General features: G+C 71.4%; 198 protein-coding genes, 8 pseudogenes and 1 riboswitch (1 of these 207 cut by a window edge). Of the genes and pseudogenes, 105 read left to right on the top strand and 101 right to left on the bottom strand.

The genetic code is table 11. The features are described from left to right. On the top strand, window positions 1–1,047 hold the 3' portion of the coding sequence (locus tag OG352_RS26520) for a GuaB3 family IMP dehydrogenase-related protein (protein WP_329220292.1). It extends 78 nt beyond the left edge of the window; the window shows 1,047 of its 1,125 coding nt (coding positions 79–1,125); the start codon falls outside the window, past its left edge; it ends in the stop codon at window positions 1,045–1,047. A 103-nt stretch (window positions 1,048–1,150) separates the two neighbouring features. Here the strand turns inward: OG352_RS26520 and OG352_RS26525 are convergent, their stop codons facing one another. Continuing rightward, window positions 1,151–2,359 carry a nucleotide sugar dehydrogenase gene (locus OG352_RS26525; protein ID WP_329220294.1) on the bottom strand — a complete coding sequence of 403 codons (1,209 nt, stop codon included), beginning with the start codon at window positions 2,357–2,359 and terminating at the stop codon, window positions 1,151–1,153. Between the two features lie 348 nt (window positions 2,360–2,707). Here OG352_RS26525 and OG352_RS26530 point away from each other — a divergent pair, with 348 nt between their 5' ends. After that, window positions 2,708–4,414, top strand: a complete 1,707-nt coding sequence (locus OG352_RS26530) for a glycerol-3-phosphate dehydrogenase/oxidase (protein WP_329220295.1) — start codon at window positions 2,708–2,710, stop codon at window positions 4,412–4,414. Between the two features lie 233 nt (window positions 4,415–4,647). On the opposite strand, the pseudogene OG352_RS26535 reads toward OG352_RS26530, so the two are convergent. Beyond that, window positions 4,648–5,737: pseudogene (locus OG352_RS26535) on the bottom strand (serine hydrolase domain-containing protein). A gap of 213 nt (window positions 5,738–5,950) precedes the next feature. On the opposite strand from OG352_RS26535, the gene OG352_RS26540 reads away from it, so the two are divergent. From OG352_RS26540 to OG352_RS26570, 7 genes and pseudogenes are all read left to right on the top strand, one after another. Then, window positions 5,951–8,242: a serine/threonine-protein kinase gene (locus OG352_RS26540; RefSeq protein ID WP_329223970.1), complete on the top strand. Its 2,292-nt coding sequence runs from the start codon at window positions 5,951–5,953 to the stop codon at window positions 8,240–8,242. Between the two features lie 176 nt (window positions 8,243–8,418). Then, entirely contained in the window at window positions 8,419–11,148 is a 2,730-nt protein-coding gene (locus tag OG352_RS26545; RefSeq protein WP_329220296.1) for a protein kinase, read from the top strand. A 146-nt stretch (window positions 11,149–11,294) separates the two neighbouring features. Then, complete coding sequence (locus OG352_RS26550; RefSeq protein ID WP_329220297.1) at window positions 11,295–13,049, top strand: serine/threonine-protein kinase; 1,755 nt, start codon at window positions 11,295–11,297, stop codon at window positions 13,047–13,049. A gap of 97 nt (window positions 13,050–13,146) precedes the next feature. Further along, entirely contained in the window at window positions 13,147–14,826 is a 1,680-nt protein-coding gene (locus OG352_RS26555) for a serine/threonine-protein kinase (RefSeq protein ID WP_329220299.1), read from the top strand. A 51-nt stretch (window positions 14,827–14,877) separates the two neighbouring features. Then, window positions 14,878–15,366 (top strand): annotated as a pseudogene (locus tag OG352_RS26560) (protein kinase domain-containing protein); the annotation flags it as partial. Between the two features lie 293 nt (window positions 15,367–15,659). Continuing rightward, window positions 15,660–17,309 (top strand): succinic semialdehyde dehydrogenase, encoded by a 1,650-nt coding sequence (locus tag OG352_RS26565; protein WP_329220301.1) that lies wholly within the window; start codon window positions 15,660–15,662, stop codon window positions 17,307–17,309. Between the two features lie 39 nt (window positions 17,310–17,348). Beyond that, a complete protein-coding gene (locus OG352_RS26570; RefSeq protein WP_329220302.1) occupies window positions 17,349–19,154 on the top strand; it encodes a GMC family oxidoreductase in 1,806 nt (601 codons plus the stop codon). Between the two features lie 92 nt (window positions 19,155–19,246). Here OG352_RS26570 and OG352_RS26575 read toward each other — a convergent pair whose 3' ends face one another. Together OG352_RS26575 and OG352_RS26580 are read right to left on the bottom strand one after the other, a co-directional pair. Continuing rightward, window positions 19,247–20,314 (bottom strand): LPXTG cell wall anchor domain-containing protein, encoded by a 1,068-nt coding sequence (locus OG352_RS26575; protein ID WP_329220304.1) that lies wholly within the window; start codon window positions 20,312–20,314, stop codon window positions 19,247–19,249. 682 nt (window positions 20,315–20,996) lie between these two features. Continuing rightward, window positions 20,997–21,275 carry a chorismate mutase gene (locus OG352_RS26580; RefSeq protein ID WP_329220306.1) on the bottom strand — a complete coding sequence of 93 codons (279 nt, stop codon included), beginning with the start codon at window positions 21,273–21,275 and terminating at the stop codon, window positions 20,997–20,999. Between the two features lie 298 nt (window positions 21,276–21,573). On the opposite strand from OG352_RS26580, the gene guaA reads away from it, so the two are divergent. Further along, entirely contained in the window at window positions 21,574–23,154 is a 1,581-nt protein-coding gene (gene guaA, locus OG352_RS26585) for a glutamine-hydrolyzing GMP synthase (RefSeq protein WP_329220308.1), read from the top strand. Between the two features lie 29 nt (window positions 23,155–23,183). On the opposite strand, the gene OG352_RS26590 is transcribed toward guaA, so the two are convergent. Next, entirely contained in the window at window positions 23,184–23,657 is a 474-nt protein-coding gene (locus OG352_RS26590) for a pyridoxamine 5'-phosphate oxidase family protein (RefSeq protein WP_329220311.1), read from the bottom strand. A 179-nt stretch (window positions 23,658–23,836) separates the two neighbouring features. On the opposite strand from OG352_RS26590, the gene OG352_RS26595 reads away from it, so the two are divergent. Beyond that, the gene (locus OG352_RS26595) at window positions 23,837–24,631 is read left to right on the top strand and encodes a class II aldolase/adducin family protein (protein ID WP_329220313.1); all 795 of its coding nucleotides are present in this window, start codon (window positions 23,837–23,839) and stop codon (window positions 24,629–24,631) included. Window positions 24,632–24,650: 19 nt separating this feature from the next. Here the strand turns inward: OG352_RS26595 and OG352_RS26600 are convergent, their stop codons facing one another. Next, window positions 24,651–25,565: a DUF4429 domain-containing protein gene (locus OG352_RS26600; protein WP_329220315.1), complete on the bottom strand. Its 915-nt coding sequence runs from the start codon at window positions 25,563–25,565 to the stop codon at window positions 24,651–24,653. Window positions 25,566–25,768: 203 nt separating this feature from the next. On the opposite strand from OG352_RS26600, the gene OG352_RS26605 reads away from it, so the two are divergent. Both OG352_RS26605 and OG352_RS26610 read left to right on the top strand, forming a co-directional pair. Next, the gene (locus OG352_RS26605) at window positions 25,769–27,058 is read left to right on the top strand and encodes a hypothetical protein (protein WP_329220317.1); all 1,290 of its coding nucleotides are present in this window, start codon (window positions 25,769–25,771) and stop codon (window positions 27,056–27,058) included. Window positions 27,059–27,325: 267 nt separating this feature from the next. Then, a complete protein-coding gene (locus OG352_RS26610) occupies window positions 27,326–27,859 on the top strand; it encodes a DoxX family protein (RefSeq protein WP_329220318.1) in 534 nt (177 codons plus the stop codon). A 254-nt stretch (window positions 27,860–28,113) separates the two neighbouring features. Here OG352_RS26610 and OG352_RS26615 read toward each other — a convergent pair whose 3' ends face one another. Continuing rightward, the gene (locus OG352_RS26615) at window positions 28,114–28,359 is read right to left on the bottom strand and encodes a hypothetical protein (RefSeq protein ID WP_329220321.1); all 246 of its coding nucleotides are present in this window, start codon (window positions 28,357–28,359) and stop codon (window positions 28,114–28,116) included. Then, window positions 28,346–29,998 (bottom strand): PspC domain-containing protein, encoded by a 1,653-nt coding sequence (locus OG352_RS26620; RefSeq protein WP_329220323.1) that lies wholly within the window; start codon window positions 29,996–29,998, stop codon window positions 28,346–28,348. The genes OG352_RS26615 and OG352_RS26620 overlap by 14 nt, the downstream gene beginning before the upstream one ends. A 143-nt stretch (window positions 29,999–30,141) precedes the next feature. On the opposite strand from OG352_RS26620, the gene OG352_RS26625 reads away from it, so the two are divergent. Together OG352_RS26625 and OG352_RS26630 are read left to right on the top strand one after the other, a co-directional pair. Beyond that, the gene (locus OG352_RS26625; RefSeq protein WP_443072340.1) at window positions 30,142–31,470 is read left to right on the top strand and encodes an ATP-binding protein; all 1,329 of its coding nucleotides are present in this window, start codon (window positions 30,142–30,144) and stop codon (window positions 31,468–31,470) included. Next, window positions 31,467–32,267, top strand: coding sequence for a LuxR C-terminal-related transcriptional regulator (locus OG352_RS26630; RefSeq protein ID WP_443072341.1), 801 nt, complete (start codon window positions 31,467–31,469; stop codon window positions 32,265–32,267). Before OG352_RS26625 ends, OG352_RS26630 begins: the two co-directional genes overlap by 4 nt. A gap of 9 nt (window positions 32,268–32,276) precedes the next feature. Here OG352_RS26630 and OG352_RS26635 read toward each other — a convergent pair whose 3' ends face one another. Next, window positions 32,277–33,356, bottom strand: a complete 1,080-nt coding sequence (locus OG352_RS26635) for a C40 family peptidase (protein WP_329220327.1) — start codon at window positions 33,354–33,356, stop codon at window positions 32,277–32,279. 506 nt (window positions 33,357–33,862) lie between these two features. Here OG352_RS26635 and OG352_RS26640 point away from each other — a divergent pair. Beyond that, on the top strand, window positions 33,863–34,216 hold the full coding sequence (locus OG352_RS26640; RefSeq protein WP_329220329.1) for a hypothetical protein: 354 nt from the start codon (window positions 33,863–33,865) through the stop codon (window positions 34,214–34,216). On the opposite strand, the gene OG352_RS26645 is transcribed toward OG352_RS26640, so the two are convergent. Together OG352_RS26645 and OG352_RS26650 are read right to left on the bottom strand one after the other, a co-directional pair. Next, entirely contained in the window at window positions 34,194–35,204 is a 1,011-nt protein-coding gene (locus OG352_RS26645; protein ID WP_329220332.1) for a tellurite resistance/C4-dicarboxylate transporter family protein, read from the bottom strand. The genes OG352_RS26640 and OG352_RS26645 overlap by 23 nt on opposite strands. 228 nt (window positions 35,205–35,432) lie before the next feature. Continuing rightward, window positions 35,433–36,803: a C40 family peptidase gene (locus tag OG352_RS26650; protein ID WP_329220333.1), complete on the bottom strand. Its 1,371-nt coding sequence runs from the start codon at window positions 36,801–36,803 to the stop codon at window positions 35,433–35,435. 476 nt (window positions 36,804–37,279) lie between these two features. Here OG352_RS26650 and pcrA point away from each other — a divergent pair, with 476 nt between their 5' ends. Further along, window positions 37,280–39,853, top strand: a complete 2,574-nt coding sequence (gene pcrA, locus OG352_RS26655) for a DNA helicase PcrA (protein WP_329220335.1) — start codon at window positions 37,280–37,282, stop codon at window positions 39,851–39,853. A 130-nt stretch (window positions 39,854–39,983) separates the two neighbouring features. Here the strand turns inward: pcrA and OG352_RS26660 are convergent, their stop codons facing one another. Next, window positions 39,984–41,543, bottom strand: a complete 1,560-nt coding sequence (locus OG352_RS26660; RefSeq protein WP_329220336.1) for a M23 family metallopeptidase — start codon at window positions 41,541–41,543, stop codon at window positions 39,984–39,986. A gap of 252 nt (window positions 41,544–41,795) precedes the next feature. Beyond that, window positions 41,796–42,812 carry a lipase family alpha/beta hydrolase gene (locus tag OG352_RS26665; protein WP_443072342.1) on the bottom strand — a complete coding sequence of 339 codons (1,017 nt, stop codon included), beginning with the start codon at window positions 42,810–42,812 and terminating at the stop codon, window positions 41,796–41,798. 496 nt (window positions 42,813–43,308) lie between these two features. Here OG352_RS26665 and OG352_RS26670 point away from each other — a divergent pair, with 496 nt between their 5' ends. Continuing rightward, window positions 43,309–43,728: a cobalamin B12-binding domain-containing protein gene (locus tag OG352_RS26670; protein ID WP_329223973.1), complete on the top strand. Its 420-nt coding sequence runs from the start codon at window positions 43,309–43,311 to the stop codon at window positions 43,726–43,728. A gap of 139 nt (window positions 43,729–43,867) precedes the next feature. Here the strand turns inward: OG352_RS26670 and OG352_RS26675 are convergent, their stop codons facing one another. Continuing rightward, the gene (locus OG352_RS26675; protein WP_329220338.1) at window positions 43,868–45,475 is read right to left on the bottom strand and encodes a DUF5691 domain-containing protein; all 1,608 of its coding nucleotides are present in this window, start codon (window positions 45,473–45,475) and stop codon (window positions 43,868–43,870) included. A 94-nt stretch (window positions 45,476–45,569) separates the two neighbouring features. Further along, window positions 45,570–46,994 carry an SWIM zinc finger family protein gene (locus tag OG352_RS26680; RefSeq protein ID WP_329220340.1) on the bottom strand — a complete coding sequence of 475 codons (1,425 nt, stop codon included), beginning with the start codon at window positions 46,992–46,994 and terminating at the stop codon, window positions 45,570–45,572. A 165-nt stretch (window positions 46,995–47,159) separates the two neighbouring features. Between OG352_RS26680 and OG352_RS26685 the strand changes: the two genes are divergently transcribed. From OG352_RS26685 to sucD, 5 genes are all read left to right on the top strand, one after another. After that, on the top strand, window positions 47,160–48,290 hold the full coding sequence (locus OG352_RS26685; RefSeq protein ID WP_329220342.1) for an ATP-binding protein: 1,131 nt from the start codon (window positions 47,160–47,162) through the stop codon (window positions 48,288–48,290). Window positions 48,291–48,396: 106 nt separating this feature from the next. Further along, entirely contained in the window at window positions 48,397–50,787 is a 2,391-nt protein-coding gene (locus OG352_RS26690) for a DUF5682 family protein (protein ID WP_329223974.1), read from the top strand. Next, complete coding sequence (locus OG352_RS26695) at window positions 50,784–52,016, top strand: VWA domain-containing protein (RefSeq protein ID WP_329220343.1); 1,233 nt, start codon at window positions 50,784–50,786, stop codon at window positions 52,014–52,016. Before OG352_RS26690 ends, OG352_RS26695 begins: the two co-directional genes overlap by 4 nt. A 258-nt stretch (window positions 52,017–52,274) precedes the next feature. Continuing rightward, the gene (gene sucC / locus OG352_RS26700) at window positions 52,275–53,453 is read left to right on the top strand and encodes an ADP-forming succinate--CoA ligase subunit beta (protein WP_329220345.1); all 1,179 of its coding nucleotides are present in this window, start codon (window positions 52,275–52,277) and stop codon (window positions 53,451–53,453) included. A 21-nt stretch (window positions 53,454–53,474) separates the two neighbouring features. After that, entirely contained in the window at window positions 53,475–54,362 is an 888-nt protein-coding gene (gene sucD / locus OG352_RS26705; RefSeq protein ID WP_329220346.1) for a succinate--CoA ligase subunit alpha, read from the top strand. A gap of 155 nt (window positions 54,363–54,517) precedes the next feature. Here the strand turns inward: sucD and OG352_RS26710 are convergent, their stop codons facing one another. Beyond that, the gene (locus OG352_RS26710; RefSeq protein WP_329223975.1) at window positions 54,518–55,369 is read right to left on the bottom strand and encodes an RNA polymerase sigma factor; all 852 of its coding nucleotides are present in this window, start codon (window positions 55,367–55,369) and stop codon (window positions 54,518–54,520) included. A gap of 195 nt (window positions 55,370–55,564) precedes the next feature. On the opposite strand from OG352_RS26710, the gene OG352_RS26715 reads away from it, so the two are divergent. Further along, entirely contained in the window at window positions 55,565–57,319 is a 1,755-nt protein-coding gene (locus tag OG352_RS26715) for a cell division protein PerM (protein WP_329220348.1), read from the top strand. Between the two features lie 233 nt (window positions 57,320–57,552). On the opposite strand, the gene OG352_RS26720 is transcribed toward OG352_RS26715, so the two are convergent. Next, on the bottom strand, window positions 57,553–58,329 hold the full coding sequence (locus OG352_RS26720) for a hypothetical protein (RefSeq protein WP_329220350.1): 777 nt from the start codon (window positions 58,327–58,329) through the stop codon (window positions 57,553–57,555). Between the two features lie 315 nt (window positions 58,330–58,644). Here OG352_RS26720 and purN point away from each other — a divergent pair, with 315 nt between their 5' ends. Together purN and purH are read left to right on the top strand one after the other, a co-directional pair. Further along, window positions 58,645–59,304 carry a phosphoribosylglycinamide formyltransferase gene (gene purN / locus OG352_RS26725; protein ID WP_443072343.1) on the top strand — a complete coding sequence of 220 codons (660 nt, stop codon included), beginning with the start codon at window positions 58,645–58,647 and terminating at the stop codon, window positions 59,302–59,304. After that, window positions 59,301–60,896, top strand: coding sequence for a bifunctional phosphoribosylaminoimidazolecarboxamide formyltransferase/IMP cyclohydrolase (purH, locus tag OG352_RS26730; protein ID WP_329220351.1), 1,596 nt, complete (start codon window positions 59,301–59,303; stop codon window positions 60,894–60,896). Before purN ends, purH begins: the two co-directional genes overlap by 4 nt. Window positions 60,897–60,968: 72 nt before the next feature. On the opposite strand, the gene OG352_RS26735 is transcribed toward purH, so the two are convergent. After that, window positions 60,969–61,337 carry an ATP-binding protein gene (locus tag OG352_RS26735; protein WP_329220352.1) on the bottom strand — a complete coding sequence of 123 codons (369 nt, stop codon included), beginning with the start codon at window positions 61,335–61,337 and terminating at the stop codon, window positions 60,969–60,971. Then, the gene (locus OG352_RS26740; protein ID WP_329220354.1) at window positions 61,334–61,558 is read right to left on the bottom strand and encodes a hypothetical protein; all 225 of its coding nucleotides are present in this window, start codon (window positions 61,556–61,558) and stop codon (window positions 61,334–61,336) included. Before OG352_RS26740 ends, OG352_RS26735 begins: the two co-directional genes overlap by 4 nt. Window positions 61,559–61,674: 116 nt before the next feature. Here OG352_RS26740 and OG352_RS26745 point away from each other — a divergent pair, with 116 nt between their 5' ends. Both OG352_RS26745 and OG352_RS26750 read left to right on the top strand, forming a co-directional pair. Continuing rightward, window positions 61,675–62,529, top strand: a complete 855-nt coding sequence (locus tag OG352_RS26745) for a helix-turn-helix domain-containing protein (RefSeq protein WP_329220356.1) — start codon at window positions 61,675–61,677, stop codon at window positions 62,527–62,529. Then, on the top strand, window positions 62,507–62,719 hold the full coding sequence (locus tag OG352_RS26750; protein WP_329220357.1) for a DUF397 domain-containing protein: 213 nt from the start codon (window positions 62,507–62,509) through the stop codon (window positions 62,717–62,719). The genes OG352_RS26745 and OG352_RS26750 overlap by 23 nt, the downstream gene beginning before the upstream one ends. 22 nt (window positions 62,720–62,741) lie before the next feature. Here OG352_RS26750 and OG352_RS26755 read toward each other — a convergent pair whose 3' ends face one another. From OG352_RS26755 to OG352_RS26775, 5 genes are all read right to left on the bottom strand, one after another. Next, complete coding sequence (locus tag OG352_RS26755; protein ID WP_329220359.1) at window positions 62,742–63,215, bottom strand: hypothetical protein; 474 nt, start codon at window positions 63,213–63,215, stop codon at window positions 62,742–62,744. Window positions 63,216–63,251: 36 nt separating this feature from the next. Further along, window positions 63,252–64,199: a hypothetical protein gene (locus tag OG352_RS26760; protein WP_329220361.1), complete on the bottom strand. Its 948-nt coding sequence runs from the start codon at window positions 64,197–64,199 to the stop codon at window positions 63,252–63,254. 155 nt (window positions 64,200–64,354) lie between these two features. Then, entirely contained in the window at window positions 64,355–65,956 is a 1,602-nt protein-coding gene (locus tag OG352_RS26765) for a protein kinase domain-containing protein (protein ID WP_329220362.1), read from the bottom strand. Then, window positions 65,953–66,654, bottom strand: coding sequence for an FHA domain-containing protein (locus OG352_RS26770; protein ID WP_329223977.1), 702 nt, complete (start codon window positions 66,652–66,654; stop codon window positions 65,953–65,955). The genes OG352_RS26765 and OG352_RS26770 overlap by 4 nt, the downstream gene beginning before the upstream one ends. Window positions 66,655–66,895: 241 nt before the next feature. Then, the gene (locus OG352_RS26775; protein WP_329220363.1) at window positions 66,896–67,558 is read right to left on the bottom strand and encodes a hypothetical protein; all 663 of its coding nucleotides are present in this window, start codon (window positions 67,556–67,558) and stop codon (window positions 66,896–66,898) included. A 314-nt stretch (window positions 67,559–67,872) separates the two neighbouring features. On the opposite strand from OG352_RS26775, the gene OG352_RS26780 reads away from it, so the two are divergent. The 5 genes from OG352_RS26780 (at window position 67,873) to OG352_RS26800 (ending at window position 73,150) form a co-directional block, all read left to right on the top strand. After that, entirely contained in the window at window positions 67,873–68,727 is an 855-nt protein-coding gene (locus tag OG352_RS26780; protein ID WP_329220365.1) for a bifunctional methylenetetrahydrofolate dehydrogenase/methenyltetrahydrofolate cyclohydrolase, read from the top strand. A 124-nt stretch (window positions 68,728–68,851) separates the two neighbouring features. After that, window positions 68,852–69,316, top strand: a complete 465-nt coding sequence (locus tag OG352_RS26785) for a DUF3017 domain-containing protein (RefSeq protein WP_329223978.1) — start codon at window positions 68,852–68,854, stop codon at window positions 69,314–69,316. A 205-nt stretch (window positions 69,317–69,521) separates the two neighbouring features. Next, window positions 69,522–70,502: a helix-turn-helix domain-containing protein gene (locus tag OG352_RS26790; RefSeq protein ID WP_329220366.1), complete on the top strand. Its 981-nt coding sequence runs from the start codon at window positions 69,522–69,524 to the stop codon at window positions 70,500–70,502. A 310-nt stretch (window positions 70,503–70,812) separates the two neighbouring features. After that, entirely contained in the window at window positions 70,813–71,802 is a 990-nt protein-coding gene (locus OG352_RS26795) for a malate dehydrogenase (protein WP_329220367.1), read from the top strand. Window positions 71,803–71,968: 166 nt separating this feature from the next. Further along, the gene (locus OG352_RS26800) at window positions 71,969–73,150 is read left to right on the top strand and encodes a DUF5954 family protein (protein ID WP_329220369.1); all 1,182 of its coding nucleotides are present in this window, start codon (window positions 71,969–71,971) and stop codon (window positions 73,148–73,150) included. An 83-nt stretch (window positions 73,151–73,233) separates the two neighbouring features. Here the strand turns inward: OG352_RS26800 and OG352_RS26805 are convergent, their stop codons facing one another. Beyond that, on the bottom strand, window positions 73,234–73,827 hold the full coding sequence (locus OG352_RS26805; RefSeq protein ID WP_329220371.1) for a hypothetical protein: 594 nt from the start codon (window positions 73,825–73,827) through the stop codon (window positions 73,234–73,236). A 322-nt stretch (window positions 73,828–74,149) separates the two neighbouring features. On the opposite strand from OG352_RS26805, the gene OG352_RS26810 reads away from it, so the two are divergent. From OG352_RS26810 to OG352_RS26835, 6 genes are all read left to right on the top strand, one after another. Beyond that, entirely contained in the window at window positions 74,150–75,694 is a 1,545-nt protein-coding gene (locus OG352_RS26810) for an aldehyde dehydrogenase family protein (RefSeq protein WP_329220372.1), read from the top strand. Window positions 75,695–75,768: 74 nt separating this feature from the next. Then, the gene (locus OG352_RS26815; protein ID WP_329220373.1) at window positions 75,769–77,322 is read left to right on the top strand and encodes a GMC family oxidoreductase; all 1,554 of its coding nucleotides are present in this window, start codon (window positions 75,769–75,771) and stop codon (window positions 77,320–77,322) included. Continuing rightward, window positions 77,322–78,473, top strand: a complete 1,152-nt coding sequence (locus tag OG352_RS26820) for a quaternary amine ABC transporter ATP-binding protein (RefSeq protein ID WP_329220375.1) — start codon at window positions 77,322–77,324, stop codon at window positions 78,471–78,473. Before OG352_RS26815 ends, OG352_RS26820 begins: the two co-directional genes overlap by 1 nt. Further along, window positions 78,473–80,443: an ABC transporter permease gene (locus OG352_RS26825; protein ID WP_329220376.1), complete on the top strand. Its 1,971-nt coding sequence runs from the start codon at window positions 78,473–78,475 to the stop codon at window positions 80,441–80,443. Before OG352_RS26820 ends, OG352_RS26825 begins: the two co-directional genes overlap by 1 nt. A gap of 1 nt (window position 80,444) precedes the next feature. Continuing rightward, entirely contained in the window at window positions 80,445–81,398 is a 954-nt protein-coding gene (locus tag OG352_RS26830) for an ABC transporter substrate-binding protein (protein ID WP_329220378.1), read from the top strand. A gap of 7 nt (window positions 81,399–81,405) precedes the next feature. Then, window positions 81,406–81,891 (top strand): carboxymuconolactone decarboxylase family protein, encoded by a 486-nt coding sequence (locus tag OG352_RS26835; protein WP_329220379.1) that lies wholly within the window; start codon window positions 81,406–81,408, stop codon window positions 81,889–81,891. Between the two features lie 128 nt (window positions 81,892–82,019). Here OG352_RS26835 and OG352_RS26840 read toward each other — a convergent pair whose 3' ends face one another. From OG352_RS26840 to OG352_RS26865, 6 genes are all read right to left on the bottom strand, one after another. Continuing rightward, window positions 82,020–82,832: an aminotransferase class IV gene (locus OG352_RS26840; protein WP_329220381.1), complete on the bottom strand. Its 813-nt coding sequence runs from the start codon at window positions 82,830–82,832 to the stop codon at window positions 82,020–82,022. A 47-nt stretch (window positions 82,833–82,879) separates the two neighbouring features. Beyond that, the gene (locus OG352_RS26845; protein ID WP_329220383.1) at window positions 82,880–84,058 is read right to left on the bottom strand and encodes an FAD-dependent monooxygenase; all 1,179 of its coding nucleotides are present in this window, start codon (window positions 84,056–84,058) and stop codon (window positions 82,880–82,882) included. Beyond that, entirely contained in the window at window positions 84,055–85,647 is a 1,593-nt protein-coding gene (locus OG352_RS26850) for a class I adenylate-forming enzyme family protein (RefSeq protein WP_329220385.1), read from the bottom strand. The genes OG352_RS26845 and OG352_RS26850 overlap by 4 nt, the downstream gene beginning before the upstream one ends. A 74-nt stretch (window positions 85,648–85,721) precedes the next feature. After that, on the bottom strand, window positions 85,722–87,275 hold the full coding sequence (locus OG352_RS26855) for a benzoate-CoA ligase family protein (RefSeq protein ID WP_329220386.1): 1,554 nt from the start codon (window positions 87,273–87,275) through the stop codon (window positions 85,722–85,724). Next, window positions 87,272–89,569, bottom strand: coding sequence for an aminodeoxychorismate synthase component I (pabB, locus tag OG352_RS26860; RefSeq protein WP_329220387.1), 2,298 nt, complete (start codon window positions 89,567–89,569; stop codon window positions 87,272–87,274). The genes OG352_RS26855 and pabB overlap by 4 nt, the downstream gene beginning before the upstream one ends. 30 nt (window positions 89,570–89,599) lie before the next feature. Continuing rightward, on the bottom strand, window positions 89,600–90,178 hold the full coding sequence (locus OG352_RS26865) for a hypothetical protein (RefSeq protein WP_329220388.1): 579 nt from the start codon (window positions 90,176–90,178) through the stop codon (window positions 89,600–89,602). A 259-nt stretch (window positions 90,179–90,437) separates the two neighbouring features. Here OG352_RS26865 and OG352_RS26870 point away from each other — a divergent pair, with 259 nt between their 5' ends. Further along, the gene (locus tag OG352_RS26870; protein ID WP_329220389.1) at window positions 90,438–91,196 is read left to right on the top strand and encodes a DUF3050 domain-containing protein; all 759 of its coding nucleotides are present in this window, start codon (window positions 90,438–90,440) and stop codon (window positions 91,194–91,196) included. A gap of 223 nt (window positions 91,197–91,419) precedes the next feature. On the opposite strand, the gene OG352_RS26875 is transcribed toward OG352_RS26870, so the two are convergent. Further along, entirely contained in the window at window positions 91,420–92,286 is an 867-nt protein-coding gene (locus OG352_RS26875) for a hypothetical protein (RefSeq protein WP_329223979.1), read from the bottom strand. A gap of 139 nt (window positions 92,287–92,425) precedes the next feature. On the opposite strand from OG352_RS26875, the gene OG352_RS26880 reads away from it, so the two are divergent. Both OG352_RS26880 and OG352_RS26885 read left to right on the top strand, forming a co-directional pair. After that, entirely contained in the window at window positions 92,426–92,824 is a 399-nt protein-coding gene (locus OG352_RS26880) for a hypothetical protein (protein ID WP_329220390.1), read from the top strand. Window positions 92,825–92,857: 33 nt separating this feature from the next. Further along, window positions 92,858–94,048, top strand: a complete 1,191-nt coding sequence (locus tag OG352_RS26885) for a glutathionylspermidine synthase family protein (RefSeq protein ID WP_329220392.1) — start codon at window positions 92,858–92,860, stop codon at window positions 94,046–94,048. A gap of 152 nt (window positions 94,049–94,200) precedes the next feature. Here OG352_RS26885 and OG352_RS26890 read toward each other — a convergent pair whose 3' ends face one another. Beyond that, entirely contained in the window at window positions 94,201–94,644 is a 444-nt protein-coding gene (locus OG352_RS26890) for a hypothetical protein (protein WP_329220393.1), read from the bottom strand. A gap of 184 nt (window positions 94,645–94,828) precedes the next feature. On the opposite strand from OG352_RS26890, the gene OG352_RS26895 reads away from it, so the two are divergent. From OG352_RS26895 to OG352_RS26915, 5 genes are all read left to right on the top strand, one after another. Further along, a complete protein-coding gene (locus OG352_RS26895; RefSeq protein ID WP_329220394.1) occupies window positions 94,829–95,650 on the top strand; it encodes a helix-turn-helix domain-containing protein in 822 nt (273 codons plus the stop codon). Beyond that, on the top strand, window positions 95,647–95,940 hold the full coding sequence (locus tag OG352_RS26900) for a DUF397 domain-containing protein (protein ID WP_329220395.1): 294 nt from the start codon (window positions 95,647–95,649) through the stop codon (window positions 95,938–95,940). Before OG352_RS26895 ends, OG352_RS26900 begins: the two co-directional genes overlap by 4 nt. A 103-nt stretch (window positions 95,941–96,043) precedes the next feature. Beyond that, a riboswitch (ZMP/ZTP riboswitch) is annotated at window positions 96,044–96,134 on the top strand. A gap of 48 nt (window positions 96,135–96,182) precedes the next feature. Beyond that, window positions 96,183–97,634, top strand: a complete 1,452-nt coding sequence (locus tag OG352_RS26905; RefSeq protein ID WP_329220396.1) for a glycine hydroxymethyltransferase — start codon at window positions 96,183–96,185, stop codon at window positions 97,632–97,634. 64 nt (window positions 97,635–97,698) lie between these two features. Continuing rightward, the gene (trpS, locus tag OG352_RS26910; RefSeq protein WP_329220398.1) at window positions 97,699–98,712 is read left to right on the top strand and encodes a tryptophan--tRNA ligase; all 1,014 of its coding nucleotides are present in this window, start codon (window positions 97,699–97,701) and stop codon (window positions 98,710–98,712) included. Window positions 98,713–98,920: 208 nt separating this feature from the next. Beyond that, window positions 98,921–99,499, top strand: coding sequence for a 2'-5' RNA ligase family protein (locus tag OG352_RS26915; protein ID WP_329220399.1), 579 nt, complete (start codon window positions 98,921–98,923; stop codon window positions 99,497–99,499). A 34-nt stretch (window positions 99,500–99,533) separates the two neighbouring features. On the opposite strand, the gene OG352_RS26920 is transcribed toward OG352_RS26915, so the two are convergent. Beyond that, window positions 99,534–100,259, bottom strand: a complete 726-nt coding sequence (locus OG352_RS26920; protein ID WP_329223980.1) for a decaprenylphospho-beta-D-erythro-pentofuranosid-2-ulose 2-reductase — start codon at window positions 100,257–100,259, stop codon at window positions 99,534–99,536. Between the two features lie 216 nt (window positions 100,260–100,475). Here OG352_RS26920 and OG352_RS26925 point away from each other — a divergent pair, with 216 nt between their 5' ends. Then, window positions 100,476–101,408 (top strand): YihY/virulence factor BrkB family protein, encoded by a 933-nt coding sequence (locus OG352_RS26925; protein WP_329220401.1) that lies wholly within the window; start codon window positions 100,476–100,478, stop codon window positions 101,406–101,408. Here OG352_RS26925 and OG352_RS26930 read toward each other — a convergent pair. Further along, complete coding sequence (locus OG352_RS26930; RefSeq protein WP_443072345.1) at window positions 101,362–102,762, bottom strand: D-alanyl-D-alanine carboxypeptidase family protein; 1,401 nt, start codon at window positions 102,760–102,762, stop codon at window positions 101,362–101,364. The two genes, OG352_RS26925 and OG352_RS26930, sit on opposite strands and share 47 nt — an antisense overlap. Before the next feature lie 181 nt (window positions 102,763–102,943). Here OG352_RS26930 and OG352_RS26935 point away from each other — a divergent pair, with 181 nt between their 5' ends. From OG352_RS26935 to OG352_RS26945, 3 genes are all read left to right on the top strand, one after another. Continuing rightward, window positions 102,944–103,183 (top strand): SCO4848 family membrane protein, encoded by a 240-nt coding sequence (locus OG352_RS26935; RefSeq protein ID WP_329220402.1) that lies wholly within the window; start codon window positions 102,944–102,946, stop codon window positions 103,181–103,183. 2 nt (window positions 103,184–103,185) lie between these two features. After that, entirely contained in the window at window positions 103,186–104,451 is a 1,266-nt protein-coding gene (locus OG352_RS26940; protein ID WP_329223982.1) for a metallophosphoesterase, read from the top strand. Window positions 104,452–104,680: 229 nt separating this feature from the next. After that, a complete protein-coding gene (locus OG352_RS26945; protein ID WP_329220404.1) occupies window positions 104,681–106,219 on the top strand; it encodes an ABC transporter substrate-binding protein in 1,539 nt (512 codons plus the stop codon). Window positions 106,220–106,277: 58 nt separating this feature from the next. Here the strand turns inward: OG352_RS26945 and OG352_RS26950 are convergent, their stop codons facing one another. Further along, window positions 106,278–107,732, bottom strand: a complete 1,455-nt coding sequence (locus tag OG352_RS26950; RefSeq protein ID WP_329220405.1) for a sensor histidine kinase — start codon at window positions 107,730–107,732, stop codon at window positions 106,278–106,280. Next, window positions 107,729–108,418 (bottom strand): response regulator transcription factor, encoded by a 690-nt coding sequence (locus OG352_RS26955; protein ID WP_329220406.1) that lies wholly within the window; start codon window positions 108,416–108,418, stop codon window positions 107,729–107,731. Before OG352_RS26955 ends, OG352_RS26950 begins: the two co-directional genes overlap by 4 nt. Window positions 108,419–108,588: 170 nt before the next feature. On the opposite strand from OG352_RS26955, the gene OG352_RS26960 reads away from it, so the two are divergent. Together OG352_RS26960 and OG352_RS26965 are read left to right on the top strand one after the other, a co-directional pair. Then, window positions 108,589–111,009: an MMPL family transporter gene (locus OG352_RS26960; protein ID WP_329223983.1), complete on the top strand. Its 2,421-nt coding sequence runs from the start codon at window positions 108,589–108,591 to the stop codon at window positions 111,007–111,009. Window positions 111,010–111,188: 179 nt separating this feature from the next. Continuing rightward, complete coding sequence (locus OG352_RS26965) at window positions 111,189–114,149, top strand: hypothetical protein (protein WP_329220408.1); 2,961 nt, start codon at window positions 111,189–111,191, stop codon at window positions 114,147–114,149. On the opposite strand, the gene OG352_RS26970 is transcribed toward OG352_RS26965, so the two are convergent. The 8 genes from OG352_RS26970 to OG352_RS27005 form a co-directional block, all read right to left on the bottom strand. Beyond that, on the bottom strand, window positions 114,121–114,984 hold the full coding sequence (locus tag OG352_RS26970; RefSeq protein ID WP_443072346.1) for a TetR family transcriptional regulator: 864 nt from the start codon (window positions 114,982–114,984) through the stop codon (window positions 114,121–114,123). The two genes, OG352_RS26965 and OG352_RS26970, sit on opposite strands and share 29 nt — an antisense overlap. Before the next feature lie 9 nt (window positions 114,985–114,993). Then, window positions 114,994–115,509 (bottom strand): thiol-disulfide oxidoreductase DCC family protein, encoded by a 516-nt coding sequence (locus OG352_RS26975; protein WP_329220409.1) that lies wholly within the window; start codon window positions 115,507–115,509, stop codon window positions 114,994–114,996. A 5-nt stretch (window positions 115,510–115,514) separates the two neighbouring features. Beyond that, entirely contained in the window at window positions 115,515–115,931 is a 417-nt protein-coding gene (locus OG352_RS26980) for a hypothetical protein (RefSeq protein WP_329220410.1), read from the bottom strand. 166 nt (window positions 115,932–116,097) lie between these two features. Continuing rightward, window positions 116,098–116,859 (bottom strand): succinate dehydrogenase iron-sulfur subunit, encoded by a 762-nt coding sequence (locus OG352_RS26985; RefSeq protein ID WP_329220412.1) that lies wholly within the window; start codon window positions 116,857–116,859, stop codon window positions 116,098–116,100. Further along, entirely contained in the window at window positions 116,859–118,613 is a 1,755-nt protein-coding gene (gene sdhA / locus OG352_RS26990) for a succinate dehydrogenase flavoprotein subunit (protein ID WP_329220413.1), read from the bottom strand. The genes OG352_RS26985 and sdhA overlap by 1 nt, the downstream gene beginning before the upstream one ends. 33 nt (window positions 118,614–118,646) lie before the next feature. Beyond that, entirely contained in the window at window positions 118,647–119,129 is a 483-nt protein-coding gene (locus tag OG352_RS26995) for a succinate dehydrogenase hydrophobic membrane anchor subunit (RefSeq protein WP_329220415.1), read from the bottom strand. Between the two features lie 5 nt (window positions 119,130–119,134). Beyond that, window positions 119,135–119,767 (bottom strand): succinate dehydrogenase, cytochrome b556 subunit, encoded by a 633-nt coding sequence (gene sdhC, locus OG352_RS27000; RefSeq protein WP_329220416.1) that lies wholly within the window; start codon window positions 119,765–119,767, stop codon window positions 119,135–119,137. Between the two features lie 14 nt (window positions 119,768–119,781). Next, window positions 119,782–120,342: a 2-oxo-4-hydroxy-4-carboxy-5-ureidoimidazoline decarboxylase gene (locus tag OG352_RS27005; protein ID WP_329220417.1), complete on the bottom strand. Its 561-nt coding sequence runs from the start codon at window positions 120,340–120,342 to the stop codon at window positions 119,782–119,784. A gap of 305 nt (window positions 120,343–120,647) precedes the next feature. Between OG352_RS27005 and OG352_RS27010 the strand changes: the two genes are divergently transcribed. The 5 genes and pseudogenes from OG352_RS27010 to OG352_RS27030 all read left to right on the top strand — a co-directional run. Next, on the top strand, window positions 120,648–122,228 hold the full coding sequence (locus OG352_RS27010; protein WP_329223985.1) for a beta-N-acetylhexosaminidase: 1,581 nt from the start codon (window positions 120,648–120,650) through the stop codon (window positions 122,226–122,228). Between the two features lie 69 nt (window positions 122,229–122,297). Beyond that, a complete protein-coding gene (locus OG352_RS27015; RefSeq protein WP_329220418.1) occupies window positions 122,298–123,053 on the top strand; it encodes a DUF4328 domain-containing protein in 756 nt (251 codons plus the stop codon). A gap of 113 nt (window positions 123,054–123,166) precedes the next feature. Continuing rightward, window positions 123,167–123,754: a hypothetical protein gene (locus tag OG352_RS27020; protein WP_329220419.1), complete on the top strand. Its 588-nt coding sequence runs from the start codon at window positions 123,167–123,169 to the stop codon at window positions 123,752–123,754. Window positions 123,755–123,848: 94 nt separating this feature from the next. After that, window positions 123,849–124,256 carry a hypothetical protein gene (locus tag OG352_RS27025; RefSeq protein WP_329220420.1) on the top strand — a complete coding sequence of 136 codons (408 nt, stop codon included), beginning with the start codon at window positions 123,849–123,851 and terminating at the stop codon, window positions 124,254–124,256. 226 nt (window positions 124,257–124,482) lie between these two features. Beyond that, window positions 124,483–124,764, top strand: a pseudogene (locus tag OG352_RS27030) (ATP-binding protein); the annotation flags it as partial. A 330-nt stretch (window positions 124,765–125,094) separates the two neighbouring features. Here OG352_RS27030 and OG352_RS27035 read toward each other — a convergent pair. After that, window positions 125,095–125,838 (bottom strand): annotated as a pseudogene (locus OG352_RS27035) (alpha/beta fold hydrolase); the annotation flags it as partial. 334 nt (window positions 125,839–126,172) lie between these two features. Here OG352_RS27035 and OG352_RS27040 point away from each other — a divergent pair. Further along, on the top strand, window positions 126,173–127,678 hold the full coding sequence (locus tag OG352_RS27040) for an ATP-binding protein (protein ID WP_329220422.1): 1,506 nt from the start codon (window positions 126,173–126,175) through the stop codon (window positions 127,676–127,678). 269 nt (window positions 127,679–127,947) lie between these two features. On the opposite strand, the gene OG352_RS27045 is transcribed toward OG352_RS27040, so the two are convergent. Then, complete coding sequence (locus tag OG352_RS27045) at window positions 127,948–128,136, bottom strand: hypothetical protein (RefSeq protein WP_329220424.1); 189 nt, start codon at window positions 128,134–128,136, stop codon at window positions 127,948–127,950. A gap of 639 nt (window positions 128,137–128,775) precedes the next feature. On the opposite strand from OG352_RS27045, the gene OG352_RS27050 reads away from it, so the two are divergent. Together OG352_RS27050 and OG352_RS27055 are read left to right on the top strand one after the other, a co-directional pair. Continuing rightward, a complete protein-coding gene (locus OG352_RS27050) occupies window positions 128,776–129,435 on the top strand; it encodes an RNA polymerase sigma factor (RefSeq protein WP_329220425.1) in 660 nt (219 codons plus the stop codon). After that, complete coding sequence (locus OG352_RS27055; RefSeq protein ID WP_329220426.1) at window positions 129,435–130,526, top strand: hypothetical protein; 1,092 nt, start codon at window positions 129,435–129,437, stop codon at window positions 130,524–130,526. Before OG352_RS27050 ends, OG352_RS27055 begins: the two co-directional genes overlap by 1 nt. Here OG352_RS27055 and OG352_RS27060 read toward each other — a convergent pair. Continuing rightward, complete coding sequence (locus tag OG352_RS27060; RefSeq protein WP_329220427.1) at window positions 130,523–130,930, bottom strand: hypothetical protein; 408 nt, start codon at window positions 130,928–130,930, stop codon at window positions 130,523–130,525. The genes OG352_RS27055 and OG352_RS27060 overlap by 4 nt on opposite strands. 183 nt (window positions 130,931–131,113) lie before the next feature. Here OG352_RS27060 and OG352_RS27065 point away from each other — a divergent pair, with 183 nt between their 5' ends. Then, window positions 131,114–131,407, top strand: a complete 294-nt coding sequence (locus OG352_RS27065; RefSeq protein WP_329220428.1) for a hypothetical protein — start codon at window positions 131,114–131,116, stop codon at window positions 131,405–131,407. A 294-nt stretch (window positions 131,408–131,701) separates the two neighbouring features. Here OG352_RS27065 and OG352_RS27070 read toward each other — a convergent pair whose 3' ends face one another. Next, a complete protein-coding gene (locus OG352_RS27070; protein ID WP_329220429.1) occupies window positions 131,702–132,565 on the bottom strand; it encodes a L,D-transpeptidase family protein in 864 nt (287 codons plus the stop codon). A gap of 99 nt (window positions 132,566–132,664) precedes the next feature. Here OG352_RS27070 and OG352_RS27075 point away from each other — a divergent pair, with 99 nt between their 5' ends. The 3 genes from OG352_RS27075 to leuE all read left to right on the top strand — a co-directional run bounded on the left by OG352_RS27075 (window position 132,665) and on the right by leuE (window position 135,627). Then, entirely contained in the window at window positions 132,665–134,263 is a 1,599-nt protein-coding gene (locus tag OG352_RS27075) for an acyl-CoA mutase large subunit family protein (RefSeq protein WP_329220430.1), read from the top strand. Between the two features lie 92 nt (window positions 134,264–134,355). Beyond that, entirely contained in the window at window positions 134,356–134,937 is a 582-nt protein-coding gene (locus tag OG352_RS27080) for a Uma2 family endonuclease (RefSeq protein ID WP_329220431.1), read from the top strand. A gap of 30 nt (window positions 134,938–134,967) precedes the next feature. Beyond that, window positions 134,968–135,627, top strand: coding sequence for a leucine efflux protein LeuE (gene leuE / locus OG352_RS27085; protein ID WP_329220433.1), 660 nt, complete (start codon window positions 134,968–134,970; stop codon window positions 135,625–135,627). A 3-nt stretch (window positions 135,628–135,630) separates the two neighbouring features. Here the strand turns inward: leuE and OG352_RS27090 are convergent. Further along, a pseudogene (locus OG352_RS27090) lies at window positions 135,631–136,197 on the bottom strand (FAD-dependent monooxygenase); the annotation flags it as partial. On the opposite strand from OG352_RS27090, the pseudogene OG352_RS27095 reads away from it, so the two are divergent. Continuing rightward, window positions 136,178–136,330, top strand: a pseudogene (locus OG352_RS27095) (TetR family transcriptional regulator); the annotation flags it as partial. The pseudogenes OG352_RS27090 and OG352_RS27095 overlap by 20 nt on opposite strands. A gap of 84 nt (window positions 136,331–136,414) precedes the next feature. Here the strand turns inward: OG352_RS27095 and OG352_RS27100 are convergent. Beyond that, a pseudogene (locus tag OG352_RS27100) lies at window positions 136,415–136,657 on the bottom strand (acyltransferase family protein); the annotation flags it as partial. A 309-nt stretch (window positions 136,658–136,966) separates the two neighbouring features. Here OG352_RS27100 and OG352_RS27105 point away from each other — a divergent pair. The 9 genes from OG352_RS27105 (at window position 136,967) to OG352_RS27145 (ending at window position 147,746) form a co-directional block, all read left to right on the top strand. Beyond that, window positions 136,967–138,238, top strand: a complete 1,272-nt coding sequence (locus OG352_RS27105; protein WP_329223986.1) for an amidohydrolase — start codon at window positions 136,967–136,969, stop codon at window positions 138,236–138,238. A 303-nt stretch (window positions 138,239–138,541) separates the two neighbouring features. Next, complete coding sequence (locus tag OG352_RS27110; RefSeq protein WP_329220434.1) at window positions 138,542–139,621, top strand: BMP family lipoprotein; 1,080 nt, start codon at window positions 138,542–138,544, stop codon at window positions 139,619–139,621. Window positions 139,622–139,864: 243 nt separating this feature from the next. Further along, on the top strand, window positions 139,865–140,917 hold the full coding sequence (locus OG352_RS27115) for a BMP family lipoprotein (RefSeq protein WP_329220435.1): 1,053 nt from the start codon (window positions 139,865–139,867) through the stop codon (window positions 140,915–140,917). A gap of 267 nt (window positions 140,918–141,184) precedes the next feature. Further along, window positions 141,185–142,858, top strand: a complete 1,674-nt coding sequence (locus OG352_RS27120) for an ABC transporter ATP-binding protein (protein WP_329223987.1) — start codon at window positions 141,185–141,187, stop codon at window positions 142,856–142,858. After that, on the top strand, window positions 142,855–143,973 hold the full coding sequence (locus OG352_RS27125) for an ABC transporter permease (RefSeq protein WP_329220436.1): 1,119 nt from the start codon (window positions 142,855–142,857) through the stop codon (window positions 143,971–143,973). Before OG352_RS27120 ends, OG352_RS27125 begins: the two co-directional genes overlap by 4 nt. Then, on the top strand, window positions 143,973–145,235 hold the full coding sequence (locus OG352_RS27130; protein ID WP_329220437.1) for an ABC transporter permease: 1,263 nt from the start codon (window positions 143,973–143,975) through the stop codon (window positions 145,233–145,235). The genes OG352_RS27125 and OG352_RS27130 overlap by 1 nt, the downstream gene beginning before the upstream one ends. Continuing rightward, complete coding sequence (locus OG352_RS27135; protein WP_329220438.1) at window positions 145,232–145,645, top strand: cytidine deaminase; 414 nt, start codon at window positions 145,232–145,234, stop codon at window positions 145,643–145,645. Before OG352_RS27130 ends, OG352_RS27135 begins: the two co-directional genes overlap by 4 nt. 96 nt (window positions 145,646–145,741) lie before the next feature. Next, the gene (locus OG352_RS27140; protein ID WP_329220439.1) at window positions 145,742–147,025 is read left to right on the top strand and encodes a thymidine phosphorylase; all 1,284 of its coding nucleotides are present in this window, start codon (window positions 145,742–145,744) and stop codon (window positions 147,023–147,025) included. A 97-nt stretch (window positions 147,026–147,122) separates the two neighbouring features. Further along, window positions 147,123–147,746, top strand: coding sequence for a Uma2 family endonuclease (locus tag OG352_RS27145; protein WP_329220440.1), 624 nt, complete (start codon window positions 147,123–147,125; stop codon window positions 147,744–147,746). 154 nt (window positions 147,747–147,900) lie between these two features. Here OG352_RS27145 and OG352_RS27150 read toward each other — a convergent pair whose 3' ends face one another. The 4 genes from OG352_RS27150 to OG352_RS27165 form a co-directional block, all read right to left on the bottom strand. Next, complete coding sequence (locus OG352_RS27150; protein WP_329220441.1) at window positions 147,901–148,479, bottom strand: HAD domain-containing protein; 579 nt, start codon at window positions 148,477–148,479, stop codon at window positions 147,901–147,903. 30 nt (window positions 148,480–148,509) lie between these two features. Further along, the gene (locus tag OG352_RS27155; protein WP_329220443.1) at window positions 148,510–149,205 is read right to left on the bottom strand and encodes a class I SAM-dependent methyltransferase; all 696 of its coding nucleotides are present in this window, start codon (window positions 149,203–149,205) and stop codon (window positions 148,510–148,512) included. A 1-nt stretch (window position 149,206) separates the two neighbouring features. Further along, entirely contained in the window at window positions 149,207–150,118 is a 912-nt protein-coding gene (locus tag OG352_RS27160; protein ID WP_329220444.1) for a phosphotransferase family protein, read from the bottom strand. A 76-nt stretch (window positions 150,119–150,194) separates the two neighbouring features. Then, on the bottom strand, window positions 150,195–150,944 hold the full coding sequence (locus OG352_RS27165; RefSeq protein WP_329220446.1) for a hypothetical protein: 750 nt from the start codon (window positions 150,942–150,944) through the stop codon (window positions 150,195–150,197). A gap of 224 nt (window positions 150,945–151,168) precedes the next feature. On the opposite strand from OG352_RS27165, the gene OG352_RS27170 reads away from it, so the two are divergent. From OG352_RS27170 to OG352_RS27180, 3 genes and pseudogenes are all read left to right on the top strand, one after another. Next, on the top strand, window positions 151,169–152,524 hold the full coding sequence (locus tag OG352_RS27170; RefSeq protein ID WP_329220447.1) for a tetratricopeptide repeat protein: 1,356 nt from the start codon (window positions 151,169–151,171) through the stop codon (window positions 152,522–152,524). A gap of 36 nt (window positions 152,525–152,560) precedes the next feature. Further along, complete coding sequence (locus tag OG352_RS27175) at window positions 152,561–153,061, top strand: NUDIX domain-containing protein (RefSeq protein ID WP_329220448.1); 501 nt, start codon at window positions 152,561–152,563, stop codon at window positions 153,059–153,061. Between the two features lie 297 nt (window positions 153,062–153,358). Then, window positions 153,359–153,616, top strand: a pseudogene (locus OG352_RS27180) (STAS domain-containing protein); the annotation flags it as partial. Window positions 153,617–153,646: 30 nt separating this feature from the next. Here OG352_RS27180 and OG352_RS27185 read toward each other — a convergent pair. Together OG352_RS27185 and OG352_RS27190 are read right to left on the bottom strand one after the other, a co-directional pair. Further along, window positions 153,647–154,675 carry a sigma-70 family RNA polymerase sigma factor gene (locus OG352_RS27185; protein WP_329220449.1) on the bottom strand — a complete coding sequence of 343 codons (1,029 nt, stop codon included), beginning with the start codon at window positions 154,673–154,675 and terminating at the stop codon, window positions 153,647–153,649. A gap of 134 nt (window positions 154,676–154,809) precedes the next feature. After that, complete coding sequence (locus OG352_RS27190) at window positions 154,810–156,087, bottom strand: MFS transporter (protein WP_329220450.1); 1,278 nt, start codon at window positions 156,085–156,087, stop codon at window positions 154,810–154,812. Between the two features lie 63 nt (window positions 156,088–156,150). Between OG352_RS27190 and OG352_RS27195 the strand changes: the two genes are divergently transcribed. Continuing rightward, window positions 156,151–157,104 (top strand): LysR family transcriptional regulator, encoded by a 954-nt coding sequence (locus OG352_RS27195; RefSeq protein WP_329220451.1) that lies wholly within the window; start codon window positions 156,151–156,153, stop codon window positions 157,102–157,104. Between the two features lie 82 nt (window positions 157,105–157,186). Here OG352_RS27195 and OG352_RS27200 read toward each other — a convergent pair whose 3' ends face one another. Beyond that, entirely contained in the window at window positions 157,187–157,951 is a 765-nt protein-coding gene (locus tag OG352_RS27200) for an alpha/beta hydrolase (protein WP_329220452.1), read from the bottom strand. 113 nt (window positions 157,952–158,064) lie between these two features. Between OG352_RS27200 and OG352_RS27205 the strand changes: the two genes are divergently transcribed. Together OG352_RS27205 and OG352_RS27210 are read left to right on the top strand one after the other, a co-directional pair. Continuing rightward, window positions 158,065–159,228: an adenosine deaminase gene (locus OG352_RS27205; protein WP_329220453.1), complete on the top strand. Its 1,164-nt coding sequence runs from the start codon at window positions 158,065–158,067 to the stop codon at window positions 159,226–159,228. Window positions 159,229–159,371: 143 nt separating this feature from the next. Continuing rightward, complete coding sequence (locus OG352_RS27210) at window positions 159,372–159,725, top strand: ATP-binding protein (RefSeq protein WP_329220454.1); 354 nt, start codon at window positions 159,372–159,374, stop codon at window positions 159,723–159,725. A 101-nt stretch (window positions 159,726–159,826) separates the two neighbouring features. Here OG352_RS27210 and OG352_RS27215 read toward each other — a convergent pair whose 3' ends face one another. The 5 genes from OG352_RS27215 to afsQ1 form a co-directional block, all read right to left on the bottom strand. Next, window positions 159,827–160,027 carry a PspC domain-containing protein gene (locus OG352_RS27215; RefSeq protein WP_329220456.1) on the bottom strand — a complete coding sequence of 67 codons (201 nt, stop codon included), beginning with the start codon at window positions 160,025–160,027 and terminating at the stop codon, window positions 159,827–159,829. A 95-nt stretch (window positions 160,028–160,122) separates the two neighbouring features. Continuing rightward, window positions 160,123–160,674: a VanZ family protein gene (locus OG352_RS27220; RefSeq protein WP_329220458.1), complete on the bottom strand. Its 552-nt coding sequence runs from the start codon at window positions 160,672–160,674 to the stop codon at window positions 160,123–160,125. Between the two features lie 78 nt (window positions 160,675–160,752). Continuing rightward, on the bottom strand, window positions 160,753–161,388 hold the full coding sequence (locus tag OG352_RS27225; protein ID WP_329220459.1) for a hypothetical protein: 636 nt from the start codon (window positions 161,386–161,388) through the stop codon (window positions 160,753–160,755). Between the two features lie 5 nt (window positions 161,389–161,393). Then, entirely contained in the window at window positions 161,394–163,013 is a 1,620-nt protein-coding gene (locus OG352_RS27230; protein WP_329220460.1) for a HAMP domain-containing sensor histidine kinase, read from the bottom strand. Further along, window positions 163,010–163,687 (bottom strand): two-component system response regulator AfsQ1, encoded by a 678-nt coding sequence (gene afsQ1 / locus OG352_RS27235; RefSeq protein WP_028807033.1) that lies wholly within the window; start codon window positions 163,685–163,687, stop codon window positions 163,010–163,012. Before afsQ1 ends, OG352_RS27230 begins: the two co-directional genes overlap by 4 nt. Before the next feature lie 562 nt (window positions 163,688–164,249). On the opposite strand from afsQ1, the gene OG352_RS27240 reads away from it, so the two are divergent. After that, the gene (locus tag OG352_RS27240; RefSeq protein ID WP_329220462.1) at window positions 164,250–165,029 is read left to right on the top strand and encodes a SigE family RNA polymerase sigma factor; all 780 of its coding nucleotides are present in this window, start codon (window positions 164,250–164,252) and stop codon (window positions 165,027–165,029) included. A 240-nt stretch (window positions 165,030–165,269) separates the two neighbouring features. On the opposite strand, the gene OG352_RS27245 is transcribed toward OG352_RS27240, so the two are convergent. After that, a complete protein-coding gene (locus OG352_RS27245) occupies window positions 165,270–165,908 on the bottom strand; it encodes a uridine kinase family protein (RefSeq protein ID WP_329220464.1) in 639 nt (212 codons plus the stop codon). A 127-nt stretch (window positions 165,909–166,035) separates the two neighbouring features. Here OG352_RS27245 and OG352_RS27250 point away from each other — a divergent pair, with 127 nt between their 5' ends. Next, a complete protein-coding gene (locus OG352_RS27250) occupies window positions 166,036–166,443 on the top strand; it encodes a hypothetical protein (protein WP_329220465.1) in 408 nt (135 codons plus the stop codon). 84 nt (window positions 166,444–166,527) lie between these two features. Here OG352_RS27250 and OG352_RS27255 read toward each other — a convergent pair whose 3' ends face one another. Genes OG352_RS27255 through deoC form a run of 3 tightly spaced genes read right to left on the bottom strand, consistent with a single transcriptional unit; the run spans window position 166,528 to window position 169,836 of the window. Next, entirely contained in the window at window positions 166,528–167,415 is an 888-nt protein-coding gene (locus OG352_RS27255) for an aldehyde dehydrogenase family protein (protein WP_329220466.1), read from the bottom strand. Beyond that, the gene (locus OG352_RS27260) at window positions 167,408–168,871 is read right to left on the bottom strand and encodes an aldehyde dehydrogenase family protein (RefSeq protein WP_329220468.1); all 1,464 of its coding nucleotides are present in this window, start codon (window positions 168,869–168,871) and stop codon (window positions 167,408–167,410) included. The genes OG352_RS27255 and OG352_RS27260 overlap by 8 nt, the downstream gene beginning before the upstream one ends. 5 nt (window positions 168,872–168,876) lie before the next feature. Next, entirely contained in the window at window positions 168,877–169,836 is a 960-nt protein-coding gene (deoC, locus tag OG352_RS27265) for a deoxyribose-phosphate aldolase (protein ID WP_329220470.1), read from the bottom strand. 164 nt (window positions 169,837–170,000) lie between these two features. Here deoC and OG352_RS27270 point away from each other — a divergent pair, with 164 nt between their 5' ends. Then, a complete protein-coding gene (locus OG352_RS27270; protein ID WP_329220472.1) occupies window positions 170,001–170,747 on the top strand; it encodes a PH domain-containing protein in 747 nt (248 codons plus the stop codon). A 182-nt stretch (window positions 170,748–170,929) separates the two neighbouring features. Here OG352_RS27270 and OG352_RS27275 read toward each other — a convergent pair whose 3' ends face one another. The 3 genes from OG352_RS27275 to OG352_RS27285 all read right to left on the bottom strand — a co-directional run bounded on the left by OG352_RS27275 (window position 170,930) and on the right by OG352_RS27285 (window position 174,066). Beyond that, window positions 170,930–172,561: a phospho-sugar mutase gene (locus tag OG352_RS27275; RefSeq protein ID WP_329220474.1), complete on the bottom strand. Its 1,632-nt coding sequence runs from the start codon at window positions 172,559–172,561 to the stop codon at window positions 170,930–170,932. Window positions 172,562–172,667: 106 nt separating this feature from the next. Continuing rightward, window positions 172,668–173,504 (bottom strand): purine-nucleoside phosphorylase, encoded by an 837-nt coding sequence (locus OG352_RS27280; RefSeq protein ID WP_329220476.1) that lies wholly within the window; start codon window positions 173,502–173,504, stop codon window positions 172,668–172,670. 115 nt (window positions 173,505–173,619) lie between these two features. Then, the gene (locus OG352_RS27285) at window positions 173,620–174,066 is read right to left on the bottom strand and encodes a gamma-glutamylcyclotransferase (protein WP_093776839.1); all 447 of its coding nucleotides are present in this window, start codon (window positions 174,064–174,066) and stop codon (window positions 173,620–173,622) included. Window positions 174,067–174,162: 96 nt separating this feature from the next. Here OG352_RS27285 and OG352_RS27290 point away from each other — a divergent pair, with 96 nt between their 5' ends. Next, window positions 174,163–175,611, top strand: coding sequence for an NAD(P)H-quinone dehydrogenase (locus OG352_RS27290; protein WP_329220478.1), 1,449 nt, complete (start codon window positions 174,163–174,165; stop codon window positions 175,609–175,611). Between the two features lie 142 nt (window positions 175,612–175,753). After that, window positions 175,754–176,722 carry a DeoR/GlpR family DNA-binding transcription regulator gene (locus tag OG352_RS27295; RefSeq protein WP_329220479.1) on the top strand — a complete coding sequence of 323 codons (969 nt, stop codon included), beginning with the start codon at window positions 175,754–175,756 and terminating at the stop codon, window positions 176,720–176,722. Window positions 176,723–176,848: 126 nt separating this feature from the next. Here OG352_RS27295 and OG352_RS27300 read toward each other — a convergent pair whose 3' ends face one another. Continuing rightward, the gene (locus OG352_RS27300; RefSeq protein WP_329220481.1) at window positions 176,849–178,621 is read right to left on the bottom strand and encodes an acetyl/propionyl/methylcrotonyl-CoA carboxylase subunit alpha; all 1,773 of its coding nucleotides are present in this window, start codon (window positions 178,619–178,621) and stop codon (window positions 176,849–176,851) included. A 351-nt stretch (window positions 178,622–178,972) separates the two neighbouring features. Between OG352_RS27300 and OG352_RS27305 the strand changes: the two genes are divergently transcribed. Then, entirely contained in the window at window positions 178,973–179,452 is a 480-nt protein-coding gene (locus OG352_RS27305; protein WP_329220483.1) for a hypothetical protein, read from the top strand. Here the strand turns inward: OG352_RS27305 and OG352_RS27310 are convergent. The 4 genes from OG352_RS27310 to OG352_RS27325 form a co-directional block, all read right to left on the bottom strand. Further along, on the bottom strand, window positions 179,421–180,026 hold the full coding sequence (locus tag OG352_RS27310; protein WP_329220485.1) for a Maf family protein: 606 nt from the start codon (window positions 180,024–180,026) through the stop codon (window positions 179,421–179,423). The genes OG352_RS27305 and OG352_RS27310 overlap by 32 nt on opposite strands. A gap of 25 nt (window positions 180,027–180,051) precedes the next feature. Beyond that, a complete protein-coding gene (gene mmpB, locus OG352_RS27315; protein ID WP_329220487.1) occupies window positions 180,052–180,180 on the bottom strand; it encodes a morphogenic membrane protein MmpB in 129 nt (42 codons plus the stop codon). A 164-nt stretch (window positions 180,181–180,344) separates the two neighbouring features. Beyond that, entirely contained in the window at window positions 180,345–180,554 is a 210-nt protein-coding gene (locus OG352_RS27320; RefSeq protein ID WP_329220488.1) for an acyl-CoA carboxylase epsilon subunit, read from the bottom strand. Window positions 180,555–180,564: 10 nt separating this feature from the next. Continuing rightward, window positions 180,565–182,187 (bottom strand): acyl-CoA carboxylase subunit beta, encoded by a 1,623-nt coding sequence (locus OG352_RS27325; protein ID WP_329220489.1) that lies wholly within the window; start codon window positions 182,185–182,187, stop codon window positions 180,565–180,567. A gap of 110 nt (window positions 182,188–182,297) precedes the next feature. Between OG352_RS27325 and OG352_RS27330 the strand changes: the two genes are divergently transcribed. After that, entirely contained in the window at window positions 182,298–183,164 is an 867-nt protein-coding gene (locus OG352_RS27330; RefSeq protein WP_329220490.1) for a biotin--[acetyl-CoA-carboxylase] ligase, read from the top strand. Between the two features lie 95 nt (window positions 183,165–183,259). After that, window positions 183,260–184,414: an adenylate/guanylate cyclase domain-containing protein gene (locus OG352_RS27335; protein WP_329220492.1), complete on the top strand. Its 1,155-nt coding sequence runs from the start codon at window positions 183,260–183,262 to the stop codon at window positions 184,412–184,414. Window positions 184,415–184,427: 13 nt separating this feature from the next. On the opposite strand, the gene OG352_RS27340 is transcribed toward OG352_RS27335, so the two are convergent. Beyond that, window positions 184,428–185,180 (bottom strand): hypothetical protein, encoded by a 753-nt coding sequence (locus OG352_RS27340; RefSeq protein WP_329220493.1) that lies wholly within the window; start codon window positions 185,178–185,180, stop codon window positions 184,428–184,430. A 237-nt stretch (window positions 185,181–185,417) separates the two neighbouring features. Here OG352_RS27340 and OG352_RS27345 point away from each other — a divergent pair, with 237 nt between their 5' ends. The 3 genes from OG352_RS27345 (at window position 185,418) to hutH (ending at window position 189,133) form a co-directional block, all read left to right on the top strand. Next, window positions 185,418–186,221: an enoyl-CoA hydratase/isomerase family protein gene (locus OG352_RS27345; RefSeq protein WP_329220495.1), complete on the top strand. Its 804-nt coding sequence runs from the start codon at window positions 185,418–185,420 to the stop codon at window positions 186,219–186,221. 122 nt (window positions 186,222–186,343) lie between these two features. Then, window positions 186,344–187,486, top strand: a complete 1,143-nt coding sequence (locus OG352_RS27350) for a GGDEF domain-containing protein (RefSeq protein WP_329220497.1) — start codon at window positions 186,344–186,346, stop codon at window positions 187,484–187,486. Window positions 187,487–187,594: 108 nt separating this feature from the next. Continuing rightward, complete coding sequence (gene hutH, locus OG352_RS27355; protein WP_329223988.1) at window positions 187,595–189,133, top strand: histidine ammonia-lyase; 1,539 nt, start codon at window positions 187,595–187,597, stop codon at window positions 189,131–189,133. Between the two features lie 66 nt (window positions 189,134–189,199). Here the strand turns inward: hutH and OG352_RS27360 are convergent, their stop codons facing one another. Next, entirely contained in the window at window positions 189,200–189,982 is a 783-nt protein-coding gene (locus tag OG352_RS27360) for a hypothetical protein (protein ID WP_329220499.1), read from the bottom strand. Between the two features lie 42 nt (window positions 189,983–190,024). Further along, window positions 190,025–190,381 carry an LAETG motif-containing sortase-dependent surface protein gene (locus OG352_RS27365; RefSeq protein WP_329220501.1) on the bottom strand — a complete coding sequence of 119 codons (357 nt, stop codon included), beginning with the start codon at window positions 190,379–190,381 and terminating at the stop codon, window positions 190,025–190,027. A 184-nt stretch (window positions 190,382–190,565) separates the two neighbouring features. On the opposite strand from OG352_RS27365, the gene OG352_RS27370 reads away from it, so the two are divergent. The 4 genes from OG352_RS27370 to OG352_RS27385 all read left to right on the top strand — a co-directional run bounded on the left by OG352_RS27370 (window position 190,566) and on the right by OG352_RS27385 (window position 194,731). Continuing rightward, window positions 190,566–190,898 carry a hypothetical protein gene (locus OG352_RS27370; RefSeq protein WP_329220502.1) on the top strand — a complete coding sequence of 111 codons (333 nt, stop codon included), beginning with the start codon at window positions 190,566–190,568 and terminating at the stop codon, window positions 190,896–190,898. Between the two features lie 209 nt (window positions 190,899–191,107). Continuing rightward, on the top strand, window positions 191,108–192,370 hold the full coding sequence (locus tag OG352_RS27375; RefSeq protein WP_329220503.1) for a L,D-transpeptidase: 1,263 nt from the start codon (window positions 191,108–191,110) through the stop codon (window positions 192,368–192,370). Between the two features lie 144 nt (window positions 192,371–192,514). Further along, the gene (locus OG352_RS27380; protein ID WP_329220504.1) at window positions 192,515–193,999 is read left to right on the top strand and encodes an ABC transporter permease; all 1,485 of its coding nucleotides are present in this window, start codon (window positions 192,515–192,517) and stop codon (window positions 193,997–193,999) included. 45 nt (window positions 194,000–194,044) lie between these two features. Continuing rightward, window positions 194,045–194,731 (top strand): ABC transporter ATP-binding protein, encoded by a 687-nt coding sequence (locus OG352_RS27385; protein WP_329220506.1) that lies wholly within the window; start codon window positions 194,045–194,047, stop codon window positions 194,729–194,731. A 149-nt stretch (window positions 194,732–194,880) separates the two neighbouring features. Here OG352_RS27385 and OG352_RS27390 read toward each other — a convergent pair whose 3' ends face one another. Beyond that, window positions 194,881–195,786 (bottom strand): helix-turn-helix domain-containing protein, encoded by a 906-nt coding sequence (locus OG352_RS27390; protein ID WP_329220508.1) that lies wholly within the window; start codon window positions 195,784–195,786, stop codon window positions 194,881–194,883. Window positions 195,787–195,962: 176 nt separating this feature from the next. Between OG352_RS27390 and OG352_RS27395 the strand changes: the two genes are divergently transcribed. Next, window positions 195,963–197,003 (top strand): NAD(P)-dependent alcohol dehydrogenase, encoded by a 1,041-nt coding sequence (locus tag OG352_RS27395; RefSeq protein ID WP_329220509.1) that lies wholly within the window; start codon window positions 195,963–195,965, stop codon window positions 197,001–197,003. 145 nt (window positions 197,004–197,148) lie between these two features. Here the strand turns inward: OG352_RS27395 and OG352_RS27400 are convergent, their stop codons facing one another. The 3 genes from OG352_RS27400 to OG352_RS27410 form a co-directional block, all read right to left on the bottom strand. Continuing rightward, window positions 197,149–197,493 carry a hypothetical protein gene (locus OG352_RS27400; RefSeq protein ID WP_329220510.1) on the bottom strand — a complete coding sequence of 115 codons (345 nt, stop codon included), beginning with the start codon at window positions 197,491–197,493 and terminating at the stop codon, window positions 197,149–197,151. Between the two features lie 82 nt (window positions 197,494–197,575). Beyond that, a complete protein-coding gene (locus OG352_RS27405) occupies window positions 197,576–198,310 on the bottom strand; it encodes an iron chelate uptake ABC transporter family permease subunit (RefSeq protein ID WP_329220511.1) in 735 nt (244 codons plus the stop codon). A 7-nt stretch (window positions 198,311–198,317) separates the two neighbouring features. After that, complete coding sequence (locus OG352_RS27410; RefSeq protein ID WP_329220512.1) at window positions 198,318–198,674, bottom strand: ABC transporter substrate-binding protein; 357 nt, start codon at window positions 198,672–198,674, stop codon at window positions 198,318–198,320. Window positions 198,675–198,842: 168 nt separating this feature from the next. On the opposite strand from OG352_RS27410, the gene OG352_RS27415 reads away from it, so the two are divergent. Beyond that, complete coding sequence (locus OG352_RS27415) at window positions 198,843–199,223, top strand: VOC family protein (protein WP_329220514.1); 381 nt, start codon at window positions 198,843–198,845, stop codon at window positions 199,221–199,223. Window positions 199,224–199,274: 51 nt separating this feature from the next. Here OG352_RS27415 and OG352_RS27420 read toward each other — a convergent pair whose 3' ends face one another. The 8 genes from OG352_RS27420 to OG352_RS27455 form a co-directional block, all read right to left on the bottom strand. Beyond that, window positions 199,275–200,087, bottom strand: coding sequence for a hypothetical protein (locus OG352_RS27420; RefSeq protein ID WP_329220516.1), 813 nt, complete (start codon window positions 200,085–200,087; stop codon window positions 199,275–199,277). Next, window positions 200,084–200,905: a hypothetical protein gene (locus tag OG352_RS27425; protein WP_329220518.1), complete on the bottom strand. Its 822-nt coding sequence runs from the start codon at window positions 200,903–200,905 to the stop codon at window positions 200,084–200,086. Before OG352_RS27425 ends, OG352_RS27420 begins: the two co-directional genes overlap by 4 nt. A 53-nt stretch (window positions 200,906–200,958) precedes the next feature. After that, the gene (locus tag OG352_RS27430) at window positions 200,959–202,248 is read right to left on the bottom strand and encodes a CHAT domain-containing protein (RefSeq protein ID WP_329220520.1); all 1,290 of its coding nucleotides are present in this window, start codon (window positions 202,246–202,248) and stop codon (window positions 200,959–200,961) included. Between the two features lie 13 nt (window positions 202,249–202,261). Next, window positions 202,262–204,190 (bottom strand): hypothetical protein, encoded by a 1,929-nt coding sequence (locus OG352_RS27435; RefSeq protein ID WP_329220522.1) that lies wholly within the window; start codon window positions 204,188–204,190, stop codon window positions 202,262–202,264. Between the two features lie 112 nt (window positions 204,191–204,302). Beyond that, window positions 204,303–205,409: a serine hydrolase domain-containing protein gene (locus tag OG352_RS27440; RefSeq protein WP_329220523.1), complete on the bottom strand. Its 1,107-nt coding sequence runs from the start codon at window positions 205,407–205,409 to the stop codon at window positions 204,303–204,305. 60 nt (window positions 205,410–205,469) lie between these two features. Continuing rightward, entirely contained in the window at window positions 205,470–206,159 is a 690-nt protein-coding gene (locus tag OG352_RS27445; RefSeq protein ID WP_329220525.1) for a DUF4389 domain-containing protein, read from the bottom strand. Between the two features lie 159 nt (window positions 206,160–206,318). Beyond that, the gene (msrA, locus tag OG352_RS27450) at window positions 206,319–206,987 is read right to left on the bottom strand and encodes a peptide-methionine (S)-S-oxide reductase MsrA (RefSeq protein ID WP_329220526.1); all 669 of its coding nucleotides are present in this window, start codon (window positions 206,985–206,987) and stop codon (window positions 206,319–206,321) included. Between the two features lie 276 nt (window positions 206,988–207,263). Beyond that, the gene (locus OG352_RS27455; protein WP_329220528.1) at window positions 207,264–208,382 is read right to left on the bottom strand and encodes a hypothetical protein; all 1,119 of its coding nucleotides are present in this window, start codon (window positions 208,380–208,382) and stop codon (window positions 207,264–207,266) included. Window positions 208,383–208,668: 286 nt separating this feature from the next. On the opposite strand from OG352_RS27455, the gene OG352_RS27460 reads away from it, so the two are divergent. Next, complete coding sequence (locus tag OG352_RS27460; RefSeq protein WP_329220530.1) at window positions 208,669–209,823, top strand: cystathionine gamma-synthase; 1,155 nt, start codon at window positions 208,669–208,671, stop codon at window positions 209,821–209,823. A gap of 64 nt (window positions 209,824–209,887) precedes the next feature. Here the strand turns inward: OG352_RS27460 and OG352_RS27465 are convergent, their stop codons facing one another. The 3 genes from OG352_RS27465 to OG352_RS27475 form a co-directional block, all read right to left on the bottom strand. Next, window positions 209,888–210,136 (bottom strand): hypothetical protein, encoded by a 249-nt coding sequence (locus OG352_RS27465; RefSeq protein WP_329220531.1) that lies wholly within the window; start codon window positions 210,134–210,136, stop codon window positions 209,888–209,890. After that, complete coding sequence (locus tag OG352_RS27470; RefSeq protein WP_329220533.1) at window positions 210,133–210,663, bottom strand: sigma factor-like helix-turn-helix DNA-binding protein; 531 nt, start codon at window positions 210,661–210,663, stop codon at window positions 210,133–210,135. Before OG352_RS27470 ends, OG352_RS27465 begins: the two co-directional genes overlap by 4 nt. A gap of 206 nt (window positions 210,664–210,869) precedes the next feature. Further along, window positions 210,870–211,379 carry a MarR family winged helix-turn-helix transcriptional regulator gene (locus OG352_RS27475; RefSeq protein WP_329220536.1) on the bottom strand — a complete coding sequence of 170 codons (510 nt, stop codon included), beginning with the start codon at window positions 211,377–211,379 and terminating at the stop codon, window positions 210,870–210,872. Between the two features lie 163 nt (window positions 211,380–211,542). Here OG352_RS27475 and ilvA point away from each other — a divergent pair, with 163 nt between their 5' ends. From ilvA to OG352_RS27490, 3 genes are all read left to right on the top strand, one after another. Beyond that, on the top strand, window positions 211,543–212,772 hold the full coding sequence (gene ilvA / locus OG352_RS27480) for a threonine ammonia-lyase (protein WP_329220538.1): 1,230 nt from the start codon (window positions 211,543–211,545) through the stop codon (window positions 212,770–212,772). 172 nt (window positions 212,773–212,944) lie between these two features. Beyond that, on the top strand, window positions 212,945–213,967 hold the full coding sequence (locus OG352_RS27485) for an ATP-binding cassette domain-containing protein (RefSeq protein WP_329220539.1): 1,023 nt from the start codon (window positions 212,945–212,947) through the stop codon (window positions 213,965–213,967). Further along, window positions 213,964–214,827: an ABC transporter permease gene (locus OG352_RS27490; RefSeq protein ID WP_329220541.1), complete on the top strand. Its 864-nt coding sequence runs from the start codon at window positions 213,964–213,966 to the stop codon at window positions 214,825–214,827. The genes OG352_RS27485 and OG352_RS27490 overlap by 4 nt, the downstream gene beginning before the upstream one ends. A gap of 138 nt (window positions 214,828–214,965) precedes the next feature. Here OG352_RS27490 and greA read toward each other — a convergent pair whose 3' ends face one another. Both greA and OG352_RS27500 read right to left on the bottom strand, forming a co-directional pair. Then, window positions 214,966–215,466 carry a transcription elongation factor GreA gene (gene greA / locus OG352_RS27495; RefSeq protein WP_329220543.1) on the bottom strand — a complete coding sequence of 167 codons (501 nt, stop codon included), beginning with the start codon at window positions 215,464–215,466 and terminating at the stop codon, window positions 214,966–214,968. A gap of 161 nt (window positions 215,467–215,627) precedes the next feature. Beyond that, complete coding sequence (locus OG352_RS27500; RefSeq protein WP_329220545.1) at window positions 215,628–216,029, bottom strand: DUF4307 domain-containing protein; 402 nt, start codon at window positions 216,027–216,029, stop codon at window positions 215,628–215,630. Window positions 216,030–216,154: 125 nt separating this feature from the next. Here OG352_RS27500 and mca point away from each other — a divergent pair, with 125 nt between their 5' ends. Both mca and OG352_RS27510 read left to right on the top strand, forming a co-directional pair. Beyond that, window positions 216,155–217,015: a mycothiol conjugate amidase Mca gene (gene mca / locus OG352_RS27505; protein WP_329223989.1), complete on the top strand. Its 861-nt coding sequence runs from the start codon at window positions 216,155–216,157 to the stop codon at window positions 217,013–217,015. Then, the gene (locus OG352_RS27510; protein WP_329220546.1) at window positions 217,008–217,286 is read left to right on the top strand and encodes a hypothetical protein; all 279 of its coding nucleotides are present in this window, start codon (window positions 217,008–217,010) and stop codon (window positions 217,284–217,286) included. Before mca ends, OG352_RS27510 begins: the two co-directional genes overlap by 8 nt. Window positions 217,287–217,607: 321 nt before the next feature. Here OG352_RS27510 and OG352_RS27515 read toward each other — a convergent pair whose 3' ends face one another. Further along, window positions 217,608–220,808: a tetratricopeptide repeat protein gene (locus tag OG352_RS27515; RefSeq protein WP_329220548.1), complete on the bottom strand. Its 3,201-nt coding sequence runs from the start codon at window positions 220,806–220,808 to the stop codon at window positions 217,608–217,610. 347 nt (window positions 220,809–221,155) lie between these two features. Next, window positions 221,156–221,722, bottom strand: coding sequence for a Uma2 family endonuclease (locus tag OG352_RS27520; protein ID WP_329220550.1), 567 nt, complete (start codon window positions 221,720–221,722; stop codon window positions 221,156–221,158). Window positions 221,723–222,032: 310 nt separating this feature from the next. Between OG352_RS27520 and OG352_RS27525 the strand changes: the two genes are divergently transcribed. After that, complete coding sequence (locus tag OG352_RS27525) at window positions 222,033–224,084, top strand: thioredoxin domain-containing protein (protein ID WP_329220551.1); 2,052 nt, start codon at window positions 222,033–222,035, stop codon at window positions 224,082–224,084. On the opposite strand, the gene OG352_RS27530 is transcribed toward OG352_RS27525, so the two are convergent. The 4 genes from OG352_RS27530 to trhA form a co-directional block, all read right to left on the bottom strand. Further along, window positions 224,081–224,806, bottom strand: a complete 726-nt coding sequence (locus tag OG352_RS27530; protein WP_329220553.1) for a Mut7-C RNAse domain-containing protein — start codon at window positions 224,804–224,806, stop codon at window positions 224,081–224,083. The genes OG352_RS27525 and OG352_RS27530 overlap by 4 nt on opposite strands. 33 nt (window positions 224,807–224,839) lie before the next feature. After that, a complete protein-coding gene (locus tag OG352_RS27535; protein WP_329220555.1) occupies window positions 224,840–225,469 on the bottom strand; it encodes a TetR/AcrR family transcriptional regulator in 630 nt (209 codons plus the stop codon). A gap of 10 nt (window positions 225,470–225,479) precedes the next feature. After that, window positions 225,480–227,042 (bottom strand): MFS transporter, encoded by a 1,563-nt coding sequence (locus OG352_RS27540; RefSeq protein ID WP_329220557.1) that lies wholly within the window; start codon window positions 227,040–227,042, stop codon window positions 225,480–225,482. Between the two features lie 154 nt (window positions 227,043–227,196). Beyond that, window positions 227,197–227,910 (bottom strand): PAQR family membrane homeostasis protein TrhA, encoded by a 714-nt coding sequence (gene trhA / locus OG352_RS27545; protein WP_329220559.1) that lies wholly within the window; start codon window positions 227,908–227,910, stop codon window positions 227,197–227,199. Window positions 227,911–228,052: the final 142 nt, after the last annotated feature.

Genomic DNA, 228,052 nt, shown 5'->3' on the forward strand with positions numbered 1-228,052 from the left:
CGCCGTACGCGGGACCCGAAGGAGGTCTCGATCGCCTGGCAGATCGACGCCTACCGGTTCGAGCTGCCCTTCCTGGCCGCCCCCATGGACTCGGTCGTCTCCCCGGCCACCGCGATCCGTATCGGCGAGCTCGGCGGCCTCGGCGTCCTCAACCTCGAGGGCCTGTGGACGCGGCACGAGGACCCGCAGCCGCTGCTCGACGAGATCGTCGAGCTGGACGCGGACACCGCGACCCGCCGCCTCCAGGAGATCTACGCGGCCCCCATCAAGGAGGAGCTGATCGGGCAGCGCATCAAGGAGGTGCGCGACTCGGGCGTGGTCACCGCCGCCGCGCTCTCCCCGCAGCGCACGGCCCAGTTCTCCAAGGCCGTCGTCGACGCGGGCGTGGACATCTTCGTCATCCGCGGTACGACGGTGTCGGCGGAGCACGTCTCGGGGTCGCACGAGCCGCTGAACCTGAAGCAGTTCATCTACGAGCTCGACGTCCCGGTGATCGTCGGCGGCTGCGCCACCTACACGGCGGCCCTGCACCTGATGCGCACGGGCGCCGCGGGCGTCCTGGTCGGCTTCGGCGGCGGCGCGGCGCACACCACGCGCAACGTGCTGGGCATCCAGGTCCCGATGGCGACGGCGGTCGCGGACGTGGCGGCGGCCCGCCGCGACTACATGGACGAGTCAGGCGGCCGGTACGTGCACGTGATCGCGGACGGCGGCGTCGGCTGGTCCGGCGACCTGGCCAAGGCGATCGCCTGCGGCGCCGACTCGGTGATGATGGGCTCCCCGCTCGCGCGCGCGACCGACGCGCCGGGCCGTGGCCACCACTGGGGCATGGAGGCCGTCAACGAGGAGCTGCCGCGCGGCAAGAAGGTCGACCTCGGCACGGTCGGCACCATCGAGGAGGTCCTGACCGGCCCCTCGCACACCCCCGACGGCTCGATGAACCTCTTCGGCGCCCTGCGCCGCGCCATGGCCACCACCGGCTACAGCGAGCTGAAGGAGTTCCAGCGCGTCGAGGTCACGGTGGCGGACTCGGTGCACCGACGGTAGTCCCGCAGACGGTCGAGAGGGGCCGGTCATCTCACTCGGGTGAGGCGACCGGCCCCTTTCGCTTGCCCGGCGGGCGGGCCGGGGCGGTCGTGTGCGCCCCGGTTCACAACCGGTGCGCCGCTCCCGTAGGAGTGGCCCCGCGCGTGTCGAGCAGCAGTTGAGCCTTCACCGACAGGCCCTGGAGGTCGTACGTCCGGTGCTGCTGGAGGAGGATCGTCAGGTCGGCGTCGGCGGCGGCCTCGTAGAAGGAGTCGGCGCGGGGGACCGGGCGGTCGAGGACGCTCCAGGACGGGATGTGGGGGTCGTGGTAGCTGACGGCCGCGCCGAGTTCCATCAGGCGGATCGCGATCTCGCGCGCGGGGGTGCCCTGCTGGTCGGCGAGGTCGGGCTTGTAGGTGACGCCGAGCAGCAGCACGCGCGCGCCCCGCGCCGACTTGCCGTGCTCGTTCAGGAGCGCGGCGGCGCGCTGGACGACGTAGCGGGGCATGCGGCTGTTGACCTGCTGGGCGAGTTCGACCATGCGCAGGGGGCTGCCGGGGTGACCTGTGCGGTCCAGGGGGACGGAGTGGCCCCCGACGCCCGGGCCGGGCCGGAAGGCCTCGAAGCCGAACGGCTTGGTCTCCGCGCAGCGGACGACGTCCCACAGGTCGACGCCCAAGTCGTGGCAGAGGACGGCCATTTCGTTGACGAGGGCGATGTTGACGTGCCGGAAGTTGGTCTCCAGGAGTTGCACGGTCTCGGCTTCCCGCAGGCCACGCGCGCGTACCACCTTGTCGGTGAGCCGGCTGTAGAACGCCGCCGCGGACTCGGTGCAGGCGGGGGTGAGTCCGCCGATGACCTTCGGGGTGTTGGCCGGGGTGAAGGCGCGGCTGCCCGGGTCGACCCGGCTGGGGGAGTAGGCGAGGTGGAAATCGCGTCCCGCGCGGAGGCCGGACGTCTCCTCCAGCAGTGGCCGCAGGAATTCCTCCGTCGTCCCGGGGTGCACGGGTGACTCCAGGATGACGGTGGTGTGCGGGCGCAGGTGTCCGGCGAGGGTGCGGGCGGCCGCCTCCACCTGGCTCAGGTCGAGTCCGCCGTCCGCGTCGCGCGGGGTCGGGGCGCAGATGACGGCGGTGCGCACGCGGCCCAGTTCGGCGGGGTTGGTGGCGGGCCGGAAGCCCCCCGAGAGCATCCGGCGCAGTTCGGCGGGGCTGAGGGAGCCGGCCTCGGGGCCGGTGCGGTAGCCGAGGGTGGGGATGCCGGCGGCCACCGCGGCCTGGGCCAGGGGCAGGCCGAGCGGGCCGAGTCCGATGACGGCGAGATCTGCGGGCATGGCGTATGCCGTCCTTCCCAATAACCGAGGTGGGACAGGTGCGCAAGCCCTGTGGACAGGATGGGCGAGCGCAATGTCAGACTAGGAGTAAATATGACCGTTATGCGGGATTTATCTGTCGTGTTGATCGGCCGGGTCGATCTGTCGGGTCGATCTGCCGTGTTGGTCTGAGGTGCTGACCGGCCCGTTTTCCGCGAGGCCCGCTCCGGTTCCGTGAGAGTTGTCCACAGGCTGGGGGTGAGTGGTGGCTGAAGTCGGGCAACACGGTCAGAATCTGGGCATGGGGGTTACGGACCGGGCCTCGCCCTGACGGGTGCGGCCCGGCGCGACCGACAGCGGGAGGCAGCGGTGAGGACAGCGACACTGGGGCCGGCGCAACGAGCCGAGTCACTGGCGGCCATGGCCGAGCGCGAACTGGACGTGCTGGTGGTGGGAGCGGGTGTGGTCGGTGCGGGCACCGCCCTGGACGCCGTGACGCGCGGCCTGTCCACGGGTCTGGTCGAGGCGCGCGACTGGGCGTCGGGCACGTCGAGCAGGTCCAGCAAGCTGATCCATGGCGGGCTGCGCTACCTGGAGATGCTCGACTTCACCCTCGTACGGGAGGCGCTGAAGGAACGCGGGCTGCTGCTGGAGCGGCTCGCTCCGCATCTCGTGAAGCCGGTGCCCTTCCTGTATCCGCTCCAGCACAAGGGCTGGGAGCGGCTGTACGCCGGTTCGGGCGTCGCGCTCTACGACGCGATGTCCATGGCCCGCGGGCACGGCCGGGGCCTGCCGACACACCGCCACCTGACCCGCCGTCACGCGCTGCGCGTCGCCCCCGCCTTGAAGAAGGACGCGCTGGTCGGCGCGTTGCAGTACTACGACGCCCAGATGGACGACGCCCGCTTCGTCGCCACCCTCGTGCGCACGGCGGCGTCCTACGGGGCGCAGGCGGCCAACCGCGCGCGGGTGACGGGTTTTCTGCGCGAGGGCGAGCGGGTCGTGGGCGCGCGCGTGCAGGACGTCGAGGCGGGCGGGGAGTACGAGATCCGCGCCCGGCAGATCGTCAACGCCACGGGCGTGTGGACCGACGACACGCAGGCCATGGTGGGGGAGCGCGGCCAGTTCCACGTCCGCGCCTCCAAGGGCATCCACCTCGTCGTCCCGAGGGACCGGATCAGCTCCTCGACCGGGCTGATCCTGCGCACCGAGAAGTCCGTGCTGTTCGTCATCCCCTGGGGCCGGCACTGGATCATCGGTACGACCGACACCGACTGGGACCTCGACAAGGCCCACCCGGCCGCGTCCAGCGCCGACATCGACTATCTCCTCGAGCATGTGAACTCGGTGCTCGCGGTGCCGCTGACCAGGGACGACGTCGAGGGCGTGTACGCGGGGCTACGGCCGCTGCTGGCCGGCGAGTCCGACGCCACCAGCAAGCTGTCGCGGGAGCACACCGTCGCGCATCCGGTGCCGGGGCTGGTGGTCGTGGCAGGCGGCAAGTACACGACGTACCGGGTGATGGCGAAGGACGCGACCGACGAGGCGGTGCGCGGGCTCGACCAGCGGGTCGCCGACTGCGTCACGGAGGACGTGCCGCTGCTGGGCGCGGAGGGCTACCGGGCGCTGTGGAACGCGCGGGCGCGGATCGCCGCGCGGACGGGCCTGCACGTGGTGCGGGTGGAGCATCTGCTGAACCGTTTCGGGGCGATGGCGGAGGAGGTGCTGGACCTCATCGCGGCGGACCCGTCGCTCGGCGAGCCGCTCCAGCACGCCGACGACTATCTGCGCGCCGAGATCGTCTACGCCGCCTCCCACGAGGGAGCACGGCACCTGGACGACGTGCTGACGCGCCGCACGCGCATCTCCATCGAGACCTTCGACCGCGGCACTCGCAGCGCCCGCGAGGCCGCCGAACTGATGGCACCGGTCCTCGGCTGGGACAACGACCACATCGAGCGCGAGGTCCGGCACTACGAGAAGCGGGTGGAGGCCGAGCGCGAGTCTCAACGCCAGCCCGACGACCTGACGGCGGACGCGGCCCGCCTGGGGGCACCGGACATCGTGCCGCTCTGACCGGGCCTGACCTGACCCGGCCTGGTCTCGCGCGGCCGTCTGGTGCCGCAGGGCTGGTGTCGTCTGGCCTGTCTGGCCTCGGCTGGCCGGGCCTGGTCCGGCCTGACCCGACTCGGCCGTCCCGGCCGCCCCGATCGCCCGGGCCGCTCCGACCGACCCGCTCCGGCTTTCGCGGGACCGATTCACTCGAACGAGTGTCGCGAACCGGGATCTCTGTTCGGAACCGGCTCGTTCTACGGATTGCGAGGGCAGAACTCGGCGGCGAGCAAGGCCGGTTCGAGGCCGGGATCTGCGATCGCCGTCGTGTTCACCCGGAAGGTGAGGACACGCCGACCGTCGACGGTGGCCGCGGTGCGCACGTAGCTGCCGGAGATCCGGCCGTTGTGTCCCCACACCGTGACGCCGCACGGGAGCTTCAAGGGGAACAGGCCCATGCCGTACGAGCCGTGTGCGGTACGGGTGTCGAGCATCTCGCGCAGCCGGCGCGGGGGCAGCAGTTCGCCGCCGAGCAGCGCCGCGTAGAAGCGGTCCAGGTGAGCGAGCGTGGTCACCAGCTCGCCCGCGGCCCCGGCCACCCGCGGGTCGAGTTCGGTGACGTCGGTCCCGTATGTGCCGTAGGCGCGGCCGTGCGGGGAGGGCAGAGAGGTGCGGGAGCCGGGGAAGGAGGTGCCCGTCAGACGCAGGGGAGCGATGATCCGCCGCTCGGCCTCCGTGGCGCACGAGCGGCCGGTGACCTGCTCGACGACCAGGCCGAGCAGGACGTAGTTGGTGTTGGAGTAGGCGAAGCGGCCGCGGTCGGCCGGAGGGTGGGTGAGTGCGATACGGACGGCTTGAAGCGGAGGCAGCGGCACGACGCCCCCGGTGTCCCGGGTGAAGTCGTTACAGTCCGCTGGTGTGGGTGAGCAGGGAACGAAGGGTCAGCGCGCGCCCGTCGTTGCCCGCCCCGCGCACCAGTCCCGGCAGCTGCGTCTCCACGGTGTCGGACAGCGACAGCCGGTGTTCCGCGGCCAGTTGGAGCCCGACGGTCGCGAGGAAGGTCTTCGTGACGCTGCCGGCCCGGAAGTGGTCGGACGGGGAGATGCCTGGGCCCGCCTCGGCGTAGCGGGTGCCGCTCTTCTCACGGGCCAGCAGGGCGGCGGCGGGCGCCCTGCCCCGGGTGAGGAGCAGCGGGAGGAGGGAGTCCGTGGGCGATCCGGGGCCGGCCTGCGAACCGGTCGTGAGCAGGCCGAGGAGCAGCAGGGCCACGGGGACGGCCAGGAGGCTCCGAAGCAGCGGCGTCACGGATGCTCCTTCGCTTGCCCTTTCACGGTCGTGCGCGCCCATCATCCAGGGCTCGGTCAGGCCCACTTCGCCCGGTCCCCGTCTCTCGATCGGAGGTCGCCCGTGCTCGCTGGCCGGGAGCGTGCCGCACCTTCTGGCCGGAATGCTCCGCTCCTGGGTGCGGTCGGGAGGCGGTGAGGGGCACCCTGGGCGTCGGGCACTTGTCGGGTGAGGGACAATGAAGGCTCTGTCAGGGCGGGTTGCATGAGGGGACGCATGTCGGAGGCGGAGCGGGCGGGGTCATCCCGTCAGGACAAGAGCGCACGTCTCCTCGCCGGGCGGTACCGGCTGGGAGACGTACTCGGCCGCGGCGGCATGGGGACGGTGTGGCGGGCTGAGGACGAGACCCTCGGGCGCACGGTCGCCGTCAAGGAGCTGCGGTTCCCGGGGAACATCGACGAGGACGAGAAGCGGCGGCTGATCACGCGGACGTTGCGCGAGGCCAAGGCCATCGCGCGGATCCGCAACAACAGCGCGGTGACGGTCTTCGACGTGGTCGAGGAGGACGACCGGCCGTGGATCGTGATGGAGCTCGTCGAGGGCAAGTCGCTCGCCGAGGTCATCCGTGAGGACGGCGTGCTGGAGCCGAAGCGTGCGGCCGAGGTCGGGCTCGCGATCCTCGACGTGCTGCGGTCCGCGCACCGCGAGGGCATCCTGCACCGTGACGTGAAGCCGTCGAACGTGCTGATCGCCGAGGACGGCCGGGTCGTGCTCACCGACTTCGGCATCGCCCAGGTCGAGGGCGACCCGTCGATCACCTCCACCGGCATGCTCGTCGGCGCGCCCTCCTACATCTCCCCGGAGCGGGCCCGCGGCCACAAGCCCGGACCGGCGGCCGACCTGTGGTCGCTCGGCGGTCTGCTGTACGCCTCGGTCGAGGGTGCGCCCCCGTACGACAAGGGCTCCGCGATCGCGACGCTCACCGCGGTGATGACGGAACAGTTGGAGGAGCCGAAGAACGCGGGTCCGCTGACGGACGTCATCTACGGTCTGCTCACCAAGGATCCCGCGCGGCGGCTCGACGACGCCGGTGCGCGGTCGATGCTCAACGCGGTGCTCCACGCACCCGACCCGCGGTACGACGAGCCGGCGGACGCGACGAAGGTCGTGCCGCTGCCCGCGCAGCCGGACGCCCCCGGAGGCAAGGGGAGTTCGGCGGGCGCGGAGGCGGGCGAGAAGCTGCGCGGGGCGTTCCGTTCCGTGCGGAAGGCCGCCGTCGCGGCGGGGGCGGCGACCTCGGCGGCCGCGTCCCGCGCCAAGTCGGCGAACGGGGCGGGTACGGGTACGTCTGGTGCGCCCGGTACGTCTGGTGCGTCCGGTTCCGTGAGTGCGGGTGAGGCGCAGAGCGAGGCGCACAGGGGTGGGGCGGCACGGGGGACCGGGGCCGGGGGGACGGGTTCCGCCGCCGCACCGTCTGCCGGCGCTGCTCCGTCCGCCGTTGCGCCGACCGTGTCGGTGGCCAAGGCCACGTCGGCGTCGGCGTCGGCGTCCGTGTCCAGGCCGGCTTCTGGGGCGGGAGCGGTGTCGGCGGCGGCATCGTCGGCCGCCTCTGCGTCTGCGTCCGCATCCGCGTCTGTTCCTGCGGCACGTTCCGGCTCCGGCTCCGGCTCCGGCTCCGGCTCCGGTGCCGGTGCCGGTGCTGGGGTCGATTCCGGTGCTGGGGTCGATTCCGGGGCTCGGGGGAGTGGCGAGGGGGGTGGGCGGAGTTCGGGGTGGCCTGTGATGACGCCGCCGGATCTGCCGCCGCGGCCCGTGCCGAGGGCGCCGTTGACCGATGTGGTGCCGAAGCGGACGCTGGTGATCATCGCCGTGGTCGTGGTGCTCGCGGTGCTCGGTACCGTGCTGGCCCTCACGCTCGGCGGTGACGACAGCACCGCGAACGGCGCGAAGAGCGGCGGCGCTTCCAAGGCGGTGGCCGGCGGGAGCGCGAGCGCCGACACCAAGGAGGACGAGGGCAGCGGGAGCCGTACGGACGGATCGTCGGCGCAGTCCGGCACGTCGTCCGGTACGACGCCGAGCAACACCGCCGCGGCGGGGGGCGCCGGGTCCGGTGGCACCGCCACCGGCGACGGCAAGGTGGCGACGACGACGCACAAGGGCGGTCAGGGGTACTCGATCGGGCTGCCCACCGGGTGGACGTTCCAGTCGTCGGACTCCGCGGGGGACCGTTTCGCCGGTCCCGACGGGCAGAAGCTGCTCGTCGCCTGGACGACCACGCCCAAGGGCGACCCGGTCGCCGACTGGAAGAACCAGGAGCGCGCCATGATGCTCTCTCAGTACAAGAAGATCCGAATAGAGGCGGTGAGCTACCGCGGCTGGAACACGGCCGACTGGGAGTTCACCTACACGGGCAGCGGGACGGGGTACCGCGTCATCGACCGCGGGTTCGTCGTGAGCGACAGTCTCGCGTATGCGCTGATGTACACGGCGAAGTCCGCCGCGTGGGGCACGGACCTGCGGGCGACCACCTGGACGACGCTGGCGGACACCTTCACTCCGAAGAAGTAGCGGCCGTCGGGTGCCGTGTTGGGGGCGTGAGATCTTGCATCCCCTCTTTGCGGGTTGCCTCCGGCACGTATCGTGAGTGCTTGCGGACCGTACGCATCCAGCAACACGGCCGGATACGGCTGTAACGGCACGCAACACGAACGGAATTGACCGACCGGGCGGCCGGGGGAGGCAACGTGGACGACTTCGCGGGTCGGGTACTCGTCGACCGCTACCGCCTGCCGTTGCCCCTGTCCGACGAGTACGAACTCACCGAGACCCGGGCCTTCGACACCTACAGCGGGCAGGAAGTCCTGGTCCGGCAGGTGCCGTTGCCGGAGGTCGTCGAGGCGGAGGTGCTCGACGCGGAGGGCCTGCCCGACGGGTTCACGGCCCGGGAGCGCGGGGCCCGCCGACCGGGGGCACGGGGCGTGGGCGCGAGTGCGGGCGTGGGCGCCGGTGCTGGTGCGGGGGTTGGGACCCGGCGGCCCGCCGACCCCGTCGTGCGGCGGGCGATGGAGGCTGCGCAGGCCACGGCGAGCATTCCCGACCATCCGCGGCTGGACCAGGTCTTCGACGTGTTCGCCGAGGGCGGTTCGCTGTGGATAGTGAGTGAACTGGTGGCCGCACGGCCGCTCGCGGCACTCCTCGCCGAGAAGCCGCTGACGCCGTACCGGGCAGCCGAGGTCGCCTCCGACGTGCTCATGGCACTGCGGGTACTGCACGCACATGGCTGGGTGCACCGGAACATCACCGCGCGCACGGTCCTCGTCTGCGACGACGGACGCGTCATGCTGACCGGCCTCGCGGTCGGCGCGGCGGAAGAGGCCCTGTGCGGCTACGACCCGGTACCGCCGGCCGAGGGTGCCTTCGGCGGGGGTGGTGGGGCCAGCGGGGGTGGTGGGCCTCGGGGTTCTGCGGCGCCGCTTCAGCCGGGCGGTGCTGGTGGCCCGGCCGGGGCTGGTGGTGTCGGTGCGTCAAGAAGCGCCGGTGCGCACGGTGGTGTGGGTGGTGCCGGTGCGTTCGGTGGCGCTGGCGGGGCCAGTGGTGTTGGTAGGGCCGTTGGGTTTGGTGGTTCTGTTGGGGCTGGCTCTGGGCGGCCGGGTGCGTTCGGTGGTTCCGGTGGTTCTGGTGGGGGTGGTGCCGGGGCGGGTGGGATTGGTGGGGCTGCCGGGGTCGGCCCGGGAACTAGTGGCTCCCGTGCTAGCGGGGGCGTTGGCGGTGGGGTCGTGGATGCTGAGGCTGCTCGGCGGGCCGCTATTGAGGCGAGGGGGTCCGGGGGGTTGCCGGTGTCGGCGGGGGAGGCGTCCGGTGGGGGAGGGGCGGTGGCGCGTAGGGCGCCGGTGGAGTCCGGCGATGATATTCGCGCCGCGCGGGCCGGGGCGATCGCCGCGTACCGGGCGGGTGCGCGGGCGGCGGCCCGGGTGCAGGACGCCCAGGAGGCGCAGCACAACGGGCACGCGGCCCTGCCCGGCGCCCGCACCCCGGCGCACCACGCCCCCGAGGCCGAGGCCGTGGACGGCGGTCCTCCCGGCCGGATAGCCGACCCCTACGGCGTCCAGGGCGCCCCCGTGCCCGGTGCGGCCGGGGCCCGTTGGGACGAGGTCGTGGGCGAGGCGCCCGGGAGCAGTGCGCCCCGGCGGGGGCCGGCCACCGCGCTGGCCGCTGAGCGGGCTCGGCAGGCGCGGATGGCCGTCGTCGGGCCGGTCACCGAGCGGTGGGCGCCCGAGCAGGCCGGACCGGTGCACGAGAACTGGCAGTTGGCCGCGCCGATCGGTCCCGCGACCGACCTGTGGGCGCTCGGCGCGCTGCTCTTCAGGGCCGTACAGGGGCATGCGCCGTATCCGGAGGAGTCGACGGCCGAGCTGGTGCAGATGGTGTGTGCCGAGCCGCCCGCCTTCGCCGAGGAGTGCGGACCGCTCAGGCCGGTCGTGGAGTCGCTGCTGCGTCAGGACCCCACCGAGCGGCTCGACTTCGAGGAGCTGGGGGGCTGGCTGCGCTCGCTGGTCCGGTCCGCGCCGGAGCCCGAGGCGGGGACGTACGTCGTCGCCGCGCCGCCCACCGATCCGCGTCGGCTGCCGATCGTCCGCCGCAGAGGCGAGCTGGTGCGCAGGCGGCGCGCCGGGCTGCCCGCGACGCACGGGCGGCACAAGCGCGGCCGGTCGGAGCCGGAGGGCTCGCCGCGCAGCCTGGGCCGCACCCTGCTGTTGCTGATACTGCTCGTGCTGGCCGCGGCGATCGCGTACGCCGTGCTGTTCATGCCCAAGTCGGGCGAGCAGGGGGCGGACGGTGCGGACGGCTCCCGGCGGACCGGGGCCACCGGGACGCCGGCCGGCCAGGCGCCCGACGCGAGCAGCGAACCCCGGCCCGACCAGACGTCGCCGGGCACCGGCGCCTCCACGTCCTCGGGGGCGGAAGCCACCCAGACCCAGACCGGCGGCGCGGCCGGTACCGGCGGCACCGGCGCGAACGTCGCCGACGGGTTCACCGTCCGCAAGGACGAGGCAGGTTTCCAGGTCGCCGTGGCCAACGGCTGGGACCGTACGCCGAAGAACGGGCGCGGTCAGATCGTCTACGCACACGGGGACTTCGAGCTGATCGTCGTACCGGGACGCGACAGCGCGGCGTCGAACGGCAGTGACCCGATGGTCTATCAGCGGGAGAAGGAGAGCGAGCTGCAGCCGTACCGCGATTCCAGTTGGGCGACGGCCTCCGGGCTGCGTACGACGACGGTGGGCGCGCGGACCATGGCCGAGGGCCAGTTCACCTGGACCGACGGCGGCGGGCGCGGGCTGTATGTGCGCAACCTCGCGGTCCTCATCTCCGGGCGATATCACATCGTGCAGGTCAGAGGCCCCGAGGCCGAACGGGACGAGGTCACGCGGCTGTACGAGCAGGCAGCGGCCACCTACCAGTACAGCGGCTGAGCGGCACCCGGCCCGGTTCGTTTCCGCGTGGCCGCGGAAGCGACAACCGTCACAGTGGGGTCTTCGTGGTACCCACTTGGTTCCACGGAGGCGGCCCGGTCCTTACGCTGACCATGTCAAGAGCATTGCGGGGCAACGTGAATCAGATGCAGGGCCTGCTCCTCGCGGGCCGCTACCGGCTCGCCGAATCCATCGGCAGCGGCGGCATGGGCCGGGTGTGGCGTGCGCACGACGAGTTGCTGCACCGAGCCGTCGCCATCAAGGAGTTGACGGCCGCGCTCTACGTCTCGGACAGCGACCGGGCCGTCCTGCTGGCGCGGACCAGGGCGGAGGCGCGCGCGGCGGCGCGGATCAACCACTCGGCCGTGGTCACCGTGCACGACGTGCTCGAGCACGACGGCCGGCCGTGGATCGTGATGGAGCTGGTCGAGGGCCGTTCGCTGGCCGACGCCGTCAAGGAGGACGGGCGCGTCGAGCCCGCCGAGGCCGCCCGGATCGGCATGTGGGTGCTGCGTGCGCTGCGCGCCGCGCACTCCGCCGGCGTGCTGCACCGCGACGTCAAGCCCGGCAACGTGCTCATCTCGAACGACGGCCGTGTCCTCCTCACCGACTTCGGCATCGCGCAGATCGAGGGCGACAGCACCATCACACGGACCGGGGAGGTCGTCGGCTCGGTCGACTACCTGGCGCCCGAGCGGGTGCGCGGCCAGGACCCCGGTCCGTCCTCCGACCTGTGGGCGCTGGGCGCGACGCTGTACACGGCGGTGGAGGGGCGCTCGCCGTTCCGGCGCACCTCGCCGCTGACCACGCTGCAGGCCGTCGTCGAGGAGGAGGCCACCGACCCGCAGCACGCCGGACCGCTCGGCCCCGTCATCACCGCCCTGCTGCGCAAGGACCCGGCCACCCGCCCCGACACCGCCGAGACCGAGCACCTCCTCGCCGAGGCGGCGGGCGGACGGCACCCGAGCGGGGCACAGGTGCACGTGCCGACGCAGTACGGGGGCTCCGGGTCCGACCGGGCCACGGGCGGCAACCACCCCACGTCGCACCCCGCTTCGCACCCCACGTCACAGCCGATGTCCCAGCCCACTTCCCAGCCCGCGTCCGGTACGGCGTACGTTCCCCTGAAGCCGGAGCCGGAGGTGTCGACGCCGGTTCCTGGCCACCCCATGACGAACCCGGCCGACTCGGGGGTGACGCACATCGGCCCGAGCGCGTCCACGCGGCCGTCTCAGCCATCCCGGCGCCGGCGCCGGGATGGGCCGCGCACGCGCACACTCGCGCTCGTGGTCGTCGTCGCCGTGCTGGTCGGCGGGGGCACGGCGGCAGCGTTGTGGCAGTGGGACAAGGGCAGGCATGAGGCCGGCGGGTCGGGGGCGTCGGCGTCCGCCTCGTCGAGCCCGGGCACCCCCGTCGAGCAGGGCGCCGTGCCCGACTCCTGGAAGGCGGTCGACGACCCGGTGGGCTTCGGGCTCTCGCTCCCCGACGGCTGGAAGCGGAAGGTGTACCAGGACGACGGCGACCTCAAGCAGATCGACTACACGCCCGACGGCGGCAGGCACTTCGTCCGCATCGCCCTCGACAAGTCCCCCGACTTCAGCGACCCGTACGCACACCAGACCGACCTGGAACAGCAGGTCAAGCGGCTGATCGCCTACAAGCGGGTGACCCTGGAGCGGAACGTGTACCGCGACCGGGCCGGCTCCGAGTGGGAGTACACCTGGACCGCGCAGGCGAAGGTCACGCCGTTCCCCGGGCCGCGCCGCGCGATCGAGGAGACGTACTTCGCCCGCGACGGCAGCGAGTACGTGATCTACATGTCCTCGCCGGCCGAGGACTGGGCCACGTCGGCCAAGCAGTTCAAGTCCGTACTGCAGAGCTGGCGCGAGCCGACCTCTTAGCACCGCCTCAGTACCGCCTTGGTCCCGCCGGTCGAGGACTCGCAGTTGGCCGGACGGCGCCCCGGAAGCGCGCCGTCCGGTGGGGCATGATGTGCTCATGGGGACCGAGGGGGGCGGAAACGACGTACGGGTCATCGCGGGCCGTTACCGGCTGGAGGCGAGGCTCGGGCGCGGCGGCATGGGGGTCGTGTGGCGGGCCACCGACCAACTGCTGGGACGGCGTGTCGCCGTCAAGGAGCTGATCCAGGACGACACGCTCTCCGCCGAGGAGGCGCGCGGCCGCCGTGACCGGACACTGCGCGAGGCCCGCGCGGTCGCCCAGCTCAGCCACCCGCACATCATCGTCGTCCACGACGTCGTCGAGGACGGCGAACGCCCGTACATCGTCATGGAGTTGATCGACGGCGGCTCGCTCGCCGACCGGATCGCCGCGCGCGGCCCGCTCCCGCCGGACGAGGCGGCCCGGATCGGCGTCGCCCTGCTGGGCGCCCTGCGCGCCGCGCACGCGGCCGGGGTACTGCACCGGGACATCAAGCCCGCGAACGTCCTGCTGGAGGGCGACGGCGACCGTGTCGTCCTCACCGACTTCGGCATCGCGCAGGTCGCGGGCGCGACCACGCTCACCGAGACCGGTTCGTTCGTCGGCTCGCCCGAGTACACCGCGCCCGAGCGGATGTCCGGGGCGCGGACCGGCGCCGAGTCCGACCTGTGGTCGCTGGGCGCGCTGCTGTGCACGGCGCTCAGCGGCGAATCCCCGTTCCGGCGCGACTCGTTGGGCGGCATCCTGCACGCCGTCGTCTTCGCCGAGATCCGTACGCCCGCGCAGGCAGCACCGCTTCTGCCCGTCGTGCAGGGGCTGTTGGAGCGCGATCCGGACCGGCGACTGGGCGGGGCGGAGGCGGAGCGGCTGCTGCGCGCCTTCCTGGAGACCGGGCGGACGCCGCGACCGGTGTCGTCCGGCTACACACCGACCCAGGCAGACCTGCCGCAGCCGCGGCTGGACCCGCCCGCCCGGGAGCGCTCCACGCGGGGCGTGCTGGTGGCCGCGCTGCTGGTCGCCGCGATGGCGGGGGCGGGCGTGTCGGCCGCGGCGCTGCTGGTGAACAACGGGGAGAGGGACGGGGGCGGCCGTACGCCCGCGAGTTCGGCGCCGGGGGCTTCGGGGAGCGGTTCGGTGAGTGGTTCAGGCAGTGGTTCGGTCAGTGGATCGACGGGCGGGCCGACGAGCCCTGCGCCCACACCCACGCCCACCTCCCCTTCCGCGCCCGCTCCCACCTCCACGGCAGGCTCCACGGCCGTCCCCGTGCAGTCCGCCGCGGTGCCCCGTCCGCCGTCCGCGCCTTCCGGCTATCGCGTGGCCGACGACCCCGCCGGGTTCGCGCTCGCCGTGCCGGACGGGTTCACGCGGGTGGCGCAGGGGGAGCGGGTCTTCTACATGTCCCCGGGGGAGGTCTTCCGTCTCGGCATCAAGGTCGCCGCCCCGCAACCGGGCGGCCCGCTCGGCGTGATGGAGCGGGCGGCGGCCAAGGGCGCGGACACCAACCCCGGTTACCACGACGGCCGGGTCACCGAGACCACCCAGGGCGGACTGCCCGCCGCCCGCTGGGAGTTCAGCTGGAACGGCTTCAGCGCGGCGGAGGGTCCCCGGCACACGTACGACCTGTGCTGGGAAGAGGGCGGGCGGCTGTACGACGTGTGGGTGTCGGCGCCGGTCGGGAAGGTGCGGGAGGCGCGGGAGTACTTCGACGTCGCCGTCGACACGTTCGTGACACGGTAGTTCCACTTCTCCGGTGGATTCCGGCCCGCCTGGCGCGATATGGATGGACCCATGAGCAACAACGGGGGCGTCGGCCACGAGTCCGATGAGACGACGAGTTTTGTTCTGCAACCGCCGAACCCGCAGGCGGCCGTGCCGTCACAGACAGCCGCGCCCGCGCAGGCGGCCATGTCGGCGCAGCCGCCCGAGCCCGGCGTCGGGCGGCTCGTCGCGGGACGTTACCGGGTGCTCGCCAAGCTCGGGCACGGCGGGATGGGCACGGTGTGGCGGGCCAAGGACGAGACGGCGGACCGCGAGGTCGCCGTCAAGGAACCCCGGGTGCCCGAGCATCTTCCCGAACGTGAACGGGCCAACGCGTTCGAGCGGATGCGGCGCGAGGCGCGGGCGGCGGCGCGGCCGGACCATCCGGCGGTCGTCAACGTGCACGACGTCGCCGTCGTCGACGGACAGCCGTGGATCGTGATGGAGCTGGTCCACGGCCGATCGCTGGGCAGCGCCCTCCAGGAGGGCACCCTCGGCGCGCGCGAGGCCGCCCGGATCTGACGGACGACTCCCAGGACCCCCGTCCGCGCGAGCTGCGGATCCTCTACTACAAGTCCGCCGTCGGCGACATGTACCGGCTCACCGTCGCCTACCCGGGCGCCGGCGACTTCACGGCACGCGGCCGCGAGGTGGCCCGCACGGCGATCGCCGACCTGGCCCTCGACAAGCTCTAGCCCGACGTCCTGATCAGCAGGTTCGTAGCCAGTGAACGCCGGTGCCGTGTGTGCGGCCGGTGAAACCGTATTACCGGCGGGTACCCAAAGTCTGCGCCACGTCATACCCTGCGCCTCATGACGGACTCGCAGGCCCCGGAAACCACACCGGACACGACACCGGCCACGACAGCGGCACAGACCGGCACCAACCCGCTCGCCCCGGCGCCCACCGGCGTGCGCACCGCCGCCGACGTGGTCACCCCGGAGCTGGTCGCCCAGCTCACCAAGGGGGTGACCGGTTCCGGCCGGACGGCCAACCACACGCCGTTCACCGGCGAGAAGCTGGCCGACCTGCCCGAGTCCACGCCCGAGGACGTGGCGAAGGCCTACGAGGCGGCCCGCCGGGCGCAGGCCGTCTGGGCGCGGACGCCCGTGCGGGAGCGCGCCGCCGTCCTGCTCCGCTTCCACGACCTGGTGCTGGCCCGGCAGGCCGAGGTGCTCGACCTCATCCAGTTGGAGACCGGCAAGGCGCGCCTGCACGCCCACGAGGAGGTGCAGGCGGTCGCCGTCGCCGCCCGCCACTACGGCCGCAGGGCCGCCGCCTACCTCCGCCCCAAGCGGCACGCCGGCGCCATGCCGACCCTGACGAAGGTCACCGAACTGCGCCAACCGCGCGGCGTCGTGGGCCAGATCGCCCCCTGGAACTACCCGCTGGAACTGTCGGTCGGCGACGCGCTCCCCGCGTTCGTCGCGGGCAACGCCGTCGTCATGAAGCCTGACACCGAGACCTGCCTGACCGCCCTGTGGGCGCGTGACCTGCTCGTCGAGGCCGGTCTGCCCGCCGACGTCTTCCAGGTCGTGCTGGGCGAGGGACCCGTCGTCGGCCCGGAGGTCGTCCGGCACGCCGACTACGTCTCCTTCACCGGCTCCACCCGCACCGGCCGCGAGGTCGCCCAGGGCGCCGCCGCCCGTCTCGTCGGCGTCTCGCTCGAACTCGGCGGCAAGAACGCCATGGTGGTGCTCGACGACGCCGACATCGAGAAGGCCGCCGCGGGCGCCGTCCGCGCCTGCTTCTCCTCCGCCGGCCAACTCTGCGTCTCCATCGAGCGGTTGTACGTCCACGAGTCGATCGCGGACGCCTTCGTCGAGCGCTTCGCCGCCCGCACCAAGGCCATGCGGCTGGGCACCTCCCTCGCCTACGGCGCCGACATGGGCTCCCTGGTCGGCGAACGCCAACTGGAGACGGTGACCCGGCATGTGGAGGAGGCCGTCGCGAAGGGCGCGAAGGTCGTCGCCGGCGGGGTCGCCCGCCCGGACATCGGCCCGTACTTCTTCGAGCCGACCATCCTCGACGGCGTGGGCGAACCCATGTCCGTCTGCGCCGAGGAGACCTTCGGCCCGGTCGTCTCCATCTACCGCTTCAAGACCGACGACGAGGCGGTAGAGCAGGCCAACTCCACGCCGTACGGCCTGAATTCGTCGGTCTGGACGAAGGACGCCCGCCGCGGCCACGACCTCGCCTCCCGGCTGCGCACCGGCACGGTGAACATCAACGAGGGCTACGCCCCGGCCTACGGCAGCGTCCAGTCCCCGATGGGCGGCATGAAGGACTCCGGTCTCGGCCGCCGCCACGGCTCCGAGGGCATCCTCAAGTACACCGAGGCCCAGACGGTCGCCCAGCAGCGCCTGCTGCCGATGGCCCCGGCACTGGGCATGAGCGACGAGAAGTACGCGGAGTTCATGAACCGCAGCCTGAGGGTGATGAAGGCGCTCCGCTTCCGCTAGGGGGCGCCGCACGCCACCCGTTCCCAACGAGGAGACCCCGTGTCCCAGGACGCCTACGACTACGACGTCATCGTCGTCGGCTCAGGCTTCGGCGGCTCGGTGACCGCCCTGCGCCTGACGGAGAAGGGCTACACCGTAGGCGTCCTGGAAGCGGGCCGCCGCTTCACCAGAGACTCCCTCCCGAAGAACTCCTGGGACCTCAGGAACTACCTGTGGGCTCCCCGGCTCGGCTGCTACGGCATCCAGCGCATCCACCTGCTGGGCAACGTCATGGTCCTGGCCGGCGCGGGCGTGGGCGGCGGCTCCCTCAACTACGCCAACACCCTCTACGTACCGCCGAAACCCTTCTTCGACGACCCCCAGTGGCGTGACATCACGGACTGGCAGGAGGAGTTGAAGCCGTACTACGAGCAGGCGCGCCGCATGCTCGGCGTACGGCTCAACCCGACGACGACCCCCTCCGACGTGCACCTGAAGGCGGCCGCGGAGCGGATGGGCGTCGGCGACACCTTCCACATGGCACCGGTCGGCGTGTTCTTCGGCGACGGCGAGGACGCCGGGGGAGAGGCGAAGGCGGCCCCCGGCGAACAGGTCGCGGACCCCTACTTCGGCGGCGCCGGCCCCGCCCGCAACGCCTGCACCGAGTGCGGCGAGTGCATGACCGGCTGCCGTCACGGCGCGAAGAACACCCTCAACGAGAACTACCTCCACCTCGCCGAGCAGGCGGGCGCGGTCGTGCACCCCATGACGACGGTCGTGTCGATCACGGACGACTCCCAGGGCGGCTACGCGGTCACCACCCTCCCCACCGACAACCGCCGTAAGGGCAAGGGCAAGGGTGAAGGCAAAGGCGACAAGGGCCGGGTCTTCAAGGCCCGCCGGGTCGTCCTCGCCGCCGGCACCTACGGCACCCAGACCCTCCTGCACCGCATGAAGGCGGGCGGACAACTCCCGTACCTCTCCGAGAAGTTGGGCGAGCTGACCCGCACCAACTCCGAGGCTCTCGTCGGTTCCCAGACCACCGACCGGCGCTACCGCAAGGCGACCGGCGCGCCGAAGGTCGACTTCACGCGCGGGGTCGCCATCACATCGTCCATCCACCCGGACGAGAACACCCACATCGAGCCGGTCCGCTACGGCAGGGGCTCCAACTCGATGGGCGGCCTGTCGATCATCCAAGTGCCGTACGCGGAGGGCTCGTCGAGGGTCGCCGGCTGGCTGGCGAGCGCGGCCCGCCACCCCGTACTCGTCCTGCGGTCGCTGTCCAACCGCCGCTGGTCGGAGCGGACCATCATCGGCCTGGTGATGCAGTCCCTGGACAACTCGCTGACGACCTACCTGAGGCCGGACGGCGTCGGCAAAGGCCTGCTGACGGCACGTCAGGGGCACGGCGCCCCCAACCCCAAGCAGATCAGGGCCGCTTCGGAGGCCGCCTCCGCGATCGCCGCCGACATCAACGGCTTCGCCGGTTCCAACGTGGGGGAGCTGATGGGCACCCCGCTCACCGCCCACTTCCTCGGCGGCTGCCCGATCGGCGACTCGCGCGAGACGGGCGTCATCGACCCGTACCACCGCCTCTACGGCCACCCCGGCATCTCGGTCGTCGACGGCGCCGCGGTCTCGGCGAACCTGGGCGTGAACCCGTCGCTCACCATCACCGCCCAGGCCGAGCGCGCGATGTCGTACTGGCCGAACAGGGGCGAGCCGGACCCACGCCCCGCGCAGGGAGCTGCGTACGAGCGGCTGAGGCCGGTGGAGCCGGTCAGCCCGGCGGTCCCGGCGGAGGCCTTCGGCGCGCTGCGCCTGCCGTTCCTGGGCATGCCGACGGTCCCGCCGAGGCAGTAGGCGACAGGCAGCAGGGATCACCGGCCGGGCAATGAGCGAAGGGACCTGCGCCCCCCTCCGAGCGCAGGTCCCTTCGCTGGTCTTGTCGCGCGTTACGCGTGCGCGCCGGTCCTGCGGCGACGGACCGCGAACACCGCACCGGCGCCGGCCACCACGGCGACCCCGCCGACCAGGCCGATCATCGGCAGCGCGGAGTCGGAACCGGTCGAGGCGAGGCTGCCGCTGATCGGCTTGGCGCCGCCCTGGGGCTTGGCGCCGTCGGTGGGCTTGTCGCCGTTCGGCTTGGCGTCGTCGACGTCGCCCGCGTCGCCGCCGGCGGCGAGGATCTGAACGTCGTAGAAGTCACCGTTGCCGTAGCAGGCGGAGCCCTCGCCGGCGTAGATGGCCTCGCTCAGCGCGAACGAGGAGCCGGCCGGCGCGGACGCCTTGACCTTGACCCGCAGGTCGAGCGTGCTGGAGTCGCCCTTCGCCAGCGAGTCGAGCAGACCCACGAAGGAACCGGTGACGTTGACCGTCTTGCCGTGCTCGTCCTCGTAGGAGTCCTGGAAGCCGTCGGTCCACTTGCCGTCTTCCTTGACCTGGATGACGGCGAGGCCCTCGGACAGCCACTCGTCCGTCTCGTCGCCGTACTCCATGAACGAGTCGATGTACACGTTCTTCAGGTCGTGGTCGGAGCCGTTCTTGACGACGAACTGGAAGTCGTGCCAGCCGGAACCGGCGACGATCTTGCCGGGCAGGCCCTTGATCTGGGCCGTGAGCTTGTCGTCCAGGTCGAAGGACTTGCAGTCCGTGAACGGGTCGAACGCGTCCTCACTCGCACTGGCCGACGGGCTCCCCGAGGACGACTGCGACGGGGACCCGGACGGCGACGTGCTGCCGGACGGGGAGCCGGAGGCGCTCCCGCTCTGCGACCCGGTCGACGGCGACGGGATGTCGGACTTGGAGTCGGACCCGGAGTCGGACTGGGACCCGGAGGCGGACGGGCTCGAGTCGCCCGAGCCGGACGGCGAGGCGGAGGCGCTGTCCGACGGGGACGCGCTGGCCGACGGTGAACCGCTCTCCTCCGCGAAGGCGGCGGGCGCGGACAGCAGCGCGAGCGGCGCGACTGACGCGATGACGGCCGTAGCGGCAGCGGCGACCATCGTGCGACGGAGCTTCATGCAGACCTCGTGGAACTCGGGGGGAGGCCTTCCGCATGGGGGTGTGGGAATGGGCCTTGTGTCGGTAGGTGTGACAGGCGAGGTCCGTGAACAGTTGCCCTCAGCTCACAGGATCTTTATGTGGTGCGCGTCACAGTCGCCGGCGTCGAGGTGGTCGGGGCTCGGTGTGCCCGGACATGACGAAGGGCCTCGCGGGACGGAACCGCGAGGCCCTTCGTCATCGTCAGCACCGGCGTCAGGGCAGCGCCGGTGCCGGGGAGCGGCGCCGGGGGGTTGCGCCGCTGGCTTGGCGAGTGCTGGGCAAAGCAGAAGTGGAAGCTGAACCGGTGCGGCAGTGCCCAAGCGATGCCGAACCGGAGCTTTCTACGCATCGTGCTGGATGAGCACGGCCCCCGCAACCGTTTGACCCAGCCCTTGTGCATTTTTGCGATGTTCCGCCGGTCGGCCCCGGGCGTCCCCGGGACCGACCGTTCTCTCGGGTGACCGGGCTGCTGTCCCCTGCAGTCCGGTCGACCCGTCCGGAGCGAGGTCCCACGACGCACGGCACGATCCGTACGCCTCATCGCTCCATCGAGCCACGCGTGGTTTCTTCCCGGCCCGCACCTGGCTGGCGCGGACACGGGGACCAACGAGGCCGCCCGTGCGGCGGTCACGCGCCGTACGGGTGAGAGACGGCCCGAACTCAGATACGGCCCCGGGACAGTTCGAGGAGCGTCATCGCCAGGGCCGTGCCCGGCTTGCCGAGGGCCTCGCGGTAGTGGTCGAGGATCTCCATCTCGCGGGAGAGGTTCACGCGCCGCCCGCCGGAGGAGATCCGCGCCTGCTGGACGACGGCGGAGACGGCCACCCGTTCCTGGATCAGACCGATGATCCGGTCGTCGAGCGCGTCGATGCGCTCACGGGCGCCGGCGATCACGGCGGTGGCGGTCAGGTCGGTCGTGGTCAGGTCAGTAGTGGTCATGGGGGCTCCTGTGGTGAGTACGGGATGCCTCGGAGCGGCGGCAGGACCCGGGAAAACGACAGGCGCCCCGGGCCTTGTCGGCCCGGGGCGCCTGGGAAGTCGCTTGTCAGTTGCTCAAGCAGCACGACCATGGCAGCCGGTGGGCCGGCAGCCATAGGTAAAGACGAAGGTCGTGGGCGAAAGCATGGAGCCAGTATGCCACGGCACCTCTCTGTCCGACCGAGCCGGGAGGTGTCCCACGCAGGCCCCGTTAGAATCGGTATCCCAAGCCCCCTGCCCAACCGCCGGAAGGCACCCCGTGTCATCAGCGACTCCCGCTGCCGCCGCCCCCGACACCGTCCTGGTCGTCGACTTCGGTGCGCAGTACGCCCAGCTCATCGCCCGTCGAGTCCGCGAGGCGCGGGTCTACAGCGAGATCGTGCCGAGCACCACGCCGGTCGAGGAGATGCTCGCCAAGAACCCGGCGGCGATCATCCTCTCCGGCGGCCCCTCGTCCGTGTACGAGGAGGGCGCCCCGACCGTCGACCGCGCCCTCTTCGAGGCCGGCGTCCCCGTCTTCGGCATGTGCTACGGCTTCCAGCTGATGGCACAGACCCTCGGCGGCACCGTCGACAACACCGGCGCCCGTGAGTACGGCCGTACCGAACTGCACGTCTCCCGCTCCTCCTCGACCCTCTTCGAGGGCACCCCGGCCGAGCAGGCCGTGTGGATGTCGCACGGCGACGCCTGCTCCGCCGCCCCCGAGGGCTTCAGCGTCAGCGCCTCCACGGACGTCGTCCCGGTCGCCGCCTTCGAGAACGACGAGAAGCGGCTGTACGGCGTCCAGTACCACCCCGAGGTCATGCACTCCACGCACGGCCAGCAGGTGCTGGAGCACTTCCTCTACCGCGGCGCCGGCCTCGCCCCGTCCTGGACCACGGGCAACGTCATCGAGGAGCAGGTCGCGGCCATCCGCGAGCAGGTCGGCGACAAGCGCGCCATCTGCGGCCTCTCCGGCGGCGTGGACTCGGCGGTCGCCGCAGCCCTCGTCCAGAAGGCCATCGGCTCCCAGCTGACCTGCGTCTACGTCGACCACGGTCTGATGCGCAAGGGTGAGACCGAGCAGGTCGAGAAGGACTTCGTGGCCGCGACCGGAGTCCAGCTGAAGGTCGTCGACGCGCAGGAGCGATTCCTCGCCGCGCTCGCCGGGGTCTCCGACCCCGAGCAGAAGCGGAAGATCATCGGCCGCGAGTTCATCCGCGTCTTCGAGCAGGCCCAGGCCGAGATCATCGCGGACGAGGGTCCGGCGGTCGAGTTCCTCGTCCAGGGCACGCTGTACCCGGACGTCGTCGAGTCCGGCGGCGGCACCGGCACCGCGAACATCAAGTCGCACCACAACGTGGGCGGCCTGCCAGAGGACCTCGAGTTCCAGCTCATCGAGCCGCTGCGCAAGCTGTTCAAGGACGAGGTCCGGATGGTCGGCCAGGAGCTCGGGCTCCCGGAAGAGATCGTTCAGCGTCAGCCGTTCCCCGGCCCCGGCCTGGGCATCCGGATCGTCGGAGAGGTCACCAAGGACCGCCTCGACCTCCTCCGCGACGCCGACGCCATCGCCCGCGAGGAGCTGACGGCCGCCGGTCTCGACCGCGAGATCTGGCAGTGCCCGGTGGTCCTCCTCGCGGACGTCCGCAGCGTCGGCGTCCAGGGCGACGGCCGCACCTACGGCCACCCGATCGTGCTGCGCCCGGTCTCCTCCGAGGACGCGATGACCGCCGACTGGTCGCGCCTCCCGTACGACGTCCTGGCGAAGATCTCCACCCGGATCACCAACGAGGTGCGGGACGTCAACCGCGTCGTCGTCGACGTGACGAGCAAGCCGCCGGGCACCATCGAGTGGGAGTAGTCCGCCGGCGTCCGTGAAGGTCGTGAGGGTCACGTCCGTCTGAGAGTCCGCACCGGCACTCCGGGCTGCCAGACCTGGGCGACCAGATACGTGTCGTCCTCGACGTAGGTCCGTACGACCTCCGTCAGCTCGGTGCGGAAGAGGTGGAACGGCTGCGGCGGTTCCACCTCTTTCACGTACGCCGCCCTCGCCTCGCCGTCCGCCACCTCGACGGCCCGGCCGGCGATCCGGACGTCGCCCCCGCCCATCCCGGTGCCCTCGCCGGGGTTGGCCTGGAGGCAGAAACGGGGGTCCCGGCGCAGGTCGAGGGCCTTGAGCGAGTCCGGCATCATGCCGAGCCACAGCTCACCGCCGAGGAAACGGACCTCGATGCCGGTGGTGCGCGGGGAGCCGTCCTTGCGGAGGGTCGCCAGGACATGGTGCGTGAAGGCCCCGAACCGGGCCTCGGTGATCTGTGCGAACTCGGGCTCCGCGGCGACGAAGGCCGCCCAGTCGACTGTCATACGGCGAGTGTGACGCCGATACCCGACATCTTCTGGCAGGTATCCGCGCTCGTGCGTGCGCGATCCGGCGCGCCGTCCAGAGGTGACGGAAATCGTCATCTTCACATAACGGCTCTGCCCTTTTGCGCTGACCGACGGTAACTTTCCGCGTCGTAAAGCAACCCAGTGCTGGAGGACCGATGCACCGGCCCACACCGCCTGCCCCGCTGCCCACCGACCGGCTGCAGTTCGCGATGCCGCCGACGCACGACTCGGTGGAGGACGAACGCCGGCACCGCAAGGAACGGCTGGCGGGAGCGGTGCGGATCTTCGGGCGGCTCGGCTTCGAGGACGGCGTCTCGGGGCACATCACCGCCCGCGACCCCGAGTTCAGCGACTGCTTCTGGGTCAACCCGTTCGGGATGCCCTTCAAGCACGTCACCGTCGGCGACCTGGTGCTGGCCAACGCCGACGGGCAGGTCGTCGAGGGCCGCTACCACGTCAACCAGGCCGCCTTCACCGTGCACGCGCAGGTCCACGCGGCCCGCCCCGACGTCGTCGCCGTCGCCCACTGCCACTCGGTCCACGGCCGCGCCCTGGCCGCGCTCGGCGAACTGCTCGACCCCATCACCCAGGAGAGCTGCGCCTTCTACGAGGACCACGCCCTCTACGACGCCTACACCGGAGTGGCCGTCGACGCGGAGGAAGGGCGGCGCATCGCGGCCGCGCTCGGCTCCCGCAAGGCGCTGGTGCTGCGCAACCACGGGCTGCTGACCGTCGGCGACTCGATCGACGCGGCGGCCTGGTGGTTCCTGTCGATGGAACGCTCCAGCCAGGTCCAACTGACCGCGCGGGCGGCGGGCCGGCCCGTCCTGATCGACCACCGGGCGGCCGTGGAGACCCGGGAACAACTCGGCGGCGACCTGGTGGCATGGATCAACTACCAGCCCCTCTGGCAGGACATCAGCCGCAGCGAGCCGGATCTGCTGAGCTGAACACAGGGGGTTCGCGGGCTCAGAAGCCCCGGAGGACGACGGCTTTCGTCCGGGCGAACTCCTCGTCCGTCAGCACGCCGTCCCGGTGCAGCTCACCCAACTCGCGCAGCCGGCGCAGCAGTACGTCGTGGTGGTCGCCCGCGTCCGCGTGCCCGTCCGCGTGCCCGTCCGCGTGCCTGTCCGCGTCCCCGTGCTCCTGCTCGTGCTCGTGCTCGGTGTGCGTGCGGGCGGAGGGGTGCGGGAGGCGGGCGGTGACCGCGGTCGCCACCAGCGCCGTCAGGAGGTCGCGGCTCACGTTGCCCCACAGGTCCAGGGCGTACGGGTCCTTCTCGGCCGGCAGTTTCGAGAACACCGTCTCGCGGGTCACGAAGCGCAGGAAGCCGTCCTCGTGACCCGAGTTGGGCAGCCACTCGACCCGCACGAGGTCACCGATGCCGATCACGCGCGGGCCGGTCGCCCGCTTCACCCGGTCCGAGGTGTCCGCCCAGTCGACGCGCACCTGGGTGCCGTCGAAGGAGACGGTGCCGTCGGAGGACCGCACGGACACCGGCACCGGCGGACCCGGCAGGAGGTAGGCCTCGGTCGGCTCGTGGGGGATCTGGTCGAGCAGCAGCGCGTGCCGGATCTCCTCGGCGAGGTACTCGGCGACCCCGGCACGGTCCGCGTCCACCGTGAGCCGGTAAGGATCCGCAGGGTCGGGCAGCCGCCCGCCGGTCGCCTGCAGCAGCGGATCGGCCCCCTCGCGCAGCCGCATCCGCAGCCGGCCGCGCCTGCGTTCGGGCTCGTAGGCGATCCCGGCGACCGCCTCCAGAGGCACCGCGATCTCCCCGTACGTCTGCCGGAACAGCGGCACGGAGCGGTGCAGCCCCGGCGTGATGCGGACCGTCGTGCCGTCGAAGGCCCAGGTCCCGTCACGCTGGATGATCTCGGCCATAAAGCAAATTCTCGCAGCCGGGTCAACACAGCCCGCCCCGCTTCACCCGCCCTGACCAGACCTACCGGAAACGACAGGGTGTGCCGTAGGGCACAATTCGCTGTCATCACAGGGGAGTTGTTCACAGGCTGTCGGCAGGGGTCCAAAACGGGTTCTCCAGGGCCGCCATCCGATCGGGTCGTGGGGAAAGGCAGGCGTCGGACGTGGCGGTGCAGGAGGCGAGGCAGGGCGTGGCCCCTGGCCCGGGGGCGGGCGCGCACGAGGGCGGCTGCACCTGCGGCGGCTGCCCGCACGGGGCGCGTGAGGGGCACCGGCGCGCGGTGGCCGAGTTCCTGCTGAGACGGGACGAGTTCGCCGCCGGACAGGGCCTGCCGGCCGCCGTCGCCCACTCCGCCTCCGCCTCCCGGCAGTGGGTCTCCGAGGAGCTCACCCAGTCCGCGGAACTCGTCGCCGACCGCGGGCGCGCCGAGGGCGGGGCCTGGCTGGCCCGCCTGTGGCTCCGCACGGCGGTCACCGTGTGGGTGACGGTCGTCGCACTGCTGCTGGTCCAGTCCCTGACCGCCATCGGCGCGGGCTGGACCGCCGCCCGCACCGCCGGACTGCTCGCCGCGCTCGTCGTCGCCGGCGCGCTGACCGCGGCCTCCTGGTTCCACCGGGCACGCGGCGGGGCGCTCGCCCCGGTGATCGGCGAGGACAACCGCCTCTCCACCTCCCGCGCGGTCGCCGCAGCCTGGGTCCTGCTCGTCGCCTACGCCGTGCTGGTCCTGGTCGGACGGCTCGCCGCCGCCTCCGGCCACGCCGAACGCGACGCGCTCATCGCCGGGCTCGACCTCGCCCGCGGCGCCGGCGTGGTGACCGTCCTCGCCGTGGTCTGCGGCATCGCCGTGCTGGTGCGCCGGGTGGTCGGCCTGCGCGTCCTCGCCCAGCGGCTGCAGAAGGTCCGCGCCCACCGTCCGCGCGCCGCCGACCTGCTGACGGACGACGCCGGCCGCGGCACCTTCGCCGACATCCAGTACGTCGTGATCGGCGCCGTCGCCCTCGCCTTCGCCGCGGTCCGGCTGGCCCGCCGCCCCGACCAGCTCCCCGACCTGCCCTGGGGCCTGGCCGTCGTGGTCCTGGTCTCGGCCGCGACCTACCTCGCCGGCAAGTACGCCGAGGGCGGCCGCCCCGTCATCCTCTCCGTCGTCCGCTCCCGCGAGGCCGGCGACCTCGACGCCCCGATCCGTACCGGCGACGACATCGAGATCCGCGGCGCCGGCTTCGTCCCGCCCGGTGCCCAGAGCGCCGACCGCCTCTCCCGCATGGTCGTCCGCATCGGCCCGGTCCACGTCCACGTCCCCCTCGTCCCGGTCTCGGGCGGCTTCAGCAACCCCACCGACGCCGTACTCACCGTCCCCGTCCCGGCGGACGTGGAACCGGGGCGGGTCGAGGTACAGGTCGTCACAGCGGCGGGAGTCGAGACCAACCGGTACGCGATCGACGTGACGGAGTGAACGGGCGGGTGGCGTGAACCGGAGGGTGGGGCGAACGGGCGGTTGGGCGAATGGGCTGTGGAGCGAACGGGCGGTGCGGCGAGAGGCCGGTGGAGCGAAAGGTTGGTGGAGCCAACGCGCTGGGCCGAGTGAACCGGTAGGGCGGGACACCCGTGCCAACGACTGGTGGGACGGAGAGCCCGTGCCGGCAGTTGAGCGCACCCCCCATTTCGTACGTATGGTCTGTTGAGGGGTCCCACCACTGCGGGCGAGAGGCGGCTACGGGCGATGACTCACAGCATGCGGACGGACACCTACCCCCCTTACCTCGACGGCGGCGGACGTGGCTGGCGGGACACCGCCACCCGGTACGCCCTCGTTCCCCTGCGCATCTTCCTCGGCGTCACCTTCATCTACGCGGGCCTCGACAAACTCACCGACAGCGCCTTCCTGAAGGACAGCGGCGCCGGCTCGATCGGCGACACCATGCGTGCCGTCCGTGACTCCTCGGCCATCCCGGCCCTGGTCGACATGGCTCTGAAGAGCCCCGTCGGCTTCGGCTACGCCATGGCCTTCGGCGAACTCGCCGTCGGTATCGGCACCCTGCTCGGCCTCCTCACTCGCATCGCCGCGCTCGGCGGCGCGCTGATCTCGCTCAGTCTGTGGCTGACGGTGAGCTGGGCCGCGTCCCCGTACTACTACGGCAACGACCTCGCCTACCTCATGGCCTGGCTGCCCCTCGTCCTCGCAGGCGCCCCGGTCCTCTCCCTCGACGCCGTCTGGCGCAACAGGCGACGCCAGAGGGTGGGAGGCCTGAGCTAGCGCCCGGCCCGGTCGGCCCTTGCCCGGGTTGGCCTTCGCCTGGTCGGTTCTCTCCCGGCTGACCCTATGTTTGGCCGGTCCTCGCCCGGTCGTCTCGGCTGACCCTCGCCTGGTTGGCTGTCGCCCTGCTGCCCTTGCCCGGTCGCCCCTCGCCTGGCCGGCCCCCCTCCCCGCTGAGTCCTCGTCCTCTCCGGCACGCGGACCGGGGCGGCCGTGTGTGCCCTGAGGCCTGGCGGCCGCGTGGTCAGCCGCGGTCAGGGGGCCGTGTCGGTGCCGGGCTCGGTTGTTGCGGTGCGGCGGGACGGGCCGCTTCGTCTGCGTATGCTCCGGGCCACGACGCCCGTCGCGCCCGCCAGACAGAGGCCGGCCATGACGACGGGGATCACCACGAACCACGGCGTTTCCCAGAGGCCGCCCGCATCACCTGCGTAGATGACGCCCGCGAGGGTGAAGAAGGCGCCGGCGACCAGCCTGCCGGGCCGGAACTCATGACGCAGCACGGGTCACCTCCGCCTGTCCGACGCCGACCTGGAGGTCGAGGTCGATGGTTCCGGCGTCCGCCTTGCCCGAGAGCGGCGACAGCGTCACCTCCCTGTGCTTGCCCGGCTCCACATCCACGTCCTTCTTGTCGTCACCCGGTAGCTGGATATCTCCCAGCCCCACGTCGATCCTCACCTTCACGGTCACGTCCGGCGGCACGATCACCCGCAGCCGGCCCGCCCCCACCTCGGCGTTGGTGGTCACCGTCTGCCCCTTGGCCAGGGCCAGCCGGGACAGGTCCAGGGTGCCTTCGCCGGTGCCCAGGTCGTAGGCCGTCCGTACGTCCGCCACCGCCGTGGGCCGCCACGTCGTGTCCGTCCAGTGCGTGCCGATGTCCTTCGGCAGGACGGCCGTGCCGGCCAGCAGGCCCGCCGTGACGATCGCCAGGAACACCGACCCCGCGCCCGTACGTCCGAGGAACGAACTGACCGCGATGCCCACGCCGAGCACGATGAGCGCCGCCGCCAGGCCGGCCTGCAGGCTGGTGCCGAGCGGGTGCTCGTCCCAGGCGAGCCGGGTGACGATGCCGCCCGCGAGCACGGCGAGCAGGAAGATCCAGCCGCCGACCCAGCGCGGGCCGCGCGGTCCGGCGTCCGGCTCGCGCGGGGTGCGTATGTCCTCGGGGCGGCGCGTGTGGCCGATCAAGTCGACGTTGATGGTCGCCGTGATGTCCCGGTTGCCGGACGCCCACGGGCCCCACAGGTAGCCCGTGCCGCCGTCGTGCGTGCCGTCCTTGACGATGGGGTCGCGCCACCAGGAGGGGTGGGCGGTGGGGACCGGCGGCGCCTGGGCCTCCGGCGGGGCGTCGGCCACGGCCTGGGCGGCCAGCGGGTCGGCGTCGGAGGAGTCCCGGTGCCGAGACCAGTAACCGGCGCCCGCGAGGAGTAGGGAGACGACGACGGCGAAGGTCAGCACGCTGCCGTTGTTCAGCATCGACAGGAACACCCCGCAGCCGACCAGGGCGAACAGCACTGCCGTGAGGGCCTGGCCGTCGACCCGGCCGGTCAGGAGCTTGCGCACCTCGTTCTGCCCGTCGTCGGCGTACGGGACGAAGAGCCAGGCGAAGCCATAGAAGATGAGGCCGATGCCGCCGGTCGCGGAGAGCACGGCGAGCGTGATCCGGAAGATCACCGGGTCCATGTCGCACTGCCGCCCGAGGCCCGAGCACACGCCGGCGAGCATTTTATGCTCACGGTCCCGCCGGAATCTGAGCGGCGGGCCGCCCGCTTCGGTGTCGCCTGCTTCGGTATCGGGCGCTTCGGCATCGGCCGCAGCCCCGGCCGCCGCCTCGTTCGCTGTTCCGCCCTCTGCCCTGTTCTCTGCTCTGGTCCTTGCCCCTGTCGTGCTCTCTGCCCTGCTCCCTGCCCCGGCGGTTGTCGCGGCCTCGATGGCCGCCTCGGCCGCCGTCCTGTCGTCCGCTTGCTCGGACGGGCCGCGTTCCTCTTCTGCGTGGCCTCCCTGTTCTCCGTGCGCGCCCGCCCGCCCGTGCGCGCGAGGCTTCTCACCCGCGGCGCCCGGGGCGCCGGGGGACGGGGCGGCCGCGTCGGGCGCGGTGCCCCCGTCGGGCACGGCGTCCGCGGCGTGCTGGTGATCTGTCATGACTCCATGGTGGCGGGCGAGCCGCCCTCGCGGCAGTCGGAATGACCCTGGTCGGACCCTGATATCGGCCCTGATCCGAGGCAGGGGAGGTGTTCGACCTGCGAGGGCCCCGAAGATCAGGGGCGTCTCGGGGACGAACCCTGATGCCCGGCATCGGAGCCCGTGTGACCATCGTTGGCATGCCGGAAGCCGTAGCAGCGCCACTCGTCGAACCGCGGCCGCCGCGCAAGCTCTACCGCAGCAGCGACGGACGCTGGCTGGGTGGCGTGGCGCGGGGGCTCGCCGGGCATCTCGGGTTGCCCGTCGTGTGGGTGCGGCTCGTCTTCGCGGGCCTGTTCATGGCGGACGGCCTCGGTGCCCTGCTCTACGCGGCCTTCTGGTTCTTCGTGCCGCTCGGGATCGGCGGTGTCGGCGACCAGAAGCCACCGTCGTTCGTCGCCACCGAGACGGCGCCCGACGGCCGCCGCAGACTCGTCGCCCGCAAGCCGGACAAGGGGCAGATCGTCGCCCTGCTCCTCATGGTCGTCATCGCCATGGTCTTCGTGGGCAACGTGAATCTGGGCAACGGCGCCAAGGCGTATCTGCTGCCCGCCGTCCTCGTCGGCGCGGGCGTCGCCCTCGTCTGGCGCCAGGCGGACAACGCGCGCCGGGCCCGCTGGGTCGAGGCCGGCCGCAGACGTCGTACGCTCACGCTCCTGCGCGCGGGCGCCGGGGTCCTGCTGGTCACCGCCGGTGTCTCCGGCACCTTCGTCCTGCAGGGCTCCGCCGCCCACCTCGGCTCCGTCCTGCAGGCGGCCCTCGCCGTGATCGTCGGCATCACGCTCCTCGCCGGTCCCTACCTGGTGCGCATGACACAGGATCTCTCCGAGGAGCGCCTGATGCGCATCCGCGCCCAGGAACGCGCGGAGGTCGCCGCCCACGTCCACGACTCGGTGCTGCACACCCTGACCCTGATCCAGCGCAACGCGGAGAACGCCGGGGAAGTGCGCCGCCTCGCCCGCGCCCAGGAGCGCGACCTGCGCACCTGGCTCTACAAACCCGAGGGCACCGGCAAGGAGGAGGCCGACGAGCCGACCACGGTCGCCGACGCGGTGCGGCGCAACGCCGCCGAGGTCGAGGACAAGCACGGCGTCCCCATCGAGGTCGTGGTCGTCGGCGACTGCCCGCTCGACGAACGGGTCGGCGCACAGATGCAGGCCGCGCGCGAAGCGATGGTGAACGCGGCCAAGTACGGTGGCGAGGGCGGCGCCGTGCAGGTCTACGCCGAAGTCGAGGGCAGGACGGTCTTCGTGTCCGTCCGTGACCGGGGGCCCGGCTTCGACTTCGACTCGATACCCGCCGACCGCATGGGCGTTAGAGAATCGATCATCGGCCGCATGGAGCGCCACGGCGGCACGGCGCGGCTGCGGGCGGTCCCGGGCGGCGGCACGGAGGTCGAGCTGGAGATGGAGAGGGCGGAGAAGACGTCATGAGCGATCCGACCGAGACGACCGACACGAACGAGACGACCGATACCAACGGCATGAACGGCGCGAACGGCACGATGGGAGCGGCGGGAGCGGCCGAGCCGGCCGGGCCGGCGAAGGCTTCCGGTGACGGCGCGGGCGGGCGGCATGTGCGCGTGGTCCTTGTCGACGACCACCGCATGTTCCGTACGGGTGTGCAGGCCGAGATCGGCCAGACCGAGCAGACCGGCGTCGAGGTCGTCGGGGAGGCGGCGGACGTCGACCAGGCGGTCACGGTCATCACCGCGACCCGGCCCGAGGTCGTCCTGCTCGACGTCCACCTGCCGGGCGGCGGCGGGGTCGAAGTGCTGCGCCGCTGCGCCCCGTTGATGGCCGACGCCGAGCAGCCGGTGCGGTTCCTCGCGCTGTCCGTGTCGGACGCGGCGGAGGACGTGATCGGGGTGATCCGGGGCGGCGCCCGGGGCTATGTCACCAAGACGATCACCGGCACCGACCTGGTCGCCTCCATCTTCCGGGTGCAGGAGGGCGACGCGGTGTTCTCGCCGCGCCTCGCCGGGTTCGTCCTCGACGCCTTCGCCTCGACCGACGCCCCTCCGGTCGACGAGGACCTCGACCGTCTCACCCAGCGCGAGCGCGAGGTTCTGCGGCTCATCGCCCGGGGCTATGCCTACAAGGAGATCGCCAAGCAGCTCTTCATCTCCGTCAAGACGGTCGAGTCGCATGTCTCGGCGGTGCTGCGCAAGCTCCAACTGTCCAACCGTCACGAACTGACCCGGTGGGCGACGGCACGGCGGCTGGTGTGAACGGGGGCCTCACACGACTCGGGTCGCGCCGGCGAACGGCATCTCGTCGATCGGTGCCACGCGCACCGGAGCCGACGGGTTCGGGGCGTGGATCATCTGGCCGTTGCCGATGTAGAGGCCGACGTGGGTGATGCCGGAGTAGAAGAACACCAGGTCGCCCGGGAGGAGTTCGGAGCGGGAGACGCGCTGTCCGGCGCCGATCTGGGCGTAGGTGGTGCGGGGCAGGGAGACGCCGGCGGAGCGGTACGAGGCCAGGACGAGCCCCGAGCAGTCGAAGGCGTTCGGCCCGGTCGCGCCCCACACATAGGGGCTGCCGAGCTTGGTGTAGGCGTAGGAAACGGCGGCCGCCGCACGGGAGTTGGGGGCGTCGGCGGTGGCGGAGCCGGGTGCCGGGAGGCCGGCGCGGCCGTCCGTCGAAGCGCGTGAGGCGCGGTCGCCCGTGGTGGCGTCACCGGCTGCCTCGCCGATCCGGGAGCGTTCCGCCGCCGTCAGCCGGGACAGCAGGCGGCGGGCCGCGTCCAGTTTGCCGGTGATCGTTTTCTTGTGCGCGTTCAGTTCGGCCTGACGCGTCTTGAGCGAGGTCAGTTCGACGTGCGCGGCGCCGCGCAACTGCTCGATCTCGCGCAGCTGTCTGCGGACCCGGGTGACGGCGGCGGACTGGCGGTCGCCGGCCCGTTCGGCGAAGGCGGCCCCGTCGAGATACTGGTCGGGGTCGTCGGAGAGAGCCAACTGCACAGAGGGGTCGAGTCCGCTGCTGCGGTACTGCGCCGCCGCCATCGAACCCAGCGTCTCCCGCGCCGAGTTGAGCTTCTCCTCCTTGCGTGCCGCCTCGTCGCGCAGGGTTTTCAGCCGCTGCTCGGCCGCCGTCGCCTTCTCCTGGGCGCCGTTGTACTTCTCGGTGGCTTCCTCCGCCTCCTGGTACAGCTTGGCCACCTTGGCCTTGACCTGGGCCGCAGTCAGGTTCGGCTCGGCCTGTCCGGTCCCGTCGAAGGCCGTCGCCGTCGCCGCGCCCGCGAGGGCGAGCGTGAACGCCGTACGGGCCGTCTGGCCGCCGAGCGAGCGCTGTCGGGGCTTGCGGTGCGCTGCCACGTGGGACTGCACGTCCTTTCTTACGACCGCCTCGTCCGTCCGCACGGCTACCGGGTGACCGCCGGGGGAGCGGACGGGCGGCCTGGGGGAGCGGCTGACGCGTCCGGTGACGGCCCGCACAGGGGAGGCGGGACGCCGCCGGACCTTCTCGGCGGTGGTGGCCGACTGCCGCCCCTGGCCCGGGCGGCGGTGGGGAGCCGGTCACCTGGGGGAGGACGCTAGGCCCGTTTATGTCGGGTCGGTAACGCGAAGTACGGAAGTGACGCGAGCGGACTGCCGGGTGACCGGATGTGTCCGACAACCCGGGCCGGGCGCGTCGGGTTCGCGGGGTGCGCTGACCGAAGCGGTGATTCCGGGACATCGCCGAGCGGCGGATGCTATGGAGCGCATATATGCAAGTGCCGTCGATGAGAGGAGGGGAGAGGAAGGGTGAGGAAGGGAGCAAGGAAGGTGAGGGGAGGGCCGGTGTCGGGTGGGGTGGAGGGGGCTGATTAGCATCCGGCTTCATGGGCGTACTCATCCATCTTTTCGTCGGCCTGCACATCATCGGCATCGCCGCGCTCCTGGGCGGCTTCCTCACACAGATGAAGGTGATGGGCCAGGGCACGGCCCGCTTCGTTCCCGCGATGCTGCACGGCGCGGCGACGATGCTGGTCACCGGCGTGATCCTCGTCGGCCTCAACCAGGCGGACGACCAGCCCGTCAACACCGTCAAGATCGGCGTGAAGCTGGCCCTGCTGATCGTGATCCTGGGCCTCGTCTATGTGAAGCGGGACGACGAGAAGGTGGAGAAGCCGCTGTTCGGCCTGGTCGGACTGCTGACCGTGGCGAACATCTTCATCGCGGTGCTCTGGACCTGACGGCGGCCAGGGCCGCGGCCAGTGCCGCCGCGGCGACGGCCAGCCACGCCGCCACAGCCACCCACAGCAGCACCTCCCCCGGCCCCTTCAGCGACGGGACGTCGACGGCGGCGGCCACGGACAGGGTTGCCGCGGCCGTCATCGCCATGGGGAACACCGTGGCCCAACGGCGCACGTCGTAGCGCGGCCGGGGCCACCGTGCCTCGGCGACGAGCAGGACGGCGTACCAGGCCAGGTCGAGCACCAGCAGGGCGACGGTCATCGTGCGCAGGACGCCGGTGTCGTCGGCGTTCCACAGGTACAGGCCCCTGTCGTCGGCCGTGAGGAGTTTCGCCCCGGCGAGCGCCGAGACGGCGAGGGCGCCGCCCGCGATCCACTGGTCCCCGGCGCCCTCGGCCACCTGCCGCGGGTCGAACAGGGCCAGGGCGACGCCGTAGAGCACGATCCCGAGCCAGAACAGTACGAGCGCGGTGTGCGCGAGCCAGGCCGACGACTTCGCCTCGGCGAGGACCGCGCCGAGCACGGCGAGGCCCTGCGTGGCCACGCAGCACAGGAACACCGTCCCGGGCATGCCCCGCTGCCACCGCCGGACGACGGTCACGAGCAGCACGGGGCACAGGACCGCCGCCAGCGCCAGCAGCGCCTCGGCCAGGGTCTGCCGGCCGCGCGCGGAGACGCCCGTGCCGAGCACGGTCGTCGCCGCCACGGCGGTCAGCGCGCCCGGCGTGCCGGCCGCCGCCAGCCACTGCTCACGCGCCCACACCAGCCGGACGACGAAGTCGGCCGCCAGCGCCACCCAGGCGGCGCCCGCCATCGCCAGCGTGACGCGGAACAGCACCTCGTACCCCGTGAGGTCCAGCCCGACCGACACGATCCCGGTCGCCATCACCGCCGCCCCGGCCGCCGGCGGCCTCCCCACCCACCAGAGACGGAGCGGGGAGTCGCCGGGCGAGGGCGCGGGGGACGGATGAGCAGCGGAGCCGGGCATGCGGCCGATGCTAAGGAGCACGCCGTGCCCTGCGGGCGGGCCACGCGCGCGGGCGGGCAGAAATACGCGCGGGTGCAGGGCCTGCGGACGGGGAGTGGCGGTGGGCGGTCTCCGTGAACGCACTCACGCGCGCGTGCACGTCACGAGGCCCACGCGCGCGTGGACGTCACGAGGCCCACGCGCGCGTGTCCCGCCGGAAACGGCTCACCCACGCGCGCGTGCGTGCTCTCAAGCCGGGCGGAGCACGCTGTGGATGGCCGGCTCGCCGTCGTAGTAGATCGACTCCTCGCGGACGTAGGCACCCGGCTTCGGGGCGTGGATCATCATGCCGTTTCCGATGTAGACGCCGACGTGGCTGACGTCGTCGTAGAAGAAGATCAGGTCGCCGGGCTGTGCGTCCGCGAGGAAGACGGTGGCGCCGGCGTCGGCCTGGTCGTAGGTGGTGCGGGGGAGAGTGACGCCGACGGCCTTCCAGGCGGCCTGGGTGAGGCCGGAGCCGTCGTAGGAGTCGGGGCCGGTCGCGCCCCAGACGCACGGCTTGCCGACCTGCGCGCGGGCGAAGGTGAGCGTCTTCTTGGCCTTGGTGGCGTACGCGGAGTCCACAGGGGAGGGGGAGGGGGAAACAGAGGGGGAGAGGGAGGTCGGCGAGGATTCCGTGACCGATGAGGCGCCGCCGCTCTCCTGCTGCGCAGCGGCAGTCTGCGCCGCGGCCTGTTGAGCGGCCTGCTCAGCAGCTTCTTGAGCGGCCTGTGCCGCCGCCTGTGCCGCTGCCTGCTGACGGGCTGCCTGCCTGCGGGCGAGCTCCGCCGCCTCGCGTGTGGCCTCCTGGTGCTGCTTCTCGAGTGCCGCGAGGCGGGCCTTCTCCTGGGCCTTCTCCTGGGCTTTCTCCTGGGCTGGCAGTCGGGCCCTCAGTTGGGAGAGCAGCTCGCGCGCGTCGCCCAGCTTCTTCTGGACGGTGGCCTTGGCGGCCTTGAGGTCGCTCTGCGTGTCGGTGAGCGGCGCGAGGTTCTCGGCGGCTTCCTGGCGCTGCTTCAGCGTCGCCGACTGCTCGGTGACGTGACCGTCGACCGCGCCCTTCTGGCGGTCGGTCAGGCGGCTCGTCGACTGGTTCTGGTCGAAGTGGTCCTGCGGGGTGTCCGCGAGCGGGAAGGCCGCCGTGCCGGGCGCGGAGGTGCTGCTGCCGCGGCCGCTGCTGGTGCCGGTGCGGTACTGGGCCGCGGCCTGGGAACCAGGCTCCTCCCGCGCTTCGTCGAGCTTCTGGGCGCGCTGGGCGACGTCGTTCAGAAGGCTGACGTCCAGAAGGCTGACGTCGTTCAGAAGGCCGACGTCGCCCGGGAGGCGGTCGACCTGCTTGCGCTGCTTGGTCGTCTTCTCCTTGGCGGAGTTGTACTTCTCGGTCGTCGACCCCGCCTGGCGATAGAGGTCGTCGACCTTCTTCTCGACCTCCTCCAGGCTCGGCTTGCCGTCGTCCGACGGGGCCGCGTCCGCCGTCTGGGAGAGCAGGGCCACGGACGTGAGGGCGGCGGTGGCGAGGGCGGGCGTGCGGACGCCTGCCACACGCGGGCCCGCGGAGCGCGGCTTGCGGTGCTGCGACGCCAAGGGAGGCGACTCCTTCCAAAACTCCGCCCACCGGGTCGGCTGTCGGGTTCGGGCGGGTGGATCGGAAGGTCGGAAGGCTTGCCCTACGGCCGTCCCCTGTACGGGAGTTGGGCCGATTCACCTTGAGGTTCGGTGGGTCCCCGGCTCCGGCCGGCGCGAGCGGGCGCGCCGGACTCGGCGGAGGCCGCGCGGCCCGGCGTCGTTCGCCGGCGGGGGTCCTACGGCCTGTCGGAACGGTAGCCAACTCGTGTGGGTCGTGTGAAGTTTGATGGGTGATATGCCCGATACGTTTTCGTGACCTGGGGTCACGGTCTCGTACCGCAGCCCTGTCGATCGCGGATCGTGACGGGGGGCTTCCGGAGGGTGAGTGTGGGGGATGTTTCCGGGACGGCGGCCGGTTGTCAGTGGCAGAGCCACGACCACCGGAACCCGCTACGAGTATCAATGTCAGTGGTGCCCTCTAGACTCGGAGAGCGATGAGCAGCCTCTTTGACGACAGCTTCCTGGCGGACCTCCAGGGCCCCCGTGCCCGCGAGGAGGAACCCCCGCCGCCGCCCGAGGACGATCACGGACCGGAGTCGGTTCCCGACGATCTGTTCGGCGGGAAGTTCGACGTGCCTCCGGACCGATGGGGGTCCCCCCGCTCGAGCGGAGCCGAGAGCGGGGGAGGCTACTACCGCGACGGCGCCCCGCGCCCGGTGCTGGACGCGGCGGCACTGCTGGAGGGGCTGAACGACAACCAGCGCGCGGCCGTCGCCCACGCCGGCACGCCCCTGCTCATCGTGGCCGGCGCCGGCTCCGGCAAGACGCGCGTGCTCACCCACCGCATCGCCCACCTCCTCGCCGAGCGGAACGTCCACCCGGGCCAGATCCTCGCGATCACCTTCACCAACAAGGCCGCGGGCGAGATGAAGGAGCGCGTCGAGCACCTCGTCGGCCCGCGCGCCAACGCGATGTGGGTGATGACGTTCCACAGCTCGTGCGTGCGCATCCTGCGCCGGGAGAGCAAGAGGCTCGGCTTCACGTCGTCGTTCTCGATCTACGACGCCGCCGACTCCAAGCGCCTCATGGCCCTGGTCTGCCGCGACCTGGACCTCGACCCCAAGCGCTTCCCGCCGAAGGCCTTCAGCGCCAAGATCAGCAACCTGAAGAACGAGCTGATCGACGAGGAGGACTTCGCCGCCCAGGCAGCCGACGGCTTCGAGAAGACCCTCGCCCAGGCCTACGCCATGTACCAGTCCCGGCTGCGCGAGGCGAACGCCCTCGACTTCGACGACCTGATCATGACGACGGTCAACCTGCTGCGCGCCTTCCCCGACGTCGCCGAGCACTACCGCCGCCGCTTCCGTCATGTCCTCGTCGACGAGTACCAGGACACCAACCACGCCCAGTACGCCCTGGTCAGGGAGCTGGTCGGCACCTCCGAGCACCCCGTAGACGTACCCCCGAACGAGTTCGACGTGCCGCCCGCCGAGCTCTGCGTCGTCGGTGACGCCGACCAGTCGATCTACGCCTTCCGGGGCGCGACGATCCGCAACATCCTCCAGTTCGAGGAGGACTACCCGGACGCGACGACGATCCTGCTGGAGCAGAACTACCGCTCCACGCAGACGATCCTGTCCGCCGCCAACGCGGTCATCGAGCGCAACGAGTCCCGCCGCCCCAAGAACCTGTGGACCAACGCGGGCGCGGGCGCGCGCATCACCGGCTACGTCGCCGACACCGAGCACGACGAGGCGCAGTTCGTCGCCGACGAGATAGACCGTCTGACGGACGCGGGCGACGCGAAGGCGGGCGACGTCGCCGTGTTCTACCGCACCAACGCCCAGTCCCGGGTCTTCGAAGAGATCTTCATCCGGGTCGGCCTGCCCTACAAGGTCGTCGGAGGCGTCCGCTTCTACGAGCGCAAGGAGGTCCGGGACGTCCTGGCCTACCTGCGTGTGCTGGCCAACCCGGAGGACTCGGTGCCGCTGCGCCGGATCCTCAACGTGCCCAAGCGGGGCATCGGCGAGCGCGCCGAGGCGATGATCGACGCCCTCTCCCAGCGCGAGAAGATCAGCTTCACGCAGGCGCTGAAGCGCGTCGACGAGGCGTACGGCATGGCCTCGCGGTCGACGAACGCCGTGAAGCGGTTCAACGCGCTGATGGAGGAGCTCCGTACGATCGTCGAGTCGGGCGCGGGGCCCGCGACGGTCCTGGAGGCGGTGCTCGAACGCACCGGCTACCTCGCCGAGTTGCAGGCCTCCACCGACCCGCAGGACGAGACCCGTATCGAGAACCTCCAGGAACTCGCCGCCGTGGCCCTGGAGTTCGAGCAGGAGGCCGCTGCGGCCGGTGAGGCCGGCGAGACCGGCGAGGGAGAGATCGCGGTCGCGGTGCCGGCCGGGCTCTCCGGGTTCCTGGAGCGGGTCGCCCTGGTCGCCGACTCCGACCAGATCCCCGACGAGGAGGACGACGGTTCGGGCGTCATCACCCTGATGACCCTGCACACCGCCAAGGGCCTCGAGTTCCCGGTCGTCTTCCTCACCGGCATGGAGGACGGCGTCTTCCCGCACATGCGCGCCCTCGGCCAGGCCAAGGAGCTGGAGGAGGAGCGCCGGCTCGCGTACGTGGGCATCACGCGCGCGCGTGAACGGCTGTATCTCACGCGGTCGGCGCTGCGCAGCGCGTGGGGGCAGCCGTCGTACAACCCGCCCTCCCGGTTCCTGGAGGAGATCCCGGCGACGCACGTGGACTGGAAGCGGACGGGGGCGACCGCGCCCGTGTCCTCCGGTCCGGTGTCCGGGGTGGCGTCGTCGCTGGCCTCGATGCCCTCGTCCCGATCGCGTTCCTCGGCCGCGGGCGCGTCCGGTTTCGCCACGCGCCGGGGTGCGGCGGAGAAGCCGGTGGTCGCGCTGTCCGTCGGCGACCGCGTCACACACGACCAGTTCGGACTCGGCACGGTCGTCGGCGTGCAGGGCACGGGCTCGAACGCGGAGGCCACGGTCGACTTCGGCGACGTCAAGCCGAAGCGGCTGCTGCTGCGGTACGCGCCGGTGGAGAAGCTGTAGACGCGCGCGTGAAGTGAGTGAGGCCCCCGACCACTAGAACCAACCTGAGCAACGGCGGGGGCCCGCAAGCGAGTCGACCGGTTTACGCGGCGACTGGTGTATGTGGCGACGGGTGTATGTGGCGACCGGTTTACGTCGGGTTGAGTCCGTGGCTGCGGAGCCACGGCAGTGGGTCGATCGCGGAGCCGCCCGCGGGCCGGACCTCGAAGTGCAGGTGCGGGCCGGTGGAGTTGCCGGAGTTGCCGGAGTACGCGACCGCGTCGCCGGCCTTGACGGTCGTACCGGAGGGGACGCGGTAGCTGGAGAGGTGGCAGTACCAGGTCTCCGTGCCGTCCATCGCCGTGATGATCATCATGTTGCCGTAGGCGCTGTTCCACTGCGTCCGTACGGTGCCGTCGGTCGCCGCCATCACCGTCGTGCCGTACGAGACGGGGAAGTCGATGCCGGTGTGCTGGGACATCCAGTTGATGCCGGCCTGGCCGAAGTAGGCGCTGAGGCCGTGCTGTGCGACCGGAAGGGCGTACTTGGGGCGCAGCCGCTCCTTGCGGGCCGCCTCCGCCGCTGCCTTCTTCTTCTCGGCTTCCTGCTGTGCCTTGAGGTCGATGCGTTCCTGCGTACGGCTGGCCCGGTCGGCGAAGTCGTCGGCCCCGGCGCTGAGGGTCTCGAGCTGGGCGTCCAGCTTGTTGTTGGCGGCGGACGGTTTCACCGGCTGCGCGTCCGGGGCGGACGCCGCCGTCGTGTCCTTCTCGTCGCCGCCGGTCAGCGTGCCGACCGAGGCCGCGGCGATCCCGGCGACGCCCATCACGCAGGCCGAGGGCACGGCCACGGTCATCAGTGCGGAGCGCTTCGCGGGCACCCTGCGTCGGGAGCGGTTCGCGTTGCGGGTGGCCGCACGCCCGAGCGGGGCGGGGGCGGCCTCCTCCTGGTCGTCGAGCAACTCGCTCTCGGCCGGGGCGAGTTCGTCGGACCCGAGGTGCTGGAAGGTGGCGGTGGCCTGCTGGTCGAACGGGACCTCGGCCTGCTGCTCGTACTCGTCGGCGGCGTGGCCGGCATCGCCGACGTGGGTGGCCTGGGCGGTCTCGCCGCCGTCGGAGTTCCACTGCGTGGCGTCGTACGCGCCGGTGTCGAAGGCCTGCGTGCCCCATTCCCACTGCTGGGTCTGGTCGGCGGGGCTCGCGGACTGGTCGGGCTGCAGCCAGGCGCTCGCGTCGCTCCCCCGGAGGGGGGACGCCCAGCCGCCGGCATCGGGTGCCGTCGCCTGCGGCGGGACGCTGGTCAGGGTCTGGTGCTGAAGATGCTGCTGGTGCTGGTCGGTGGACCACGCGGTCGCGTCGTACACGCCCGAGTCGTAGGCGGCGTGGTGCTGGGCCGCGTACGCGTCGTAGTGCGGGGTCTGGTGGCTGCCCGTGTCCAGGGTCTCGTGGCCGCCGGAGTTCCACTGGGTGCTGTCGTACGCGCCGGTCGCGGCGTTCGTGCCGTCGCCGGGGAGGTCACCGAAGAGGGGGTCGGCCCCTGTGAAGTGGCCGGTGGAGTGGGCTCCGGCGTCGAAGGCGCCGGTCTCCTGGCCGTGATACGTGGTGAAGCCGTCGTACTGGGCTTCCTGGGTGCCGTACGACGCGTAGTGCGCCGAAGCGGCGTCGGAAGCCGGGGCCGGGGTGGTCATGTTCCCCGACGGGTGACGGTCGTTCACCAACTTCTCTTTCGCCGACAACAGGGGCTGCCAGAGCAGTGCGGCGACTGTACCCGGCAGTACGCGGGCACGACAATCTTCTGCAGGTTTCGCTCTCGAAGGAAAGGGGCATTCGGCCGTCTTTCGGGGAACGGCGGGCGCGGGTTTGGCCCTACGTTCGAATAACGTTCGATGCTGGCAGTGCTGCCGGAGTGTCGTCGGAGTGCTGCTGGAGCGCTGTCGCGGGCTTGTCGGATGGCTGTGAGGGTGCGGTCAGGCCACTGTGAGGCCGTCGGTCTGCGCGTCGTGCGGGCCGGCGTGGGTGTCGGCGAGCGCTCCCGTGTGCGCCGTGTCGAGGGCCTGGCGGATGCCGGTCGCGACGGCCGGGTGCACGGGCAGGGCGAGGTGGCCGATGCCGGTCACCCGGACGTTCTGCGCCAGCAGGTCGGGGTGGTCGACGCAGGCGGTCTCCAGCGGATCCATCAGGTGGTCGAGGTCGCTCCAGAAGCTGACGAAGTGCGTACGGCAGCCGGGCGCGGGCCTGGACAGCTCCTCGATCACCTCCGAGCCGGGGCGCATCTGGCGCACGATCGGGTGCGCGTTCGCCAGCGGCGCCACCCGGGTGCCGGAGTGCGGGGTGCCCAGCGTGACCAGCGTCCGGACCCGGACGTCGCCGCCCAGTCGCTGCACGTAATAGCGTGCGATCAGGCCGCCCAGACTGTGCCCGACCACGTCGACCTGCCGACTGCCGGTGCGCTCGCAGATCTCCTCTATGTGCCGGCCGAGCAGCTCGGCCGCCGTGCGGATGTCGCAGGTCAGCGGCGAGTAGTTGAGCGACTCCACCCGGTGCCTGCCGTGCTGGGCGAGGCTGCGGCGCAGCAGGACGAACACGGAACGGTTGTCGATGAACCCGTGCAGCAGGACGACCGGGGGCGGGGCCTGGGTCGGCAACTGGGCGGGGCCCTCGGCGCCGGACCCACCGGACCCGCCGGACCCACCGGGCAGCGCGGGGCGGGCCGCGGCGCGGCGCTCCTGGGCGATGCCGGACGGGTAGAGGAGCAGATGGCCCGCGAGGATCGCGAGGTCCAGCGCGGTCGCCTTGAGGAGGGTCAGGGAGATACCGGCCAGCCTGCTGGGGAGGCCGGGCAGGTTCGGGAGACCGGGGAGGCTGGAGATGTTCGGGATGCTTGGGACGCCTGGAAGGGTCGGGAAGTTCGGCAGGGTCGGCATGTCCGGCAGCAGGCGCCGGTACAGCGGGAGAAAGGGCTGCAGTGCCCAGGTGACCTTCATGGCCGACCTCCTGTCGGCACGCTGAGGACTTCTCTGTCCCCCGTGTGCCCTAGTGGAAGTCGCGGTGGAGGAGGTCGGGCGGGCACGAGAGGGGTGTGGGGCGGGTGCGGCTGTCGGCTGTGACTGTGTGGTTGGTGCGGGATGGGTACTGCTCACAGTGCTTCACAGTGCTGTCGTGCCTTGCCTGCCCTACGTGCCCATCGTGCCTGCCGATGCGCCGTACCGCCACGCCACGCGGCCAGTGGCGCGGCGGTACGGCGACCTCGAGCGGCTCCCGGTGTGACTGTTCCCCCGTGGCGCGGGGGAACAGTGCGTTGTGAAGTGTCCCTCCGTGTGATTTCCCCCTTGGCCCGCATCGCGAAACTGCCGGTTGCGGGATGCTGGAGACAACGTTCGTTCACTTTCCCGGGCGGTGTGGCACGGGGTGTCCGTGCCGTTGAGGATGGGCGAGGGTGGACGTAGTCGCTTCATGGAGGCATGAAGCATGGAGGCAGTGATGGGTGTGGCAGCCGGTCCGATCCGCGTGGTGGTGGCCAAGCCGGGACTCGACGGCCACGATCGTGGGGCCAAGGTGATCGCTCGCGCGCTGCGCGACGCCGGTATGGAGGTCATCTACACCGGGCTCCATCAGACGCCCGAGCAGATCGTGGCCACCGCGATCCAGGAGGACGCCGACGCGATCGGGCTGTCCATTCTGTCCGGGGCCCACAACACGCTCTTCGCCGCGGTGATCGAGCTGCTGAAGGAGCGGGATGCGGCGGACATCCTGGTGTTCGGCGGGGGGATCATTCCGGAGGCGGACATCGCGCCGTTGAAGGAGATCGGGGTCGCGGAGATTTTCACTCCGGGGGCGACGACGGGGTCGATCGTGGAGTGGGTGAGGGCCAATGTCCGGGAGCCGGTGGATCTGGGGTGACCGCCTCCTGGGGGCGCTGCCCCCAGGACCCCGTTCGGCCCTGGAGGGGCCTCGTCCTCAAACTCCCCCAGAGGGGGACCCCCAGACGGGCTGGTAGATGCCGGCCGGAGTCTTTTATGGCATCCCCCAAGTCTTCGTGTCACCCCAGTTCCTGTGCCATGAGCGCCCTCAATCGCAGTGTCGTGCCCAGGCGTTGGAATGCCTCCGCCCAGTAGCCGCCGGCGCCGGGTGACGCGTCCTCCGGTTCGTCGGGGATGGACAGGAGGCCGTCCAGGCGGGCTGCCTCGGAGGGGTCCAGGCAGCGTTCGGCCAGGCCCATGACGCCGCTGAAGCTCCAGGGGTAACTGCCCGCGTCCCGTGCGATGTTGAGTGCGTCGACCACCGCCCGGCCGAGGGGCGCCGCCCATGGCACCGCACAGACGCCGAGGAGTTGGAACGCCTCCGACAGGCCGTGCGCCGCGATGAAACCGGCGACCCACGCGGCCCGTTCGTCCCTCGGCAGCGTGCTCAGCAGCTTTGCCCGTTCGGCGAGGGAGACCGCGCCCGGGCCGCCCGCGCTGGGTGCCGACGGTATGCCGAGCAGCGCCCGTGACCAGTCGGCGTCCCGTTGTCGCACGGCGGCTCGGCACCAGGCCGCGTGCAGTTCGTCCAGCCAGTCGTCGGCCACGGGCAGCGCCACGATCTGTTCCGGTGTACGGCCGCCCAGTCGCGCCGGCCAGGTGGCGAGCGGGGACGCCTCCACCAACTGGCCGAGCCACCAGGACCGTTCGCCCCGGCCGGGCGGTGCCTTGGCCGACACGCCGTCGCGTTCCATGGCCGCGTCGCACTCGTGGGGTGCCTCGACCAGGAGCGTCGGGGTGTTCCGGGTGTGGTCGACGGCCACGCACGCGCCGGCCCGGACCGCCATCCGAGCGGCCAGTGCCGAGCCGGGCAGCGCCGACAGCAACTCGGCCGCCGTCGCCCGCACGTTACGGCTGCGGTCCGACAGAGCCTGCTCCAGGAACGGTTCGTCGCGCGCGCCGAGGCCGGTGCGCAGCGAGTCGAGGAACATCAGCCGGTCCTCGGCGCGTTCCGTCGCCCAGGTGGCCGCCAGCAGTTCACGGGCGGCGTCGGGGGCGCGGGAGCGGAACGACGCGAGGAGGCCGACCCGCTCGGCGAACAGGCCTTCCTGCCAGAGTTTTTCGGTGCGTCGGGTGTCCTCCGGGCCCGGCAGCGCGGTGCGGCCGCCGGGGGCCGCGCGCAGGGCGAACCGCCAGTCCGGGTTCAGGCGGGCCAGCCACAGGGCGCGCGGGCCGGCGAACTCCAGCGCGGCGGGCCGCAGGTCCGTACGCCCGCGTGCCGCGTCGAGCAGTGCGGGGAGGGACTCGGCGGGCGCCGCGAACCCGCGCGCGTTCACCGCCGTCAGCCACTGGGGCAGCAGTTCCATCAGATCCGGCGCCGTGCCTCTGCGGCCGCCGGTGCCGGTGCCGGGGCGGTCGGCCAGCAGCAGGGCGAGTCGGCGGGCCGAGGCGGTGGGCAGTGCCGGGCGGGGGTCCTCGGCGGCCGGCTCCGGGAGGGGTGCGGCCCGGCCCGGGCGCAGGCCGGCGCGTCGGCGTACGGTCTCCGCGGCCGCCGCGTCCAGCAGGGCGGCCGGGGCGGTCCGGCCGGGGGGCGTTCCCGGGGGCGTACGGCGGTCCGTGCCGAGGAGGGCCGCGGTGAGCAGGTCCTCCCAGGTGGGCGGTGGAGGGAGGGGCGGGGTGGCGTTCATGAGACTCCCTTCTTTCGCCGTTGCTGTCTTCGTTGCTGTCTTCGTTGCGGTCGTTGTCGTTGCCGTCTCTGTTGCCGTCGTTGCGGGGGTGCGTTCAGCACAGGCGTACCGCCTCTCCGGGGCCCGTCGGCCAGGCCGTCAGCGGGGTGAAGCCGCGGTGGCCGCACTCGCCGAAGACCCTGACGGGGGCGCCGCCCGAGAGAGCGACCAGGCGCCACAGGGCGGGGCGGGAGAGCGTTGCGGGGGTGAGGGGCAGGGCCGTGTCGCCGTCGGCGTCCGCCAGTTGCCAGGAGTCGCCGTCGGGGGTGGGGATGACGTCGGCCAGGGTTGTCGGGACCGACTCCTGCCAGGGGTCGTGGCGCAGGGTCTCGCCGTAGCGGGCGGTCGCCTCGGTCGTCGTGATGCCCGGGGGTCGGGCGCCGGTGGGCGCGGGCGGGGCGAACTGCTTGCCGAGCGACGCCCGTTGCTGTCCGGGCTGTCCGGTGCCCGGGTGTGCGGACAGTTCGGCGTCCAGGGCGAGGCCGACGGGCAGGGTGAGTTCGGGGGCGCGGCCCGCGGCGCCGTAGGAGAGGAGGAGTGCGGTGCGGCCTGTGGTGGTGCCGTGGAGCCAGATGCGGCGGGTCGTCAGTTTCGGGTCGGGCGTGTCGTACTGGGCGAGGACCAGCCAGTCGTCCCGGAGCGGTGGACCCTCCGGTGTGGAGGGCAGGCCCACGCGGGTGCGGACCGTGGCGGCCAGGGCGTCCGGCAGTCGCTCGCGGTGCAGCCAGCCCTGGTCGAGGAGGTGGAGCAGCGCGCACTCCTCCAGCAGCCGCACCGGCCAGCCGGGGCCGGACGCCGGGATCGACCCCAACTCCCGTACGCGCGCGGAGAGTCCGGGTGCCTGGGCGTCGACCATGCGGGCCGCCGTCTCCTCCCACAGCCCGTATCCCGCCTGCTCGGCCGTGGCCAGTCCGGAGCGCAGGAGGTCGGCGAGCCGCTCCTCCAGCTCCGTCGCCCCGGCGGTGATCCGCTCGGCGCGCCGCTCCGCACGGCGGCGCGCGCCCTCCGGATCGGCGGGGCCGCCGGACGCGGAACCCCCTGAACCCCCCGAACCTGCCGGTCCTGCCTCCCGTATCCCCTGCGTACGCCCGCGACCGGCGATCCACTGCTCCGCCCAGTCCGGCGCCCGCCCCGCCGGCACCGATGCCTCCCCCTCGGCCGACCAGAGCAGCAACAGCCCGAGCACGTGCTTGCACGGGAACTTGCGGCTCGGGCAACTGCACATGTACGCCGGGCCGGAGGCCGAGGCGGAGACAGCGGACGCGGACGACGTGTTCGTGACGTCCACGACCGTGCGGTACGGCGTGCTGCCGCTGCCCGCGCACAGTCCCCACATCACCCCTTCCTCCTCCGACTCCGAACGGCCCGTGCCGGACCACGGGCCGGCCGCGCCGAGTTGCCTTCCCGCTTCGCGTGACGCGGAGTCAGGCGCCAGTGCCAGCACCTGGGCCGCGGTCCAGCGCACCCCCTGCTCAGTCATGACATCGAAGGTAGTTGCCACCACTGACAATCGGTCCGCCGAGCGCACGGCGAGCGTGGTTGCGAGGACGTTTTCGCAGGTCAGATCGCGTTGTCAGTGGCGTGGTGCAGGGTGGACACCAGATCCGAACCGGCAGAACCGGCCGAGCTGGAGGGGGCCTCAGCCATGTCTGTGTCCGTAGATCCGACGTCCGTGGAACCGAGTGGGAACGAGTCGACGGAGGCCTTGCGTCCGCACGCCGAGGACGCCTTCGCCGACGAACTCGCCGCGCTGGCCGCACAGGACGACCGGCCGCGCCCGGCCCGTTGGAACCTGTCGCCGTGGGCCGTCGCGACGTACCTCCTCGGCGGCGTACTGCCGGACGGCACGGTGATCTCGCCGAAGTACGTGGGCCCGCGCCGCATCGTCGAGGTCGCCGTCAGCACCCTCGCGACCGATCGCGCGCTGCTCCTGCTCGGCGTCCCGGGCACGGCCAAGACCTGGGTCTCCGAGCACCTGGCGGCGGCGGTCAGCGGCGACTCGACGCTGCTGGTGCAGGGCACCGCGGGCACGCCGGAGGAGGCGATCCGCTACGGCTGGAACTACGCGCAGTTGCTCGCGCAGGGGCCGAGCCGGGAGGCGCTGGTGCCCAGTCCCGTCATGCGGGCCATGGCGGAGGGGGCGACGGTACGGGTGGAGGAGCTGACGCGCATTCCGGCCGACGTGCAGGACTCGCTCATCACGATCCTGTCGGAGAAGACGCTGCCGATACCGGAGTTGGGGCAGGAGGTGCAGGCGGTCCGCGGCTTCAACCTCATCGCCACGGCCAACGACCGCGACCGTGGGATCAACGAGCTGTCCAGCGCCCTGCGTCGGCGTTTCAACACGGTGGTGCTGCCGCTGCCGGAGAGCGTCGAGGCCGAGGTCAGCATCGTCGCGCGGCGCGTCGACCAGATCGGCCGCTCCCTCGACCTGCCGGCCGCACCCGACGGCATCGACGAGATCCGCCGCGTGGTGACCGTCTTCCGCGAGCTGCGCGACGGCGTCACCGCCGACGGCCGTACGAAGGTGAAGTCGCCGAGCGGCACGCTGTCCACCGCCGAGGCCATCTCGGTCGTCACCGGGGGTCTCGCGCTGGCCGCCCACTTCGGGGACGGCGTGCTGCGGTCGGGGGACGTCGCCGCGGGCATCCTCGGCGCGGTCGTCCGCGACCCGGCCGCCGACCGGGTCGTCTGGCAGGAGTACCTGGAGGCGGTCGTGCGGGAACGCGCCGACTGGACGGACTTCTACCGCGCGTGCCGGGAGGTGAGCGTGTGAACAGGGAGAGCCGGGTCTCGGTCTCGGTCTGGGCCTCGGCCTGCGGAACGGGGAGGGTGGCTGTGTACGACGACACGAAGTGGCCCCGCAGGTGCGGCGGGACGGGATGACGGGCGCGGAGGCGGGGTGGCCGTTGCTGCTCGGGGTGCGTCATCACGGGCCGGGGTCGGCGCGGGCGGTGCGTGCGGCGCTGGAGGCCGCCCGGCCCCGGACCGTGCTGATCGAGGGGCCGCCCGAGGCCGACGCCCTGATCCCGCTGGCGGCCGACGAGGACATGCGACCGCCGGTCGCGCTGCTCGCCCACGCCGTCGACGAGCCCGGCCGGTCGGCCTTCTGGCCGTTCGCCGAGTTCTCCCCGGAGTGGGTCGCCCTCCGCTGGGCCCTGGAACACGGGGTCCCGGCCCGCTTCATCGACCTCCCGGCCACGCACACGCTGGCGTGGGAGGGGGAAGGGGAGGGGGAAGGGGGTGGCGAGGCGCCCGGTGTCGGGGGTGTGCCCGGCGGTGGTGTGGTGCGGGGGGATCCCGTAGGGGTGTTGGCAGAGGTGGCCGGGTACGACGATGCGGAGCGGTGGTGGGAGGACGTTGTCGAGCATCGGGGTGGTGGGGCCGACGAGGATCCGTTCGCTCCGTTTGTTGTGCTCGAGGAGGCCATGGGGGCGTTGCGGGAGGCGTACGGGGACGGCGTCGGGGCGGACGGGAGTGGCCGGGATCTTGTGCGGGAGGCGTACATGCGGGTCCAGGTGAGGGCGGCGCAGCGGGAGTTCGGGGCGGACGGGGTGGCCGTGGTGTGCGGGGCGTGGCACGTGCCCGCGCTGCGCCGGAAGGCGTCCGTCGCCGCCGACCGGGCGCTGCTCAGGGGGCTGCCCAAGGTGAAGGCCGACCTGACCTGGGTGCCGTGGACGCACCGAAGGCTGGCCCGGGCCGGCGGGTACGGCGCGGGCATCGACTCGCCGGGCTGGTACGCGCATCTGTTCGGCGCGCCGGACCGGCCGGTCGAGCGCTGGCTGACGAAGGTGGCGTTCCTGCTGCGCGCGGAGGACCGGATCGTGTCCCCCGCGCACGTCATCGAGGCGGTCCGGCTGGCCGAGACGCTCGCCGCGCTGCGCGGCAGGCCGCTGCCCGGTCTCGGCGAGACGACCGACGCCGTGCGCGCGGTGCTGTGCGAGGGCTCGGACGTCCCGCTGGCGCTGGTGCGCGACCGCCTGGTGGTCGGGGACGTGCTGGGCGAGGTGCCGGCCGGCGCGCCCGCGGTGCCGTTGCAGCGCGACCTCGACCGCCTCCAGCGCCGGCTGCGGCTCAAGCCGGAGGCGGCGGAGCGGGAGCTCGCGCTCGATCTGCGCAAGGAGAACGACGCCGAGCGCGGCAGACTGCTGCACCGGCTGCGGCTGCTGCACGTCGCGTGGGGCGAGCCGGCCGTCTCGCACGGCAGCACGGGGACGTTCCGGGAGACGTGGCGGCTGCGCTGGGAGCCCGAGCTGTCCGTGCGGGTCGCCGAGGCCGGGGTATGGGGGACGACCGTGCTCGCCGCGGCCACCGCCAAGGCGGAGGCGGACGCCGTCGGCGCGCGCGGCCTCGCCGAGGTGACCGCGCTCGCCGAGCGCTGCCTCCTGGCCGGGCTGCCGGACGCGCTGCCGACGGTGATGCGGGTCCTGGCCGACCGGGCGGCCCTCGACACGGACGTCGGCCACCTCGCCCAGGCCCTGCCCGCGCTCGTCCGCTCCCTCCGCTACGGCGACGTACGCGGCACCGACACCCGCGCACTGGCGGAGGTGGCCGCGGGCCTCGCCGAACGGGTCTTCGTCGGCCTCCCGCCGGCCTGCGCCTCGCTCGACGCGGACGCGGCGGACGAGATGCGGCGCCATGTGGACGCCGTGCACGGGGCGTTGGGGATGCTCGCTGAGCCCGGTGAATCCACTGAATCCGGTGAGTCCGGTGGTCTGGCCGTCCGCTGGCGGGGTGTGCTGCGGGTGCTGGGCGGGCGGGACAGTGTGGCCGGTGTCGTCCGGGGGCGTGCCGTGCGGTTGCTTCTGGACGACGGGGAGCTGGATCCGGACGAGGCGGCGCGGCTCATGGGGCTCGCGCTGTCGCCGGGGACGCCGCCGTCGGACGCCGCCGCCTGGATCGAGGGCTTCGTCGGCGGCGGCTCCGGCGGCGGGCTGCTGCTCGTGCACGACGAACGGCTGCTCGGGCTGGTCGACGGGTGGCTCACGGCGGTGCCGGCGACGGCGTTCACGGACGTGCTTCCGCTGCTGCGGCGGACGTTCTCGGCGTACGAGCCGGGGGTGCGCAGAACGCTCGGGGAGCTGGTCCGGCGCGGTCCGGGGGAGCGAAAAGGCAGGCCGGGGGCGGGCTCCGGGACGCCCGGGTTCGCGGCCGGGCTCGACGTGGGGCGCGCGGACGCCGTCCTGCCGGTGGTGCGGCTGCTGCTGGGACAGGGGATGGGACCGGATGCCGGTGATGCCGGTGACGACGAGCTTGCGGGGGTGGGTGCATGACGACGACCGGCGCGGCGGCGACGGACACGGGTACGGGTACGGGTACGGGTACGGGCACGGACTCCGGGCAGGAGCGGCTGCGGCGCTGGCGGCTGGTCCTCGGGGGCGACACGGCGGACGGCACCGGCCACGGGCTGACCGGGCGGGACGCCGCGATGGACGGGGCGCTCACCGCGCTCTACGGGGCGGGCGACCGGGCGCGGACGGGGCGGGACCGGGCGGCGGGGCTCGGGGCGTCGGCGCCGTCCGTGGCCCGCTGGCTCGGGGACATCCGTAGGTACTTCCCGTCCTCCGTCGTGCAGGTCATGCAGCGCGACGCCATCGACCGGCTCGGGCTGTCCGCGCTGCTGCTGGAGCCGGAGATGCTGGAAGCGGTGGAGGCGGACGTGCACCTCGTCGGCACGCTGCTCTCCCTCAACCAGGCGATGCCGGAGACGACGAAGGAGACGGCACGGGCGGTCGTCCGCAAGGTCGTCGACGACCTGGAGGCGCGGCTCGCCACCCGCACCCGGGCCGCCCTCACCGGCGCCCTCGACCGGGGCGCGCGGGTCAGCCGGCCGCGCCACCACGCCGTCGACTGGAACCGCACGATCGCCGCCAACCTCAAGCACTACCTGCCCGAGTACGGGACGGTCGTGCCCGAGCGGCTCGTCGGGTACGGGAGGGCGTCGCGGTCCGTGCGGAAGGAGGTGATCCTCTGCGTCGACCAGTCGGGGTCGATGGCGCCGTCGGTGGTGTACGCGTCGGTGTTCGGGGCGGTGCTGGCGTCGATGCGGTCGATCAGCACCCGGCTCGTCGTCTTCGACACGGCGGTCGCCGACCTCACCGGCCTGCTCGACGACCCGGTGGACGTCGTGTTCGGCACCCGGCTCGGCGGCGGCACGGACATCAACCGGGCGCTCGCGTACTGCCAGACGCGGATCACCCGGCCGGCGGAAACGGTGGTGGTGCTGATCAGCGACCTGTACGAGGGCGGGATACGGGACGAGATGCTCAAGCGGGTCGCGGCGATGAAGGCGTCGGGCGTGCAGTTCGTCGCGCTGCTCGCACTGTCCGACGAAGGGGCGCCGGCCTACGACCGGGAGCACGCGGCGGCGCTCGCCGCGCTGGGCGTGCCGGCGTTCGCCTGCACACCCGAGCTGTTCCCGGAGGTCATGGCGGCGGCGATGGAGAAGCGCCCGCTGCCCGTGCCGGACCCTGCCCGAGGACGGTCCGGCCCGCGCCCCTGAGAAGGCTCCAGCCCCGTCCCCGGCCCTCACCGGCGGCACTCGGTGCCAGTGAGGGCGGCATCATGTGACAGGTATCACCGCCCAGGTGGGACTCGCGATTTAGAGGCCCCCCGCAACCAGCGCTAACCTGCGAGGCGGACATGCCGCGCGCTCGGACACCGTGTGCGCCTCCCCTGTGACTAGCGGACGTCACGTTGCCCTTCGCGGCACGCCCACGCATCCAACGAACCGCGAGATCACTGATAGGGACGGAAGCGCGTGGACCTGTTCGAGTACCAGGCGAGGGACCTCTTCGCCAAGCACGATGTACCGGTGCTGGCCGGTGAAGTCATCGACACGCCTGAGGCGGCCCGCGCAGCCACCGAGCGTCTCGGTGGCAAGTCCGTAATCAAGGCCCAGGTGAAGGTCGGCGGCCGTGGCAAGGCCGGTGGCGTGAAGCTCGCCGCCACCCCGGACGAGGCCGTCGCCCGCGCGACGGACATCCTCGGCATGGACATCAAGGGCCACACGGTCCACAAGGTGATGATCGCCGAGACCGCGCCCGAGATCGTCGAGGAGTACTACGTCTCGTACCTCCTCGACCGCACCAACCGCACCTTCCTCGCCATGGCGTCCGTCCAGGGCGGCGTGGAGATCGAGGTCGTCGCGGAGGAGAACCCCGAGGCCCTCGCGAAGGTCCCGGTCGACGCCAACGAGGGCGTCTCGATCGAGAAGGCCCGCGAGATCGTCGCGCAGGCGAAGTTCCCGGCCGACGTCGCCGAGCAGGTCGCCGAGATCCTGGTGACGCTGTGGGACACCTTCGTCAAGGAGGACGCCCTCCTCGTCGAGGTCAACCCGCTCGCCAAGGTCGCCTCCGGCAAGGTCATCGCCCTTGACGGCAAGGTGTCGCTGGACGAGAACGCCGAGTTCCGCCAGCCGGAGCACGAGGCGCTCGAGGACAAGGACTCGGCCAACCCGCTCGAGGCGGCGGCCAAGGCCAAGAACCTCAACTACGTCAAGCTCGACGGCGAGGTCGGCATCATCGGCAACGGCGCGGGTCTCGTCATGAGCACCCTGGACGTCGTCGCGTACGCCGGTGAGAACCACGGTGGCGTGAAGCCGGCCAACTTCCTCGACATCGGCGGCGGCGCGTCCGCGGCCGTGATGGCGAACGGCCTGGAGATCATCCTCGGCGACCCGGACGTCAAGTCCGTCTTCGTCAACGTCTTCGGCGGCATCACCGCGTGCGACGAGGTCGCCAACGGCATCGTGCAGGCGCTGCAGCTGCTCGCGGACAAGGGCGAGGCGGTCACCAAGCCGCTCGTCGTCCGTCTCGACGGCAACAACGCCGAGCTGGGTCGCAAGATCCTCTCCGACGCCAACCACCCGCTGGTCCAGCGCGTGGACACCATGGACGGCGCGGCCGACAAGGCCGCCGAGCTCGCGGCTGCGAAGTAAGGGACGAGGGACAGAACAGCCATGGCTATCTTCCTCACCAAGGACAGCAAGGTCATCGTCCAGGGCATGACCGGTGCCACGGGCATGAAGCACACCAAGCTCATGCTCGCGGACGGCACCAACATCGTCGGCGGCGTGAACCCGCGCAAGGCGGGCACGTCCGTCGACATCGACGGCACCGAGATCCCGGTCTTCGGCACGGTCGCCGAGGCGATCGAGAAGACGGGCGCCAACGTGTCCGTCCTCTTCGTGCCGCCGGCGTTCGCCAAGGCCGCCGTCGTCGAGGCGATCGACGCGGAGATTCCGCTCGCGGTCGTCATCACCGAGGGCATCGCCGTCCACGACTCGGCCGCGTTCTACGCGTACGCCGTGTCCAAGGGCGACAAGACCCGGATCATCGGCCCGAACTGCCCCGGTCTCATCACCCCGGGCCAGTCCAACGCCGGCATCATCCCGGGCGACATCACGAAGCCGGGCCGCATCGGCCTGGTCTCGAAGTCCGGCACGCTGACCTACCAGATGATGTACGAGCTGCGCGACATCGGCTTCTCGTCCGCCGTCGGCATCGGTGGCGACCCGGTCATCGGTACGACGCACATCGACGCGCTCGCCGCGTTCGAGGCCGACCCCGACACCGACCTGATCGTGATGATCGGTGAGATCGGCGGCGACGCCGAGGAGCGGGCCGCGGCCTTCATCAAGGACAACGTGAAGAAGCCGGTCGTCGGCTACGTCGCGGGCTTCACCGCCCCCGAGGGCAAGACGATGGGCCACGCGGGCGCGATCGTGTCCGGTTCGTCCGGTACGGCCGCCGCGAAGCAGGAGGCCCTCGAGGCCGCCGGCGTCAAGGTCGGCAAGACGCCGACCGAGACGGCGAAGCTGGCCCGCGAGATCCTCTCCGCGAGCTGAGCGGTTTTTCTTAGCTCGGCAGCTCGGCAGCTCGGCAGCTCGGCAGGCGGTTTGTGCGTTTGTCGGCTGAACGGTGGTGGGCCCGTCCCCTTGGTGGGGCGGGCCCACCACCGTTTTCCCGTGGCGAGGCGTGGCGAGGTGGGGCGGTATCGGTATCACCTCGGCTGCGGCAGCAGTCTTTCCGGGCCTTTCGCCGTTTGCGAGCGCAGCTTTGCTCGCAGCTTCAGCTCTTTGGCCGAGAGGGGGCCCGGGGCTGTCCGTGGGGGGATGCCCTGCACCGTCTCGCCGGGGGGTACCGGGGGCTCGTACCGGGTGGGGGCCGTGCGTGCGGTCAGCGCGGTCGCGCCGATGATCGCGACGGTGAACGCGATCGCCGCCCTGGTCCAGAAGCGGGCCCGGCGTTCGCCGCCCATCCGCACGGTGGGCGGCTTGGCCGCGCGCAGCCGTTCGGCGGAGGCCACCTCCGCGAGCCGGCGGTGCAGTTCGGCGGGGCTCGCCAGGTCGGGCAGCCGCGCGGCGATCGCCTCGCGCGCGTGCAGGAGCCGGTTCGCGGCGGCGGGCGTGCTCGCCTCCGTCTCCGCCGCCGTCTCCGGCAGGTCGAGGCCGACGCCGTCGTAGAGGAGGAGCGTGCGGCGGTACGGGGCCGGGAGGGTGAGGAGGACGTCCAGCAGCGCGCGGTCGGACGCGTCGGCCGGGGGCGGTTCCGGGTGGCGGAAACGGGGGCGGAACCGGTGCCAGGGGGAGAGCGCGTACTCGTACGCCGTCGCCCGTACCCAGCTTGCCGGGTCGCGGTCCACGGCCACCTCGGGCCAGCGCTGCCAGGCCAGTTGGAAGGCCTGCTCGACCGACTCGCGCGCGAGTTCGCGGCGGCCGCAGAGCAGGTAGGTCTGGCGGACGAGGGCGGGGGCGCAGAAGGCGTAGAGGGCGTCGAAGGCCTGAGCCGGGGTCAGGGTGGAGGGGGCGGGTGGGGCAGGCGGGGTGGACTTCCTTGTCGGGCACGCCGTCACCTGGGGTCGAGGCGCTGCCTCCTGGGTGTTCGTCACCTTGTCCGCCTTGGTCAGCGATGCCGGCAGGTTCGCGTCCCGAGCGGCAGGGCTCTGCGTCACAGGGTGCCCCTTCGCCCGAAAAAGTACATAAACGCATATTGAGCGACACAACGGTAGTTCGCCTGTTACGACGGGAAAGCGCGTGTCGTTGGGAGCATGACGGTCGTGATCCAGATGACCGCTCGCCGACTGCCGTTGTCGCCCCTGCTCACCCGGATGCGCGACCGTACTCCCGGACTGGCCGCCAGCCTCCTGGGTGGTGTCCTCGCGGCCGGGCTGGGGCTCGGTTCGTTCGCCGTGCTCGTGATGGTGCTGTGGATCAGTTCGCCGTATCCGGACAGCGGGCCGGGGGGTGCGCTGCATGTCGCCGCCGCGCTGTGGCTGCTGGCGCACGGTGCGGAAGTGGTGCGCGTCGACACGCTGTCCGGGGTTCCGGCGCCGGTCGGCGTCACACCCCTGCTGCTGCTCGCGCTGCCGGTGTGGCTGGTGCGGCGCGCTGCGCGGGACGCGGTGGAGGGGGGAGGCGGTGGGAGTGACGTAGGTGGTGATGACGGTGGCCGTGGCCGTGGCCGTGGCCGTGGCCGTGGCGGTGGCGGTGGCGGTGAGGGTGCTGTGTTCGTGAGTGCGCGTACGGCGTGGGTGGGTGTCGTGGTCGGGTATCTCGCCGTCGGGGCCGGTGCCGCTTTTTATGCCGGTGCCGGTGGTGGGTTGCGGCCCTCGTGGGTGTGGACGGCGGTGTGTGTGCCGGTGGTCGCCGTGCTGGCCGCCGGGGCGGGGGTCTGGTCGGCTTACGGTCGTCCGCGCGGGCCTGTGGAGAGCGTGCTGCTCGTGTTGCCGCGCGAGGTGCGGCGGTTGTTCCTCGGGGCGGACGAGCGGGAGCGGCTCGGTGTCGCCGGGCGGGCCGCGGGGGCCGGGGCGGCGGTGCTCGTGGGGGGCGGGGGGTTGCTGGTGGCGGTGTCGTCGGTGTGGCACGCCGGTGCTGCTCGGGAGGCGTTTCTGCAGCTCACGGAGGGGTGGTCGGGACGGTTCGCGGTGCTGTTGCTGTGCGTGGCGCTGGTGCCGAACGCGGCGGTGTGGGGGGCGGCGTATGCGCTCGGGCCGGGGTACGTCCTCGGCGCCGGGCATGTGGTGGCGCCGCTGTCCTCGGATCCGGCGCCCTTGTTGCCGCCGTTTCCGTTGCTGGCGGCGGTGCCGGAGGCGGGGGGCGGGACGTGGTGGAACTGGGCGGCGGGGTTGGTGCCGGTGGTGGCTGGAGTGGCGGTGGGGGTTTTTGTGGCTCGCGCGGCGGGGGCGGGAGCCGGGGCCGGGGCGGGGGCGGGGGCAGGGGGTTCGGCCGGGGGTGGTTGGTCGCGGGGGAGGACTGTGGGGGTTGTGGTGCTGGCGGGAGTGGGGTGCGGGGTGCTGTTGGGTGGGCTTGCGGGGTTGGCCGGGGGGCCGCTGGGGGTTGCCGCGTTGGCTCGGTTCGGGCCGGTGTGGTGGCAGGTGGGGGGTGCGGTGGTGTTGTGGGTCGTGGGAGTGGGGGTGCCGGTGGCCGTGGGGGTGCGGGGGTGGCGGCGGCGTCGGGAGTGGGTGTGGGGGGCTTGGAGAGGGTGGCGGGTGTGGACGGGGTGGAAGTGGAAGGGGCAGAAGGGGCGGAAGGGGCGGAAGAGCTGGGGGCGGCGGGGAGTGGGGGGTGGTGTGGCGGGGGTGGAGACCGTGGAGCCGGTGGAGGCTGTGGAGTCGGAGCTGTACGACTTCGCGCCGGTTGAACCTGTCGTGCCTAACGCGCCTGACGTACCTGTCGTGCCAGACGCACGTGACGTACCTGTCGCACGTGACGTACCTGTCGTGGTGGACCCGGTGTGGCATGACGATGCGGCTCGGGAGGCTCGTTGGGCGGCGTTGCGGGAGGCGGGGGAGGAGGGGCCGTGACCGGTGCCGCGTTCTTCGCCCCCGCCGCCCCTGCCCGTCCCCATCCCTGGGGGCTGCGCCCTCAGACCCCCGCTGTCGGCCCTTAAGGGGCCTCGTCCTCAGGCTCCCCCAGAGGGGGGACCCCCAACGGGCTGGATGACGCGGACCGGCGTCGAGGAATCCGCCCCTCAGGGGCCGCCCCCTCACGCCTCACGGGGCACCCCCCTCACGCGGCACCCCTCCCTCACGGGTCCTCAGGCGTTGGCCCCCAAGATCCCCTTCAGTTCCTTGGGCAGCAGGTCGCTGCAGGCCTGCTTCGACTTGTTGGTGAGGGCGTCGTTTGTGCAGGTGTAGTAGTCGCTGTAGGCCAGTTGGGCGGTGAAGGTGGCGGCGACCAGGGCCAGGGCCAGGGAGGCGGTGACCAGGCCGCTGATGGCGGCTGTTCGCTGGGGGCGGCCGGTGGTCTCGGGGGTGGCCGGGGTGTCGGGGTCGGGGGTGCGGGGCTTGGCGCGTAGGGCGCTGATTCCCCAGTTCAGGGCCAGCGCGCCGAGCAGCAGGGCCACGTACGGCCAGCCGAAGAGGGCGAAGAAGAAGGCCCACATGCCGCAGAGCAGCGCGTAGCGCGCGCGGCGCTGGCCGGGGTCCGTGGGGTCCCAGCGCTTGCCGGGTTCCGTGCCGCCGCCCTCGGGGTTGTTGCCGCCGCCGCCGGGGCGGTCGCCGAAGCTGCCGGGGGCGCGGCCGGGCTGCTGGTCGCTCCACTGGCCGCCCCACGGCGGACGCCCGCCCTCGGGGGCACCACCCGCCGGGGGCCGGGGCTGCCACGGGCTGTCCGGCGTGCCTTCCGGCGGCGGCGCGAAGGGGTTGTCGGGCTTGTTGGATTTTTTGGAGTTGTCCGACCCGTTTTCGTTCTCCGGCGCGTCCGGCGCGTCCGGCGGGGACTGTGGGCGCTCCCGCAGCAGCACGGCGCCGCGCTCCCCTCCCTGCGGTGACTGCGGGGGGAGCGTGAGGAGTCGCAGGCTGCGGTCCGGCATCAAGTGAGCGTCTTCCCCTAGGTGATCTGGCTTAGGTGATCTGGCTGTCTGGCGTGAGCTGTCACTTCGGCAACGCACCACACCACTACCGCGTTCCCGAGCCCACTCGCCCCAGACGCTACCTTCCGGCCACGCCCCCGTCCCGTGGGGGCCGCCCGGTGTGCCGGTATCGTTGCTGGCGGTCGGCTGCTTCGTAGGCTTCCCCGTATCCGGGGGCTCGATGCATTCGTATGAACGTACAAGAACGTACAAGAATGTGCAGTCGGCCGGACCGGCTTCACACTTCACATGCTTCTCCGAACTTGCTTTCCGAACATGCTTCTCCGAAGAAAGGGCCCCACCGTGGCCGCCAAGCCGCCCGTGGCCAAGCGCCTTGTCGTGCTGGTCTCCGGATCCGGTACGAATCTGCAGGCTCTCCTCGACGGCATCGCGGCCGTCGGAGTCGAGGCCTACGGCGCTGAGATCGTGGCCGTCGGGGCCGACCGGGACGGTGTCGAGGGGCTCGCCCGTGCCGAGCGGGCCGGGATTCCCACGTTCGTCCGCCGGGTCAAGGACTTCGGCACCCGGGAGGAGTGGGACGCCGCGCTCGCCGAGGCGGTGGCCGCTCACGAGCCCGACCTCGTCGTCTCCGCCGGGTTCATGAAGATCGTGGGGAAAGAGTTCCTGGCGCGGTTCGGGGGGCGGGTCGTGAACACGCACCCGGCCCTGCTGCCCAGTTTTCCGGGGGCCCACGGGGTGCGGGACGCGCTCGCGTACGGCGCTCGGGTCACCGGCTGCACCGTCCACTTCGTCGACGACGGTGTCGACACCGGACCGATCATCGCCCAGGGCGTGGTCGAGGTCCGGGACGAGGACGACGAGAGCGCTCTGCACGAGCGCATCAAGGAAGTCGAGCGAAGGCTGCTCGTCGAGGTCGTGGGGCGGCTCGCCCGCAACGGCTATCGCATTGAGGGACGAAAGGTAGTTATCCAGTGACCGCCGACAGCGACAGCAACAGCACTGTCACGGCTGCGAGCAGCAAGCGGGGCATCCGTCGCGCGCTCGTCAGCGTCTACGACAAGACCGGTCTGGAAGAGCTCGCGCGCGGGCTGCACGAAGGCGGCGTCGAGCTCGTCTCCACCGGGTCCACCGCCTCCCGTATCGCCGCCGCCGGCGTCCCCGTCACCAAGGTCGAGGAGCTCACCGGCTTCCCCGAGTGCCTGGACGGCCGGGTCAAGACCCTGCACCCCAAGGTGCACGCCGGCATCCTCGCCGACCTGCGGCTGGAGAGCCACCGTGAGCAGCTCGCCGAGCTGGGCGTCGAGCCGTTCGACCTGGTCGTCGTCAACCTCTACCCGTTCCGCGAGACCGTCGCCTCGGGTGCCTCGGCGGACGAGTGCGTCGAGCAGATCGACATCGGCGGGCCGTCCATGGTGCGCGCCGCCGCCAAGAACCACCCGTCGGTGGCCGTGGTCACCAGCCCCGCGCGGTACGGCGACGTCCTCGCGGCCGTGCGGGACGGCGGGTTCGACCTCGCCGCCCGCAAGCGGCTCGCCGCCGAGGCCTTCCAGCACACGGCCGCCTACGACGTGGCCGTCGCCTCCTGGTTCGCCTCCTCCTACGCGCCCGTCGACGAGTCGAGGTTCCCCGACTTCCTCGGCGGCACCTGGGAGCGCAAGAGCACCCTCCGTTACGGCGAGAACCCGCACCAGCCCGCCGCGCTCTACGTCGACGGCGGTGGCGCCGGTCTCGCGCAGGCCGAGCAGTTGCACGGCAAGGAGATGTCGTACAACAACTACACGGACACGGACGCCGCGCACCGTGCCGCCTACGACCACGCCGAGCCGGCCGTCGCGATCATCAAGCACGCCAACCCGTGCGGGATCGCGGTCGGCGCGGACGTCGCGGAGGCGCACCGCAAGGCGCACGCGTGTGACCCGCTGTCGGCCTTCGGCGGCGTCATCGCCGTGAACCGGCCGGTCAGCAAGGAGATGGCGGAGCAGGTCGCGGAGATCTTCACCGAGGTCATCGTCGCGCCGGACTACGAGGAGGGGGCCCTCGAAGCCCTCGCCAAGAAGAAGAACATCCGCGTGCTGAAGGCCCCCGCCGGTCCTTCCAGCACCGTCGAGCTGAAGCCCATCGGCGGCGGCGCGCTGCTCCAGGTCGCCGACCGGCTCCAGGCCGACGGCGACGACCCGGCCGCCTGGACCCTCGCGACCGGCGAGGCCCTCAGCCCGGCCGAGCTTGCGGAACTCTCCTTCGCCTGGAAGGCGTGCCGGGCCGTCAAGTCCAACGCCATCCTGATCGCCAAGGACGGCGCGTCGGTCGGCGTCGGCATGGGCCAGGTCAACCGGGTCGACAGCGCGAAGCTGGCCGTCGAGCGCGCCGGCGCGGAGCGGGCGCGGGGCGCGTACGCCGCCTCCGACGCCTTCTTCCCCTTCCCGGACGGGCTCGAAGTCCTCGTCGAGGCGGGCGTCAAGGCCGTGGTCCAGCCCGGCGGTTCGGTCCGCGACGAGCTGGTCGTCGAGGCCGCGAAGAAGGCAGGCGTCACGATGTACTTCACCGGGACGCGGCACTTCTTCCACTGACACTGACACTGACACTGACACTGAGTTGACGTGTACGTAGGGGGCGGTGGCCGGAGACGGCCGCCGCCCCTTTCAGCTGTACAGCTCGCACCACACCGTCTTGCCCGCCGGTGTCAGCCACACGCCCCAGCGGTGTGCGATCGCGTCGAGCAGCAGCAGGCCCCGGCCGGTCTCGTCGTCCGGGGCCGGCTGCCGTGAGATGAGCCAGGAGTGGGCGTCGGGGTCGGTGACCTCCAGCCGGGTCCGGCCGCCCGGCGAGCGGAACACGCGGACGGTCACCGGAGTGCCCTCGCCGACATGCGCGATCACGTTCGTCAGCAACTCACTGACGCAGAGCTGGGCTTCAGGGCAGGGCGCGCCGCCCAGATGCTCGCGCACCGCCTGACGGACCTCGGGGACCGCCTTCGGGAGCGCGAGCAGGTCGAACACGAGCGGTTTCACCGGTCGGCCGCCTTGCGCAGGACGACGGTCAGGGCGCGGGCGGCGGCCGCGTTGCAGTTGCCGAGCGCGACGAGGGGCTGCGCGTAGTACGTACTCGCGAAGGTCGGCAGGTCGACGCCGAGAGAGGGGAGCGTGATGCCGTTCGCCGCGAGTGCGGCGCGGAGTTCCGCGACGGCGGTCTCGGTGTCGGTGCCTGTGTTGGTGCCGGGGTGGGGGGTCATGGGGGATGCCTCCGTGTGCGTTCTGTGATGAATCGCTCACAGACTGGCATTCGGCGTCGTACCGTAAAAGAGGTTTCAGGTGCGCACGGCAACTTGGGAAACGGCGGTGGTGGGTTGTGCCCGCGAAGAAGGACCCTGACGCTTCGGCGAGTGTCCCCTCCTTTTACGGCGCTGAGTTGCGCTACAAGAGGGAGCAAGCGGGACTGACTCTGGAGCAGTTGGCCGAGGGAAGCTTCCGGGGGATCTCGTTCCTCAGCCAGATCGAGCGCGGCGAGCGGCGGATGCCGGTGGATCTCGCCCGGCACGTGGACCAGAAGCTGGACACGGACGGCTTTTTCGAGCGGCGGTGTGAAGACGCGGCCAAGGCGCGGAACTCGGGGCATCCGCTGCACTTCCAGGACGTGCCGGACCTGGAGAAGCAGGCGAAGACGCTGGAGGAGTGGGGGCCCAATGTCATTCCGGGGCTACTTCAAACCGGGAATTACATGCGGGGCCTCATTCGGTACGGGGCACCCTTCACGCCGCCAGAGTTGGTCGAGGACCGTGTCCGTGCCCGGGTGGCGCGGGGGGAACTGTGGAAACGCGCGGATCGACCCACCTACTGGGGCATCGTGCGGGAGTCGGTCATCCGGCACACACCCCTTCCACCGGCGGAGATGGCCCAGCAGTTGGAGCACATCCTCGACGTGATCCGGTCCTCGCAGAGCGTTCTCCAGATCGTTCCGGAAACGACCCGCTGGCATCCCCTCGGTCACGGCATGGCCAAGATCATGACCTTCGCCGAGGCTCCGCCGCTGGTGTGGACGGAAGCCAATTTCGACGGGCAGATCGTGGACTTTCCGTCCCTCGTGGACCAGTACCGGAGGTCGTACGATCTGCTCAGGGCCGTCGCACTCGCACCAGAGACGTCCCTTGCCCTGATCGAAGAAGCAGCGAGGACCTACAGAGATGAAGCCCAGCAAGAGGCTTGACCTGAACTCCGCCGCCTGGCGCAAGAGCAGCTACAGCGATGAGCTGGGCTCCGACTGTGTCGAAGTAGCTGACAACTTCCCCGGTGTCATTCCCGTCATCCCCGTCCGCGACTCCAAGAACCCCCAAGGCCCCGCCGTCGTCTTCCCGGCGGGGGCCTGGGCCGCGTTTCTCAGCGGGTTGAAGGAGTAGGGGAGTCAGCGCGCCGCGTGGCTCAGGTCAGCCAGGTCGCGCACGCGCTTGCGGTCACCCAGCGGTGGGAGCGGATGTTGTTGTCGACGATGGGGCGGCCACCGTTGAACGAGTTGTCGGACAGGTTGTCTGCGAAGTACTCGTTGGGCGAGAGACAGGTGTACGTCTCCTCGTAGTTCTGCCAGAACCAGAACTGGACGACGTCCCGGCCGCCGGTGTAGCCGGCGTTCATGACGGACGACGCCCTGTCCCAGGCGCCCGCGAAACCGCCGCCGGCGGCGTTCCAGTCCGGGTCGTCGCCGGCGGTCTGGCCGAGCAGCGCGCCCTGGCAGTCGTAGCCGTCCCAGGCGTAGACGTTGCCGTTGCGGCCCGGCCACTTGTTGTTGCAGCCCGTGGCCTGGACACCCGTGTCGGCCGCCTGGGCGGTCGTCGCGGGCACGGTCAGCCCGAGCGCGGTCAGGCCGATGACGGCCGCCGTGATGGCGAACTTGCGCATGATGGTTCCCCTCGTTTCGTGAACTGCTCGCCTGCTTCAGGCGCGTTGCGGCACGATCTGCACCGCTCGGTCGTACGCCTGGTGCTGGAGGCGCCGGTAGGTGTCGAGCGCCTTGCCGTACCGGGTCGGTAGCCGGTCGACGTAGTGGGTTTCGCGGGCCGCGGCCACCGACTTCAGGGAGGTCGTGCGGGCGCATGTGGCGTCGGCGACCGCGGTCGTCCGTTCGGTCGCGAACGCCTTGTCGGCGCCGGCCGTTCCCAGCCGCGCGGTGTTCTCGCGCATCGCGTCACGGGCCGCCTGCGGGTCCGGGTAGGTCAGGCCGGACTTCTTCATGCACCGGGACCAGGCGGCCACGGCGGTGGTCAGTTGCCGGTCGCGCATCAGGTCGGCGGCGTACAGCGCGTTCAGGCCGGTGGCGGTCTTGGCCGCGCGGAACCAGTCGCCGGGGTCGCCGTAGAGGGTCTTCTCCGCCTCCGCCGTGCAGCCGCCGAGGCGTTTACGCACCTCCCGGTTGCTGCCGGGCAGCTCGGCCGAGACCACCTGGACGTCGCTCCCGCTGCCGTTGCCGCCGTCGAGCGCCTTGTCGAAGGCGGCACGGCGTTCGGCGGACAGGCCCTGCCGGTAGGCGGCGATGGGGTTGTGCAGCCGTACCTGCTCCTGCTCGGCGTCGATCCGGCCGCCGTACCCGTACGTCCGCGCCCACGCCACGTCGTCCTGCACGAACCGCACCGGCATGCTCTCGCGCAGGGTCAGGCCACGGTCCTCCCCGTACGTGAAGCCGTGCCGCTTCATGCACCGGGAGGTGAGGCGCTGCTCGGCGTCGGAGAGGCGGAGTTCCTGCTGCCAGGTCAGCGGCTGCGGCCGGGCCGCGCCGTCAGAGGACCCCGAGGCCTTGGTGCTCTGGCTGTCCTGAGAGCAGCCGGTCACCGCCGTGGCCGCCGTGAGCGCCGCGATCGTGCACAGTGCGGCGAGCGCCCGCTGCATGGTCGTACCCCCGTCGTCCGTAGTCCCGTAGTCCCGTAGTCCCGTGGGTGGAGACCGGACGGTGTCCGGCCCACCCCCGAGGGGGCCGGACAACGCCCGGCGTGCAACCACGGTGGCGGGAAACGGCGGGCGGCGGTACCTCGGACTTCTCAGGGTCACGTCCGGCCGGGGGGCGTGTACTCCTTGAGGTAGTGGGCGATCCGGGTCGCGTAGTCGCGGTTCTTCGGGGGGACGCCGCCCGCCTTGTTCACGTTGTCCCACGAGGTGCGGTAGGCGACGGCGACCAATACGCGCCGGTCGCCGGGGAGTTGGTCGTTCAGGCGCGGCGCGATCCAGCACAGGTAGCGGCCCATCGCCGGGATGGACTCGGCCGGCGGGAAGGGCGGCGACGGGACGGTCTCGCCGGGGGTGCCGTCGGCGTTCATCCACCAGCGCAGCACGCTCGGGGTCCAGCGGGCGATGCCGTACTCGTTCCGGGCGGGGTCGGAGAGGCCGGGATCGAAGTCGCTCTCCACCTTCAGCATGGCGGCGATCAGGGAGGCGGTGACGGACGACTGACGGCAGTCCCGCGCCGTCTCGACGATCAGCAGCCGGTACGCGGCCGGTACGCCCTTGTCGGTGCGCAGCTCCACGGCGCCGTACTGCGCGGTGGTGTCCGCCGTGACACTCGCGCCGCCTGCACCGCCCGTTTTGCCGTCGCCGGAGTTTCCGGAGTCACCGCCGCCCGTCCAGGCGCTGACGCCGTAGCCGAGGGCCGCCAGGGCGACGGCCGTGAGCGCGCCGGCCAGGACGGTCGTACGACGACGGGACGGGCGGCGGCTGGACGGCGTCGTCGTGCCGGTGACCGTCTCCACCCGGCGCAGCAGGTCCTCCGTGCCGATCCGGTCGGCGTGCGTGCGGGCCAGGCAGGCGCCGACGATCTCCCGCCAGGGGGCCGGGAGTTCGGGCGACAGACGCAGTTCGGCGGTGCCGCGCGCGTAGGCGACGGCCGCGTCGCGGCGGGCCGTCGGGGTGCCGCCGGGCAGCGGGAAGGAGCCGGTGAGGACGAGGTGGGCGAGGACGCCGAAGGCCCAGACGTCGGCGGACGGGCGGATCCGGCGGCCCCGTTCGCCGATCTCGGCCCACAGCAGCTCGGGCGGGGTGTAGTCGGGGGTGGAGAAGGCGGGCGTGTAGGCGTGGGTGCCTTCGAGTTCGGCGGCCATGTTGAAGTCGGCGAGCCGGGCCGAACCGTCCTTCATCAGCAGGACGTTGGCCGGCTTGAGGTCCCCGTGCACCCAGCCCGCCCCGTGCAACTGGGCCAGCCCGGCGCAGACTTGGGCGAGCAGCGCCGGACCGGCCGTGGGCGCGGCGGCGCGTTTCAGCAGCGCCGACAGCGAGTCGTCGGCCTTCTCCAGCACCAGCACGGTGGCGCCGTCGAGTTCGGGTCGGGACGGGTCGTCCACGGTGAGGGTCTCGTAGAGGCGGATGAGGCGCGGGCTGCTGAGCCGGCTCAGCAACTCCACCTCGCGCTCAGCGAGTTCACGCAGATGGGTGAGCTGGCGGGGGGTACGGGTGCCGGTGGGAAGGAACTTGAGGGCGGCCGTCACGGGTACATCGGACGCGTCCGGTACGTCTGCGTGGGCATCGTTGTCGGGAGGATGACGCCGGGCCGCGTACACGCTGCCGAACGCGCCGGTCGCGATCGGCTCCCGCACCTCCCAGCCGCCCACCCGGTAGCCCCTGGGCACCCGGACGGCGTACGGCTCGGGCTCGGTCACCGCACCGCCGTCCGGTCGACGGGGGTGGGCGTGGCCGCCGCCAGGACGGCGAGGTCGTCCTCGCGCACCAGGTCGAAGCGGAGCGCCATGGACACCAGGGACTCCTTCTTGCCGTTGAGCCTCGGTCCCGGGTCCGCGGTGTCGGGGCCGGGCTTGAGGCGCAGTTTCACGGCGAGGTAGTCGATGTTCCACTGCACGGACGTACGGGAGGCGGCGGGCCAGCCCGGACGCAGCCGCGCGACGACCTGGTCGACGGTCGGCAGCGGGGCGTGCGGCGCGCCGCGCAGCCGGGGTTCGCACAGCGCGGCCAGGACCGCGAAGTACCGCTTGCCCCGGTCCAGGGAGAACGCGGGCGCCGTGGGCGCGCCGTCCAGGCCCGACGCCGTGCCCAGGTAGTCGTGGCGCGGCGCCCACACCTCGAACGTCAGCAGGTCGCCCGCCGCGGGCAGCACGATCCGGGCGAACTCGAAGGGGACGGGCGCGTCCAGCCGTCCGGGCGCGACCTTGATGTGCTCGCCGGCGCCCTCAGGGTTCTCCACGACGTATGTCTGGTCGCGGCTGAAATTGCTCAGTATCCAGAACGCGCCCTGCGCGGTGATCTCCCCGGCCCGCCGGGAGACGCCCTCGTGCGGGATCTCCAGGTCGTTGGCCCGCGCCGACCGTCCGAAGGTCAGCCGCTCACCGGGGGCGAGCCGCAGCCGCCCGGACTCGTGGCCGCCGCGTCCGTCCTCCCGCTGGACCTGAGGTACCGGAGATACCTGAGGTACTGGAGATACCGGAGGTACGACGATGATGCTGTACACGGTGTGTCACCCCGTCCCCACCTGCCCTTTACGGCATCAGGGTGGGCGACGGGACGGGGCCGTGTCACGTCGTGACACGGCCCCGTCGAGGAATGGCCAGAATGCGCCGTTCCGCTGATCTTTGTCGGCAGCGCCGTCAGTACCGCGGGCGGTTGAACCAGGCCGCGCCGGACGGGGCGATCATCGCCGCCGCCATGGTGCCCCCGAAGCCCATCCACAGCAGCGCCGACACCAGGGCGGCGGAGGAGCTCGCGCTGGCCGCGCTGATCAGGATGATGACGCCGAAGAGGGCGCCGAGGATGCCGTAGATCATCGTGGTGATGCGGATGCCCTGGCCGCCGCGGGTGAACTTGACGCCCAGCGTGATCGACAGCGCGGAGAGGCCGAGGAACAGCACCGCGATGAAGAAGATGATGCCGGCCCCGGCGTGGCCGATGTCGGAGAAGCCGTTGCTGCCGAAGGTGTCCTCGCCCGAGTTGGACACGTCGTTGATCGTGGCGGCGCCGAAGACGGCGAAGAGACCGGCCAGGATCTGGACGCCCGCCACGATGTAGAGCAGGACGCGCGCGGTGACCATCAGACCGGGCATGGTCTGCGGCAGCGCGTTGCCCCCCGGGTAACCCGGGTATCCGGGTTGCTGGGGGTAGCCGGGCTGCTGCGGGAATCCGTAGCCCTGCGGCGGGGGCGGGCCGACCGGCGCCGGGGGCTGCTGCGGGTAGCCGTAGCCCGGAGCGGTCGGGGGTTGCTGCGGCTGCTGGGGCGGCGGGCCGTAGGGGTTGTTCGGGTCGCCGAAACTCATGGCGGTCCTTCCTCCGTGTGCACTCGAGTGCGGGGACGACGGGCGGCCTGGTTCGGGGAAGGTCTACAGATGCGGTCGTCCCCCCGGTACTGCCCGCGGCACTGTGGCCTCAATCGTTCTGCAATGGCCGGTTTGTTGTCCAGCCGCATTCCGCTGCATTCCCGAGGTGTTGTGCAAGTGCAACATCATCGATCACGTACGGACAGGCCGGGTCATGTCAGGCCGGTGCCCTGCCCCCTTACGGTGTCACCCGGATGGGATCCGGATTTGATCCGGATTGGAACCGGGGGGCCGTCATCCGGGATGATGGGACCATGACCGCCCAGATTCTCGATGGCAAGGCCACCGCAGCCGAGATCAAGTCCGATCTGACCGCCCGCGTGGCGGCGCTGAAGGAGAAGGGCGTGACGCCCGGCCTCGGCACGATCCTCGTCGGCGCCGACCCCGGCAGCCAGAAGTACGTCGCCGGCAAGCACCGCGACTGCGCCGAGGTCGGCATCGCCTCCATCCAGCGCGAGCTGCCCGCCACGGCCTCCCAGGAGGAGATCGAGGCGGTCGTCCGCGAGCTGAACGACGACCCCACCTGCACCGGCTACATCGTCCAGCTCCCGCTGCCCAAGGGCATCGACGAGAACCGGATCCTGGAGCTCATGGACCCGGCCAAGGACGCCGACGGCCTGCACCCGATGAACCTCGGCAGGCTGGTCCTGGGCGAGCCCGCGCCGCTGCCCTGCACCCCCAACGGCGTGCTCACGCTGCTGCGCCGGTACGGCGTCGGGATCAAGGGCGCGGAGGTGGTGGTCGTCGGCCGCGGTGTGACCATCGGGCGTCCGATGCCGCTGCTGCTGACCCGGCGCAGCGAGAACGCGACGGTGACCCAGTGCCACACCGGCACCCGGGACCTCTCGGCGCACCTGAAGCGGGCCGACGTCATCGTCGCCGCCGCCGGTTCCGCCCATCTGGTCCGGGCCGAGGACGTCAAGCCGGGGGCGGCCGTCCTCGACGTCGGAGTGTCCCGCAACGCGGAGGGGAAGATCGTGGGCGACGTCCACCCGGACGTCCGCGAGGTGGCCGGCTGGATCTCCCCGAACCCGGGCGGCGTCGGCCCGATGACCCGTGCCCAACTGCTCGTCAACGTGGTCGAGGCGGCGGAGCGCAGTGTCGGCTGACGGCACCCAAGGCAAGGCCGAGGACGCCGTCGGCAAGGCGGATGGCGCCTCCGGTAAGGCGGATGGCGCCTCCGGTAAGGCCGAGGACAGGGACGACGTGGCTGACAGGGACGGTGTGGCCGGCATGGGCGATGTGGCTGACAAGGACGAGATCGAGGTGCGGGACCCGGTCAGCGCGCCGGACGCGCGCGGAGTGCCGCGCCGTACCACCCGCCGCTTCCCGAAGTTCACCCGGGACACCGCGCGCCCCGAGGGCGCCGGCCGGGCCGGACCCGGCGACGCCTTCACCTCCCGGCAGTGGCCGATCATCGCCGTCCTGGGCATCGTCGCGCTCGGTCTGCTGGTGACCGCGCTCGACGTGTTCCGGATCGGCACGATCCTGATCGGCGTCGGACTGCTGGTCGGCGCGGTCCTGCGCTGGCTGCTGCCCGGCGTCGGCATGCTCGCCGTCCGCTCCCGCTTCACCGACATCGCGACCTACGGTGTGCTGGGCACCGCGATCGTCCTGCTGTCGCTGATGGCCCAGCCCGACCCGTTGCTGCAGATCCCGGTCCTGAAGGACACCCTGCACTTCACGGTCAGCGGCTGACTCCCCCTCGGCATCCTCGTCGTCTACGGCGTCCTCGTCATCCTTGGCATCCTTGGCATCCTTGGCGTCTTCGGTCGATGTGGGCTCGTCGTGTCGATACGTTGATAGTTCGGGTATGTGTCCTGAATCGTCTTCGCGTCGGGTCTAACGTGACCACGGGGGGACTTGGCGGAGGGAGGGGGGTTCGATGCCTCGCTGGAGGGCCTTGCCCGATGAACTCGACCCGCAGGTAAGGGAGTTCGCCGAGCAGTTGCGGCGGATCGTGGACCGTACGGGACTGAGTCTGGCGGCGGTGGCCGACCGTACGGGCTACAGCAAGACGTCCTGGGAGCGTTACCTCGACGGGCGGCTGCTCGCGCCCAAGGGCGCGATCGTCGCGCTGGCCGAGGTCACCGGCACGCCGCCCATCCATCTGACCACCATGTGGGAGCTGGCCGAACGCGCCTGGAGCCGTTCGGAGATGCGGCACGACCGGACCATGGAGGCCGTCCGGATCGCCCAGGCGCGGGCCGCGCTGGGGGAGTTCGGGCCGCCGCCGCCCGAGGTGCGGGACGAGGCCGAGGCGCGGGTCGCGGTGACCCCGGGTGTCGCCGGACCGGCGGGGGTGTCGCCGACGATGCCGCCGTCGGTGCCGTCGTCGCAGGGTTCGCCCAGCGGTTCCGGTTCCGGTTCTGGTTCCGGTTCCTCCGGTGCCGGTCCGGGGCGGGTGGCGTTCTTTCTCGCCGGGGTGGTGGGGGTGGTGATCGTCGTCGTGGGGGCGTTCCTGCTGACCGACGGCGGGGATCCGAAGCAGGCGGTGGGAACCGTCAAGTCGCCTTCCCCGTCGGCCAGTTCGACGACCGTCCTGCCCTCCGGGGTGCTGTGCGGCGGCTCCGGCTGCACGGGCCGGGACGCGGAGGCGATGGGGTGCAGCGGCGACCTCGTGGAGACGTCGAAGAGCGCGACGGTCGGGGCGGTCCTGGTCGAGGTCCGCTACAGCAGAACCTGCGGGGCGGCCTGGGGCAGGATCACGCAGGCCGCGCCGGGGGACGGGGTGCGGGTGACCGTCGGGGCGGTGCGGCAGACCGGCGCCATCACGGTCGCCGGCGACACGATCGCGTACACGCCGATGGTGGCGGTGCGGAACGCGGCGGACGCGACGGCGTGCGCGGTGCTGGCGTCCGGGCAGCAGGGGTGCACGCCGTAGCGCCGTGGTACTTCGTAAAAAAAGTGGCGGCGGGCCAGGAATAGTCCCGTCCGGCCGGGGCACGCGAACCGTACCCCCACGGGAGTCCGGCACGGTCGGCCCCCCACCACGGCGGCCGCTCGGTCCTTCCCCCTCCCGGACCGGGCGGCCGCCGTTCTGTGGGCCGGGCCACACAACCCCGGGCGTCCGGCATCCCGGATGCGCGGTAGCCTGACCGCTGGATCGATCTCTTGATACCAAGAGATCGATCATTTGTACGTCCCACCCGGGGCAGGGACGCCCCACCGACTGCTGTCATACGGAGAACGCAATGACCCGCACTCCCGTGAACGTCACCGTCACCGGCGCGGCCGGCCAGATCGGTTACGCCCTGCTCTTCCGCATCGCCTCCGGCCAGTTGCTCGGCGCGGACGTGCCGGTCAAGCTGCGCCTGCTGGAGATCACCCCGGCGCTGAAGGCCGCCGAGGGCACCGCGATGGAGCTCGACGACTGCGCCTTCCCGCTGCTTCAGGGCATCGACATCACGGACGACCCGAACGTCGCCTTCGCCGGCACCAACGTCGCCCTCCTCGTCGGCGCCCGACCCCGCACCAAGGGCATGGAGCGCGGTGACCTCCTGGAGGCCAACGGCGGCATCTTCAAGCCGCAGGGCAAGGCCATCAACGACAACGCGGCGGACGACATCAAGGTCCTCGTCGTCGGCAACCCGGCCAACACCAACGCGCTCATCGCGCAGGCCGCCGCGCCCGACGTACCGGCCGAGCGTTTCACCGCGATGACCCGCCTCGACCACAACCGCGCGCTGACCCAGCTCGCGAAGAAGACGGGCTCGACGGTCGCCGACATCAAGCGGCTGACCATCTGGGGCAACCACTCGGCGACCCAGTACCCGGACATCTTCCACGCCACGATCGCCGGCAAGAACGCGGCCGAGGTCGTCGGCGACGAGAAGTGGCTCGCCGAGGACTTCATCCCGACCGTCGCCAAGCGCGGTGCGGCCATCATCGAGGCGCGCGGCGCGTCCTCGGCCGCCTCCGCCGCCAACGCGGCCATCGACCACGTCCACACGTGGGTCAACGGCACGGCCGACGGCGACTGGGCCTCCATGGGCATCCCGTCGGACGGTTCGTACGGCGTCCCCGAGGGCCTCATCTCGTCCTTCCCGGTCACCACGAAGGACGGCGTCTACGAGATCGTCCAGGGCCTGGACGTCAACGAGTTCTCCCGCGCCCGTATCGACGCGTCGGTGCAGGAGCTCGCGGAGGAGCGCGACGCGGTCCGCGCGCTCGGCCTCATCTGAGTTCGATCTCGTCCGAGTCGAGTCTCGTCCGAGTTCAGCAGACCCCCGACTCCCTGATCCCCGGGCAGCCGTCACCGCGGCCACCCGGGGATCGGTGCGTTCGTCGTAGGGAAATCGGATGGTTGCCGCGGGTCTATCCGCGGCCCGCCCTGGGCACGGTCCGTACGTGACCGATTACCGAGACGTGACACCGGCCTATCTCACGTTCCGCGTGACGGCCCAGGAGGGTCCGATCGCGGCCTTCGCCGAGCAGGAGGCGTGGGAGGCGACGAAACGCTATCCGGAGGTGATGGGCCTCGGCCTGCCGGAGTTCTTCCACGCGCGCGAGTGCGAGACGGGCGGCTGGGAGATCCTCGGCTACGGCAGCGGCACCCCGCAGGGCTCCCGGGACTCGCTCGGCCACCACTTCCGGATGCGGGCGAAGGACGCCGAGGACGCCGGTGAAGAGACCGCGCGGCGCAAGTGGACGGCGGCGGCGCTGCGGATGGACCGGGAGGTGGTGAACGACGTCCGGGTGCGCGGCGAACGCTTCCGGATCATCCGGACCTGCCGCTTCCTGCGGATGGGGCCGAACGGGCCCGAGCCGCCCCGCCCGTCCGACCGGGACACGGTGGAGGTGGGCGACGCGGACATGGAGGGCGCGACGGACCAGGGGTTCGTCATCGACCCGTACACCGGCGCGGGGCTCTCGGACAGCCTGCTGAAGCTGCAACTCCTGGAGTTCGCGGGCGTCTTGGGCGACTCCCCGCGGGACGTCGTGGAGGACTCCCGGCGGGCCCGGACCGAGTACCCCGGCGGGGTGCTCCTCCCGGCGGTGTTCATGATCTCCGAGCGGGAGGACGGCCATTGGCTGTCCTTCAACCCCGGTTGCTCCTACGCCACGCCGCAGGGGGCCCGTGACTCGCTCGCGGGGTGGCTGCGGGTCCAGGGGCCGTTCAGCCTCCGGCTCGACGAGGAGAAGCGCGCGGAGTTCGCCCGGCTGGCCGACCGGCTCGACGAGACCCGCTCCAACGTCCTCACCGTGGACGGCGTCCGCTACCGCGTCACCCGCGTCGAACGGCTCGTGCGCATCGGCCCCGACGGCCCCGAGGGGCCCCGTCCCTCCGACTTCGACCCCGAGCCGCCCGTCGAGGTCCAGACCCGGCAGCTCAAGGAGGAGGGGCTGTTGGAGGAGGAAGAGGACGACGACGGGCCGACCGAACTCAGCGAACGGGCCCAGGAGTACCTGCGGCTCTTCGAGGCGGAGCGGGACCGACGCGAGAAGCAGAAGCAGCAACAGAAACAACAGAAGCAGCAGCAGCAGGGACAGCAGCAGCAGAAGCAGCAGCAGAGCGAGCGGGGGCGTTAGGCTCCGGCGTCGCGTGGGAGGGGGCGGCCCGGTCCTGGTGTGGGCCGGGCCGCCGCCGACCCGAGCGGGGTGTGCCTTGGCGCCTAGTAACCGGCGGCGGGCTTGAAGTGGACCGGGATGTACTGGTCGTAGGACCGCTCGGCGGTGGCCGTGAAGTCGGCGCGCGTGACGATCGCGCAGCGCACGGTCTCACCGCAGACGACGCCGTCCGAGATCTCGGGCCTGAGGTTCAGCGTCGTGTCGAACGAGCCGCCGCTCCCGTACGGAATCGTGATCCCGGGCGTGCCGGTGCCGGTGTCGGTGATCCGGCGTGAGGACCCGTCCTCGGCCGCACGGCCGCCGAGGCAGGGGCCGGGCAGCGTGGTGTACGTGCGGGGATCGCCGACCCGGACGCCGTCGGGGATCACGCAGAACGCCAGGAAGACGCCCTGCGCCCGGTTGTACCCGGCGCCCTTGACCTGCACGGTGCCGCCGGCTGCGGGCAGCACGGTGGGGGTGGCGGCCAGCCGCAGCCGGAAGCTCTCGCCGTCGGCCGTGACGACCGTACGGTGCGCGTGGCCGGCCCACGGCGAGGCGCTCGCGCTCCCGGCCATGGGCAGCACCGCGGCGAGCCCGGCGACGGTGACGGCGAGCGCGCCGCGCAGCGACTTCTTGAGTCTGTTGGTGGGGGGTTTCATGTGGACGGAAGCCGTCCTTTCACTTATGCGCTAACTGTGAACATCTTGATCACCCATATGTCTAAAACACGACTCATCGGTACGCAATACCGACCAGGTTTGTTCACGATTTGCACACCACTCCACCTCAGAGGTCGGGGGCCCCGCCGCGCGAACATCGGTGAACGCTTCCTCCCGTATGTCCGCATTTTCAGTGACGCGGCGCACTTTCGGCCATGGATTGCGCATGCAACCGGAGGGTGGGGGCAGGTGACCGCGGTCCCCGAGAGTGCCCTGCGGGTGACACAGGGGGACTGAACAGGAACGGAAGGCAATACCGATCATGGCCGACAGGACGGAACAGCCGCAGCAGCGGGAGCAGCGGGAGCATCGGACGATTCACGTGGACGGCGAGTGGCTGGAAGCCGTCTCCGGCGCCACCCGGGAGATCCTCGACCCCGCCGACGGCAGGCCCTTCGCCGTGGTCGCCGAGGGGGACGAGAAGGACACCGATCTGGCGGTCGCGGCCGCCCGTGCCGCCTTCGGCGGTGGCGCGGGCGTCTGGCCGCGCACCCCCGTCGTCGAACGCGCCGCCCTGCTGCACCGCGTCGCCGACCTCCTCGTACGCGATCGCGAACGGCTCGGGCTGCTGGAGAGCCGGGACGCGGGCAAGACGCTCGAAGAGGGCCGGGTGGACATCGACTGCGTCGCCGACGCCTTTCGCTACTTCGCCGGGCTCGTCGTCGCCGAGGCCCCGGGGCGGGTCGTGGACGCGGGCACGGCCGACGTCCACAGCGTCGTCGTCCATGAACCGGTCGGTGTCTGTGCGCTGATCACGCCCTGGAACTACCCGCTGCTCCAGGCCAGTTGGAAGATCGCGCCCGCCCTTGCCGCCGGTAACACCTTCGTCGTCAAGCCGAGCGAGATCACCCCGCTGACGACGATCGCGCTGATCGACCTGCTCGTCGAGGCCGGGCTGCCCGCCGGGGTGGCGGGCATCGTCACCGGGCCCGGGCACACCGTCGGCGCCCGGCTCGCCGAGCATCCCGACGTCGGCCTCGTCTCCTTCACCGGCGGCCTGGCCAGCGGCACGAAGGTCGCTCAGGCGGCCGCCCCGACCGTCAAGAAGGTGGCGCTCGAACTCGGCGGCAAGAACCCCAACGTGGTCTTCGCCGACGCCTGTGCCACCGACGACGGCTTCGACACCGCCGTCGACCAGGCCCTCAACGCCGCCTTCATCCACAGCGGGCAGGTCTGCTCGGCGGGCTCCCGGCTCATCGTCGAGGAGTCCGTACGCGACCGTTTCGTCGCCGAACTCGCCCGCCGGGCAGGCCTGATCCGGCTGGGGCGCGGCACCGAGGACGGCGTCGAGTGCGGGCCGCTCGTCTCCGGGCAGCAGCGCGCCAGGACCGAGGCGTACGTCGCCTCCGCGCTCGCGGAGGGCGCGGTGCTGCGGGCCGGCGGCACGCGTCCGCAGCCCGCCCCGCACCGCCCGGAGTCCGGCTACTTCTACGAGCCGACCGTCCTCGACCACTGCCACCGCGAGATGCGGGTCGTGCGGGAGGAGGTCTTCGGGCCGGTCCTCACCGTCGAGACCTTCCGCACCGAGGACGAGGCCGTCGCGCTCGCCAACGACACCGAGTACGGCCTCGCGGGCGCCGTCTGGACCGCCGACGCGGGCCGGGCGCGGCGGGTCGCCGGCCGGCTGCGCCACGGCACCGTCTGGATCAACGACTTCCACCCCTACCTGCCGCAGGCGGAGTGGGGCGGCTTCGGGAAGAGCGGGGTGGGCCGCGAACTCGGCCCCGCCGGGCTCGCCGAGTACCGCGAGACCAAGCACGTGTATCAGAACCTCGCGCCGAGGCCGGTGCGCTGGTTCGCCGGCTGAGTTCCGTCGCCTCCCGTCGCCTCCCGCCGACCCCGCTCCCCCGGAAGACTTTCGCACGCCCCTGGAGTACCCCCATGTCCGAGAACACCCATGTCTACGACCGCGACCGCGACCGCGAATACGACTACGTCGTCGTCGGAGGTGGAACCGCCGGTTCCGTCATCGCCTCGCGGCTGACCGAGAACCCCGACACCACCGTCGCCGTCATCGAGGGCGGCCCCAGCGACGTCGGCCGGGACGACGTCCTCACCCTGCGCCGCTGGATGGGCCTGCTCGGCGGCGAGCTCGACTACGACTACCCGACCACCGAGCAGCCGCGCGGCAACTCCCACATCCGGCACAGCCGCGCCCGCGTCCTGGGCGGCTGTTCCTCCCACAACACGCTCATCGCGTTCAAGCCGCTGCCCTCCGACTTCGACGAGTGGGAGGCGGCCGGCGCCGAGGGCTGGGGCGCGGTCCCGATGGAGGAGTACTACGCGCGCCTGCTGAACAACATCGTCCCGGTCGACGAGAAGGACTGGAACGCCATCGCCCGCGACTTCGTCGAGGCGGCGCAGGAGGCGATCGGGGTTCCCCGTATCGAGGGCTTCAACCGGCAGCCGTTCACCGACGGCGTCGGCTTCTTCGACCTCGCCTACCACCCCGAGACCAACAAGCGCTCCAGCGCGTCGGTGGCCTACCTGCACCCGGTGCTGGACGAGCGGCCCAACCTGACGATCCTGCTGGAGACCTGGGCGTACCGGCTGGAGCTGGCCGGAACCCGGGCGCGGGGCGTGCACGTCCGCACGAAGGACGGCGAGGAGATCCTCGTACGGGCCCGCCGCGAGGTCGTGCTGTGCGCGGGAGCCGTCGACTCGCCCCGGCTGCTCCTGCACTCCGGCATCGGGCCGAAGGCCGACCTGGACGCGCTCGGCATCCCCGTCGTCCACGACCTGCCCGGCGTCGGCGAGAACCTCCTCGACCACCCCGAGTCGGTGATCGTCTGGGAGACCCACGGGCCGCTCCCGGAGAACTCCGCGATGGACTCCGACGCCGGTCTGTTCGTGCGCCGCGATCCCGAACACGCGGGACCCGACCTGATGTTCCACTTCTACCAGGTCCCCTTCACCGACAACCCGGAGCGCCTGGGCTACGAACGCCCGCCGCACGGCGTCTCGTTGACCCCCAACATCCCCAAGCCGAAGTCTCGTGGGCGGCTTTATCTGGAGAGCGCCGACCCGTCCGTGAAGCCCGCCCTCGACTTCCGCTACTTCACCGACGAGGACGACCACGACGGCCGCACTCTCGTCGACGGGATCCGCATCGCCCGCGAGATCGCGCGGACCGAGCCGCTCGCCGGCTGGCTCAAGCGCGAGGTGGCCCCCGGCCCGCACATCACGGGCGACGCGGAGCTCAGCGAGTACGCCCGCAAGGTCGCGCACACCGTGTACCACCCGGCGGGGACCTGCCGGATGGGGGCCGCAGACGACCAACTGGCCGTTGTCGACCCGAAGTTGCGCATCCGGGGCCTGGACGGCATCCGGATCGCCGATGCCTCCGTCTTCCCGACCATGCCCGCCGTGAACCCGATGATCGGCGTGCTGATGGTCGCCGAGCGGGCCGTGGATCTGATCGGAAGTGGTGCGTGATGAGTACGAGTGCTGATTCGACGAGTTCGACTGGTCCGACTGGTTCGACCGATTCGGCCCTGCCCGTCTTTTCGGTGAACGGGCTCTGGAAGGTCTTCGGGCCCAAGGCCGAACAGGTCCCCGCCGAGCCCGAGTTGGCTGGGCTGGCCCCCGCCGAGCTCCGCTCCCGCACCGGCTGCACGGCCGCCGTCCGGGACGTCTCCTTCGACGTCCGCAAGGGTGAGGTCTTCGTCGTGATGGGGCTGTCCGGCTCCGGTAAGTCCACCCTCGTGCGCTGTCTGACCCGGCTGATCGAGCCGACGGCCGGCACGATCGCCGTCGACGGTGAGGACGTCCGCGCGATGGACCGCACCCGGCTGCGCGAACTGCGCCGGCACCGCGCCGCGATGGTCTTCCAGCACTTCGGCCTCCTCCCGCACCGCACGGTCCTCGACAACGTGGCGTACGGCCTGGAGATCCAGGGCATGGGCCGCGCCGAGCGGCGGGCGCGCGCCAAGGAGGTCGTCGCGAAGGTCGGCCTGGACGGCATGGAGCAGCGCAGGCCCGCCCAGCTCTCCGGTGGCCAGCGGCAACGGGTGGGCCTGGCACGGGCGTTGGCCGCCGACCCGGAAGTCCTCCTGTTCGACGAGCCGTTCAGCGCGCTCGACCCGCTCATCCGGCGTGACATGCAGGAGGAGGTGGTCCGGCTGCACCGCGAGAAGGGCCGCACGATGGTCTTCATCACGCACGACCTCAGCGAGGCGCTGAAACTGGGCGACCGCATCGCCCTGATGCGCGACGGGCGGGTGGTGCAGTTGGGCACCCCCGAGGAGATCGTGGGCTCCCCGGCCGACGACTACGTCCGCGAGTTCGTCCGGGACGTCCCGCGCGAGCACGTGCTGACGGTGCGCAGGGTCATGCGGCCCGGTGGCTGCGGCGGCCCGGACCACACCGGCTCCCTCGCGGCGGACGCGGTGGTCGCCGAGGCGATCAAGGTCGTCGCCCGCAGCGGCAGGCCCGCCTGTGTCGTGGCGGACGGCCGCTGTCTGGGCGTCGTAGACCAGGAACGACTGCTCGACGTGGTGGCCGGAACGGAGCTCCCCGCCGACGCCGGAACGGCGCTCCCCAAGGAGGCGGTCTCCACGAAGGAGCTCCCCAAGGAGGCGGTCTGATGGCCACGCTGACCACCCCCGCGCCCCGGCTCGCCGCCCTGCCCGGCTTCCTCCGGCACCAGGCGGTCCGCAAGCTGCTGCTCCTCGCGCTCGCCGCCGCCGTCCTCGTACCGTTGGCCAACGCCCGTTGGTCCAGCGGGAGTTGGCCCGCTACGCTCACCGTCGACCTCACCAAACCCCTCACCGGCGCCAGCGACTGGATCATCGACAACCGCGACAGCCACCCCCTGTTCCTCTACTTCTTCGGCCACCTCAGCAACGGCGTCGTCCTCTCCGTGCGCGCCGTCTACCTGGTGCTGCTCGGCGCCGGCTGGGCCGGTGTCACGGCGGCGGGCGCGCTGATCGCCTGGCGGGTGGCCGGGGTGCGGCTCGCGCTCGGCACGGCGGCCGCGTTCCTGGCCTGCGGCCTGCTCGGCATGTGGGTGCCGACGATGCAGACGCTCGCCCTGATGGTCGTCGCCGTCCTCGCGTCGGTCGTCGTGGGCGTGCTGCTCGGCCTGGCCGGCGGGCTCTCCGAGCGCCTCGACCGCGCCCTGCGCCCGGTCCTGGACACCATGCAGGTGCTGCCCGCCTTCGCGTACCTCCTGCCGGTCGTGCTGGTCTTCGGCATCGGCGTCCCGGCGGCCGTCCTGGCCACCGTCGTCTACGCCGCCCCGCCCATGGCCCGGCTCACCGCGCTCGGTCTGCGCGGCGCCGACAAGGAGGTCCTGGAGGCGGTCGACTCGCTGGGCGCGACCGCGCGCCAGCGCCTGCTGACCGCCCGGATCCCGCTGGCCCGCAAGGAACTCCTGCTCGGCCTCAACCAGACGATCATGATGGCGCTGTCGATGGCGGTCATCGCGTCGGTGATCGGCGCGGGCGGCCTCGGCGACCGCGTCTACCAGGCTCTGGCCTCGGTCGACGTGGGCGCGGCCCTCGCCGCCGGCATCCCGATCGTGCTGCTCGCGGTCGTCCTGGACCGCGTCACGGCGGCCGCCGGTGACGGGAGCGACGGCAGCTACGGGAGCGGCGGAGGTGACGGCCCCGCCCGGTGGACCGCGTGGGCGTACGCCGGTGCCGCCGCCGTGGCCGTGGCCCTCACCGGACGCGTGGCCGGCCGGCTCGACTGGCCCGACGCCTGGACGGTGCCCATCGCCGCCCCGGTCAACGACGCCGTCGGCTGGATGACCGACCACCTCTACTCCGGGGTGCCCGTCGTCGGCGGCACCGCCGACTGGGCCGGCCGTTTCACTACCTGGGTCCTCGACCCCGTACGGGACGGCCTCCAGGGGCTGCCCTGGTGGGCGGTGCTGCTGCTGGTCGCCGCGATCGCCTGGCCGATCGGCACTTGGCGCACCGCGCTGACCGCCGTCCTCGCGCTCGCCGCGACCGGTGTGCTCGGCGTGTGGGAACCGTCCCTGGACACCCTGTCCCAGGTGCTGGCCGCGGTCGCCGTCACCCTCGTCCTGGGCTTCGCGACCGGTATCGCCGCCGCCCGCAGCGACCGCGTCGAACGGCTGCTGCGCCCCGTCCTGGACGTGTTCCAGACGATGCCGCAGTTCGTGTACCTGATCCCGGTCGTCGCCCTGTTCGGCGTCGGGCGCGCCCCCGCCGTCGCGGCGGCCGTCGTGTACGCGCTGCCCGCCGTCGTACGCATCACCACGCAGGGCCTGCGGCAGGTCGACCCGGCGGCGATGGAGTCGGCCCGGTCCCTCGGCGCGACCGGCGCGCAGCAACTGCGTCAGGTCCAACTCCCGCTCGCCCGACCAGCGTTGCTGCTCGCCGTGAACCAGGGCGTGGTCCTCGTCCTCGCCGTCGTCATCATCGGCGGCCTGGTCGGCGGCGGCGCGCTCGGCTACGAGGCCGTCTTCGGGCTCGCCCAGGGCGACCTGGCGACCGGTCTGGTGGCCGGCGCCGCGATCGTCTGCCTCGGCCTGATGCTCGACCGGGTGACCCAGCCCGCCGACCGGCGCACGAAGAAGGGAGCGTGACATGCGAGTTCGTATGACCTGTCCGGTGGCCGTGACGGCGTCCCTCGTCCTGCTGACCGGCTGCGGCGCCGCCGACATGACCAAGCAGGCGTCCCCCTTCGCGAACGCCCGGGGCACGAAGACGGTGACCCTCTCCGTCCAGTCCTGGGTGGGCGCGCAGTCCAACGTCGCCGTGGCCCAGTACCTCCTGGAGCACAAGCTCGGCTACCGCGTCGACACCGTGCAGGTCGACGAGATCCCCGCCTGGGACGCGCTCAGCCAGGGCCGGGTCGACGCGATCCTGGAGGACTGGGGCCACCCCGACCAGGAGAAGCGGTACGTCGACGACAAGAAGACGATCGCGCGCGGCGGCGAACTCGGCGTCACCGGGCACATCGGCTGGTACGTCCCCACGTACTTCGCCAAGCAGCACCCCGACGTCACGAACTGGAAGAACCTCAACAAGTACGCGTCGCAGTTCCGCACCGCCGAGAGCGGCGGCAAGGGTCAGCTCATGGACGGCTCCCCGTCCTACGTCACCAACGACAAGGCCCTGGTGGACAACCTGAACCTGGACTACCAGGTCGTGTTCGCCGGTTCGGAGGCCGCGCAGATCACCCAGATCCGCCGGTTCGCCAAGGAGAGGAAGCCCTTCCTGACGTACTGGTACGCCCCGCAGTGGCTGCTGAAGAAGGTCCCGATGACGGAGGTGAAGCTCCCGGCCTACAAGGAGGGCTGCGACGCCGACCCGGCGAAGGTGACCTGCGGCTACCCGCACACCCCGCTGCAGAAGTACCTCAACGCGGACTTCGCGAAGGACGGCGGCAAGGCGGCGGCCTTCCTGAAGAAGTTCAGGTGGACGACGGAGGACCAGAACGAGGTCTCCCTGATGATCGCCGACCAGAAACTGACCCCGGAGCAGGCGTCGGAAAAGTGGGTGGACTCGCACGCGTCCACATGGAAGAAGTGGCTATAGTCAGCCTATGAGCAACAGCGATCAGATATCCCGTGTGGCCCTGAAGAAAATCACCCCCGACGTTTCCAAGGCGATGGGTTCCCTGCACGTCGCCGCTGTTTCCGCCGCGGCAGACGCGAAGGTCGAGCCGGAACTCCTCGAACTGGTCAGGATCCGCGCCTCCCAGCTCAACGGCTGCGCGTTCTGCCTCGACATGCACACGAAGGACGCCCGTGCCCAGGACGAGACCGAACAGCGCATCTACGCCCTGAACGCCTGGCGGGAGACCCCCTTCTTCACCGAACGGGAGCGCGCCGCACTGGCGTTGACGGAAGCGGTGACCTTCGTCGCCGACGGGCATGTGCCGGACGACGTCTACGCCGAGGCGGCGGCGGTCTTCGACGAGGCGCAGATCGCGGCGCTCATCTGGGCGGCCACCGTCATCAACGCGTACAACCGGATCGCGATCGCGACGCGCATGGTTCCGGGGGCTTATCAGCCCGCGAAGAAGTAACAGGGCAAGAGGTAATGCAGGGCAAGAGGTAATGCAGGGCGAGAAGTAATGCGGAATTCGGGCATCGGCGGTATTCGCCGATGCCCGTCGCGTTGTGGGCGCTATGGGTTCTGTAGGTTCCCTTGGCTCTATGGGTTTCCTGTATTCGGCAGCGGTTCCGGCAATTCGTCCAGCCACCTGCGCCATTCCTCCGCCCGCACCGCAGGACCGGCCGTCATCGGCTCGCCGGTCCAGCCCGTCACCGGCCGGATCCCGTGCAGCGCGTTCACGAGCCACACCTCGCGGCCGGCCAGCTCGGTCACGGTCCGTTCGCGGTGGGCGGTGCGGATCCCGGAGTGGAGCGCGCGTTCCTGGATGAGTGCGGCGGTCACTCCGGGCAGGTGAGGCAGTCGGGGCGGCGGCTGGCACAGGGTGTCGTCCTCCCACCACAGCACGCTCGCCGTCGCCGACTCCAGGACCGCTCCGGACGGATCGACCAGCATCCCGTCCTGAGCCCCTTCGTCGATCGCCCGCTCCCGCACCCGGGCCAGGACGTCCAGGTCCGGCCCCTTGCGGCGGGGCGCGGTCCGCCGGTCCGGCTGGCCGACGGACCAGAGGCGTATCGCGGTGCCGAGCGGCGGGGCGTGCCGCAGCCGCAGTCTCAACTCCAGGGAGCCGGCGGTCAGTTCGACCCGGGGAAACCACTCGCCGGTGCGCGGCAGCGCGGCGGTCACGTCCTGCCAGAACTGGACGAGCCGACGCGGCCCCGATCCGCCGCCGTCCGAGCCCTTCACGTACTCCGCGCAGGCCCGCAGAAACCGCTCCCGGTGGCGGCCGTACCCGCGCACCCGGCCGTCGCGCACCAGCCACGAGTCGGCGACCAGCAGAGGCCCGTCCGCCACGGATTCCGGTTCGGCGGTCAGCCCACGACTGAGCGTCCAGGTCAACAGCCCTTCACCCACGGTCGGTCGTGTGCCCGTATGTGTAGCCGTAGCCACTCGATCCCTCCTCAGTACTTCCCGCCCGCCACCGCCGGCGCCCCGCCCCGGGGTCCGTACGGCGCGTGCTCCAGCCATGAGCCGCACGACGGCAGCACGGGCGCGAGGGCCGCCGCCGCACGCTGCCTGAGGCGGACGATCCGGCGTCGTGGCCGCAGATGGTCCAGGGCGACCCCGGCGGCCTCGCTGTTGAACAGGCCCGCGGCCCGCCGTACGTCCGCGAAACCGGCCACCGCCTCCGCCGTCCCGGCCGCCACGGCCTGCGCCGCCGCCGCCGCGTCCGCGATGCCGCTGTTCATGCCACGCGCGCCGAACGGCGGGAACAGGTGCGCCGCCTCCCCGACGAGCAGCACCCGGCCGTGCGGATCCGTGAAGGAGGCGGCGACCTTGCGCAGGAAGCGGTACGTCGACACCCACAGGACGCGGTCGGCGTACCCGTCGCCCACGACGCCGGGCAGCCACTTCCGTACGGCGTCCTCGGTGCCGTAGGCCTCCTCCAGGTCGTCGTCGCGGCACTGGAGGTCGACCTGGAAGCCGCCGGTGAACGGCACCCGCATCACGCTGCGGCCGCCGACGCCCGGATGCTCGTAGTGGAAGACGCGCTCCAGCGGCAGTTCGGCGTCCGGTACGTCCGCCACGTCGACGACGACGTGGAAGCCCTCGCCGCGTACGCCCTCCATGGCGATGCCCAGCGCGTGCCGGACGGCCGAGCGGGCGCCGTCGGCGGCGACGACGTACCTGGCGCTCCACTCGCGCCCGTGCTCGCCGACGAGCGTGACCCCCGACCCGGACGTGTGGACGCCCGTGACCCGCGCCGCCCAGACGAACTCCACCCCCGCCCGCACGCACGCGGCGCGCAGGAACCGCTCGGTGTCCACCTGACGCAGACTGGTGAACGGCGGCAGCCCGGACGGCGGCGGGAAGGTGCGCGCGTACACCTCGCGGCCCCGGTAGAGGGTGCGCCGGGTGTGCCAGGTCCGGCCGTACGACGTGATCTCGGCGGCCAGCCCCGGGCACATCCCGTCGAGTGACCGCAGGGTCTCCCTGTGCACGAACAGGGCGCGGCTGCCCGGCCGTTCGCGGTCCTCGGGGTCCGCCTCCAGCAGCACGACCGGCAGCCCGTGCGCGCGCAGGCCGAGCGCGGCCGACAGGCCGACCGGGCCCGCGCCCACCACGATCACGGGGTTCACGCGCGCACGCCCACCGGCGTCCCGGCGAGCCTCTCGGTCAGCATGCGGGTGATCTCCACCCGCTTCACCTTCCAGGTCGCGGTCATCGGCAGTTCCTCGAACCGCCACTGCCGGGGCTCGGCCATCGCGGGCAGATCGGCCGTCGCCTCGCGCCAGCGCTCCGGATCCAGTGGCCGTTCTCCGCGTACGCACACCACCGGCACCGGTTCGCGGTCCGCGCCCGGCACGATGACGACCTCACGGAGTTCCTCCAGCCGCTCCATCAGCGCGTCCTCGACCGCCAGATTGCTGTGCACGGCGTCGATCTGGTCGATCTCACGGTCGGTCAGGTGCAGGGCGCCCAGCCGGCTCATGTAGCCCATGTCGCCCATCTGCCACCATCCGCCGTCGAGTTGGCGGTCGTACTGCGCCCGCGCGCCCAGGTAGGTGAGGATGCGGCCCCTGGTGCGGGCCTCGATCCGTCCGGGCGTGCCCGGCGCGACCCGCCTGCCGTCGGCGTCCGCGATCCGGACCCGGGTGAACCCGGGGATGCCGATGCCGACCCGCCGCCCGTCCGCCCGTGCCGCGCTGCGCCGGGTGAACCACTGGAACGCGACCGGCCCCGTCTCGCTCTGCCCGTAGAGCTGGATCAGCCAGGGCGCCCGGCGCTTCGACGCGCCCAGCAACCGCCGTACGGTGCGCGGGTGGATGGCGTCGAAGGTGGAGCCGTACGACTTCACGCGGGACAGCGGAGCGCCGGGCGCGTCGGCCAATTCCTCCCACAGGACGAAGGTGTTGGGGTGGGTCTCCACGATGCCGGGCCGGTGGCGGACCAACAGCGGTCCCACGGAGGCCGGTTCGGGGTCGGTGATCAGCACGAGCGGGCTGCCGAAGTGCAGCAGGACGCCGAGCAGATGGTAGAAGCGCGAGTGCACGAACGACATGTGCAGCGCGGCCGTCTCACCGCGCGTGGGCCAGCCCATCGCCTGCTGCGGGACGAGCCGGTTCCACATGGTGTTCGGGCAGTGCACGGCGAGCTTGGGGACGCCGGTGGTGCCCGAGCTGTGGGTGATCAGGGCGGGCTCGCGGGGGTGCAGCCGTACAGGGACGGGGGGTTCGGCGTCGGCGTACTTCGCCAGGGGTTCGGCGTCGGTGCCCGGCGCGTCGTCCACGGAGAGGGTCCGGCGGACCAGCGCGGAGAGTTCGACGTCCGCGAGCGGGCCGGCCAGTTTGGCGCGGTCGGTGACCAGCCACGGCTGCCGCAGCCGTCCGAGGAGCTGTCCGACGACCGGCCCGGCCAGGCCGGGGGAGAGGAGGACGGGGACCGCGCCGATACGGGAGACCGCGCAGGTCAGCAGCACGATGTCGACGTTGTCCGTCTTGTGGACGACCACCTGTTCCGAGGGTCGCACCCCGGCCGCCCACAGCCGTCCCGACAGGTCCTCGACGACGTCGGCCAGGGCCGTGTAGTCGAGGTCGACCCCGCGCGCGGGGTGGGTGTCCAGCGGCCGGTCCAGGGTGACGAAGACGGCGCCGTGGCGGTCGGCCGCCCGCCGGAACAGCGGGCCCAGATAGAACCCGCGGTCGGCGAGCAGGGGTTGCTGCGACATGTGGCTGTTCCTCTCGGACGTACGGCAGCCGGACGCACGGCGTGGGGCTGTGGGGGGCTGTGGGGCTGTGGGGGTCACCAGGCGCCCTGGCGGACGAGGTGGCGGCGGAGCTTTCCGGTGGAGGTGCGGGGCAGCGACGGGACGAAGCTGACGCTCCGGGGCACCTTGAAGGCGGCGAGGCGGTCGCGGGCGAGGGCGGCGAGGTCGTCGGCCAGACCGTCCGGCGGGGTCCCGGCGGGTACGACGAAGGCGCGCAGCCGGCTGGAGCCCTGCCCGTCGGTGACGGCCGCGACGGCGACCTCCCGCACCGCCGGATGGGTGCGCAGCACGGCCTCCACCTCCAGCGGGGAGACGGTGATCCCGCCGACCATCTCCATGTCGTCGGTGCGGCCCAAGTGCCGGTAGGCGCCGTCCGGTTCACGGCGCGCCCGGTCGTGGGTGGCCAGCCAGCCGCCGACGAGCGTGCGTGCCGTCTCCTCGGGCCGGTTGAGGTAGCCGGACGTCACCGACGGCCCGCGCACCCACAGTTCGCCCTCCTCGCCGTCGGGCACGGGGTGTCCGGCGCGGTCGCGCAGCTCCACCTCGAACCCCGGGACGGGACGGCCGACGGTGCCCGGGTGGTTGTGGCCGAGACTGTTCGCGCAGAACGCGTGACCGGCCTCGGTGGAGCCGATCTGCTCCAGCACCGGCGCCCCGAGCAACTCGCCGACGCGCTCGCCGAGTCCGTCCGGCAGCCCCTCACCGGCCGACACGGCGACCCGCACGGAGGCGAAACAGGCCCCGTGCCCGCTGCCCCGGTCGGTGACCAGCGCCGCGTACGCCGACGGCACGGAGTAGAACAGGGTCACCCGGTGCCGGGCGACGAGCTCGTCGACGGCGGCGGGCGACGGACGCCGGTCCACCAGCACGGCGGACGATCCCGAGAAGAGCGGGAAGACGAAGGCGTTGCCGAACCCGTAGGCGAAGTACAGCTTCGACACGGACAGGGTGACGTCGTCCTCGGTGATCCCCAGCAGCCGCCGGCCGATGAGGTCGTGGTACGTCTTCGGGTCGCCGTGCGTGTGCACGACCCCCTTGGGGCGACCCGTGGTACCGGAGGTGTACTGCACGTACAGGGGCGTGTCGGCGTCGACCGGGTGGGCGGGGGCCGGGTCGGTGGCGGGGGCGAGCGCGAGGAACTGGTCGGCGCCGAGCCGCGCCCGCCCGGCGAACCGGTCCTCCATCCACGGCCCGGTCAGACACAGCACGGCGTCGGTGTCCTCGGCCATGAACGCGTGCTCGGCGGCGGGCAGTTCGGGATTGACGAGGACGGCGACGGCCCCCAGCCGGGCGACCCCGAGGAAGGCCGCCACCCAGGCGATCCCGTCGGGCAGGGCGATCAGCACCCGGTCCCCGGGCCGCACCCCGTACCCGGCGAGGACGCCGGCCGCCCGTGCCCCGAGCGCGTGCACCTCACCGTGGGTCCAGCCCTGATGCCCCTGATGGAACGCGACCCGGCCGGTCCAGCCGCGCCGCCCGGCGAGATCGTCGAGGTAAGCGGCCAGGTTGCCGGGGGCCTCGGCTGCGGAGGTGTCCCGGGGCGCTCTGGGCTGGGGAACGGTCGTGGTCGTGGGCTGCAGCGTCGTCATCGGGTGGCCTCCTTGACGGTGGCCGGGACGGGGGAGGAGGCGCCGGGGCGTCCCGGCTTCGGGGTCACCTGGCGGGCCGTGATGCCCGGCGGCCGGGTCGTGTGCTCGTGCAGGGCCCGCATCTGGGCGGCCGTCTTCAGGAGCATCTCGTCGTACTCGGCGACCGGGTCGGAGTCCAGGACGATCGCGCCCCCGGCGCCGAGCTGCATCAGCCCGTCGGCCAGGACGGCGGTGCGGATGACGATGTTGAGGTCCGCGCCGCCGCTGCACCCCAGGTAGCCGAGGGCCCCCGAGTACACGCCGCGCGCCTCGCTCTCCAGCCCGTCGATGATCTCCAGCGTGCGCAGCTTCGGCGCGCCGGTCATCGAGCCGCCGGGGAAGCAGGCGCGCACACAGTCCACGGCGTCCGTGTCGGCGCGCAGCCGTCCCTCGACGGTGGACACGAGCTGGTGCAGGGTGGCGTACGACTCGGTGGCCATGAGCCGGGTGACGCGTACGGTCCCGGTCCGGCAGACCCGGCCCAGGTCGTTGCGGAGCAGGTCGACGATCATCAGGTTCTCGGCGCGGGTCTTGGCGTCCGCCGCCAGCTCGTCGCGGAGCCGGGCGTCCTCCACGGGACCGGCGCCGCGCGGTGCGGTGCCCTTGATGGGCTTGGCCTCGGCGATGCCGTCCCGGGTGATCCGCAGGAACCGCTCGGGCGAGGAGCCGACGACGTCGAGGTCGCCGAATCTCAGATACGAGGCGTACGGGGCGGGGTTGACGCGGCGCAGCGCCCGGTAGAAGGCGTACGAGTCGTCCGGAGCGGGTAACCGCGCGGCGTCGGTCAGGCAGATCTCGTAACTGGTGCCCGCCGCGAGTTCGTCTTTGCAGGCCGCGATGTCCGCGAGATACGTCGCCCGGTCCCGCACCAGCCACGGTTCGACGGAACCGCGGTCGGAACCGAGGTCGGAACCGAGGTCGGTCTCGGCCGGACGGGCCGGATCCGGCACCGGCGTCCGGTCGGTCTCCTCGGGCAGTGAGGTGAGCTGGGCGAGGGTGTTCTCCAGCCACTCCGTGGCGTCCAGGCCGGCCTGCGGGGTGTCCTCAGCGAGGCAGACCGCGTAGGTGAAGCCCTGCTGGTGGTCCACCGCGATCAGCCGGTCGGCGAAGAGCCAGCAGGCGTCCGGGGTGGTGGCGCGGTGCCGGTTGGGGGAGCCGCAGTCGGCCTTCGTCTCGTAGCCGAAGTAGCCGACGTAGCCGCCGGTGAAGTCGAAGGGCAGGCCGGTGGCGTCGACCCGGCGGTTGGCCAACTGCCGCTTGAGGTAGTCGAAGACGCTCGCCCGGACCTTGCGGGCGGGCCGTCCGGCCCGCTCGATCTCGCACTGGCCGGCCTCGACGTCGTACCGCACGAACTCGGCGAGCGGACCGCTGTCGTCGCCGAAGAACGAGAAGCGGGAGAGGCCGCGTTCGACCCGGGAACTGTCCAGCCAGAACGCGCGCGGCGAGTCGGCGTAGAGCCGCGTGAAGGCGGCCTCCGCGTCGATCGCCCCGGCGATGCGGCGGGTGTGCAGCCGGTGCGCGGGGCCGCCGGCGCGGCGGGGGCGGGGGACGGTCACCGTGGGGCCGGTCACCGAAGGTCCGGCGGTCGCCGCGAGGCGGGCCGATACGGCGCCGCGGCTCGGGATCGTCGTCTCGGTCGGCGGGACGGCGGTGTTCTTCGTGCGCAGCTTGCGGGCCCGCTCGGCGGTGAGGTTGCGGAAGTTCACCAGCATCCGGTGGCCGTACTCGGTGAGCACCGACTCCGGGTGGAACTGCACGCCCCACAGGGGCCGTTCGCGATGCCGCAGCCCCATCAGGACGCCGTCCTCCGCCCAGGCCGTGGCCTCCAGGGAGGCGGGCAGCGGCTCGCGCACGGACAACGAGTGGTAGCGGACGGCGGTGAAGTTCTGCGGGAGCCCCTGGAACAGGTCGCGTCCGTCGTGGCGGACGGCCGACAGGTACCCGTGCCGGGGCTCCGGCGCGGGCACCACCCGGGCACCCTCCCCGTGCGCGATGCCCTGGTGGCCGAGGCAGACGCCGAGCACCGGCACCGTGGACTCGGCGAGCACCCTGGCGCTGATGCCGAAGTCACGCGCCTTCGCCGGGTGCCCCGGACCCGGCGACACCACCACGTTGTCGAATTCCGCAAGATCGTCAATGACGTCCGCAGGGGCGTCGTTGACGATCACCACCGGTTCCTCGCCGTTGACCTCGGCGATCAGCTGGAACAGGTTGTACGTGTACGAGTCGTAATTGTCGATGAGCAGGGTCTTCACCCGCCCACCTCCCTAGGGTCGTTCTCGGGACTACGCGGTCCGTCGTTTGTGCCGTCCGCGGAGCGCCTGGAGCGGTGGATACAGCCATTTCTTGAAGAAACGCTGAAGGCGGGGCATGAGAATCCAGGTGACGAGAGCCGTCACACACAGACAGAGCAGCAGCGTGCGAACGATCGGATTGAGGCCGCCGAGATAAGGAAGGGCGATCAGATTGAAGAGGAGCACCGGCGGGAAAACCGCGCTCATATTCACGAACCATAACTTCCATTTCGACGGAGGGGCCGGGGCTTTCGGGGCGGGGGTCTGTGATTCGAACCACGCCTTGGACCCGCGCACGCTCTTGCGGTCCGTCTGTGCGGCGATGCCCGCCGCCCGGACGTCCCACTCCATACGGGCTGCCGAGTCCTCCCAGGCCCGGGCTGTGCCTTCGCTGGCGAAGCGATAGACGACATGCCATTCCGCCTCTCCGTCGACCAGCACACCACCGCCGAGGAAGCCGGGCCGCTTCGCACTCGCGCCCAGCATGGCCCACCCCCAGGAATGGAAGTCGGCCTCGCGGCCCGGCACCACGCGATAAGCCGAGGTGACGGTGACGGGATTACTGGTCACGGTGTCGAGTACGGAGCGGGGGGCCCCGACGTTCACAGGTTCTTCAAACTTTTACGACAGCCTTCGACTTGTCCGAAACGTTACCCTTCATGGTTTTTCGGTGGCCTTGCCATATTCTGTCGAGGGGTACTTCGGGTAACCCTGCCGGAATTCCCGGAAGCGGTTGCCGGTAAGTCGGGACGCGTGCACGATCGAGCCCAATCGAGAACGATCGAGTTCTCGAACCGAAGGAGAAAACATGTCCAGGTACGACTGGGATATGACTCACGAGGGAATCGACCGGGCCCGTTCCGCGATCGAATCCGCCCGGAAAGAGGTGACCGCCCACGCTATTTACCAGCGGATCAGCAGCCGCGAGGACATGGCGACGTTCATGGCGCACCACGTGTTCGCCGTCTGGGATTTCATGTCCCTGCTCAAGTCGCTCCAGCGGGACCTCACCTGCGTCGACGTCCCCTGGGTGCCGCGCGGTTCGGAGGTGAGCCGGCGGCTCATCAACGACATCGTCCTCGTCGAGGAGAGCGACGAGCTGAACGGCGGGTTCACCAGCCACTTCGAGCTGTACCGCGCGGGCATGGACGAGGCGGGCGCCGACACCACCCGCGTCGACACCTTCCTCGCGCTGATCGGCGAGGGTCACGACGTGAACTCGGCGCTGCGGGCCGCCCAAGTCCCGGCCCCCGCGGCCGAGTTCGTGCGCACGACCTTCGGGATCATCGCCGACCGGCCGCTGCACTGCCGGGCCGCCGCCTTCGCCTTCTCCCGCGAGGACCTCATCCCGGACATGTTCGACCAGGTGATCAAGAAGGAGGGCACCGACCGTTTCCCGCTCTTCTGCGACTACCTGGCCCGCCACATCGAGGTCGACGGCGAGGAGCACACCCCCATGGCCATGCAGATGGTCGCCGACCTCTGCGGCACCGATGACACCCGCTGGCAGGAGGCGGTCGAGACGGCGACCCTCGCCCTGGAGGCCCGCTCCCGCCTGTGGGACGGCATCACCGAGGCCATGGCCTGACCCACGACGCCTACGCGCACGCCTACGGCTGGACCTGTGCCTGTGCCCGTGCCTACGCGGGTCTTCGGACTTGGGCGGTGCGGCGCTCTGCCGGGTGGCTGCCCGGGGGGTAGGGGGTGGTCCGCGCAGAAAGGTGACACTTCGGTGTGGGAGTGTCACCTTTCTGCAACTCGCCTACCGGGGACCGGGCGGGCCCGCGCACCGCTCGACTTCGAAGACCCGCCTACGCCGGTGCCTGGGCCTGCGGTGCAGGCACGGTTTCCGGGGCCTCCCCGAACCGGGCCAGCGCCAACGCCCCCACCACGGCGACCGCGAAGCCGAGCACGGCCAGCCAGCCGAGGCCCTCGCGGGTGCGGTCGCCGAGCCACACCACACCCACCAGCGCCGGGCCGATCGTCTCGCCGATCACTATTCCGGCCGTGGCGGTCGTCACCGAACCCCGCTGGAGCGCCGTCGTCAGCAGGACGAACGCGGCTGCGCCGCCCAGCAGCAGGGCGTACGTCGCCGGGTTGGTGAGCAGGTGGGAGGGGGCGAGCGAGTCGATCAGGCGTACCGACACCTCCACCACCCCGAACCCGCACCCGGCGCCCAGCCCCAGCACCAGCGCCCGGCCGCGCCCGGTGAGCCGCCCACCGACCAGGCCGAGCAGTAGCACCCCGACCGCCGCACCGAGCATCGCCCACGGCAGCGCCGCCGGCCCGCTCTCCTCGCCCTCCGTGCCCGAGGCCAGTCCCAGCATCGCCAGCCCCGCGCTCACCACCCCCACCGCCAGCCACTCCAGCCGGCTCAGCCGCACCCGCAGCAGCCGCGCCGCGACCACCGCCGTCACCGCCAGACTGGCCGCGAGGGCCGCGCCGACGGCGTAGATCGGCACCGAACGCAGCGCGGCGATCTGGAAGAGGAACCCGAGCCCGTCCAGCCCCAGCCCCGCCAGGTACCGCCACTGCCGTACCGCCCGCAACAACAACGCCGCGTCCCCGCCCCCACCCCCGCCCCGCCCGTCGCTGCCGTCGGCGGCGGCGCGGGCCGCCATCGCCTGCAACACCGTCGCCGTACCGAAGCAGACCGCCGCGCCGAGCGCGCACACCATTCCGAAGAGCACGGAAGGACTGTAGGGGAGCGGCGGGTGGACGGGCCGCCTGCGGGTGCCCCACGGCCGATTGTCTAGGCTGACGGCCAGAAATCGCCGTAGCGGCGATACGACAACGGGGACACGGGGAGACAAGAACATGGCGGACACGCGTCGGAAGCTGCGCTCGGGCACGGTCGTACTCGGCGGCATGGGGCTGCTCGCGGTGGCCCTCACCGCCTGCTCCTCCGACCCCGACAAACGCTGCGTCGACCGCGACAGCTACAACCTCACCAAGGGCTACAAGGTCGTCGCCGACAAGAACTGCAAGTCCACGTCCACCAAGACCACGGCGAACGGCGCCTGGTACTACGGCGGCAAGAAGAAGGGCTCGCACGTCACCGGCGGCTCCTTCACCAAGCCGAGCAAGGGCTCCGGGTCCAGCGGTTCGAGCAGCAGCAGCGGCGGCAACAGCGGCGGCAACGGTGTCGACCGGGGCGGCTTCGGCAGCAACGGCGACAGCGACGGCGGTAGCCACAAGGGCAGCTCGGGCAGCTGAGGAACCGGACGCGCCGAAGGAACCGGACACACCATGCGACGCCACACCATCGAACCCCGCCCCGACTGGCAGCGGACCGTCGAGGAACAGGGCCTCGTCTACCCGCTCACCCGCCACCCCGACGACACGCTGCGCCCCTACTGGGACGAGAGCGCGTACTACGAGTTCACCCTCGACGAGGTCGAGGCGCTGGAGGAGACCGTCGGGGAACTGCACGAGATGTGCCTGACGGCCGCCGCCCACCTCGTCGAGTCCGACCGCCTCGCCGACCTCGGCATCACCGACCCGCGCGTCGCGGCGACGGTCACCGAGGCCTGGCACCGGCGCGCCGAACTCCCTTCCGTCTACGGCCGTTTCGACCTCCGCTACGACGGCACCGGCCCGGCGAAACTCCTGGAGTACAACGCCGACACCCCCACCTCACTCGTGGAGGCGGCCTCCCCCCAGTGGTTCTGGATGGAGGACCGCTTCCCCGGCGCCGACCAGTGGAACTCCCTCCACGAACGACTGGTCGCCGCCTGGCGGAAACAGGCCCCCCTCCTCCCGCCCGGCAACCCGCTCCACTTCGCGCACTCCTCCGCCGACGAACTCGGCGAGGACCTCATGACGGTCGCCTACCTCAAGGAGACCGCCGAGCAGGCCGGCCTGGACACCGACTGGATCTCCATGGAGGAGATCGGCTGGGACCCCCTGTCCGGCCGCTTCGTCGACCGCCAACTCCGCTTCATCCGGAGCTGCTTCAAGCTCTACCCCTGGGAGTGGCTGACCACCGACCGCTTCGCCGGCCACGTCCTGGACACCCTCGACAACGGCGGTGGCACCGGCACGACGATGTGGATCGAACCGGCCTGGAAGATGCTGCTCAGCAACAAGGCACTCCTGGCCGTCCTGTGGGAGCTGTACCCCGGCCACCCCAACCTCCTCCCGGCCCACCTCGACGGCCCCCGCGACCTCGCCGCCACCACCGGCTACGTCGCCAAGCCGCTGCTGGGCCGCGAAGGCGCGGGCGTCACGATCCACCCACCGGGCGCCGCCCCCGCCCCCGCCCTTCGCGAAGAGCCCTGCTGCTACCAGGAGTTGGCCCCACTCCCCGCCTTCGACGGCAACCACGTCGTCCTCGGCGCCTGGGTGGTGGAGGACGAGCCGGCGGGCCTCGGCATCCGCGAGTCCTCGGGCCTGATCACGGACGAGTACGCCCGCTTCGTGCCGCACGTGATCCGCTAGCGGTTCATCTCCGGAGTCCAGCGGCGGTGAAGGCACGGCGGCAACGCGGGTCTGCGAAGTCGAGCGGTGCGCGGGGCACGCAGGGTCCCCGGTGGGTGAGGTGCGGGAATGTGACACTCGGGTACCGAAGTGTCACATTTTCGGGCGGCGGGTCATGCGCAATGGTCCTTGCGCTGGTGGCGGCGCATCAGGACGTTGGCGTCCGACACGGCGCTGTAGTCGAACTCGACGCGTGCCAGGGCGCGCTGCGCGTCGAGTTCGGCGCACTCGCCGCACCCCGGGACGGGAACGGGCGCCCGGGTCATGTCGTAGCCCGGCCCCCGCACCCCGTCCCGGCCGGTGCGGTCGTTGACCGCCTTCACCTCGGCGCTGAGCCGCTCGGCGGGGGTGGCGGGGCGTACGGCCGTGGGGTCGGCCTCCCACTCGCGCCCGCCGCCGATCGGGCGCAGCAGGACGTACGGGCCGGCCTTCGCCTGATACTCCCCGGCCATCCGCTTCTCCAGGTCGCACAGGACCGTCCCCGGCACAGTCGCCGGGGCCGGGGCCTCCGGGGTCGCCGTCGCCGGGGTCGTCTCCGTGTTCCGCTGCGTCGTCATGTCCGCGCCTCTCGCCTGTTTTCCTATGCCTGCGGCAGTTGCCTCGTCCGAGTGGGCAACTACCGGTTGCGAAGACAGCGTTGCGGTGTGTTGGGTACCGTCACCAGGCAGAACGCCATGACTGACGTGAGGTCATGGCAGGTCGCCATGACCGCGTCCCGGTCATGGAGAGGGAGGTTTTCTCATGACCGTCGAAGCCAACTCGGCACTCGACCCCAACACGTCACTCCTGGTCTTTTTCGGCACGGAGCTGGCCCGCATCCGGACCCTCAAGGGGCTGTCGCAGGAGAGGCTCGCGAAGCTCGCCCACACCACTCAGTCGATGCTGTCGAAGGTGGAGTCGGCGAAACGCGTTCCGTCCGAAGACCTCGCGCGCGACCTGGACATCGCGTTGGGGACGGACGGGCACTTCCAGCGGCTGTACCCGTTCGTCATCTACTACGCGTACCCGTCCTGGTTCCTGCCGTTCCTGGAACTGGAACGGAACGCCGTGTCCATCCGGTCGTTTCAGGGCCTGATCTTTCATGGTCTGGTGCAGACCGAGGACTACGCGCGCACCATTTTGGCCGATGCCCGACCGGACAACCTCGAAGACCTGGTGGCGGCCCGGATGACCCGGCAGGCGATCTTCGAACGCGAGGAACGCCCCCATGCCTGGTTCATCGTCGACGAGTGCGTCCTCATGCGGCACATCGGTGGTCCGGCCGTGATGCGCACCCAGTTCGAACGCCTGCTGGAGGCGGGCCAGCATCCCCGCACGGTGATCCAGGTCATCCCCCGCACGGTTGTCTCGCATCCGGGGCTGGAAGGTCCGTTCACGGTGCTCGGGTTCGACGAGGGCGAGGACGTGCTCCACGTGGACGGCTTCTCTCAGGGGCGGACAACCGCTGACCAGAGGGAGGTTGCTGTGGGTGCCCGGACCTATGATCTGCTCAGGGCGGTGGCCCTGTCACCCGACGCGTCGGCCGAGTTGATCCGCCGACATCTGGAGGAGCTAGGCACATGATCAGCGCGAGCGAACTGTCCGTCACCTGGCGCAAGAGCAGCTACAGCACCAACGGCGGTAACTGCCTCGAAGTCGGTGGAACGATCAGCGCGAGCGAGCTGCCCGTCACCTGGCGCAAGAGCAGCTACAGCAGTTCTAACGGCGGCGAGTGCCTCGAAGTCGGCGAAGGCATCGCAACCCTCGTCCCCGTCCGTGACTCCAAGGACGCGCACGGCCCCGCCGTCCTCTTCGCCTCGGCCGCCTGGTCGTCGTTCGTCACCTCGGTCAAGGGTGCGGCGGCGACGGCCTGAGCGCCGTACTCGTCATGCCGTCACCTGGGAGAACAGCGGGTTCCACCGCTGATCGCATGGTGAGACGGGGCGCGGTCGGCCAACGGGGCGGCCGGTAGGGTGGCCGTAGGGCCGTGACTGGCGCGCTGGGATGGGACGGACCATCGGGGAGCGGCCCGGGAGCAGTACGAGTGCCGTGCGCCTGGGCCGAACCGTGAAACCGTGACCGCTTTCCAGCACCACGCCACCCGGAGGCCGACGACATGTCCGAGCAGCAGCCCCTCTCCACCGAGTCCACGGCCTTCCGCGCCGCCCTCGACGTGATCCGCGCCGTCGAGCCGCGCGTCGCCGACGCCATCGGCCAGGAGGTCCACGACCAGCGCGAGATGCTCAAGCTGATCGCCTCCGAGAACTACGCCTCCCCGGCCACCCTCCTCGCGATGGGCAACTGGTTCAGCGACAAGTACGCCGAGGGCACCGTCGGCCGCCGCTTCTACGCCGGCTGCCGCAACGTCGACACGGTGGAGGCGCTGGCCGCCGAGCACGCCCGCGAACTGTTCGGCGCCCGGCACGCCTACGTCCAGCCGCACTCCGGCATCGACGCCAACCTCGTCGCGTTCTGGTCCGTCCTCGCCGACCGCGTGGAGGTGCCCTTCCTGGCGAAGGCCGGCGCCCGCCAGGTCAACGACCTCTCCGAGGCCGACTGGGCCGAGCTGCGCCAGGCCTTCGGCAACCAGCGCATGCTGGGCATGTCCCTGGACGCGGGCGGCCACCTCACCCACGGCTTCCGCCCCAACATCTCCGGCAAGATGTTCGACCAGCGGTCCTACGGCACCGACCCGGCGACCGGCCTCATCGACTACGACGCCCTGCGCGCCTCCGCCCGCGACTTCAAGCCGCTGATCCTCGTCGCCGGGTACTCCGCGTACCCCCGTCTGGTGAACTTCCGGATCATGCGGGAGATCGCCGACGAGGTCGGCGCGACCCTCATGGTCGACATGGCGCACTTCGCCGGCCTCGTCGCCGGCAAGGTCCTGACCGGCGACTTCGACCCGGTCCCGCACGCCCAGATCGTGACGACCACCACGCACAAGTCGCTGCGCGGCCCGCGCGGCGGCATGGTCCTGTGCGACGACTCCCTCAAGGACCAGGTCGACCGGGGCTGCCCGATGGTCCTCGGCGGCCCGCTCCCGCACGTGATGGCCGCCAAGGCGGTCGCCCTCGCGGAGGCCCGTCAGCCGTCCTTCCAGGACTACGCCCAGCGCATCGTCGACAACTCCCGCGCCCTGGCCGACGGCCTGATGCGGCGCGGCGCGACCCTCGTCACCGGCGGCACGGACAACCACCTCAACCTGATCGACGTCGCCTCCTCCTACGGCCTCACCGGCCGCCAGGCCGAGGCCGCGCTCCTCGACTCCGGCATCGTCACCAACCGCAACGCCATCCCCGCCGACCCGAACGGCGCCTGGTACACGTCCGGCATCCGCATCGGCACCCCGGCGCTGACGACGCGGGGCCTCGGTACGGCGGAGATGGACGAGGTCGCGGCCCTGATCGACCGGGTGCTGACGACCACCGAGCCGGGTACGACGAAGTCCGGCGCCACGTCGAAGGCCTCCCACGTCCTGGACGAGAAGATCGCCGACGAGATCGCCACCAGGGCGACGGACCTGGTAGCGGGTTTCCCCCTGTACCCGGAGATCGACCTCGGCTGAGGTGACCCGGATGGGCGTGGGGACCCGTCCCGGGCGGTCCCCGCGCTCTGAGACAATAAGAGGCATGGCCTCAGATCGTCCCCGCGTGCTCTCCGGAATCCAGCCCACCGCAGGCTCGTTCCACCTCGGCAACTACCTCGGCGCCGTCCGCCAGTGGGTAGCCCTCCAGGAGTCGCACGACGCGTTCTACATGGTCGTGGACCTGCACGCGATCACGGTCCCGCAGGACCCGAAGGAGCTCACGGCCAACACCCGCCTGGCCGCGGCCCAGCTCCTCGCGGCCGGTCTCGACCCCGAGCGCTGCACGCTCTTCGTCCAGAGCCACGTCCCGGAGCACGCGCAGCTCGCCTGGGTCATGAACTGCCTCACCGGCTTCGGCGAGGCGTCCCGCATGACGCAGTTCAAGGACAAGTCCGCCAGGCAGGGCGCCGACCGCGCGAGCGTCGGCCTGTTCACGTACCCGATCCTCCAGGTCGCGGACATCCTGCTCTACCAGGCCAACGAGGTCCCCGTCGGCGAGGACCAGCGCCAGCACATCGAGCTGACCCGCGACCTCGCCGAGCGTTTCAACGGCCGCTTCGGCCAGACCTTCGAGATCCCCAAGCCGTACATCCTCAAGGAGACGGCGAAGATCTACGATCTCCAGGACCCGTCGATCAAGATGAGCAAGTCGGCGTCCACGCCGAAGGGCCTCGTCAACCTGCTGGACGAGCCGAAGACCACGGCCAAGAAGGTCAAGAGCGCGGTCACCGACACCGACACGGTCGTCCGCTACGACGCCGTCGAGAAGCCGGGCGTGAGCAACCTGCTCACCATCTACTCCACGCTGACCGGCACGAGCATCCCGGAGCTGGAGCAGCGCTACGAGGGCAAGCTGTACGGCGCGCTCAAGACGGACCTCGCCGACGTCGTCGTCGACTTCGTGACACCGTTCCGGGACCGTACGCAGCAGTACCTGGACGACCCGGAGACGCTGGACTCGGTCCTGGCCAAGGGCGCCGAGAAGGCCCGCGCCGTCGCCGCGGAGACGCTCGCCCAGACGTACGAGCGCGTGGGCTTCCTCCCCGCGAAGCACTGACATGCGGCACTGACCTGTAGCACTGACGGCGCTCCGCAGCACAGAGGGCGCACCGCACACCCGTTCCGCCGGCAGAGCGCTGCACATCACTTCCCATGCGCCTGCCCAGAGCACAGCCGTGCCCGTACAGTCGATAGCCGTACGACTGAGTACGAACCCGGCATGAACCCGGCACGGAGACACCCGGCATGACGACAGAGGAGAAGACGTGGGGACCGTAACGATCGGTGTGTCGATCGCGGTCCCGGAGCCCCACGGCAGCCTGCTCCAGGAGCGGCGCACGGGCTTCGGCGACGCCGCTGCTCACGGCATCCCCAGCCACGTCACGCTGCTGCCGCCGACCGAGGTCGAGGCGGGAGCGCTCCCGGCCGTCGAGGCGCACCTCGTCGAGGTCGCCGCGGCCGGCCGGCCCTTCCCGATGCGGCTGTCCGGCACGGGCACCTTCCGGCCCCTGTCGCCGGTGGTCTTCGTGAAGGTCGTCGAGGGCGCCGAGGTCTGCGCCTGGCTCCAGCACCGGGTCCGGGACACCTCCGGGCCGCTGATGCGCGAGCTCCAGTTCCCCTACCACCCGCACGTCACCGTCGCGCACGGCATCGACGAAGCGGCGCTGGACCGGGCCTTCGAGGAACTCGCGCTCTACGAGGCCGAGTGGTCCTGCGCCGGCTTCTCCCTCCACGAGCAGGGCCCCGACGGCGTCTGGCGCAAGCTGCGCGAGTACCCCTTCGGCAGCGCGATCGTCCCCCCGCAGGCCGCCCACGCCGACCGCGGCACCCTCCCGGCCCGCTGAGCCCTGAACCGGTCGGCCGGATCCCCCGGATCGCCTAGATCGGCAGCCGCCGGAACAGCCCGCGCGGCGCGTGCCGAAGCACCGACATCACCAGCCGCAGCGTCCCCGGCACCCACACCGTCTCCGACCGCCGCCGCAGTCCCAGCTCGACGGCCGTCGCGACCGCCTCGGGGGTCGTCGCCAGTAGTTCCCGCGCCGGTCCGGCGGCCGTCCTCGCCCGGACGGACCCGGGGCGGACGACCATGACGTGGACGCCCGTGCCGTGCAGCGCGTCGCCCAGGCCCTGGGCGAAGGCGTCGAGGCCGGCCTTGCCGGAGCCGTAGATGAAGTCCGAGCGGCGGGCCCGCTCGCCGGCGACGGAGGACAGGACGACCAGGGAGCCGTGCCCCTGGGTCTGGAGCGCCCGCGCGGTGATCAGCCCCGCCGACACCGCCCCCGTGTAGTTGGTCTGCGCGACGCGCACCGCCGCCGAAGGCTCGCGCTCGTCGGTCGCCTGGTCGCCGAGGACGCCGAAGGCGAGCAGCACCAGGTCGACGTCCCCCTCGGCGAAGACCTTGCCGAGCACCGCCTCGTGCGACTCGGGGTCCAGCGCGTCGAAGGGCACCGTGTGGACGTCCGCCCCCAGGGCGCGCAGCTCCGCCGCCGCCGACTCCAGGGCGGGCGACGGCCGCCCCGCCAGCCACACCGTGCGGGTGCGGCGGGCGATCAGCCGGCGGGCGGTGGCGAGCGCGATCCGGGACGTTCCGCCGAGCACGAGCATGGACTGAGGGAGACGTTCGGCGGAGGAGTGGGGGAGGGGGTGACCAGAGGAGGGGTGACCAAAGGATGGGGGCATGCGGACGACCGTATCGTCCGGCTATGTCGCCTTAGTCCTCCTGGTTGCCCAACATTCGGCCCCTACCCGAAATGGGCGATCGCTTTCCGGGTACCCGCACAGCGGTCATCGGTTGTCCACACGTGGGGCAGAGTTCGGATCATGGACTGGCTGAGCAAGCTTCCCGTCGTCGGGCCGTTGGTCGCGCGCCTCATGGCCACGCACGCGTGGCGGTCGTACGAGCGCCTGGACCGGGTCAAGTGGACGCGGCTGGCCGCCGCCATGACGTTCGTCAGCTTCGTCGCGCTCTTCCCGCTGCTGACCGTGGCCGCCGCCATCGCCGCCGCCACCCTGAGCACGTCCCGGCAGCAGGAACTCCAGGACAAGATCGCCGACCAGGTCCCGGGCATCTCCGACCAGCTCGACATTCACAACCTGGTCCAGAACGCGGGCACCATCGGCCTCATCGCCGGCGCGGTGCTGCTGCTGACCGGCATCAGCTGGGTCGGTCAGATGCGGGACTGTCTGCGCGCGGTGTGGGAGCTGCCCGACCCGGACGAGAACCCCGTCCTGCGCAAGGCCAAGGACACGGGCGTCCTCGTCGGCTTCGGCGGCGCCGTGCTGCTCACCATCGCCATCTCCACCGTCGCCTCGGCGCTGGTCGGCTGGATCACCGACGAGCTCGGCGTCGACAAGGGCGGCTGGGGCGGCATCCTGCTGCGCGTCGCCGCCTTCACCATCGCCGTCCTCGCCGACTTCCTGCTCCTGCTGTACGTCCTCACCCTGCTGCCCGGCGTCGAATCGCCCCGCCGCCTCGTGGTCGCCGCGCTCATCGGCGCCGTCGGCTTCGAACTGCTGAAACTGCTGCTCAGCGGCTATATGCAGGGCGTGGCCGCGAACAGCATGTACGGCGCGTTCGGCGTGCCCATCGCCCTGCTGCTCTGGATCAACTTCACCGCGAAACTCGTCCTGTACTGCGCGTCCTGGACGGCGACCGGCACCGCTCCCGACCACCCGCGCGACATCGACGTCAGAGACGACGGCGACATCAGCGACGGCGGCGTACCAGGTCCGGCAGCGGCCAGCGGCGGTTGACGAGGAACGCGCCGCCCGCGAGCAGCACCAGCAGCCCGCCGGTGATCGCCAGCGCGATCCACACCCCGCGCGAGCCGCTGTCGGTCACCGCGCTCGCCACCGGCTTCCCCGACGCGTTCCCGGCCCCGGCTCCGCCGGCCTGCCCGGACCCGGCGCCGGAGGACGGGTGCGCGGCGGGCTGCGCGCTGGCCTGCGCGGCGCCCTTCGGCGCGACCAGCTCACCCACCGGCGTCACCTTGCCGGCCGCCTGGAAGCCCCAGTCGAAGAGCTCGGCGGTCTCCTTGTAGACCTCGTTGTGGTCGGTCTTCGCCGGGTTCATGACCGTCACCAGCAGCACCTTGCCGGCCCGCTCGGCGACGCCGGTGAAGGTGGCGCCCGCGTTGGTCGTGTTGCCGTTCTTGACGCCCGCGATGCCCGGGTACTGCGAGATGTCGTAGTCGCCGCTGAGCAGCCGGTTGGTGTTCTGGATCTCGAAGGTCCCCCGGCTCGTCTTGCCCTTCTTGTTCTTCGTCGTCTCGCCCGGGAACTTGGCCGAGACGGTCGAGCAGTACTCCCGGAAGTCCTTCTTCTGCAGGCCCGAGCGGGCGAACAGGGTCAGGTCGTAGGCGGAGGAGACCTGGCCGGGGGCGTCGTAGCCGTCCGGGGAGACGACGTGCGTGTCGAGGGCCTGGAGCTCCTCGGCGTGCTCGTTCATCTCCGTCACCGTGCCCGCGACGCCGCCGTTCATCGCCGACAGCACGTGCACGGCGTCGTTTCCGGAGCGCAGGAAGACGCCGAGCCACAGATCGTGGACCGTATACGTCTCGCCCTCCTTTATGCCGACGAGGCTGGAACCCGACCCCATGCCCGCCAGGTCCTTCGGGTCGACCTTGTGCACGGTGTTCTTCGGGAACCTCGGGAGCACGGTGTCGGCGAACAGCATCTTCATCGTGCTCGCCGGGGGCAGCCGCCAGTGCGCGTTGTTCGAGGCCAGCACGTCCCCCGACTCGGCGTCCGCGACGATCCACGACCGCGCGGTGAGATCCTTCGGCAGCACCGGCGCGCCGCCCGCGATCGCCACCTGCGTCCCGGCCTGCCCGAGCCGCGTACCGCCCACGCTCGACATGTTCGCCGGGGGAGTGACCGACGGCGACGTACTGGCCGACGGGGACGGCGACTTGCCGGTCGACGGGGACGGGGACTTGCCGGTCGACGGGGACGGGGACGCCGATGTGCCGGTCGAGGGCGACGGTGAGGCCGACGGCGACGGGCTCGGCGCCGCGAGCGAGACGGGCGCGGCGAGCGCGAGGGACGCAAGGGTCGCGGAGGTGACCAGCAGGGATCGCCTGACGGTCTGCTTCATGGGTGCGGGCACGACGGAGAAGGTACCCGGCACACGACGGGAAGTCCCGCCGCCTTTCCCACCCCCGTCACGGAACCAGACACGCGGCGGCGATACTGAACCCATGCTGTGCTCATCCGGGGGACAACCCCCGGACCCCCGGCCGGTCGGGTTGGCCGCGGATGCCCGGTGTCGTGATGAAAGGTCTTTTGTCGTGAAGCTCAGCCGCCCCGTCTCCTGGTTCCTGCTCGCCTTCGGGGTGTGGAGCTGGGTCATCTGGGTCACTTTCGTCAAGAACCTGGTCAAGGACGGCAGCGGGCTCGCCTTCGACAACGGCGACCCCACGGCGTACTTCTGGGTGCACCTGACGCTGGCGATCGTCTCCTTCGTATGGGGGACGGTCGTCGGGGCCATCGGGTTGCGTGGTCTGCGCGCACTGCGTCGGACGTCATGACGATGGTGATCCTCTTCGTCCTGATCGCCCTGCTCGTGCTGACGGTCGTGGTCGCGGCCAACCGGTACCTCTGGCGCCGGCTGGTCCGCGACACGACCAGCGGCCCCGGCCCGGCGCGCCGCGCCGGCGCGGCGGCGATCGCGGGCGGCTGGGTGCTGGCGGTCGGCGCCCTGGTCGCCGAACGCTCCGGCGCCCCCTTCTGGCTCCAGCGCACCCTGGCCTGGCCGGGCTTCCTGTGGCTGGCGCTGTCGGTCTACCTGCTGCTGGCCGTCCTCGCCGGCGAGGCCGTACGGCCCCTGCTGCGCCGCTTCCTGGAGCGGCGGGCGCGCGACCGGACCCCGGCCGCCGGGACGCCCGTACCGCAGCCGCAGTCGGTCCCGGCGGGCGCGCGCTCCCCGGAGCAGCCGCAGCAGCCCGAGGAGCCGGTGTCCGAGACGCCGGCGCCCTCCCGGCGGCTGTTCGTCTCCCGGGTCGTGGGCGGCGCGGCGGCCGCGGCCGCCGTCGGGACGGTCGGCTACGGCACCTACGGCGTCCTGCGCGGCCCCCGGGTCAAGCGGGTCACCGTCCCGCTCGCCAAGCTCCCGCGCGCCGCCCACGGCTACCGGATCGCCGTCGTCAGCGACATCCACCTCGGGCCGGTCCTCGGCCGGGGCTTCGCGCAGAAGGTCGTCGACACGATCAACGCGACGCAGCCCGACCTGATCGCCGTCGTCGGCGACCTCGTCGACGGCAGCGTCAAGGACCTCGGCCCGGCCGCCGCCCCGCTCGCGCAACTGAAGGCACGTCACGGCAGCTTCTTCGTCACCGGCAACCACGAGTACTTCTCGGGCGCCGAACAGTGGGTCGAGGAGGTGCGGCGGCTCGGCCTGAACCCGCTGGAGAACGCCCGCACCGAACTCCCCTGGTTCGACCTGGCCGGCGTCAACGACCTCGCGGGCGAGAGCGAGGGCCAGGGCCCCGACTTCACCCGGGCACTCGGCGACCGCGACACCAAGCGCGCGTGCGTGCTCCTCGCCCACCAGCCGGTCCAGATCCACGACGCCGTCGAGCACGGCGTCGACCTCCAGCTCTCCGGTCACACCCACGGCGGCCAGCTCTGGCCCGGCAACTTCGTGGCCGCCGCCGCGAACCCGACCCTGGCGGGCCTGGAGCGTTACGGCGACACCCAGTTGTACGTGTCCCGGGGCGCGGGCGCCTGGGGCCCGCCCACCCGCGTGGGCGCCCCCTCCGACATCACCGTCATCCAACTGGCCTCGCCGCAAGCCTGAGATGGACGAGGGGCGAGGGACGGAGAGGCTGAGAACGAGCTGAGAAGGAGCTGTGAAACCCGGCGGAAACAGCCGTCGGTAAGTTCTTTGGCATCTCGTCAGATTCCTCTTCCCCCAGGTGAAACCCGTGTGATTAGGTGAGCCCGCCGCCAGGGGAGTGGCGTTTTTTGTGGACTGGGCCCGGCGCACGGGCCTGGGGAGGCAGGGCATCACCGTGCGATCGGCTCGCATGCGGATCCTCGTGGCGCTGCTGGTTCTCGCGGTCGCCGGAGTGGGCGGCTGGCAGTTGCTGCCGTCGCAGGAGAACAGCGCGGCGGCCATCACCGTCGGCACGACGGACACCGTCACCTCGCTCGACCCGGCCGGCGCCTACGACGCCGGTTCCTGGGCCCTGTTCAGCAATGTCTTCCAGTCGCTGCTGACGTACGAGCCGGGCGGCGTCTCGCCGGTGCCGGACGCGGCCACGAAGTGTTCCTTCGCGAAGGGCAGCCTGGTCACGTACACCTGCGCGCTGCGCGACGACCTCACCTTCCCCGGCGGCGGCAGGATGACGGCCGAGGACGTCAAGTTCTCCTTCGACCGGGTCAAGAAGATCAAGGCGAACGTCGGTCCGGCGTCCCTGTTCTCCACCCTGAAGTCGGTGGACGCCAAGGGCCTGACCGTCACCTTCCACCTGTCGGCGCCCGACGCCACCTTCCCGTTCAAGGTGGCCACCGGAGCCGGCTCGATCGTCGACCACACCCGCTACCCGGCGGACGCGCTGCGCACAGGCAACGATGTCGACGGCACCGGACCCTACGAGCTGACGGGGTACACGAAGGGCAAGAAGGTCCTCCTGTCGCCCAACTCGCGCTACAAGGGCGCGGTTTCGACCGGCTCGCCCATCGAGCTGCGCTACTACGCCGACCCCGACGCCCTGGAGAAGGCGTGGAAGGGCAAGAAGATCGAGGCCGCCACCCGGCAGTTGCCGCCCGCGACGCTCGCCGCCCTCAGCACCAGCGACCCGGGCCAGCGCGTCACCGTGGGCGACAGCGCCGAGACCCGCAACCTGTACCTCAACACCCGCTCCGACTCCCCGCTGCACGACACGGACGTCCGCAAGGCGATGGCCTGGCTGATCGACCGTGAGCAGCTCGCGTCGACCGTGTACGACGGGACCGTCGAGCCGCTGTACGCGCTCGTCCCGACCGGCATCACCGGCCACACCACGTCTTTCTTCGACAGCTACCCCGACCAGAGCGTCAAGAAGGCCCGCAAGCTCCTGGCGGAGGCCGGCGTCAGCACCCCGGTGACCTTCACCTACGGCTACGGCCTGGGCAGCGGCGCCGCGGCGGACGAAGCCAAGGAGATCAAGCGGCAGTTGGAGGCGGGCGGCCTGTTCAAGGTGAACGTCAAGGGTTACGAGTGGACCGACTTCCAGAAGCGGTGGGCCACCGGCAAACTCGACGCGTACGCCGTCGGCTGGGTCGCCGACTACCCCGACCCGGACACCTTCGCCGCCCCGCTCGTCGGCACCGGCTCCACCATGAACACCGGCTTCAGCGACAAGGCCGTCGACAAGTACATCGCCCAGAGCCAGCGGTTCGCCGACCGCAGCCGCGTCGACGACGCCTTCCGCGACCTCCAGCGGATCATCGCCGACGAGGTGCCGGTCATCCCGCTGTGGCAGCGCAAGGAGTACATCGTCACCAGCGCGGACGTCGGCGGCGGCCAGTACCTGGCGGACGGCAACGGCGTGTTCCGCCTCTGGAAGCTGGACTGGATCTAGCCGGACCGGATTCAGCGGACTGGACCCGGCCGGTGCGGGCGCTCATCGTGACGTCCTCTCAGGGGGCGCCCCGCGTCGGCAGTTCCACCGTCACCGTCAGCCCCTCGCCCGGCGCCGTCCGCACGCTCACCTCACCGCCGTGGGCCTGGACGACCCCCTGCACGATCGCCAGGCCCAGCCCGCTGCCCGCGCCGCCGCCGGCCCGGAAGAAGCGGTCGAAGACGCGCGCCGCGTCCTCCGCGCCCAGGCCCGGCCCCTTGTCCTCGACCGTCAGGCGTACGACGCCGTCCGTCCGCTCCACCCCGAGGCGTACCGGCACCTCGGCCGAGGTGTGGGTGCGGACGTTGGCCACCAGGTTGCCCAGCACCTGCCGCAGCCCCGACTCGTCGGCCCGCACCAGCACCGCCCCGTCCGCCTCGACCGTCACCGGCCGCCCGGGCTGCTGCGCCCGCAGATCCTGCGCCGCGTCCCGTGTCAGACGGCTCACGTCCACGTTGCGCAGCCGCAGTTCGGGCCGCTGGTCGAGGCGGGCCAGCGTGAGGAGTTCGTCGACGAGCCGGCCCATGCGGTCCACCTCGCCGTTCATCCGGTCCCAGGCCCGCTGCCGCTCGTCCGGCTCGACCAGCATCCCCTGGTCGTAGAGCTGGAGGTAGCCGCGGATCGCGGAGAGCGGGGTGCGCAGCTCGTGCGAGGCGTCGGCGACGAAGCGGCGCAGTTGGGCCGCGCTGCGCTCGCGCGTGAGGTACGCCGTCTCCACCTGGTGGAGCATGGAGTTGAGGGCGAGCCGCAGTTGCTCCACCTCCTGGGTGGGATGGTGGCTGGAGGGCACCCGCCGGGTCAGGTCCCCCTCGGCTATCGCCGACGACGTCTCCACCATGTCCTCCAGCGGCAGCATCCGCCGGCGCACACTCCACAGGGTCAGACAGGCGAGCAGGGCCAGCAGCAGCGTGCCGACGGCGAGGTCGAGCCGCAGGGCCTTCGCGATGCCCTTGTGGAGGGCGTCCGTCGAGGTCGCCAGCAGAATGTACGTGCCGTCGGAGAGGCGGGTCGAGGTCACCCGGTAGGCGGCGCCGTGCACGGTCACGTCGTGCGGGTCGGCGTCCCGGGTGAGCGCGCCCGGGTCGGTCACGGCGTCCGCGAGGCCGAGCTGCGCCTCGGTCGGGGCGATGCCGAAGAGGGTCAGGGCCTTGCCCGTGCCGTCCACGGCGGTGAACACGGAGTCCGGGGTCGGCCGGTCGTCCGCGTACTCGGGCACCAGCCGGTCGCGGACGAAGCCGAGGACGCTGAGCGAGTCGATCTGCCGCAGGGTGAGCCGCGAACTCCCCAGCGACGTCCGCGTCTTGGCCAGTTCGGAGTCGACCTGGTCGAGGAGGTAGTGCCGCATCGTCATCAGGCTGATCGCGGTGGCGGCGACGATGCCGAGCGCGAGCAGCCCCACGTTCGCCGCCGTCAACTTGGCGCGCAGGGAATGGATTCCGTGCCGGTGGCCCCGCTTCACGCCGAGCCGCTTCACGCCAGCCCGTATCCCACGCCCCGCCGGGTGGTGATCACCGGCGGTCCCAGCGCGTCCAGCTTGCGCCGCAGATAGCTGATGTAGGTCTCGACGACGGTCGACTCCGGCGGGGTGTGCTCGTACTGCCAGACGTGGCGCAGGAGTTGCTCCTTGGGCACGATCCGGCCGCCGTTGCGGACCAGGAAGCGCAGCAGCGCGTACTCGGTGGGGGTGAGCTCGACCGAGCGGCCCGCGCGGCGCACGCTGTACGTCGTCTCGTCCAGCTCCAGATCGCCGTAGCGCAGCGGCGGTCGCTGCGGGAGGACGTCGGCCGGGCGGGTGCGGCGCAGGACCGCCGTGATGCGGGCGACGACCACGTCGATGTCGAACGGCTTGGTGATGTAGTCGTCGCCGAAGCCGAGGGCGCCGACGATCTCCGCCGGCGCGTCCCGCGCGGTGAGGAACACCAGGGCCAAGTCAGGTCTGCGGGCGCGTAGTTCCTGGCCCAGGGCCCGGCCGTCGCCGTCCGGCAGCATCACGTCCAGCAGGGCCACGTCCGGCCGGGTGCGGTCGGCGAGGGCGAGGGCCTCGCGGACGGTGCCCGCGATCATGACCTCGAAGCGGTGGTAGCGCAGGGCGATGGCGAGGACGTCCGCGATGCTCGGTTCGTCCTCCACGACCAGCACGGTGCCGCAAGCCGTCGTCATGCCCCCAGTATCGGCGGGCCCACCGGCCGTCCGGGCCGGTTCGCGCTTTGGAGTTCCTTGAGAGTCATGAGCGCCGCATGTCCACACACGCGCGGCGCCGCCAATCCTGTTGCGCAGGACCTTGGGGGGACCGACCGACCATGCGACGAAGGAGTTTGAGCGTGACGGCATTGGCACGCTGGTGCTACCGGCACCGGCTGGTGGTCCTGTTGCTGTGGGTGGGGGCGCTGTTCGGCCTGGGATTCCCGGCCACGACGGCGGGCACGGACTACGCGAACGTCTTCTCCCTCCCCGACACGGACTCCAAGAAGGCGTACGACCTGATGGAGAAGGCGTTCCCGGCGCGCGCCGGCGACACCGACACCGTCGTCTGGAAGGTCGACGACGGCTCGGTACGGGACCAGGACGTACGGTCCCGGATTCAGCCCGCGCTCGACGAGATGGCCAGGATGAAGGGCGTCGGCGGGGTCACCGGCCCCTACGCGGGCGACCGGGGCGCGGGGGCGGCGACGCAGATCAGCGGCGACGGGCGGATCGCCTACGCCCAGATCACGTTCACCAAGCAGGCGGACGCCGTGCCCAAGGAACTCGTCCAGGACGTCCTGGACACGGCTCAGCGCGCCGAACAGGGCGGCCTGGAGGTCGAGTTGGGCGGGCAGGCGATCCAGCGGGTGCAGGAGCCGCCCACCGGCCTCGCCGAGATGGTCGGCCTCGCGGCGGCGGCGGTCGTCCTGTTCCTCGCCTTCGGCTCGCTCTTCGCGATGCTGCTGCCGCTCGCCGTGGCCGTCTTCGGCGTCGGCATGGGCCTCTTCTCCACCCAACTGCTGAGCCACGTCACCGACATACCCGACCTGGCCCCGCTGCTCTCCTCCCTGATCGGCCTCGGCGTCGGCATCGACTACGCCCTGTTCATCGTCACCCGGCACCGCAAGGGCGTCCTGCGCGGCCAGGACCCCGAGGAGTCGGCCGTCACCGCCCTCAACACCTCAGGGCGGGCCGTGCTGTTCGCGGGCGGCACGGTGTGCATCGCGCTCGCCGGCATGCTCGTGACGAACCTGCGCTTCCTGGACGGCGTCGTCATCGGCACGTCCGTGACCGTGGTGCTGAGCGTCCTCGCCGCGACGACCCTGCTCCCCGCCCTGCTCGGCTTCCTCGGCGTGCGCGTGCTGAGCCGGGGGCAGCGCAGGCGGCTGGCCGCGACCGGCCCCGAACCGGAGAAGACGAGCGGCCTCACGGCCCGCTGGTCGGTGAACGTGCAGCACCGCCCCCGCCGGATCGCCGCGCTCGCGCTCGTCGTCATGGCCGTCCTCGCCCTCCCCGTGCTGTCGCTCCGCCTCGGCGCCACCGACCAGGGCAACGACGACGCCTCGACCACCACCCGCAAGGCCTACGACCTGCTCGCCGAGGGCTTCGGACCGGGCTTCAACGGCCCCCTCCAGGTGGTCGTGGCCGGCGGCGACACCACGGCGCTGGTGCGGGGCATCAAGGACACCCCCGGCGTCGCCCAGGTCGCCGCGCTGCCGCCCGCGCGGGGCGTCACGATCATCCAGGTGGTCCCCACGACCTCACCCCAGTCCGAGGAGACGGACACCCTGATCGACCGGCTGCGCGACGACGTCGTCCCGCATGCCGGGGTCAGCGCGCACGTCGGCGGCGTCACGGCCGTCTCCAAGGACTTCGCCACGATCACCGGCGACCGCCTGCCGCTGTTCATCGCGACGATCATCGGCCTCGGCTTCCTGCTCCTCATGGTCGCCTTCCGCTCCCTGGTCGTGCCGCTGACGGCGGCCGTCATGAACCTGGTCGCGGCGGCGGCCTCCTTCGGCGTCCTCACCGCCGTCTTCCAGTGGGGCTGGGGCCTGGAGCTGCTCGGCCTCGGCAAGGAGGGCCCGATCAACGCCTTCCTGCCGGTCATCATGCTGTCGCTGCTCTTCGGCCTGTCGATGGACTACCAGGTCTTCCTGGTCAGCCGGATGCACGAGGAGTGGGTGCACACCAAGGACAACGCCCGCGCGGTCCGCGTGGGCCTGGCCGAGACCGGCCGGGTCATCAACTCCGCCGCCCTGATCATGGTCTGCGTGTTCCTCGCGTTCGTCCTCAGCGGCGACTCGGGCGCGGCGATGGCGGGCGTCGGCCTCGCGGCGGCGGTCGCGCTGGACGCGTTCATCCTGCGCACCGCCCTCGTACCGGCCGCGATGCACCTCCTCGGCGACTCCAACTGGTGGCTGCCGGCGGGGCTGGAGAAGCGGCTGCCGCATCTCGCGGTCGAGCCGAAGGAGGAGGCGCCGGGGGCGGTCACCGCGCACGGCGAGGGTCCCGCCTCGGTCGTCCACGGCCTCGTACGGGACACGGCCGGCGACCCGGTCGAGGGCGCCACGGTGAGCCTCCTGACGAAGGGCGGACGCCAACTGGACCGCGTCACCTCCCTCGCCGACGGCTCCTACATCCTCGCGGTCCCGGCCCCGGGCACCTACCTGTTGTCGACGACGGCACCCTCGTACGCCTCGCGCGCCCGCCAGGTGACGATCGCGGCGGATCCGCTGGTGTTCGACGTGGAGCTCGCGGAGGGGGAGATGGACGCCGTGAACTGACGCGCCGGGCGTACCCCCGCACCTCCCCGCACCTCCCCTCACACCCCCCGCGCCGGTCCGCCGTTCGGGTGACCGGTGCGGGGATCCCGCCACCGAGGACCCGGCGCGGTTCTACGGTCCCTCGTGATCCCGGTCGCACGGTGCCGCCGGGGCGGACCGGGCGGAACGGGGAGGGGCCGATGGGGTTGCGGGGGAAGGAAGTGTGGCGGGACGCGGTGCCGAGTGCCGCGGGCGGGCTGGTCCTGGACCTGTGCGAGGAGCTGATCGACGGCCACGCGCGGCGCCGGGGCCCGATGCCCGTCGTCGTCGTGCACGCGGCCCGGGAGGACTCGGACGGGGAGCACGACGGCGCGGTGCGGGAACTCGTCGAGCTGGTGCACCGGGCCCAGAAGCCGCGCTGGCTGCTGTGCCGCAGCGTGGACCCGCCCGTCGGCCCCGACGCCCCGCCGGACCGCCCGCCCGGCGACGTCACCCGCCTGGACGACCGGACGTTCGCGGCGACGACGGCGCTGGTCAAGGACGTGGCCGACGGGCCGTGGGAGAACCACCACCGCAGCCAGTACCGCCCGTACCGGATGCCCAGGTCACGGCTGATGGCCGCCCTCGACCAGGCCCTCGAGCAGGCCTTCGCCCACGCCCTCGCCCAGTCGGCCGACACCGACGCGGCGCCGCCCCCGCCGCCGGACCCGCGTGCGGTCGTCGCCCGGCTGGCGCGCCGCCGCTGGCAGCCCGCCCGGAGCGAGTCCGAGGGCTTCTGGCGGACCCTGGGCGCGACGCTCAGCCCGGCGACGGTGCTGGGCGCGGCGGCCGTCGCCGTCCTCGGCGTCCTCGCCTCCAAGCTCGGCGCATGGGCGCTCGCGGGCATGGCGCTGGCGATCCTGCTGCCCGTGGCCGGGCACCTGATCCGGCGCCGGCTGCCCCCGCTGTGGCTGGGCTCGGGCTGCCGCTGGTTCGCCACCACCACGTTCCCGGTGACGCGCAGCACCGACGCCGCCTCGGTCTGGTCGCTGTGGCAGCCCGGGCCGTCCCGCGACACGCTGGAGGAACGGGCCGTCGAGGTGGTCCGCCAACTGCTCGCCGCCGCCGCGACCGGTGACACCGGGGAGGCGTCCCGCACCCGGGAGTCGGCCCGGCAGTTCTGTCTCCAACTGCGCACCCTGGCCCTCCTGGAGGACCTGCGCGAGAACCACCGCCCCACCTGGGACCTCCGCCACCGCAAACGCACCGTCCCCCCGCTGCTGCTCATCCCCCGCGCCACCCGGGCCAACGGCGCGCTGCCCTTCCTGCGGGCCGTCAGCGACGTACGCAGCCGGCGCAGCGAGCAGGATCCGCTGCTGGTCGTCGCCGGCGTCGCCCACGCGGACCTGGCCGACCTGCGCGAACGCACCCCGCTGCCGCTGCCCGCCCCGGGCACCTACCGCCAGCCGGCCCGGCTGTACGAGGCGTGGGTGACCCGCAGCCTGCGCACCGGCCAGGCCCCGAGCATGAACGCGGCCCTGCCCTGGCTCCTGCCGGTGGCCCTGACCGGGGGCCTCCTCGACCGGTACGACCCCGACGCCGAGATCAACGAACGCAGCACCCACCGCGTACGGCGCAGTCCCTGGCTGTTCTGGTCGCGCTGGACGCTGGTCACCGCGTGCGTCCTGGCCACGACCGGCGCCGGCGGCTACTACGGCTATCTGCACCGCAACTACTGCGGCGATCCGGCGACCCTGCTGAGCCGCGACCTCGTGCTCACCCCGGACGAGGAGTGCGTCGGCGTGTTCGCGGACTACCCGCTGGAGGTCGACGACGACGCCCCCAAGCTCAGCAGCGGCGGACAGAAGATCGGTCTGACGGTCCTCCAGGACCGCATCACCGAGGCCAACGACGCCGTGGACACGCGGCAGCCGTACATCACGGTGGTCTTCGCGGGCGCGCTCACCGCGCGCTCGACGGCGGAGGGCGCGGACGACGTCCTGCGCCAGCTCGCCGGTGTGTACCTGGCCCAGCGCCACTTCAACGACTCCCACGACGCGCTCCGGATGCGGGTCCGGATCGCCAACGGCGCGCAGGGCATGGCCGCCCAGGCGGAGATGGCCGAGAAGATCGTCGAGTACGCCCGCCGGGACCGCAGCGTGGTCGGCGTGGTCGGCATGGGCATCCACGAGAAGAGCAGTGAGGACGCGCTCCGCACCCTGATGAAGGCGGGCCTGCCGGTCGTCGCCACGACCAACTCGGCCACCCACCTGGCCGAGAAGTTCTACAACTACGTGAGCCTGGCGCCCACCAACAGCGAACAGGCGTCGGCCCTGGTGGCCACACTCCCGCCCCCGGCGAAGAACGGGCCCGCCGAGCACGCCGTGGTCCTGCAACCCGGGGAGGAGGACGGGGCGGAGGGCGGCGCGTACTCGTCCTACAGCGCCGACCAGGCGGCGTCCGCGAGCGCCGCGCTGAAGGCCGCCAAGTTCCAGGTGGAGAGGGTGAGTTACCGGACCTACGGCGACGGCGGCGAGTTCACCGGGGCCGCGCAGAAGATCTGCGACGGTGAGATCCACGTCGTCCATCTGGCCGGCCGGTCGACCGACATCGAGTCCCTGATGTCGGCGCTGCTGCACAACGGCTGCGGCGCGAAGAACCCGGTGACCGTCCTGTCCGGCGACGACATGACGAAGATCCGCTTCAGGGACAAGAGCATGGAGTTCCCCACCGGCACCCGGCTGCTCTACGCCTCCCTGACCTACGAGGAGGCGCTCAAGTCCGGGGCCGTGTACGGCGCCGCGCAGAACGCGTTCGGCATGAAGCACAAGCCCGCCTGGAACGACGGCCTCTTCACCGACGGCTTCGCCGCCCTGTCCTACGACGCCGCGTTCGCCCTGCACGAGGCCGCCCAGAAGTCCGACGCCCGCGCCAACGGCGACGCCTTCGCGGTGCTGGCGGCCCTGCACTCGGTCGAGCTGACCGACGTCCTCACCGGGAACATCAGCCTCCGCAACGCCGACGACCGCCACCCGGACCGCCGCGGCCACGGCATCGGCCTCTACGAGGTCACGCAGTCGGCCAAGGGAGCCCGCCTCACCGTCAAGTGCCTGGACGGCCGCCGCTCGGGCGAGGCCCCACCGCCGGAACAGGCTACGTGCGGGAAGAAGCCGGAGGAGTAGCCGGGGGAGAGGCCGGAGGCGTAGTGGGTGTCGTCGCGGCCTTCTTCGCGGCCTTCTTCCTGGGGTCCGGCAGGGCGTTGGTCATGCCGGGCAGGAAGTCCGTGAACAGGTCGTGCACTTCCAGTACGAGCGGCCGCAGCACCCGGAACCGGGCCAGCGCCACGCCCCGCGCGGTGAGGCGCGCACCCCGTCCGGCCAGCCGGTAGCTGCGCTCGCGGCCCTCCGTACGGTCGTAGATCCAGTACATGACGAGGCCCATCTGGGAGAGCCACATCAACTCGGGCAGCACCTCCCGCAGTTCCTCCGGCACCTTCGCCTTCGAACCCGCGAGCACCTCCTTGTGGACGGCGATGGCCTCCACGCGCGCGTGCTCCGACTCGGTGGAGAAGGGGCTCAGCGGGCTGTCCGGATCGGCGGCGGTCTTGAAGAACTGCACCGCGAACTCGTGGTACGGCGTGGCCACGTCCAGCCAGGTCCGCAGCACGCCCGCGAGCCGCGCCTCCAGGCTGGTCTCCCGCGCCAGGATGCCCCGGACCGCCTCCCGGTGCTCGGCCGCGAGCCGGTCGTAGAAGCCCTGGATCAGGTGTTCCTTGCCGGCGAAGTAGTAGTACGCGTTGCCGACCGAGACCCCGGCCTCCTGGGCGATGGCCCGCATCGTCGTCTTGTCGTAACCGCGCTCCTGGAACAGCCGCATGGCCGTCTCCAGGATCAGCGCACGGGTCTGCTCGGACTTGGACGCGGGAGCGCCGCCAGGGGACTCCTGAAGCTCATGGGTCTCATGGGTCTCATGGGTCGGGGGTTCGGCCTCGGCTGGACCGTTGTTGTTCGCGGGCACGGAAGGAGCCTAACGAGTGGAGCAGGCGCCGTCGGCACAGGTGGGCGGAGCGTAGCTCCAGCCCCGGTGCGGGTCGTACGACCATCCGTCGCCGCGCCGGTAGACGCCCCCGCCCCAGCCCGCGCCGCCCTGCGCGCCGCGCCACTTGGTGGCGGCGAGCACGGCGGCCCGCGCGAGCTTGGCCCCGGCGGGGGTGCTGAGCCGGTGCGACAGCGGGCGGTGCTCGCGCAGCGCCCACAGGACGACGATCCAGGCGGCGGCGCCCCGGTAGACCTGGCCGGCGTCGCCGACGACGGTGATCTCGTCGAGGGTGGCGCGGTGGTCGAGCCCGGGGAAGCGGGCGCGGGCCTCGGCGGAGGCCGCCGGGACGAACTCCAGCGGCACGAGCTGCGGCTGCCGGCTCAGCCGGGCGCGCAGGAAGCGGCACAGGGAGCACTCGGCGTCGTAGAGGACGGTGAGCCGGCGGACCGGGACGCGGCGGGCGTCCCGGTCGGCGGCGGCCTGTTCGGCCTGTTCGGCGGTCATCGTGCTCAGGCCCCGGCCGGAGGCGCGGCAGGCGCCGCCCAGCCCTGCGGGGCGACCGGCGGGATCTGCTCCCGCTCCATGATCCCGCGCCGCCGGATCCGGTTGAGCACGTACACGTTGCCCAGGTGCATCGCGCCGAGCACCAGCAGCACCACGCCCACCTTGGTCGACAGGGCCTCGAAGATGCCGCGCGTGTCCTCGATGGTGGCGTCGCCGCTGAGGTAGAGGGCGACGAAACCGAGGTTGACGAGGTAGAAGCCGACCACCAGGAGGTGGTTGACGGCGTCGGCGAGCTTCTCGTTCCCCTGGAGCACATCGGCGAGGAAGACCCGCCCGTTGCGACTGAGAGTCCGGGCCACCCAGACGGTCAGACCGACGCTGACGACCAGGTAGACGACGTAGGCGATGACCGTACGATCCATGTTCCCCACCTTTGCTCACCTCTGTTTGAACGCGTTCAAAACGCTGTCAGGACTGACTGTAGACCTGTTTTTGAACACGTTCAACCGGCTTGATGGGTGAGAGTACGCCAGAGGGCCCCGTCTCCACTCGGAGACGGGGCCCTCTGGCGTACCGGAGACGACGGGGTCAGAAGCGGCGGGTGATCAGGGCTCGCTTCACTTCCTGGATCGCCTTCGTGACCTCGATGCCGCGCGGGCAGGCGTCCGTGCAGTTGAACGTGGTGCGGCAGCGCCAGACGCCGTCCTTGTCGTTCAGGATCTCCAGGCGCTGCTCGCCCGCGTCGTCACGCGAGTCGAAGATGAAGCGGTGGGCGTTCACGATCGCGGCCGGGCCGAAGTACTGGCCGTCGTTCCAGAAGACCGGGCACGAGGACGTGCAGGCCGCGCAGAGGATGCACTTCGTCGTGTCGTCGAAGCGCTCGCGGTCCTCCGCCGTCTGGAGACGTTCCCGGGTCGGCTCGTTCGTGTCCTTCGTGATGAGGAAGGGCATGACGTCGCGGTACGCCTGGAAGAACGGGTCCATGTCGACGACCAGGTCCTTCAGGACCGTCAGGCCCTTGATGGGCTCGACCGTGATCGGCTTCTCGGGGTTGAGGTCCTTGATCAGCGTCTTGCACGCGAGGCGGTTCTTGCCGTTGATCCGCATCGCGTCCGACCCGCAGATGCCGTGCGCGCAGGAACGGCGGAAGGTCAGCGTGCCGTCGAGGTCCCACTTGATCTTGTGGAGGCCGTCGAGGACGCGCTCCTTGGGGTCGATCTCCAGGTGGAAGTCTTCCCAGACCGCCTCCGCCGAGACCTCCGGGTTGAACCGGCGGATCCGGAAGGCGACGGTGATGTACGGGGAGGCCGCGGCCTCCGCCTCGACCTTGTCCAGAACGGGGGTTGCCATCAGTACTTACGCTCCATCGGCTGGTAGCGGGTCTGGACGACCGGCTTGTAGTCGAGACGGATGGAATCCGTCCCGTCGGCGCCGACCTCGCGGTACGCCATCGTGTGGCGCATGAAGTTGACGTCGTCGCGGTTGGGGTAGTCCTCGCGGTAGTGACCGCCGCGGGACTCCTTGCGGGCCAGCGCCGACACGGCCATGACCTCGGCCAGGTCGAGCAGGTTGCCCAGTTCGACGGCCTCCAGCAGGTCCGTGTTGAACCGCCTGCCCTTGTCCTGGATCGAGACGTTCCGGTAGCGCTCGCGCAGTTCGGCGATCTTCTCGACGGCCGTCTTGATCGTCTGCTCGGTGCGGAACACCATGACGTTCGCGTCCATGGTCTCCTGCAGCTCGCGCCGCAGCTCCGCCACCCGCTCGGTGCCGGTGGCCGACCGCAGGTTCTCCACCTGGTCGATCACCTGCTGCGCGGGCTCCTCCGGCAGCTCGACGTACGCCGCCTTCTGGGAGTACTCGGCGGCGGCGATGCCCGCACGCTTGCCGAACACGTTGATGTCCAGAAGGCTGTTCGTGCCCAGCCGGTTGGCGCCGTGCACCGACACGCACGCGACCTCGCCGGCCGCGTACAGGCCCGGGACGACCGTGGTGTTGTCGAGCAGCACCTCACCCTGGACGTTCGTCGGGATGCCGCCCATCGCGTAGTGCGCGGTGGGCTGGATCGGGATCGGGTCCGTGTACGGCTCGATGCCCAGGTACGTGCGCGCGAACTCGGTGATGTCGGGCAGCTTGGCGTCCAACTGCTCCGGCGGGAGGTGCGTCAGGTCCAGGTAGACGTGGTCGCCCTCCGGGCCGCAGCCACGGCCCTCGCGGATCTCCGTGTAGATCGACCGGGACACGACGTCACGCGACGCGAGGTCCTTCATCACCGGCGCGTACTTCTCCATGAAGCGCTCGCCGTCCTTGTTGCGGAGGATGCCGCCCTCACCGCGGGCGCCCTCCGTCAGCAGGATGCCCATGCGCCAGATGCCGGTCGGGTGGAACTGGAAGAACTCCATGTCCTCCAGCGGCAGCCCGCGCCGGTACACGGCCGCCTGGCCGTCACCGGTCAGCGTGTGCGCGTTCGACGTCACCTTGAAGAACTTGCCGGTGCCGCCGGACGCGTAGATCACGGCCTTCGCCTGGAAGACGTGGATCTCGCCGGTGGCCAGCTCGTACGCGACGACGCCCGCCGACCGCTTGACGCCGTCGACCTCGGTGATCAGCTGGTCGAGGACGTAGAACTCGTTGAAGAACTCCACGCCCTCCTTCACGCAGTTCTGGTACAGCGTCTGGAGGATCATGTGACCGGTGCGGTCGGCCGCGTAGCAGGACCGGCGGACCGGGGCCTCGCCGTGGTTGCGGCTGTGCCCGCCGAACCGGCGCTGGTCGATCGTCCCGTCGGGCGTCCGGTTGAACGGCAGGCCCATCTTCTCCAGGTCGAGGACCGAGTCGATGGCCTCCTTCGCCAGGATCTCGGCGGCGTCCTGGTCGACCAGGTAGTCGCCGCCCTTGATCGTGTCGAAGGTGTGCCACTCCCAGTTGTCCTCCTCCACGTTGGCGAGCGCGGCGGCCATGCCGCCCTGCGCGGCGCCCGTGTGGGAGCGGGTGGGGTAGAGCTTGGTCAGCACGGCGGTGCGGCTGCGCTTCGTCGACTCGATCGCCGCGCGCATACCGGCGCCGCCCGCGCCGACGATGACGGTGTCGTACTTGTGGATCTTCATGAGTGGCTCTCTCAGTCCCTCGGTCCCGTGCGCCTAGCGGATGTTCGGGTCGAAGGTGAAGATCACCAGCGTGCCCAGCAGGATGGTGAACACCGTGGCGGTGTAGAGCAGGCCCTTCAGCCACAGCCGGGTGTTCGCGCGCTCCGCGTAGTCGTTGATGACCGTGCGCAGGCCGTTCGCCCCGTGCAGCATCGCGAGCCACAGCATCAGCAGGTCCCAGACCTGCCAGAACGGGGACGCCCAGCGGCCGGCCACGAAGGCGAAGCCGATCTTCGAGACGCCGCCGTCCAGCACGAGCTGGATCAGCAGGTGGCCCAGGACCAGCACGACCAGCACGACGCCGGACAGCCGCATGAACAGCCACGCGGCCATCTCGAAGTTGCCCCGGGTGGACTTGGGGGTCTTCTTGGTGCGCTGGCGGGGGGCCTCGATGAGGGGCGCCGGGTTGTCCACGCCGTAGAGCGAGCCGCCCTCGACGGGGCCGATGCCGGCAGCGGTGGTTTCAGTGGTGGCCATCGGTGTCAGCTCCCGAGCAGTTCACGAGCGGCGTGCCCGAGGACGGGGTAGATGGCCCCGAGCATCAGCACGAGCCACAGGCCCACGACGCTCCAGAGCATCTGCTTCTGGTAGCGCGGGCCCTTCGACCAGAAGTCGACGGCGATGACGCGCAGACCGTTGAGCGCGTGGAAGAGGATGGCGGCGACGAGGCCGTACTCCAGCAGCGCGACGATCGGGGTCTTGTAGGTGGCTACGACCTTGTCGTAGTCCTCGGGGGAGACACGCACGAGCGCGGTGTCCAGCACGTGAACGAACAGGAAGAAGAAGATGAGGACGCCGGTGACTCGATGAGCCACCCAGGACCACATTCCTTCCCGGCCGCGGTACAGCGTTCCAGCCGGCACGGAAGCCCTCCGGGAGCGGGGATTGGGGCCGCCGGCTTGTGCTGTCGGTCGGGCCCGGCCGGGTACGGTCCACCGGCCCCCAGCATCGTAGCGAGGCGCTGGCGCTGGGCTTACGCCGGGCCTACCCGTGTGATCAAAGTGGCACGCGTATGGGTGAGTGTTGCGGCATCTGGGGTGGTTTGTCCTGTTTGTGTGCCGAATGTGGGCCCGGTGGGGGCTGGTCGCGCCCCGCGGCGGAGCCGCAAACGTCACAGCCCCGCGCCCCTTTAGAGGAGCTGCAGTAGCCGTTGCCTTGCCAGGCGGCGTAGCTCTTCTGCCGCTACCACCCGTTCGTCCTCGGGATCGTTTGTCAATCGTGATCGGATGGCTCCGAGGATGTGGTCCAGGGATTCGGGTGCGGGGACGGCGTCGAGGCAGATGACGAAGGTGTGGCCGAATCTGGCCTCGTAGGCCGCCTGGGCCGCGCTCAACGCCATGTGGGCCGCGCCGTACGCGTCCGGCGGGAGGGGCGGGAGGGTCTCGCCGGCCAGGGCCTCTGCCAGGTCGCCCGAGGTCAGGTCGTACGCGGCCTCGTCCGACGCGGCCAGGAGGGCGTCGAGGGTCGGGTACGGGCGGTGGTCGGCGATGCGGCGCGCCCAGCGGAGGCTGCGGAGGCAGGTGAGGAGGGTGTGGTGGGCCTCTTCGGCGGGGGCGGTGTTGAAGCCGTCCAGCGGGGGTGTGGGTGAGGTCAGCGGGGGTGTGGGTGAGGTCCGGGTCTGCGCCGGTATGGCGAGGCGGCCGGAGAGGTGGGAGAGGCGGTGCGCAGGCAGCGTGGATCCTCGCGTCACGTGTGGTGTGGCTGGGGATGCAGTGGGTGCAAGTGGATGCAGTGAAGGATGTGGTGCCAACGTTATCGAGAGCGGTCAGTACGTGTCCGACCAGTGCCCGAATTTCACTCGAACGAGAGTGTTTCGGAATGTGTCGTGGACACCAACGTGGGGATTTCGGCGCGCCGGGGGCCGGTGAGGGTCGTACGGTTGGCCGAGTGAGCAGGCACAGGCATCGGCGCCGGACGCCGCAGAGGAAGCCGCAGCAGAAGGTGGTGCTGCGGGCGCTGACGGCGGGCGGGCTGGTCGCCGCGCTCGGGGTCGGAATGGGGCTGTGGGCCTCGTCGGGCGACGACGGCGGCGGCGACGGGACGCCGGCCGGGTCGGCCGCCTCCCAGCAGGCCGCCGGGACCTCCGCCGCCGACGACACCCCGGCGTCCGCCGCCGCGCGGGCCGCGAGCCCGACGCCCAGCCGCTCCTACGCCCTGTCCACCGCCCCCCGCACCATCCCCGCCGTCAGCTCCCACACCCCGGCGCGCGGCCCGGGCTGGCGTCCGGCCGCCGGACACCGGGTGGTCGTGAACGACGCGAGCCTCGCCGACGAGGGGCAGCTGATCGCGGGCGAGCTGGGCATGACGTACGCGGGGAAGAAGAGCGACGCGAAGGCCGGGGACCTGCGGCTGGCGCTCAACCGCGCCTCCGGTGCGGGCCCCGAGTCGTACAACATGACAGTTCGTGGTGGAAGTGTCACGATCAGCGGCCCCTCCGACGCCGGCGTGTTCTACGGGACCCGCACGCTCAAGCAGGAGGTGCACAAGGGCGGCACCGCCCCGGAGGGCGTCGTCAAGGACGCGCCGGCCAAGCCGCAGCGCGGGTTCATGCTGGACATCGCGCGCAAGTACTTCAGCCCGGCCTGGATCGAGGACCGGGTGCGCGAGCTCGGCGATCTGAAGTTCAACCAGCTCGGGCTGCACTTCTCCGACGACCAGTCCTTCCGGATCGAGTCCGACTCCCACCCGGAGATCGTCGCGCGGCAGCACCTCACCAAGGCCGAGGTGAAGAAGATCGTCGACCTCGCGGCGAGCCGGCACATCACCGTCGTGCCCGAGATCGACTCGCCGGGACACCTGGGCGCCGTCCTCGCCGCCCATCCCGAACTCCAGTTGCGCAATGTGAGCGGGGTGGCGACCCGCGGGGCGATCGACATCTCCAAGGACGCCTCCGCGAGTCTCCTCGACGACCTGCTGGACGAGTACGCCGGCCTCTTCCCCGGCGCCTACTGGCACCTCGGCGGCGACGAGTACCAGGCCCTCACGGTGTCGAGCCCGGCCGCCTCCTTCCCGCAGCTCGCCTCCGCCGCGGCGGCCCGGTACGGCTCCGGCGCGGGCGTCTCCGACCTCGCCACCGGCTGGCTCAACGACCGCGCCGACACCGTCCGCGCCCACGACCGCACCATGCGGGTGTGGAACGACGGCTTCTTCCGGGGCACGTCGGTCAAGCCGGCCTCCGACCTCGTCGTCGCGTACTGGACGGGCAAGGAGATCGGGGCGCGGACGCCGGTGGAGTACCTGAGCGCGGGGCGCAAGGTGCTCAACTACAACGACGAGTACCTGTACTACGTCCTCGGCGAACCGCAGACCTTCGTCTATCCGACCGGGCAGCGCATCTACGAGCAGTGGACCCCGCGCGTCCTGCGCGGTACGACGCCGGTGGCCGCGAAGTACGACGCCCAGATCCTCGGCGGCTCCCTCGCGGTGTGGTGCGACCTCGCCAACTCCCAGACGCAGGCGCAGGTCGCGGCGGGGATCCGGATGCCGCTGAACGCGACGTCCCAGAAGCTGTGGGACGCGGGGACGCCACCGCTGACGTGGACCCAGTTCAAGGCGCTGGCCAACGAACTGGGCTGATTTCCGGTGGACTTACGGGGCTGGTGAACCGTATGTTCCGGGGGCTTTCTTCGCTCTCGGGGGACTTCCATGCAGACACCTCAGTACAACGCCGTGCCCAACGGCAGCGGCATGCCCGGCGCCGGCCCCGGCGCCATGCCCACCGCCTGGCTGCGCTCGCCCGTCGGGCTCGGGCAGGCCGCCGCCGTGATGCTCGGCCTGGTCATCGCCGCCGACCTGTTCGCCCTCTGGGCCGACTACGTCATGTACGACGTCACGGGCGACCTCGCCGGCGGCGCGCTCGGCGACGTCGCACGGGCCGACGACGCGGACCGCCTCTACAACTCCGCCGGGTACGCGCAGTCGGCGGCCCTGATCGGCTGCGCCGTCGTGTTCGTGTGCTGGTTCCACCGGGTGCGGGTCAACGCCGAGGTGTTCCGGCCGGACGGGCACAGCAAGTCGCGCGGCTGGACGGTCGGCGCCTGGTTCACGCCGGTCGTGAACCTCTGGTACCCACGCCGGATCGCGCTGGACATCTGGGACGCCAGCAGCCCCGGCACCCCCTGGGGCCCGCCCCGGCCGCACGGCCCGGTCAACGCCTGGTGGACGGCGTGGATCGTCTCGCTCATCGCCGACCGGGCCGGCTGGCAGGCGTACCGCAAGGCCGACACGGCCCAGGAGATCCACGACGCCACCGCCCAGGTGATGTTCTCGGACGCACTCGACATCCTGGCCGCGGCTCTCGCGATCGCCTTCGTCCTGCGGCTGACCCGGATGCAGCACGAGAAGGCGTTGCAGGGACCGGGGTCGATGCCGACTCTCGGCGCGGTCGGCGGAGTTGGCTGAAATCCCTCCTCTGACCGCTCCTCTTCCCCCTCCTGTGACACTCCTGGCCCGTCGCACGCAGTAAGGGGAAGTGCGGGCTCCGTAAGGTAGGCGCCCTGGCGAGGGAGACGTGGATGAGCCTGGTGGAACTGATCGCTCAGGCCGACGAACGCGGACTGACCGCCGGCGGGTTGGCTTGTTTGGATCGGTGCGTGCCCCTGCTCGGGGGTGACGACGAGACCCTGCGACCGCTGTGGGGCAACCTCGCGGAGACCTCCGATGCCGCCGACTGGGGCGAACTGCTCCAACAGGCGCGCGGCAAGCTGGAGTCCGGCGACGGGGGAGAGGGCGAAGGGCAGGAGGGCGGCGAGGGAGAGGGCGACGCGGTGGTGCTCCTGGCGCGCCGGATGCTGGCCGCGGCCCCGGCCGACCGCTCCGCCGCCGGGATGCGGCTCTGGGCCGACGCCTGCTCCGTCGCCTCCCTCCAGATCCACCGCCACCTCGACCCGACCGAGGACGCCTCCCCGGTCGACGACCGCCGCGAGGGCCGTACGGAGGGCATGTCGCCCCTGGTCGCCGCCGAACTGCGCCGCCAGATCACCGTCCTGGAACTCCTCGCCGCCCACGGCACGGGCGGACTGCGCCGCGCGCTGGAGGTCTCCACGCAGGGCCGCCGGGTGCTGCGCGCGGTGGTGTCACGGCGGGCTCGTGGACGTAGGTGAGCGTGGTGCGGGGGAGACGGGTCGGTCCTGCGACGGTCTCGGGAAGTCCCCGGATCCGAGTGACGGAACACGGCCCGCCCCCGCTCTTCGAAGTGTGACGCACAGGACGACCGACCAGACCGACCAGCCGCCCCGACCCTCCGCCGCGGCGAAACCCGTGCGATGGGCGGCGGAGACGCTGGCCGCCGTGCCCGACGGCATGCGCCCGCACCTCGACTTCTCCGCACCGAGCCTGTGGCGCGTCGACCGCCTGATCGAGGAACTGCGCCGCGCGGGCACCCCGCACCCGGCCGCGGAGCACACACTGCGCGGATTCGGGGCGTACGCCGGTGAGGTGATCGCCCGCCAGACCGGCGCCGAGTGGTGGACGACCGGCGGCGACCACTGGATCCGCACCCCCGACGGCCGCCTCTGGGACCCCATCGACGAGTCCCACCGCTGCTTCGCCGGCCACGGCTCACTGCGGCTGCTGTGCAGGGACGCGACGAGGGGGAGGCGGTAGTAGCGGGCAATGGGAGGGAGCCAGGGGCCCCGCACCTGACAGCCGGATACCGTTCGGCGAATTCCGCCTGGGCGCTCCGGGCCAGGGCGCGTCCGTGCCGGAGCCCCGGGGTACCGTCGGCCGCGAACTGTGACACATCACCCCGGAAGTGTCACATTCGCAGAACTGGTACCCGGCCCCCCGGCCGCCCCCTCTGCCTCCGTCGACATGGGAGCTGTTCCAGTACTTCAACTCCAAGATCCTCGGGCCGCACTTCGAGGACCTGGCCCGCGACTTCACCCGTCGTTACGCCCCCACCCTGTTGCCCGGTGGACTGCCGGGCCCGGTCGGTACCAACGAGGTCGCCGACCAGGTCGCCCGCACGAAACACGAGGTCGATGTCATCGCCCTGGCCCGGTACTCCCTGCACGGCTTCCACCCCGACCTGGTCGACCTGGCCGACCGCCGTGACGATCTCCTCCTGGTCGATCTCCTCCTGGTCGATCTGCCCACCCTCTACGGCAGCTGACACCGGTTCGAGCCGTGTCGCACGGTGGTCACCGATGCCGCGCGGCGTCTCAGGCCAGAGCGGGTGAGCCGAGGCGACGGCCGGGGCCGCCGCGCCTGGCCCGACTGGGACATGAAGGGCCCCTGAACAGGCATTTTGTCGCCCGAGTGGAGGTTCGCGCTGACTGCCCAGGCCAGCCCTTGTCCAGGTGTCTCTGACTGTCCCCGGCCGCTGTTGGTCACGCGTTGGCCACGCTGATGAGCATTCGAGAGATCCCCAGGGCCGGTCGACTTCCCCACTTGGTTGGGACCGTCGCCGAAGGGCTGCCCTGCGGAGATTGCCGGTTCCCTGTCACCGGTGCGGCCGTGTGGTGAGGAAGTCCAGGACGAGTGGGCTTGCGACGGTGCGGAACTCCTCGAAATAGGCGTGTCGTGCTCCGGGGACCATGTGAAGCCGGGCACCGGGGATGCGGTTCGCGAGCAGGGGAGCGTTGGCGGCCGGGTTGAGCAGGTCGTCGCTGCCGTGCACGACCAGGGTGGGTGCGCTGATGCCGGGCAGGAGGTGCCACGCGTCGTGCCGGTTGCTGGCCGCCAGGTGGCGACGCTGGGCGTAGGCCGGCATGGCCGGGTCGCCGAGTGTCCGGTAGGGGCCGGGGCGGGTCGCCAGCCAGGCCGGGGTGTACATCAGGTCGAGCAGGGCCTGTCGCGCCGCACCCGGTTGCGGCTGTACCAGCGACCTGCGCACGTCGTTGTCGCGTTCGACGCCGTGCTGGCCGCCGGGCGACGTGCAGCCGAGCACCAGGGCGCGCACCCGGTGCGGATGGCGGGCCGCGAGGTGCTGGGCCACGCGTCCGCCCATGGACGTGCCGTAGACGTCGGCCCGGTCGACACCGAGCTCGTCGAGCACCGCGATCACGTCCTGCGCGAAGCCCTCGGTGCTGTAGGGCCTGTCGGGCTTGTCGCTCTCGCCCGTACCGCGGTAGTCAAGCGTGAGGGTGCTGCGGTCGGCGTGGAAGTCGTCGCGTACCCCGTCCCACCAGTGGTGGTTGTTCGCCTGGCCCGCCAGCAGAACGAGCGGCGCTCCCTCGCCTTGGACGCCCTGTCTGTGTTCCCGGACACACCGTCAGCATTCGGAATGACTCGTCTAGGAGTTTCTGGCTGTTCCTGACCGCTACTGGTCACGCGCTGGTCACGTGTCCAGCCGTCGGGTCAGCCCCTGCGGGCTGCCGCGCCAGAAGCTGCCATCACGCCGGTGGGACGGCCTGCAATGGAGGCTGAGGAGAAGTGCTGGATGGCGTCGTGTATCTGCCCGCGCATCGCGCCGGATCGTCTGAGATCGGCTGCCGAAGCTCCGGGATAAATCCAGTACGACGTTATTTGTCGAAGTAGACTTTGACGTATTCCATCGAAGTCGATGTGTGGGAGGGCGAGTGAAGAAGAGCCTGCCGGCCAAGCCGGACGACGTGGTCGACCGGGTCCGGGAGTGGGATCTGCTCGCGGAGTTCCTCACTGATCCGGATCCGGCGATGCGGCTCGGCATCGTGTCGGGGCGGCGGCGGCATGGGAAGTCGTACCTTCTGCAGGCCCTGTCCGAGCAGGTCGGCGGCCTGTACGTCACAGCGGTCCGGGAGGAGGGGCGGCTGCCCGCGATTCAGCGGTTCAGTGACGCGGTCGCCGCCCACGCCGGCCTGCGGCCGGGGAGTCTGCGTCTGAACGACTGGCGTGACGTCTTGTCCAATGCCCTTGATGTGACCGCCCGTTCGTCGCACCCGCTCCTGGTGATCGACGAGTTGCCGTATCTGCTCCAGCACTCGCCCGAGATCCCGGGGCTGCTGCAACAGCTCTACGACGAGCGTCAGCGGGGTGCCCCGCCCGGTGCCGGGCCGGGTCCGCGGCTGATCCTGTGCGGCTCCGCGATGAGCGTCATGCATGAACTGCTCTCTGGAACCAGGCCGCTGCGGGGGCGTGCGGTGGTCGATCTACGGCTGGGTGCCTTCGACTACCGTGACAGCCGGACCTTCTGGCAGATCGCCGACCCGCTGACCGCGCTGAAGGTCCACGCGGTTTTGGGCGGAGCTCCCGGCTACCGGCCGGTGGCTGCCCGGCCGCATCCGGACGACGGCTTCGACACCTGGCTTGCCCGGACACTGCTCGACCCGGGGCGGGCTGTGCACTCGCGTACCGAGACCGAGTACCTGCTGCGCGAGGACCCGAGGATCACGCAACACACGCTGTACTACGACACCCTCACCGCGATCGCGAACGGCGCCACCACGCCCAGCAAGATCGGTGCCGCTCTTGAACGTCCGCGCAACGCCGTCGCCCACCCTCTCGGAGTCCTGGAATCCACTGGCTACATCCGGCGGGAACAGGACATCCTCCGCTCCAAGCACCCCGTCATCACGCTCGCCGACCCTGTCATCCGCTTCAACCAGCTCATCACCCTCCCGCAGGCCGCCGCCGTGGAGCAGGGTTTCGCCGAGCAGGTGTGGCAGCAGGCCGCTCCGACCTTCAACTCCAAGATCCTCGGGCCGCACTTCGAGGACCTGGCCCGCGACTTCACCCGTCGTTACGCCCACACCCTGTTGCCCGGTGGACTGCCCGGCCCGGTCGGTACCACCGAGGTCGCCGACCAGGCCGCCCGGACGAAGCACGAGGTCGATGTCATCGCCCTGGCCGCCGGCGAGCGCCCGCAGGCTCCCCGCGCGAGGATCGCGCTGCTGGGCGAGGCCAAGGCGACCGCGGCTCGCCGGGGGACCGGTGACCTGGAGCGCCTGGAACGTATCCGTGCCCTGCTCGCGGATCAGGGGTACGACACCGCTGCCACCACCCTGGCCCTGTACTCGCTGCACGGCTTCTGCCCCGAACTGGTCGACCTGGCCGAGCGCCGGGACGACCTCCTCCTGGTCGATCTGCCCACCCTCTACGGCGGCTGACACCAAGAGCGGCCAGTCCTTTGAATCAGGCCGTGGTGGCTGAGTGCGTGTCGGTGCGGATATCCAGCGGCGCGGAGGACCTCGACCACGACCCAGGTACGGAAAGCGTGCCCTCGAGACTCAGATCGCGGAGCTACGGGGTGGGCGGGCTGGAGTCTCCCGCAGAAGTCAGCGGAGCTCGCAGGGTCTCCGATCGGACAGTGCGGGAAGATGAGTATGGCCGGGTCTACCTGTCCCTGCGCGTTGGCTCGTAGGACCTGCCGTCGCTTCTACGAATGAATGACGCCAGAGGCGAACCAGGCGCGTGCGGTGGCCTCTGCCTCGTCGGGCAGATCATCGAGGAAGACCACAGCCAGGCCGTGTCGGGCTCGTGAGCAGCTGACGTAGAAGAGGTTGCGCGAGCGCTGGAAGCGGTCCGTGGAGTCGGTGCCCGCGAGCATTTTGCTGATGCTGTACATGTCCCAGAGGCGATCGTCGATGACGACGACTACATTTTCGAACTCGTCACCCTTAACACCGTGTTGGGTCGAGAACGGCGTCTGCTCGTCGATGAAGCGTGTGACGCTGGCGTCACCGCAAGGTCACTAACGACCTGGACGCGGGGGGGAACCCCACGGAAGTCTCGGTCAATGTGAGGCACTACTCGCTGGGCTCCACCCTGGCCCAGTACGGCAAGCACCGAGGTGAAGGGGTCCACAAGCCGACATTCGGGACGGCTCGGCGTATCGGGCTGGCTAGGATCACGTGAGGCGTCTGGCCCGCTGGTCACGCGTTGGTCGCGCTGGTTACGGAATCTGCGCAAAACCCCAGGTCATGGCCCTAAAACCGAGGCAACGGCCGGGGCCGCCACCCCCCACAGGAGAGGCCCCGGCCGTCGCGCGGCACGGGCCGCGCGGCGGCCCGTATTCTCTACAGCGCCGTGAGTGCGTTTTCTGTCACACCCGAGTGCGTCACGAGTCAGTTGCATGTTCTACGGACATGGACGAGCGGCGGTTTCAGGTCGTAACGTGCCTTTCGCGCCGGACGGCCAAGCGGGCAGACCACCGCAACGACCTGCGGTCCACGAACCGCGAACCATCGACCGAGGAAACCACGACGTGGGGGACGACGCGGAGCTGACAGCCGCGGTGCTCGCGGCACAGGACGGGTGCGAGACCGCGTTCCGGACTGTGTACCGCACGGTGCACCCGCGGCTGCTCGGGTACGTACGCACACTCGTCGGCGATCTCGACGCCGAGGACGTCGCCTCCGAGGCCTGGCTGCAGATCGCCCGTGACCTGGAACGGTTCAGCGGGGACGCGGACCGTTTCCGTGGCTGGGCCGCCCGGATCGCCCGCAACCGCGCCCTGGACCTCATACGCATGCGCGGCCGCCGTCCCGCGATCGGCGGCGACGAGACCGAGCTGACCGGCCGGGCCGCCGAGTCCGACACCGCAGGCGAGGCCATCGAGGCGCTGGCCACCGGCCGCACCCTCGACCTCATAGCCCGGCTGCCGCAGGACCAGGCCGAGGCCGTCGTACTGCGGGTCGTCATGGGCCTGGACGCCAAGACGGCCGCCGAGACGCTCGGCAAACGGCCCGGCGCGGTACGTACGGCCGCGCACCGCGGCCTGAAGAAGCTCGCCGAACTGCTCGGCGAGGATCCGGAGATGGCCGACGTGCTCGACGCACTGCCGCCTCAGCGTGGAACGCGCTCGCGCCCGGTGACGTCCGCAGGTGTGACGCATGTGCGCACGCGGACGCAGAAGGACATGTGATGGCCGACAAGCAGGACAGGTGGCTCGACCGCGAAACGGCGGAGCGTCTGCTGCGCGGTGAATCACCCGGCCACGCTCTCGACGGCGCGGCCGGCGAACAGGCCGAACGGCTCGCGAGGACGCTGGGCGCGCTGTCCGCGCTCGCCGCCGAGCCCCTGCCCGCCGACGACGAACTCCCCGGCGAGGCCGCGGCCCTGGCCGCCTTCCGCAAGGCCTACGCGGACCGCGCCGACACCGTCAGCCCCATCGACTCCGTCAGCCCCGCTCCGGGTGCGGCGCTTGTCGTCGATGCCGGGCTCGTTCGTATCGGTGGTGGTCGGGGGCGGGAGGGGGCCGGGAGACGCGCGCGGTGGAGTCGGCCCGCGCAGCTCGGGCTGGCCGCCGTGCTGGCCGTCGGGATGGTCGGCGGGGTCGCGGTCGCGGCGGGGACCGGTGTGCTGCCGACCCCGTTCGACGACGCGGAACCGGTGTCGCCCGCCGTCTCGGCGCCCGCGCTTCCCGAGGGTCCGCTCGTCTCCCCGGCGCCGGACGCCTCGGGCGACGACGCGTCCTCGCCGGCACCGGACGACGACGACCCGGGCGACACAGGCAGCGAGGCCGCGGGCGAGGCCGGGAAGGGGGACGGAAACGCCGACGACCATGCCTCCACGGCCCCGGATCTCCGTGGCACCTGGCCGGCCGGCGTGACCTCGTCCTGCCGCGACCTGGGCGCCGGCAAGACCCTGGACACCGACCGCCGCCGCATCCTGGAGAACCTGGCGGGCGGCTCGCAGCGCGTACCGAAGTACTGCGCGGGCGTCCTCGACGGCACCACCCTCCCCGGGAACTCCCGCGGCGACGACCGCACCGGGAAGGGCTCCGGGAGGGGCTCAGGGAAGGGCACGGGGAAAGACACCTCCGACCGGGGCACCGGGCAGGGCCAGGGCGGGTCCGGACAGAGCGGTGGCAGCGGCGACGGCGATGACGACAGCGGCGGTGATCGCGGTAGTGACCGTGGCGGCCATGACGGACGTCACGGCGGCGCCTCCGCTGGGAGCGGCGGGAACGGTGGAAGCGGTGGAAGCGGCGGCTACGGTCAGCGCCGTCACTAGATGGTGAACCACCGGACGGAGACGTCGTCGCCCGAGGTCTGCAGCGTGAGCTTGCACCGGTCGGTCGGCGTCACTCCGTCGCCCTGGACCGGGAAGCCGGTGAACTCGATCCAGGCGATGCCGCTGTCCCCGTCGCCCCACGTGATCGTGCCCTGTCCGCTGAACGCGCCGCTCCCCGAGGTGTCCTCCACGGTGGCCGTCAGTGTGTTGGCCGTGCCCTTGGTGTTCTCGACCTGGATGTCGACGGTGAGCCCCAGCCCCGGCACACCGGGACTGGACTGGGGCTGATCCTCCACCGGAGCCAGGCTCCCGACGTTGAAGGAACTTCCGAGCCCGGTGGAACTGGTGCCGCTGACCGGTTGAACGGTCACGTTGTTCGCCAGGGTTGCCGAGACCGTAGCCATGACGCCGCCTCCTCGAAGGAGCCCAAGCAGGAGCCCCAGGAGCCCAACAGAAGTCCAACCAGCCTCTTCCACAAGCGTGTCGCAGCCCGCGCACGCCTGCAACTCGGCTCCGCCCCGGCTCCGTTTGCACCCCACCGGTAGCTCCGGAAGCATCGTGAGCCCATCGCACCGAGGAGAGCCGTCATGGCAGACGAGACCGACCTGACGCCGACGCTCGACGAACTCGTCGCGGATTCCCCCGAGTTGGGGACCGCCCTGCAGCCCGACGGGATCGAGACCTCCGGCGAGGTCCAGATGTTCCCGTTCCCCTTCTGCTTCCGCTACAGCGGACGCCCGTGGCAGTCGACGTTCATCAACGCCCCCGGCCCGGGCGAGGCGGGCATGACCGCCGACGGCATCGTCGGCATGCTCAACATGGCCGCCGTACGGAAGGGCTACCAGGCGCTCTTCTCCGTCACGGGCGGCAGCTGCCCCTAGGCCGAACCCGGACCCGGACCCGGACCCGGACCCGGACCCGAACCCGAACCTGGAACTGGAACAGGCCTGACCTGCGGCTTCGCAGATCGCCGAAGTTTTTTCGGGGCGGGTGTGACGTTTTCGGCGGCCGGGGCGCAGTAACAAGTGAGCCGACTGGTCATCGGCCCTTGCACTGAGCCGGGGTTCCCCCCGTACCTACGGCTCGTGCGCTCGGCGCGGGCGGGACACGTTCCCCCGGTCCCGCTCGCGCCCTCAGCTTCCACCGGGCCGGGCCCCTGCCGGGCCGAGCGCCGCCTACCAGGACACGACGACCTTGTCGCCGTTCCTCACCTGCGCGAAGAGATCCGCGATCGCCGTCTCGTCCCGGACGTTGACGCAGCCGTGCGACGCGCCGGCGTAGCCGCGGGCCGCGAAGTCGGCCGAGTAGTGCACCGCCTGCCCGCCGCTGAAGAACATCGCGTACGGCATCGGCGAGTGGTAGAGCGTCGACACGTGGTCGCGGGACTTCCAGTAGACGTGGAACACACCCTCCCGGGTGGGCGTGTACTGCGAGCCGAAGCGGACCGACACCGTCGACACCGTCCGGCCGTCGATCATCCAGCGCAGGGTCCGGGTCGTCTTGTCGATGCACAGCACCCGCCCGGTCAGACACCGGGGATCGGGCGCGGCGGCGGGCTGACCGCCCATCAGATACAGCTCCCACTCTCCCGGTTCACGCGTCATCCCCAGCAGCCGCCGCCAGGTGACGGTGTCCGTCTTCCCGGTCCTCGGCAGCCCGCGCTTGCCCTGGAAGCCCTTCACCGCCTCCTCGGTGGGGCCGTCGTACGTGCCCGTGGGGCCGGCGTTGAGCCAGGCGACCTGCCGCAGCCGGGCCTGGAGCTCGCGGACCTCGCGCCCGGTGTCGCCGTGCGACCACAGGACGGCGGCGGGCGGGGCACTGGCGGGGGCACTGGTGGGGGTACTGGTGGCGGCCGGGCCGCCGCTCGGCCTGTCGTCGGTGGTGGCCCCGGCCGAGGACGAGGCCGACGGCGGGCGTACGGGCCCGTCCGTGCCGTCCGTCGTCGGGGCCTGCACGCTACAGCCGCCGCACACCGTCACCAGGGCTGTCACCAGAGCCGCCGCGACGGCCGGGACGGCGATCGATCTCCGCATCCGCATGCCTGAGATGTTCCCCCCGGATGACGCCTCGCGAACGGACCGGCATTGTGGTGAGCGGGACCGCAACCACAGGTTCGCCCGGCGGGAGGCATGACACCCATGGCGCGTGAGTCGCACAGGGCGCGTGAGTCGGAGTCCGGACTGCCCATCGAGCCCGTGTACGGGCCGGCGGACCTGGCGGGCTGGGACCCGGCCGAGAAGCTGGGCGAGCCGGGCGCGTACCCGTACACCCGGGGCGTCTACCCGTCGATGTACACCGGCCGTCCCTGGACCATGCGCCAGTACGCGGGCTTCGGCACGGCGGCGGAGTCCAACGCCCGCTACCGGCAGCTCATCGCCGACGGCACGACGGGCCTGTCGGTCGCCTTCGACCTGCCCACCCAGATGGGCCACGACTCCGACGCCGCGATCGCGCACGGCGAGGTCGGCAGGGTGGGCGTCGCCGTCGACTCGGTCGAGGACATGCGGGTGCTGTTCGGCGGGATCCCGCTGGACAGGGTGTCGACGTCGATGACGATCAACGCGCCCGCCGCCCTCCTGCTGCTGATGTACCAACTGGTCGGCGAGGAGCAGGGCGTGCCGGCCGGCCGGCTCACGGGCACGGTCCAGAACGACGTCCTGAAGGAGTACATCGCGCGCGGGACGTACATCTTCCCGCCGAAGCCCTCCCTCCGGCTGACCGCCGACATCTTCAAGTACTGCAAGACCGAGATCCCGAAGTGGAACACGATCTCGATCTCCGGCTACCACATGGCGGAGGCGGGCGCGTCCCCGGCGCAGGAGATCGCCTTCACGCTGGCGGACGGCATCGAGTACGTCCGTACGGCGGTGGCGGCGGGGATGGACGTGGACGACTTCGCGCCCCGGCTGTCCTTCTTCTTCGTCGCGCGGACGACGATCCTCGAAGAGGTCGCCAAGTTCCGTGCGGCCAGGCGCATCTGGGCGCGGGTGATGCGGGACGAGTTCGGCGCCAGGAACCCGAAGTCGTTGATGCTGCGCTTCCACACGCAGACGGCGGGCGTCCAACTGACGGCCCAGCAGCCGGAGGTGAACCTGGTCCGGGTCGCCGTCCAGGGTCTCGCGGCGGTCCTCGGCGGCACCCAGTCCCTGCACACGAACTCCTTCGACGAGGCGATCGCGCTGCCCACGGACAAGAGCGCGCGCCTCGCCCTGCGCACACAGCAGGTGCTCGCCTACGAGACGGACGTGACGGCGACCGTCGACCCCTTCGCCGGGTCGTACGTCGTGGAGCGGATGACCGACGACGTCGAGGCGGCGGCCGTCGGGCTGATGCGCAGGGTCGAGGATCTCGGCGGCGCGGTGGCGGCCATCGAGCACGGTTTCCAGAAGAACGAGATCGAGCACAGCGCGTACCGGATCGCCCAGGAGACCGACTCCGGCGAGCGGGTCGTCGTCGGCGTCAACCGCTACCGGCTCGACGCGGAGGAGCCGTACGAGCCGCTGCGGGTGGACCCGGCCATCGAGGCCCGGCAGGCCGCCCGCCTCGCCAGGCTCCGCGCGGAACGCGACCAGTCGGCGGTGGACACCGCCCTGGCCGCCCTGAAGCAGGCCGCCGAGGGCACGGACAACGTCCTCCACCCGATGAAGGCCGCCCTGCGGGCCCGGGCGACGGTGGGCGAGGTGTGCGACGCCCTCCGGGGGGTTTGGGGGGCTTATGCGCCGTCGGATGCCTTCTGACCTGGGCGATTCCTCCGTACGGGTGATCGGGGGCGGAAATCGCACGCTCCCGGTTACGCTCATGAAGAGTGACCCCCGAAAAGGAGGATGCCGTGGCTGTACTGCAACACGAGCTGACGTTGGGCGAAGCCGCCGACCTGCTCTCCCGTGCACTGCCTGGGCACCGCGTGGAGATTCTCCAGGGGAGGCTCACTGTGACACCGCCGCCGGACGGCTCGCATGCGCTGTCGTTGACTTGGCTCATCGAAGCATTCGGAGGCGCTGGGGCCCGGAAAGCTGGGCTCAGGTACGTCCAGGGCATCGGCCTGTGGCTGCCCACGGTGGCCGAGGACTACTCGATCCCCGACTTCTCCGTCGTGGACGAGGACTTCCGTGACGCCCTCGTCCAGAAGAACTGCTACGCCCCCAACGTCTTCCGCCTGGTCGTCGAAGTGACGTCCTCGAACTGGTCCGACGACCTTGGCCCCAAGGTCGAGTGCTACGCCGAGGCCGGAGTTCCCGTCTACATCGTGGTCGACCGCAAGCACGACGAAGTGCTCGTCCACCAGAACCCGATCGACGGGAAGTACGACGTGCCTCAGCGCTACAAACGAGGCCAGTCCGTGCCTGTCCCCGAGTCCGTCGGCGTCGCTCTCGACCTCTCCGTGGACACCCTCCTGGACGGCGACGACTGACTGTCGTACCCCCGTGCGACACTCGTCCCCATGTTCGGCGTCATCGATCTCCCCACCTACCTCGCAGGTCTCGTCCTGATCGTCCTGCTTCCCGGGCCCAACTCGCTGTACGTCCTTTCCGTCGCCGCCCGGCGCGGGATACGGGCCGGGTACACCGCCGCCGCCGGGGTGTGGTGCGGGGACTCCGTGCTGATGACCTTGTCCGCGGCCGGGGTCGCCTCTCTGCTCCAGGGCAACGCCCTGCTGTTCGGGGTCGTGAAGTACGCGGGGGCCGGGTATCTGACGTGGCTGGCGGTCGGGATGCTGCGGGCCGCGTGGGGGATGTGGCGGGCTCGGGGGGAGCACGGGGAGCGGGGCGGCGTCGAGGAGGCGTCCGGTGCCGGGGCCGAGGAGCGGGCCTTTCGGCGGGCGTTCGTCATCAGCCTGTTCAATCCCAAGGCGATCCTGTTCTTCGTCGCCTTCTTCGTGCAGTTCGTCGACCCGGGGTACGCGTACCCGGCGGTCTCGTTCGTCGTGCTGGGCGCGTTCGCGCAGGTCGCGAGCTTCCTCTATCTCACCGCGCTGATATTCGGCGGGACGCGGCTGGCGGGTGCCTTCCGACGCCGGACGAGACTGGCGGCCGGCGCCACCTCCGCCGCCGGGGCGTTGTTCCTCGGCTTCGCGGTGAAGCTGACGTTGGCGAGTGCCTGACCCTCAGGCGCCGACACGCGCCCGGTACTCCTCCATCCCCTCCATCCCGTCCATCCCCGCCTCGGACTCGCCCGCCCAGCCCACGTAACCGTCCGGGCGGACCAGGAACACCCCTTCCTCCAGCGTCAGTTCAGTCCAGTCCGGGCCCCTGAGGGGGTCGAAGAGACGGACGCCGTCCACCGTGAGGTCCGGGACGCGGTCCCCGGCGCGGAGGGAACGCGGGGTCCGCCTGGTCTCCTCGCTCAGTGGCGAGTGCCGGTAGTTCAGGCCCAGTTGGCGGGTGGTCGTGCCGCGACGGGCCTCCTGGCGGTGGATCGCCGTCGACAGGCCGAGGACGTACGCGGCCACCGGACGGCACTCCTCCTCGTAGGTGTCCAGCAGCGCTTCCGGCGCCCGCCCGGCCAGCACCGCGCCCAGCTTCCACCCCAGGTTGTAGGCGTCCTGGACGCTGGTGTTGAGGCCCTGGCCGCCTGCGGGGGAGTGGACGTGGGCCGCGTCGCCGGCGAGGAAGACGCGGCCGGCGCGGAAGCGGTCCGCCAGGGCCGCGCGGGGGCGGAAGTCCGAGGACCAGGGCGTCGAGCCGCTGCCCGACGAGCGGCGCGAGGGGTACGACGTCGGGGAGCGGGCCCGGCTGATGAGTGACTTCCCGCTGGCCGCACGGGCGGGCGCGGAGATCTTCGCCGACTACCACCGGCACTTCGAGGTGGAGGCCGATGCCGCCGATGAAGAACGCCGCGTACTCGGGCATCAGCACCAGGTCGAGCAGCGGCTCGCGCGCCGCCTGCGCGAAGAAGACCTGGACACCGAGGCAGCCGTAGGCGGCGAACTGGTGCAACGTGGGGAACTGGAGCCGCGGCGAGCTGCCCCACGCCCGGGTGACGTCGCCGCCGCGGCCCGCGTAGTGGTAAACCGCCACCATCAGCGCGGCGACCAGCCGCAGCCCGTCCAGGGCCCGGAGCCGGCCCTCACGGCGCGCCGGTGACGGCGCTCCCGCAGCGGGGTGCGCCGGTTGCTGCGCCTTGGCTCGCAGCGCCCTCGCCGTACCCCCGGCCGTCGCGCTGCGTGGCGGAATCGCTGCGGGGCGGTGATGATTCCGGGACCGGTCCCGCTACGGGTCCCGCTCCTTGGACAGGCACGGCGTGCCATGTGTGGTCCGTGGTATCCGTGAAAGACAGGAAGAAGTGTGGGCGCCGATTGAAAAATCGGCGAAGTTTACCCATCCTCAATAGCAGCCATGCGCCGCGCGGCCGACTTTTCTTCGCCTGACGGGTTGAAGTTTTGTTGATCGTAGGTCGGTTGACCGCTCCGGCGTCCTACCCTTCAGAGGGTGAAGAACCTGATGTTCCGAGAGTCCGAGGCCGATCCTTCAGGGGAAGACGCGCTCCCCGGTGCCCAGCCGGTCGCCCTTCCCGGCACCCTGCCGGAGGCGCTGCGCGCGGAACTCGTGGCCTTCCGCCGCGACCTGCACATGCACCCCGAGCTCGGTAACCAGGAGTTCCGTACGACGGCCGCGATCAAGGCCCGCCTCGAGAGGGCGGGGCTGAAGCCCCGTGTGCTCGCCATCGGGACCGGCCTCATCTGCGACATCGGGGCGGTGGGCGGACAGGACGGCGGGGCCGACGGCGTTCCCGTGCTCGCGATGCGCGCCGACATCGACGCGCTGCCCATCCCGGACACGAAGATCGAGAGCGCGTACCGGTCCACCGTGCCCGGCCGCGCGCACGCCTGCGGCCACGACGTGCACACCACCGTCGTCCTCGGCGCCGGTCTCGTCCTCGCGGAACTGCACCGGCAGGGGCGGCTGCCCCGGCCCGTGCGGCTGATCTTCCAGCCCGCCGAGGAGGTGCTGCCCGGCGGCGCCGCCGACGCCATCGAGTGCGGGGCGCTGGACGGCGTCGGCCGGATCATCGCCGTGCACTGCGACCCGCGCGTCGACGCGGGCCGGGTCGGGCTGCGGGCAGGCGCCATCACCTCGGCCTGCGACCGGCTGGAGATCTCCCTCGACGGCCCCGGCGGCCACACCGCCCGCCCCCACCTGACGACCGACCTCGTCACCGCCGCCGCCCGGGTCGTCACCGACGTCCCCGCGCTGGTCGGCCGGCGCGTCGACACGCGTGCCGGGCTCGCCGTCACCTGGGGCCGGATCGAGAGCGGGCACGCGCCGAACGTGATCCCGCAGCACGCCGAGCTCTCCGGGACCGTCCGCTGCCTGGACCTCGAGGCGTGGCGGCAGGCCCCGGACATCGTCGTCGCGGCGATCGACGAGGTCGCCAACCTGCACCGGGCCAAGTCGGAGATCAACTACGTGCGCGGCGTCCCGCCCGTCGTCAACGACGCCGACGTCACCGGGCTGCTGCGGGACGCCATGGTCGCCCGGCGCGGCGAGGCGGGCGTGGAGGGCACCGAGCAGAGCCTCGGCGGCGAGGACTTCTCCTGGTACCTGGAGCGGGTGCCCGGCGCGATGGCCCGGCTCGGCGTCCGCACCCCCGGCGAGCGCACCGTCCGCGATCTGCACCAGGGCGACTTCGACGCCGACGAGTCGGCCATCACCGTAGGCGTGGAGCTCTTCACGGCGGCAGCGTTGCTGGACGCGGCGACCCGCGACGAGTAGACGAGTAAGCGAGGCCACCGCACGCGAGGCCACTGACACAAGGGGATGAAGGGCGGGCGCCGGAAAGGTGCCCCTTCATCCCCCTGTGTCACCGGCCCGTAATCCCCGGGCCACGCCTGTAACCCAACCCCGGCACGAATCGATAACGGCCGAGGGAAACCCCGTTCCCCTCCCCTTCTACGCGCGTTACTGTGCGCCGGAATCGCCACCGGGAACGGCTCGTCGGGGAAGGCCTTCCGGAACGGCGTCACCAAGGGGAAAGCGGGCCGGTCACGGTGCCGTGGGGACGAAGGGGTGCTTGCTATGCGTCGTAACTCTCGGATCTCGCAGAGAACCAGATTCTCCCGGGCGGCGGTGGCCGTCGCGGTCGTCGCACTCGCCGCCGCGGGCTGCGGCAAGTCCAGCACCGACTCCAAGGCCACCGACACGGAGTCCGGCACGTACTCGGGCAAGGGCATCGGCCTCGCGTACGACATCGGCGGCAAGGGCGACCAGTCCTTCAACGACGCCGCCTACGCCGGTCTGCAGAAGGCCGAGAAGGAGTTCAAGATCGGCGGCCAGGACATCGAGCCGCAGGACGGCGAGTCCGACGCGGACAAGGTGCAGCGCCTGACCCAGCTCGCCCAGTCCGGCCACAACCCGGTGATCGGCGTCGGCTTCGTCTACGGGCCGGCCGTCAAGGAGGTCGCCGCCAAGTTCCCGAACACCACCTTCGGGATCATCGACGACGAGACCGTCCAGGCGAAGAACGTCGCCGACCTGGTCTTCCACGAGGAGCAGGCCTCCTACCTGGCCGGCGTCGCCGCCGCCAAGGCGAGCAAGAAGGCGCACATCGGCTTCATCGGCGGCGTGGACATCCCGCTGATCCACAAGTTCGAGGCCGGGTACGTCCAGGGCGCCAAGTCGGTCAACCCGAAGATCAAGATCGAGTCGCAGTACCTGACGGAGACCCCCCAGGAAGGCGGCTTCTCCAGCCCCGACAAGGGCAAGGACGCGGCGAGCGGCCAGATCGAGGCCGGCGCGGACGTCCTGTACCACGCGGCCGGTCTGTCCGGTCAGGGCGTGATCACCGAGGCCGCCGCCAAGAAGGTGTGGGCCATCGGCGTCGACTCCGACCAGTACAGCCAGAGCGCGCTGGCGGCGTACAAGGACTACATCCTCGGCTCGGCGCTGAAGAACGTCGGCGGCGCGGTCTACGACCTCGTGAAGTCCGTCGTCGACGGCAAGCCGCTGTCCGGAGTGGTCCGCGGCAGCCTCGCCAACGACGGCGTCGGCTTCGCCGACACCAACCCGAAGTACAAGGCGATGACGGACGTCGTCGCCGCCGTCGACAAGGCCAAGAAGGCCATCATCGACGGCACGGTCACGGTCAACACCAAGTAACCACTGAGTAACGCGCCCCAAGCACCCGCACCACCCCCCGGCTACGCCCTTACGGGCGTCCTTGCAGCCCATGCGCCCCTTGCCTCCCGCAAGGGGCGTTCTGCTGTCCGTAACCTGGGCTCCATCTGTGGCCACAGCTCGGTAACGGACCGGACAGAAGGGTTTTTCCGTCTGGTCTACGCGCGTTACGCTGCGGCGGAACCAGCGCCTGGTTTGGGCGCTTGCACAAAGGAGTCTCGTTCCATGCGCCGGGTGTCCCGAATCGCAGTCGCGAGTGTTGCCACCGCAGCCCTCGCCGTGACTGTTTCCGCTTGTGGAAGCTCGTCCACGTCGTCCTCCTCCTCCAACAGCAGCGCCAAGAACCTGGGCCTCGCGCTCGCGTACGACGTCGGCGGCAAGGGCGACCAGTCCTTCAACGACGCCGCGACGGCCGGCCTGGACAAGGCCGACAAGGAGTTCGGCTACAAGTCGACCGCGGTCGAGCCGCAGGACGGCGAGTCCGACGCGGACAAGGTGCAGCGCCTGGAGAGCCTTGCCAAGCAGGGCTACAACCCGGTGATCGGCGTCGGCTTCGCCTACGCGCCGGCCGTCAAGGAGGTCGCGGCCAAGTACCCGAAGGTCACCTTCGGCATCGTCGACGACGACCAGATCAAGGCCGACAACGTCGCCGACCTCGTCTTCCACGAGGAGCAGGCCTCCTACCTCGCCGGAGTCGCCGCCGCCACGGCCACCAAGACCAACACCGTCGGCTTCGTCGGCGGCGTGGACGTGCCGCTGATCCACAAGTTCGAGGCCGGCTTCAAGCAGGGCGTCGAGGACACCAAGAAGGGTGTCACGGTCAAGTCGCAGTACCTGACCGAGACCGCCGCCGAGGGTGGCTTCTCCAGCCCCGACAAGGGCGAGAGCGCCGCCGAGGGCCAGATCGACGCCGGTGCGGACGTCGTCTACGCCGCCGCCGGCCTGTCCGGCCAGGGTGTCATCAAGGCCGCCACCGCCCACAAGGTCTGGGCCATCGGCGTCGACTCCGACCAGTACAAGCAGGACGCGCTGAAGGCGTACCAGGCCTCGATCCTCACCTCGGCCATGAAGAACGTCGAGGGCGCGGTCTACACGCTGGCCAAGTCCGTCAAGGACGGCAAGCCCGCGACCGGCGTCGTCCGCGGCAGCCTCGAGAACGGCGGCGTGAGCGTGTCGGACTCGAACCCCGCGTTCGCGAGCAACGCCGCGATCCAGGACGCGATCAAGAAGGCCGAAGCGGGCATCAAGGACGGCACCATCAAGGTGAAGACCTCCTGACCGCACGGACCGTACGGTGCTGAACCGGTCAGAGGCATTGGCCAAGGGTGCGCTGTAATGGCAGCGTTACGACCACGGAACGGGGCGCGGAGAGCATGTCTCCTCGTGCCCCGTTCGCGCGGCAGAATGCTCGGAACGGATCGAGACGTGATCGGGATCGCCCCCAGGGCGACTATCAAGATCATTAATGGTCGATTCGATCCGGGCACTATTTAAAGCAGGGGCGCTACGCGCGTAGAGCGGCCCCTTTCCCAAGGAGTGTGCGCCATCGACGCGTCCAGCAGCCCTCCGCTCACCGCACAGTCGACGATCGCGGTAGAGCTGGCGGGGATCACCAAGCGCTTCCCCGGTGTCGTCGCCAACCACGACATCCACCTCGCCGTCCGCAAGGGCACCGTGCACGCCCTCGTCGGCGAGAACGGCGCCGGCAAGTCGACGCTGATGAAGATCCTCTACGGCATGCAGAAGCCGGACGAGGGCACCATCGCGATCGACGGCGAACAGGTGAGCCTCTCCAGCCCCGCCGACGCCATCGCGCGCGGCATCGGCATGGTCCACCAGCACTTCATGCTGGCCGACAACCTGACCGTGCTGGAGAACGTGGTGCTGGGCAGCGAGAAGCTGTACGGCATCGGCGGCAACGCCCGTAAGAAGATCAAGGAGATCTCCGACCGCTACGGGCTCGGCGTGCGCCCCGACGCCCTGGTCGAGGACCTCGGTGTCGCCGACCGGCAGCGCGTGGAGATCCTCAAGGTCCTCTTCCGCGGCGCCAAGACCCTCATCCTCGACGAGCCGACCGCCGTGCTCGTCCCGCAGGAGGTCGACGCGCTCTTCGACAACCTGCGCGAGCTGAAGTCCGAGGGCCTGTCCGTCATCTTCATCTCCCACAAGCTGGGCGAGGTGCTGTCCGTCGCCGACGACATCACCGTCATCCGGCGCGGCACGACCGTCGGCACCGCGGTCCCCGCCGAGACGACCCCGCGTCAGCTCGCGGAGATGATGGTCGGCAGCGAACTGCCCACCCCGGAGACCGCCGAGTCCACGGTCACCGACAAGCCGGTCATCCAGGTTTCCCACCTCACCGTGTACGCGAGCGGCGGCGCCTCCCTGGGCGTCGAGGCCGAGCCCGTGGGCCCCGGCTCCATGGTCGAGGCGGCCGGCGAGGTCAAGAAGGCCCTGGACGACGTCAGCTTCACCATCCACGCCGGCGAGGTCATGGGCATCGCGGGCGTCGAGGGCAACGGCCAGACGGAACTGATCGACGCCCTGATCGGCACCAAGAACGCCGACTCCGGCACGATCGCCTTCCTCGGCGAGGACATCACCCCCTGGAGCACCCGCAAGCGGCGCGAGTCCGGCGTCGGCTACATCCCCGAGGACCGCCACCGCCAGGGACTGCTCCTGGAGGCCCCCCTCTGGGAGAACCGCATCCTCGGCCATGTCACCGAGGCCCCCAACGCCAAGGGCTTCTGGCTGAACATCAAGGGCGCGCAGGCCGACACCCGCCGGATCGTCGAGGAGTTCGACGTCCGCACCCCCGGCATCGACGTCACCGCCGCCTCGCTGTCCGGCGGCAACCAGCAGAAGCTGATCGTCGGCCGCGAGATGAGCCACAGCCCCAAGTTCCTGATCGCCGCCCACCCCACCCGCGGGGTGGACGTCGGCGCGCAGGCCCAGATCTGGGACCGCATCCGCGAGGCCCGCCGCGAGGGCCTGGCCGTGCTGCTGATCTCCGCCGACCTCGACGAGCTCATCGGCCTGTCGGACACCCTGCGCGTGATCTACAACGGCACCCTGGTCGCGGACGCGGACCCCGCCACCATCACCCCGGAGGAGCTCGGCTCCGCCATGACCGGCGCCGCGTCCGGTCACCTGGAACACGTCGAGGAAGTCGGCGCCGAAGACGGCACCGAAGCCGGTCCGGAGGACGAGGCCCGATGAAGAAGTTCGACAAGGAGCGCGTGCTCCTCGCGGTGGCCGGCCCGGTCATCGCGCTCGTCGCGGCGATCCTGCTGACCTCGGTCGTGCTGATCGCCTCCGGCAAGAGCCCGATCGAGCCGTACACGCTCATGCTGGAGCAGGCCGGCTACTCCGACGTCCAGGTCCTGATCGTCAACCAGGCCTCGATGTACTACGTCGCCGCCCTCGCGGTCGCCATCGGCTTCCGCATGAACCTGTTCAACATCGGCGTCGACGGCCAGTACCGCCTCGCCGCGATGATGACCGCCGTCGTCGGCGCGAACATCGCCCTGCCGTCCTTCCTGCAGATCCCGCTGCTGCTCCTGGTCGGCGTCCTCACCGGCGCGTTCTGGGCCGGCATCGCGGGCGTCCTGAAGGTCACCCGGGGCGTCAGCGAGGTCGTCGCGACGATCATGCTGAACGCGATCGCCACCAGCGTCATCGGCTACCTCACCCTCGACAACATGTGGGGCGTGCAGGTCGGCAACAACAACACGACCGGCGTCATGAAGGACTCCGGCTGGGTCCCCGGCATCGACCTCGGCGCGGACGTCGGCGAGATCTACGGCCTGGTCTTCCTCGCCATCGCGCTCGGCGTCGTCTACTGGATCGTCCTCAACCGCACCCGCTTCGGCTTCGACCTGCGCGCCACCGGAGAGTCCGAGACCGCCGCCGCGGCCTCCGGCGTCGACGCCAAGAAGATGGTCCTCACCGCCATGCTGATCTCCGGCGGCATCGCGGGCCTGTCCGGCCTGCCCCTGCTGCTCGGCGACGCCCACACCTACAGCCTGAGCTTCCCCACCGGACTCGGCTTCACCGGCATCACCATCGCCCTGCTCGGCCGCAACAACCCGGTCGGCATCGCCTTCGCCGCGCTCCTGATCGCCTTCCTCGACAAGGCCTCTCCCGCCCTCGACTACGCGACCCCGGTGGCGTACGAGAAGGAGATCGCCACGATCATGCAGGGCCTGATCGTCTTCGCGGTCGTCATCTCGTACGAGGCCGTACGCCAGTGGGGGCTGCGCCGCCAGCAGAAGCGCGTCGGCGCCGAGCTCGCCGCCGCCGCCCAGAACTCCAAGAAGGAGGTGACGGTCTGATGAGCACCACGACCATCGCCAAGCCGAAGGCGAAGCGGCCCGGCAAGGGCGGCCGCCGTTTCTCGCTCCCCGTCCTCCTGCTGATCATCGCGGCCGTCCTGGTCCTGGCCTCGGCCGTCCGCCTCATCACCGGCGCCGACGGCATCACCTCCACCGGCCAGATGTCCACCGCGCTGCGCCTCGCCGTCCCGATCGGCCTCGCCGGTCTCGGCGGTCTGTGGGCCGAGCGCGCGGGCGTCGTCAACATCGGCCTCGAGGGCATGATGATCCTCGGCACCTGGTTCGGCGCCTGGGCCGGCTACCAGTGGGGTCCGTGGACGGGCGTCGTCTTCGGCATCATCGGCGGCGCGCTGGGCGCCGTCCTGCACGCCGTCGCGACCGTCACCTTCAACGTGAACCACATCGTCTCCGGTGTGGCCGTCAACATCCTGGCCCTGGGCGTCACCCGCTACCTGTCGAAGTTCACCTTCGAGAACGCCGCCGGCGGCTCCTCCAAGCAGTCCCCGCCGATCGACTCGCTGGGCACCTTCGACATTCCCGGGCTGTCGAGCTGGCTGGACACGCTCAACGAGAAGCACTGGTTCCTGATCTCCGACATCGCCGGCCTGGCCGGCGGTCTGATCACCGACCTGTCGCCGCTGACCGTCGTCGCCGTCGCCCTCGTCCCGGCCACCTGGTGGGTGCTGTGGCGCACCGCGTTCGGCCTGCGCCTGCGCTCCTGCGGCGAGAACCCGATCGCGGCCGAGTCCCTCGGCGTCAACGTCTACAAGTACAAGTACATCGCCGTGATCATCAGCGGCGGCTTCGCGGGCCTCGGCGGCGCGTTCCTGTCCATCGTCGCCTCGAACGTGTACCTGGACGGCCAGACCGCCGGCCGCGGCTACATCGGCCTCGCCGCGATGATCTTCGGCAACTGGATGCCGGGCGGACTGGCGCTGGGCGCGGGCCTGTTCGGCTACACCGACAGCCTCAACCTGCGCGGCGGCACCACCAACGTCCACGCGCTGATCCTGCTGCTCGCGATCCTGCTGGTGTTCGGCGCGGCCTACCTGGCGTGGCAGAAGAAGTACGTCCCCGCCGTCATCACCGCGCTGATCTCGGCCCTGATGTTCGTCTGGTACGTCGGCACGGACGAGGTTCCGCGCCAGGTCGTGACGGCCGCCCCCTACGTCGTCACCCTGCTGGTGCTGTCGCTGTCCGCGCAGTCCCTGCGGATGCCCAAGGCGGACGGCATGCCGTACCGGAAGGGGCAGGGCAAGTGACCCCGGCCGCGGCGCCGGCCGCCCCGGTCGACTGGGACGCGCTGCGCGAGCTGGCCCGCGAGGCCATGTCCCACGCGTACGCCCCCTACTCGGGCTATCCGGTCGGGGTCGCGGCCCTGGTGGACGACGGCCGCACGATCTCCGGCTGCAACGTCGAGAACGCCTCCTACGGGCTCGGCCTGTGCGCCGAGTGCGGGCTGGTCTCGGAGCTGCACCGGACCGGCGGCGGCCGGCTCACCCACTTCACCTGCGTGGACGGCCGGGGCGAGATCCTCGTCCCGTGCGGCCGCTGCCGCCAGCTGCTGTACGAGTTCGGCGGCCCGGACCTGCTGCTGGAGACACCGGCGGGGATCCTCCCGCTGTCTCAGATGCTCCCGCAGGCCTTCGGCCCGGACCACCTCACCAGGTAACTCCCGCCCGGCCCCTCTGACTGGCGCAGAGGGGCCGCGCACTTTACGAACGTCTGCTTTACGAACGTCTGCTTTATGAACGTCTGAAGGAAAGGCATGGCCATGGACGCCGTCTCCGTCATCCGCACCAAGCGGGACCGCGGTGAGCTCAGCGACGAGCAGATCGACTGGGTCATCGACGCGTACACCCGCGGCGAGGTCGCCGACGAGCAGATGTCGTCGCTCGCGATGGCCATCCTGCTCAACGGCATGAACCGCGCCGAGATCGCCCGCTGGACGGCCGCGATGATCGCCTCCGGCGAGCGCATGGACTTCTCGTCGCTGTCCCGCCCGACCGCCGACAAGCACTCCACGGGCGGCGTCGGCGACAAGATCACGCTGCCGCTGGCCCCCCTGGTGGCGGCCTGCGGCGCGGCGGTCCCCCAGCTCTCGGGCCGGGGCCTCGGCCACACCGGGGGCACCCTGGACAAGCTGGAGTCGATCCCCGGCTGGCGCGCCCTGCTCTCCAACGAGGAGATGCTGTCGGTGCTGGACGGCACGGGCGCGGTGATCTGCGCGGCGGGCGACGGCCTGGCCCCCGCCGACAAGAAGCTCTACGCCCTGCGGGACGTGACCGGCACGGTCGAGGCGATCCCGCTGATCGCCTCCTCGATCATGTCGAAGAAGATCGCGGAGGGCACGGGCTCGCTGGTCCTGGACGTGAAGGTGGGCACCGGCGCCTTCATGAAGACGCTGGCCGACGCCCGCGAGCTGGCCTCGACGATGGTCGGCCTGGGCACGGACCACGGCGTGAAGACGGTGGCGCTCCTGACGGACATGTCCACCCCGCTCGGCCTGACGGCGGGCAACGCGCTGGAGGTCCGCGAGTCGGTGGAGGTCCTGGCGGGCGGCGGCCCGGCCGACGTGGTGGAACTGACCCTCGCCCTGGCCCGCGAAATGCTGGACGCGGCCGGCGTGCGCGACGCCGACCCGGCGAAGGCCCTGGCCGACGGCTCGGCCATGGACGTCTGGCGCCGCATGATCGCGGCCCAGGGCGGCGACCCGGACGCCCCCCTCCCCACGGCGAGGGAACAGCACGTGGTGAAGGCGTCCGCCTCGGGCGTCCTGACCCGCCTCGACGCCTACGACATCGGCATCGCGGCCTGGCGCCTGGGCGCGGGCCGCGCCCGCAAGGAGCACCCGGTGCAGGCGGGCGCGGGCGTCGAACTCCACGCCAAGCCCGGCGACACGGTGACCGAGGGCCAGCCCCTCCTGACCCTCCACACGGACACCCCCGAGCGCTTCGACTACGCCCTCCAGGCCGTGACGGGCTCTTATGACGTCAGCACCCCGGGATCGACGTTCAACGCGTCCCCGGTGGTGCTGGAACGTATCGCCTGACCTGCGCTTTCCTTGCCTTCTTCGGCTTTTCCCCTCATCAGGGTGAACGGGACCGGTGGATCGCCGCCGGTCCCGTCCGCCTTGTTGGATGGCGATCATGAGCACGCACTTCGGTGACCACCCCCGAACCGGCGACGACCGGGCCGAGTGGAACGAGTGGGACGAAGCGGTCTGGGTCTGGCGCCACACCGTCGTCCCCAAGGGCTGCCGGGCGGAGATCATCGACGGCCTGGTCTCCGTGACACCCGTCTCGGCCGGCACCGGCCACGCCATCGCGGAACGCGTGACCCGCTCCCTCTACGAGGTCATCCCGGACACCTGGGGCGTCTACCAGTGGCTGGCCACAGCCGTCCCGTCCCGTCTGGGCCTCTACGTCCCGGACCTGGTCGTCCTCCCCCGCGCCCCGGGCACCGGCGCGGACGCCGACGACCACGTACCCGCGGCAGCGGCCCGACTGGTCGTGGAGATCACCTCGAAGGCCACAGCCCACAACGACCGCGTGAAAAAACCCGCGGGCTACGCCGAGGCAGGCGTCCCCCTCTACCTCCTCATCGACGCCCTGGCCCCGGAAGGCCCGACCGTCACCCTGTACGGCGAACCCGAGGACGACACCTACCGCCTCCTGAACACCCACAGTTTCGGCGAGGCGATCCACCTACCAGAGCCGTTCGGACTGGCTCTGGACACGGCGAGCTTTCCGGCTCCGACGAGAGTTCTGTAGGACCTTCAGGAGCTCTCAGTCCATCTCGCGGAGCATGCAGTCGTACAGCGGTGCCTCGTCCCACGCACGGGACACACCGACGTTCCGGTACCCCCAGGTGGTGTAGGCAGCCTGCGCCGACGAGGGCACCAGAGCGTCCTGCGACTTGTCTCCGCTATGCGGCTTCGGCTTCACGTGAAACGGCTGGGACATCGGCCCGTGCAACGGGCACCAGCGCGGCCCACGCCAGGACCTCGACCAGGTGCTCGGCCAGTAGCCCGACGTGGGGATCAGGCTGGACAAGCGCGGTCGCCTGGCCGCGGGCAGTGCGCTCTGCGGCCCATTTGTGGTCGAAGGGTGTGAAGTCGTCGTCGATCCAGATGGCGGGCGCGTCGCCGAGCCAGGTGTCGACGTGGTCGCGTTTCCACAGGTACCCGTTGGGGTGGCTCGTGGTGATCTGCGGGCGTGGGAGGTCGACGTAGGGCAGGGCCGGGAGGTCGAGGAGCGGGCCGATGAGCGTGCTGGCGTCCTGACGCCAACTGGTGCACCACACGGGGGTGATCAGACACGTCAGGATCACCTGCATCAGCAAGGGGCCGTGCGCAGGGTTGAGCCAGACGGGGACCGGGTCGTCGGCGCTTCGGTCCGTGGGCACGACGTCGTGCCGGTTGTGGGTTGTCGGACTGGCTCCGTCAGCGTCCGGGAAGGGTATGAGGACGCCGTCGACGTCGAGGAGCAGGTAGGGCGTGCGCATCGGTTTCTCCCAGGGGAGCCGGGGTGGGGGTCAGAGTTTGTGCGCGGTGATCAGCAGGATCGTGGGCCAGCGGCCACCGTGGCGGGCGTCGTGGAACTCCTGTGCCGAGGCGAGCCGGAGGCCGGCGCGGTCGAGGTGTCTCTCCCAGCGGTCGGCGTCGAAGTCCCAGCGGGCGATGGGTAGTCGGGTGCGGTCGGGGAGGGTGACGTAGTCGCGGCTGGGGCGGTCGTCGGTTGAGGGGCGCCTGCCGCCGCGTTGGGGGTGGGGGACGGAGAAGGCGAGAGTGCAGCCGGGCTTGAGGTGTTGGGCGACGGCCGGGAGCAGAAGTTCGGGGGCTACGAGGCCGACGGCTCCGAAGACGGAGTAGATGGCGTCGAAGTGTTCGTCGGAGGCTTGCAGGTAGTGCAGGGCGTGGCCGGCGGCGAAGGTGAGGTTGTTCAGCCGGCCGTAGTGCGAGCGGGCTCGGCGGACCTGGAGGCCGACGAGGTCGACGCCGGTGGTCTGGGCGCCGTAGCGGGTGGCGAGGTGGGCGGCGTTGTGGCCGGGGCCGCAGCCGAGTTCCAGCAGTCGCTTGCGGCTCAGATCAGGGCCGAGGATTTCGGCGCCGGGGCCGCTGCCGGGCCGCGTGGTCCATTCCATCCGTGCGGGTACGGTCAGCGGTTCGGCGGGGCTGGCCGTTGTGCGCTGGAGAGCGTGGACGTACCAGGGGGACGCCTGGGCGAGCACGTCAGACCTCCAGGAGGTGGAGGACGTCGGTGAGGTGGCGGCGGACGGCTTTGATGTAGGCGGGGTCGGTGGCCGGGTCGTTGATCCAGCGGATGGACTGCTCCATGAACCACTCGACGGCCCACATGCGGTGCCAGCCCAGCGCCCACTTCTCGGCGGGAAGTCCGCCCCGTTCGGTGAGGGCGTCGGGAGTGCCACCTTCGGTGACGTATGTCTCCAGGAAGACCCGCAGGCGTACGGGGTCAGGGGTGTCGAGGGTGCCGTGCCAGCTGGCGAGGTCGAGCAGGCCGGGGCCGGTGAAGGCGCGGGCGAAGTCCAGCAGCCGCCAGCCGTGTCGGCCGATGTGGAGGCTGGTGGGGTGGAATTCGGAGTGCACCCAGCCGAACGGGGACACCGTCGTACCGGCCGAGCGTGCTTCAGATGCCTGGGCGGTGCGGTCGAGGGCGTCTTCGATGTCGTCCGTGTCCTGCCACCGCTCCGCTTTGCGGAGCTGGCCGAGGTGGTCCAGGGCCCGGCTCGGAAGTCGGCGCAGCCCTTCCTGATCGAGGACCGGCAGGGCGGCGGCGGTGCGGGTGCTGTGCAGGACGACAGCCGCGGTGGCGCCGTCGAGGTCGTCGGCCTCGCGGGCGGCAGGGCCGAGGTCCTCCAGCAGCATTCCGAGCCAGCCGTCCACGACCGCGGACGCGTGAACGGCAGGCACCGGGACACCAAGAGTGCGTGCGAGCCGGAGTGCCTGGTCCTCTCTGTCGAACGGCTTCTTGGCGTACTTGAAGACGGCGGTGGTGCCGTCGGTGAAGGTCAGGCGCTCGACGCCGGACATCGACCACACCCGCACCTCCTCGCGCGCAGCGGTGGACCGGCCTGCGATGGTCAGCAGGTTGTCCAGGAGATCGGCGTTGAGGCTCGTTTCCATCAGGGGCTCCAGTGCTGTTGGCGGCGTCCGGGGCGGGCGAGAGGTGTCGGCCCGCCCCGGAGCCAGGGCTGTGGTGCTACGCGGCAGGGTTCACGCGGTGGGCGTAGACCCGCTCGATCCATCCGGCCTTGAAGGCGGCGAGGTCGTCGCGGAAGACGGCCATCGAGGCACCGTAGGGCGCAACGACGCCGCCGGACTGGTCCGGCACGGACTGGCAGCCGTGCACGAGCCGTCCGCCGAGGGCGGCGTGGGCCTTGATGGACTCGATGCGGCGGTGCTCGTTGAACCAGCCGCCGTGGTAGACCTCGTCGAGCAGTCCGCCCGTCTCGTCGTCCAGGTCGAAGACGACGGAGGTGGCGGCGGGGAAGAACCAGCACGGGCCGACGTTGGAGATGCGCCCGTCCAGTTCGACCTTGTTGAGCGCCATCAGCGTGGCCGCCTGGCGCAGCATCCGCAGGTGGTCGGCGGTGATCTGCGGCAGACCGAGGCCGGCGAGGTGCTCGTCGCGGAAGAGGTAGGCGTACACCTCGTAGGCGGTGGCGAGCACTTGGGCGGCGTCCGAGGTGGACTCGGCGTGGGCCTTGATGAACTCCAGCGCGAGCTGCTCGACCGCGCTCTCGGTCGTCTCCTCCGCCTCCAGAAGCTGGGACTTGACCAGCTCCCAGTCGGCGACGAGCCACGTGCTGGACTCGAAGCGGAAGAAGTACTCGGCCGGGTCGATGGTGATGCGCCGGCCGTCGACCTGGATGCCGGGCAGGCGGCTCCAGCGCTCGTCGAACGCCTCGGGCAGTACGGCCGTGATGGCCGCGGTGTCGATGGTGGTCACCGTATCTCCGTCTCTGATCGGCCGGGTCCGGGCACAGGAATGCCCGAACCCGGTGTAGGCGTAAGGAACTTCGGGGGCCGCCCGGCCGAAGGGGGAGCCTGGTCACGGTGTCGGACCGGGGCCGGGCGGCTGATGATTAGTGAACACTCCATCACGCACAGTGGGTACGGTGAGAGGCAGTTGAAGCGGTATACGCGGTTTACAGTCCAGGACGGGAGGCGATCGTGGCAGCGCAGAGAGAACCCAACTCCCGCCTGCGCGACACCATCGACGCGATCGGCTGCACGTACGAGGCCCTGGCCAGGGACGTCCGGCGCGTCGCGGCCGAGAACGGCGAGATCCTCCAGACCAACAAGTCGGCCGTCTCCCACTGGGTGAACGGCACACGCCGGCCCACCGGACGGACCCGGCAGTACCTCGCCGAAGTGCTTTCCCGACGGGCAGGCCGCACCATCACCCAGACGGAGATCGGCCTCCGTGCATCAGATGTCGAAGGACCGGACGAACGGGATCCCGTCCTAGCCGCCACTGACCTGGGCCGCGCCGACGTGGAGCGTCGCCGCTTCCTCGCGGTGGCCGCCTTCACCACCGCCGGCGTCGCCATGCCACTCGCCCATGACCACGAGGCCACCGCCCGCATGCTCCGCGCCCGCACCGGCACGTCCGTCGTCGGGGCTGATGACGTGGACGTCGTACGCCAGATCACCGCAGCCTTCAGCGCCGCCGACGAACGCCTCGGCGGCGGCCACGGCCTGACCACGGTCACCGCCTACCTCGCCGACACCGCCGCACCCATGCTCCGAGGCCGCTACCCGAGCGAAGCCTTACGCCGGGCGGCCTTCGGCGCCGTGGCCGAACTCGCCTACCTCGCAGGCTGGAAGCACCACGACCTCGGCCAGGAAGGCGCCGCCCAGCGCTACTACCAGGTCGGATACCAACTCGCCTGCGAAGCCGATCCGCACGGCCACGCCGCCTGGATGATGCGCGCCCTCGCCCACCAAGCCCTCAGCCTCAAGCAACCCCACCACTGCGTCGACCTCGTCGAAGGCGCCCTACGGCGGGGTCTCGGCCACGTCGACGGCCAGACTGAAGCCCTGCTCCACATCACCCACGCCCGCGCCTACGCCGCCGCCGATGAGAAGCCCGCAGCGGCCCGCGCCCTGCTCGCCGCCGAGGACGCCCTGCTCCGCGACGACGGCCCCCAGCCCAGCTACTCCCGCGTCAGCGGCCCTGCGGCCGGCACCGTGGCCAGCCACACCGCCCGCACGCTCACCGACCTCGCCGACCACGTCGGCACCGAACAGCAGCACCGTGACGCCCTGATCCGGTGGGACCCCGAGAAGTACAAGCGTGTCCACGCCCTCACCCACGCCGACCTGGGCGACAGCCTCGCCGTCCAAGCCCGCGCCGACGAGGCTGTCGCCGCTTGGTCCCAGGCCTTGACCCTCATGGAAGGCATGACCTCCGACCGCACCCGCAAGGCGATCACATCGCTCCGATCCACCCTCTCCATCTACCAACGCCGCAAAGTGCCGGGAGCCGCCGAACTCGCCCGCCGCGCACGCGAAGCGCTGGCCTAAGCTGCCCACCAACCGGCCGACGAAAGGACCCCAGCCGTGGCTCAGCGGACAACCGACGACCAGCCCAAAGCCCTCAAACCCGCCCTCGAATCCATGACGCTGCTCGTTGCCGCCGTCATCGTCCACGATCAGGCCACCAACAGAGTCGTCCTCCTCCAGCGCAGCCAGAACGCCAAGTTCGCCCAGGGCATGTGGGACCTCCCCGTCGGCAAGAGCGAACCCGGCGAACCCATCACCGAAACCGCCGTACGCGAGCTGTACGAAGAGACCGGTCTGACCGTGAAGCCGGAGTCCCTGAAGGTCGCCCACATCATCCACGGCGCTTGGGGCGTCGAAGCCCCCAACGGCTTCATCACCGTCGTCTTCGCTGCCCACGAATGGACCGGAGAACCTGAAAACCGCGAACCACGCAAACACGCCCAGGTTTGCTGGGTCGATGCGGAGGCCATCCCTGAGGAGTTCGTCGACACCACCGCCAGCGCGCTCCACCGCTACTTGGCGGACGGTCCGCAGGTCTCGCTCGACGGTTGGCGCTAGCCTCGCCGTTTCGCCTGGGTACGGCGGCTGTTGCGGCGGAAACGCGAAAGTGCCTTACTGAGGGGTTCTGTCGGTCCAGGCGGAGGGCACTTTCCACGTGCAGGGTATCGGGTTGCGTCCCAAGATCCATGTCAGAGGGCGGTATGAGGCCTGATGCCCGATTCTTCGTTTCGTGCGGGACGAGCGGGCAGGCCGTAGCGACGCTGGTTCTCGGGTACGACGTCTCGGCGAATGGTGACCTTCTCGCAAAGGTCGCTGACCTCGCCTGGCAGCGCTTGGCCTTGCGTGCGGGCACCGATGAGTTGCGCGCGCCCGTACGGTCTACCGATCGTGGAAGCGACGACACCCCCCGTACTCGTACTGACCGGCCCCGTCACCCGAACCCAGGTGGCAGGGCTGGCCGACGCCGTGCGGGTGCTGCTGGAGAGGGGCGGGGGCGGAGGTGGGGACGGGACCGGGGTCGTCGTGTGTGATGTCGGTGGGGTCGGGCCGCCGGGGCTGGGTGTCGTCGAGGTGGTGGCGCGGCTTCAGCTGGCTGCCCGGCGGGCCGGAGGCCGGATACGGCTCCGCGCCGCCGAGCCCGCCCTACGCGCCCTGCTCGATCTCGTCGGGCTGGCCGTCGAGATCGAGGGGGAGGTGGAGGGGGAGGCCGAAGAGGGGGAACCAGCGTGGGGTGTCGAGGTAGAAGTGGAAACCGGTGAGGCGGCCCTCTGAGATCTCCAGGATCTGGATCGCCCAGGGGGAGTGGCCGCCCCGCTCCGGGTCCGGCTTGTACTGGGCGAAGCCCGGCAGGCCGTTGACCTGGACCGGCAGCAGGCGCGAGCCCTCGCAGGCGGAGCCGATCGTGGTCATGAAGCCGGTGATGTCGTCGTGGCCGGTCAGCCACAGGTCGAACGGCGGCATCGTCATGATGGCGTCCTCGTGGAGGAGGGCCGTCAGCGCCGTCATGTCGTAGCCCTCGAAGGCCGCCACATAGCGGTCGAGGAGTTTCCGCTGCTCCTCGTCCAGCGGGTTCGACACCGCCGCGTCCGCCCCGGCGGCCTCCCGCTCGGACAGCGTCGCCCGCGCCCGCTGCAACGCGCTGTTGACCGAGGCGACCGAGGTGTCGAGCAGCTCGGCGACCTCGCTCGCCTTCCACGCCAGCACCTCCCGCAGGATCAGCACCGCCCGCTGCTTCGCCGGGAGCTGCTGCAACGCGGCCATGAAGGCGAGGCGCACCGACTCCTTCGCGACCGCCGCCTCCGCCGGGTCCTCCACCGTCGGCAGCACGCGGGCGTCCGGCATCGGCTCCAGCCAGGTGTTGTCGGGGCGGGGGGAGAGGGCCGCCCGGGCGAGCGGGGTGGCCTCGGAGAGGTCCATCGGTCTGGCCCGCTTGTTGCCGGCCGTCAGCATGTCCAGACACACGTTCGTCGCGATCCGGTACAGCCACGAACGCAGACTGGAACGGCCCTCGAACTTGTCGTAGCTCCGCCAGGCGCGCACCAGGGTGTCCTGCACCGCGTCCTCCGCCTCGAAGGAGGAGCCGAGCATGCGGTAGCAGTAGCCGGTCAGCTCTGTCCGGTACTTCTCCAGTGCGACGTCGAGGTCAGTCGTCGTCGCCGTGCTGTCACCCATCGTCCACCCACCCCTGTGGCCGTTCTGTCGCGCGCCTTCGCGCCCAGCACTTCGGAAGCTACCGCAGCGCACTGACAATGGCCCGCCGAGTAGACAAAGGCCCAGGTCAAAGGCCCGAGTCGCAGGGGGAGTGATCAGGCTGCGACGAGGGTCCCGCGGCGGGCCGCCCGGGTCCCGAGCACCGTGATCGTCACGACGCCGAGCACCGCCAGGACGCCCACGCCGACCGTGCCGGCCCAGCCGCTCGCGTGGAAGGCCATCGCGCCGACCGTGGAACCGGTGCTGGAGCCGATGTAGTACGCGGACTGGTAGAGGGCGGAGGCCTGGGCGCGGCCCGTCGTCGCCGTCTTGCTGACCGCCGACGACGCCACCGCGTGCCCCGCGAAGAAGCCCGCCGTGATCAGGACCAGGCCCAGCAGCACCAGGGCCAGCGACTCCGAGAGCGACAGCAGCAGGCCCGACGCCGTCGTGCCGCCCGCCAGGTACAGCGCGCCGCGCCGCCCCAGCCGGCCGACCAGCCGGCCCGCCGTCGACGCCGACACCGTGCCCACCAGGTACACCAGGAAGATCGAGCCGACGACGCCCTGCGGGAGCGAGAACGGCGCCTCCGTCAGGCGGTAGCCGATGACCGTGTACACGCCGCCGAAGACGGTCATGAACAGCGCGCCGATCGCGTACAGCCGCCGCAGCAGCGGGTCGGCGAGGTGGTCGCGGACCGTGCGGGCCAGGACGCGGGGCGCCAGGGAGCCCGTCCTGAAGTGCTTCGGCGCCGGCAGCAGCAGCCGGAAGGCGACCGCGCAGGCCACCGCCAGCGCGCCGATCACGCCGACCGCGACCCGCCAGCCCCACTCCTGCGCGACCCAGCCGGTGATGACCCGGCCGCTCATCCCGCCGACACTGTTGCCCGCCACGAACAGGCCGATCGCCGTGACCAGCGCCTTCGGCCGGACCTCCTCCGCGAGATACGCCGTCGCCGACGCCGGGAGCCCGGCCAGCGCCGCGCCCTGCACCGCCCGCAGCACGACCAGCGCGCCCAGGGACGGAGCGAAGGGAACCAGCATCCCGACGGTCACCGCGACCGCCAGCGAGGCCGTCATCACCGTACGGCGGCCGTAGCGCTCGGAGAGGGCGCTCATCGGCAGGACGAACAGGGCCAGTCCGCCGGTCGCCGCCGCGACCGTCCAGCTCGCCTCGCTCGCCGCCACCCCGAAGTCACCGGAGATCAGCGGCAGGAGCGCCTGCGTCGAGTACAGCAGGGCGAAGGTCGCCACCCCGGCGAGGAAGAGCGCGAAGCTCATCCGGCGGTAGCGGGGATCCCCCGGAGCCATACGGGTGTCGGAGGAGGCGGAGGTGGCGGGAACGGAGGAGGCGGCGCCCACGATCGTGGACGCCCCGGTACTGGCGGGAGACATGCCTCGAAACTACGTACGGCCCCGGTCATCCGTCCAATGCATGGAATCGCCATAATCGTTCCCATGGTGCATCAGCAGAGGTCAGAGCCCCACCTGTCACCGTCCAGTGACACAGAAGACATGGTGATGTCGCTGGCGCCCCGGCTCGCGTACTTCGCCGGGGTCGCCCGCACCGAGCACGTCACCCGGGCCGCGCAGGAGATGAACGTCCCCCAGTCGACCCTGTCCCGGGCCATGGTCCGCCTCGAACGCGACCTGGGCGTCGACCTGTTCGCCCGCCGGGGCCGCACGGTCTCCCTCACCCCCGCCGGCCGCACCTTCCTCACGTCCGTCGAACGCGCCCTCGCGGAGGTCGGGAAGGCCGCCGACGAGGTCCGGGCGGACGCCGACGCGGCCACCGGCAAGGTCGCGTTCGGCTTCCTGCACACCATGGGCGCCGAGACCGTCCCCGGCCTGATCCACGCCTTCCGCGCCGACCATCCGCGCGTCCGCTTCAGCCTCGTCCAGAACTACGGCGAGGCGATGATCGAGCGGCTGCGGACGGGCGAGCTGGACCTCTGTCTGACCTCGCCGGTCCCGGACGCCCCCGACCTCGTCGCCCGCCGCCTCGACGAGCAGAAACTGCGCCTGGTCGTCCCCGCCGACCACCGCCTCGCCGCCCGCAGACGCGTCCGCCTCGCCGAGGCCGCCGACGAGACCTTCGTGACCCTGGAACCCGGCTACGGCCTGCGCCGCATCACCGACGACCTCTGCAAGGAGGCCGGGTTCCGCCCCCGCGTCGCCTTCGAGGGGGAGGAGGCGGAGACCCTGCGGGGCCTGGTGGCGGCGGGCCTGGGCGTGGCCCTCCTGCCACCGCCCGCCGTGGCCCGCCCGGGCGTGGTGGAACTGACGGTGACGTCCCCGAGGGCGGCCAGAGAAATCGGCGTGGCCTGGCTGGACGGCCACCCGGACACACCCCCGGTGGCCGCCTTCAAGAAGTTCCTCCTGTCGAGACGCGGCAACCTGCTGCCGACCTAGGGGCTCCCAACCAGGGGCGCGACGAACGGCGCGACCGGCCACCACGCACCCGCGCCCCGAAAACAACCGCACCAACCTGTCGCTACCGCCGCAACGACCGACCGAACCCCACAGCCAACGGCATCCGCAACCCCAACGGCGGCGGAGCCGCCAGCGCGTCCTCCACCGGCCGCGCGAACGCCCGCCCGAACAACGCCCCCATGACGAAGTCCTCGGCCAGCGCGAGAACTTCCCCCCGGTACTGGTGCAGCCGATGCCCGTCGGAGTGCACCTCGAACCGGCACACGTCCCGGTTCGCCTTCTTCGCCCGCGTGGCGAGCCGGAACGACAACTCGGGATCGCAGCGCTCGTCGTTCGTGCCGTGCACGATCAGCACCCGCCGCCCCGCGAGCTGCTTCACCGGTTCGGGTGGCGCGGCCATGTCCTCCTCCGGCAGCCAGGGAGCCACCGCCAGGACGGAGTTGACGGCCTCGTGACCCCCGGCGCGCAGCGCGGCCCGCGCGCCCATGCCGACGCCGGCCAGGCAGACGGGGACGTCCCCGTAGCGCCGTACGATTTCGTCGGCGGCCCAGGCGGCGTCGGCCGCGAGATGTGCCTCGCTGCCGTTCCAGCCCCGGTAGCGGTAGTGCACGGCGTGCACGGCGAGGCCGCCGTCCTCGCGCCCCGCCCGCGCGAGCCTGCGGCCCAGGCCCCGGACGGAGGCGGCCGACCACACGGGCGAGGGTCTGCGACTGGACACCTCCTCGCCTCCCGGAAGCAGCAGCACCGCCCCGCTCACCGCCGTCGGCTCCGGGCCGAGCGCCCTTCCCAACCGGGCCGTCCGAACCGGCTTCACGTCCTGTCGCATGACAGAACAGTGTCAGAAGCGCACGTGTACTCCACCCGTCCGTGCGGTCACCGTTACATATCGGCGGAGTTGTACAACGCGCGATCTACGCGCGTAGGAGTTAGAGTGCGGAAATGACGAGCCAGAGCATTCAGGCGGGCATCACTCCGAGTTCTGACCAGATCCGGCGGGCGCCCAAGGTTCTGCTGCACGACCATCTCGACGGCGGGCTGCGCCCCGGCACGATCGTCGACCTCGCCCGGGACGCCGGGTATGCCGGGCTCCCCGAGACCGACGCCGACAAGCTCGGCATCTGGTTCCGGGAGGCCGCCGACTCCGGTTCCCTGGAACGGTACTTGGAGACCTTCTCGCACACCGTCGGGGTGATGCAGACCCGCGACGCGCTGGTGCGGGTCGCCCGCGAGTGCGCCGAGGACCTCGCCGAGGACGGCGTCGTCTACGCCGAGGTGCGGTACGCGCCCGAGCAGCACCTCGACGGCGGCCTGAGCCTCGAGGAGGTCGTCGAGGCCGTCAACGAGGGCTTCCGGGAAGGCGAACGGACGGCCCGGCGCAACGGGCACCGCATCCGCGTCGGCGCTCTGCTGACCGCCATGCGGCACGCGGCCCGCTCCCTGGAGATCGCCGAACTCGCCAACCGCCACCGGGACTTGGGAGTCGTCGGCTTCGACATCGCGGGCGCGGAGGCCGGTTACCCGCCCACCCGGCACCTCGACGCGTTCGAGTACCTCAAGCGCGAGAACAACCACTTCACCATCCACGCGGGGGAGGCCTTCGGGCTGCCGTCCATCTGGCAGGCCCTGCAGTGGTGCGGCGCCGACCGGCTCGGGCACGGGGTGCGCATCATCGACGACATCGAGGTCGCCGCCGACGGCGGTGTGAAGCTGGGGCGGCTCGCCTCCTACGTCCGCGACAAGCGCGTCCCGCTGGAACTGTGCCCCTCCTCCAACCTCCAGACCGGAGCCGCCGCCTCCTACGCCGAGCACCCCATCGGACTGCTGCGCAAGCTCCACTTCCGGGCCACCGTCAACACCGACAACCGGCTGATGTCCGGCACCAGTATGAGCCGGGAATTCGAGCACCTTGTCGACGCGTTCGGTTATACGCTCGACGATCTGCAGTGGTTCTCCGTCAATGCTATGAAGTCGGCATTCATTCCTTTCGATGAACGCCTGGCCATGATCAATGACGTGATCAAGCCCGGTTATGCGGAACTGAAGTCCGAATGGCTGTTCCAGCAGACCGCCTCCACCAGCGGATCTGTGGCCACAGAGGGCTGACGGCGGGGTATTTCGGGGCGCGGGATGTGGACGGGTGTTCACCATCCGTCCGCATTTCGATGTTTGCCGCCGACCCCTTTCCGTGTTTACGGTCGAGAACCGCTCAGTCAGTTCCCCGTATCCCATTCGAGGACGCATTCATCATGAAGCAGTCTGCTGCCAAGACCCTCGGTGTCGCCGCTCTCGGTGCCGCCTTCGCCGCCGTCGGTGCGGGTGCCGCGAACGCCGCCCCCGCCGTGCCGGACGCCACGCAGGCCCTGGACGGCATCACCAGGACGCTGCCGGCGGAGAACGTGTCCCAGGCGCTGCCCGGCGCCGGTGAGGCGCTGTCGCAGGCCCAGCCGGCGCTCGGCGCGGGTCTGGCCGCCGCGCAGCCGGTCGCCGAGAAGCTGCTCGCCGAGGGGCCGACCGCGCCCGTCGCCGGCCTGCTCGGCGGTCTGCCCCTGAAGGGTCTGCCCACGCACGGCCTGCCGGTCAACGGCATCCCGCTGGGCTGAGCGGCACCGCCCCCGTCCTGTCACGTCGCGTCACGCATCACGCCGTTGGGGCGCACCCGGTGATTCCGGGTGCGCCCCAACGGCGTCGGTGTGGACGGCGGTCACCAGGCCACGCGTGCCTTGCCCTCCGAGGGGAGCAGGATCCACAGCGCTATGTAGAGCAGGAACTGCGGGCCGGGCAGCAGGCACGAGAGCAGGAAGATCACGCGCATCGTGGTCGCGGAGGTGCCGAAGCGGCGGGCCAGCGCGGCGCACACTCCGCCGATCATGCGGCCGTTGGTGGGGCGGGCGAGGCTGGACATCTGCGGCTCCTTCGTGAGCGTCGGTCGGAGGCGGCCTGTGCGGCTGCTCCATCTGACGTCGACGCTACGGTGACGAAGGGGGACGAAGCGTCGCTCTACGGGGCGACCCCGACCCTGGGAATCCTCGGGGTCCGACCCTGAGGCGCCTCCTCCTGACGGAACGGGGCCCGGCCCCGCTGCTCGTCCCTGCGGCGCAGCCACGCGCGGACCGCCGGTACCACCGCGACGTGCGCGAGGGCCACGCCCACGGTGTTCAGCAGCATCGAGTCGACGTCCACGACCTGCCCCGGCACCCCGGTCTGCAACAGCTCGATGCCCAGCGACAGCAGGGCGCCCGCCGTGACCGTACGGATCAGGGAGGCGAGCGGCGAGACGCGGAGCCTGCCGTGCACGAGCGGCAGCAGGACGCCCAGCGGGGCGAGCAGCCCCAGCCCCGCGCCGATCCGCCGGGCCGCCTCGGGCCAGCCCAGCGCCAGGTCGGCGCGGATCCCGGCGAACGGGTGGAGGTTGGCGGGCATCACCCAGGGCACGTTCACCGGGCGCAGCGCGACCCAGGCGACGAGCATGAGATGGGCGGCCAGGAGAACAATCCCGGTCGCTCGGATGCGGATCGCGGCGCTGCCGCCGATGGAGCCTTGACGCTGCACGCCCCCCAAGACGCGCCCCCCGGCACGATCGGTTCCGGCCCACCCCGTGAGGCGTCCACCACACCCCGCGAACCCCGCTCAGCCGCCGTCCGCCACCGCCGATGACGGGGGCTCCGCGCTGCCGGGGCGGGTGCGGACCTCGTCGGTGCATTCGTAGCGGCGCAGGGGGTCGGGGGCGGGGCCGGCCAGGATGACCCCGTCGCCTTCGGCGGCCGCCGAGTCGGAGAAGGTGCAGACGAGCTGGGCGAGGGCGTAGGAGGTCAGGCTGCCGGGCGAGGTGCTCAGGCGCAGGGCGTCGTCCGGGTCCTTGGGGCTCGGGCCGCGCACCGACATGCCGCCGCGTACGTCCGTCGTGTAGCCGGCCGCCTTCTCGGCCGCCGACGGCGACTCGGCGAGCTGGTCGAGCAGGCCCTGTGCCACCAGCGCGCGCCGCGCGGAGTCCGCCGTACCGTCCGGCACCCGCACCGACCGGTCCACGGCCACCAGCGACGAACCGCACAGCAGGAACACCTGCACCGGCACGCCCGCGCGGCCGGACTGCGCCGTCACGTCCGGCTCGGGGAGCGAGCAGCGGGCCCGGGAGGGCGCGGCCCCGAAGTCGGTCGGCACCTCGGTCGCCCGGATACCGCAGCCGGAGACCAGACCGGTCAGCAGCCCGGCCAGCACGGGGACGGTGAGCAGCCGTCGTCGTACGGTCGTCGTCGCGCGGCCCATCGGCACTATGCCTCCCCCTTGTCCTGCACGGCCTTCTCGCCCTGCCCGCCGACGACCTCGCCGTCCTCGACGACGTCCTCGCCGTCCGGGTCCGTCAGTTCGGCGTTGTCCTGGGGGAGGCGCAGGGTGAACACCGCGCCGCCCTCCGGGGAGTTGGCGGCGGTGATCCCGCCGCCGTGGATGTGGGCGTTCTCCAGGGCGATGGACAGGCCGAGCCCGCTGCCCTCGGAGCGCGGCCGGGAGGCGCTCGCCTTGTAGAACCGGTCGAAGACGTGCGGCAGCACCTCCTCGGGGATGCCCGGCCCGTGGTCGCGCACGGAGATGACGACCGCCGCGTCGTCCGCCTTCGACACCGACACCCGCACCGGCGAACCGCCGTGCTTGAGCGCGTTGCCGATGAGGTTGGCGAGGATGACGTCCAGCCGGCGCGGGTCGAGAAGGGCGTAGATGCCGCGTTCGGCGTCCAGGTCGACCGCGTCGAGCCAGGCGCGCGCGTCGATGCAGTGGGTGATCTGGTCGACGACGTCGACGTCGTCCAGGACCAGCCGCGCCGTACCGGCGTCGAAGCGGGTGACCTCCATCAGGTTCTCGACGAGGTCGTTCAACCGCCGTGTCTCGCTGACCACCAGCCGCACCGCCGGCTCGATCATCGGGTCGATGCTGCCCGACTCGGCGTCGAGTTCCTCCTCCAGCACCTCCGTGACGGCGGTGATGGCGGTCAGCGGCGTCCGCAGCTCGTGCGACATGTCGGCGACGAACCGCCGGGAGGCGTTGTCGCGGGCGGCCATGTCGTCGACCCGCTTCTCCAGCGCCTCGGCCGTCCGGTTGAACGTCCGGGAGAGATCGGCGAGTTCGTCCGTCCCCGACACCCGCAGCCGCGTGTCGAGCCGCCCCTCGCCGAGCCGGCGCGCCGCGACGCCCAGCCGGTGCACCGGCTTCAGGACGGTCGTGGCGGCGGCCTGCGCGAGCAGCGCGGCGCCTATCAGCGCGAGCCCGGTCGCGATCCCCAGCGACCAGGCCAGCGAGTTGAGGTCGTCCGCCTCCGGCTCCAGCGACTTGCGCATGTACCCGGTCGGGCCGCCCCCGAGGACCCTCGTCCCGGCCACCAGATACGGCGTCCCGTCGTCCACGACCCGCTGCCAGTACAGGTGGTACGGCGACTTGTTGCCGGCCGTGACGTCCTGCTGCCGGTTCACCGCCGTCCGCAGCGACTCGGGCACGTCCTCCAGCGAGAACCCGCTCAGCCCGCCGGAGTTGCCGTACACGGTCGTGCCGCCGGCGTCCGCGCCCACCAGCAGCACGCTGAAGCGCTGGCTGCTGGTGGCCATCTGCCCGGCGGTGTGCTGGAGTTCGTCCTGCGAGGGATGCTCGGGCAGCGAACCCGCCCGGTTCTGCATCTCCTGCTCGAAGTCCCGCAGCACCGCCCCCTGCGTACGGCTCAGCACCGCCTCGCGGTTGAGCCAGTACGCGATGCCGGACGCGGACACGGCGGCGGTCAGCGCCACCGCCCCGAACACGACGACGAGCCGCAGCCGCAGGCTCGTGAAACGCAGCCGCGACAGTCTCGTCGTTCTTCCCCTGCGCGCCGCGAACCAGCCGCGGAGCCCCCCCTGCGGCTGTGTCACTGAGGGGCGTCCAGGCGGTAGCCGACGCCACGCACGGTACGGATCAGGACCGGGGACGACGGCACGTCCTCCACCTTGGCCCGCAACCGCTGGACGCAGGCGTCCACCAGCCGCGAGTCACCGAGGTAGTCGTGCTCCCACACCAGGCGCAGCAACTGCTGCCGGGACAGCGCCTGCCCCGGCCGCCGGGACAGTTCGAGCAGCAGCCGCAGCTCGGTCGGGGTGAGTTGCAGATCCTCGCCGTTCTTCGTGACCGTCATCGCCGCGCGGTCGATGACGAGGCTGCCGAACGTCGCCGAGTCGCTCGACTCCCGCTCGCCGCGCCGCAGCACGGCCCGGATCCGGGCGTCCAGCACCCGCCCCTGAACGGGCTTGACGACGTAGTCGTCGGCGCCGGACTCCAGCCCGACCACGACGTCGATGTCGTCGCTGCGCGCGGTGAGCAGGATGATCGGCAACTGGTCGGTGCGCCGGATGCGCCGGCACACCTCGAAACCGTCGATGCCGGGCAGCATCACGTCCAGCACGATGAGATCCGGCCGCTGCTCGCGCAGCAGCTTCAGACCGTCCTCACCGCTGGCAGCGGTGGCCACCCGGTGTCCCTGGCGCGTCAGTGAGAGCTCCAGGGCCGTACGGATGGCGTCGTCGTCCTCGATCAGCAACAGGGAAGGCACGGGCTCATTCTGGCCCATGAGGGGGCTGTCGTTCGACCTGTGGGGCGGGGTCGAGGCGCCAGAGGGACGTGGTTTCCGCGGCGCGGGCGGCATACAGGGGGTCGGACCCGTCCCGCGCACGCCGGTGCCGGGGCCGTACGCCGGTCCGGACCACCACCCGCGGACCTGCGGTGACCTGCGGTTTCGACGAGCCCGAGCCGCTCGCCCGGGGTCCGCGGACCGAGCGGGTCGCCCACGTCGGACAGGGCCGGCCGGTCCTCCCCGCCCGACCGCAGGTGCTCCACGAGACCTGCCAGGAACCGCCGCAGCATCCCGCCGCCCGGGCGGCCACCGCGGGTCAACTGCCGTACTGCGGACGGCTGTGGGCGGTCTGTGGTGTTGCCGTGACAGGCCCCTGTGACAGGTCTGTGACAGTCGGCGGACACCGCCATGAAGTGACCCGGGCAATCTTTTCGACACGGGCAAGGCGGCGCGGAGCACAGGAGCGAAGCCGGGCCGGAGCAAGACGCAAGACCGCAGGACGCGAGACCGAACACCGGAAGTCCACGACGGGGGGCGCGAGATGAACACGCTGCACGGTATGAGCACCAACGCAGTCGCAGTCGTCACCCGTCTGCACGACGTACACCGGGGTTCCGAGAAGTCCGGTGCTGATGGGGGTCCCTCCCGCGCGAGCGTATTCGAGCGTGGGGGAGGGCGGGGGTGCGCTCGCGGCGCCGGACGTCAGCACACCGCGTACATGACGGTGGTTGACACGGGGGAACAGGCGGCTCACGGGGGAGCCGCGTACGGGGAGGACACGGGGGAGCGTCGCTCGCCGACCGAGGCGGAGTTCACCGCCTACGTCCAGGAGCGCCGCGCCTCCCTGTACGCCACCGCCTACCACCTCACCGGCGACCGCTTCGAGGCCGAGGACCTGCTGCAGAGCGCGCTGTTCTCGACGTACCGGGCGTGGGACCGGATCAGCGACAAGGCCGCCGTCGGGGGATATCTGCGGCGGACGATGACCAACCTGCACATCAGCGCGTGGCGCCGCCGCAAGCTGAACGAGTACCCGACCGAGGAACTGCCGGAGACGCCCGGCGACACGGACGCGATGCGCGGCACCGAACTGCGCGCGGTCCTGTGGCAGGCGCTGGCCCGGCTGCCCGAACTCCAGCGGACGATGCTGGTCCTCCGTTACTACGAGGGCCGCACCGACCCGGAGATCGCGGAGATCCTCGACATCAGTGTCGGCACGGTGAAGTCCAGCATCTGGCGGTCGCTCCGCCGGCTGCGTGAGGACGAGGTCCTCAGCTTCGGCCGTGACGAGGAGGACGCCTTCGGGGAGCTGGTCGCCTGAAGGTGACGGGGGAAGGGACCGGCTTCGCTCAGGGAAGCCGGTGAACGGGGGAAAAAGGGCCGGCTTCTCGCCGGTCACGGGGGAGCGGTACCGGGGGGCCCGACGGGGGACGTAGGGGAAGAGCGGTACCGCGCAAGCAAGGGGAAGCGCCACCCGGGGGGACACGGGGTGGGCACGGGGGAGCACAAGGGAGCGGGGCTGGAGGGCCGGGGGGTCCATCCAGTCCCGCTTCTGCGTGTGTCAGGCGGCCGTGCGTGCCGTCGGCGCCTGGTGGCCCGCGGCGGCGGACGCCAGGCGGCCCATCGCCTCGTCGCGGTCGCAGGCGTACGCGCCCAGCGCGGTCTGGCGGGCCACGATGGAGCGTTCGGCGCGCATCAGGCGCCAGCCGCGGCGCAGGAGGAAGGGGACCGACTTGCGGCCCTCCTTCAGGTCCCGCAGGAAGCGGCGGCGGAAGGTCTTCACCGGGCCTCGGCTCAGACACAGCGCGTCGGCCAGGACGCCCAGTTCCCGGCACCGGTTCACGATCTCGGCGGCGAAGATGCCCTCCGCGATGAACAGCGGGGTCCGCCCGATCTCGACCGCTTCCGCGCCGGTGCGGGCGCTGAGCGAGATGTCGTACACGGGAACGTTCGTACGGCCCGTGCCGCACAGTTCCACGATCGCGGCGACGGCCGTGTCCGCGTCCCACGAGTCCGGGTGGTCCCAGTCGATGTCGGAACTCCCCGCGACCAGGGGCAGCGTCGGGTCGTCGCCCTCCTTGTAGAAGTCGTCGAGCCGCAGCACCGGGAGGCCGGAGCGGGCGCCGAGCAGGGACTTGCCGGAGCCGGAAGGGCCGCAGAGCAGCACGACTCGCGTCGGTATGGGCGGAGGGGAGGTCACGGGTCACCAGTGTGCGGCATCACCCGGGCCGTCAACGACCCCGCGGGTCGGCTTTGAAGCGCGCGCCACACCTCAACTACCCTTCGTGTCGACCTCATTACCTTGCGCATCAGAAGGTGGCAACGCGATGGCCCGACACGACTCACCCCAGACCTCTACCGGCCGGCGTGCCCTCGCCGCCCTCGCGACCGCCGGAGTGGCGTTGGGCGCGGGCGCCGGTACGGCCGCCGCGGCCACCGGCGAGCCCGTCGTCGACGTGATGCGGACGCACCCCACCTCGATCGGCCGGATCGACCCGCAGGCGGGCCTGCAGGGGGCGCTCGGCTCCCTGACGTACGTCACCGGCACGGTCTCCGACCTCAAGCCCAACCCGCTCGCGGGCACCGGCGTCGACCCCCTCGACAACGGAGTCGGCACCCAGCTCGCCGACTTCCAGCCGCTGACCTCCCAGATGCTGACCGGGCCGGTGGCCCAGGCGCAGTCGATCGGGTCGATCCCGGTGCTGGGAGACGTGACGAAGGTGCTGGGCGGCTGAGTCCCCTGCGCCCGCCCGTGCGGGAGAGCCGCGCCGCCCCCGGACGGAGGGGCGGCGCGGCTCGTTCGTGGAGCGGGGCGGCCTTTAGTAGGCGGAGCCCGACGCGCCCAGGGAGCCCGTCGGGTGCCAGACCGTCTTGGTCTCCAGGAAGGCCGTCAGGCGGTCGGTGCCCGGGGTCGCCGACCAGTCGTCCACAGGCTGTGGACGCAGGACGCGCTTGAGGTTGTCGGCCGCCGCGATCTCCAGCTCCTTCGCGAGGACGTCGTCCGCGCCCGCGAGGTCGATCGCGTTGACGTCCTGGTGGGCGGCCAGGGGCGCCGCGATCTCCGCCGTACGGCCGGAGAGGACGTTCACGACACCGCCGGGGACGTCGGAGGTGGCCAGGACCTCGGCGAGGGAGAGAGCCGGGAGCGGGGACCTCTCGCTCGCGATGACGATCGCCGTGTTGCCGGTCGCGATCACCGGCGCCAACACCGAGACCAGGCCCAGGAACGACGACTCCTGCGGGGCCAGGACCGTGACCACGCCCGTCGGCTCGGGCGAGGAGAGGTTGAAGTACGGGCCGGCGACCGGGTTCGCGCCGCCCACGACCTGGGCGATCTTGTCGGTCCAGCCCGCGTACCAGACCCAGCGGTCGATCGTCGCGTCCACGATCACGGCCGCCTTGGACTTCGACAGGCCCTCGGCGTCCGCGACCTCACGGGTGAACTGGTCCCGGCGGCCCTCCAGCATCTCGGCGACGCGGTAGAGGACCTGGCCCCGGTTGTAGGCGGTGGCCCCGGACCAGCCGCCGAATGCCTTGCGGGCCGCCACCACGGCGTCACGGGCGTCCTTGCGGGAGGACTGCGGCGCGTTCGCGAGCCACTTGCCCTTGGAGTCCGTCACCTCGTACACCCGGCCGCTCTCGGAACGCGGGAACTTGCCCCCGACGTACAGCTTGTAGGTCTTCAGCACAGTCAAGCGGTCAGACATCGAGGTACGCCTCCAGGCCGTGGCGACCGCCCTCGCGGCCGAAGCCCGACTCCTTGTAGCCGCCGAACGGCGAGGTCGGGTCGAACTTGTTGAACGTGTTGGACCAGATGACGCCCGCGCGCAGCTTGCTCGCGACCGCGAGGATGCGGGAGCCCTTCTCGGTCCAGATGCCCGCCGACAGGCCGTACTGGCTGTTGTTGGCCTTGGCGACCGCCTCGTCGGGCGTACGGAAGGTCAGGACCGACAGGACCGGGCCGAAGATCTCGTCGCGGGCGACGGTGTGGGCCTGGGTGACGTTCGTGAAGAGCGTCGGCGCGAACCAGTAGCCGGAGGAGGGGAGTTCGCAGGCCGCGGACCAGCGCTCGGCGCCCTCCGCCTCGCCCTGCTCGACGAGCGAGGTGATGCGCGAGAGCTGCTCGGCGGAGTTGATCGCGCCGATGTCCGTGTTCTTGTCGAGCGGGTCGCCGAGGCGGAGGGTGGAGAGCCTGCGCTTGAGGGAGTCGAGCAGTTCGTCCTGGATCGACTCCTGGACGAGGAGACGGCTGCCCGCGCAGCAGACCTGGCCCTGGTTGAAGAAGATGCCGCTGACGATCCCCTCCACCGCCTGGTCGATCGGGGCGTCGTCGAAGACGATGTTGGCGCCCTTGCCGCCCAGTTCGAGCGTGACCTTCTTGCGGGTGCCCGCGACCGTGCGCGCGATCTCCTTGCCGACGGCCGTGGAGCCGGTGAACGCCACCTTGTCGACGCCCGGGTGCGCGACCAGCGCGGCGCCCGTGTCGCCGTAGCCGGGGAGGATGTTGACGACGCCCCGGGGCAGGCCGGCCTGACGGCAGACGTCCGCGAAGAAGAGCGCGGAGAGGGGGGTCGTCTCGGCCGGCTTCAGCACCACCGTGTTGCCGGTCGCCAGGGCCGGGGCGATCTTCCACGCCAGCATCAGGAGGGGGAAGTTCCAGGGGATGACCTGGCCCGCGACGCCGAGGGGCTGTGGGTTCGCGCCGCTGTGCCCGTTTGCCGTCCTCCGGCCGAACCCGGCGTGGTCGAGCTTGTCGGCCCAGCCCGCGTAGTAGAAGAAGTGCGCGGCGACCAGGGGGAGGTCGGCGTCGCGGGTCTCCCTGATGGGCTTGCCGTTGTCGAGGGTCTCCAGGACGGCGAGCTCGCGGCTGCGCTCCTGGATGATGCGGGCGATGCGGAAGAGGTACTTCGCGCGCTCGGCGCCCGGCAGCGCGGACCACTTCTCGAAGGCCTTGCGGGCGGCCTTCACCGCGCGGTCGACGTCCTCCGCGCCGGCCTGGGCGATCTCCGACAGCACCTCCTCGGTGCTGGGACTGACCGTCTTGAAGACCTTGCCGTCGGCCGCCTCGACGAACTCGCCGTCGATGAACAGGCCGTAGGAGGGGGCGATGTCGACGACCGAGCGGGACTCGGGCGCCGGTGCGTATTCGAATACCGAAGCCATGGTGATCAGTCCACCGTCACGTAGTCGGGACCGGAGTAGCGGCCGGTGGCCAGCTTCTGACGTTGCATCAGCAGGTCGTTGAGGAGCGAGGAGGCGCCGAAGCGGAACCAGTGGTTGTCCAGCCAGTCCTCGCCGGCGGTCTCGTTGACCAGGACGAGGAACTTGATCGCGTCCTTGGAGGTACGGATGCCGCCGGCCGGCTTCACGCCCACCTGGACGCCGGTCTGCGCACGGAAGTCGCGCACCGCCTCCAGCATGAGGAGCGTGTTCGCGGGGGTGGCGTTGACGGCGACCTTGCCGGTGGACGTCTTGATGAAGTCCGCCCCGGCCAGCATGCCGAGCCAGGAGGCACGGCGGATGTTGTCGTACGTCGACAGCTCGCCCGTCTCGAAGATGACCTTGAGGCGGGCGGCGCCCGAGGCCTCCTTCACGGCGACGATCTCGTCGTACACCTTCAGGTAGTGGCCGCCGAGGAACGCCCCGCGGTCGATGACCATGTCGATCTCGTCGGCGCCGGCGGCGACCGCGTCACGGACGTCCGCCAGCTTCACCGGGAGGGCGGCGCGGCCGGCCGGGAAGGCGGTGGCGACCGAGGCGACCTTCACGGGCGAGCCGGCGACGGCCTCCTTGGCGGCGGCCACCATGTCGGGGTAGACGCAGACCGCGGCCGTGGCGGGGGCCGTGCGGTCGGTCGGGTCGGGGCGGACCGCCTTCGCGCCGAGCGCCCGGACCTTGCCCGGGGTGTCCGCGCCTTCCAGCGTCGTCAGGTCGACCATCGAGATGGCGAGGTCGATGGCGTACGCCTTCGCGGTCGTCTTGATGGAACGGGTACCGAGAGCGGCTGCGCGCGCCTCCAGGCCGACCGCGTCGACGCCGGGCAGCCCGTGGAGGAAGCGGCGCAGCGAGCTGTCGGACGCGGTCACGTCCGTAAGGGCATCGGCTGCGGTGGGTGCATTGGTGGGCATGGTCACCAGACGAGCATATCTACGCGCGTAGCGGCTGTACACCCCGGGAAGTCCTTACGCGGACGTTCCGTGCTTGATCCGCGCCGGGCTCCGCGGATGAGCGGGGAGGGGGCGTCGGGGCTCCGCGTGTGAGCGGGGAGCGGGGGTCGGGCAGAATCGGGGCCATGACGAGCCCGGAAGACCAGTCACCAGCGCCGCGGCCCTCTGGGTCCTCAGAGCCCTTGGGTCCCGTGGGGCCCGTGGGTCCCTCGGGTCCGTCCGGGCTTGAGATCAAGGACCGTGTCTATCGGTCGCCCGCGGGCATGGCCGGGGGCGTGCTGCTGCTGGGGCTGGCCGGGTGGCTCGGGGTCGACGCGATCGTCTCGGGTGACGGGCGGACGCCGTGGCTGGCGCTCGCGTCGCTGATCCTGGTCGTGCCGCTGACCATCGCCTTCACGCTGCGGCCCGCCGTGTACGCGGGCCAGGACCGGCTGCGGGTGCGCAATCCGTTCCGGGTGATCGTGCTGCCCTGGGGGCAGGTCGCCGCGCTGCGGTCCGGTTACTCCAACGAGGTCGTCGCCGCGTCGGGGAAGAAGTTCCAGTTGTGGGCCGTCCCCGTGTCGATGCGGGCGCGGAAGAAGGCGAACCGGCAGAAGGCCCGGGCAGCGGCGGCGCAGCCGGGCGGCCGGGGCGGCCTGGGCGGCGGCGGGCTCGGGTTCGGCGGGCTGTCGCGCGGGGACGGCGCCGCCGTGCCGGACGGGCCCGTGCGGGCCGAGACCGACCGGGTGATGGACGAGCTGCGGGAACTGTGGGAGGCGCGGGAGAAGGAGGAGAGCGCCCAGGGCGAGGTGACCGTGCGGTGGGCCTGGGAGATCGTGGGGCCGGCGGTGGCGGGGGCCGTGGTGCTGGGGATTCTGCTGGCTGTGGGGTGAGGGCCGGATGCCGGGGGCCGGGGTGGATCGTGATCGGGCTGGTGTCGGGGGCGCGGTGACCGCTGGGGGCGTCGTCGGGGCCGTGCGCGGGGCGGGGGTGCCGTTCCTGCCCTGACCGGCGGTGGGTCGGGGCAGGTCGGCTCGTACGGCTCGTGCGGTCGTAGCCGGGTCGGCTCGTGCGGTCAGATGCCGGCCGCCGCCGACAGGTCCCGCTTGATCGCGGTGAGGAGTTCGTCGGCCTTGGCGCGGGCGGCCGGGAGGGCGGCGTGCGTGGCCGCCGGGACGACGACCTCCAGGTAGCACTTCAGCTTCGGCTCGGTGCCGCTCGGGCGGACGATGACCCGGGCGCCGTCGAGCGTGTAGCGCAGGCCGTCGGTGGGCGGGAGTTCGGCGGTGCCCTGCGTGAGGTCCTCGGCGCGGGTGACGGGCAGGCCGGCGAGCCGGGTCGGGGGCCGCTCGCGCAGCCGGCGCATGGCGTCGGCGATGACCGACAGCTCCTGCACCCGCACCGAGAGCTGGTCGGTGGCGTGCAGGCCGTGCTCCACGGCGAGGTCGTCCAGCAGGTCGAGGAGGGTACGGTCCTTCTCCTTGAGCTCCGACGCCAGCTCCGTGATGAGCAGGGCGGCGGTGATGCCGTCCTTGTCGCGTACGCCCTCGGGGTCCACGCAGTAGCCGAGGGCCTCCTCGTAGCCGTAGCGCAGGCCGTCGACGCGGGCGATCCACTTGAAGCCGGTGAGGGTCTCCTCGTAGGGCAGGCCCGCCTTCTCGGCGATCCGGCCGAGGAGGGAGGAGGAGACGATCGACTCGGCGAACGTGCCCTGCGCGCCGCGCCGGACGAGGTGTGCGGCGAGGAGGGAGCCGACCTCGTCGCCTCGCAGCATGCGCCAGTCGCCGTCGTGCGGGACGGCCACGGCGCAGCGGTCGGCGTCCGGGTCGTTGGCGATGATCAGGTCGGGGGCGCTCGCGCGGGCCGCCGCGAAGGCGAGGTCCATCGCGCCGGGCTCTTCCGGGTTGGGGAAGGCGACGGTCGGGAAGTCCGGGTCGGGCTCGGCCTGTTCGGCGACGAGCACCGGTTCCGGGAAGCCCGCGCGGGCGAAGGCGGCGAGCAGGACGTCCTTGCCGACGCCGTGCAGCGCCGTGTAGACCGTGCGGGCCGTGCGGGGCGAGTCCGGGGCGAGGACGGCGTCCGTGCGGGCCAGGTAGGAGTCGAGGACGGCGTCGTCGAGGGTCTGCCAGCCGGACTCCGGACGGGGTACGTCCTCCAGGGCGGCGATCGCGTCGATCTCGGCCGCGATCCCGGCGTCGGCGGGCGGCACGATCTGTGAACCGTCGCCCAGGTACACCTTGTAGCCGTTGTCGCGCGGCGGGTTGTGACTGGCGGTGACCTCGACCCCGGCGACCGCGCCGAGGTGCCTTATGGCGTACGCCAGGACGGGGGTGGGCAGCGGGCGGGGCAGTACGGCCGCCCGGAAGCCCGCGCCCGTCATCACCGCGGCGGTGTCCCGGGCGAAGTCCGCCGACTTGTGACGGGCGTCGTAGCCGATGACGACGACTCCGCCGGTTCCGCCGTTCTTCGTGAGGTACGCGGCGAGACCGGCGGCGGCGCGGATGACGACCGAGCGGTTCATGCGCATCGGACCGGCGCCGAGCTCGCCGCGCAGGCCGGCGGTGCCGAACTGGAGGGTGCCGGCGAAGCGGTCGGCGAGTTCCGTGACGTCCCCGGCCTCGATGAGCTGTGCCAGCTCCGCACGGGTCTGCGGGTCGGGGTCCTCGGCGAGCCATGCGTTGGCCTGCGCGATGAGTTCGTCGTGCACGTCCGGGTCAGCCTCTCGTCTTGTGGAAACCAGCCCCTTGGGGGTGCCCCCTCCGGGGGAGTTTGAGGAGCGGGGGTCCAGGGGGCAGAGCCCCCTGGCGGGGGGCCTACAGCCGGCCCAGTACCTGGGCCAGGAGGGAGCCCATGCGCGTGGCGCTGTCGCGCCCCGCCTGGAGGACTTCCTCGTGGTTCAGCGGTTCGCCCGTCATGCCGGCGGCGAGGTTGGTGACGAGCGAGATGCCCAGCACCTCCGCCCCCGCCTCACGCGCCGCGATGGCCTCCAGCACCGTGGACATGCCCACCAGGTCCGCTCCGATGGCCCGGGCCATCCGGATCTCGGCCGGCGTCTCGTAGTGCGGGCCGGGGAACTGGGCGTAGACGCCCTCCTCCAGCGTGCCGTCGATCTCCTTGCACAGGGCGCGCAGCCGCGGCGAGTACAGGTCCGTCAGGTCGACGAAGTTCGCGCCGACGATCGGGGACGTCGCCGTGAGGTTGATGTGGTCGCTGATCAGCACCGGCTGGCCCGGGCGCATGCCCTCGCGCAGACCGCCGCAGCCGTTGGTCAGCACGATCGTCTTGCAGCCGGCCGCCACCGCCGTACGGACGCCGTGCGCGACCGAGGCGACGCCGCGGCCTTCGTAGTAGTGGGTGCGGCCCAGGAAGACCAGCGCCCGCTTCTCGCCGATCTTGTACGAGCGGATCTTGCCGCCGTGGCCCTCGACCGCGGGCGGCGGGAAACCGGGCAGCTCGGTGACCTGGAACTCGGCGTCGGGAGCGCCGAGGGCGTCCACGGCCGGCGCCCAGCCGGAGCCCATCACGAGAGCGACGTCGTGGGTCTCGGCGCCGGTCAGTTCGCGCAGGCGCGAGGCCGCGGCGTCGGCAGTGACCCGGGGATCTGCTGGGGTGGCGCCCTGGATGTCGTCCGGGAGAAGAGATGCGTTCACGCGTTGAGGGTAGCCGCTTCGGGCCTACGCGCGTAGATGACAGAGCCCATGGGATGGCGATCGTTGTCTTGTCGTTTCCAACGAAGGGTGACGGCCTAAGGGCCGAGAGGGCGGCTCAGCAGGGGCGCTTGCGCAGTTCCATCACGTAGTCGTGGGGTGCGCCCGCCGACTCCGCCGCGTCGGCGATCTCGCCCAGGTACCGGGCCGACGGCAGCCCGCCCTCGTAGCCGTTCAGGACGTACATCCAGACGGACTCCTCGCCCTCCAGCGTCTGCACCCGCACCCGGGCGCGCCGGTAGATGCCGAGGCCCACGCCCTCCCAGCGGTCGAGGGACTCCTCGTCCATGGGGGCGATGTCGTACAGCGCGACGAAGACCTGCGCGCCGGGGTCCTCGGCGTCCTCGACGACCGTCGCCAGCGCGCCCTCCCAGCCCATCTGCTCCCCGCCGAACGTCAGCCGCCACCCGCTCAGCCAGCCGGTGGCGCGCATCGGCGAGTGGGGAGCGCGGCGGGTCATCAGCCGCGCGTCGAGGTTGCCGGCGTACGCGGCGTAGAGCGACATGCAAGGAGAGTACGGCAGCGTGCGCACGCGTCACTCTCGTCACGATGCCGGCCCTCGTGGCCCCCGGGGCGCTTTCACCGTGCTCCGTGCAGGACAATGGAGTACGTGACTCGGATCGTGATCATCGGTGGCGGACCCGGCGGCTATGAAGCGGCGCTGGTGGCCGCGCAGCTCGGCGCGGAGGTGACCGTCGTGGACTGCGACGGTCTGGGCGGGGCGTCGGTGCTGACCGACTGCGTGCCGTCGAAGACCCTGATCGCCACGGCCGAGGTGATGACCACCTTCGACTCTTCGTACGAGGAGCTGGGCATCATCGTCGCCGACGACACCCCGCCGCTGGAGCAGGCGGCCAGGGTCGTCGGGGTGGACCTCGGCAAGGTCAACCGGCGGGTGAAGCGCCTCGCGCTCGCCCAGTCGCACGACATCACCGCCTCCGTCACCCGCGCCGGCGCCCGGGTGCTGCGCGGGCGCGGCCGGCTGGAGGGCATGCAGTCCCTGGACGGCTCCCGCAAGGTCGTCGTCACCGCCGTCGACGGCACCGAGGAGACCCTCGTCGCCGACGCCGTCCTGCTCGCCACCGGCGCCCACCCCCGCGAGCTGCCGGACGCGCAGCCCGACGGCGAGCGCATCCTGAACTGGACCCAGGTCTACGACCTCGCCGAGCTCCCCGAGGAGCTCATCGTGGTCGGATCGGGTGTGACGGGCGCGGAGTTCGCCGGCGCCTACCAGGCCCTCGGCTCCAAGGTCACCCTCGTCTCGTCCCGCGACCGCGTGCTGCCCGGCGAGGACCCGGACGCCGCCGCCGTCCTCGAGGACGTCTTCCGCCGCCGCGGCATGAACGTCATGGCCCGCTCGCGCGCCGAGTCCGCCAAGCGGGTCGGCGACCGGGTCGAGGTCACGCTGTCCGACGGCCGGGTCATCACCGGCTCGCACTGCCTGATGGCGGTCGGCGCCATCCCCAACAGCGAGGGGCTCGGGCTCGCGGAGGCGGGCGTCAGGGTCCGCGAGTCCGGGCACATCTGGACCGACAAGGTCAGCCGGACCACCGCCCCGGGCGTGTACGCCGCCGGTGACGTGACCGGGATCTTCGCCCTGGCCTCCGTCGCCGCCATGCAGGGCCGGATCGCCATGTACCACTTCCTCGGCGACGCGGTGGCCCCGCTCAACCTCAAGACGGTCTCCTCCAACGTCTTCACCGACCCCGAGATCGCCACCGTCGGCTACACCCAGGCCGACGTCGACGGCGGCAAGATCGACGCCCGCGTCGTCAAGCTGCCGCTGCTGCGCAACCCGCGCGCCAAGATGCAGGGCATCCGCGACGGCTTCGTCAAGATCCTCTGCCGGCCCGGCACCGGGATCGTCGTCGGCGGTGTGGTCGTGTCACCGCGCGCCTCGGAACTGATCCACCCCATCTCGATCGCCGTCGACAACAACCTGACGGTCGAACAGATCGCGAACGCGTTCACCGTCTATCCGTCCCTTTCGGGGTCGATCGCGGAGGTCGCACGACAACTGCACACGCGTAAGGCGGGGGACGAGGCCTGAGGAGGCCTGATGACAGGCGTGCGAGGGGTATGCGGCGCCGGAATCGGGTCCTATACCACTCGCCGCGCCCCTGTGCGAACAACTTCTACTATTCGGCGGAAAGAGCTGAAAGCAGACGGTCGTCCGCGTTACTGTCAGTTTCGTGTTCGCTGCAGAACGTCGTCAATTGATCCTCGAAATGGTGCGAGCGAACGGGGCCGTGTCGCTCCGTGAACTCGCCCGCGTCGTCCAGACCTCTGAAGTGACCGTACGGCGGGACGTGCGCGCACTGGAGGCAGAAGGACTCCTCGACCGCCGGCATGGCGGTGCGGTATTGCCGGGCGGTTTTACGCGGGAGTCCGGCTTTCCGCAGAAATCCCATCTCGCGACCGCCGAAAAGACCGCCATCGCGGACCTCGCCGCCAACTTCGTCGAAGAGGGCGAGGCCATCGTGGTCGGGGCGGGCACCACCACCCAGGAGCTGGCCCGCCGGCTCGCCCGGGTGCCGGGACTGACCGTCGTCACCAACTCGCTCCTCGTCGCCCAGGCGTTGGCCCATGCCAACCGGGTGGAGGTCGTGATGACCGGCGGCACCCTGCGCGGTTCCAACTACGCCCTCGTGGGCAGCGGCGCCGAGCAGTCCCTCCAGGGGCTCAGGGTGTCGCGGGCCTTCCTCTCCGGGAGCGGACTGACCGCCGAGCGCGGGCTGTCCACGTCCAACATGCTGTCCGCGTCCGTGGACCGCGCGCTGGTGCAGGCGGCCGCCGAGGTCGTCGTCCTCGCCGACCACACCAAGCTGGGCGCCGACACCATGTTCCAGACCGTGCCGACGGACCTCATCACCCGCCTGATCACCGACGAGCCGCCCGCGCACGACGACCGTGCCGCCACCGAGCTGCAGGCCCTGGCGGACCAGGGGGTGCAGATCGCCGTGGCCGGGGCGTCGGGAAGTCAGGGGGGTGATGCGGTCCCGGCGCGCCATCACCAGCAGCAGCGTCGGGACGTACCGCTGCCGGCCCCGCGGCGGGGGCAGGTGCCGGGCGTCGCGGCCACGTTGCGGGCGAACGCGGCCCTGGGCGAACAGCCGCCCGGCGCGGAACGCGCGCGCGTGGCTGACATGCGGCGTCGCTGACAGAACCGGGGGTTGCCGCGACAGAACTGGGGGCTGCCGCCCCCAGGCCCCCGCTTCGGCCCTGAAGGGGCCTCGTCCTCAAACGCCGGACGGGCTGGATGTCCCGCCCGGCGCTTGAAAGGGACCTCAGTCCTTGATCTCGCAGATCGGGGCGCCCGACGTGATGGACGCGCCCACCTCCGCCGCCAGGCCCTTGACGGTGCCGGAGCGGTGGGCGTTCAGGGGCTGTTCCATCTTCATCGCTTCGAGTACGACGATGAGGTCGCCCTCCTTGACCTCCTGGCCCTCCTCGACGGCCACCTTGACGATGGTGCCCTGCATCGGGGAGGCGAGGGTGTCGCCGGAGGCCATCGGGCCGGACTTCTTGGCCGCGCGGCGCTTGGGCTTGGCGCCCGCCGCGAGGCCCGTCCGGGCCAGGGACATGCCGAGCGAGACCGGGAGGGAGACCTCCAGCCGCTTGCCGCCGACCTCGACGACGATCGTCTCGCGGTCCGTGTCGTCCTCGGCCTCGGCGTCGGCCGGGGCCGCGAAGACGGGGATCTCGTTGACGAACTCGGTCTCGATCCAGCGCGTGTGAACCGTGAACGGGTCGGCGGAACCGGTGAGTTCGGGGGCGAACGCCGGGTCCGTGACCACCGCGCGGTGGAACGGGATCGCCGTCGCCATGCCCTCGACCTGGAACTCCGCCAGCGCGCGGGCCGCCCGCTGGAGCGCCTGCTCACGGGTGGCGCCGGTGACGATCAGCTTGGCCAGCAGGGAGTCCCACGCCGGGCCGATGACCGAGCCGGACTCCACGCCCGCGTCCAGCCGCACGCCCGGGCCGGACGGCGGGGCGAACGCGGTGACCGTGCCGGGCGCCGGGAGGAAGTTACGGCCCGGGTCCTCGCCGTTGATACGGAACTCGAAGGAGTGACCCCGCAGCTCCGGGTCGCCGTAGCCGAGCTCCTCGCCGTCGGCGATCCGGAACATCTCGCGCACCAGGTCGATGCCCGCGACCTCCTCGGTCACCGGGTGCTCCACCTGGAGACGGGTGTTGACCTCCAGGAAGGAGATCGTGCCGTCCGTGCCGACCAGGAACTCGACGGTCCCGGCGCCGACGTAGCCGGCCTCCTTCAGGATCGCCTTGGACGAGGAGTACAGCTCCGCGACCTGGGCGTCCGAGAGGAACGGCGCGGGGGCCTCCTCGACCAGCTTCTGGTGGCGGCGCTGGAGGGAGCAGTCACGGGTCGAGACGACGACCACGTTGCCGTGGCTGTCTGCCAGGCACTGCGTCTCCACGTGCCGCGGCTTGTCCAGATACCGCTCGACGAAGCACTCGCCGCGACCGAAGGCGGCGACCGCCTCGCGCACGGCCGACTCGTACAGTTCGGGCACCTCTTCGAGGTTGCGGGCGACCTTCAGGCCGCGACCGCCACCGCCGAAGGCGGCCTTGATCGCGATCGGCAGCCCGTGCTCCTCGGCGAAGGCGACGACCTCGTCGGCGCCGGACACCGGGTCGGGCGTGCCGGCGACCAGGGGCGCGCCGGCCCGCTGGGCGATGTGCCGGGCGGCGACCTTGTCACCGAGGTCGCGGATGGCCTGCGGGGGCGGGCCGATCCAGATCAGGCCCGCGTCCAGGACGGCCTGGGCGAACTCGGCGTTCTCCGAGAGGAAGCCGTACCCGGGGTGGACGGCGTCGGCTTCCGACTCCCGCGCCGCGTTCAGCACCTTCTCGATGTCGAGATAGCTGGTCCCAGGAGTGTCACCGCCCAGGGCGAACGCCTCATCCGCAGCGCGGACATGCAGAGCGTCCCGGTCCGGGTCGGCGTACACGGCCACGCTCGCGATGCCGGCATCCCGGCACGCCCGGGCCACACGGACTGCGATTTCGCCACGGTTGGCGATGAGCACCTTGCGCACGATTGAGGCTCCCTCCTTGAAACAAGCCGAGTTTAGGGACTGCCGACACGGATCATCGACCCGTCCACAACGGTGAGCTTGCCCACACGGAGCGTGATGCCCGGCTCACTCGACCCCGGAATCCGTTGTAGTACCGCCGTACGCAGCACTCCTCCGGCAAACCCTAGCCCTCCCATGTGGTCAAGGTCTCTGTGAGAGCGTGCTGCGGCCCACGTCGTTTCTTTGTCGAGTCCCTACGAATGGCCCAACGATTCTTTGCCGCCCGCACAACCCTTGTCCTGGGGTTTACCCGTTAGTAGCGTTCAGGCTGTCTCGAACGTACTTGTCGGGGTCGAAAGTGGGTGGGGACCGGTGGTGCGCAGACCGGTGGCATGGATCGTGGCGGTCGTGCTCTTCGTGGAGGCACTTGGCATCGCCGCGCTGAACTGGCTCCTGGGCATCGTGGTGGACCGGCAGGACATGTCCCTGGCCGGCCTGGACCCGGACGTCATGTCGACGTCCTCGAAAGCCGGCGGGATCGTCTTCGGCCTCTACTTCGCCGTGTGCGGCGTGGTCGCCCTGCTGGTCGCCGTGCGCGACCGCGCGCCGGCCGGCCTCGGCCGCGTCCTGCTGATCAGCGTCGCCGTCGTGCACGGGCTGCTGGGCGCCTTCGCGTGGGCGCTGCTGGGCGTGCCGCAGTTCCTGTTCATGGTCACCGTGCTCGCCCTCGTCGTGCTGCTCCTGATGACGTACGACGCCCGGCAGGGGGCCGGCGACGCCGGCCCGCCGGCCGCGCCCGAGCCCGTCACGCCGCCTGCGGCTACGCCTCCTGGGGCGCCCACAACTCCGTGATCCCCACGCCCAGTCGGGCCAGCAGGCGGCGTACGAGGGGCAGGCTGATGCCGATGACGTTGCCGTGGTCGCCGTCGATGCCCTCGATGAACGGGGCCGAGCGGCCGTCGAGGGTGAACGCCCCGGCGACGTAGAGGGGTTCGCCCGTGGCGACGTACGCCGCGATCTCCTCGTCCGTCGGATCGCCGAAGCGGACGACGGTCGAGGCGGTGGCGGAGGTGTAGCGCCCGCTGAGGGTGTCGTAGACGCAGTGGCCGGTCTGGAGCGTGCCGGCCCGGCCGCGCATCGCCTTCCAGCGCGCGGTGGCCTCCGCGGCGTCCGCGGGCTTGCCGAGCGCCTCGCCGTCCAGGTCGAGGACCGAGTCGCAGCCGATCACCAGGGCGCCCTTGACCTCGGGCTTCGCGGCCACGACGCCCGCCTTCGCCTCGGCGAGGGCGAGGGCCAGGTCGGCGGGGGTGGGGGCGGTGACGGCGTCCTCGTCGACGCCGCTGACGATGACCTCGGGGGTCAGGCCGGCCTGGCGGAGGAGGTTCAGTCGGGCGGGGGACTGGGAGGCGAGGACGAGTCTGCGCATGCCGTCAGCGTAGTGCTGCCGCCGCTTATCGGAGGCCCAGGACGATCATTGCCACGATCATGGCCAGCGCGAGGAAGAAGCCGAGTCTCCGTAGGGTCTCCTGCATGTCGCGGAGTTCCTCGGGGGGCTTGTTCTCAGGGTCGGACCACAGCATGCCACCAGCGTGGGGCTTGGCCGGGGGCGGCGCCTGAGTACCCGTACTCAAGTCGGTGGCCCGCAGTCGGTTCGTTGTCGGCTGCGGGCCGGTGGGGGCTTGTCGCGCCCACACGGCGGAGCCGCATATCGATACAGCCCCGCGCCCCTGCGTAAGTTGCCCTCTCAGCCCGGCCAGTAAGTGCGGGTCCATGACGCCTGGCCCGGCTGCGGTAGGCGTCGGGTTGCTATGCGGGACGGGTCGGACCATGCGTCCCTCGGGGTGTCCGCGCCGGACGGCAGGGGCGTTGCCGCCGCGGCGCGGGCTCGGACCACTGCCAGGGCGGCGGCGAGCTCCTCGGGGGTCGGGTTGCCCCGTACGACCTTGATCGTCACAGCGGCTCCTCTACAGGGGGATGTTGCCGTGCTTCTTCGGGGGCAGGGATTCCCGCTTGGTGCGCAGTTGACGCAGGCCGCGGACGATGTGGCGGCGCGTGTCGGACGGCATGACCACCGCGTCGATGTAGCCGCGCTCGGCCGCGGTGTACGGGTTGAGCAGGGTGTCCTCGTACTCCCGGATGAGCCGGGCGCGGACCGCTTCCAGGTCCTCGCCGTTCGCCTCCGCCTCCGCGATGGTGCGGCGGTGCAGGATGTTGACCGCGCCCTGGGCCCCCATGACGGCGATCTGGGCGGTCGGCCAGGCCAGGTTGATGTCGGCGCCCAGGTGCTTGGAGCCCATGACGTCGTAGGCGCCGCCGAAGGCCTTGCGGGTGATCACCGTGATGAGCGGGACCGTCGCCTCCGCGTAGGCGTAGATCAGCTTGGCGCCGCGGCGGATGATGCCGTCGTGCTCCTGGTCGACGCCGGGGAGGAAGCCGGGGACGTCCACGAAGGTGATGACCGGGACGTTGAAGGCGTCGCAGGTGCGGACGAAGCGGGCCGCCTTCTCGGAGGCCGTGATGTCGAGGCAGCCGGCGAACTGCATCGGCTGGTTGGCGACGACGCCGACCGGGCGGCCCTCGACCCGGCCGAAGCCGGTGAGGATGTTCGGCGCGAACAGGGACTGCGTCTCGAAGAACTCGGCGTCGTCCAGGACGTGTTCGATCACCGTGTGCATGTCGTACGGCTGGTTCGCGCTGTCCGGGACGATGCGGTCCAGCTCCAGGTCCTCGTCGGTGACGGACAGGTCCGCCTCCTCCGGGAACACCGGGGGCTCGCTGAGGTTGTTGGACGGCAGGTACGACAGCAGTTGCTTGACGTACTCGACGGCGTCCTTCTCGTCGCCGGCCATGTGGTGCGCGACGCCCGAGACGGCGTTGTGCGTGCGCGCGCCGCCCAGCTCCTCGAAGCCGACGTCCTCACCGGTGACCGTCTTGATGACGTCCGGGCCGGTGATGAACATGTGCGACGTCTGGTCGACCATCACCGTGAAGTCGGTGATCGCGGGGGAGTAGACCGCGCCGCCCGCGCACGGGCCGACGACCAGTGAGATCTGCGGAATCACGCCGCTCGCGTGCGTGTTGCGGCGGAAGATCTCGCCGTACGCGCCCAGCGAGGCCACGCCCTCCTGGATACGGGCGCCGCCGGAGTCGTTGATGCCGATGACCGGGCAGCCGGTCTTCAGCGCGAAGTCCATGACCTTGACGATCTTCTGGCCGTAGACCTCGCCGAGCGCGCCGCCGAAGACCGTGAAGTCCTGGGAGAACACGGCGACCGGACGGCCGTCGACCGTGCCGTAGCCGGAGACGACGCCGTCCCCGTACGGACGGTTCTTCTCCAGGCCGAAGTCCGTCGAGCGGTGCCGGGCGAACTCGTCGAACTCGACGAAGGAGTCCTCGTCCAGCAGCAGGTCGATCCGCTCACGGGCCGTCAACTTGCCCTTGGCGTGCTGCTTCTCGACGGCGCGGGCCGAACCGGCGTGTGTCGCTTCCTGGATGCGGCGCTGGAGATCCGCGAGCTTGCCCGCGGTCGTGTGGATGTCGATCCCTGGGATCGCTGGGATCTCGGGACGCTCTTCCGGCTCGGACATCGGGATGCGGCTCCCTGCCTGCTCAAAAGGGGGGACGATTACTCATCCGTAGCGTAGTGCTGGCCCTGGCGATCGGCAGTGCGGCATTCAACACACCTAGGGTGGCTTGCATGACACCGCGAGATGCAGCAGACGCAGGCAGCGGCCGCTGGTCCGATCTGGACCGTCCGCCCCTCGACGCCACGGCGCTGCGCCGGGCGCTGGTGCGGCGAGGCGGGCTGTGGTCGGGGGTGGAGGTGGTGCAGCGCACCGGCTCCACCAACGCCGACCTGGTGGCGGCGGCGAGCGCGGGCCAGGCGGCCGAGGGCGCGGTCCTCGTCGCCGAGGAGCAGACGGCGGGCCGGGGCCGGCTCGACCGCCGCTGGTCGGCGCCCCCGCGGTCCGGGCTGTTCTTCTCGGTCCTGCTGACCCCGGACGAGGTGCCGGTGTCCCGCTGGGGCTGGCTGCCGCTGCTCACCGGGGTCGCCGTGGCGACCGGGCTGGCACGGGCGGCGGGCGTCGACACGGCACTCAAGTGGCCCAACGACCTTCTGGTGACCGTCGGGGACGAGGAACGCAAGGCCGGCGGCATCCTCGCGGAGCGGGCCGGCGAGGACTCGGTGGTCGTCGGCGTCGGCATCAACGTCACCCTGCGCGCGGACGAACTCCCCGTGCCCCAGGCGGGCTCGCTGGCCCTCGCCGGCGCGGCGAACACCGACCGGGACCCGCTGCTGAGGGCCGTCCTGCGGTCGCTGGAGGAGGAGTACGGACGCTGGCGGGCGGCCGGCGGCGACCCGGCGGCGAGCGGTCTCCAGGAGACGTACGCGGCCGGGTGCGCGACCCTGGGACGAACGGTACGGGCCGAGCTGCCGGGGGACCGGTCCCTGGTCGGCGAGGCCGTCGCCGTGGACGGCGACGGACGGCTCGTGATCGCCACGGAGGAAGGGGTGCAGGAGCCGGTGGGAGCGGGCGACATCGTCCACCTGCGACCGGCGTGAGGGACCCGGACCGAACGGAGTGAGCTGGGGCACACCTGCCGTAGAGTTGAGGACCGGTCGATACCTGACCGCGGAAGATCGGAAGGGCAGCAGGCGTGACCGTCGACGACACGGGCTCCGGCGCGGGCGCGGACGGCCGGGTGAACCTGCCGGCCGCTGAACCCGGCGAGCCGGGCGACCCCGGTGAGGATCCGCATCCGCTCGCACTGCGCCTCGAACAGCTCATCCTCGGCGCCGAGCGGCGCTACACCCCCTTTCAGGCCGCCCGCAGCGCCGGTGTCTCCATGGAGCTGGCGTCGCGTTTCTGGCGGGCCATGGGCTTCGCCGACATCGGGCAGGCCAAGGCGCTCACCGAGGCCGACGTCCTCGCCCTGCGGCGACTGGCCGGTCTCGTCGAGTCGGGCCTGCTGAGCGAGGCGATGGCCGTGCAGGTGGCGCGGTCCACCGGGCAGACCACCGCCCGGCTGGCCGAATGGCAGATCGACTCCTTCCTGGAGGGCCTGACCGAGCCGCCCGAGCCCGGGATGACCCGTACCGAGGTCACCTATCCCATCGTCGAGCTGCTGCTGCCCGAGCTGGAGGAGTTCCTCGTCTACGTCTGGCGCCGGCAGCTCTCCGCGTCGGCCGGCCGGGTCGTGCAGGCCGCGGACGACGAGGAGATGATCGACCGGCGGCTCGCCGTCTGCTTCGCCGACCTCGTCGGCTTCACCCGGCTGACCCGCCGGATGGAGGAGGAGGAGCTCGGCGAGCTGGTCGAGGCCTTCGAGACCACCTGCGCCGACCTGGTCGCCGCCCGCGGCGGACGCCTGATCAAGACCCTCGGCGACGAGGTGCTGTACGCCGCCGACGACGCGGGCACCGCCGCCGACATCGCGCTGCTGCTGGTCGAGACGATGAGCAACGACGAGACGATGCCCGAGCTGCGCGTCGGCATGGCGTTCGGCACGGTCACGACCCGGATGGGCGATGTGTTCGGCACGACGGTCAACCTGGCCTCGCGGCTGACGTCGATAGCGCCACGGGACGCCGTCCTCGTCGACAGCGCCTTCGCCGAGGAGCTGATCCGTACCGGCGACGCCCCGGCCTCGGAGGCGGACGCCGTGGAGGCGGCGGCCGCCGCCGAGAAGGAGGGCGAGGACCCGCCGACGTACCGCTTCGCGCTCCAGCCGATGTGGCAGCGCCCGGTGCGCGGCCTCGGCGTGGTCGAACCCTGGCTGCTGACCAGGCGGCACGGCGTCGTCGAGGACTGAACCGCCTGGCGTTCTAGTGCTTCGGTACGGGTACGGGTGCGCCCAGGGGGTCCACGCAGAGGCCGATGACGGGGACGCAGACGCCCGGCTGACGCGGCGGACGGCCGGGCTGTTCCGGCTGGGGCGCGGGTGCCGTCGTCGGCGGGACGGGTGCCGGGGGCTGTGTCGGTGTCGAGGAGGGCTGCGGGGCGGTGGGCCTCGTGGGCGCGGGCGCCGGGGCCTGGGGTGCGGCCGGGGTGTAGGTGGCGCCCGGGGTGAGGGCGACGGACGTGGGCGAGCCCGGGGTGCCGGGGACGAGGCTGACCTCGGGCGTCGGACGCGCGCTCGCGCCGCCCATGGCGCTGGGCGCGGTCGGGGTGGGAACGACGGTGGCCGCCGCGTTGGCCGAGCGGTCGGTGCCGGTGCCGGTGCCGGTGCCGGTGCCGGTGCCTGTACCGGTGCCGGTGCCGGTGCCGGTGCCTGTACCGGTGCCGGTGCCGTTCTCCGCGCCCGCGACCGGGTCGGGCTGGGGTTCGGCCTCCGCCGCGCCGAGGCCGCCGACACCGACACCGCCGCCGGAGTCGGGGGAGAGCCGGACGAGGCTCAGCACCCCGGCGGCCAGCGCGAGGCCGCCCGCGGCGAACAGCACCTTGCGGGGGCGGGGCCGGCGGTGCCGGCCGCGGGCGCGCGGGGCCCACAACTGGTCCGACCCCGGCTCCGACTCCGCGTACGCCGTTTCGTCGTGACGGGTCGTCGTCTCGTACTGCCCGGTCCGCGTGCTCGTCATCGCGTCCCCTCCCCGATGCGGTCGCGCCCCCGATGCGCCGGGGCGGACGCACGTTATGCGCTCCCGTGGGCGGTGCGGAGGGAGTTGGGCGGCATGTCACTCGTACGGGTGGGCGGGGCTGCATAGAGGGACGCGGACCGGGGCGGGGACCGGGTGGGGCCGCTCTTTCGCCCGGGGGCCCCGGCTGCGATGATCGGGCGAGCGAGAGATGTTAACCCGCGTTAACTGGAGGGTGTCATGGGCGAGGAGCGGTTCGGGGAGTTCGTGCTGGTGCGGCGGCACGGGGACGGCGGGCATGTCGCGGAGCTGGCCCTCGACCGGCCGAAGGCCATGAACGCCGTCTCCACCGACATGGCCCGGTCGATCGCCGGGGCGTGCGCGGCGCTGGGCGAGGACCGGGACGTCCGGGTGGTCGTGCTGACCTCGACGCACGAGCGGGCGTTCTGCGTCGGCGCCGACCTCAAGGAGCGGAACTCCTTCAGTGACGCCGAGCTGGTCCGGCAGCGGCCCGTCGCGCGTGGGGCGTACACCGGGGTGCTGGAGCTGCCGGTGCCCACGGTCGCCGCGGTGCACGGCTTCGCGCTGGGCGGCGGCTTCGAACTGGCGCTGGCCTGCGACGTGATCGTGGCCGACGGGACGGCCGTGGTGGGGCTGCCCGAGGTGTCGGTGGGCGTGATCCCCGGGGGCGGCGGGACGCAGTTGCTGCCGCGCCGGGTGGGGGCGGCCCGGGCGGCCGAGCTGATCTTCACGGCCCGCCGGGTGGAGGCGGCCGAGGCGCGCGAGCTGGGCTTGGTGGACGTGCTGGTCGAGGCGGGGCGGGACCGGGACGAGGCGCTGGCGCTCGCCGCGCGGATCGCCGGCAACTCGCCGGTGGGTCTGCGGGCGGCGAAGCGGGCGCTGCGGCTCGGGCACGGGCTGGATCTGCGGGCCGGTCTGGAGGTGGAGGACGCGGCGTGGCGGTCGGTGGCGTTCTCGGGGGACCGGGCGGAGGGGGTGGCGGCGTTCAACGAGAAGCGGAAGCCGCAGTGGCCGGGCGAGTGAGCCCCCGAGCGGGCTGTCACGCGGGCTGTCGCACGGGTTGCCACACGGGCTCCTGACGGGCGTCGTCACTCTAAGTGGTCCTTCATGTCTCGTTTTCACCTAAATGTCCCTAGCCTGGGGAGATGGGTGACGACAGACGCCTGGTGGCCGTGGTGGAGCTCGCGCAGGGGATGGCGGCGGCGCACACCCCCCGCGAGTCGTGGCGCGCGGCCGCCCTCGGGGCCTGCCGGGCGCTGTCCGGCGGGTTCGCCGCGCTCTCGGTGTGGGAGCGCGACCTCGGACGGCTGCGCGTCCTGGCCAACGTGGGCGACCGGGCCGCCGACGAGGACGAGTTCCCGGACGACGAGGCCTACCCGGTCCACCAGTTCCCCGAGATCACCGAGTTCCTGCACGAGCGCTGGGCGTCCGGCGGCGAGCCCAACGCCTGGGTCGAGACGGCTCAGGGGCTCGCCGCCGGACGCCCCGGCTACTGCCATCAGCGCGTCGCCGCCCTGCGCCGCCGGGGCCGCGGCTCCTGCGTGGTCGCGCCGATCGTGCTGCACGGCCGGGCCTGGGGCGAGCTGTATGTCGCCCGCCCCACCGGCACCCCCGTCTTCGACCGTGCCGACGCCGACTTCGCGACCGTCCTCGCCGCCGTCGTCGCCGCCGGGCTCGCCCAGACCGAGCGGCTGGAGGAGGCCCGCCGGCTCGCCTTCACCGACGCCCTCACCGGCCTGGCCAACCGCCGCGCCGTCGACGTACGGCTGGAGGAGGCGGTCGAGCTGCATCGTGCGGAGGGGGTCGTCGTCAGCCTCGCGGTGTGTGACCTCAACGGGCTGAAGCGGGTCAACGACACCCACGGGCACGCCGTCGGCGACCGGCTGCTGGAGCGGTTCGGGTCGGTGCTGTCGCTGTGCGGGGCCATGCTGCCCGGCGCGCTGGCCGCCCGGCTCGGCGGGGACGAGTTCTGCCTGCTGGCCGTCGGGCAGCCCGCCGACGACGTCGTCGAGGTCGCCGGCGAGCTGTGCCGCCGGGCCGGGGAGCTGGAACTCGGCGAGGGCGTGGCCTGCGGGGTCGCGTCCACCGAGGACCCCATCGGGCCGGTGTGCTCCGCCCGCAGGCTCTTCCGGCTCGCCGACGCCGCCCAGTACCGTGCCAAGGCCGTACGGGCCGCCCGCCCGGTGGTCGCAGGCCGCGAGGGCCCCGACGACCCCGTCGTACGCCTCGCCGACGAGCCGTCGCGCGAGGGGGCCGCCGAGCGGCGGAGGTTCAGGGGGCGGCCCTGAGGACGGGGCTGTGGCCGTGCCGGTGAGTGTGACGTATTCGGTAAGGGGTGAACCCCGCTCCCACTGGTGACATCTTCGTCTTCACTGCGTACGCTCCTGAATATGGATATGCACACTGTGGTGGTGGGGACGTCCGGCGTGACCGCGTCCGACGTACTCGCCGTGGCGCGCGACGGCGCCCGCATCGAGCTCTCCGCGGAGGCGGTGGCGGCCCTCGCCGCGGCCCGCGGGATCGTGGACGCGCTGGCGGCCAAGCCCGAGCCGGTCTACGGCGTCTCCACCGGGTTCGGGGCCCTCGCCTCCCGGCACATCAGCCCGGAACTGCGCGCCCAACTGCAGCGCAACATCGTCCGCTCGCACGCCGCCGGCATGGGCCCGCGGGTGGAGCGGGAGGTCGTCCGGGCGCTGATGTTCCTGCGGCTGAAGACCGTCTGCTCCGGGCACACGGGCGTGCGGCCCGAGGTCGCGCAGACCATGGCCGACATCCTGAACGCCGGCATCACCCCGGTCGTCCACGAGTACGGCTCCCTCGGCTGCTCCGGCGACCTGGCCCCGCTCTCGCACTGCGCCCTCACGCTCATGGGCGAGGGCGACGCCGAGGGCCCGGACGGGGTCGTACGGCCCGCGGGCGAGTTGCTCGCCGAGGCCGGCATCGTCCCCGTCGAGCTGCGCGAGAAGGAGGGGCTGGCGCTCCTCAACGGCACCGACGGCATGCTCGGCATGCTGGTCATGGCCCTCGCCGACCTGGACATGCTCTACAAGTCCGCCGACGTCACGGCCGCGCTGTCGCTGGAGGCCCTGCTCGGCACCGACAAGGTGCTCGCACCCGAGCTGCACGCCATCCGCCCGCACCCGGGGCAGGGGGCCAGCGCCGCCAACATGCTTGCGGTGCTCGCGGGTTCGGAGCTGACCGGGCACCACCAGGACGACGCGCCCCGCGTCCAGGACGCCTACTCGGTGCGCTGCGCCCCGCAGGTCGCCGGCGCCGGACGCGACACCATGGCCCACGCCCGGCTCGTCGCGGAACGGGAGTTGGCGTCGGCCGTCGACAACCCCGTGGTGCTGCCGGACGGTCGGGTCGAGTCCAACGGCAACTTCCACGGCGCGCCGGTCGCCTACGTCCTGGACTTCCTCGCCATCGCCGTCGCCGACCTCGCCTCCATCGCCGAGCGGCGCACGGACCGGCTGCTGGACAAGAACCGCAGCCACGGCCTGCCGCCGTTCCTCGCGGACGACGCGGGCGTCGACTCCGGGCTGATGATCGCCCAGTACACGCAGGCCGCGCTGGTCAGCGAGTTGAAGCGGCTGGCCGTACCGGCGTCCGCCGACTCGATCCCGTCCTCCGCGATGCAGGAGGACCACGTGTCGATGGGCTGGTCCGCCGCCCGCAAGCTGCGCACCGCCATCGACAACCTCACGCGCGTCATCGCCGTCGAGCTGTACGCCGCCACGCGGGGCGTGGAGCTGCGCGAGGGGCTGACCCCGGCGCCCGCGACCCGCGCGGTCATCGACGCCGTACGCAAGGCGGGCGTCCAGGGCCCCGGCCCGGACCGGTTCCTCGCACCCGACCTCGCGGCGGCGGACGCGTTCGTACGCGACGGAGGGGTCGTGGCTGCCGTGGAGACGGTCATCGGGCCGCTGCGGTAAGGCAGTTGGGCCCGGCCGTCCGGATGTGACGGCAGGGCCCTTACGCGGTGCGGGAGTTGACCGGAGTTACTTGAGCTTGGCGATCTGAGCGTCGGCCACGGCCACGGGGATGGCGCCCATGTCGCCGCCCTTCGTGAGCGCGGTGATGTTCATCGTGAAGAGCGTGGCGAGGGTGCTGCCCTTGCGGATCACCTCGGTGTGGGCGGTGATCGTCTGGCCTTCCACCACGATGTCCTGGGCGAACGCCACCGCCTCGTCGCCCTTCCCGGAGCCCTTCTCCGCGGCGACCTTGGTGACCTTCGAGGTTTCACCCTCGGTCGTGAAGCCGTACCCGCCGGCGCAGCCCGTCACTCCGTCGGACAGCGCCTTGATGGTCTTCTCGGCGCCGTCGGCCTCGTAGGAGGACAGGCCGACGAACGTCATGGTGAGGTTGAAGGCGTCCTCGAGGTCCTCGGGCTGCGCGGTGGCGGCCGTTCCCTTGTCCTCGGCGAGGCTGTTGGTGGCGTTCGCCTCCGTGTCACCCGGCGGGAGCCCGTTCGTGGCCCAGGCGAGCGGGGCGCACGCCGCCTTGTCGACCTTCACCGCGGACTTGGTGGTCTTGTCGGACTCGTCCGCCTCGACCTTGTAACCCTTGAGATCGCCCTGCGCGAGCAGCAGCTTCTGCAGCTCGGCGGTGGTGAGCGCCTTCGCGTCGGACGCGGCCGCCGGGGCCGAAGCGGATGCGGACGCGGACGTCTTGGAGTCCGCGGAGTCCTTCGATCCCTCCTCCGAGCAGGCGGTGAGGAGGGAGAGCGAGAGTGCGGCTATTGCGGCCGTGGCGCACAGCCGCGCCCCCGATGTTCTGTTCATGACCGAACCATGAAGAAAGTGTCAAAGAACAGTCAAGTTCATTTAAAAATCCAGACGTTCCCGACGAACCGAATACACCACGAAGCCTGCGCCCAGGGCGAGAAGCGTGGTCCCGCCGACGATGTACGGGGTCGTGTCGAAGCTTCCGGTGTCGGCGAGCAGGGTGCCGTCGTTGGCGGTGGTCCGGGCCGTCGTCCCGGCCGTGGCCTCTGCCGTGGACTGGGGTGATGTGTCGGACGTCGTCGTCGACGCGGCCCGTGCCTGGGTCGCGACCTGCCTCGTCGTCTCCGTTCTGACCGGGGCGTCCTGGGACGCGTTGGCGGACGGGACGAACCACAGGGCGCCCAGCAGGGTCCCCGCGGCGGTGGCGGTCAGCAACGGACGGCGAGCGGATGACACGGAATATCGATCCCCTTGTGACGCTGGCGAATTGGCCGTGTGGTCCGATGCTAATGAAAGGCGCGGGTCGTGGGAAAGTTGCGGGAGCTGTGAGCCGTACGCTCCGGCCATGAACTCTGAAGAGACATCACGATTTGTACGGCTTCGGGTGGAACTCGTCCTCGAGATTCACGAGGAGGACGCCGTGACGAAGTCTGCCCTGCGGCGGCTGGCCGGCGACGCGGAGCTGCCGGACGACGAGCGCGCGCACGCCGAGTCCGCTGTGACGGAAGACACCGCGGAGGCCCTCGCCTACCTCGTCGACCCGTTCGACCTGGTCAGTCAGGTGCCCGGGGTGGAACTCCAGCAGGCCTCCTGGTCCAGCGAGCGGATCGACTACGACCCGGATTCGCCGGAGTGGGACCTCGACGAGGATGATGAGTACGAGGATGAGACGTCCGAGGGCGACGAGTCCGACGAGGAGTCGGATTCCGAGTCGGGCGACGAGTCCGACGGCGAGGAAGTCCGCATCGGCTGAGCGTCTTGGGGAAACCGTGACCCCGGACGGCAACCGCCGACCGGGGTTCCTTCGTCTCAGGAGACGCACGAACCGGCAACCGCATCCCGCGTCACCCGCGTTGCGAACGTGGCGTGCCCCACATCTTCGGAAAAGTGGAACGGGACGAACCGGCCGTAGCGTTGAAGTGTCCAGACGGGGACTCTCGCGGGTTTTTGTAATCGGCAACGATGGAGAAGCGTGTGATGACGGACAGTAGGCGGCGTCGGGGTCTCATGGCGGCGTCCGCACTGCTCGGCGGTGTTCTGGTGCTCTCTGCGTGTTCCGGCGGCGACGGCAGCGCCTCCGGCGGCGGAGGCGGCTCCTCGCAGGCGAAGGCCGACGAGGCGGCGGCCAAGAAGTCCTCCGAGGCCCAGATCAAGATCACGCCGGCGGACGGTTCGGACAACGCCTCCATCAACAACTCGGCGGCCGTCACGGTGAGCAAGGGCACGCTCACCGCCGTGACGATGACCACCTCCGCGGGGGCGGCGGTCGAGGGCGCGCTCTCCGCCGACAAGACGAGCTGGAAGCCGACCGGCCAGCTGGAGCGCTCCACCACCTACAAGCTGGCGGCGACCGCGAAGGACTCGGCGGGCCTCGAGGCCCACGAGAACGCCTCCTTCACCACGGTCTCCCCGGACAACAGCTTCATAGGCAACTTCACCCCCGAGGACGGCTCGACCGTCGGCGTGGGCATGCCGGTGTCGATCAACTTCAACAAGGAGATCACCAACAAGGCGGCCGTCCAGAAGGGCGTCACGGTCACCTCCACCAGTGGCCAGGAGGTCGTCTGCCACTGGTTCTCCACCCAGCGCATGGACTGCCGGCCCGAGGACTACTGGAAGGAGAACTCCACCGTCACGGTCAAGCTCGCGCTCGACGGTGTGGAGGGCGCCAGTGGTGTCTTCGGTGTCCAGCAGAAGACGGTCACCTTCAAGATCGGCCGTAACCAGGTGAGTTACGTCGACGCGAAGACCAAGCAGATGAAGATCACGCACAACGGCGCGGTCATCAAGACCATCCCGATCTCCGCCGGCTCGCCCGAAAACAAGACGTACGAGGGCCAGATGGTCATGTCGGAGAAGTTCAAGGAGACGCGCATGAACGGCGCGACCGTGGGCTTCACCGACGACGACGGCAAGGGCGAGTACGACATCAAGGACGTGCCGCACGCCATCCGCCTCACCAACTCCGGCACCTTCGTGCACGGCAACTACTGGGGCGCGAAGTCCGTCTTCGGCTCGGTGAACACCAGCCACGGCTGCGTGGGCCTGTCCGACACCAAGGGCGCCAACGACACGGGCACGGCGGGCTACTGGTTCTTCACCAACTCGATCGTCGGTGACGTCGTGGTGGTCCAGAACACCGGCGACAAGACCGTGGCCCCGGACAACGGCCTCAACGGCTGGAACATGGACTGGGCGCAGTGGAAGGCGGGTTCGGCCGCCTGACCGGCCCGACCGACAGTCCGCTCACAGCTTTCCGGTGCCGCCCTCAGGGGCGGCATCGGTGTTTCCGGGGCCGATCAAAGCCTTCTCATCCTTCTCTTATGTCGGCCTTATGGCTTCATCACGCGGGGTACCTACCGTGCGGCCATGTTCTTCACCTACCTGAGGCGCGAACTGCGCCGCCGCAGAAAAGCGGCCCTCGTCGTCGCCTCCGGCCTGGCGCTGGGCATCGCGCTGGTCATCGTGGTCAGCTCCGTGTCGTCCGGCATGGGGAAGGCCCAGGACAAGGTCCTGCAGTCCCTGTACGGCCTGGGTACGGACATGACGGTCACCAAGGCCGCGAAGCCCACCGCGAACGCCTCGGACCGCCCGCGCTTCCAGTTCGACGCGCAGGACGACGGCTCCGGCGCGCAGCAGAGCACCGACCGCGTCATGGTGCGGGGCTTCCAGACCCTGTCGACCGCGACCGTCACCAAGGTCGGCCGGCAGAGCGGGGTCGCCGACGCGGCCGGCGGGCTGAGCCTGCAAGTGCTCAAGGTCGACGGCCAGTTCACCCGCGGCCAGTTCCAGCAGAACGACAGCGGTAGAGGCACCGGTAGCGGTGGCGGCGGTCAGGGCGGCTACGGTGGCGGCCAGGGGAGCGGTCAGCCGCAGGGTGAAGTGCGGGGCGGCGGCGCCGACTTCGATGTCAACAGCTACTCCGTCTACGGCACCGACGTCACCAAGCCCGAGCTCGGCCCGCTGACCTCTTCGACGATCACCGGCGGCCGTACCTTCAAGACCTCGGAGACCAGCGGCAAGGTCGCCGTCCTCGACTCGGCGTACGCCAAGGAGAAGTCGCTCAAGGTCGGTTCCACGCTCACCATCAGCAGCGTCAAGTTCGCGGTGATCGGCATCGCCACGGCCGACAGCGGCGACGCCGCCGCCAACGTCTACATCCCGCTGGCCCAGGCCCAGACCCTCAGCGGCTCGAAGGCCAAGGTCACCACGATCTACGTCAAGGCGACCGACTCCCAGAAGATCGACAGCGTCAAGTCGACCATCCAGAAGAACGTCTCGGGTACGACGGTGACGACCTCCGCCGACCTCGCCGACACCGTCTCCGGCTCCCTCTCCACGGCCTCTTCCCTCGCCACCAACGTCGGCAAGTGGCTGTCCATCGCGGTCCTGATCGCCGCGTTCCTGGTCGCCGGTCTGCTCACCTCCTCGGCGGTCTCCCGGCGTGTGCGGGAGTTCGGCACGCTGAAGGCGCTGGGCTGGAAGTCCGGCCGCGTCACCCGGCAGGTCGTCGGCGAGGCCATGGTCAACGGCCTGCTGGGCGGCGCCCTGGGCATCGCGCTGGGCCTGGCGGGCGCGTACGCCGTGACCGCGATCAGCCCCACGTTGCAGGCCCAGTTGGGCGGCGGGGGCGGCGGCAACGGCTTCGGTGGCGGTGGTGGCGGCGGCTTCGGCGGTGGCGGTCGCCGGGCGGCGGCCAAGACCCTCGACGTCGCGCTGACGGCGCCGGTGAGCGTCACGACGGTGGCCGTCGCGGTGGGCCTCGCCGTGGCCGGCGGTCTGATCGCGGGGGCGTTCGGCGGCTGGCGGGCGTCGCGACTGCGCCCGGCGGACGCGCTGCGCCGCGTCGAGTAGCCGACGCCGCCAACCCACCTACGAACTCCAGGAGTTGTGGTCTCCATGTACGAACTCAGAGGCGTCACCAAGCGCTACACCCGGGGCAAGGAGACGGTCCACGCCCTGGCCGGCGTCGACCTGACCATCCCGGACGGCGACCGGCTCGTCATCCAGGGCCCCACCGGCGGCGGCAAGTCCACGCTGCTGCAGATGATCGGCGCGCTCGACCGGCCGTCCGAGGGCGAGATCGTCCTCGACGGCGTCGACCTGGCCAAGCTCTCCGAGGCCAGGCTGACGAAGGTGCGCAGCGAGAACATCGGCTTCGTCTTCCAGTCCTTCAACCTCATCCCGACGCTCAACGCGCAGGAGAACGTCGAGACCGCCCTCGTCCCGCTCGGCGTGAAGGCCAAGGAGCGCCGCGAACGGGCCGCCGAGGCACTGCAGTCGGTGGGGCTCGGCGAGCGGCTCCGGCATCTGCCGTCCGAGATGTCCGGCGGTCAGCAGCAGCGCGTCGCGATCGCCCGCGCGCTGGTGAAGCAGCCGAAGGTACTCCTCGCCGACGAGCCCACCGGCAACCTCGACGAGAGCATGCGCGACGAGATCATGGACGTGCTGCACACCATGTGGAAGGAGCACGGGCTGACCTTCATCATGGTCACCCACGACTCGTCGATCGCGAAGAAGGCTCCGCGGGTGGCGACGATCCGCAAGGGGAAGATCACGGTGAAGGAGAACGCGACGTCGTCCTGACGCGTTCATCGCCGTCCGGGCGTGGTCATCCGGACGTTGATCACCCCCCGGCGCACTTCAACGTGTTCCGGGGGGTTTGCGCATGAAGAGGGACCGGGCGGGCCCCGGAACAGCAGCCCTCGGCGAGGCCGCACCAGCCAACGGTGCTGTCAGGCGGACGGTGTCTGGGACTCTGTTCCCGCTCGGGTTGCGTCCGCGCCCCAGCTTGCGAGGAGGCGTAGGGCCTCTGCCGAGGGGGAGGCCGGTTCCGCGTGGTAGGTGACCATTGTCTGTTCGGCGTCGCCCGTGAGTCTGAAGCCCTCGAAGTTCAGGGAGAGTTCGCCGACCAGGGGATGCCGTAGGAGCTTCAGGCCGTGGCTCTTCTCCTTGACGTCGTGGGTGGCCCACAGGCGTCGGAAGTCCTCGCTCTTCACCGACAGTTCGCCCACCAGCGCCGAGAGCCGGGGGTCGTCCGGGTAGCAGCCCGCGTCCATCCGCAGGACGCAGACGATGTCGATCGCCTTCTGCTCCCAGTCCACGAACAGGTCGTGGTAGTCGGGGCGCAGGAAGACCAGCCGGGCCCAGTTGCGCTCCGCCACCGGCAGTTCCGCCCAGTCCCCGAAGACGGCCGCCGCCATCCGGTTCCACGCCAGGATCTCCGTGCGCCGCCCCACGATGTACGCGGGCACCGAGTCCATCGAGGTCAGGAGCTGCTGCAGCGAGGCCCGCGCCTGCTGGGGCCGTGCCGTCTGCTTCTTCTTGTGCTTCGGTTTCGCCAGATGGGTGAGGTGCGCGTGCTCCGCGTCCGTCAGCCGCAGCGCCCGCGCGATCGAGTCCAGCACCTCCGCCGACACGTTCCGCCCGTTGCCCTGCTCCAGGCGCGTGTAGTACGCCACCGACACCCCGGCCAACTGCGCCAGTTCCTCGCGCCGCAGCCCCGGCACCCTGCGGTGCCGCCCGAAGTCCGGCAGCCCCACGTCCTCCGGCTTCAGCCGGGCCCGCCGGGTGCGCAGGAACTCGCTGAGTTCGGCGCGCCGGTCCAGGGAGGCGCCGGCGGGTTCGGGGTGTACGTCCATGCCGTCCAGTATTCCCGGTCGTACGCCCAGCAGCCTGACCCCGCCAGTGGTAGGCACAGCGGACGTACGCAGGGGCGTGACCTGGGTGATTCCCGCGGGATGAGGCAGGCTGGACCTCAGCACCCGGCCCGAAGGCAGGCCGGGACTACCGAACCCCCCGCTAGGAGACCCCCGGCATGACCACCGTTGCCGCGTACGCCGCACCCGCCGCCAAGGCCCCGCTGGAGCGCACGACGATCGAGCGCCGACCGGTCCGTGAGTTCGACGTCCTGATCGACATCGAGTTCGCCGGCATCTGCCACTCCGACATCCACCAGGCCCGTGAGGGCTGGGGCGAGGCGATCTTCCCGATGGTCCCGGGCCACGAGATCGCGGGCGTCGTCTCCGAGGTCGGCCCCGGCGTCACCAAGTACGCCGTCGGCGACCGCGTCGGCGTCGGCTGCCTCGTCGACTCCTGCCGTGAGTGCGACAACTGCGAGGCCGGTCTGGAGCAGTACTGCACCGGCGGCAGCGTCGGCACGTACAACGCCGTCGGCAAGGACGGCGAGCCCACCTACGGCGGCTACGCGCAGAAGATCGTCGTGGACGAGAACTACGTCGTCCGCATCCCCGACGGCCTCTCGCTCGACGTCGCCGCGCCGCTGCTCTGCGCCGGCATCACCACGTACTCCCCGCTGAAGCACTGGAACGCCGGCCCCGGCAAGAAGGTCGCCGTCCTCGGCATGGGCGGCCTCGGCCACATGGGCGTCAAGATCGCGCACGCGCTCGGCGCCGAGGTGACCGTCCTGTCCCAGTCGCTGCGCAAGAAGGACGACGGCCTGAAGCTGGGCGCCGCCCACTACTACGCCACCAGCGACGAGAACACGTTCACGGAGCTGAAGGGCACCTTCGACCTCATCCTCTCCACGGTCTCGGCCCCGCTGAACCTGGACGCCTACCTGTCCCTGCTGAAGACGGACGGCGCGTTCGTGAACGTCGGCGCGCCCGAGGAGCCCGTCAGCCTCAACCTGTTCTCGGTGATCGGCGGCCGCAAGACCCTCGCCGGCTCCGGCATCGGCGGCATCCAGGAGACCCAGGAGATGCTGGACTTCTGCGCGGAGCACGGCCTCGGCGCCGAGATCGAGCTGATCAGCGCCACCGAGATCAACGACGCGTACGAGCGGGTCCTCGCCAGCGACGTCCGCTACCGCTTCGTCATCGACACGTCGACGATCTGACCGTCGTCGCTCCGTCAGGGCAGGGCCCCGGGGGGTACCAGTTCCACGAATGTGACACTTCCTACCGGGAGTGTCACATTCGTGGAACTGGTACCCGGCCGCCCGGGGGTTCGGCAAGAAGCGTCACTGCTGCCGACCCCCTGCCTCATCCCGCGCAGGTGACCGGGCCGCCCGGCGACGGCTGGTACAGCGTCCACACGATCAGGGCCTGGAGGCCGAGCAGCAGCAGCCCGGCCGGCAGCACGAGGCCGGCCATCTGCACCGGCCCGCGCGGGCGCAACGGCTGTAGCAGGCGTCGTCCGGAGAGTGCGACGGCGGCGAGGGTGGCGAGGGGCCCGGCGTAGGCCGTCGCGTACATCGGCCAGGTGCTCGCCAGGTCGTGGCACGCGGCCAGTTCCGCGTCCGCGCGCCGGTTCTCGAACACGTTGAACCCGTACGCCGTCAGCACCCCGAGCGCGAGCAGGACGACGGACGCGGGGCGATGCCCCACCCCTCGCCCCGCCCTTCCCTCTCGGCGGCCGCGGTGGTCGGGCCGGTGTTCAGGTCCGTGAGCGTGTCGGTACTCATGCCCATCAGGAGGGGCGCCGGGTGCCTCCGGGTTCCCTTGCGTCCCGTCCCAGCAGCCACAGCAGATACGGCCCGCCGACCAGCGCGGTCAGCGCGCCGACCGGTATCTCCAGCGGCGGCAGCAGCGTACGGGCCACCAGATCGGCCGTGACCAGGACGAACGCTCCCGCCAACGCGCTGTTCAGCAGCGGCAGTTGGGGCGTACGGGTGAGCCGGCGGGCCAGTTGCGGCGCGGTGAGGGCGACGAAGCCGATCGGGCCCGCCGCGCCCGTGGCGGTGGCCGCGAGCACGACCCCGAGGACCGTCAGAGCGAGCCGCACCCGGTCCACCCGTACGCCGCGCGCGGCGATCGCGTACACCAGGCACGCGGCGACGACGGCGCCGGCGAAGGCGTACCAGACGTAGCCGGAGAAGCCGTTCGCGAGGCCGAGGGCGATGGCCAGTACGACGCCTGCCGCCGCGCCCTGGCTGAGGCCGAGGATGCCGGGGTCGGCGAGCGGGTTGCGGGTGACCGCCTGGAGGGCGGCCCCGGCGAGACCGAGCGCCGCCCCCGCCGTCAGCCCGACCTCCGTGCGCGGCAGCCGCAGCGACCGTACGACGAGCGCGCCCGGTGAACTCCCGCCGTGCAGCAGGGCGTCGAGGACGGCGGACGGCGGCACGGCACGGGTGCCGACGGCGAGGCTGAGCAGGGCCGCGGCGGTCACCAGAAGGGCGGCCGCCGGCCAGGCGAGGAGTTTCACGGGACGGCTACTTGCCGAGGCGGCCGGCGAGTTCCGTCACGACCAGACGTGCCGCGGTGGGGCCCGCGTTGAGGTACCAGGGGTCGTCGTCGACCTTGACGGCGTGACCGGCCCGCACCGCGCCCATCCCCTTCCACAGCGGCCCGGCGACGATGCTCGCCGCGTCCGTCTTGGCCGCGTCGGCCTGCACCGAGTAGAAGATCCAGTCGCCGTCCGCGGTGTCGATCCGCTCGGCGCCGATGTCCTCCGAAATGTCCCTGAACTGCTGCGACTTGGGGCGGGCGAGCCCCATGTCGACGGCGATCGACCCGGTGAACGAGGACACGCCGAACATCCGGGTGCGGTCGGGCGTGAAGCGCACCATGGAGACGGTCGGGGCGCCCGCGACCGCGTCCCCCTTCGTCCGGGCGTCGCCGACGATCCCGTCGAGCAGCTTCCGTGCGGCCTGCCCCCACCTGCTCCGACCGCATTCACTAAGGCGAGCCTTACCTTGGATGGTGTCGGCGTAGGGTGGTGACGGGAGGCCTCCACGATGACCGTTCAGCTGAACCACACCATCGTCACCGCACACGACAAACGAGCCTCGGCCCGGTTCCTCGCCGACCTGCTCGGCCTGGAGGTGAGCGAGCCCTACGGCCCCTTCCTCCCCGTCGAGATCCCGAACGGCGTGACCCTCGACTACCTAGACGCGCAAGGGGAGATCACCCCGCAGCACTACGCGTTCCTGGTCTCCGAGGACGACTTCGACACGATCTTCGCGCGCGTCCGCGAGGCCGGCCTGACCTACTGGGCCGACCCGTTCCACCACCGCCCCGGTGAGATCAACCACAACGACGGTGGCCGGGGCACGTACTTCGACGACCCGAACGGCCACCGCCTGGAGATCCTGACCCGCCCGTACGGGAGCGGATGAGGGGTCGCCGGCCCAGTCCGCAGGCAGTGGCTGACGGCTGACGTCGCCGGCTCAGGCCACGGGGAACGACTCGCCGTCGCCGTAGGACCGTACGACGACCCCGCCGCCCGGAGCGGGACGCACGCAGTGGGCCCGCCCGAGCCCGCCCACCCGCGCCAGTGGCCCGCTCCCGACCTCCACCACGGTGTTCTCGTCGATGGCCACCCCGTGCGCGAGCCGCCCGCCCGCCACGACGGCGACCAGCCGCCCCAACGTCCCCCACTGCGCGGCATGCACGTCCACCCCGAACGGCACGAGCCCCAGCCCCGGCCGCACCTCGACCTCCTCGAGGTCCTCGGCGGCGTCCCCCGGACACACGGCGACCCCGTCGACCAGCCACCCCCCGACCACCGCGTCCCGCGCGGCGACCGCGGCCCCCGCGGAGAACCCGGCGTAGGGAACACCCCGCTCGGCGAGCAGCGAGGCCAACAGCCCAACCCCGGACCCGGCCCCAGACCCGGACCCAGAGGCTCCGGTTCCGGCGAACGCCTCCTGATAAGCGGGCGTCAGCCCACCACAGACGATCACCCCGTCCACGTCCTCGGAGAGCGCCGCGACGACATCGACCCGCTCCCCGACCGGCACCAGCAACGGCACGGGCACACACGCCCCGACCTTCCGCAACGCCACGTCGTACCGCGCGAACTGCTCGCCCCCGTCCCCCTCGTCGACGACCACGCAGAGAACCCGGGGAGCCGAGCCGGCCCCTGACCGCACCGCCGCGGCCCGCAGGAACGCCCCGTACACGACGTCGGCGACCGCCCCGTCCCACCCGCCACCGACGAGGAACACCCGACCGCCACCGCTCTTCGTCCCGCTGCTCACGTGCACTTCTCCAGGTTCTCCCGGTTCTCCCGGTTCTCCCGGTTCTCCAGATCCTCCGGGTACTCGATCTCCGCCCAGGTCGGTCCGGCCGAAAGGTCCTCAGGGCTCGTGCCCTGGCCGTCGTCCGCCTCCTCGCCGCGCTGCTCGGCGAAGGTCGCCTCGCGGAGGAGCGGATCCTTGACCTTGTACCCGCGCCACATGAGCGCGCTCCGCCCGGGGCTGTCGAGAGAGGCCGCCAGGCCCTCCTGGTGCTCGACCTCGAACGAGGGCGCCAAGGTGGCCTGCACGGTGGGGTCGAGGGCCGCCTGCGCGCGCATACGGACGTTCGCCGAGGCGCTGCGCCCCGCCGAGACGAGGAGGAGGCCGGGGCCGCCGATCGCCACCTCGGTGATCACCACCCAGCCGGGTCGCCACTCGCCTTTCTCGTGGAGTTCGAGCACGCCTCGCCGCACGGCCTCCAGGTTCGCGAGACGGTGCACGGTCACGTCCGCGCTGCGCAGGACGAACGCGCCCTTGCGGGTGAACGTGTAGCTGGCGTCTCCCCGCGCCGACGCGACCACGGCGTCGACGCCCGACCGGGTGAGTCCTCCCGACCTCGTCACCCCGTCGTGCGACGCGTAGTCCAGGGTGCCCATGTCGCCCGTGGAGTCGGGCTTCGCCGGCACCTTCAGGGTCTTGAGGGTGGTGAACTTGGTCCATCGGTGGTCGGAGAACGTGCCGATGTCGCCGAGTTCCATGGGCGTTCCGGGAAGCCAGACGGGCAGTCGATCGTACTTTCCACGGATCTCGTGCCAGAAGGCGTTCGGCAGGCTGGTCATGATGCGGTCCCCTCGACGGTGGCGGTAGGGCGGTCGGGTTCGGGTGGGAGCGGTCAGGTCCTGGTGAGTGTGGTGTCGCCGACGGCGGCCGGGACGCTCGGCAGCGGAGCGACCTGCAAGGAGGAGACGCCGTGCAGGCAGTAGAGCAGCCCTGTCGGATCGCGCATCGTGTCGAGCAGATGCCACTTGGCCGCGTGCAGGGCCTCTCCGGCGGTGGCCCCGGTCAGGAGGGCGTGGTAGAAGCGGCGGGAGAAGCCGTCGGCGAGCCGGTCGGGCAGGTTGGCCGCCGTGGTGATGACGCCGCGGTTCTGGTTCTTGTGGAAGGGCTCGAGGACGGACGCGAGCGACCAGGGATCGTAGACGCTCGTCGCGCAGGCGTTGAGGAAGACGAAGGGTTTGTCGGCGGTGCGCCGCGCCCGGTCCGTCCAGTGCAGGGCCAGCTTCCCGAGGATCTTCTCGACGGGGATCTCCACCGACTCGCCTTCCTCCGTGGCCAGATGGAAGGAGAAGTCGCCCGGGTCCCCGCGCCCGTCGCCTGGTCGGGCGACGCAGTGACAGGACATGTGCAGGATCTGGTAGGGGTGTTCGACCGCGCGGCCGTCCAACCCGAGCCCGGGGTCGGCTATATGACGGGCCATCGTCTCAGGCCCCGGCAGCGGGTCGCCGTCCGCGGGCGACGGGCCTTCCAGCCGGATGACGGGTCTGCTGCGGAAGAAACCGAGCTCACCCTGGGCTCCCGGGTACTTGGCGTCCCACAGGAAGCGGATCGGCAACCGACCGTTCTCCGTCGTCAGACAGGGGCTTTGCGCGGTGGTCGCGCTGACCAGGCCGCGTTCCACGACGGCTCCGAAGCCGGGGAACGCCAGGGCGGCTTCGCGCAGACTGTTCAGGTCGGGTGTGGAACCGTCCCAGTTCAAGTCGAACAGCGGCAGCACCTCCCAGGGCAGGAACTGGGCCGCCCCGGGCTCGATGTACAGGAGGGGGATTCTTCCGTTCTCCAGGCGGAGGGACGGGCACCAGCGCCTCATCCCGTCGTGGAGTTCCGGGAGGGATTCGGTCGGCCAGACCAAGGCCCGGGTGAGCAGGGTCCGGCCCGCGTCGGCGAGTTCGAGCAGGGCCGCCCCGGCCCGCTGCGCGGACAGCGCGCCGTCGCTCCGCCAGACGGTCTTGGCCCGCTCGAGAGCACTGTTGAAACGGGCGTGGTTGCTCCGCAGCACTTGCGGCTCATGGATGGGCAGGTGCAGCGGCTTCGGATCACCGGCACCCTTGAGCTCCAGCCGGTACCCTTCCGCGCCGCTGACCGCCCGCACCGTGATGTTGGGCGACGCCGACTGCTGTCTCATGTGCCGCGCCCGATCAGCGCGGCTCGGGTGCCGTCGTCGGCACGTCGTCGACCACGACGGCCATGGGCAGCGCCTGGACCAGCCTGCCGGAGGAGTAGATCGCCACCCGTATGTCGTACATCCCCGGTTCCATGGCGGAGACGACCGGCGCGAACTGGAAGTGAGCCTCGTCGACGGGGACACGGGCGGAGAAACTCTCGGGGTGTACGCGCATGAAGGGGGCGTCGACGGTGATGTCCAGGTCCACTTCGGGGGCCGACCGGCCCGCGACGACGACCAGTTCCTCCGCCGTGCCCTCCAGGCCGGCGAGCAACTGCTGTGGCTGCTGGCGATATCCGACGCCCAGACCGACCGCGACGACGACGAGTCCGGGCTCGCCGGGACGGAGGTGCCACTCGGGTTCGCCGTTCACGCGCTGGACGTCCTCCGTCACGTCCATGGTGACCGCTACTCCGCCCCGGAAGGCCGTGGGGGGAGCCGGGGACAGGGCTTCCCGGATGCTCTCGCCGACCTGGACGACCGGACCCTGCTGGGGCGGGCGATGGTCGTAGCCGAGTGTCGGTGGCTGGACCGCCGCGGGCGGCGCCGGTGCCGGCTGGTTCTTGGACCTGTGGCGGCGGATCTCGGACAACGTGGCGATCGCGAGGGTCCCCGCGGCGCCGACTCCGGCGAGGGCGACGCTGCCCACCAGGGGGGTGGCGGCCGCGGCGGCCAGACCCGCGGCGGCCGTCGCCAGAACGCCTGCTTTGCGTGCCACGTTCACCAGGCTGTTCCTCGGCGCGCGGGAATGGACGGCTTCCGGAGTCCCGCCATGGCCTGCGGGACGCGACGCGGTGTCGTCATGGTCCGGACCGCCGTGGCCGGTCCAGGTCCCGGACCCGTACTCGGACCCGGTGAGCGTGGGCGGCTCCCAGACGGTGGGTTCGGGCTTCGCCGCCCTTCCTTCCACGCCGCTGCCCGAACGAGCTTCGGGGCGAGGCTCTGTACGGGTTTCCGCGCGCGAGTGCGTACGCGTCCGGTGGAGCCCGTCACGGCTCTCCGGGCTCTCCGTGCTTTCCGCGCGGGGCTCGGTCACCCAGGGATACGCGACCGAGCCCGGGCGGAACAACGCGCTGTGCCGCCACTGGGCGGAGAGGGCCGCGTTGGTGACCCGTTCCTGTTCCTGGTCGGCGGGCGCGGGCAGGTGCAGCGCCTCGTAGAGGTCGAAGCGTTGCAGGTCGAAGGCGACCCGCAGGGAGTTTCCGTAGGCCACCGCGGCGCGCACCGTATGTGCGTAGGCCACCGTCGCGGTGACCAGGGGGGCCAGCCACAACGCCATCGCGCCCAGACTCCATTCGGGCACCGCGACGAGCGAGGCGACGGTGGCCGTCACACCGAGGACGAAGAAGGAGACGTGCATGTCCAGCAAGCCGCTCCTGAAGTCCGTGTCCCTCCGTATCCGCTTCCGCAGCACCTGGTACAGGCGGGGCCAGGCAAGCCGTGCGTCAAGGCCGTAGGCGTCCTCGATCTGTTCGTGAGCTGCGGCGAGGGCGTTGCCGAGTGCCGTGGGCCTGAGGAGTCCGTCATTCATCGGATAGCGCTCACTCAACCACGAGGAGGTCCTGCGCACTTCGACCAGTGCTTCGGGGTCCCGGGCGCCGCCGTCGTCCTCGATGCGCCACATCAGACGGCTCCTCGCGACCTCCCTGTTCCAGCGTTGCCTGGCTCGGAGCCGATGGGCGATCGCCCCCCACCACCGGTCGCCGGCCAGCGCGCGCGTGAAAGCGGGTGCGCAATGCCCCACAAACAACGTGAGCAGCATGATCAGCGCGGCCAGGCCGGCCTGCTGAAAACCGCTCAGATCCGAAAGGCACTCCTCCAGTTCGCCCACCGAAACCCTGTGCCGCGTCGCCAGACAGAGCGACAGCGCCGCTATGTAGGTGACGGCGAGCAGCGCAGGCAAGTGGGCGGGCGTGAGCAAACGCCCGGCATGAGGAGCACGCATCCCCACATCATGCCGCCGAACGGGGCATCGGGGGAGAACTTCATCCGACGCCTCCGCCCACCCGCGCGGATCATCCCCGCAGCCCCTTGAGCCCGTCGTACGCGGACATGACGATCTCCACCCCCCGGGTGTCGTCGCCGGGTTCGCGCATCTGGTTCGTCACGTAGGCCACCGTCATCCGCGCCTCGGGGTCGATCACGACGAGCGAGCCGCCCCAGCCGCCCCACCCGTAGGTGGTGCCGAAGCGCCCGTAGCCGAGGCCCCAGCTGACCGGCATGCCCAGGACGCGGTCCTCGCCGCTGAACTGCTCCTCCCACGCACGGTCGCGGCCCGCCCGCGACAGCAGCCGCACCCCGCGCACCGCACCCCCGCAGGCCATCACCGACTGGACGAGGGCCACCGAGCGCGCGTTGCCGAATCCGCTCGCCGCGGGGATCTGCGCCCGGCGCCAGGCCACGCTGTTGCCGTCACGGAGCCGGATCGCGGTCGCGACGGTCGGGGCCGCGTTGCCGCTGGGCGCGCCCGCGATGTAGTCCTCGTCCCGGGACGGCGGCGGGAGCGCCCGCGCCACCCGGTGGTCGTGCTCGGCCGGCAGTCCCATACGGAAGTCCGCGCCGAGCGGGCCCGCGATCTCGGCCGCGAAGAACTCGCCCGGGGCCAGGCCCGTGATCCGGCGTACCACCTCGCCCACCAGGAATCCCTGGGTGAGCGAGTGGTATCCGACCGCGGTGCCCGGCTCCCACTGCGGCGCGAGCGCGGCGAGGCGTGCCGTGGCGGCCGGCCAGTCGTAGATGTCCGCCACCGGCCCGTCCCAGTCGGGCAGGCCCGCGGTGTGCGCGAGGACGTGCCGTACCAGCACGCCTTCCTTGCCCGCCGCCGCGAACTCAGGCCAGTACCGGGCGACCGGTGCGTCCAGGTCGAGCTCGCCGCGGTCGGCCAGGACCAGCGCGCACAGGGCCGTCATCGTCTTGGTGACGGAATAGACGTTGACGATCGTGTCCCGCTGCCACGGCACCGTGTGCGCCGCGTCGGCGAACCCGCCCCAGACGTCCACCACCGGCTCACCGTCCACGAAGACGGCCACCGAGCCGCCCGCGTCCCCGCCGTCCAGCAGCGCGGCCAGCGCCGTGGGCACCGCGGTGAACAGATCGTCGTACGAGCCCTGAATATCCGCCATGCTCGCTATCTAGCCCCCACTGAGCCACGGACGGCAACCGAATTCCCGCCCGAGTGGCCGCTACCGTCCGGGGCCGCCCGGCAAGGTCTCCGCCGGCGGGGTGGCCTGCCCGCCCATGTCGAGACGGAACGGCGGGTACTCGTCGGTCATCAGCGCGGCATAGGCGGCGACCCGTGCGGTCCAGCGGACGAGGCCGAGCAGGAAGTCGAAAAGCTGCATCGGGTAACGGCCGGTGAACGCCAAGATGATCACGGCGACCAGGGAGAGGAAGGGAATCAGCCCGCCGTGGTACCAGCCGTCCGCTCCGCCAGAGCCCCATCCCCAGTCACCGACGAACATCCCGACGACGATGTACTGCGGAATGACCAGCAGCCACCACTTCACCAGGACCAGACCGCGCGAGAGGCGCTCGGGATAGGCGACGTCGAACCGCGCCGGGTAGTCGGGCACGTCCGCGAGGGTGAACGGCGGATACCGGTCGGTGCCGAGCGCGGCGTGGGCGTAGTAACTGACCCGCCAGTTCCAGCGCAGCACGCCGACATTGAAGTCGAAGAGGGGCCGTGGATATCGGGCGGTGAACAGGATCGCGAAGAACGCGATGACCGTCACCACGGAGAACGCGATCCACAGGAAGAACAGCACGATGTAGTGCGGGATGGCGAGAAGCCACTTCACCAGCCATAGCCATCTGGACAACCGAGGATCGAGAGACGCCTCGATATGCACGGGCGAGGACGGTTTCCTGATCATGAATTCAGGCTCGCACGCAAAGCGAGAGCCCGCGACCGGGGCCGTTTCACCGACCGGTACGACGTACCAGGTAATCCCGCACACGCGCGTGCGGGATTGCAGGATTACCTGGTACGCGCAGGGCGCCGCAATGCCGTCGTCGCCTCCTGTGAGAGAGGCTCAGCCATCCGCCTTCGCCACGCCGATCGGGCAGGAAACGCCGGTTCCGCCGATACCGCAGTAACCCGCCGGGTTCTTGTCGAGGTACTGCTGGTGGTACCCCTCGGCTGCGTAGAAGGCGCGCTCTTCCGCCGGGACGATTTCCGTGGTGATCGTGTCGTGGCCCGAGGCCGTCAGGACCTGCTGGTAGGCGTCGCGTGAGGTCTCGGCCGTCGTCGCCTGGGACGGGGAGTGGGTGTAGATCGCGGAGCGGTACTGGGTGCCCACGTCGTTGCCCTGGCGGAAGCCCTGGGTGGGGTTGTGCGACTCCCAGAACGTCTTCAGGAGCCGCTCGTAGGAGATCACCGCCGGGTCGAAGACCACGCGGACGACCTCCGTGTGGCCGGTGTGGCCCGAGCAGACCTCCTCGTAGGTGGGGTGCTCGGTGTGGCCGCCCTGGTAGCCGACCAGGGTCGTCCACACGCCTGCCGGGAGCTCCCAGAACTTGCGCTCCGCGCCCCAGAAGCAGCCCATGCCGAAGTCGGCGACCTCCAGGCCCTCGGGGTAGGGGCCGAGCAGCGGGTTGCCGAGAACCGTGTGGCGGTCGGGGACGGAGAACGCCGGCTCCGGGCGGCCCCGCAGAGCCTGGTCGGGCGTCGGGAGCTGGGGCGTACGGCTGTTCAGGAACATGCGGTCTCCAAGGTCTGGGTGTCCGTGCATGTCAACGTGCACGGGGCCCGTCGAATTCCGGCCCCGTCCGGCCGGCCTCATCCGCGTCGGCCCTATCCGCGTCGGCCTCATCCGCGTCGGCCCTATCCGCGTCGGCCCCATCTGCGTCGGTCCCATCCGAGCCAGCCCGGTCGGCGGCAGCCCGGTCCGCGTTGGCCCGCTCCGTTTCCCCGGCCCCCCGAAGGCCCCCGCGCCGAGGAGACCCAGGCCCCCGCTCGCCCCCCGGAACGCCCCGCCTCAGTGCGGCAGCGTCGCCGGGCTGCCGCCGTTGGCCTCGTAGCCCGCGACCGCCATGGCGCGGAAGACCGCGAACTCACCGGCCGGGTCCGCGGAGAGGGTCCACGGGAGGGCGCCGACGTGGCCGTCCACGTGTATGAGCTGGCTCATCGCCTCCGACCAGCGCTCGGCGCGCACCAGGAAGAAGACCAGCAGGTGACGGACGTGCGCCAGCATCGGGTCGTCGGGCCGGGCCGCGTGCACCGCGAACAGGGCGCCGTGCATCGCCTTCGCCACGACCTCGCTCTGGTAGAAGCCCCTGACCAGGTTCACCTCGGGAAGGTGCTCGAAGACCGCGAACAGAGGCATGGCCGCGAGGAGAGAACCCTTGGGGGCTCGCGCCGCCGCCGCCTCCGCGAACGAGTACGCCAGCTCCCGCGACCCGTGCCACTTCTCGCACCAGTAGTGCAGCGCCGCCAGATGCGCCCCCATGTGCGCCGGGGCGCGGTCCAGGATCTTCAGCCAGAGCTGCTCGAACTCGGTCTGCGAGTACTCCAGACCACGCGCCACCGACAGCTCGACGACGTACGGGACCGGGTCGCCGGGGGACAGCAGCGCCGCCTGGTCGCAGGCGTCCTTCGCCTCCTCCATGATGATCCGGAAGTCGTCCGTGCCCCGCGTCGACGTCCGCCACGCCTGCTGCACCAGGAACTCGGCGTGCACCGCCGCACCGCCCGCATCCTTCGGCGCCTCCGTCCGCCACACCCGCAGCCACTGCCCGCCCGGCGTCTCGCTGACACCGCCCGGCCGTTGCTGCAACTCCAGCGCCGCCGCGCCCGCGAAGGCCTGCACGCGCTGCCAGCGCAGCTCGCCCCCGGTCTCCGTGCCGGCCAGCAACTGCTGCGCCGCCCGGTAGTCCTGCGTGTGCTGCACCACGTCCAGGACGTCCAGCAGGTCGTGGTCGGCGCCGGGCATCCGGATGTCCAGCTCCTCCGTGCGCGCGAAGCCGTACGTCGCCGGGTCCGCGGCGTCCGGGTGGTCCGCCGGAACCAGCCCGACCAGCCCACGCCTGCGCCGCACCAACGACAGCACCACGAAGCCGATCATGATCAGCGCCATCAGGACCCAGAGAATCTCCATGCCACAAGCGAACCAGACCGCGCCGACAATTGGCCAACCCGCCCCCGAACCTGTGGATAACTCTCCGTCCGGGCCGATGGCCGCACGGCCGGCCCCGCGGCATCCCTGCGGCCATCCCGCGACCGGCTCCGCAGTCGGTCCCGCAGTCGGGTCCGGCGGTCGGTCTCGTGGTCGGGTCCGGCGGTCGGTCTCGTGGTCGTTCCCGCGGTCGGTCTCGTGGCCCGGCAGGCGGCCTGTCAGACACCCGGACCGCACCGGGTCCGTGAGCGGACTACGCTCGGTGCCCATGAGCGACAGGCACATCAGTCAGCATTTCGAGACCCTCGCGATCCACGCGGGCAACACCGCCGATCCCCTGACCGGCGCGGTCGTCCCGCCGATCTACCAGGTCTCGACCTACAAGCAGGACGGCGTCGGCGGCCTGCGCGGCGGCTACGAGTACAGCCGCAGCGCCAACCCGACCAGGACCGCCCTGGAGGAGAACCTCGCGGCCCTCGAGGGCGGCCGCCGAGGCCTCGCGTTCGCTTCCGGACTGGCGGCCGAGGACTGCCTGTTGCGTACGCTGCTCAGCCCCGGCGACCACGTGGTCATCCCGAACGACGCCTACGGCGGCACGTTCCGCCTCTTCGCGAAGGTCGTCGCCCGCTGGGGCGTCGAGTGGTCGGTCGCCGACACCAGCGACCTCGCCGCCGTACGGGCCGCGATCACCCCGAAGACCAAGGTCGTGTGGGTGGAGACCCCCTCCAACCCGCTCCTCGGCATCACCGACATCGCCGCCGTCGCCCAGGTCGCCCGGGACGCCGGCGCCCGCCTCGTCGTCGACAACACCTTCGCCACGCCGTACCTGCAGCAGCCGCTGGCGCTCGGCGCGGACGTCGTCGTGCACTCCCTGACCAAGTACATGGGCGGCCACTCCGACGTCGTCGGCGGCGCGCTGGTCACCGCCGACGCGGAACTCGGCGAGGAACTGGCGTACCACCAGAACGCGATGGGCGCGGTCGCCGGGCCCTTCGACTCCTGGCTGGTGCTGCGCGGCGCCAAGACGCTGCCGGTGCGCATGGACCGGCACAGCGCGAACGCCACCAAGGTCGCCGACATGCTGACCCGGCACGCGCGCGTGACGAACGTGCTCTACCCGGGCCTGCCGGAGCACCCCGGTCACGAGGTCGCCGCCAAGCAGATGCGGGCCTTCGGCGGCATGATCTCCTTCCAGGTCACCGGGGGCGAGGAGGCGGCCGTCGAGGTCTGCAACCGCGCCAAGGTGTTCACCCTCGGCGAGTCGCTGGGCGGCGTCGAGTCCCTCATCGAGCACCCGGGGCGCATGACGCACGCGTCCGTGGCCGGTTCGGCGCTGGAGGTGCCCGGCGACCTCGTGCGGCTGTCCGTGGGCATCGAGAACGTCGACGATCTCCTCGAGGACCTCCAGCAGGCCCTCGGTTAGACACAGGCAGGCCCTCGGTCAGGCAACAGGCCCCAACAGGCCCTGGCCTGACGGCCGCCGGTGCCTACCAGTCGGTGAGCGGTGGAGTCGTCTGCGACGGCGGCTCCACCCAGGGCTGGGCCACCACCGCCCAGACCACGAACGCCACGGTCGCCGCGCACAGCAGCACCCACAGCAGCCGCCGGGCGATCGTGCGGCGGCGCAGCATGCGACTGCCGCGGCGTACGACGTCCGCGTGGAGCTCCGCCGGCACGCGCGGCGGCGTCCGCTCCATGATCTGTCGGACGGCGGCCTCCCGCTCGGGCCGGTTCACGAGGCCGCCGCCTTCGCCCGGCGTACCGCGGGCGCCGGTCCGCGCGGCGGATGCAGCAGCGTCGCCGTCGCCCGGTCGCAGACCGCGTGGACACGTTCCGTCGGCAGCCCGAGCAGGGCCGCCACCTGCTCGTCGGCGACGCCCTCGTACAGCCTCAGGACCACGATCAGACGCTCCTGGGGAGTGAGCCGCGCCAGGGGTGCGCCGGGGGCGGAGTGCGGGCGCGCGCGGGCCAGGGGCAGCGCGTCGTACCACTGCCACGCGTACTGGTGCCACGCCTCGTGCGCGAAGCGGGTGGCCAGATACTCGCGGGCACGGTTGTAGGGGTCCTCGCCGCGCAGCCGGTCCCAGCACGCGTACGTGCGCGCGAGGGCGAGCGTCAGCAGCCGGCACGCGCGCGGGTTGTCGCCGGGCACCTCCGCCGTGAGCAGGGTGGCAGCGTGCAGCAGCCGGCCGCCCGCGCCCGCGACGAACGCCTCGAACTCCCGGGCCCGGCGGGCTTCCTGGGCCGCACGCCTGTCTCGCACACCGAGCCTCCCGCCTGACGGCGTCCCCCTGGCCCCTGGACGGCCATGGGTCGCCATGGGGGAGCCATGGGACGGCCATCTGTCCCGGTCTCATATGAGGCCAGGGGTGGGCTTTCGGTCAAGAGCCGCGCACGCCCGCCGGAAAGTCGTCGTAAGGCCGCAGGGAAACCGTCGGCCGCGCCACGCGCGCGTGGGGGCTTCGACGCTCAGGACGTGGTCGGTGACGGCTCCGTGCCCGCTACGCCGTGCGTCGCCATCCGGGAGGACAGCGCGGTGTTGAAGCGGGTGAGGAGATCACAGAACGTCTCGCGCTCGTCCGGTGCCCACTCGTCCGTCAGCTCGGCCATCAACTGCCGCCGGGAGGAGCGGACCTCCTCGAGACGCGACTGCCCGCGCGGGGACAGCTGGAGCACCACGGCCCGCCCGTCCTCGGGGTGCGAGGTCCGCTTGACCAGGCCGGTGTCGACGAGCGGAGCCACCTGCCGGGTGACCGTCGACGAGTCGATGCCCATGCTCGCGGCGAGCGCCTTGACGCCCATCGGGCCTTCCTTGTCGAGGCGGTTGAGCAGCAGGTACGCGGCGCGGTCCATGGAGTTGCGGACCTGCCCGACACCGCCGAGCCGGGTCTGTTCGGCACGGCGTGCGAACACCGCGACCTCGTGCTGCAGCGTGTCGAGGAGACCGGTGTCACCGACGGTCGTCATGTCCATCGACATTTCAGGTGTTGTGGGCATGGCCGGGGGCTCACTTCATGAAGGGGCTGCTGGAATGGGGGACAGAGTACGCGGCCGGAAGGCGGGTCGTACCGGCGCTGCGGAAACCGGTCCCGGAGGTTGGTCACAGCGGCCGTTCCCGCCTGTGAACTGCGATGCTGGAGTCATGAGCTACAGCACGGCCGACTCCTTGCGCCGCGTCACCCTCGACGATGTGCGCGGCGCCCAGAAGATGCTGTCGGGTGTGGCGCGGGTGACCGCGATGGAGGGCAGCAGGCACCTGTCCCAGTTGGTCGGCGCGCCGGTCCACTTCAAGTGCGAGAACCTCCAGCGGACGGGATCGTTCAAGCTGCGCGGCGCGTACGTCCGGATCGCCGGGCTGCTGGCGGAGGAGCGGGCCGCCGGGGTCGTCGCGGCGAGCGCGGGCAACCACGCGCAGGGCGTGGCGCTGGCGTCGAGGGTGCTGGGCGTGCGGTCCACGGTGTTCATGCCCAAGGGCGCCCCGCTGCCGAAGATCAGCGCCACCCGCGAGTACGGCGCGGAGGTGCGTCTGCACGGCCAGGTGGTCGACGAGACGCTGGTCGCGGCGCAGGAGTACGCGGCCGGGACGGGCGCGGTGTTCATCCACCCCTTCGACCACCCCGACGTCATCGCCGGGCAGGGCACGGTCGGCCTGGAGATCCTGGAGCAGTGCCCGGAGGTGCGCACGATCGTCGTCGGGATCGGCGGCGGCGGTCTGGCCGCGGGCATCGCGGTCGCGGTGAAGGCGCTGCGGCCGGACGTGCGGATCGTCGGCGTGCAGGCGGCGGGGGCCGCGGCGTACCCGCCCTCGCTGGCGGCAGGGCGGCCGGTGTCGATCAAGACCCCGGCGACGATGGCCGACGGCATCAAGGTCGGCCGGCCCGGTGACGTGCCGTTCGCCCTCATCGGCGAGCTGGTCGACGAGGTGCGCACGGTGACGGAGGACGAGTTGTCCACCGCGCTGCTGCTGTGCCTGGAGCGGGCCAAGCTGGTCGTCGAACCGGCCGGGGCGAGCCCGGTGGCCGCGCTGCTGAGCGACCCCGGCGCCTTCGAGGGCCCGGTCGTCGCGGTGCTGTCCGGAGGCAACGTCGATCCGGTGCTGATGCAGCGGGTGCTGCGGCACGGCATGGCGGCGCAGGGCCGCTACCAGGCCGTTCGTCTGCGTCTGACGGACCGGCCGGGCGCCCTCGCGACGCTGCTCGGGGTGTTGTCAGTGGTCGACGCCAACGTTCTCGACGTGAGTCATGTGCGGACCGATCCCCGGCTCGGACTGACCGAGGCGGAGGTCGAGCTGCACCTGGAGACGAAGGGGCCGGTGCACTGCACCGAGGTCGGCCGAGCCCTGCGCGACGCCGGTTACATCGTCATCGACTGAGGTCGCCGCACAGCTCAGAGCCCTGTTCGTCACTCGTTCGAGTAAGTCCGTTGTGAGTCGCGATACATCGCGTTATGGTGAGTCTCATGCCGCTCACTCCCGCCCCCATCGGGCGGAACGAAAAGTGCAAACCTAGGCTTTCCGAAGAATCCTCAACGACGTGGAGACCCATATGCCAGGCGCCATCTACGCCGAAGGCCTGGTGAAGACCTTCGGTGACGTAAAGGCTCTGGACGGCGTCGACCTCGACGTCCCACAGGGCACGGTCCTGGGCCTGCTCGGGCCGAACGGCGCGGGTAAGACCACCACGGTCCGCTGCCTCACCACCCTGCTGCGCCCCGACCGAGGCCGGGCCGTGGTCGCCGGCCTCGACGTGCTCAAACACCCCAACGAAGTGCGCCGCTCGATCGGCCTGTCCGGCCAGTTCGCGGCGGTCGACGAATACCTCACCGGCCGCGAGAACCTCCAGATGGTCGGCCAGCTCTACCAGATGAAGTCCGGCGCGGCGAAGGCCAGGGCCGGCGAGCTGCTCGACCAGTTCGACCTCGCGGACGCCGCCGACCGCACCGCCAAGACGTACTCCGGAGGCATGCGCCGCCGCCTCGACCTGGCCGCGGCGCTGGTCGTCTCACCGCCCGTGATGTTCATGGACGAGCCGACGACCGGCCTCGACCCGCGCAACCGCCAACTGCTGTGGGAGGTCATCAAGCGACTCGTCTCCGGCGGTACGACGCTGCTGCTGACCACCCAGTACCTCGAAGAGGCCGACCACCTCGCGCACGACATAGCGGTCGTCGACCACGGCCGCGTCATCGCCCGCGGCACCTCCGACCAGCTCAAGGCCCGCACCGGCGGCGAGCGGGTGGAGGTCGTGGTGCACAACCGCGAGCACATCACCACCGCCGCGGAGGTGCTGACCGGCTTCGGCAAGGGCGAGACGACGGTCGAGCAGCACACCCGCAAGCTCACCGTGCCCGTCTCCGGCGGCGCGAAGCTCCTCGCCGAGGTCATCCGCGAGCTCGACACCCGCGGCATAGAGATAGACGACATAGGCCTGCGCCGCCCGACCCTCGACGACGTCTTCCTGTCCCTGACAGGACACGTGGCCGAGGCGAAGGCCGACGAGAACGAAGAGATCGAAGAGAACGCAAAGGACCGACGCAACGGACCGAGCGAGAGGAAGACCGCCAAGTGAGTGCCATCACCGACGCCGTACGCGGCGCGGCGCCCAAGCCCGCCCACCCACTCGGCCAGTCCGTCCGCGACTCGCTGGTCGTTGCAAAGCGCAACTTGATTCGTATGTCCCGCATCCCGGAAATGGTCATTTTCGGTCTCATCCAGCCGATCATGTTCGTGGTGCTGTTCACCTACGTGTTCGGCGGCTCCATGCAGATCGGCGGCAGCACGAGCGCCACCGACTACACGAACTTCCTGATGGCCGGCATCTTCGCGCAGACCGTCACCTTCGCCACCGCCGGTGCCGGCGCGGGCATAGCCGACGACATGCACAAGGGCCTCATCGACCGGTTCCGCTCCCTGCCCATGGCGCGCGGCGCGGTGCTCACCGGCCGGACCCTCGCCGACCTCGTGCAGACGGCGCTCACCCTGCTGGTGCTGGCGGTCGTCGCCGTCCTGGTCGGCTGGCGGGTCGGCTCCGACGGCAACACCAACGCCGGACGGGTCCTGGCCGCCTTCGGCCTGCTGCTCCTGCTCGGGTACGCGTTCACCTGGATCGGCGCCCTGATAGGCCTGAGCGTCCGCACCCCCGAGGCGGCCACCTCCGGCGGGCTGATCTGGCTCTTCCCGGTGACGTTCATATCCAACGCGTTCGTCGACACCAGCAACATGACGCCCTGGCTGCGGCACATCGCCGAGTGGAACCCGTTCAGCGCCACCGTCCAGGCGTGCCGGGTGCTCTTCGCCAACCCCGGCCAGTCGACGTCCGACGCCTGGCCCATGCAGCACCCGGTGTGGGCCTCGCTGATCTACTCGGTGCTGATCGTCCTGATCTTCCGGACGCTGGCGGTCCGCAAGTACCGCTCGGCCACGGCATGACGAAACCCCCGGCGCTCTGGGGGCGCCGGGGGCTCGTCCGGAAGTCCGGAACAGGCAGTCCCAGGAACAGGCAGCCCAGGAACAGGAAGTCCGGGAGCATGAAGTCCGGGAAAGGGAACGTCCAGGAAGGAAGGGGGCTCAGCCGCTGTAGGGCACGGCCGTGAGGATGCGTACGGAGGCCTTCTTGCCGTTCGGCAGCTCGTACTCCGCGTCCTCACCCACCTTGTGACCGATCACGCCGGTGCCCAGGGGGGACTGCGGCGAGTAGGTCTCGACGTCGGAGCTCGCGTACTCGCGCGAGGCGAGCAGGAACGTCATGGTGTCGTCCTCGTCACCGTCGAAGGCGATCGTCACGACCATGCCGGGGGCCACTTCGCCGTCCGTGGAAACGGGGGCCTCGCCGACCTGGGCGTTCTCGAGAAGCTGGGTCAGCTGGCGCACACGGAGCTCCTGCTTGCCCTGCTCCTCCTTGGCCGCGTGGTACCCACCGTTCTCGCGCAGGTCCCCCTCCTCGCGCGCGGCCGCGATCTTGGCGGCGATCTCCGTGCGCGCAGGACCAGTAAGGTACTCAAGCTCGACCTTGAGCTTGTTGTACGCCTCCTGGGTCAGCCAGGTGACGGACTCGCTGGTCTGGGTCACAGGTGCTCCTCGTCGGTACCGGGAATACAAGGCATCGCCCTACCCAGAAGCATGTTCCTCAGGTGATGGGCGAAACCACGAGCCTAACAATTCAGTGGCCGAAGGGGGAGGACATAAGCCCTCAGAAATACGTCAACGCAGGTCAGCGTCTACGTATTGCGTCAGCCGGCGTGACAGCCGAGCAGCTCCGCCGTGGTGCCCCTCGCCGTCGTACGCAGCGTGACCACCTTGTCGATGCGCGTGTCCGCACCGGAGAAGCGGAAGTCCGCCCGGCCCACCTCGGCGCCGTCGGCGGCCTGCGAGCGGACCGTGCAGTAGCCGCTCGCACCCGAGTCCTTGCGGACCTCCAGGTGGAGTTCGACGGCCTCGTCCGAGGTGGCCTTGAAGGTGATGACCTCGGCGCTGATCTTGACCTGGCCGACGTAGTGGTAGGCGAAGTAACCCATCAGCGCGAGCAGCAGCGCGCCCAGCACGGCACCGGCGATCTTGAGCTTGTGGTCGGCGCGCTCGTCCGAGGAACGGCCGTAGCGGCCCTCGGGCAGTCGCGTGCTCGCCGTGCTCATGATCGTCCTCCCGGCGCGGAATTATTCGCCCCCCGATTCGGTCACTATAGAAGCCTGCGATCGCGCCGGTTCACACCGGGCGCCGACTTACCGAGGATTGAGTCTTGACTGACCAGCTGCGACTGATGGCCGTCCACGCGCACCCCGACGACGAGTCGAGCAAGGGCGCGGCCACCATGGCGAAGTACGTGTCCGAGGGGGTGGACGTGCTGGTGGTGACCTGCACGGGTGGGGAGCGCGGCTCCATCCTCAATCCGAAGCTCCAGGGCGACAAGTACCTCGAGGAGCACATCCACGAGGTACGCAAGAAGGAGATGGACGAGGCCCGTGAGATCCTCGGCGTCAAGCAGGAGTGGCTCGGCTTCGTCGACTCCGGCCTGCCCGAGGGCGACCCGCTGCCGCCGCTGCCCGAGGGCTGCTTCGCCCTGGAGGACGTCGACCGGGCGGCCGGCGAGCTGGTGAAGCAGATCCGCGCCTTCCGTCCCCAGGTGATCACCACCTACGACGAGAACGGCGGTTATCCGCACCCCGACCACATCATGACGTACAAGATCTCGATGGTGGCGTTCGAGAGCGCGGACGACGCCGAGAAGTACCCCGAGGCCGAGTTCGGGCCGGTGTACCGGCCGCTGAAGCTGTACTACAACCAGGGCTTCAACCGGCCGCGCACCGAGGCGCTGCACCACGCGCTGCTCGACCGCGGCCTGGAGTCGCCCTACGGGGACTGGCTCAAGCGCTGGGAGGAGTTCGGCATGCACGATCGCACGCTCACCACGCATGTTCCGTGCGCCGACTTCTACGAGATCCGCGACAAGGCGCTGATCGCCCACGCCACGCAGATCGACCCCGACGGCGGCTGGTTCCGGGTGCCGATGGAGATCCAGAAGGAGGTCTGGCCGACGGAGGAGTACGAGCTCGCGAAGTCCCGCGTCGACATCTCCCTCCCCGAGGACGACCTCTTTGCGGGCATCCGCGACAATGCCTGACATGAGCGCAAGCGTGAGTCTGGCAATGACGCACCTCGTCCCCCTCGCCAAGGAGGTCGACGAGAACAAGGTCACTCCCGGCGTCCTCGGCTTCATCGTCTTCGCGGCGATGGCGGTGGCGGTGTGGGGCCTGATGAAGTCCATGAGCAAGCACATGGGCAAGGTCGACTTCAAGGAGCCGACGAACACGGAGGAAGCCTCCGGCAAGGGGACCCCGGCGACTTCGGCGACTTCGGGGACCTCGGAGAAGGCCTCGCCCGCGAAGGGCTGAACGGCCGACCCCTGCTGCTGTCGACGGCCGTGAGCCCGGTCTGGCTCCGGCCGAGGCGGGCAGGGCCGGCCGGCAGCAGGCCGGCGGTATTGGCACCCCGGGCGCCCGTACCCGGACCGGCGACTCCGTCGCGGGCGCGGTGCCGAACGGCGGAGACCCAGGGGGCTTCCCCGTGGAAATGTGACACTCTCCACTCGGAGTGTCACATTTTCGCGCGCCATGTCCCCCTCCCCCTCCCCCTCCCCTCCTCGGCCGCTGGCACGCTCGCCTGCACCGGGCCGTAGGACGGGTTCGCCCGGCGGCCTCACCGTTGCCCTGGTCTCACTCGGTCGTCACCGGTACCCCCATCACCTCCCGTGCGTGGCGGTCCGGGACCATGCCCAACCGCCAGGCCTGCCAGCCCGCTTCCAGGTTGACGCCTCGTTCCAGCAGGACCGCGTAGGCCTTTGCGCAGTCGGTCAGTTTGCCGTCTCGGGACGGGTGGGTGGCGTGGGCCAGTTGGGACAGGTCCTGCTGGGCGACCGCCGTGCCCACCTCTACGCCGCCCGGGGACGCGTACGGCAGGAGCGTGCAACGCAGGAAGCGGGACCAGTCCTCGCCGCGGCGGTCGCCGTAGGACGCGAAGAGGGCCGTAGCCTCCTCGCACAGGGCCAGGGCCGCCTGCGTACGGGCGTTGCCCGCGTCGACGATCGCGAGTTCCAGGCAGGTCCAGGCCTCGCCGTGGGCGACGCCGATGCGCTGGAAGTCGGCGCGGGCGTCGACCAGGAGCTGGCGGGCGAAGCCGGAGTTGCGGAGCGAACCGGTCTGGGCGGCGCGCTGGTCACGGGTCACCCGGGCCGAGTGGTGGCGGGCGCAGGCCAGGCCGTAGACGTCCCGCATGCGGGAGAACAGGGAGCGGGAGCGTTCCAGCTCGCGGACGGCGTGGTCCAGGCTGCCCGTCTCCTCCAGGGCCAGGCCCAGGTAGTAGATCGTCCACGCCTCGCCGCGCGCGTCCTCGTTGTCCCGGTGCCGGGCCGCCGCCCGGCGCAGGTCGTCCGCCGCCGGGCCGGGGTCGCCGGCGATGAGCCGGGCCCGGGCGAGCTGGGTCAGGGCCCAGGCCTCGCCGCGGGCATCACGCGTGCGGCCGTACAGGTCGAGGGCCCGGCGCAGGTCGGCCTCGGCCTGCGTGGCGTCGCCCCGGCGCAGGTTGAGCTGGCCCAGTTGGAAGTGGGCCCACGCCTCACCGTGCACGGAGCCGCCCTCGCGGTGCAGGACCAGGGAGCGGGTGAGCAGGTCGAGGGCCTCGGCGAGGTGCGCCCGGTCCCGCTGCACCGCCGCCAGCGCGTGCATCGTCCAGGCGCGGTCGGTGGCCAGCTCGGGCGCGACCTGCAGGTCCATCGCCTCCCGCAGTTTCACCGCCGCCTCCGTGAGCTGGCCCTGGTGGTGCAGGGTGATGCCCAGCGAGCACAGGGCGCGCGCCGCACCCGCGTCGTGATGGGCCTGGAGGTAGAGGTCGACGACCGAACTGAGCGTCGTACGGGCCTTGTCGAGCTCGCCCAGTTGCCGGGCCGCGATGCCCGTACGCCACTGCACGGACCGCACCAGCAGGTCCTGGCCGACCGACTGCGCCAACTCGCTGATCTCACCGAGCCGGTAGAGGTCGCCGCGCAGCAGGCAGTAGTCGCACAGCGCGCCCAGGAGGCTCAGTACGGCGTTCTGGTCCACGCCCTCCGCGTGCCGCAGCGTCGCGGTGATGAAGCTCGACTCGTCGTCCAGCCAGCGCAGCGCCTCGTCCAGGGAGGTGAAACCGTGCGGGGTGAACCGGTCCGAGCGGGTGGACATGTTGCCGTCGACCAACCGCAGTACGGAGTCGGCGAGTTCGGCGTAACTGACGATCAGGCGTTCCTGGGCCGCCGCGCGCTCGCCCTGCTCCTCCTCGTCCAGCAGGCGGGCCTGGGCGAAGGCGCGGACCAGGTCGTGCAGACGGTAGCGGTCGCCGCGGACGTGGTCGACGAGGCCCGCGCCGGCGAGGGCCGTCAGGTGACGGGTCGCCTCCGCGCGGTCCGTGGCCAGCAGCGCGGCGGCCGCGGCCGTGCCGAGGGAGGCCCGGCCGGCCAGCGCGAGACGGCGCAGCAGCCGGCGCGTCACCTCCGGCTGGTCGGTGTAGCGCAGCCACAGCGCGCGCTCGACCGGCTCCACCGGGCCGTACGCCCCCAGGTCCGCCGCCAGCGCGCGCGGCGAGCGCGGGCCCAGCGAGGAGCCCACGACGCGCAGCGCCAGCGGCAGCCCGCCGCACAACTCCGTGATCAGACCGGCGGATTCGGCGTCGTAGGGACCCGAGGCGTCCTGCGCCGCCGCGCTCAACAGCTCCTCCGCGCCCGCCGCGTCCAGGGGCCGCACCGCCAACTCGTGTACCCACGCGGACAGTTCGGGCGGGAGATTCAGCGGGGTCCGGGCGGTGACCAGGACGAGGCTGTCGGAGCGTTCCGGGACGAGCGCGCGGACCTGAGCGGGGTCCGAGGCGTCGTCCAGGATCACCGTGACCGGCAGGCCGGTCAGGTGCTGGTGGTACAGCTCGCCGAGCCGTTTGACCTGCTGGTCCGCCGAGGATCGCTCACGGAACAGGAGCTGTTCGCGGGGCGCGCCGAGCCGGTTCAGCAGGTGCAGCAGGGCGTCCCGGGTGGGCAGCGGCGTCTCCCGCGCGCTGTCGCCGCGCAGGTCCACCACGCAGGCGCCGCGGAACTGGTCCCGCAGATCGTGCGCGGCCCGCACCGCGAGCGTGGTACGGCCGCTGCCGGGGGCGCCGTGCAGCACCACCACGGTGGGCCGGGTCTGCGTACTGGCCCGCGCCGCCTGCACCCACTGCCGGATCTGCGCCAGTTCGGCCCGACGCCCCGCGAACGGCCCCGCCGTCTCCGGGAGTTGGGCGAACGACTGCTCCAGCACCGTCCGCCCGCGCGCCGCCGCGCTCTTGTCCGCGCCCCTGAGCTGCGGCCCCGGCGCCTTCTTCGGCCCGGTCGTCGCGCTGATCACCCGCTGCTGGTCCAGGAACGGCCGGATGCCCCGTACCTCCAGCGCGGTGAGCCACTGCAGCCGCAGTTGCTCGGCCCCGCCGGGCTGGCCCGCCTCGCCGGCCCGGTGATGCGCGGCCGGCAGATGCGAGCCCACCACCTTGACGACGGTCGCCGCCGCGCCGACGACCCCGACGGTCACCCCGGCCCCGAGCGCCGTGCCCGGACCCGTGCCCAGCGCGAGGTCGGCGACCACCGCCGTGACGGCGGCAACGCCCGCCACCAGCAAGGGAGTTCGCCCGCCCTCGCGTGCGTAGCGCTGCCCGAAGCTGATCCGCCGGGCCTCCGACGCGTCCAGGGCGCGGGCGTACGCCTCGTACTCGGCCGCGGCCGTCTGCGCCATGGCGTCCAGCGCGCCGCGTGCCCGAGTCATCAGCGCCTGCCGGTCGGCGCGCCCTCCGGACCGCCGCACCTCCTCCTCCACGGCCCGCGCCAACAACCGCTCGGCTTCCGCCCTATGGCCGTCCCGCATGTTCCGTCCCCCTCCGGCGGTCGCAGCTTTGCTTGGTCAAGTGTGCGGCGGGCGGCTCTGCGGCGCGAGAGGGCGGAGGGTCTCCGATCGTCTTTGCGGAGCAGGTGCGTTGCCGCAGGGGGGCGCGCCGCCATCGTGCTCGCGAAAGCCGAAGAGAACGACGGCGGTTTGCATGAGCGCGTACAACAGGGGGCCGACGGGCAACCCGCCACAGGGACCTAAGCGCCGACCAGGCGTGACGCCATAGGGTGCTGCCACGAGTACCGACAGGCCAACAGGGATCGCGTAGTAAGCATGACGAACAGATCCTCGCCGAAGTCGTTGCCGCCGTCGATCTCCTGGACGAGTTAGATGGCTCCCAGGTCCACGGTGACGGGGAAGGGCGCCGCAGCCTTGATCACGCCGGTGAACATCTCGCCGTCCCTGTAGCACCTGGTGGCGGGGTCGAGAACGTAGGTGTAGATGATGGGGACACCGGTGGCGGCCTGTTCGATCCGCCAGTAGAAGGGGATGCCCGCCTTGGCGTACTGGTCCACCTTCACGATCCGGTCGGTGGTCTCCGAGCCGGGCGACACGACCTCGACGACCAGGAGTACGTGTTCGGGGCGGGTAGGTGTGAGGTCGATGGTCTCCGCCCGGTAGACGGTGACGTCCGGACGGCGGTTGGTGAGCGGAACGTCCTGCAGACGGACGTCGAAGTCTGTGTCGGCGTTCCAGTCCTGGCCTGCGGCGGCGTCCAGGGTATTGGCCAGGATCCGGGCCAGCCGGTTGTGCCGCTTGGACGCGCTCGGGCTCACGACGACCATCCCGTCCACGATCTCAATGCCGGCACACTGCTCCTCGGACCAGGAGTCGTACTGCTCCGCGCTGATCTGCGTATGCATCCACGCGGGCGCCACCATCTCGGCGGTCATCGTGTACCTCCTTCGAGGAGCCTCGGCAGTCCCGGCGCTGCCGGGCTCAGCCTACTGTCCTGTGATGTCGTGGCGCCCGATTCGAAGAGCGCGATGACCTCCCCCTTTTCTCCGAGCGGCATGAGTGGGGACTGCTGTGAACCGCGCTCGGCGAAGCGCCTCAACTGAGTGCTTGTCCCCGGTGAGTTGTTCCGAGTGGTGAGGCTGTTGTCCACCACGTGATGGCGCGCATATGGGCAATACGGCCAAGCGAGGCAGGACCTGCGCGGGCCTCACCGGCAGGGTTGGGCATTGTGAGAGGCTGGGTCGTATGAACCGGCTGGCTGGTGTGACCTCGCCTTATCTGCTTCAGCACGCTGAGAATCCCGTCGACTGGTGGGCTTGGGGACCGGAGGCTTTCGAGGAAGCACGCCGGCGCGATGTACCCATTCTGCTGTCCGTCGGTTACTCGGCGTGTCATTGGTGCCATGTCATGGCGCACGAGTCCTTCGAGGACCAGGAGACGGCCGACGACCTCAACGCGCACTTCGTGAGCGTCAAGGTCGACCGCGAAGAGCGCCCCGATGTCGACGCCGTCTACATGGAGGCCGTGCAGGCGGCCACCGGGCAGGGCGGGTGGCCGATGACCGTGTTTCTCACGCCCGACGCCGAGCCCTTCTACTTCGGTACGTACTTCCCGCCCGCGCCCCGGCACGGCATGCCGTCCTTCCGGCAGGTGCTGGAGGGGGTGCGGCATGCCTGGACGGACCGGCGGGACGAGGTGGCCGAGGTCGCCGGGAAGATCGTCCGGGATCTGTCGGGGCGGGAGATCTCCTACGGCGACAGTCAGGCGCCGGGTGAGCAGGAGCTGTCGCAGGCGCTGCTCGGGCTGACCCGGGAGTACGACGCGCAGCGGGGCGGGTTCGGCGGGGCGCCGAAGTTCCCGCCGTCGATGGTCGTCGAGTTCCTGCTGCGGCATCACGCGCGGACGGGGGCCGAGGGCGCGCTGCAGATGGCCCAGGACACGTGTGAGCGGATGGCCCGGGGCGGGATCTACGACCAGCTCGGCGGCGGATTCGCCCGGTACTCCGTCGACCGCGACTGGATCGTGCCGCATTTCGAGAAGATGCTGTACGACAACGCGCTGCTCTGCCGTGTGTACGCCCATCTCTGGCGGGCCACGGGCTCGGAGCTCGCCCGTCGTGTCGCGCTGGAGACCGCCGACTTCATGGTGCGCGAACTGCGCACCAGCGAGGGCGGGTTCGCCTCCGCGCTGGACGCCGACAGCGATGACGGGAGCGGGAAGCACGTCGAGGGCGCCTTCTACGTGTGGACGCCCGCGCAGCTCGCGGAGGCACTGGGCGCCGACGACGCCGGGCTCGCCGCCCGCTACTTCGGCGTCACCGAGGAGGGCACCTTCGAGGAGGGTGCCTCGGTCCTCCAACTCCCGCAGCAGGACGAGGTCTTCGACGCCGGGAGGATCGCCGGCATCAAGGAGCGGCTGCTGAGCCGGCGCGGTGAACGTCCGGCGCCCGGCCGGGACGACAAGGTCGTCGCCGCCTGGAACGGGCTCGCGGTCGCCGCGCTCGCCGAGACCGGCGCCTACTTCGACCGCCCGGATCTGGTCGAGGCGGCGGTCGGCGCCGCCGATCTCCTCGTCCGGCTGCATCTCGACGAGCAGGCCCGGCTCTCCCGCACCAGCAAGGACGGGCAGGCCGGGGCCAACGCGGGCGTCCTGGAGGACTACGCCGACGTCGCCGAGGGGTTCCTCGCCCTCGGCTCCGTCACCGGGGAGGGCGTCTGGCTGGAGTTCGCCGGGTTCCTGCTCGACCACGTACTCGTCCGGTTCGTCGACCCCGGATCCGGTGCGCTGTACGACACGGCGGCCGACGCCGAGCAGCTCATCCGGCGCCCGCAGGATCCGACCGACAACGCCGTGCCCTCCGGCTGGACCGCCGCCGCCGGCGCGCTGCTGAGCTATGCGGCCCACACCGGCTCCGAGCCCCACCGCACCGCCGCCGAACGGGCGTTGGGGGTCGTGAAGGCGCTCGGACCGCGCGTGCCCCGCTTCATCGGCTGGGGGCTCGCCGCCGCCGAGGCACTGCTCGACGGGCCGCGCGAGATCGCCGTTGTCGCCACCGACCCGGCTGACCCGACGTCAAAAACCCTGCACCGCACGGCACTTCTGGGCACCGCCCCGGGAGCCGTCGTCGCGTTCGGCACCGCGGGCGGCGGCGAGTTCCCCCTGCTCGCCGACCGCCCGCTGCGCAACGGCGAGCCGACCGCGTACGTCTGCCGCAACTTCACCTGCGACGCCCCGACCACCGATCCGGAACGGCTGCGCACCGCGCTGAATGGCTGGAACTCCACGAACCAGCGCTAGTTGGCGAACTCCGCGAGTGCGCGTTCCACGATGGCGACCAGTTGTTCGTGGTGCGCGCCCTTCCAGTACGCGCGCTTGCAGGACCGGCACTGGGCGAAGACGTCGTACGACTGCTCTGTGCCCTGGCGGAGTTGGTCGGCGACCTCGTCCTTGGTGGCCTGGCGCAGGAGGCCGTTGCAGGCGGTGCATCGTGTCCAGGGGAGCAGTTCGGGGGCGAAGCGGTCGAGGACGTCGCGGAGTTGCTGCTCGGGGTCGGTGCTGTAGACGTAGGCGCCCGACCACAGTTCGCGGCGGCGCAGCAGGCCCCGGTCGCGGCTGAGCATGACGCGCTGCTGCGCCGCCGAGCGGGCGGCGAGCGCCGGGTCGCCGATGTCGGTCGACTCGTACGCCGTGTCCACGCCGAGCAGGCGCAGCCGGCGGGCGAGGGTGCCGAGGTGGACGTCGAGGAGGAAGCGCAGCGGGGCGCCCGGCACCTGCTGGGGGCGGGCGACCGGGCGGACGGTGACCGACTCGCCGTCGGCCGGGATGTGCGCGACCGGGACCTCGCGGCCGTCGACGAGCAGGGCGCCGACCTCCGTGAGGGGCACCCCGAGCGACTCGACGACGTGGCCGAGGGTGGAGGCGCCGTCGACGGCGAGCGCGGTGGGGCCGGCGCGCCGGGCGTGGGGGACGAAGAGGGCCAGCTCGGGGGCGACTTCGACGCGGATCTCGGGTGCGTTCACCTGGTCAGGATGGCACGGGGGAGGGGAGCCGTCTCAGGGTTTCCGGCTGGGCAGGCCGTGCTCCAGGACGTCCAGAGAGCGGTTGAGCAGGGCCTCGAAGTCGTCACGGTGGCCGTTCTCGGCCCAGTACATGGACGCCTGCATCAGGCCGCCGATGAGGGACATCGTGTAGACGCGGACCTCCAGGCTGCCGGGGTCGAGGCCGGTGCGCTCGCCGATCGCCTCGGAGAACATGCGGCCGGTGACCGACATGCTCTCCATCATGCGCGAGCGCACCGCGGGGACCTGGACCATCAGGTGGGTGCGCAGCCGCGCCACCTCCAGATCGTCCTTGATGCCCATGCGGGCGGCCTTCAGCATCACGTACCGGACCGTCTCAGGCCACGGCTCGTCCGCCGGGCGCGCCCGCAGTTCCGCGACGAGGATCGGGTCCCACTCGTCGGTGAGGACGATGTCCTCCTTGGTCGGGAAGTAGCGGAAGACGGTCGACGGCGAGACCTCGGCGCTCTCGGCGATCTGGTCGATCGTCGTGGCGTCGTACCCCTGCTCCCTGACCAGTGCGTACATCGCGGCGCGGATCGCCTCGCGGGTCTTGATCTTCTTGCGCTCCCGGAGACCGAGTTGCGGTCGGTCGGCGGGAGCGCCGGTGCGTGCGGCCGTCATGGGCTCATTGTCAGGCATCGACCCTGGTGGCGACCACGTCGGGACCCACGTCATCAGGGCCGGCGTCAGCGGCCTCGGTGTTCTCGACGGGCCGGGCTCCCGGCAGGAACGCCGCCGCCAGCAGGGCGGAGACCAGGGCGGCGACCCCGCACACCAGCAGGACCAGGTCCATGCCGTGCACGTAGGCGTCGTTCGCGGAGCCGGCGAGGCCGGTCAGGTGCGCCTTCTCGGCGATGACGTGGGCGGCGATCACCGAGTTCCCGGCGGTGTCGGCGACCTGGGCGGGCAGACCGGCGACGTCGAGCCGGTCCCGGAAGGCGCCGGACAGCAGGCTGCCGAGCAGCGCGACGCCGATCGCGCCGCCGACCTGGCGCAACGTCATCAGGAGCCCGGAGCCGCTGCCGGCGCGGTCGCGGGGCAGGGTGCCGAGGGCGCCGTTCATGGCCGGGATGATGGAGAAGCCGAAGCCGAGACCGGTGAGGGACAGCCACAGCGCGGTGAAGCCGTAGCCGGAGTCGACGGTCGTACGGCTGCCGAGGAACGCGGCGAGGGCCAGCACCGCCAGGCCGGCGCTCACCGAGGCGCGCACCCCGAACCGGGCGACGACCGGCCCCGCGGTCCGCGAGGCGACCAGCAGGCCGCCCATCATCGGCAGCAGCCGCACACCGGTGCCGAGGGCGTCGTGGCCGAGGACGGCCTGGAGGTACGGCGGCAGCACGAAGAGCAGGCCGGACAGGACGAACGTCACCAGGGTCGCGGCGATCGCGTTGAAGAGGAACCCGCGGTGGGCGAGCAGGGTCATGTCGAGCATGGGGCGCTCGACCCGCCGTTCGCGCAGCACCAGCGCGGCGATCAGGGCCACGGCCGCGCCGAGCATGCCGAGGATCAGCGGGTCGCCCCAGCCGTGCGTGGGCGCCTCGATGATCCCGTAGATCAGGGCGCCGAGCCCGGTCGCGGTGAGCGCGGTGGAGACGGTGTCGACCTTGGGGGAGGTGGGGTCGCTGGTCTCGGGGAGCAGGAAGAGGCAGGCGGCGATGCCGAGCGCGGCCATCGGGACGTTCACCAGGAAGACCGAGCCCCACCAGAAGTGGTTGAGCAGCCAGCCGCCGATGATCGGGCCGAGCGGCAGGCCGAGCGCGGAGGCGGAGGAGATGACGCCGACGGCCTTGGTGCGCTCGTCGGGGGCGAAGAGCGAGGGCAGCACCGACAGTGCGAGCGGCGTGACCAGCGCGGCTCCGACGCCCATGACGGCGCGGGCGGCGATCACCGCGTCGACGTCCCCGGCGAGCATGCCGACCAGCGAGCCGACGAGGAAGATCCCGAGCCCGGTGATCAGCATCCGGCGGCGGCCGAACCGGTCGCCGAGGAGGCCGGCCGGGAGCATGAGCGACGCGAAGACGACGATGTAGGCGTCCGCCATCCACTGCTGCTGGCCGGTGGCGGCGCCGAGGTCGCGCGCCATCGTGGGCAGGGCGACGTTGAGGATCGTGGTGTCGAAGCCGATCGTGAGCATGCTCGCGACCAGGGCGCCGAGAGCCCACCAGCGGCGGGGGTCTGGAGTGATAGTGTCCATGAAATGAGAGTAGCTCTCAAAACATAGAGACTGTCAATGGGTATCTACTCCCGTAACGAAAAAAGGGCCACGGCTCGAAAGCCGTGGCCCGGAAGGTGAAGGAGGGGGCGGGTTGTCCGTAGTGGATCACCCGTAGTGGGTTACCTGCAGCGGATCACCCGTGCTGGTACGCCACCATGGAGATGCCGACGTAGTGGACGACGAACGCGGCGAGGGTGAAGGAGTGGAAGACCTCGTGGAAGCCGAACCAGCGCGGTGAGGGGTTGGGCCGCTTGATGCCGTAGATCACGCCGCCCGCGCTGTAGAGGAGCCCGCCGACGATCACCAGGACCAGGACCGCGATGCCGCCCGTGCGCATGAAGTCCGGCAGGAAGAAGACGGCCGCCCAGCCCATCGCGATGTAGCAGGGGGTGTAGAGCCAGCGCGGCGCGCCGACCCAGAAGACCCGGAAGAGGATCCCGGCCGCCGCCGCGCCCCAGATGCCCCACAGGAGCCACTCGCCCTTGGCGCCCGGCAGCAGCAGCATCGTCAGGGGCGTGTACGTGCCCGCGATGATCAGGAAGATGTTCGCGTGGTCGAGTCTGCGCAGGATGCCGTCCATGCGCGGGCTCCAGTCGCCCCGGTGGTACAGCGCGCTCACGCCGAACAGCAGGCAGGCGGTGAGGGCGAAGATGCCGCAGGCGATACGGCCGCGGGTGGAGTCGGCGAGGGCGGTGAGCACGAGGCCCGAGACGAGGACGGCCGGGAACATGCCGAGATGCAGCCAGCCGCGGAGCTTGGGCTTGATCTCTTGCGACAGGGAGTGCGCGACGGGGCCGCGGCCGGCGGCCGGTGTGTCCGTGGGCGCGTCGGGGACGGGCGCAGTCATACGCCGCATCGTACCTACGGAACCGTAGGTTGCGGATCAGTCCGGCGAGATGACGCGTCAAGAGTGGCCATCGTCTCACGGGAGTTGGGCCGACGGGCGATCGGAAGTCGGGGCGACCGGGGATGGGGAGCCGGGTCGACAG

The sequence above is a fragment of the Streptomyces sp. NBC_01485 genome (assembly GCF_036227125.1).
In the GTDB taxonomy this organism is placed as follows: domain Bacteria; phylum Actinomycetota; class Actinomycetes; order Streptomycetales; family Streptomycetaceae; genus Streptomyces.

What these genes read in the sequence shown, in the direction of transcription:
- OG352_RS27325 (WP_329220489.1), bottom strand. Translation starts at nt 182,187, where the DNA reads ATGTCCGAGCCGGAAGAGCGTCCCGAGATCCCAGCGATCCCAGGGATC.
- OG352_RS27105 (WP_329223986.1), top strand. Translation starts at nt 136,967, where the DNA reads ATGTTCCGAGAGTCCGAGGCCGATCCTTCAGGGGAAGACGCGCTCCCC.
- OG352_RS26695 (WP_329220343.1), top strand. Translation starts at nt 50,784, where the DNA reads ATGACGACGACCGGCGCGGCGGCGACGGACACGGGTACGGGTACGGGT.
- OG352_RS27285 (WP_093776839.1), bottom strand. Translation starts at nt 174,066, where the DNA reads ATGTCGCTCTACGCCGCGTACGCCGGCAACCTCGACGCGCGGCTGATG.
- OG352_RS27395 (WP_329220509.1), top strand. Translation starts at nt 195,963, where the DNA reads ATGACCACCGTTGCCGCGTACGCCGCACCCGCCGCCAAGGCCCCGCTG.
- mca (WP_329223989.1), top strand. Translation starts at nt 216,155, where the DNA reads ATGGCCGTCCACGCGCACCCCGACGACGAGTCGAGCAAGGGCGCGGCC.
- OG352_RS27130 (WP_329220437.1), top strand. Translation starts at nt 143,973, where the DNA reads ATGAGCACCACGACCATCGCCAAGCCGAAGGCGAAGCGGCCCGGCAAG.
- sdhA (WP_329220413.1), bottom strand. Translation starts at nt 118,613, where the DNA reads ATGAAGATCCACAAGTACGACACCGTCATCGTCGGCGCGGGCGGCGCC.
- OG352_RS26565 (WP_329220301.1), top strand. Translation starts at nt 15,660, where the DNA reads ATGACGGACTCGCAGGCCCCGGAAACCACACCGGACACGACACCGGCC.
- OG352_RS27225 (WP_329220459.1), bottom strand. Translation starts at nt 161,388, where the DNA reads ATGGGCCGCGCGACGACGACCGTACGACGACGGCTGCTCACCGTCCCC.
- trhA (WP_329220559.1), bottom strand. Translation starts at nt 227,910, where the DNA reads ATGACTGCGCCCGTCCCCGACGCGCCCACGGACACACCGGCCGCCGGC.
- OG352_RS26795 (WP_329220367.1), top strand. Translation starts at nt 70,813, where the DNA reads ATGACCCGCACTCCCGTGAACGTCACCGTCACCGGCGCGGCCGGCCAG.
- OG352_RS27075 (WP_329220430.1), top strand. Translation starts at nt 132,665, where the DNA reads ATGGCGCGTGAGTCGCACAGGGCGCGTGAGTCGGAGTCCGGACTGCCC.
- OG352_RS26750 (WP_329220357.1), top strand. Translation starts at nt 62,507, where the DNA reads ATGAAGCCCAGCAAGAGGCTTGACCTGAACTCCGCCGCCTGGCGCAAG.
- OG352_RS27430 (WP_329220520.1), bottom strand. Translation starts at nt 202,248, where the DNA reads ATGAGACAGCAGTCGGCGTCGCCCAACATCACGGTGCGGGCGGTCAGC.
- OG352_RS27330 (WP_329220490.1), top strand. Translation starts at nt 182,298, where the DNA reads ATGACACCGCGAGATGCAGCAGACGCAGGCAGCGGCCGCTGGTCCGAT.
- OG352_RS26775 (WP_329220363.1), bottom strand. Translation starts at nt 67,558, where the DNA reads ATGAGTTTCGGCGACCCGAACAACCCCTACGGCCCGCCGCCCCAGCAG.
- OG352_RS26575 (WP_329220304.1), bottom strand. Translation starts at nt 20,314, where the DNA reads ATGAAGCTCCGTCGCACGATGGTCGCCGCTGCCGCTACGGCCGTCATC.
- OG352_RS26755 (WP_329220359.1), bottom strand. Translation starts at nt 63,215, where the DNA reads ATGCGCAAGTTCGCCATCACGGCGGCCGTCATCGGCCTGACCGCGCTC.
- OG352_RS26810 (WP_329220372.1), top strand. Translation starts at nt 74,150, where the DNA reads ATGGCCGACAGGACGGAACAGCCGCAGCAGCGGGAGCAGCGGGAGCAT.
- OG352_RS26855 (WP_329220386.1), bottom strand. Translation starts at nt 87,275, where the DNA reads ATGACGACGCTGCAGCCCACGACCACGACCGTTCCCCAGCCCAGAGCG.
- OG352_RS26720 (WP_329220350.1), bottom strand. Translation starts at nt 58,329, where the DNA reads ATGCCGGACCGCAGCCTGCGACTCCTCACGCTCCCCCCGCAGTCACCG.
- OG352_RS26690 (WP_329223974.1), top strand. Translation starts at nt 48,397, where the DNA reads ATGACGGGCGCGGAGGCGGGGTGGCCGTTGCTGCTCGGGGTGCGTCAT.
- OG352_RS27195 (WP_329220451.1), top strand. Translation starts at nt 156,151, where the DNA reads ATGGTGCATCAGCAGAGGTCAGAGCCCCACCTGTCACCGTCCAGTGAC.
- OG352_RS26740 (WP_329220354.1), bottom strand. Translation starts at nt 61,558, where the DNA reads ATGACCCCCCACCCCGGCACCAACACAGGCACCGACACCGAGACCGCC.
- OG352_RS26685 (WP_329220342.1), top strand. Translation starts at nt 47,160, where the DNA reads ATGTCTGTGTCCGTAGATCCGACGTCCGTGGAACCGAGTGGGAACGAG.
- OG352_RS27360 (WP_329220499.1), bottom strand. Translation starts at nt 189,982, where the DNA reads ATGAACAGAACATCGGGGGCGCGGCTGTGCGCCACGGCCGCAATAGCC.
- OG352_RS27515 (WP_329220548.1), bottom strand. Translation starts at nt 220,808, where the DNA reads ATGCGGGACGGCCATAGGGCGGAAGCCGAGCGGTTGTTGGCGCGGGCC.
- OG352_RS27150 (WP_329220441.1), bottom strand. Translation starts at nt 148,479, where the DNA reads ATGCGCACGCCCTACCTGCTCCTCGACGTCGACGGCGTCCTCATACCC.
- OG352_RS27520 (WP_329220550.1), bottom strand. Translation starts at nt 221,722, where the DNA reads ATGACCGCCGAGATGGTGGCGCCCGCGTGGATGCATACGCAGATCAGC.
- OG352_RS27255 (WP_329220466.1), bottom strand. Translation starts at nt 167,415, where the DNA reads ATGTCTGACCGCTTGACTGTGCTGAAGACCTACAAGCTGTACGTCGGG.
- OG352_RS27350 (WP_329220497.1), top strand. Translation starts at nt 186,344, where the DNA reads ATGGGTGACGACAGACGCCTGGTGGCCGTGGTGGAGCTCGCGCAGGGG.
- OG352_RS27110 (WP_329220434.1), top strand. Translation starts at nt 138,542, where the DNA reads ATGCGTCGTAACTCTCGGATCTCGCAGAGAACCAGATTCTCCCGGGCG.
- OG352_RS26825 (WP_329220376.1), top strand. Translation starts at nt 78,473, where the DNA reads ATGGCCACGCTGACCACCCCCGCGCCCCGGCTCGCCGCCCTGCCCGGC.
- OG352_RS27270 (WP_329220472.1), top strand. Translation starts at nt 170,001, where the DNA reads ATGACGAGCCCGGAAGACCAGTCACCAGCGCCGCGGCCCTCTGGGTCC.
- OG352_RS26580 (WP_329220306.1), bottom strand. Translation starts at nt 21,275, where the DNA reads ATGACCACTACTGACCTGACCACGACCGACCTGACCGCCACCGCCGTG.
- OG352_RS26850 (WP_329220385.1), bottom strand. Translation starts at nt 85,647, where the DNA reads ATGTCGCAGCAACCCCTGCTCGCCGACCGCGGGTTCTATCTGGGCCCG.
- OG352_RS27240 (WP_329220462.1), top strand. Translation starts at nt 164,250, where the DNA reads ATGAACACGCTGCACGGTATGAGCACCAACGCAGTCGCAGTCGTCACC.
- OG352_RS26540 (WP_329223970.1), top strand. Translation starts at nt 5,951, where the DNA reads ATGTCGGAGGCGGAGCGGGCGGGGTCATCCCGTCAGGACAAGAGCGCA.
- OG352_RS27065 (WP_329220428.1), top strand. Translation starts at nt 131,114, where the DNA reads ATGGCAGACGAGACCGACCTGACGCCGACGCTCGACGAACTCGTCGCG.
- OG352_RS26830 (WP_329220378.1), top strand. Translation starts at nt 80,445, where the DNA reads ATGCGAGTTCGTATGACCTGTCCGGTGGCCGTGACGGCGTCCCTCGTC.
- OG352_RS26905 (WP_329220396.1), top strand. Translation starts at nt 96,183, where the DNA reads ATGTCCGAGCAGCAGCCCCTCTCCACCGAGTCCACGGCCTTCCGCGCC.
- OG352_RS27200 (WP_329220452.1), bottom strand. Translation starts at nt 157,951, where the DNA reads ATGCGACAGGACGTGAAGCCGGTTCGGACGGCCCGGTTGGGAAGGGCG.
- OG352_RS27145 (WP_329220440.1), top strand. Translation starts at nt 147,123, where the DNA reads ATGAGCACGCACTTCGGTGACCACCCCCGAACCGGCGACGACCGGGCC.
- OG352_RS26975 (WP_329220409.1), bottom strand. Translation starts at nt 115,509, where the DNA reads ATGACCGCCGAACAGGCCGAACAGGCCGCCGCCGACCGGGACGCCCGC.
- OG352_RS27410 (WP_329220512.1), bottom strand. Translation starts at nt 198,674, where the DNA reads ATGGTGCGCTTCACGCCCGACCGCACCCGGATGTTCGGCGTGTCCTCG.
- leuE (WP_329220433.1), top strand. Translation starts at nt 134,968, where the DNA reads ATGTTCGGCGTCATCGATCTCCCCACCTACCTCGCAGGTCTCGTCCTG.
- OG352_RS27445 (WP_329220525.1), bottom strand. Translation starts at nt 206,159, where the DNA reads ATGATCAGGAAACCGTCCTCGCCCGTGCATATCGAGGCGTCTCTCGAT.
- OG352_RS26525 (WP_329220294.1), bottom strand. Translation starts at nt 2,359, where the DNA reads ATGCCCGCAGATCTCGCCGTCATCGGACTCGGCCCGCTCGGCCTGCCC.
- OG352_RS26965 (WP_329220408.1), top strand. Translation starts at nt 111,189, where the DNA reads ATGGGGTTGCGGGGGAAGGAAGTGTGGCGGGACGCGGTGCCGAGTGCC.
- msrA (WP_329220526.1), bottom strand. Translation starts at nt 206,987, where the DNA reads ATGTTCCTGAACAGCCGTACGCCCCAGCTCCCGACGCCCGACCAGGCT.
- OG352_RS27015 (WP_329220418.1), top strand. Translation starts at nt 122,298, where the DNA reads ATGCAGACACCTCAGTACAACGCCGTGCCCAACGGCAGCGGCATGCCC.
- OG352_RS26945 (WP_329220404.1), top strand. Translation starts at nt 104,681, where the DNA reads ATGCGGATCCTCGTGGCGCTGCTGGTTCTCGCGGTCGCCGGAGTGGGC.
- OG352_RS26890 (WP_329220393.1), bottom strand. Translation starts at nt 94,644, where the DNA reads ATGACGACGCAGCGGAACACGGAGACGACCCCGGCGACGGCGACCCCG.
- OG352_RS27160 (WP_329220444.1), bottom strand. Translation starts at nt 150,118, where the DNA reads ATGGAAACGAGCCTCAACGCCGATCTCCTGGACAACCTGCTGACCATC.
- OG352_RS26620 (WP_329220323.1), bottom strand. Translation starts at nt 29,998, where the DNA reads ATGACAGATCACCAGCACGCCGCGGACGCCGTGCCCGACGGGGGCACC.
- OG352_RS27260 (WP_329220468.1), bottom strand. Translation starts at nt 168,871, where the DNA reads ATGGCTTCGGTATTCGAATACGCACCGGCGCCCGAGTCCCGCTCGGTC.
- OG352_RS26680 (WP_329220340.1), bottom strand. Translation starts at nt 46,994, where the DNA reads ATGACTGAGCAGGGGGTGCGCTGGACCGCGGCCCAGGTGCTGGCACTG.
- deoC (WP_329220470.1), bottom strand. Translation starts at nt 169,836, where the DNA reads ATGCCCACCAATGCACCCACCGCAGCCGATGCCCTTACGGACGTGACC.
- OG352_RS26880 (WP_329220390.1), top strand. Translation starts at nt 92,426, where the DNA reads ATGGCGGACACGCGTCGGAAGCTGCGCTCGGGCACGGTCGTACTCGGC.
- OG352_RS27340 (WP_329220493.1), bottom strand. Translation starts at nt 185,180, where the DNA reads ATGACGAGCACGCGGACCGGGCAGTACGAGACGACGACCCGTCACGAC.
- pcrA (WP_329220335.1), top strand. Translation starts at nt 37,280, where the DNA reads ATGAGCAGCCTCTTTGACGACAGCTTCCTGGCGGACCTCCAGGGCCCC.
- OG352_RS27115 (WP_329220435.1), top strand. Translation starts at nt 139,865, where the DNA reads ATGCGCCGGGTGTCCCGAATCGCAGTCGCGAGTGTTGCCACCGCAGCC.
- OG352_RS27345 (WP_329220495.1), top strand. Translation starts at nt 185,418, where the DNA reads ATGGGCGAGGAGCGGTTCGGGGAGTTCGTGCTGGTGCGGCGGCACGGG.
- OG352_RS26760 (WP_329220361.1), bottom strand. Translation starts at nt 64,199, where the DNA reads ATGCAGCGGGCGCTCGCCGCACTGTGCACGATCGCGGCGCTCACGGCG.
- OG352_RS26870 (WP_329220389.1), top strand. Translation starts at nt 90,438, where the DNA reads ATGACTCACGAGGGAATCGACCGGGCCCGTTCCGCGATCGAATCCGCC.
- OG352_RS27535 (WP_329220555.1), bottom strand. Translation starts at nt 225,469, where the DNA reads ATGACGGCCGCACGCACCGGCGCTCCCGCCGACCGACCGCAACTCGGT.
- purN (WP_443072343.1), top strand. Translation starts at nt 58,645, where the DNA reads ATGCTTCTCCGAAGAAAGGGCCCCACCGTGGCCGCCAAGCCGCCCGTG.
- OG352_RS26600 (WP_329220315.1), bottom strand. Translation starts at nt 25,565, where the DNA reads ATGGCCGAGATCATCCAGCGTGACGGGACCTGGGCCTTCGACGGCACG.
- OG352_RS26995 (WP_329220415.1), bottom strand. Translation starts at nt 119,129, where the DNA reads ATGGCCACCACTGAAACCACCGCTGCCGGCATCGGCCCCGTCGAGGGC.
- OG352_RS27525 (WP_329220551.1), top strand. Translation starts at nt 222,033, where the DNA reads ATGAACCGGCTGGCTGGTGTGACCTCGCCTTATCTGCTTCAGCACGCT.
- OG352_RS26805 (WP_329220371.1), bottom strand. Translation starts at nt 73,827, where the DNA reads ATGAAACCCCCCACCAACAGACTCAAGAAGTCGCTGCGCGGCGCGCTC.
- OG352_RS27010 (WP_329223985.1), top strand. Translation starts at nt 120,648, where the DNA reads ATGGGGCTGTGGGCCTCGTCGGGCGACGACGGCGGCGGCGACGGGACG.
- OG352_RS27540 (WP_329220557.1), bottom strand. Translation starts at nt 227,042, where the DNA reads ATGGACACTATCACTCCAGACCCCCGCCGCTGGTGGGCTCTCGGCGCC.
- OG352_RS27185 (WP_329220449.1), bottom strand. Translation starts at nt 154,675, where the DNA reads ATGGGTGACAGCACGGCGACGACGACTGACCTCGACGTCGCACTGGAG.
- OG352_RS27475 (WP_329220536.1), bottom strand. Translation starts at nt 211,379, where the DNA reads ATGTCGATGGACATGACGACCGTCGGTGACACCGGTCTCCTCGACACG.
- OG352_RS27485 (WP_329220539.1), top strand. Translation starts at nt 212,945, where the DNA reads ATGCCAGGCGCCATCTACGCCGAAGGCCTGGTGAAGACCTTCGGTGAC.
- OG352_RS26595 (WP_329220313.1), top strand. Translation starts at nt 23,837, where the DNA reads ATGCACCGGCCCACACCGCCTGCCCCGCTGCCCACCGACCGGCTGCAG.
- OG352_RS26625 (WP_443072340.1), top strand. Translation starts at nt 30,142, where the DNA reads ATGCCCGGCATCGGAGCCCGTGTGACCATCGTTGGCATGCCGGAAGCC.
- OG352_RS26815 (WP_329220373.1), top strand. Translation starts at nt 75,769, where the DNA reads ATGTCCGAGAACACCCATGTCTACGACCGCGACCGCGACCGCGAATAC.
- OG352_RS26785 (WP_329223978.1), top strand. Translation starts at nt 68,852, where the DNA reads ATGGGCGATGTGGCTGACAAGGACGAGATCGAGGTGCGGGACCCGGTC.
- OG352_RS26980 (WP_329220410.1), bottom strand. Translation starts at nt 115,931, where the DNA reads ATGGATCGTACGGTCATCGCCTACGTCGTCTACCTGGTCGTCAGCGTC.
- ilvA (WP_329220538.1), top strand. Translation starts at nt 211,543, where the DNA reads ATGAGCTACAGCACGGCCGACTCCTTGCGCCGCGTCACCCTCGACGAT.
- OG352_RS27460 (WP_329220530.1), top strand. Translation starts at nt 208,669, where the DNA reads ATGAGCGACAGGCACATCAGTCAGCATTTCGAGACCCTCGCGATCCAC.
- OG352_RS27380 (WP_329220504.1), top strand. Translation starts at nt 192,515, where the DNA reads ATGTTCTTCACCTACCTGAGGCGCGAACTGCGCCGCCGCAGAAAAGCG.
- OG352_RS26955 (WP_329220406.1), bottom strand. Translation starts at nt 108,418, where the DNA reads ATGACGACGGCTTGCGGCACCGTGCTGGTCGTGGAGGACGAACCGAGC.
- OG352_RS27385 (WP_329220506.1), top strand. Translation starts at nt 194,045, where the DNA reads ATGTACGAACTCAGAGGCGTCACCAAGCGCTACACCCGGGGCAAGGAG.
- OG352_RS27510 (WP_329220546.1), top strand. Translation starts at nt 217,008, where the DNA reads ATGCCTGACATGAGCGCAAGCGTGAGTCTGGCAATGACGCACCTCGTC.
- OG352_RS27055 (WP_329220426.1), top strand. Translation starts at nt 129,435, where the DNA reads ATGGCCGACAAGCAGGACAGGTGGCTCGACCGCGAAACGGCGGAGCGT.
- OG352_RS27070 (WP_329220429.1), bottom strand. Translation starts at nt 132,565, where the DNA reads ATGCGGATGCGGAGATCGATCGCCGTCCCGGCCGTCGCGGCGGCTCTG.
- OG352_RS26895 (WP_329220394.1), top strand. Translation starts at nt 94,829, where the DNA reads ATGACCGTCGAAGCCAACTCGGCACTCGACCCCAACACGTCACTCCTG.
- sucD (WP_329220346.1), top strand. Translation starts at nt 53,475, where the DNA reads ATGGCTATCTTCCTCACCAAGGACAGCAAGGTCATCGTCCAGGGCATG.
- OG352_RS26640 (WP_329220329.1), top strand. Translation starts at nt 33,863, where the DNA reads ATGGGCGTACTCATCCATCTTTTCGTCGGCCTGCACATCATCGGCATC.
- OG352_RS26610 (WP_329220318.1), top strand. Translation starts at nt 27,326, where the DNA reads ATGACTCACAGCATGCGGACGGACACCTACCCCCCTTACCTCGACGGC.
- OG352_RS26985 (WP_329220412.1), bottom strand. Translation starts at nt 116,859, where the DNA reads ATGGCAACCCCCGTTCTGGACAAGGTCGAGGCGGAGGCCGCGGCCTCC.
- OG352_RS26670 (WP_329223973.1), top strand. Translation starts at nt 43,309, where the DNA reads ATGGGTGTGGCAGCCGGTCCGATCCGCGTGGTGGTGGCCAAGCCGGGA.
- OG352_RS26555 (WP_329220299.1), top strand. Translation starts at nt 13,147, where the DNA reads ATGGGGACCGAGGGGGGCGGAAACGACGTACGGGTCATCGCGGGCCGT.
- OG352_RS27210 (WP_329220454.1), top strand. Translation starts at nt 159,372, where the DNA reads ATGAAGCAGTCTGCTGCCAAGACCCTCGGTGTCGCCGCTCTCGGTGCC.
- OG352_RS27310 (WP_329220485.1), bottom strand. Translation starts at nt 180,026, where the DNA reads ATGCGCAGACTCGTCCTCGCCTCCCAGTCCCCCGCCCGACTGAACCTC.
- OG352_RS26925 (WP_329220401.1), top strand. Translation starts at nt 100,476, where the DNA reads ATGGACTGGCTGAGCAAGCTTCCCGTCGTCGGGCCGTTGGTCGCGCGC.
- trpS (WP_329220398.1), top strand. Translation starts at nt 97,699, where the DNA reads ATGGCCTCAGATCGTCCCCGCGTGCTCTCCGGAATCCAGCCCACCGCA.
- OG352_RS27250 (WP_329220465.1), top strand. Translation starts at nt 166,036, where the DNA reads ATGGCCCGACACGACTCACCCCAGACCTCTACCGGCCGGCGTGCCCTC.
- OG352_RS26940 (WP_329223982.1), top strand. Translation starts at nt 103,186, where the DNA reads ATGGTGATCCTCTTCGTCCTGATCGCCCTGCTCGTGCTGACGGTCGTG.
- OG352_RS26715 (WP_329220348.1), top strand. Translation starts at nt 55,565, where the DNA reads ATGACGGTCGTGATCCAGATGACCGCTCGCCGACTGCCGTTGTCGCCC.
- OG352_RS27060 (WP_329220427.1), bottom strand. Translation starts at nt 130,930, where the DNA reads ATGGCTACGGTCTCGGCAACCCTGGCGAACAACGTGACCGTTCAACCG.
- OG352_RS27455 (WP_329220528.1), bottom strand. Translation starts at nt 208,382, where the DNA reads ATGGAGATTCTCTGGGTCCTGATGGCGCTGATCATGATCGGCTTCGTG.
- OG352_RS27140 (WP_329220439.1), top strand. Translation starts at nt 145,742, where the DNA reads ATGGCCATGGACGCCGTCTCCGTCATCCGCACCAAGCGGGACCGCGGT.
- OG352_RS26675 (WP_329220338.1), bottom strand. Translation starts at nt 45,475, where the DNA reads ATGAACGCCACCCCGCCCCTCCCTCCACCGCCCACCTGGGAGGACCTG.
- OG352_RS26780 (WP_329220365.1), top strand. Translation starts at nt 67,873, where the DNA reads ATGACCGCCCAGATTCTCGATGGCAAGGCCACCGCAGCCGAGATCAAG.
- OG352_RS27390 (WP_329220508.1), bottom strand. Translation starts at nt 195,786, where the DNA reads ATGGACGTACACCCCGAACCCGCCGGCGCCTCCCTGGACCGGCGCGCC.
- OG352_RS27375 (WP_329220503.1), top strand. Translation starts at nt 191,108, where the DNA reads ATGGAGAAGCGTGTGATGACGGACAGTAGGCGGCGTCGGGGTCTCATG.
- OG352_RS26550 (WP_329220297.1), top strand. Translation starts at nt 11,295, where the DNA reads ATGCAGGGCCTGCTCCTCGCGGGCCGCTACCGGCTCGCCGAATCCATC.
- OG352_RS26875 (WP_329223979.1), bottom strand. Translation starts at nt 92,286, where the DNA reads ATGGTGTGCGCGCTCGGCGCGGCGGTCTGCTTCGGTACGGCGACGGTG.
- OG352_RS27125 (WP_329220436.1), top strand. Translation starts at nt 142,855, where the DNA reads ATGAAGAAGTTCGACAAGGAGCGCGTGCTCCTCGCGGTGGCCGGCCCG.
- OG352_RS26645 (WP_329220332.1), bottom strand. Translation starts at nt 35,204, where the DNA reads ATGCCCGGCTCCGCTGCTCATCCGTCCCCCGCGCCCTCGCCCGGCGAC.
- OG352_RS27290 (WP_329220478.1), top strand. Translation starts at nt 174,163, where the DNA reads ATGGAGTACGTGACTCGGATCGTGATCATCGGTGGCGGACCCGGCGGC.
- OG352_RS26920 (WP_329223980.1), bottom strand. Translation starts at nt 100,259, where the DNA reads ATGCTCGTGCTCGGCGGAACGTCCCGGATCGCGCTCGCCACCGCCCGC.
- OG352_RS27215 (WP_329220456.1), bottom strand. Translation starts at nt 160,027, where the DNA reads ATGTCCAGCCTCGCCCGCCCCACCAACGGCCGCATGATCGGCGGAGTG.
- OG352_RS27500 (WP_329220545.1), bottom strand. Translation starts at nt 216,029, where the DNA reads ATGAGCACGGCGAGCACGCGACTGCCCGAGGGCCGCTACGGCCGTTCC.
- OG352_RS27415 (WP_329220514.1), top strand. Translation starts at nt 198,843, where the DNA reads ATGACCGTTCAGCTGAACCACACCATCGTCACCGCACACGACAAACGA.
- OG352_RS26885 (WP_329220392.1), top strand. Translation starts at nt 92,858, where the DNA reads ATGCGACGCCACACCATCGAACCCCGCCCCGACTGGCAGCGGACCGTC.
- OG352_RS26590 (WP_329220311.1), bottom strand. Translation starts at nt 23,657, where the DNA reads ATGACAGTCGACTGGGCGGCCTTCGTCGCCGCGGAGCCCGAGTTCGCA.
- OG352_RS26820 (WP_329220375.1), top strand. Translation starts at nt 77,322, where the DNA reads ATGAGTACGAGTGCTGATTCGACGAGTTCGACTGGTCCGACTGGTTCG.
- OG352_RS27440 (WP_329220523.1), bottom strand. Translation starts at nt 205,409, where the DNA reads ATGGCGGATATTCAGGGCTCGTACGACGATCTGTTCACCGCGGTGCCC.
- OG352_RS27020 (WP_329220419.1), top strand. Translation starts at nt 123,167, where the DNA reads ATGAGCCTGGTGGAACTGATCGCTCAGGCCGACGAACGCGGACTGACC.
- OG352_RS27425 (WP_329220518.1), bottom strand. Translation starts at nt 200,905, where the DNA reads ATGACCAGCCTGCCGAACGCCTTCTGGCACGAGATCCGTGGAAAGTAC.
- OG352_RS26900 (WP_329220395.1), top strand. Translation starts at nt 95,647, where the DNA reads ATGATCAGCGCGAGCGAACTGTCCGTCACCTGGCGCAAGAGCAGCTAC.
- OG352_RS26665 (WP_443072342.1), bottom strand. Translation starts at nt 42,812, where the DNA reads ATGAAGGTCACCTGGGCACTGCAGCCCTTTCTCCCGCTGTACCGGCGC.
- OG352_RS27190 (WP_329220450.1), bottom strand. Translation starts at nt 156,087, where the DNA reads ATGTCTCCCGCCAGTACCGGGGCGTCCACGATCGTGGGCGCCGCCTCC.
- OG352_RS27045 (WP_329220424.1), bottom strand. Translation starts at nt 128,136, where the DNA reads ATGTACAGCATCAGCAAAATGCTCGCGGGCACCGACTCCACGGACCGC.
- OG352_RS26835 (WP_329220379.1), top strand. Translation starts at nt 81,406, where the DNA reads ATGAGCAACAGCGATCAGATATCCCGTGTGGCCCTGAAGAAAATCACC.
- OG352_RS26630 (WP_443072341.1), top strand. Translation starts at nt 31,467, where the DNA reads ATGAGCGATCCGACCGAGACGACCGACACGAACGAGACGACCGATACC.
- mmpB (WP_329220487.1), bottom strand. Translation starts at nt 180,180, where the DNA reads ATGCTGTGGTCCGACCCTGAGAACAAGCCCCCCGAGGAACTCCGCGAC.
- OG352_RS27205 (WP_329220453.1), top strand. Translation starts at nt 158,065, where the DNA reads ATGACGAGCCAGAGCATTCAGGCGGGCATCACTCCGAGTTCTGACCAG.
- hutH (WP_329223988.1), top strand. Translation starts at nt 187,595, where the DNA reads ATGCACACTGTGGTGGTGGGGACGTCCGGCGTGACCGCGTCCGACGTA.